General features: G+C 72.0%; 176 protein-coding genes, 1 tRNA gene, 1 other RNA gene and 2 pseudogenes (2 of these 180 cut by a window edge). 103 read left to right on the top strand and 77 right to left on the bottom strand.

Annotated elements, in window-relative coordinates; genetic code table 11:
- Together lon and NAEX_RS14865 are read right to left on the bottom strand one after the other, a co-directional pair.
- Nucleotides 1-216, bottom strand: partial view of an endopeptidase La gene (gene lon / locus NAEX_RS14870; RefSeq protein ID WP_096328155.1) — the start only. 2,169 nt of this gene lie to the left of the window's left edge; the window shows 216 of its 2,385 coding nt (coding positions 1-216); the start codon lies at nt 214-216; its stop codon lies beyond the left edge, outside the window.
- Nucleotides 217-300: 84 nt separating this feature from the next.
- Nucleotides 301-933, bottom strand: coding sequence for a TetR/AcrR family transcriptional regulator (locus tag NAEX_RS14865; protein ID WP_096328154.1), 633 nt, complete (start codon nt 931-933; stop codon nt 301-303).
- Nucleotides 934-1,154: 221 nt separating this feature from the next.
- Between NAEX_RS14865 and NAEX_RS14860 the strand changes: the two genes are divergently transcribed.
- The 3 genes from NAEX_RS14860 (at nt 1,155) to priA (ending at nt 4,703) form a co-directional block, all read left to right on the top strand.
- Entirely contained in the window at nt 1,155-1,487 is a 333-nt protein-coding gene (locus NAEX_RS14860; protein WP_143141203.1) for a hypothetical protein, read from the top strand.
- Nucleotides 1,488-1,548: 61 nt separating this feature from the next.
- Entirely contained in the window at nt 1,549-2,151 is a 603-nt protein-coding gene (locus NAEX_RS14855) for a hypothetical protein (protein WP_096328152.1), read from the top strand.
- On the top strand, nt 2,148-4,703 hold the full coding sequence (gene priA, locus NAEX_RS14850; protein WP_096328151.1) for a replication restart helicase PriA: 2,556 nt from the start codon (nt 2,148-2,150) through the stop codon (nt 4,701-4,703). Before NAEX_RS14855 ends, priA begins: the two co-directional genes overlap by 4 nt.
- Nucleotides 4,704-4,849: 146 nt before the next feature.
- On the opposite strand, the gene NAEX_RS14845 is transcribed toward priA, so the two are convergent.
- The 4 genes from NAEX_RS14845 to NAEX_RS14830 form a co-directional block, all read right to left on the bottom strand.
- Nucleotides 4,850-5,113, bottom strand: a complete 264-nt coding sequence (locus tag NAEX_RS14845) for a hypothetical protein (protein ID WP_096328150.1) — start codon at nt 5,111-5,113, stop codon at nt 4,850-4,852.
- A 76-nt stretch (nt 5,114-5,189) separates the two neighbouring features.
- Entirely contained in the window at nt 5,190-5,879 is a 690-nt protein-coding gene (locus NAEX_RS14840) for a dienelactone hydrolase family protein (protein WP_096333620.1), read from the bottom strand.
- A gap of 99 nt (nt 5,880-5,978) precedes the next feature.
- Complete coding sequence (locus NAEX_RS14835; protein WP_096328149.1) at nt 5,979-6,449, bottom strand: DUF2147 domain-containing protein; 471 nt, start codon at nt 6,447-6,449, stop codon at nt 5,979-5,981.
- A 111-nt stretch (nt 6,450-6,560) separates the two neighbouring features.
- On the bottom strand, nt 6,561-7,178 hold the full coding sequence (locus NAEX_RS14830; protein ID WP_096328148.1) for a hypothetical protein: 618 nt from the start codon (nt 7,176-7,178) through the stop codon (nt 6,561-6,563).
- A gap of 1,776 nt (nt 7,179-8,954) precedes the next feature.
- Between NAEX_RS14830 and NAEX_RS14825 the strand changes: the two genes are divergently transcribed.
- Both NAEX_RS14825 and fmt read left to right on the top strand, forming a co-directional pair.
- Nucleotides 8,955-10,415, top strand: a complete 1,461-nt coding sequence (locus tag NAEX_RS14825; RefSeq protein WP_096328147.1) for a hypothetical protein — start codon at nt 8,955-8,957, stop codon at nt 10,413-10,415.
- Nucleotides 10,412-11,386 (top strand): methionyl-tRNA formyltransferase, encoded by a 975-nt coding sequence (gene fmt / locus NAEX_RS14820; protein ID WP_245913718.1) that lies wholly within the window; start codon nt 10,412-10,414, stop codon nt 11,384-11,386. Before NAEX_RS14825 ends, fmt begins: the two co-directional genes overlap by 4 nt.
- 465 nt (nt 11,387-11,851) lie before the next feature.
- Here the strand turns inward: fmt and NAEX_RS14815 are convergent, their stop codons facing one another.
- Nucleotides 11,852-13,750, bottom strand: coding sequence for a TolB family protein (locus tag NAEX_RS14815; protein ID WP_143141204.1), 1,899 nt, complete (start codon nt 13,748-13,750; stop codon nt 11,852-11,854).
- Nucleotides 13,751-13,890: 140 nt separating this feature from the next.
- Between NAEX_RS14815 and NAEX_RS14810 the strand changes: the two genes are divergently transcribed.
- Entirely contained in the window at nt 13,891-14,319 is a 429-nt protein-coding gene (locus tag NAEX_RS14810) for an amphi-Trp domain-containing protein (protein ID WP_096328144.1), read from the top strand.
- A 687-nt stretch (nt 14,320-15,006) separates the two neighbouring features.
- Nucleotides 15,007-16,524: an exopolyphosphatase gene (gene ppx / locus NAEX_RS14805; RefSeq protein ID WP_096328143.1), complete on the top strand. Its 1,518-nt coding sequence runs from the start codon at nt 15,007-15,009 to the stop codon at nt 16,522-16,524.
- Between the two features lie 337 nt (nt 16,525-16,861).
- Here ppx and glpK read toward each other — a convergent pair whose 3' ends face one another.
- Nucleotides 16,862-18,346 (bottom strand): glycerol kinase GlpK, encoded by a 1,485-nt coding sequence (gene glpK / locus NAEX_RS14800; RefSeq protein ID WP_096328142.1) that lies wholly within the window; start codon nt 18,344-18,346, stop codon nt 16,862-16,864.
- A gap of 367 nt (nt 18,347-18,713) precedes the next feature.
- Between glpK and NAEX_RS14795 the strand changes: the two genes are divergently transcribed.
- From NAEX_RS14795 to NAEX_RS50170, 15 genes are all read left to right on the top strand, one after another.
- On the top strand, nt 18,714-19,160 hold the full coding sequence (locus NAEX_RS14795) for a helix-turn-helix transcriptional regulator (protein ID WP_096328141.1): 447 nt from the start codon (nt 18,714-18,716) through the stop codon (nt 19,158-19,160).
- Between the two features lie 100 nt (nt 19,161-19,260).
- Nucleotides 19,261-20,307, top strand: a complete 1,047-nt coding sequence (gene pilM / locus NAEX_RS14790) for a type IV pilus assembly protein PilM (protein ID WP_096328140.1) — start codon at nt 19,261-19,263, stop codon at nt 20,305-20,307.
- On the top strand, nt 20,304-20,858 hold the full coding sequence (locus NAEX_RS50175; protein WP_170135731.1) for a hypothetical protein: 555 nt from the start codon (nt 20,304-20,306) through the stop codon (nt 20,856-20,858). Before pilM ends, NAEX_RS50175 begins: the two co-directional genes overlap by 4 nt.
- Before the next feature lie 8 nt (nt 20,859-20,866).
- The gene (gene pilO, locus NAEX_RS14785; protein WP_170135730.1) at nt 20,867-21,484 is read left to right on the top strand and encodes a type 4a pilus biogenesis protein PilO; all 618 of its coding nucleotides are present in this window, start codon (nt 20,867-20,869) and stop codon (nt 21,482-21,484) included.
- Nucleotides 21,485-21,501: 17 nt separating this feature from the next.
- A complete protein-coding gene (locus tag NAEX_RS14780; protein WP_170135729.1) occupies nt 21,502-22,068 on the top strand; it encodes a shikimate kinase in 567 nt (188 codons plus the stop codon).
- 116 nt (nt 22,069-22,184) lie between these two features.
- Nucleotides 22,185-23,243 carry a 3-dehydroquinate synthase gene (locus NAEX_RS14775; protein WP_170135728.1) on the top strand — a complete coding sequence of 353 codons (1,059 nt, stop codon included), beginning with the start codon at nt 22,185-22,187 and terminating at the stop codon, nt 23,241-23,243.
- A gap of 111 nt (nt 23,244-23,354) precedes the next feature.
- Complete coding sequence (locus tag NAEX_RS14770; protein ID WP_096328136.1) at nt 23,355-23,705, top strand: roadblock/LC7 domain-containing protein; 351 nt, start codon at nt 23,355-23,357, stop codon at nt 23,703-23,705.
- Between the two features lie 7 nt (nt 23,706-23,712).
- Nucleotides 23,713-24,168: a type II 3-dehydroquinate dehydratase gene (gene aroQ, locus NAEX_RS14765; protein ID WP_096328135.1), complete on the top strand. Its 456-nt coding sequence runs from the start codon at nt 23,713-23,715 to the stop codon at nt 24,166-24,168.
- A 39-nt stretch (nt 24,169-24,207) separates the two neighbouring features.
- Nucleotides 24,208-24,723: an acetyl-CoA carboxylase biotin carboxyl carrier protein gene (gene accB, locus NAEX_RS14760; RefSeq protein ID WP_096328134.1), complete on the top strand. Its 516-nt coding sequence runs from the start codon at nt 24,208-24,210 to the stop codon at nt 24,721-24,723.
- A complete protein-coding gene (accC, locus tag NAEX_RS14755) occupies nt 24,723-26,150 on the top strand; it encodes an acetyl-CoA carboxylase biotin carboxylase subunit (RefSeq protein WP_096328133.1) in 1,428 nt (475 codons plus the stop codon). The genes accB and accC overlap by 1 nt, the downstream gene beginning before the upstream one ends.
- A 30-nt stretch (nt 26,151-26,180) precedes the next feature.
- On the top strand, nt 26,181-30,902 hold the full coding sequence (locus NAEX_RS14750; protein WP_096328132.1) for a tetratricopeptide repeat protein: 4,722 nt from the start codon (nt 26,181-26,183) through the stop codon (nt 30,900-30,902).
- A gap of 137 nt (nt 30,903-31,039) precedes the next feature.
- Nucleotides 31,040-32,398, top strand: coding sequence for a trigger factor (gene tig, locus NAEX_RS14745; RefSeq protein WP_096328131.1), 1,359 nt, complete (start codon nt 31,040-31,042; stop codon nt 32,396-32,398).
- A gap of 192 nt (nt 32,399-32,590) precedes the next feature.
- Nucleotides 32,591-33,235 (top strand): ATP-dependent Clp endopeptidase proteolytic subunit ClpP, encoded by a 645-nt coding sequence (clpP, locus tag NAEX_RS14740; protein ID WP_096328130.1) that lies wholly within the window; start codon nt 32,591-32,593, stop codon nt 33,233-33,235.
- A complete protein-coding gene (clpX, locus tag NAEX_RS14735; protein ID WP_096328129.1) occupies nt 33,232-34,494 on the top strand; it encodes an ATP-dependent Clp protease ATP-binding subunit ClpX in 1,263 nt (420 codons plus the stop codon). Before clpP ends, clpX begins: the two co-directional genes overlap by 4 nt.
- Nucleotides 34,495-34,579: 85 nt before the next feature.
- Nucleotides 34,580-34,735 carry a hypothetical protein gene (locus NAEX_RS50170; RefSeq protein WP_170135726.1) on the top strand — a complete coding sequence of 52 codons (156 nt, stop codon included), beginning with the start codon at nt 34,580-34,582 and terminating at the stop codon, nt 34,733-34,735.
- A gap of 174 nt (nt 34,736-34,909) precedes the next feature.
- On the opposite strand, the gene NAEX_RS14730 is transcribed toward NAEX_RS50170, so the two are convergent.
- On the bottom strand, nt 34,910-38,122 hold the full coding sequence (locus NAEX_RS14730) for an MXAN_5808 family serine peptidase (protein WP_170135725.1): 3,213 nt from the start codon (nt 38,120-38,122) through the stop codon (nt 34,910-34,912).
- 206 nt (nt 38,123-38,328) lie between these two features.
- On the opposite strand from NAEX_RS14730, the gene NAEX_RS14725 reads away from it, so the two are divergent.
- The 3 genes from NAEX_RS14725 to NAEX_RS14715 all read left to right on the top strand — a co-directional run bounded on the left by NAEX_RS14725 (nt 38,329) and on the right by NAEX_RS14715 (nt 41,203).
- Nucleotides 38,329-39,462, top strand: a complete 1,134-nt coding sequence (locus NAEX_RS14725; protein ID WP_096328127.1) for an RNA polymerase factor sigma-32 — start codon at nt 38,329-38,331, stop codon at nt 39,460-39,462.
- On the top strand, nt 39,459-40,319 hold the full coding sequence (gene rsmI / locus NAEX_RS14720; RefSeq protein WP_096328126.1) for a 16S rRNA (cytidine(1402)-2'-O)-methyltransferase: 861 nt from the start codon (nt 39,459-39,461) through the stop codon (nt 40,317-40,319). Before NAEX_RS14725 ends, rsmI begins: the two co-directional genes overlap by 4 nt.
- Nucleotides 40,320-40,735: 416 nt before the next feature.
- Entirely contained in the window at nt 40,736-41,203 is a 468-nt protein-coding gene (locus NAEX_RS14715) for a hypothetical protein (RefSeq protein WP_096328125.1), read from the top strand.
- Between the two features lie 94 nt (nt 41,204-41,297).
- Here NAEX_RS14715 and NAEX_RS14710 read toward each other — a convergent pair whose 3' ends face one another.
- The 4 genes from NAEX_RS14710 to NAEX_RS14695 all read right to left on the bottom strand — a co-directional run bounded on the left by NAEX_RS14710 (nt 41,298) and on the right by NAEX_RS14695 (nt 47,929).
- Nucleotides 41,298-42,689, bottom strand: coding sequence for a hypothetical protein (locus tag NAEX_RS14710; protein WP_143141207.1), 1,392 nt, complete (start codon nt 42,687-42,689; stop codon nt 41,298-41,300).
- A gap of 409 nt (nt 42,690-43,098) precedes the next feature.
- Nucleotides 43,099-44,607, bottom strand: coding sequence for a sigma-54-dependent transcriptional regulator (locus NAEX_RS14705; RefSeq protein WP_096328123.1), 1,509 nt, complete (start codon nt 44,605-44,607; stop codon nt 43,099-43,101).
- A gap of 45 nt (nt 44,608-44,652) precedes the next feature.
- Entirely contained in the window at nt 44,653-46,761 is a 2,109-nt protein-coding gene (locus tag NAEX_RS14700; protein WP_170135724.1) for a sensor histidine kinase, read from the bottom strand.
- A gap of 391 nt (nt 46,762-47,152) precedes the next feature.
- Nucleotides 47,153-47,929, bottom strand: a complete 777-nt coding sequence (locus tag NAEX_RS14695) for an ADP-ribosylglycohydrolase family protein (RefSeq protein ID WP_096328121.1) — start codon at nt 47,927-47,929, stop codon at nt 47,153-47,155.
- Nucleotides 47,930-48,149: 220 nt separating this feature from the next.
- Here NAEX_RS14695 and NAEX_RS53805 point away from each other — a divergent pair, with 220 nt between their 5' ends.
- Nucleotides 48,150-48,284 (top strand): hypothetical protein, encoded by a 135-nt coding sequence (locus NAEX_RS53805; protein ID WP_256254105.1) that lies wholly within the window; start codon nt 48,150-48,152, stop codon nt 48,282-48,284.
- Nucleotides 48,285-48,533: 249 nt separating this feature from the next.
- Here NAEX_RS53805 and NAEX_RS14690 read toward each other — a convergent pair whose 3' ends face one another.
- Nucleotides 48,534-49,310, bottom strand: coding sequence for an SDR family oxidoreductase (locus tag NAEX_RS14690; RefSeq protein WP_096333619.1), 777 nt, complete (start codon nt 49,308-49,310; stop codon nt 48,534-48,536).
- A 98-nt stretch (nt 49,311-49,408) separates the two neighbouring features.
- On the opposite strand from NAEX_RS14690, the gene NAEX_RS14685 reads away from it, so the two are divergent.
- Both NAEX_RS14685 and hflX read left to right on the top strand, forming a co-directional pair.
- Entirely contained in the window at nt 49,409-50,305 is an 897-nt protein-coding gene (locus NAEX_RS14685) for a LysR family transcriptional regulator (RefSeq protein ID WP_096328120.1), read from the top strand.
- A 606-nt stretch (nt 50,306-50,911) separates the two neighbouring features.
- Nucleotides 50,912-53,080 (top strand): GTPase HflX, encoded by a 2,169-nt coding sequence (hflX, locus tag NAEX_RS52915; RefSeq protein WP_245913716.1) that lies wholly within the window; start codon nt 50,912-50,914, stop codon nt 53,078-53,080.
- A gap of 1,466 nt (nt 53,081-54,546) precedes the next feature.
- Here hflX and NAEX_RS50165 read toward each other — a convergent pair.
- From NAEX_RS50165 to NAEX_RS14665, 3 genes are all read right to left on the bottom strand, one after another.
- Nucleotides 54,547-54,711 (bottom strand): hypothetical protein, encoded by a 165-nt coding sequence (locus tag NAEX_RS50165; RefSeq protein ID WP_170135723.1) that lies wholly within the window; start codon nt 54,709-54,711, stop codon nt 54,547-54,549.
- Between the two features lie 580 nt (nt 54,712-55,291).
- Nucleotides 55,292-57,040 carry a hypothetical protein gene (locus NAEX_RS14670; protein ID WP_143141208.1) on the bottom strand — a complete coding sequence of 583 codons (1,749 nt, stop codon included), beginning with the start codon at nt 57,038-57,040 and terminating at the stop codon, nt 55,292-55,294.
- A gap of 441 nt (nt 57,041-57,481) precedes the next feature.
- Complete coding sequence (locus NAEX_RS14665) at nt 57,482-57,754, bottom strand: hypothetical protein (RefSeq protein ID WP_096328117.1); 273 nt, start codon at nt 57,752-57,754, stop codon at nt 57,482-57,484.
- 668 nt (nt 57,755-58,422) lie between these two features.
- Here NAEX_RS14665 and NAEX_RS14660 point away from each other — a divergent pair.
- The 3 genes from NAEX_RS14660 (at nt 58,423) to pgeF (ending at nt 60,596) form a co-directional block, all read left to right on the top strand.
- The gene (locus NAEX_RS14660) at nt 58,423-58,692 is read left to right on the top strand and encodes a hypothetical protein (RefSeq protein WP_096328116.1); all 270 of its coding nucleotides are present in this window, start codon (nt 58,423-58,425) and stop codon (nt 58,690-58,692) included.
- Nucleotides 58,693-58,701: 9 nt separating this feature from the next.
- Nucleotides 58,702-59,667 carry an RluA family pseudouridine synthase gene (locus tag NAEX_RS14655; RefSeq protein WP_096328115.1) on the top strand — a complete coding sequence of 322 codons (966 nt, stop codon included), beginning with the start codon at nt 58,702-58,704 and terminating at the stop codon, nt 59,665-59,667.
- Between the two features lie 188 nt (nt 59,668-59,855).
- The gene (pgeF, locus tag NAEX_RS14645; protein WP_096328113.1) at nt 59,856-60,596 is read left to right on the top strand and encodes a peptidoglycan editing factor PgeF; all 741 of its coding nucleotides are present in this window, start codon (nt 59,856-59,858) and stop codon (nt 60,594-60,596) included.
- A gap of 12 nt (nt 60,597-60,608) precedes the next feature.
- On the opposite strand, the gene NAEX_RS14640 is transcribed toward pgeF, so the two are convergent.
- The 8 genes from NAEX_RS14640 to NAEX_RS14600 all read right to left on the bottom strand — a co-directional run bounded on the left by NAEX_RS14640 (nt 60,609) and on the right by NAEX_RS14600 (nt 69,828).
- Nucleotides 60,609-60,854: a hypothetical protein gene (locus NAEX_RS14640; RefSeq protein ID WP_096328112.1), complete on the bottom strand. Its 246-nt coding sequence runs from the start codon at nt 60,852-60,854 to the stop codon at nt 60,609-60,611.
- A gap of 614 nt (nt 60,855-61,468) precedes the next feature.
- Nucleotides 61,469-63,382, bottom strand: coding sequence for a TolC family protein (locus NAEX_RS14635; protein WP_096328111.1), 1,914 nt, complete (start codon nt 63,380-63,382; stop codon nt 61,469-61,471).
- A 492-nt stretch (nt 63,383-63,874) separates the two neighbouring features.
- Nucleotides 63,875-65,083 carry a hypothetical protein gene (locus NAEX_RS14630; RefSeq protein ID WP_096328110.1) on the bottom strand — a complete coding sequence of 403 codons (1,209 nt, stop codon included), beginning with the start codon at nt 65,081-65,083 and terminating at the stop codon, nt 63,875-63,877.
- Nucleotides 65,084-65,639: 556 nt separating this feature from the next.
- Entirely contained in the window at nt 65,640-66,437 is a 798-nt protein-coding gene (locus NAEX_RS14625) for an energy transducer TonB (protein ID WP_170135722.1), read from the bottom strand.
- A 17-nt stretch (nt 66,438-66,454) separates the two neighbouring features.
- A complete protein-coding gene (locus NAEX_RS14615; RefSeq protein ID WP_096328108.1) occupies nt 66,455-66,895 on the bottom strand; it encodes an ExbD/TolR family protein in 441 nt (146 codons plus the stop codon).
- Nucleotides 66,896-66,922: 27 nt separating this feature from the next.
- Nucleotides 66,923-67,588: a MotA/TolQ/ExbB proton channel family protein gene (locus NAEX_RS14610; RefSeq protein WP_096328107.1), complete on the bottom strand. Its 666-nt coding sequence runs from the start codon at nt 67,586-67,588 to the stop codon at nt 66,923-66,925.
- Between the two features lie 75 nt (nt 67,589-67,663).
- Nucleotides 67,664-68,899 (bottom strand): tRNA pseudouridine(13) synthase TruD, encoded by a 1,236-nt coding sequence (truD, locus tag NAEX_RS14605; protein ID WP_096328106.1) that lies wholly within the window; start codon nt 68,897-68,899, stop codon nt 67,664-67,666.
- Nucleotides 68,896-69,828: an outer membrane protein assembly factor BamD gene (locus NAEX_RS14600; RefSeq protein WP_096328105.1), complete on the bottom strand. Its 933-nt coding sequence runs from the start codon at nt 69,826-69,828 to the stop codon at nt 68,896-68,898. Before NAEX_RS14600 ends, truD begins: the two co-directional genes overlap by 4 nt.
- Nucleotides 69,829-69,974: 146 nt before the next feature.
- Here NAEX_RS14600 and NAEX_RS14595 point away from each other — a divergent pair, with 146 nt between their 5' ends.
- From NAEX_RS14595 to NAEX_RS14585, 3 genes are all read left to right on the top strand, one after another.
- A complete protein-coding gene (locus NAEX_RS14595) occupies nt 69,975-71,318 on the top strand; it encodes an APC family permease (RefSeq protein ID WP_096328104.1) in 1,344 nt (447 codons plus the stop codon).
- Between the two features lie 10 nt (nt 71,319-71,328).
- The gene (gene xth, locus NAEX_RS14590) at nt 71,329-72,114 is read left to right on the top strand and encodes an exodeoxyribonuclease III (RefSeq protein ID WP_096328103.1); all 786 of its coding nucleotides are present in this window, start codon (nt 71,329-71,331) and stop codon (nt 72,112-72,114) included.
- A gap of 292 nt (nt 72,115-72,406) precedes the next feature.
- A complete protein-coding gene (locus tag NAEX_RS14585) occupies nt 72,407-74,251 on the top strand; it encodes a PAS domain-containing sensor histidine kinase (protein ID WP_096328102.1) in 1,845 nt (614 codons plus the stop codon).
- 48 nt (nt 74,252-74,299) lie between these two features.
- On the opposite strand, the gene NAEX_RS14580 is transcribed toward NAEX_RS14585, so the two are convergent.
- Nucleotides 74,300-76,351, bottom strand: a complete 2,052-nt coding sequence (locus NAEX_RS14580) for a PrkA family serine protein kinase (protein ID WP_096328101.1) — start codon at nt 76,349-76,351, stop codon at nt 74,300-74,302.
- A 167-nt stretch (nt 76,352-76,518) separates the two neighbouring features.
- On the opposite strand from NAEX_RS14580, the gene NAEX_RS14575 reads away from it, so the two are divergent.
- The 4 genes from NAEX_RS14575 (at nt 76,519) to rnpB (ending at nt 80,633) form a co-directional block, all read left to right on the top strand.
- The gene (locus tag NAEX_RS14575) at nt 76,519-77,631 is read left to right on the top strand and encodes a DUF444 family protein (protein WP_096328100.1); all 1,113 of its coding nucleotides are present in this window, start codon (nt 76,519-76,521) and stop codon (nt 77,629-77,631) included.
- A 2-nt stretch (nt 77,632-77,633) separates the two neighbouring features.
- On the top strand, nt 77,634-79,154 hold the full coding sequence (locus tag NAEX_RS14570; RefSeq protein ID WP_096328099.1) for a SpoVR family protein: 1,521 nt from the start codon (nt 77,634-77,636) through the stop codon (nt 79,152-79,154).
- A 201-nt stretch (nt 79,155-79,355) separates the two neighbouring features.
- Nucleotides 79,356-80,174 (top strand): PP2C family protein-serine/threonine phosphatase, encoded by an 819-nt coding sequence (locus tag NAEX_RS14565; protein WP_096328098.1) that lies wholly within the window; start codon nt 79,356-79,358, stop codon nt 80,172-80,174.
- 80 nt (nt 80,175-80,254) lie between these two features.
- Nucleotides 80,255-80,633: RNase P RNA component class A (gene rnpB, locus NAEX_RS14560), an RNA gene on the top strand.
- A 320-nt stretch (nt 80,634-80,953) separates the two neighbouring features.
- On the opposite strand, the gene NAEX_RS14555 is transcribed toward rnpB, so the two are convergent.
- Both NAEX_RS14555 and NAEX_RS14550 read right to left on the bottom strand, forming a co-directional pair.
- Entirely contained in the window at nt 80,954-82,057 is a 1,104-nt protein-coding gene (locus NAEX_RS14555; RefSeq protein ID WP_096328097.1) for a glycosyltransferase, read from the bottom strand.
- Nucleotides 82,058-82,060: 3 nt separating this feature from the next.
- The gene (locus NAEX_RS14550) at nt 82,061-83,533 is read right to left on the bottom strand and encodes a lipopolysaccharide biosynthesis protein (RefSeq protein WP_096328096.1); all 1,473 of its coding nucleotides are present in this window, start codon (nt 83,531-83,533) and stop codon (nt 82,061-82,063) included.
- 167 nt (nt 83,534-83,700) lie between these two features.
- On the opposite strand from NAEX_RS14550, the gene NAEX_RS14545 reads away from it, so the two are divergent.
- A tRNA-Ile gene (locus tag NAEX_RS14545) sits at nt 83,701-83,774 on the top strand.
- Between the two features lie 96 nt (nt 83,775-83,870).
- Nucleotides 83,871-84,602, top strand: a complete 732-nt coding sequence (locus tag NAEX_RS14540; protein ID WP_143825578.1) for a zinc ribbon domain-containing protein — start codon at nt 83,871-83,873, stop codon at nt 84,600-84,602.
- Nucleotides 84,603-84,701: 99 nt separating this feature from the next.
- Here the strand turns inward: NAEX_RS14540 and queC are convergent, their stop codons facing one another.
- Both queC and NAEX_RS14530 read right to left on the bottom strand, forming a co-directional pair.
- Entirely contained in the window at nt 84,702-85,445 is a 744-nt protein-coding gene (gene queC / locus NAEX_RS14535) for a 7-cyano-7-deazaguanine synthase QueC (RefSeq protein WP_170135721.1), read from the bottom strand.
- A 50-nt stretch (nt 85,446-85,495) separates the two neighbouring features.
- On the bottom strand, nt 85,496-86,398 hold the full coding sequence (locus NAEX_RS14530) for a hypothetical protein (RefSeq protein WP_096328094.1): 903 nt from the start codon (nt 86,396-86,398) through the stop codon (nt 85,496-85,498).
- A 98-nt stretch (nt 86,399-86,496) separates the two neighbouring features.
- On the opposite strand from NAEX_RS14530, the gene NAEX_RS14525 reads away from it, so the two are divergent.
- A complete protein-coding gene (locus NAEX_RS14525) occupies nt 86,497-87,441 on the top strand; it encodes a YkgJ family cysteine cluster protein (RefSeq protein ID WP_096328093.1) in 945 nt (314 codons plus the stop codon).
- Nucleotides 87,442-87,612: 171 nt separating this feature from the next.
- Here NAEX_RS14525 and NAEX_RS14520 read toward each other — a convergent pair whose 3' ends face one another.
- Entirely contained in the window at nt 87,613-87,945 is a 333-nt protein-coding gene (locus tag NAEX_RS14520) for a hypothetical protein (RefSeq protein WP_096328092.1), read from the bottom strand.
- A gap of 246 nt (nt 87,946-88,191) precedes the next feature.
- Between NAEX_RS14520 and NAEX_RS14515 the strand changes: the two genes are divergently transcribed.
- The 4 genes from NAEX_RS14515 (at nt 88,192) to NAEX_RS14500 (ending at nt 92,741) form a co-directional block, all read left to right on the top strand.
- Nucleotides 88,192-88,758, top strand: coding sequence for a TIR domain-containing protein (locus tag NAEX_RS14515; protein ID WP_096328091.1), 567 nt, complete (start codon nt 88,192-88,194; stop codon nt 88,756-88,758).
- Between the two features lie 469 nt (nt 88,759-89,227).
- On the top strand, nt 89,228-90,175 hold the full coding sequence (locus NAEX_RS14510; RefSeq protein ID WP_143141210.1) for a hypothetical protein: 948 nt from the start codon (nt 89,228-89,230) through the stop codon (nt 90,173-90,175).
- A 120-nt stretch (nt 90,176-90,295) separates the two neighbouring features.
- Complete coding sequence (locus tag NAEX_RS14505; RefSeq protein ID WP_096328089.1) at nt 90,296-91,954, top strand: serine/threonine-protein kinase; 1,659 nt, start codon at nt 90,296-90,298, stop codon at nt 91,952-91,954.
- Nucleotides 91,955-91,967: 13 nt separating this feature from the next.
- The gene (locus NAEX_RS14500; protein ID WP_096328088.1) at nt 91,968-92,741 is read left to right on the top strand and encodes an SDR family NAD(P)-dependent oxidoreductase; all 774 of its coding nucleotides are present in this window, start codon (nt 91,968-91,970) and stop codon (nt 92,739-92,741) included.
- A 135-nt stretch (nt 92,742-92,876) separates the two neighbouring features.
- Here the strand turns inward: NAEX_RS14500 and NAEX_RS14495 are convergent, their stop codons facing one another.
- Both NAEX_RS14495 and NAEX_RS14490 read right to left on the bottom strand, forming a co-directional pair.
- On the bottom strand, nt 92,877-93,521 hold the full coding sequence (locus NAEX_RS14495) for a DUF4291 domain-containing protein (protein WP_096328087.1): 645 nt from the start codon (nt 93,519-93,521) through the stop codon (nt 92,877-92,879).
- A gap of 20 nt (nt 93,522-93,541) precedes the next feature.
- Nucleotides 93,542-94,363 (bottom strand): GNAT family N-acetyltransferase, encoded by an 822-nt coding sequence (locus NAEX_RS14490; RefSeq protein WP_096328086.1) that lies wholly within the window; start codon nt 94,361-94,363, stop codon nt 93,542-93,544.
- A gap of 215 nt (nt 94,364-94,578) precedes the next feature.
- Between NAEX_RS14490 and NAEX_RS14485 the strand changes: the two genes are divergently transcribed.
- The 4 genes from NAEX_RS14485 to NAEX_RS50160 are packed head-to-tail and all read left to right on the top strand — an operon-like array spanning nt 94,579 to nt 101,340.
- The gene (locus NAEX_RS14485) at nt 94,579-98,022 is read left to right on the top strand and encodes a sulfatase-like hydrolase/transferase (protein WP_096328085.1); all 3,444 of its coding nucleotides are present in this window, start codon (nt 94,579-94,581) and stop codon (nt 98,020-98,022) included.
- Between the two features lie 19 nt (nt 98,023-98,041).
- Nucleotides 98,042-99,685, top strand: a complete 1,644-nt coding sequence (locus NAEX_RS53800; RefSeq protein ID WP_096328084.1) for a serine/threonine-protein kinase — start codon at nt 98,042-98,044, stop codon at nt 99,683-99,685.
- Entirely contained in the window at nt 99,661-100,551 is an 891-nt protein-coding gene (locus tag NAEX_RS14475; RefSeq protein WP_096328083.1) for a hypothetical protein, read from the top strand. The genes NAEX_RS53800 and NAEX_RS14475 overlap by 25 nt, the downstream gene beginning before the upstream one ends.
- Nucleotides 100,552-100,596: 45 nt before the next feature.
- Nucleotides 100,597-101,340, top strand: a complete 744-nt coding sequence (locus tag NAEX_RS50160; RefSeq protein WP_170135720.1) for a hypothetical protein — start codon at nt 100,597-100,599, stop codon at nt 101,338-101,340.
- Nucleotides 101,341-101,635: 295 nt separating this feature from the next.
- Here NAEX_RS50160 and NAEX_RS50155 read toward each other — a convergent pair whose 3' ends face one another.
- Together NAEX_RS50155 and NAEX_RS52905 are read right to left on the bottom strand one after the other, a co-directional pair.
- Complete coding sequence (locus NAEX_RS50155; RefSeq protein WP_170135719.1) at nt 101,636-103,171, bottom strand: DUF4215 domain-containing protein; 1,536 nt, start codon at nt 103,169-103,171, stop codon at nt 101,636-101,638.
- 50 nt (nt 103,172-103,221) lie between these two features.
- Nucleotides 103,222-104,784: a DUF4215 domain-containing protein gene (locus tag NAEX_RS52905; RefSeq protein ID WP_245913714.1), complete on the bottom strand. Its 1,563-nt coding sequence runs from the start codon at nt 104,782-104,784 to the stop codon at nt 103,222-103,224.
- A 127-nt stretch (nt 104,785-104,911) separates the two neighbouring features.
- Here NAEX_RS52905 and NAEX_RS14455 point away from each other — a divergent pair, with 127 nt between their 5' ends.
- Nucleotides 104,912-106,165, top strand: coding sequence for a hypothetical protein (locus NAEX_RS14455; protein WP_096328082.1), 1,254 nt, complete (start codon nt 104,912-104,914; stop codon nt 106,163-106,165).
- On the opposite strand, the gene NAEX_RS14450 is transcribed toward NAEX_RS14455, so the two are convergent.
- Nucleotides 106,162-107,391: a TlpA family protein disulfide reductase gene (locus tag NAEX_RS14450; RefSeq protein WP_096328081.1), complete on the bottom strand. Its 1,230-nt coding sequence runs from the start codon at nt 107,389-107,391 to the stop codon at nt 106,162-106,164. The genes NAEX_RS14455 and NAEX_RS14450 overlap by 4 nt on opposite strands.
- A gap of 641 nt (nt 107,392-108,032) precedes the next feature.
- Here NAEX_RS14450 and NAEX_RS14445 point away from each other — a divergent pair.
- Nucleotides 108,033-108,248, top strand: coding sequence for a hypothetical protein (locus tag NAEX_RS14445; RefSeq protein ID WP_096328080.1), 216 nt, complete (start codon nt 108,033-108,035; stop codon nt 108,246-108,248).
- 97 nt (nt 108,249-108,345) lie between these two features.
- Here the strand turns inward: NAEX_RS14445 and NAEX_RS14440 are convergent, their stop codons facing one another.
- From NAEX_RS14440 to NAEX_RS14415, 7 genes are all read right to left on the bottom strand, one after another.
- Nucleotides 108,346-109,077, bottom strand: a complete 732-nt coding sequence (locus tag NAEX_RS14440; RefSeq protein ID WP_096328079.1) for an ABC transporter ATP-binding protein — start codon at nt 109,075-109,077, stop codon at nt 108,346-108,348.
- Nucleotides 109,074-109,331 carry a hypothetical protein gene (locus tag NAEX_RS47855; RefSeq protein WP_143141370.1) on the bottom strand — a complete coding sequence of 86 codons (258 nt, stop codon included), beginning with the start codon at nt 109,329-109,331 and terminating at the stop codon, nt 109,074-109,076. Before NAEX_RS47855 ends, NAEX_RS14440 begins: the two co-directional genes overlap by 4 nt.
- The gene (locus tag NAEX_RS14435) at nt 109,328-110,131 is read right to left on the bottom strand and encodes an ABC transporter permease (RefSeq protein ID WP_096333615.1); all 804 of its coding nucleotides are present in this window, start codon (nt 110,129-110,131) and stop codon (nt 109,328-109,330) included. The genes NAEX_RS47855 and NAEX_RS14435 overlap by 4 nt, the downstream gene beginning before the upstream one ends.
- A gap of 28 nt (nt 110,132-110,159) precedes the next feature.
- Nucleotides 110,160-110,933, bottom strand: a complete 774-nt coding sequence (gene modA, locus NAEX_RS14430) for a molybdate ABC transporter substrate-binding protein (RefSeq protein ID WP_096328078.1) — start codon at nt 110,931-110,933, stop codon at nt 110,160-110,162.
- Nucleotides 110,934-111,195: 262 nt separating this feature from the next.
- Nucleotides 111,196-112,398 carry an acyl-CoA dehydrogenase family protein gene (locus NAEX_RS14425; protein WP_096328077.1) on the bottom strand — a complete coding sequence of 401 codons (1,203 nt, stop codon included), beginning with the start codon at nt 112,396-112,398 and terminating at the stop codon, nt 111,196-111,198.
- A gap of 190 nt (nt 112,399-112,588) precedes the next feature.
- Nucleotides 112,589-113,443, bottom strand: a complete 855-nt coding sequence (locus tag NAEX_RS14420) for an enoyl-CoA hydratase family protein (RefSeq protein WP_096328076.1) — start codon at nt 113,441-113,443, stop codon at nt 112,589-112,591.
- Nucleotides 113,440-113,862 (bottom strand): RidA family protein, encoded by a 423-nt coding sequence (locus NAEX_RS14415; protein ID WP_096328075.1) that lies wholly within the window; start codon nt 113,860-113,862, stop codon nt 113,440-113,442. The genes NAEX_RS14420 and NAEX_RS14415 overlap by 4 nt, the downstream gene beginning before the upstream one ends.
- 82 nt (nt 113,863-113,944) lie before the next feature.
- Here NAEX_RS14415 and NAEX_RS14410 point away from each other — a divergent pair, with 82 nt between their 5' ends.
- From NAEX_RS14410 to NAEX_RS14395, 3 genes are all read left to right on the top strand, one after another.
- Entirely contained in the window at nt 113,945-114,643 is a 699-nt protein-coding gene (locus NAEX_RS14410; protein ID WP_096328074.1) for a response regulator transcription factor, read from the top strand.
- A complete protein-coding gene (locus NAEX_RS14405; protein ID WP_096328073.1) occupies nt 114,640-116,037 on the top strand; it encodes a sensor histidine kinase in 1,398 nt (465 codons plus the stop codon). The genes NAEX_RS14410 and NAEX_RS14405 overlap by 4 nt, the downstream gene beginning before the upstream one ends.
- A gap of 251 nt (nt 116,038-116,288) precedes the next feature.
- Nucleotides 116,289-117,662 (top strand): monooxygenase, encoded by a 1,374-nt coding sequence (locus NAEX_RS14395; RefSeq protein ID WP_096328071.1) that lies wholly within the window; start codon nt 116,289-116,291, stop codon nt 117,660-117,662.
- A gap of 18 nt (nt 117,663-117,680) precedes the next feature.
- On the opposite strand, the gene NAEX_RS47850 is transcribed toward NAEX_RS14395, so the two are convergent.
- On the bottom strand, nt 117,681-117,860 hold the full coding sequence (locus NAEX_RS47850) for a hypothetical protein (protein WP_143825577.1): 180 nt from the start codon (nt 117,858-117,860) through the stop codon (nt 117,681-117,683).
- A 137-nt stretch (nt 117,861-117,997) separates the two neighbouring features.
- On the opposite strand from NAEX_RS47850, the gene NAEX_RS47845 reads away from it, so the two are divergent.
- Nucleotides 117,998-119,752: a WD40 repeat domain-containing protein gene (locus NAEX_RS47845; protein WP_143141371.1), complete on the top strand. Its 1,755-nt coding sequence runs from the start codon at nt 117,998-118,000 to the stop codon at nt 119,750-119,752.
- A 364-nt stretch (nt 119,753-120,116) separates the two neighbouring features.
- The gene (locus NAEX_RS52900; protein ID WP_245913712.1) at nt 120,117-121,028 is read left to right on the top strand and encodes a tetratricopeptide repeat protein; all 912 of its coding nucleotides are present in this window, start codon (nt 120,117-120,119) and stop codon (nt 121,026-121,028) included.
- 29 nt (nt 121,029-121,057) lie between these two features.
- On the opposite strand, the pseudogene NAEX_RS54515 reads toward NAEX_RS52900, so the two are convergent.
- Together NAEX_RS54515 and NAEX_RS14380 are read right to left on the bottom strand one after the other, a co-directional pair.
- Nucleotides 121,058-121,372 (bottom strand): annotated as a pseudogene (locus tag NAEX_RS54515) (BPTI/Kunitz-type proteinase inhibitor domain-containing protein); the annotation flags it as partial.
- Entirely contained in the window at nt 121,369-121,833 is a 465-nt protein-coding gene (locus NAEX_RS14380) for an AgmX/PglI C-terminal domain-containing protein (protein WP_096328069.1), read from the bottom strand. The gene NAEX_RS14380 and the pseudogene NAEX_RS54515, both read right to left, overlap by 4 nt.
- A 217-nt stretch (nt 121,834-122,050) precedes the next feature.
- On the opposite strand from NAEX_RS14380, the gene NAEX_RS14375 reads away from it, so the two are divergent.
- The 4 genes from NAEX_RS14375 to NAEX_RS14360 are packed head-to-tail and all read left to right on the top strand — an operon-like array spanning nt 122,051 to nt 135,227.
- Nucleotides 122,051-125,326 (top strand): BRCT domain-containing protein, encoded by a 3,276-nt coding sequence (locus NAEX_RS14375; protein WP_096328068.1) that lies wholly within the window; start codon nt 122,051-122,053, stop codon nt 125,324-125,326.
- Complete coding sequence (locus NAEX_RS14370) at nt 125,326-132,015, top strand: HEAT repeat domain-containing protein (protein WP_096328067.1); 6,690 nt, start codon at nt 125,326-125,328, stop codon at nt 132,013-132,015. Before NAEX_RS14375 ends, NAEX_RS14370 begins: the two co-directional genes overlap by 1 nt.
- Nucleotides 132,012-133,919: a hypothetical protein gene (locus NAEX_RS14365; RefSeq protein ID WP_096328066.1), complete on the top strand. Its 1,908-nt coding sequence runs from the start codon at nt 132,012-132,014 to the stop codon at nt 133,917-133,919. The genes NAEX_RS14370 and NAEX_RS14365 overlap by 4 nt, the downstream gene beginning before the upstream one ends.
- A 6-nt stretch (nt 133,920-133,925) precedes the next feature.
- Nucleotides 133,926-135,227 (top strand): reverse transcriptase family protein, encoded by a 1,302-nt coding sequence (locus tag NAEX_RS14360; protein WP_096328065.1) that lies wholly within the window; start codon nt 133,926-133,928, stop codon nt 135,225-135,227.
- 411 nt (nt 135,228-135,638) lie between these two features.
- On the opposite strand, the gene NAEX_RS14355 is transcribed toward NAEX_RS14360, so the two are convergent.
- Nucleotides 135,639-138,896 carry a serine/threonine-protein kinase gene (locus NAEX_RS14355; RefSeq protein WP_096328064.1) on the bottom strand — a complete coding sequence of 1,086 codons (3,258 nt, stop codon included), beginning with the start codon at nt 138,894-138,896 and terminating at the stop codon, nt 135,639-135,641.
- Nucleotides 138,897-139,024: 128 nt separating this feature from the next.
- A complete protein-coding gene (locus tag NAEX_RS14350; RefSeq protein ID WP_096333614.1) occupies nt 139,025-139,639 on the bottom strand; it encodes an RNA polymerase sigma factor in 615 nt (204 codons plus the stop codon).
- A gap of 197 nt (nt 139,640-139,836) precedes the next feature.
- Between NAEX_RS14350 and NAEX_RS14345 the strand changes: the two genes are divergently transcribed.
- Nucleotides 139,837-140,847 carry an ADYC domain-containing protein gene (locus NAEX_RS14345; RefSeq protein ID WP_143141373.1) on the top strand — a complete coding sequence of 337 codons (1,011 nt, stop codon included), beginning with the start codon at nt 139,837-139,839 and terminating at the stop codon, nt 140,845-140,847.
- A 499-nt stretch (nt 140,848-141,346) separates the two neighbouring features.
- Here NAEX_RS14345 and NAEX_RS14340 read toward each other — a convergent pair whose 3' ends face one another.
- On the bottom strand, nt 141,347-144,586 hold the full coding sequence (locus NAEX_RS14340) for a serine/threonine-protein kinase (protein ID WP_096328062.1): 3,240 nt from the start codon (nt 144,584-144,586) through the stop codon (nt 141,347-141,349).
- A 106-nt stretch (nt 144,587-144,692) separates the two neighbouring features.
- On the opposite strand from NAEX_RS14340, the gene NAEX_RS14335 reads away from it, so the two are divergent.
- From NAEX_RS14335 to NAEX_RS14305, 6 genes are all read left to right on the top strand, one after another.
- Nucleotides 144,693-145,634 (top strand): hypothetical protein, encoded by a 942-nt coding sequence (locus NAEX_RS14335; protein ID WP_096328061.1) that lies wholly within the window; start codon nt 144,693-144,695, stop codon nt 145,632-145,634.
- A 215-nt stretch (nt 145,635-145,849) separates the two neighbouring features.
- Complete coding sequence (locus tag NAEX_RS14330) at nt 145,850-147,310, top strand: ABC transporter substrate-binding protein (RefSeq protein ID WP_143141374.1); 1,461 nt, start codon at nt 145,850-145,852, stop codon at nt 147,308-147,310.
- A gap of 173 nt (nt 147,311-147,483) precedes the next feature.
- Nucleotides 147,484-149,025, top strand: coding sequence for a serine/threonine protein kinase (locus NAEX_RS14325; protein ID WP_096328059.1), 1,542 nt, complete (start codon nt 147,484-147,486; stop codon nt 149,023-149,025).
- Nucleotides 149,026-150,029: 1,004 nt separating this feature from the next.
- Complete coding sequence (locus tag NAEX_RS14315; RefSeq protein WP_096328057.1) at nt 150,030-150,524, top strand: hypothetical protein; 495 nt, start codon at nt 150,030-150,032, stop codon at nt 150,522-150,524.
- Nucleotides 150,493-151,206, top strand: coding sequence for a hypothetical protein (locus NAEX_RS14310; protein ID WP_096328056.1), 714 nt, complete (start codon nt 150,493-150,495; stop codon nt 151,204-151,206). The genes NAEX_RS14315 and NAEX_RS14310 overlap by 32 nt, the downstream gene beginning before the upstream one ends.
- Nucleotides 151,207-151,383: 177 nt before the next feature.
- A complete protein-coding gene (locus NAEX_RS14305) occupies nt 151,384-152,469 on the top strand; it encodes a hypothetical protein (RefSeq protein ID WP_096328055.1) in 1,086 nt (361 codons plus the stop codon).
- A gap of 2 nt (nt 152,470-152,471) precedes the next feature.
- On the opposite strand, the gene NAEX_RS14300 is transcribed toward NAEX_RS14305, so the two are convergent.
- On the bottom strand, nt 152,472-154,163 hold the full coding sequence (locus NAEX_RS14300) for a hypothetical protein (RefSeq protein WP_096328054.1): 1,692 nt from the start codon (nt 154,161-154,163) through the stop codon (nt 152,472-152,474).
- Between the two features lie 454 nt (nt 154,164-154,617).
- Between NAEX_RS14300 and NAEX_RS54510 the strand changes: the two are divergent.
- The 7 genes and pseudogenes from NAEX_RS54510 to NAEX_RS14265 all read left to right on the top strand — a co-directional run.
- Nucleotides 154,618-154,881, top strand: a pseudogene (locus tag NAEX_RS54510) (transposase); the annotation flags it as partial.
- Nucleotides 154,882-155,173: 292 nt separating this feature from the next.
- Nucleotides 155,174-155,380, top strand: coding sequence for a hypothetical protein (locus NAEX_RS50145; protein WP_096325693.1), 207 nt, complete (start codon nt 155,174-155,176; stop codon nt 155,378-155,380).
- Nucleotides 155,377-155,736 carry an IS66 family insertion sequence element accessory protein TnpA gene (gene tnpA, locus NAEX_RS14285; protein WP_096325694.1) on the top strand — a complete coding sequence of 120 codons (360 nt, stop codon included), beginning with the start codon at nt 155,377-155,379 and terminating at the stop codon, nt 155,734-155,736. Before NAEX_RS50145 ends, tnpA begins: the two co-directional genes overlap by 4 nt.
- Nucleotides 155,733-156,107: an IS66 family insertion sequence element accessory protein TnpB gene (gene tnpB, locus NAEX_RS14280; protein ID WP_096325695.1), complete on the top strand. Its 375-nt coding sequence runs from the start codon at nt 155,733-155,735 to the stop codon at nt 156,105-156,107. Before tnpA ends, tnpB begins: the two co-directional genes overlap by 4 nt.
- Complete coding sequence (gene tnpC / locus NAEX_RS14275; protein ID WP_096328052.1) at nt 156,104-157,816, top strand: IS66 family transposase; 1,713 nt, start codon at nt 156,104-156,106, stop codon at nt 157,814-157,816. The genes tnpB and tnpC overlap by 4 nt, the downstream gene beginning before the upstream one ends.
- A gap of 562 nt (nt 157,817-158,378) precedes the next feature.
- The gene (locus NAEX_RS47840; RefSeq protein ID WP_143140718.1) at nt 158,379-159,344 is read left to right on the top strand and encodes a hypothetical protein; all 966 of its coding nucleotides are present in this window, start codon (nt 158,379-158,381) and stop codon (nt 159,342-159,344) included.
- 45 nt (nt 159,345-159,389) lie between these two features.
- Nucleotides 159,390-160,481, top strand: coding sequence for a hypothetical protein (locus NAEX_RS14265; RefSeq protein WP_100793088.1), 1,092 nt, complete (start codon nt 159,390-159,392; stop codon nt 160,479-160,481).
- A gap of 51 nt (nt 160,482-160,532) precedes the next feature.
- Here the strand turns inward: NAEX_RS14265 and NAEX_RS14260 are convergent, their stop codons facing one another.
- Together NAEX_RS14260 and NAEX_RS14255 are read right to left on the bottom strand one after the other, a co-directional pair.
- Nucleotides 160,533-161,402 carry a hypothetical protein gene (locus NAEX_RS14260; protein WP_096328049.1) on the bottom strand — a complete coding sequence of 290 codons (870 nt, stop codon included), beginning with the start codon at nt 161,400-161,402 and terminating at the stop codon, nt 160,533-160,535.
- Nucleotides 161,403-161,477: 75 nt separating this feature from the next.
- On the bottom strand, nt 161,478-163,649 hold the full coding sequence (locus NAEX_RS14255; RefSeq protein ID WP_096328048.1) for an ABC transporter transmembrane domain-containing protein: 2,172 nt from the start codon (nt 163,647-163,649) through the stop codon (nt 161,478-161,480).
- A 138-nt stretch (nt 163,650-163,787) separates the two neighbouring features.
- Between NAEX_RS14255 and NAEX_RS14250 the strand changes: the two genes are divergently transcribed.
- The 7 genes from NAEX_RS14250 to NAEX_RS14220 all read left to right on the top strand — a co-directional run bounded on the left by NAEX_RS14250 (nt 163,788) and on the right by NAEX_RS14220 (nt 171,577).
- Complete coding sequence (locus NAEX_RS14250) at nt 163,788-165,344, top strand: aldo/keto reductase (protein ID WP_096328047.1); 1,557 nt, start codon at nt 163,788-163,790, stop codon at nt 165,342-165,344.
- A 60-nt stretch (nt 165,345-165,404) separates the two neighbouring features.
- On the top strand, nt 165,405-166,760 hold the full coding sequence (locus NAEX_RS14245; RefSeq protein ID WP_096328046.1) for an AAA family ATPase: 1,356 nt from the start codon (nt 165,405-165,407) through the stop codon (nt 166,758-166,760).
- Nucleotides 166,757-167,404 carry a retron system putative HNH endonuclease gene (locus NAEX_RS14240; protein ID WP_096328045.1) on the top strand — a complete coding sequence of 216 codons (648 nt, stop codon included), beginning with the start codon at nt 166,757-166,759 and terminating at the stop codon, nt 167,402-167,404. Before NAEX_RS14245 ends, NAEX_RS14240 begins: the two co-directional genes overlap by 4 nt.
- Before the next feature lie 372 nt (nt 167,405-167,776).
- Nucleotides 167,777-168,433 carry a glutathione S-transferase N-terminal domain-containing protein gene (locus tag NAEX_RS14235; protein ID WP_096328044.1) on the top strand — a complete coding sequence of 219 codons (657 nt, stop codon included), beginning with the start codon at nt 167,777-167,779 and terminating at the stop codon, nt 168,431-168,433.
- A 102-nt stretch (nt 168,434-168,535) separates the two neighbouring features.
- The gene (locus NAEX_RS14230; RefSeq protein ID WP_143140717.1) at nt 168,536-169,648 is read left to right on the top strand and encodes an MBL fold metallo-hydrolase; all 1,113 of its coding nucleotides are present in this window, start codon (nt 168,536-168,538) and stop codon (nt 169,646-169,648) included.
- A gap of 21 nt (nt 169,649-169,669) precedes the next feature.
- Nucleotides 169,670-170,578: an alpha/beta hydrolase gene (locus NAEX_RS14225; RefSeq protein WP_096328042.1), complete on the top strand. Its 909-nt coding sequence runs from the start codon at nt 169,670-169,672 to the stop codon at nt 170,576-170,578.
- 42 nt (nt 170,579-170,620) lie between these two features.
- Nucleotides 170,621-171,577 carry a DNA-methyltransferase gene (locus tag NAEX_RS14220; RefSeq protein WP_211302410.1) on the top strand — a complete coding sequence of 319 codons (957 nt, stop codon included), beginning with the start codon at nt 170,621-170,623 and terminating at the stop codon, nt 171,575-171,577.
- A gap of 226 nt (nt 171,578-171,803) precedes the next feature.
- Here NAEX_RS14220 and NAEX_RS14215 read toward each other — a convergent pair whose 3' ends face one another.
- The 3 genes from NAEX_RS14215 to NAEX_RS14205 all read right to left on the bottom strand — a co-directional run bounded on the left by NAEX_RS14215 (nt 171,804) and on the right by NAEX_RS14205 (nt 176,839).
- Complete coding sequence (locus tag NAEX_RS14215; RefSeq protein ID WP_096328041.1) at nt 171,804-172,583, bottom strand: SDR family oxidoreductase; 780 nt, start codon at nt 172,581-172,583, stop codon at nt 171,804-171,806.
- 43 nt (nt 172,584-172,626) lie between these two features.
- Complete coding sequence (radC, locus tag NAEX_RS14210) at nt 172,627-173,364, bottom strand: RadC family protein (protein ID WP_096328040.1); 738 nt, start codon at nt 173,362-173,364, stop codon at nt 172,627-172,629.
- 442 nt (nt 173,365-173,806) lie between these two features.
- Complete coding sequence (locus tag NAEX_RS14205; protein WP_170135718.1) at nt 173,807-176,839, bottom strand: PAS domain S-box protein; 3,033 nt, start codon at nt 176,837-176,839, stop codon at nt 173,807-173,809.
- Nucleotides 176,840-176,993: 154 nt separating this feature from the next.
- On the opposite strand from NAEX_RS14205, the gene NAEX_RS14200 reads away from it, so the two are divergent.
- From NAEX_RS14200 to NAEX_RS14190, 3 genes are read left to right on the top strand one after another with little or no spacing between them, the layout of a single operon-like run.
- Nucleotides 176,994-177,572 (top strand): thioredoxin family protein, encoded by a 579-nt coding sequence (locus NAEX_RS14200; RefSeq protein ID WP_170135717.1) that lies wholly within the window; start codon nt 176,994-176,996, stop codon nt 177,570-177,572.
- Between the two features lie 10 nt (nt 177,573-177,582).
- Entirely contained in the window at nt 177,583-179,436 is a 1,854-nt protein-coding gene (locus tag NAEX_RS14195) for a SpoIVB peptidase S55 domain-containing protein (protein ID WP_170135716.1), read from the top strand.
- A gap of 35 nt (nt 179,437-179,471) precedes the next feature.
- Nucleotides 179,472-181,583 (top strand): hypothetical protein, encoded by a 2,112-nt coding sequence (locus NAEX_RS14190; RefSeq protein WP_143140716.1) that lies wholly within the window; start codon nt 179,472-179,474, stop codon nt 181,581-181,583.
- A gap of 72 nt (nt 181,584-181,655) precedes the next feature.
- On the opposite strand, the gene NAEX_RS14185 is transcribed toward NAEX_RS14190, so the two are convergent.
- Nucleotides 181,656-182,243 carry a TetR/AcrR family transcriptional regulator gene (locus tag NAEX_RS14185; RefSeq protein ID WP_170135715.1) on the bottom strand — a complete coding sequence of 196 codons (588 nt, stop codon included), beginning with the start codon at nt 182,241-182,243 and terminating at the stop codon, nt 181,656-181,658.
- Nucleotides 182,244-182,355: 112 nt separating this feature from the next.
- Between NAEX_RS14185 and NAEX_RS14180 the strand changes: the two genes are divergently transcribed.
- Nucleotides 182,356-182,985 (top strand): glutathione S-transferase family protein, encoded by a 630-nt coding sequence (locus NAEX_RS14180; RefSeq protein ID WP_096328035.1) that lies wholly within the window; start codon nt 182,356-182,358, stop codon nt 182,983-182,985.
- 70 nt (nt 182,986-183,055) lie between these two features.
- Here NAEX_RS14180 and NAEX_RS14175 read toward each other — a convergent pair whose 3' ends face one another.
- Both NAEX_RS14175 and NAEX_RS50140 read right to left on the bottom strand, forming a co-directional pair.
- Nucleotides 183,056-183,445: a hypothetical protein gene (locus tag NAEX_RS14175; RefSeq protein ID WP_096328034.1), complete on the bottom strand. Its 390-nt coding sequence runs from the start codon at nt 183,443-183,445 to the stop codon at nt 183,056-183,058.
- 169 nt (nt 183,446-183,614) lie between these two features.
- Nucleotides 183,615-184,664 carry a hypothetical protein gene (locus NAEX_RS50140; RefSeq protein ID WP_170135714.1) on the bottom strand — a complete coding sequence of 350 codons (1,050 nt, stop codon included), beginning with the start codon at nt 184,662-184,664 and terminating at the stop codon, nt 183,615-183,617.
- A 181-nt stretch (nt 184,665-184,845) separates the two neighbouring features.
- Between NAEX_RS50140 and NAEX_RS14165 the strand changes: the two genes are divergently transcribed.
- Entirely contained in the window at nt 184,846-185,559 is a 714-nt protein-coding gene (locus NAEX_RS14165; protein WP_211302409.1) for a ribonuclease HI, read from the top strand.
- Here NAEX_RS14165 and NAEX_RS14160 read toward each other — a convergent pair.
- From NAEX_RS14160 to NAEX_RS14150, 3 genes are read right to left on the bottom strand one after another with little or no spacing between them, the layout of a single operon-like run.
- A complete protein-coding gene (locus NAEX_RS14160) occupies nt 185,510-186,403 on the bottom strand; it encodes a polysaccharide deacetylase family protein (RefSeq protein ID WP_096328033.1) in 894 nt (297 codons plus the stop codon). The genes NAEX_RS14165 and NAEX_RS14160 overlap by 50 nt on opposite strands.
- Complete coding sequence (locus tag NAEX_RS14155; protein ID WP_096328032.1) at nt 186,403-187,140, bottom strand: glycosyltransferase family 2 protein; 738 nt, start codon at nt 187,138-187,140, stop codon at nt 186,403-186,405. The genes NAEX_RS14160 and NAEX_RS14155 overlap by 1 nt, the downstream gene beginning before the upstream one ends.
- Nucleotides 187,137-188,471 carry a protoporphyrinogen/coproporphyrinogen oxidase gene (locus tag NAEX_RS14150; protein WP_170135713.1) on the bottom strand — a complete coding sequence of 445 codons (1,335 nt, stop codon included), beginning with the start codon at nt 188,469-188,471 and terminating at the stop codon, nt 187,137-187,139. Before NAEX_RS14150 ends, NAEX_RS14155 begins: the two co-directional genes overlap by 4 nt.
- Before the next feature lie 88 nt (nt 188,472-188,559).
- On the opposite strand from NAEX_RS14150, the gene NAEX_RS14145 reads away from it, so the two are divergent.
- The 3 genes from NAEX_RS14145 (at nt 188,560) to NAEX_RS14135 (ending at nt 191,974) form a co-directional block, all read left to right on the top strand.
- Entirely contained in the window at nt 188,560-189,507 is a 948-nt protein-coding gene (locus NAEX_RS14145; protein ID WP_096328030.1) for a serine/threonine protein kinase, read from the top strand.
- Nucleotides 189,508-189,776: 269 nt separating this feature from the next.
- Nucleotides 189,777-191,225, top strand: coding sequence for a hypothetical protein (locus NAEX_RS14140; RefSeq protein ID WP_143140715.1), 1,449 nt, complete (start codon nt 189,777-189,779; stop codon nt 191,223-191,225).
- 335 nt (nt 191,226-191,560) lie between these two features.
- Nucleotides 191,561-191,974: a VOC family protein gene (locus NAEX_RS14135; protein ID WP_096328028.1), complete on the top strand. Its 414-nt coding sequence runs from the start codon at nt 191,561-191,563 to the stop codon at nt 191,972-191,974.
- Between the two features lie 191 nt (nt 191,975-192,165).
- On the opposite strand, the gene NAEX_RS14130 is transcribed toward NAEX_RS14135, so the two are convergent.
- The 7 genes from NAEX_RS14130 to moaD form a co-directional block, all read right to left on the bottom strand.
- A complete protein-coding gene (locus NAEX_RS14130) occupies nt 192,166-193,458 on the bottom strand; it encodes a serine/threonine-protein kinase (RefSeq protein ID WP_170135712.1) in 1,293 nt (430 codons plus the stop codon).
- Nucleotides 193,459-193,697: 239 nt separating this feature from the next.
- Nucleotides 193,698-195,017 carry a DUF1501 domain-containing protein gene (locus NAEX_RS14125; protein ID WP_143140714.1) on the bottom strand — a complete coding sequence of 440 codons (1,320 nt, stop codon included), beginning with the start codon at nt 195,015-195,017 and terminating at the stop codon, nt 193,698-193,700.
- Between the two features lie 26 nt (nt 195,018-195,043).
- The gene (locus NAEX_RS47835; protein ID WP_143140713.1) at nt 195,044-197,350 is read right to left on the bottom strand and encodes a DUF1592 domain-containing protein; all 2,307 of its coding nucleotides are present in this window, start codon (nt 197,348-197,350) and stop codon (nt 195,044-195,046) included.
- Nucleotides 197,351-197,758: 408 nt separating this feature from the next.
- A complete protein-coding gene (locus NAEX_RS14120; RefSeq protein WP_096328025.1) occupies nt 197,759-200,194 on the bottom strand; it encodes an ATP-binding protein in 2,436 nt (811 codons plus the stop codon).
- Between the two features lie 163 nt (nt 200,195-200,357).
- A complete protein-coding gene (locus NAEX_RS14115; protein WP_096328024.1) occupies nt 200,358-203,351 on the bottom strand; it encodes a spermine/spermidine synthase domain-containing protein in 2,994 nt (997 codons plus the stop codon).
- Between the two features lie 57 nt (nt 203,352-203,408).
- Nucleotides 203,409-204,074, bottom strand: coding sequence for a hypothetical protein (locus NAEX_RS14110; protein WP_143140712.1), 666 nt, complete (start codon nt 204,072-204,074; stop codon nt 203,409-203,411).
- Between the two features lie 236 nt (nt 204,075-204,310).
- Entirely contained in the window at nt 204,311-204,982 is a 672-nt protein-coding gene (gene moaD, locus NAEX_RS14105) for a molybdopterin converting factor subunit 1 (protein WP_096328022.1), read from the bottom strand.
- Between the two features lie 271 nt (nt 204,983-205,253).
- On the opposite strand from moaD, the gene NAEX_RS14100 reads away from it, so the two are divergent.
- Nucleotides 205,254-206,156, top strand: coding sequence for a SprT-like domain-containing protein (locus NAEX_RS14100; RefSeq protein WP_096328021.1), 903 nt, complete (start codon nt 205,254-205,256; stop codon nt 206,154-206,156).
- Between the two features lie 120 nt (nt 206,157-206,276).
- Nucleotides 206,277-208,574 (top strand): NADP-dependent malic enzyme, encoded by a 2,298-nt coding sequence (locus tag NAEX_RS14095; protein WP_096328020.1) that lies wholly within the window; start codon nt 206,277-206,279, stop codon nt 208,572-208,574.
- A 99-nt stretch (nt 208,575-208,673) separates the two neighbouring features.
- Here NAEX_RS14095 and def read toward each other — a convergent pair whose 3' ends face one another.
- Nucleotides 208,674-209,237: a peptide deformylase gene (def, locus tag NAEX_RS14090; RefSeq protein ID WP_096328019.1), complete on the bottom strand. Its 564-nt coding sequence runs from the start codon at nt 209,235-209,237 to the stop codon at nt 208,674-208,676.
- An 82-nt stretch (nt 209,238-209,319) separates the two neighbouring features.
- Here def and NAEX_RS14085 point away from each other — a divergent pair, with 82 nt between their 5' ends.
- Nucleotides 209,320-209,724, top strand: a complete 405-nt coding sequence (locus NAEX_RS14085) for a (2Fe-2S) ferredoxin domain-containing protein (RefSeq protein ID WP_096328018.1) — start codon at nt 209,320-209,322, stop codon at nt 209,722-209,724.
- Nucleotides 209,721-210,806, top strand: a complete 1,086-nt coding sequence (locus NAEX_RS14080) for an Mrp/NBP35 family ATP-binding protein (protein WP_096328017.1) — start codon at nt 209,721-209,723, stop codon at nt 210,804-210,806. The genes NAEX_RS14085 and NAEX_RS14080 overlap by 4 nt, the downstream gene beginning before the upstream one ends.
- Before the next feature lie 164 nt (nt 210,807-210,970).
- Here NAEX_RS14080 and NAEX_RS14075 read toward each other — a convergent pair whose 3' ends face one another.
- The 4 genes from NAEX_RS14075 to NAEX_RS14060 all read right to left on the bottom strand — a co-directional run bounded on the left by NAEX_RS14075 (nt 210,971) and on the right by NAEX_RS14060 (nt 213,568).
- On the bottom strand, nt 210,971-211,687 hold the full coding sequence (locus NAEX_RS14075) for an LON peptidase substrate-binding domain-containing protein (RefSeq protein WP_096328016.1): 717 nt from the start codon (nt 211,685-211,687) through the stop codon (nt 210,971-210,973).
- Between the two features lie 91 nt (nt 211,688-211,778).
- The gene (locus NAEX_RS14070) at nt 211,779-212,465 is read right to left on the bottom strand and encodes a histidine phosphatase family protein (protein WP_096328015.1); all 687 of its coding nucleotides are present in this window, start codon (nt 212,463-212,465) and stop codon (nt 211,779-211,781) included.
- Nucleotides 212,462-213,049, bottom strand: a complete 588-nt coding sequence (gene folE / locus NAEX_RS14065) for a GTP cyclohydrolase I (RefSeq protein WP_143140711.1) — start codon at nt 213,047-213,049, stop codon at nt 212,462-212,464. The genes NAEX_RS14070 and folE overlap by 4 nt, the downstream gene beginning before the upstream one ends.
- Nucleotides 213,050-213,091: 42 nt before the next feature.
- Nucleotides 213,092-213,568 carry a MerR family transcriptional regulator gene (locus tag NAEX_RS14060; protein WP_170135711.1) on the bottom strand — a complete coding sequence of 159 codons (477 nt, stop codon included), beginning with the start codon at nt 213,566-213,568 and terminating at the stop codon, nt 213,092-213,094.
- A gap of 103 nt (nt 213,569-213,671) precedes the next feature.
- Between NAEX_RS14060 and NAEX_RS14055 the strand changes: the two genes are divergently transcribed.
- The 7 genes from NAEX_RS14055 to NAEX_RS50135 all read left to right on the top strand — a co-directional run bounded on the left by NAEX_RS14055 (nt 213,672) and on the right by NAEX_RS50135 (nt 223,250).
- Complete coding sequence (locus NAEX_RS14055) at nt 213,672-214,451, top strand: SDR family oxidoreductase (RefSeq protein ID WP_096328012.1); 780 nt, start codon at nt 213,672-213,674, stop codon at nt 214,449-214,451.
- A gap of 171 nt (nt 214,452-214,622) precedes the next feature.
- Complete coding sequence (gene rpsU, locus NAEX_RS14050; protein ID WP_420814165.1) at nt 214,623-214,829, top strand: 30S ribosomal protein S21; 207 nt, start codon at nt 214,623-214,625, stop codon at nt 214,827-214,829.
- A gap of 71 nt (nt 214,830-214,900) precedes the next feature.
- Entirely contained in the window at nt 214,901-215,407 is a 507-nt protein-coding gene (locus tag NAEX_RS14045; RefSeq protein ID WP_096328010.1) for a hypothetical protein, read from the top strand.
- A gap of 3 nt (nt 215,408-215,410) precedes the next feature.
- Nucleotides 215,411-216,373 carry an endonuclease/exonuclease/phosphatase family protein gene (locus tag NAEX_RS14040; protein WP_096328009.1) on the top strand — a complete coding sequence of 321 codons (963 nt, stop codon included), beginning with the start codon at nt 215,411-215,413 and terminating at the stop codon, nt 216,371-216,373.
- Nucleotides 216,374-216,773: 400 nt separating this feature from the next.
- A complete protein-coding gene (locus tag NAEX_RS47830) occupies nt 216,774-218,042 on the top strand; it encodes a hypothetical protein (protein WP_143140710.1) in 1,269 nt (422 codons plus the stop codon).
- 106 nt (nt 218,043-218,148) lie between these two features.
- Nucleotides 218,149-219,432 (top strand): cellulase family glycosylhydrolase, encoded by a 1,284-nt coding sequence (locus NAEX_RS14035; RefSeq protein ID WP_143140709.1) that lies wholly within the window; start codon nt 218,149-218,151, stop codon nt 219,430-219,432.
- 185 nt (nt 219,433-219,617) lie between these two features.
- Nucleotides 219,618-223,250 carry a TonB family protein gene (locus NAEX_RS50135; protein WP_170135710.1) on the top strand — a complete coding sequence of 1,211 codons (3,633 nt, stop codon included), beginning with the start codon at nt 219,618-219,620 and terminating at the stop codon, nt 223,248-223,250.
- A gap of 94 nt (nt 223,251-223,344) precedes the next feature.
- Here the strand turns inward: NAEX_RS50135 and NAEX_RS14025 are convergent, their stop codons facing one another.
- The 3 genes from NAEX_RS14025 to lexA form a co-directional block, all read right to left on the bottom strand.
- Nucleotides 223,345-225,180, bottom strand: a complete 1,836-nt coding sequence (locus tag NAEX_RS14025) for an AMP-dependent synthetase/ligase (protein ID WP_096328006.1) — start codon at nt 225,178-225,180, stop codon at nt 223,345-223,347.
- Between the two features lie 291 nt (nt 225,181-225,471).
- Nucleotides 225,472-227,529 (bottom strand): TonB family protein, encoded by a 2,058-nt coding sequence (locus NAEX_RS14020; protein ID WP_096328005.1) that lies wholly within the window; start codon nt 227,527-227,529, stop codon nt 225,472-225,474.
- A 214-nt stretch (nt 227,530-227,743) separates the two neighbouring features.
- Nucleotides 227,744-228,382, bottom strand: a complete 639-nt coding sequence (gene lexA, locus NAEX_RS14015) for a transcriptional repressor LexA (RefSeq protein ID WP_096328004.1) — start codon at nt 228,380-228,382, stop codon at nt 227,744-227,746.
- Nucleotides 228,383-228,635: 253 nt separating this feature from the next.
- On the opposite strand from lexA, the gene NAEX_RS14010 reads away from it, so the two are divergent.
- The 3 genes from NAEX_RS14010 to NAEX_RS50130 all read left to right on the top strand — a co-directional run bounded on the left by NAEX_RS14010 (nt 228,636) and on the right by NAEX_RS50130 (nt 230,326).
- Nucleotides 228,636-229,061, top strand: coding sequence for a hypothetical protein (locus tag NAEX_RS14010; protein WP_096328003.1), 426 nt, complete (start codon nt 228,636-228,638; stop codon nt 229,059-229,061).
- 72 nt (nt 229,062-229,133) lie between these two features.
- Entirely contained in the window at nt 229,134-230,093 is a 960-nt protein-coding gene (locus tag NAEX_RS14005) for a hypothetical protein (protein WP_143140707.1), read from the top strand.
- Between the two features lie 86 nt (nt 230,094-230,179).
- Nucleotides 230,180-230,326 (top strand): hypothetical protein, encoded by a 147-nt coding sequence (locus NAEX_RS50130; RefSeq protein WP_170135709.1) that lies wholly within the window; start codon nt 230,180-230,182, stop codon nt 230,324-230,326.
- A gap of 9 nt (nt 230,327-230,335) precedes the next feature.
- Here NAEX_RS50130 and NAEX_RS14000 read toward each other — a convergent pair whose 3' ends face one another.
- On the bottom strand, nt 230,336-230,686 hold the 3' portion of the coding sequence (locus NAEX_RS14000) for a hypothetical protein (RefSeq protein WP_096328001.1). 111 nt of this gene lie beyond the right edge of the window; only the last 351 of its 462 coding nucleotides appear in the window; the start codon falls outside the window, past its right edge; its stop codon occupies nt 230,336-230,338.

Here is a 230,686-nt window from a genome sequence, read left to right as displayed (position 1 = left end):
GTAGGTGCCGACCGGCTGGAGGTCGGCGAGCTCGGGATCGACCATCCGCGCGTCACGCTGCACGGCGATGCCCACGATCGCGTCCTGCCCGACGGCCTCGATCATGGCGATCGAGCGGGCGCGACCGACCGGGACGGTGATGACTGTGCCAGGGAAGAGGACGCCGTTGCGCAAGGGCAGCAGCGGGATCACAGACGGATACTCTGGGTGGCTCATCTCGGTTCCTTTCGCTCCCCGCGGCTAAGCCTGCAGGGGTACGTGATGACGGTTGAACCGAACTTAAAACCGTTCAACTCGCCGTCAACTGCGGGACCGGGGTTCGGCGCGGCAGAGGCCGTGGACGAGGAGTTGATGCAGAGCCGTGACCTCACGCTCGAGCTCGTCAGGTGCACGACCGAAGAGCAGCGGTGGCACGAAGGCGACGAACGCCTGCAGCAGCGTCGCCGCGGTGGCGGACGCGTCCTTGATCACGAACTCGCCCGCGTCCTCGCCTGCCTGTAGGAGTTCGGCGATGATCTCGCGTTCGCGGCGGTGGTAGATCTCCTTCGCCTCACGGATCGCCGGGCAAGCGTGACAGTGAACGAGCTCCGCGGCGTGCGCGCCGCGCTCGGCGAGCGCGAGGAAGGCCCGCGTTCGCGCCACGAGCGCCGCTTGCAGACGGTGGGCGTAGAGCTTTTTCGGCGCATTGGCGGCGCCGCGCATCGCCCCGAGCACGGCCTCGTGGCGGCGATGCGAGAGCTCGACCCAGATGGCGTCCTTGGCCTCGAACTCGAGATAGACCGAGCCGACGCTGATGCCGGCCTCGCGGGCGATCTCGGCGACGGTGGTCTTGGCGTGACCGTAGTGGTGGAGCAGTCGCTCGGCGGCGTCGAGGATCTGCGCGCGTCTCGGGTTGCCGAGGTCTCCCGCGGGGTACGTCCCGGACTGAGCCATGACGAACCCACTACATCATTCATCGTTTGAAAACACAAACGTGCGCGCGGGCAGTTCCGCTCCGTGATCCGATCGAGGTCATGCGGGCGCTATACGCCGGTGTTGCAGCGGCTGCCCGTGAATAGCACCCTGCACCCCCGGGTCTGAAGGCCCCCGAAATCGCACGAGGAACCTCCATGTCGCTCCGCTCCTGTCTGTCCCTGCTCGCCGGTATGATGATTGTGTCCGCCCCCGCCACGACCTTCGCTGACTCGTCCGGCTCCGTCGGCAACGTCGACGCCGTGACCATCTACGAGAGCAGCAGCGATGACTACGCGATGGCCAACGGCGTGCTGACGGTGCGCGAGAAGTCCGGAACCAAGCGCGACTACAAGTGGGGCGGGTCGCTGTGCCCGGGCCGTAACGTGAGCGCCGACTCGATCGCCATGCTGTTCGACGCGCTCCGCTCGCAGACCCAGGTGGAGATCGTGCCGTCGTACAAGGTCGGCAACGGCGCCACGCGCTGTCTGACCGGCTTCAAGCTGTCCTTCGATCGCCCCGTAGCGGGCGGCTGAGCCGCGGAATCTCGCGCAGGTTCTTGGCGCGCGGCCCCGGGCGCGCTAAAAGCCTCGCTCCGTGGACCTCGACGCCACCACCCCGCCCGGCCGCGCTCGCGTGGCGCTGGCCTGGCGGGTCGGTCTGCGGCCGAGGTCTTCGCGTCTCGCGCCGGCCCTGCTGTGCCTGGCGGTCGCGGCCGCGATCCCGCACCGCCTCGAGCCGTCGCTGGCGTCGGCGCTGCGAGCGGCCTGGTCGGGTGAGAGCGCGCATGTCCTTTGGGACATGTACATGGCGACCTGGCCGATGGTTGTCGCTGGGGTGGCCCTGCTGGTCGCGCTGGCGACGGCGGCGAGCGGTTCGCTCGGGTGGGTCGAGGGCGATCGCTCGCGGCTCGGTCGCGTCGATGCGGCGCGGCCGGGGGCCGGGTCGGCGGTGGTCGCGGTGGCGGTGCTGGTGGCGCTGGCGCTGGCCGTGCGCGGGGTGATCGCCGGGGCGGCGCGCGGCGTCGCGGCCGGTGAGGCCAGCCTCGTCGCGCTGTGGGTGGAGTGGCTCAGGCGCGCGTTGTTGGCGGCGGGCTGCGTGACGCTGGTGGCCGCGGTGCTCGAGCTGGTGGTGATGCGCGGCGCGCTGCGGCGGGCGCTGTACCAGACGCGGCGCGAGGCGAAGGAGAGTTCGCGGTGAGCGAGCGGTTGGTGTCGGTGGCGCTGCCGGTGGCGCTCGACCGCGGGTTCACGTACGCGGTGCCGGCGTCGTGGCCGAGCGTGCCGGAGCCGGGGGCGCGCGTGCTGGTGCCGTTCGCCAACCGCGGGCTGGTGGGAGTGGTGCGCGCGGCCCAGCCGGAGCGGCTGAACGGGGCGCGGATCAAGCTGCTCGAGGAGGTGCTCGACCCACCGGGCGCGCCGTCGTTGACGCCGGAGCTGGCGCGCCTGTGCGAGTGGGTGGCCGACTACTACGTGGCGCCGGTCGGCGAGGTCTACCGGCTGGCGCTGCCGGGCTTGCTCACGGGACATGATGTCCGAAGGGTCATGTTGTCCGAGGCCGGGGCGCAGGCGCTGGCGGCCGCGCGTGAGGTTGTGCTGCAGCCGGTCGACGACGCGGGGCTGCCGACGGCGGCGGAGCAGCGGGTGCTGGCGGCCCTGGCGGCGGCGCCCCGGGGCGAGCTCGCGGTCGAACGGCTGATCGATCTGCGGCCGCGGATCCCCGGAGTGCTGCGGCTGATCGGCGACCTCGCGGCCAAGGAGCTGTGCACGATCTCCTGGGACGAGGCCGGCGGCGAGGGGGCGCGCGTCGAGGCCCACTACCGCCGCACGGACTACCTGCGCGGGGCGGCCACCGCCGAGGAGACGCTGCGCGAGCACATCGGTCGCAGCAAGCAGCGGCGGGCGCTGCTCGACCTGCTCGAAGGGGCGGGTTCGTGGGTGCCCGCGGGCGAGCTGCGCGGGCCGTTCCCGGGCTACAAGAAGCTGCTCGAGCCGCTGCTCGCGGCGGGGTTGGTGGCGGTGGAGGAGCGGCTGCGGGCGCTCGACCCGTTCGCGGCGGAGACGCTCGAGCCGTCGTTGCCGCAGACGCCGACGGCCGACCAGGCGGCGGCGCTGGCGACGTTGCGCGGGGACCTCGAGGCGGGCAAGTTCGCGGCGTCGCTGCTGCACGGGGTGACCGGCAGCGGAAAGACGGAGGTGTACCTGCAACTGATCGCGGACGCGCGGGCGCGCGGGGGCGGAGCGATCGTGCTGGTGCCCGAGATCGCCTTGACGCCGCAGCTGTCGGATCGCTTCCGGGCGCGCTTCGGCGAGACGGTGGCCGTGCTGCACAGCGGACTGACGCCGCGCCAGCGGCTCGACGCGTGGCAGCAGATCCGCATGGGCGCGCGGCCGATCGTGATCGGGGCGCGCTCGGCCGTGTTCGCGCCGGTGCCCGACCTCAAGGTGATCGTCGTCGACGAGGAGCACGACGCGTCGTTCAAGCAGGAGGAGGGGGTCCGCTACAGCGCGCGCGACGTGGCGCTGGTGCGGGCGCGCGACGCGTCGGCGGTGGCGGTGCTCGGCAGCGCGACGCCGGCGCTCGAGACGTACGAGTCGGCGCGCTCGGGGAAGATCCGCTGGCTGCGGATGACGACGCGCCCGACGACGCGGCCGCTGCCCGAAGTGGAGCTGATCTCGCTGGCGACGCACCGGCCCGATCCGGAGACGCTGCTGACGGGTCGCATGCGCACGGCGCTGGTGGAGACGGTGGCCGCGGGCGAGCAGGCGATCGTGTTCCTCAATCGCCGCGGCTTCGCGACCACGCTGATCTGCGACCGCTGCGGGGCGCTGCATCACTGCCCGGACTGCAGCGCGCCGGCGATGACGTATCACCTCGGGCGCAACCGGCTGATGTGCCACTGGTGCGGGTTCATCGAGGCGCCGCCGGAGCGCTGCGTGGAGTGCGGCGAGGGGGAGCTGCTGCACGGCAACGCCGGGACGGAGCGGGTCGAGCTGGCGCTGGCGAAGGACGTGCCGGGCGCGCGGGTGCTGCGGCTCGACCGCGACACGAGCCGCGGCAAGGGCTTGCTCGAGACGCTGGCGCAGTTCCGCCGGCGCGAGGCCGACATCCTGGTGGGGACGCAGATGCTGTCGAAGGGCCACGACTTCCCCGGGGTGACGCTGGTGGGGATCCTCCAGGGCGACCACGGGCTCGGGCTGCCCGACATCCGCGCGTCGGAGCGGACGTTCCAGCTGCTGACGCAGGTCGCGGGTCGAGCTGGCCGCGGGGACAGGCCGGGGCGGGTGCTGATCCAGGCCTACGGGATCAAGAACCCGGCGATCGCGTTCGCGGCCGAGCACGACTTCGAGGCGTTCGCGGCGTGGGAGCTCGACAAGCGGCGCGAGCTCCACAACCCGCCGTTCGGCCACCTGGCGCTGGTGCGGATCTCGGGGCCGGACCAGGTGGCGGTGCAGCGGCGCGCGGAGGAGCTGGCGGCGGTCATCCGCGCGGCGGCGGAAGAGGTGCGGCGCAAGCACGCGGAGGAGCCCGGCAGCGCCGAGGCGCCGCCGCCGGTGCAGCTGCTCGGGCCGAAGGCGTCGCTCATCGAGCGGGTGAACCGCCGCGTGCGCTGGCAGATGCTCATCCGCGCGAGCAGCCGACCCCCGCTGCGCTGGTTGCTGCGCCAGCTGCGGCCCCGCCTCGGCGACGCCGGCAGCGGCGAGTTCAAGACGATGGCCAACGTCGATGTCGACCCGCAGTCGCTGATCTGAGCGCGAGGCGGTCGAGAAGCCGAGGTCCTCGAGGCCCGGGGCGATGCGGGAGCGTCGCGCTCGGCGGGTGCGCATGACGGCGGGCCGAGGATCCCGCTGGCCAGCCATGCGGTTACGCGTCGCAGGTCCCTCATGGACCTGTTCGATCAGTCAGCCGGATGGGAGCCGCCCGGTGATCGAAGGGAATGGCGCCACGACTCGGCGGCGGCGACGCGGCCGTCGATCTCGTGGCGGGCGCCCTTGAAGAAGTCCGGCCTCTGTTCGAGCGGAGGCCGTGCGGACCTCGTCGTGCGGCTGTCCCACGGGACCTGTTCGAGCAGACAGGCGGCGGGGCCGCCGATGCTGAGGTGGAAGAAGTCGAGCGGGTCGACGCCACGACTCGGCGGCGGCCGGGTCGAGGCGGGCGTCATCCAAGAAGTCGCCGCCCCGTTTCGAGCCGAGGCCGTCGGGCCACGTCGTGCTGGCTGTCCCTGGGGACCTGTCCGATCAGGCAGCCGGCAGCGGGCCGCCGAGGTGGCGGTGGAAGAAGTCGAGCGAGCGGCGCCACGACTCGGCGGCGGCGACCGGATCGTAAACCTCGGGGCGAGCGTCGTTGAAGAAGGCGTGCTGGGCGCTGTAGCGGTAGAGCTCGTACTCGGTGGTGCCGGCGCGCAGCTGGTCCTCGAGCGCGCGGACGGCGTCGGGGGTACACCAGTCGTCGAACTCGGCGAAGTGGGCCTGCAGCGGGGCGAGCAGCTTGCTGGCGTCGGCGCCGGCGCCGGGGATGCCGTAGTAGCAGACGCCGGCGGCGAAGCCGGGGACGTTGCAGATCGAGGCGAGGGTGAGGGCGCCGCCGAGGCAGAAGCCGATGATGCCGACCCTGGTCGCTCCGTCCTGTCCCTTGAGATAGGTGAGCGCGCCGGCGATGTCGCTCAGCGCCTGGCCGAAGTCGAGGCCGGTCATGAGGTGCTTGGCCTCGTCGGCGACGGCAGTGGCGCGGCCGCGGTAGAGGTCGGGGATCAGGACGCGGTAGCCGGCGTCGGCGAGGCGCTGCCCGACGCGGCGGATCTGGTCGTTGATGCCCCACCACTCTTGAATGAGGACGACGCCCGGAGCGCCGTCGGCGGCGGAGAACAGCACGCCAGGGGCGTCCTGTCCGTCAGGGCGAGTGAAGCTGATCGCGCGGCCGTGTTCCATGGCGATCATGGTAGGTGCCGCGCGCGTCGCGACAAAGGCCGCGGAGAGCGGCCTCAGGCGCGGGAGGCGGCCGTCAGCGCGCAGCCCGCGAAGGGCAGATCACTGACGGATCCAGGTCTGGGTGCGGAAGAACGGGCCGAGGTAGCCGCGCACCTTGAGCTTGCGCCCGCCGTCCTCGAGCCAGATCTTGCAGCGGTAGGTCTTGTTCTTCTGCGGGTCGAAGATCTTGCCGCCGCTCCACTCGCCGTCGTCGGCCGACAGGCCCCACATGACCACCATGCCCTCGATGGGCTTGTTGTGATCCTCGCCCTCGCACGCCTCGCACAGCGCGCCGGGCTTGAGGAGGAGGCGGTCGACGCGGCCGTAGATCTTGCCGTCGACCTCGTAAATCTTGACGATGGACTTCGTCTCGCCGGTCTCGTCGTCGATCGTCTTCCAGCTCCCGACCGGTGAATCGCTGGCGGAGAAGAAGGCGTAGGCGGTCGCCGAGGCGGACATGACCGCGGCCAACAGCGCGGCGAACACGAATTTCACGGGGCGCAGGGACGTACGAGCGGACTTGAGGTGCATGGTGAGATCCTGGCTGATTTGCTCGGTTGCGGGAAGGTGACAGCGGGGAGACGCTCGCCGGGCGCGCCGCTTCAGGCACCCTGGAAGAAATTGTCCCCCGGACCGCCGGGCTCAGGGGTGCGTCGCCGCGCATAGGGACTGGAGTACACTCCCGTCGCCGTGGGTCCGGAGATCCTCATGACGGGCAACCGTGCCCACCGGGGCGAGCTGGTCCCTCGCGTGCAAGACCTGGGCTACGCGGTGGTCCCGGTACGCGAGCGCGAACTGGTGCTGCGCGCCGCGCAAAATCCCGGCCCCGCCGCGGTCATCGTCTGCCTCGGCTCCGCCGACGCGAGCGGCCTGGTGCAGGCGCTGCGCGAGCGGCCGGAGACGATGGGCATCCCGGTGCTGCTCTACGGGCGCCTGCAAGGCGAGACGCGCGACCTGGCCGCGGTGCTCGAGCTCGGGGCCGACCGCTTCCTCGAGGCGCCCGTCGACGAGGCGGAGCTCAAGGCGGCGCTGGCCGAGCTCGCCGGGCCGCCCGCAGGCGCAGCGCGGCCCGAGCCTCGCGAAGCATCGCCGGCTCCGCGTCCCGTTCGCGCCGACCCGGTCCTCAATCGTCTGCATCACACGCTCGAGGTGCTGGCGGCCCGCCTCGAGACCCGCGAAGAGTCCGTCGACGGCCATCGCGACGGGATCGATCTCGAGGCGATGGGCCTGGACGCCGTTCCCGACGTCGACCCAGAGCACGACAGCGGCGAGCTCGAGCTCCTGCGCGAGCCGACTCAGCGGTTGCCCTCGACTGGCGAATCACGGGTCGGTCGTCGGCCGACCCGAAGTGAGCTCACGTTTTCGCGCGACGGGGAGATCTCGCCGGAGTCGGGCTCGCAGGCCCCTGCAGAGGCCCACAGCGAGCATACGGCCTCGGTCGCCACCGCGGCTCGCCAGGACGTACGCAAGGATCGCGCGAGCCGTTGGGGCGAGTCGCGGCCGGATCCGCGCGTGGTCGCGGAGGGGAACCTGTCCCGAGAAACCTGGTCGAAACGACAGGAACGAGCGGGCGCGACTCCGGCGCCCGCAGCGTCGGACCCCAGCGCGGGCCCGGGAGAGCCGCGCCGGTCGGGAGCGGGTCGGGTCGAGGCGGAGGACGAGCTGTTCCAGGGGACAGGCACGGGCCGCGGCTCGTGGATGCCGTGGACCGGCCGGCGCGTGGGCGAAGGGCTGGCCCGAGGGACAGGTTCGGCGCAGGACCTGCGGGCGCGAGCCGGTGAGGACGAGCCGGGGCCCGGAGCCGGGGCAGGACGCGTCGAGGAGACGATCGAGTTGACGCGCGGGTCGCGGGCGCGGGAGCGCGTCGGTGGTGAGGCGGACGACGGCGAGCCTTCGCGGCTTCGACGAGGCGCGAGCGCTGCGAGCGAAGAAGACGAGCTGGCGCAAGGGACAGGTACGCGGCGGGGGTCGTGGGGTGCGCCGGGCGAGGAGGAGCTGGCGCGAGGGGCAGGTGCGCGGCGAGGGTCATGGGGCGCGCGGGGCGAGGAGGAGCTGGCGCGAGGGACAGGTGCGCGGCGAGGAGCGTGGAGCGTCCCGGGTGAGGAAGCGGAGCTGGCGCGAGGGACAGGTGCGCCGCGAAGATCGTGGAGCGCCCCGGGCGAGGAAGCGGAGGCGCTGGCGCAAGGGACAGGTGCCGGACGCAGCGAGCGGACGGAGGAGCTGGTGCGCGAGCGGCCGCGACGGCCGGCTCCGCAGGCCGGGGAAGTCGCGGCGGTGGAGCCGAGCGGAGCGGCGAGGAGCGGGCAGACCGAGGCGCTTCGCGGCTCGTGGGGGCGGGGCGAGCGCGTGAATCCGGGGCCCCGTGAAGAGTCCGCGCCGTCGGGCCGAGGTCGTCGCCCCGGACGATTCGTCGTCGACGCCGAGAGGACGAGCGAGTTGACGGCAGGGCGGCCGCAGGAAGAGCGATCGAGCTCGCTCGGACGACCGGTGCGCGAGGAGGAGGCGCCCGGTGGCCGCCGCGTGGGGCGGTTCGTGGTCGACGGAGGAGCGGCGACGGAGCCGCCGCGAGGGGAGCGAGCGAGCTCGCGGTTGGAACCGGGGCGACGTGAGGAGGAGACGAGCGGAGGCCGTCGCGCCGGGCGGTTCGTGGTCGAGGGGGAGGGCGTGTCCGAACGCCGGGGCCTTGCGCCGCGCGTCGTGGACCATTCTCCCGAGAACGGCAGCGGGGGCCGGGCGCAGGAGGTGCGGCTGTCTCGGGGGACAGGTGCGGCGAGCGGGGGCCCCGCGGCGGAAGGAGCCGGAGGAGCGGCGACCGCAGGCCGGGCGGAGTGGCCGGGCGAGGGGCGGACTCGTGAGAGCGATCCGAGGCGCGCCGGGCGGTTCGCCGACGGCGAGGGGCGGTCTGGTGAGAGCGATCCGAGGCGCGCCGGGCGGTTCGCCGACGGCGAGGGGCGGTCTGGTGAGAGCGATCCGGGGCGCGCCGAGCGGCTCGCCGACGGCGAAGAGCTGTCTCGTGAGACAGGTAAAAGGCGGTTCGTGGAGCCGTCGCCAGGCGCACAGGCCCGGCGGTTCGCGCTCGGCGAGGAGGAGGACGAGGGGCTGTCTCGCGGGGTGGGTTCGCAGCGGGCCGGACGGGTCGCGCGGGACAACGGGGAGCCTGCGCGCGAGGGGGCCCGCGAGGCGCTCGCGGGCGCCGAGCCGGACGGGCGTGAGGCCGAGGAGGCGACGGTCGTGTTGCCCTCGCGCCACTGGTCGCGCCGGTCGTCGGACCGCGGCGCGCCGCCGCAGCGCGAGCTGTCCCGAGAGACATGGCCAGTTCGACATGTCCCGGAGGACACAGCGCGCTCGGGGCGGCACGGGGTGCGCGAAGCCACCGAGGAGCTGTCTCTCACGCCAGGCGCGGCGGGAGGGGCTCCGGTCGCAGGGCCTCCTCGCGTCCAGGAGCAGCCGCCGCGGCTGTCCCCGGAGACGGCCGGTCTCGCGGGCGAGGCGCCGCTGGCGGGGGCCCAGACGCGCGGCGAATCGGACGCGCCGGCGCTGCTGGCCGAGCTGCGCCGCGAGCGGTTCACCGGCGGTTTGCGCGTGGCGGCCAGCGGCGCGCCGGAGCGGCGGCTGTGGTGGTCCGAGGGACAGGTGATCGGCGGCGCGAGCTCGGCCCCCGGCGAGTCGGTGCTGGGCCGCCTGGCGGCCCGCGGGCTCCTGAGCCCGACGCACCTCGAGCTGGCGGCGCGCTGGGGCACCGGCGACCCGCGGCGCGACGTCGAACGCCTGGCCCAGTCGGGCCTGATCAAACCGCAGGAGATGCGCGAGGCGCTGCGCGAGCCGGTGCGCCGGATCGTCGAGCGGATCGCCGAGAGCGGGAGCGTGGCGTGGGGCCTCTACCCGGGCGAAGCCCCGGCGGTCGCGGTCGAGCTCGGGGTGCCGCTGGCGGCGATGATCGCCGGCGGGGTCCAGCGCGGAGCGACGCTGTCGCAGCTGCGCGTGGCCGTGAACGACGACCGCAAGCCGCGGCTGGCGTTCGCCGGGCCGGAGGCGCTGGCGGCGGAGCTGCGCTGGCCGGCGGTCGGGGCGGTGACGGAGCGCTTCGACGGACAGACCCGCGTCGGCGAGCTGATCGCGGCGGCTGTGGCCGACGAGGCGGTGATCCGCGGGGTGGTGTACGTGCTCGAGCTGCTGGGGCACCTGGCGCCGGAGATCGACGATCCGGCGGCGACCTTGACCGCGCTCGACCGCCAACGCGTGCGCGAGCGCCTGCGACTGGCGCGCGAGAGCGACTACTTCGCGTTGCTCGGCCTGCCGCGCGAGGCGTCGCGAGCCGACGTGCTGCGCGCTCACGCGGACTTGACGGCGACGTTCTGTGAGAGCCTCGAGCCCGACAGTCGGGTCGAGTTGGCAGAGGAGATCGAGGAGCTGCTGGCGGCCCTCGACGAGGCGCGCGACGTGCTCTCCGACGACGCGCTGCACAGCGCCTATCTGGCGCAGATCGGGGCGTCGTGAGCGGATCTTCGCGGCTTCGTGCGGTGTTCATGGGCTCGCCCGACTTTGCGGTGCCGAGCCTCGAGGCGGTCGCTCGCACGTGCGAGCTGGTGCTGGCGGTGACGCAGCCGGACAAGCCGGCAGGGCGCGGCCGCAAGCTGATGCCGCCGGCGGTCAAGGAGGCGGCGCAGCGCCTGGGCGTGCCGGTCAGTCAACCAGTCAAGGTGCGCGACGGCACGCTGGCGGCGCAGCTGCAGGCGCTGGCGCCGGACGTGATCGTGGTGACGGCGTACGGGCGGATCTTGCCGCGCGCGATCCTCGAGGTGCCGCGGCACGGCTGCATCAACGTGCATGCGTCGCTGCTGCCCCGCTGGCGCGGCGCGGCGCCGATCCAGCGCGCGGTGCTGGCCGGCGATCGCGAGACCGGGGTGGCGATCATGCAGATGGAAGAGGGGCTCGACACCGGGCCGGTGTTCCGCGCGGCGCGGACCCCGATCGCGCCGGAGGAGACGAGCGGCGAGCTGTTCGTCCGCCTGGCGACGCTCGGCGGCGACCTGCTGGCCGCGTTCCTCGGCGAGTTCCCCGACGTGCCGCCGCCGACGCCGCAAGACGCGGCCCTGGCGACGCTGGCGCCGATCTTGCGCAAGGAAGAAGGGGTGGTCGATTGGACATGGTCTTCGGAGCATGTCATCAACCACGTGCGCGGGATGGACCCGTGGCCGGCCGCGGTCACCGGGCGCGAGGGAGTACCCGTCAAACTCTACCGCGCCGGTCCGTCGTCGCTGCCCCGGCCCGAAGACGCGCGCCCGGGCGAGGTGCTGGCGGTCGACCGCGCCGGCCTGCACGTGGCCTGCGGCGACGGAGTGGTGCGGATCGCGGAGGTCCAGGCCGCCGGCGCCAAGCGCATGCCGGCTCAGGCCTACGCCGCCGGCAAACCATTCAATAAGAGGGGCGACGGGTTCTCGGCGCCGCCGCGCTCTGAGACGGAGTGAGATGTCCCCGGGGGCATGTGACGGCCGGCGCGTCCGTGCGGGGTGCTGGCTGTCTGGAAGGACAGGTCGGGCTCTGTGAGGGCGGGGCTGCCGGTCCCGGGCGGCGCGTGGGCGGGCCCGGTGGTCACAGGGAATTGCAGAGGACGGTGTACCAGCGGACCGGTTCGACGAAGCCGTGGAGCACGAGGACGTCGCCCGTGCCCTGGTAGACGGTGAGCAGGCGACCGTGGTGGTACGACCCGGCCCGCGGCGGGGTGCCCTGGTAGGTGATCGGGTCGCCGCCGAGGGGACGACGATGAGGGCCTCGTCGGCGCCGACGGTCAAGTCGGCGTGGACGGCGGCGTCGGGCGGGCTCAGGAGGCTCGAGCGGCCGGCGCTGGCGTCGACGAGCGGTCTCGCAGGTGTACTCACGGACATGCGCGAAGGGACATGTCCTTCGCGCATGTCCAGGCCGCCAAGAAGAAATCACTCGCCGGCGGGGACGCTGCGGGCGGTGGTCAGGGTCCAGTTGGTCTTCTCGATCGGGAAGCGGGTGCGGAACACGACCGTCTTGCCGTCGGCGCTGAACATGGGCGTGTGGTCCTCGAGCTCGTTGCGGGTCAGCGCGCGCACCTGGCCGCCGGCGAGCGGGACGACGTGGATCTCGAGGTCGCCGGCGAAGGCGACCAGGCGGCCGTCGACCGAGACGACGGGGTCGTGGGTGCGGAGCTCGTTGACGAGGGGCGTGAAGCTCCAGCCGCGGGTGTCGATCGGGACGACGAGCGGCTCCATGCCGTCGCGCACCTCCGCCGGCAGCGGGGCCTTTTCGGCCGCGGCGATGGCGTCGGCGAACAGCTGGGCGGCCGGCGCGGGGGCGTCGACGCGGAACAGCTGCTCGCCGCGCTCGGAGCCCCACGCGCGTACGAGCAGCCGCGCGCCCTGCGGGCCGGGCGGAGCGTAGGCGACCTGCTGCAGCTCGACGGCGGCGTCGAAGTTCTGGGCGTCGAGGCGCAGCGCGCGGTCGGGGCGGCTGGCGCTGTAGAAGTGGAGGGAGGGGTGGTAGTAGCCGTTGCTGTCGGCGAAGGTGTCGTTGGCGATGCCGACGAGGATGTCGTCGTCGAGCCAGACGGGCAGCGAGAAGGTGGCCTTGCCGGTGCGCACGAGGTCGGTGGCGACCTCGTCGCCGGGCTTGACGAGCGAGACGACGCCCTCGCCGTTGCTGTTGTTGACCCGCGCGACGCGACCGCTCCGGTGCGGCTCGCCCGGATCCTCGCCGCGCGCGATCGGGACGGTGATCTCGCCGAGCGCGGAGAAGTTGCAGCCGCCGCTCTCGAGCTTGAACAGCCGCGAGCGCCCGGTCTCGTGGATCAGGAGGACGTCGCCCTGCGGCGAGGTGCGGAACAGCGGGGCGCGGCCGCTCTCCTCGAGCGAGCCCTCGAGCAGGCCGGTGCAGGGGACGCGGCCGGCGACCGGGTCGGCGCCGGCCGGGACGTAGAAGAAGCCCCAGGTGCTGGCGAGCTCGAGGTCGGCGTTGAAGCCGGTGCTGCTCGAGAAATTGGCCTTGCGCGTCATCAGGAGGGTGCCGCCGTCGGCGAGCGCGATCGGGTGGACGCTCTCCTGGACGCCGCCGAGGAGGGTCGGCTTGGGGTCGCCCTGCTCCTTGTCGACGAGCAGGACGCGGGCCTTGTCGGCGATCTTGGCGACGGTGGCCTCGGCGGCCTTGATGGCGTCGATGGCGTCGATGCCCTCCTGGACCTTGGTGCGCAGGACGATGACGTCGGGTCCGTTCTTGGGGTCGTCGCGCAAGGTGCTGGCGAGCGGCTCCTGGGCGAACAGGGCGCTCAGGAGATCGAGCTCGGGGCCGTTCATGAACTCCGAGGGCTCGGCGTTGACGGTGAGCTTGTGCGGGAAGGCGTAGTCGCCGGCGCTGACGACGGCGAAGCGGTGGTGCTTGGCGAAGGTCGGGACGCCGCCCTCGATGTCGAGGCCGCTGAAGTCGAGCGAGGCCGGATCTTCGAAGGCGACGAAGGCGAAGCCGGCCCAGTCGGCCAGCTTGAGCACGGCCGCCGGCCCGTCTTCCTTGGCCTCCGGGACCTTCTCGCGCAGCTCGTCGACCATGGTCTTGAGCCGGCCCTCCTGGGCGACGAAGCCCCACTTCTCGAGGTAGGGCTTGTAGCGCCAGTTGGCGGCCGGGACGACGAGGACCCGCTCGGCCTGCTCGTCGTTGCCGATCGGCTTCGGGCGCTGGTTCCACCACACGAGCCCGCCGGCGGTGGCGAGCAGGGCGGCGAGCGCGACGAACTTGCCGCGGTGACTGCGGCGCAAGACGTCGAGGTCGCTCGCAGAACGATCGGGGGAGGCGGAGCGGTCGGGGGAGCCAGCCATGAGCGCGAGCTTCGCACAAGACGAGGGCCGGATCATGCCGGTTTCGGCCGGCTGCTCGGCCCGGCAGCCGGCGCCTTGCTGCGACAAATCGGCCGTGGCAAGGTGAGCCCCCCCGGCCACATCGTGGGAGGAGCCCGGAGATGAAGAGCTCACGCCAGGAATTGAAGATCGACGGCGCGGTCGAGGTGCCTCATGTCATCGCCTACCTCGAACAACTGGTGACGGCGCTCAAGTCCGGGGCGGTCCGCGTGCATCGCGGGGCGGAGCAGGTGGTCCTCGGACCGCGCGGGGTGGTCGGCTTTTCGCTCGCGGCGTCCGACAAGGGCAAGCGGCAGAAGCTGTCGCTCGAGCTGTCGTGGCGCAAGTTCGCCGCCCCCGACGCCGACCTCGACCTGGTCATCGGGCCAGCCGCCGAGCTGCCGCCGGCGCCCGAAGTGCCCGCTGACGCGAGCGAACTGCCGCCGACGCTCGACGGCGCGGCCGAGTCCGCTGCCAAGGCGACGGCCGAGTCGGACAGCGAGAGCCCGGTGCCGACGCCGGGCGAAGTCGTGCTCGGCGAGGCCGATTGAGTTCGCGGAGGTCTCGAGCGCGGGCCGAGTCGCAAGCGCCCGGCGAGGCCGGTCTCGGTGCGGCCGACGAATCGAAGAATGTAAAGAAGGTCTCCGGCGCGACGGATTCGCGGACGCCGGGCGAAGCCTCCACCAGCCCGTCGCGGCCGACTCCGGACGATCCGCGACGCTCGGTCTCGGCGCGGTCGAACACCTTCGCGAAGGCCTCCGACGCGGGCTGATTTTTACGGGCCCCGGGCGAGGTCGGTCTCGGCGCGGTCGAACACCTTCGCGAAGGCCTCCGACGCGGGCTGATTTTTACGGGCCCCGGGCGAGGTCGGTCTCGGCGCGGTCGAACACCTTCGCGAAGGCCTCCGACGCGGACCGATTCGCGGGCGCCGGGCGAGGTCGTCCTCGGCGCGGTCGGCCCCTCTCATGAAACATCCGGCGCGGATTGATTTCGCGGGCGCCGGCGAGGCCGTCCTCGGCAGGGCCGACCGATTTCGCGGCCCGTCAGCGAGGCCCATCGAGGCTCGCCGGTCTCGCCCGCGGCTCGTCGCCGAGCTCGCCGGCGCCCGTCGTCCGCGTCGCGCGCGGGCCGAAGGCGCAGGCCGTCGGAACCTCCGCAGCGGTGCGCCCGAGCCGCGGCTCGTCGCCGGCGGACGCGCTTGCGCGCCGGCATGCGCGGCCGTATGGTCGCCCACCGCCATGAACGAGCCGACAACGCCGGTCACCGATTCCGACAGCGTCGCCGCGGTCGACCTCGGCTCGAACAGTTTTCATATGGTGGTCGGCCGGGTCGTCGACGACACCCACTTCCATATCGTCGACCGCCTGCGCGAGCGCGTGGCCCTGGCGGCCGGGTTCGACGAGCACCACGAGCTGACCGACAAGGTGCAGGAGCGCGCGCTCGCCTGCCTCGAGCGCTTCGGCCAGCGGCTGCGCGAGTTCCCCGAGGGTCGCGTGCGCGCCGTCGGCACCAGCGCGATGCGCCAGGCGAGCAACGCGAAGGCGTTCCTGGCCCGCGCCCAGGCGGCGCTCGGGCACCACATCGAGATCATCGCCGGCAGCGAAGAGGCGCGCCTGATCTACCTCGGGGTGTCGCACACGCTCGCCGACGACCGCGGCCGCCGCCTGGTGATCGACATCGGCGGCGGCAGCACGGAGCTGATCGTCGGCGAGCGCTTCGAGCCGATCCGCATGGACAGCCTCGGCATGGGCTGCGTCGGCTACAGCCTGCGCTTCTTCGTCGACGGCAAGATCCGCGCGGAGGACTTCCGCAAGGCCGAGATCGCCGCGCGCCTCAAGCTCGAGCCGATCGAGCGCCGCTACCTCGAGGCGAACTGGGAGAACTGCGTCGGCTCGAGCGGCACGATCACGGCGGTCGACGCGATCCTGCGCGCCAACGGCTGGAGCGACCGCGGGATCACGGCGGCCGGGCTGCGCCAGCTCAAGAAGGCGCTGATCGCCGCGGGCAACATCCACAAGATCGCGGGGCTCGCCGGGGTGCAGGCCGACCGCGCGCCGGTGCTGCCGGGCGGGGTGGCGATCCTGCTGGCGCTGTTCGAGGGCCTGCAGATCGAGCACATGGCGATCTCGACCGGGTCGATGCGCGAGGGGCTGCTGTACGACCTGCTGGGCCGGATCCGCCACGAAGACGTGCGCGACCAGACGATCCGCCAGCTGTGCCAGCGCTACAACGTCGACATGGCCCAGGCCGGCCGCGTCGAGCGCCTGGCGCTGCACTGCTTTCATCAGGTTCGCGAGGCCTGGGGCCTCGACCCGGAGGTCGGGCAACAGCTGGTCGGCTGGGCCGCGCGCTTGCACGAGATCGGGCTGTCGGTCGCGTTCTCCGGCTACCACAAGCACAGCGCGTATCTGGTCGCCAACTCCGACATGCCGGGCTTCTCGCGCGCCGACCAGGAGCTGCTGGCGGCGATGCTGCTCGGGCAGCGCAAGCGCCTCACGCGCGAGGTGTTCGCCGGCCTGCCGAACAGCGAGGCCGAGCTCGCCAAGTCGCTGACGATCTGCCTGCGGGTCGCGCTCCGCCTGGCCCGCAGCCGCAGCCCCACGCCGCTGCCGCCGTTCACCGCGACGGCCCGCCGCGGCGCGCTCGAGCTCGGGTTCCTCCCCGACTGGATCGAGGCCCACCCGCTGACCTTCGCCGACCTGCTCGAAGAGGGCGAGAAGCTGCGCGAGATCGGCTTCGAGCTCCGCGTCCGCTGACGCGCCGCGAGCCGCGCCCCGCGGGTCATGCCGGGTCTACGCGCGCCTGGCTTTCAGGGCATGTTTTTCAGACGAGGTCGGCTTCGAGCACCGCGTTTGCTGGCGCGCCCGAGCCCGCTGCCGTGATGATGCCCGGGTTCACTGCACGACGGCCGCAGGTCCGCCGCGTCTCCGCGCATCTGGCTTTCAGGGCATGTTCCTCGAACGAGGTCGGCATCGAGCTCCGCGCCGCGAGTCCGACGCGCAGCGCTCGATGAGAGCGTGGTGGCGGCGGCCCGGCCGGTCCGCCGCATCTCGAGGAACCTAGCTTAGGAACCTAGCTTTTAGAGCATGTCCTTCAGGCCAGGGCGACGGCGCGCTCCCAGTTGCTGCGCAGGGTCGCCAGGGCGGTGGTCGGCGGGCTCGGGGTGAAGGCGCGGTCCTGCTGCCAGGCGGCCGCGAGGGCGCCGGTGTCGGACCAGATGCCGGCGCCGAGGCCGGCGAGGAAGACGGCGCCGAGCGCGGTGGCCTCGAGCATGGTGGGCCGGGCGATCGGGACGCCGAGGAGGTCGGCCTGAAGCTGCATGAGGAGGTCGTTGGCCGCGGCCCCGCCGTCGACCTTGAGGGCCTTGAGCGGCGCGCCGATGTCGGCGCTCATGGCGCGGAGCAGGTCGGCGATCTGCAAGGCGATGCCCTCGAGCGCGGCGCGAGCGATGTGCGCGCGGGTGGTGCCGCGGGTGATCCCGCTGATCAGGCCGCGCGCGTGCGGCCGCCAGTAGGGCGCGCCGAGGCCCGCGTGCGCAGGCACGAGGACGACGCCGCCGCTGTCCGGCACGCTGGCGGCGAGGGCCTCGATCTCGCTGGCCTTGAGGACGAAGCCGAGGCCGTCACGCAGCCACTGCACGACCGCGCCGGCCATGAAGGCGCTGCCCTCGAGGCAGTAGGTGGTGCGCTCGCCGATCTGCCAGCCGACCGTGGTGAGGAGGCCGTGGCGCGAGGCGACCGGGGTGTCGCCGGTGTTGAGCACGGCGAAGGCGCCCGTGCCGTAGGTGCACTTGGCCTCGCCGGGCCCGAAGCAGGCCTGGCCGAACAGGGCGGCCTGCTGGTCGCCGGCGATGCCGTGGATCGGGATGCCGTCCGGCAGGCCGGGCACGCCGCAGGTCTCGCCGAAGCGAGCGGTGCACGGGAGGACGCGCGGCAAGATCGCCGCGGGCACCCGCAGGAGGGCGCACAGCTCCTCGTCCCAGCCGCCGCCCTTGAGCGGCCAGAGCAGCGTGCGCGAGGCGTTGCTCGGCTCCGACACGTGCGCCGCGCCGGCGGTCAGCCGCCACACGAGGTAGGTGTCGATGGTGCCGGCCCGAAGCTCGCCGGCCTCGGCGCGCGCGCGGGCGCCGGGCACGTGGTCGAGGACCCACGCCAGCTTGGTCGCCGAGAAGTAGGGGTCGAGCAGCAGCCCGGTGCGCGCACGGATGAGGTCCTCGTGGCCGGCGGCGCGGAGCGACTCGCAGGTGTCGGCGGTGCGCCGGTCCTGCCACACGAGCGCGCGGTGCAGCGGCCGTCCGTCGCTGCGGTCCCACAGCAGGCTGGTCTCGCGCTGGTTGGTGATGCCGATGGCGGCGATCCGCGCCGGCGCCACGCCGCTCGTCTGCAGCACCTCGGCGACGGCCGCGAGGACCGAGGCGTACAGCTCCTCGGGGTCGTGCTCGACCCACCCGGGCTGCGGAAAGTGCTGTGGGAACTCCCGAGTCGCGCGCGCCAGCACGCGGAGCTGCGGGTCGACGAGCAAGCAGGTGCTGCCGGTGGTCCCCTGGTCGATGGCGAGGATCAAGTCTGCGGTGGTCACGGCGCCGGGAGCGTATCATCCGCGCGCATCGCGGCGCCGGAGCCGGCGGCCTCGGCATTGGCCGGCACGACCCAGGGAGATCTGCCCCAACCCCCCGCGTGCGTGGACGCGCGCGCGGCAGTTGCGCGAGTGGGCAAAATCGCACATACGCCATGGACCGCGACCTGTGGCCCCGCAGCTCCCTTCAGAGGCGTTTTCACCTAGCTCGGAGGGGCGGTGACGGGCATCGCTCGGATCGCTACAAAGACCTATCAAATCCCTATCACTAACATTCACTTACGTATCACTGAGACGGTCCGGCCACGTTGACGAACCCCTTGCCGGGGCTGACAATGTGTAGGAAAGCGTAGCCCGACCGGCCAGCCCCATGACCGCGACCCCGAAGCAGGAGCTCCCCGCTCCGCCGCCGCAGCAAGCCGCTCCCGCGGACACAGCCGAGCTGTACACCCGCGCCGACGTGCCGCGCGAGCGCGACGCAGACGAAGGCGACGGGGTCGGCGAGCCCGCGAACACCTCCGAGGTCGAGGCGCCGGCGCCGAAGCGAGCCCGCAAGGCTCCCGCCGCCGAGACCGGGGCCGCCAACGCCAAGGCGAAGGGCGGCGTGCAGCCCAACAACGTCCGCAAGCTGCGCCAGGCCGCCATGATGAGCAAGGCCGAGCTCGCGCGACGTGCCGGCGTCAGCCCGCTAACCATCGACCGCGTGGAGTCGGGATGTCCATGCCGCATGGATACCAAGCGCAAGATCCTCGAGGCGCTCGGGCTCAGCCCCTCGGCGCGCGAGCAAGTGTTCGGCCCCGACATCGACCAGGGCTGAGCCGCGTTCGCAGCCGCGTCTCGCCGCGGTCGCCCCATCACTCCCCGTCGCCCCGCGAGCCCGCGCCGCGGCCCGCCGCACGCGAGGCGGCGCTAAACGCATGACCAGGCGCTGCTTCGGCCTCGACCTCGGCACCTCGGCGGTCCGCCTCGTGCAACTGCGACAGGCCCGCTCGGGTCTGCGGGTCGCTCGCTTCGGCGTCGAGCCGCTGGCCCCAGGTTGCATCGAGGACGGCCAGGTCGTCGACCACGAGGCGACCGTCGCCGCGGTCCGGCGCGTGCTCGCGCGCGTGCGACCGCTCGGCCGCGACGTCGCCCTCGCGGTCGCGGGGAACGGCGTCATCATCAAGCGCTTCGCGGTGCCGCAGCTGCGGCCCGAGGCGCTGGTGGCCCAGATCGCGTGGGAGGCCGACCAGATCGTCGCGCCGCAGCAGCGCGGCGAGGTGCTGGTCGACCACACGATCTTGCGCGAGAACCCGGCCACGGGCGAGATCGAGGTGCTGCTCGTGGCGGCCAAGCACGACATCGTCCGCCAGCGCCTGCGCGTGGCCCAGGACTGCGGGCTGCGGCCGGTGGTCGTCGACGCCGCCGCGTTCGCGCTGCACAACTGCGTCGAGGCGGCCCACGGCCTGGTCGGCGGCGAGACGGCGGCGGTGCTGGCGGTCGGCGCGGCGACGTCGACGATCACGATCGTCGCCGACGGGGTGCCGGCGTACGGGCGCGACTTCGGCGCCGGCGGGCGCGACTACGACGCGGCGATCCAGCAAGCCACCGGCGCGAGCGCGAGCGAGGCCGAGGCGCTCAAGCGGCGCGCCGCCGTCGAGCCCGAGGTCGCGGCCCGCCTCGCCGACGTGCTCGCGCCGGTGTCGCGGGCGATCGCCGGCGAGGTCCAGCGCTCGCTCGCGTTCTTCCTCGACTCGACGGTCGCCGAGCCGCTCACGCGCATCTACCTGGCCGGCGGGGCCGCGGCGACTCCGACGCTGGCGCCGGCGCTCGGCGAACGCCTCGGGGCCGCGGTGCAGCGCGTCGAGCCGTTCGCCCGCCTCGCCGTCGACGCCGGCGTCGACGCCGGCGTGCTCGCGGCCGAGGGCGCGGCCGCGGCGCTGGCCTTCGGGCTGGCGCTGCGGCGGGAGGACGACTCGCCTTGATCCGCATCAACCTCCTGCCGAAGGCCCAGCGGCGGCGACGCTTGCGGCTGCGCAGCGGCGCGGTGCTCGGCGGCGCGATGCTGCTCGGCTGGGCTGCGGTGATCGGCACCGGCTACGCGTGGATCGCCGGCCACGGGGCGCGAGCGGCCGAGCTGCGCGAGCGCGCGGCGGAGGTGACCGCGGCGACCCGGCGGCTCGAGAAGAAGCGCGACAACCCGGCCCTGGCCGAGCGCCAGCGGGTGCTGCGGATCCGCCAGGAGGCGCTGGCGCGGCTGCAGGACGCTCGCGGCGCCCCGGCGGCCGCGCTCGCCGAGTTCGCGGCGCTGTTCGAGCCGGCCGGCGCGGCGCTGCGGCCGCTCGAGGCCCACGCCGCCCACCTCGGCGTGTGGCGGGTCGAGGGCCTCGCCCGCGACGTCGCCGCGCTCACCGAGTTCGTCGCCCGCGTCCGCCGCGAGGCGGAGTTCCACCTGTCCTATGGGCCAGAATACGCCCGCGCCGCCGACGGCAGCCTGCGCTTCCGCCTCGACCTCGAGGCCGCGCCGAACCAGTGAGACGTCCCGTGCTGTCGCCCGAGAGCCTCACGCGCCTGTCCGTCCTGCAGACGCTCCTCGTCTGGGTGCTCGGCGCCAGCGTCACGGCGATCGTCGGCTACGCGTTCTTTTACGTGCCGGCGCGGGCCGACCTGCTCGCCGCCCGCAACGAGCTCGCGGCCGCCGAGGCGCGGCAGCGGCAGGTCGCGCAGGAGCTGGACGAGCAGCAGGCCTTCGCCGCGGCGCTGGCCGGCGACGAGGAGGCGCTGACGCGGGCGCTGGCGACGACCCCCGGCGCCGCGGGCGATCGGGCCGACCTGCTCTTCATCGTCCCCGAGCTGGCGCGCGCGTCGGGCCTCGCCATCGAGCGCTGGCAGCCGCTGCCCGACGAGCCCGCGGGCGAGTGGGGCGTGCGCTCGCCGGTGCGGGTCGACGCCCGCGGCAGCTGGGACGCGCTGGTCGGTTTCGTCGCCGCGCTCGCCGAATTGCCCGAGACCGTCGTCATCGACGAGCTCGTGCTGCGCTGGCCCGACGCCGCCGAGGCGCTGGAGATCTCCTTTCGCGCCGGCGCGCTGCGGGTCCGCGCCGAGCTCGCCGAGCCGCCCGCGCGCTCGACCGCGCCGGCCGAGGCCCCTGCGACACGCTGATGAGCTCTCTCACCGCCATGAATCCACGCCGTGCAGACGATCCGCAACGACCGCTCTTCCTCACCGGGATGATGGGCGCCGGCAAGTCGACCGTCGGACCTGTCCTGGCCGCCATGTGGGGCGCGCCGTTCATCGACCTCGACCGTCGCATCGAGCGGATCTTCGGCGCGGCGATCCCCGCGCTGTTCGCCCGCGGCGAGGCGCACTTCCGTCGCTGCGAAAAAGCCGCCCTGCAGCTCCTCGTCGGCGAGCCCGGGTTTCGCTCGCGCACCGTCGTGGTCGCCGCGGGTGGCGGGCTCGTCGTCGACCCGGCCAACCGCGCCGCCATGCGCGAAGCCGGCGTCGTGTTCTTCCTCGACGTGCCGGCGGCCGAGTTGGCGCGTCGACTGGGCACCACCTCGATCGGCGGGCGTCCGCTGCTCGGGTCGGACGCGGGCGCGGTCGCGGCGCGCGTCGCCGAGCTCCTTGACAAGCGGAGGTCGGCGTATGAGGAAGCGGACGGAGTTGTCGACGGCAGCGGACCGCCGCAAGATGTGGCGCACCGGTTGCTGACGGCGCTGCCCACCAGCCTCCGCATCCCCTGAGGTCCTGCATGCAAGACAGCGGGTCATCCAGCCAACGCAAGCGCCCTCGGCCCCTGGTGCTCGACGTCCACGTCCCGGCCGAGAGTCGCAGTTATCCGGTGCTGATCGGTCGCGGCATGTTGTCGCGGATCGGCACCGAGCTGCGGCAGCGGCTCGGCGGGGCAAATTCGGTCGCGCTCATCACCGACGCCAACGTGGCGCGGCTGCACGGCGCGGCGGCCCGGTCGGCCCTCGAGGCGCACGGCTTCCAGGTCGTGCCGATCGTCGTTCCTGCGGGCGAGGCCCACAAGAACATGCCGTCGCTGCTCGGCGTGCTCGAGCAGATGATCTCCGGCGGTCTCGGTCGGCGGGACGCCGTGGTGGCGCTCGGCGGCGGAGTCATCGGCGACCTCTCGGGGCTGGCCGCGGCGCTGTTCATGCGCGGGATCCCGATCGTGCAGGTGCCGACCTCGCTGCTGGCGCAGGTCGACGCCTCGGTCGGGGGCAAGGTCGCGGTCGACCTGCCCGGCGCCAAGAACATGGTCGGGGTGTTCCACTTCCCGCTGTTCGTCGCCATCGACCCCGAGGTCCTGAGCTCGCTCCCCGACCGCGAGCTGGCGCAGGGTCTGGCCGAGATGCTCAAGCACGCCCTGCTGTTCTCGGGCGACCACCTCGAGCAGCTGCTCGGCCGGGCCGACGCGATCTACGCCCGCGACGTCGACGTCATCACGCCGCTGGTGGCGACCTCGGTCGGGCTCAAGGCGGCCTGCATCGGCCGCGACCCGTGGGAGCAGGGCGAGGCCGGCAAGGGGCGGGTGCTGCTCAACCTCGGGCACACGATGGCGCACGCGATCGAGGCGGCCTCGAACTACGAGGTGCCGCACGGCGACGCGGTCGCGCTCGGGCTGCGGGCGGCGGCGCGGGTGTCCGAGCTCAAGGGCGTGGCCGAGCCGGGGCTCGAGCCGATGGTCACGCAGGCGCTGGCTCGCCTGCGGTTGCCGCAAGATCTCGACGCGTGGCTGGTCGGGGACCGCGGCGCCGCCGTCGAGCGCGCCCTGGCGGTCGACAAGAAGCGCGTCGGCGGCACCGTGAGTTACGTGGCGTTGGCGCGGGTGGGCGAGCCGCTGGTGTTGCCGCTGACGCCGCGCGAGATCCTGGGCCTGCTGCGGCAGCGGGCGCAAATGCCCGCGGAGTGAGCGCAGGGCCGTGGACGGCCGAGTGTGAAGGCCGCGTTGCGGCCGAGTTGAGGCTTGCCAGAACCGATTTGCTCTGCCAACCTGGCGGCCCGCGCGAGGACTGCGCCAACCATGAAAGACACCCTCAAATCCATCGTCGACAAGATCCCGGGCGCCAAGGGCGCCATCCTGATGGGCTTTGATGGCATCGCCGTCGAGCAGTACGACGGCGGGAGCGGGGCTGACATCGAGAGCATCGCGACCGAGTTCTCGTTCCGGTTCGTCGAGCTGCTCAAGGCCTCGAAGGCGCTCGACCTCGGCGCGCTGACCGACATCACGATCAAGGCGGAGCGCGGCACCCTGCTGGTGCGCTGCCTGTCCGACGATTTCTTCACGATCGTGCTGCTGGGCGACTCGGGGAGCTTCGGCAAGGGCCGCTGGGTGCTGAAGACCGCAGCGCCGGACCTGCTCGCCAGTCTGTAGGCTGCGGATGTCGGCGGCGCCGCGGGTGCTCGTGATTCACGGGCCCAACCTCAACCTGCTGGGCCAGCGCGAGCCGGGCATCTACGGCGCGCAGACCCTGGCCCAGCTCGACGCCTCGCTGCACACGCTGGCGAGTGAACTCGGAGCCGAGTTGACCTGCCGGCAGAGCAACCATGAGGGCGTGATCCTCGACTGGATCCACGCCGCGCACGGCACCGCCGACGGCATCATCATCAATCCGGGCGCCTACACGCACACGAGCGTGGCGATTCAGGACGCGCTGCGTGCGGTGCCCGTGCCGGCGGTCGAGGTCCACCTCAGCAACCTCTACCGCCGCGAGAGCTTGCGCCAGGTATCCATGTCTGGCGTAGCATGTGTCGGCGTCATCATGGGCCTCGGCACTGCCTCCTACCACCTCGCTCTGCGCTACCTCGTAGCCGAGCACACGGCCCGCCCGTCGTGAGCGACGCGCCGGGGACCCTTCGACCCTGACGGAGAGTGCATGTCGTCCGAACCTCGGGATTCGTCTCCACGGCCTGATTCGCTGCCGGACCTGCGGTATGTCCGCGAGCTGGCCAAGGTGCTGCGCCAGAACGACCTCGACGAGATCGAGATCGAGAGCGGAGAGCACCGGGTGCTGCTGCGCCGCAACACCGGCTTCGAGGCCGCGCCCGTGGCGGCGCGCCCGGCCGTCTACGAGGCGCCTGCGGCTGTGCCCGCTGCGGCGCCGGCTGCTGCGGCCGCGGCGCCGGCTGCGCCCGCGACCGCGCCTGCCGCCGGCACCTTCATCACATCGCCGTTCGTCGGCACCTTCTACCGCTCGGCGAGCCCGGACTCGCCCTCGTTCGTCGAGGTCGGCACCACAGTGCAGCGCGGCCAGACCCTCTGCATCGTCGAAGCGATGAAGCTGTTCAACGAGCTCGAGGCCGAGTTCCCGTGCGTGATCGAGGAGATCCTGCTCGACAACGCCAAGCCGGTCGAATACGGGGCCAAGCTGTTCCGGGTCCGCAAGCTCTGATGCCGACGAAGACGCCTCATCCGACCGCGCCGCGGCCCACGCCGCCGCTGAGAGAGATCCGCAAGGTCCTGATCGCCAACCGGGGCGAGATCGCCCTGCGCGTGATCCGGGCCTGCCGCGAGCTGGGGCTCCGCACCGTCGCCGTCTACTCGACCGTCGACGAGCACGCGCTGCACGTGCGGTTCGCCGACGAGGCCGTCTGCATCGGGCCCGGGCCGTCGTCGCAGAGCTACCTCAACATCAAGAACATCATCGCCGCCGCCGAGCTGACCGGCGCCGACGCCGTCCACCCCGGCTACGGCTTCCTGTCCGAGCGGGCCGAGTTCGCCGAGATCGTCCAGAAGTGCAAGCTGACGTTCATCGGGCCCGACCCCGGGCACATGCGCGTCATGGGCGACAAGGTCACCGCGCGCCAGACGATGGAGCGTTCGGGCGTCCCGGTGCTGCCGGGCACGGGCGTGCTGACCAGCGCCGCGCACGCGGTGGCCGAGGCCGAGCGGATCGGCCTGCCGGTCATCCTCAAGGCCTCGGCGGGCGGCGGCGGCCGCGGCATGAAGATCGTCCGCGACATCAAGCTGCTGCCGCAGACCCTGCAGACCGCGCAGGTCGAGGCGCTCAAGGCGTTCGGCTGCGGCGACATGTACCTCGAGCGCTACGTCCAGAGCCCGCGCCACGTCGAGGTCCAGGTCGTCGCCGACCAGCACGGCAACGCCAACCACCTGCTGGAGCGCGAGTGTTCGGTCCAGCGGCGCCACCAGAAGGTCCTGGAGGAGGCGCCCTGCTCGGTCCTCAGCGAGGCCTTGCGGCGGGAGATGTGCGCCGCCGCGGTCGCGGCCGCCAAGGCGATCGGCTACCACTCGCTCGGCACCATCGAGTTCTTGCTCGACGGCGACCGGTTCTACTTCATGGAGATGAATACGCGCGTCCAGGTCGAGCACTGCGTGACCGAGATGATCACCGGCGTCGACCTCGTGCAGGAGCAGATCCGGCTGGCCACGGGCGAGCCGCTGGGGCACCTGATGCGCGAGTTCCGGCCGCGCGGGCACGCCATCGAGTGCCGGATCAACGCCGAGGACCCGATCAAGTTCGTCCCCCAGCCGGGGACGATCTCGGCGCTGCACTTCCCGGGCGGCTACGGGGTCCGGGTCGACAGCCACATGTACCAGGGCATCACGGTTCCGCCCTTCTACGACTCGATGCTGGCCAAGCTCATCGTCCACGCCCCCGACCGCCAGCAGGCGATCCGGCGGATGCAGCGCGCGCTCGGCGAGTGCGTCATCGAGGGCATCCAGACCAATATCCCGCTCCACCGGTGGCTTCTCAAGCAACCGGCGTTCATTAGTGGTAAATACGATACCCACTTCCTCGAGGCGTCGCTCGACCCTGAGGCCGTGCGCGCCGAGGCCGACGCCGAAGCGCAAGGCTGACGGAGAAGGAAGGCAGGAAGAAGGAGACGGGTGGCGTTCAACCGCGACAAGGCACTGGCAGCCGCTGCGAAGTTCGCGGCGAAGGGGCAGCACGACCGCGCGGCGAAGGAGTACGCGGCGGTCGTCGAAGCTGACCCTTCGGACATCCGTTCATGGCTCCTCTACGCCGACGCCCTGCGGCAGATGGGCGACACCGCCGGCGCGAGCGAGCGGTTCATGTTCGTCGGCAAGCACTACACCGAGGCCGGCGAGCACCAGAAGGCGCTCGCGGTCTACCGGCAGGTGCTGCAGATCGACTCGGGCCGGCTCGACGTGCAGGCCAAGGTCGCCGCGCTTTACAAGGAGCTCGGCCGGATCCAGGACGCCATCGCCACCTACGAGTTCGTGGCCCAGGCGTACTTCCAGAGCGGGCAGATCGCCGAGGGTCTCGAGGGCTTCCGCATGGTCGCCGAGCTCGACCCGGGCGCGGTCGGCAAGCGGCTGCGGCTGGCCGAGCTGTACTCGCGCGAGGGCATGGTGCCGCAGGCGGTCGAGCACTTCCGGCTCGCGGCCGACAAGCTGTTCGCCGACCGCCGGATCGACGACTACATCCGCGTCGCCGAGCGGCTCATCTATCACAAGGAAGACGACCTGCCGGTCCTGCGCTCGCTGGCGCGGATCTACCTGTCGCAGAACGAGAACCGGCGCGCGCTGGTCAAGCTCAACGCGCTGCTGCGCTCGGCCCCCTCCGACCCGGAGGGCCTCGAGCTGCTCGCCGACACGTTCGTCGCGCTGGGCAAGCAGGACAAGTCGGTCAGCGTGCTGCAGGAGCTGGCCAAGGAGCAGCGCAAGGGCGGGCGCAAGGCCAAGGTGCTGGCCGCCCGCGTGCTGCGCAAGGCGATCGCCCTCGGGCCCGAGAACGCCGAGGAGCTCAAGAAGACCGTCGCCGACATCGACGCCGAGATCGCGGCGATGCCGATCGACCCGAAGGATCGCGAAGAGGAGGGGCTCGACATCGACGTCGTCGAGGAGGAGGCCGCGGCGGCGCAGACCGCCACCGACCTCGAGCTCGACGTGGAAGTCGAGGACGTGCCTTCGCGCCCTTTCGCAGGAGTGGGCGCGAACCTGGCGCCCAGCGCGGCGGAGGAGCCTGAGGACAACGTCGGCGACATCGACAAGCTGCTGCTCGAGGTCCGGGTCTACATCAAGTACAAGATGTTCGAGCACGCGCTCGGGCACCTCGACTCGATCTTCGTCCGCGACGCCAGCAACACGCAGGCGCTCGAGCTGCAGGCCTCGATCCTCGAGGCGCTGGGGCGCAATCCCGAGGCCGCCGACACCTACGTGCGGCTGGCCCAGCTGGTCGCCGGCCGCGACCTGAAGATCGCCCGCGACCACCTCGAGCGCGCGCTGCGGCTCGCGCCCAACCACACCAAGGCCGAGATGGTCCTGACGGCGCTCGAGGCGACCGGCAGCCAGCCCGACGAGGCGGCGCCGCTGGTCCGCGGCACCAAGCACGAGCGGCTGGCCGGCGACGCCGAGGCGCCGCCGCCCCAGGCCGGCCAGAGCGGCGCGGGCATGAGCGCGCCGGGCGACTCGGCCCGCCTCGACCTGGCCCCGGAGGTCGCTGCCGACACGTCCGCCGAGGCGGCCGCCGAGGCCCAGGCCGACCTGACCCCGACGCCCGCGCCCGCGCCGCTGCCCGAGGAGCCGAAAGCCGCCGCGGCCGCGCCCGCCGAGGAGCCCGCCCGCGAGACCAGCGGCCTCAAGAACCTGGCGCTCGGCCTGGCCGCGCCCACGTCGCGCGACGAGGGCGACACCTCGGTCAAGACGCCGCTGCCGACCAAGTTCTCGGAGAAGACGCCGCTGCCGCGGTCCGGCAGCGACAAGACGCCGCTGCCGGCCTTCAAGCCGCCGGCCAAGGGGCAGGACACGAAGCAGGCTGTCGCGGAGGACATGTCCGCGGAGACAGCCGCCGACGAGGCCGCGAAGCGCGAGGCGGCGCCGGGCGAGACGTCGAAGGCGGAGGCCGTGAAGGCCGAGACGTCGCAGGCGGAGGTCGTGAAGGCCGAGACGTCGAAGGCAGAGGCCGTGAAGGCCGAGCCCGAGGCGGCGCCGAGCGAGGCCAAGCCCGAGGCCGCGAGCGAGCCGGTCGAGGCCGGCCGCAAGCCGCCGCGGCGTCCGCCCGCCAAGCCGCCGGCCGAGAAGTCGGCCGCCAAGCCGGCGGCGCGCGCCGAGGAGGTCGAGGAGCTCGAGGCCGAGGAGGTCGAGGAGCTCGAGGTCGAGGAGCTCGTCGAGGCCGCGCCCGAGCCGGCGCCGCGCAAGCCGGCGCTGCCCAAGAAGGCGCCGCCGACCCTGGCCCGCCCGCCGCAGCCGCCGCGCAGCGAGAGCGTGGTGACGAAGCGGCCGGAGCCGCCGCGCAGCGAGAGCGTGGTGACGAAGCGGCCGGAGCCGCCGCGCAGCGAGAGCGTGGTGACGAAGCGGCCGGAGCCGCCGCGCAGCGAGAGCGTGGTGACGAAGCGGCCGGAGCCGCCGAAGCCTCCCGTCGACAGCGCCGAGGCCAAGCCCGAGGCCGTCCCGGCGAAGGTCGAAGCTGTCCCGGCGGACAGCTCGCGCGAGGCATTGGTGAAGCCGGAGGCTGTCCCGGCGGACAGCAAGGCCGAGGCGACCGCGAAGCCCGAGGCTGTCCCGGCGGACAGCAAGACCGAGGCGACCGCGACGGACGCGGCGGCCAAGTCGGAGGCTGTCCCGGCGGACAGCTCGAGCGAGGCGACCGCGCAGCCCGCGGCTGTCCCGGCGGACAGCAAGGCCGAGGCGAAGCCCGAGGCTGCCGCGACGGACGCGTCGGCGCAGCCCGAGGCTGTCCCGGCGGACAGCAAGGCCGAGGCGACGGAAGCCGCGACGCCGGCCGCGACCCCGGCTGTCCCGGCGGGCAGCCCGGAGGCCAGGTCCGAAGCTGTCCCCGAGGACAGCTCGCCCGAGGCGTCCGCGCAGCCTGTCCCGGCGGACAGCTCCGCGCAGGCCGAGGCCCCGAAGGCCGCCGCGGACAGCGCCGCGAAGCCGGAAGCTGTCCCGGCGGACAGCTCGACCGCGAGCTCCCAGGTGCAAGCGGGCGAGGCGAAGAGCGAAGCCGGCGCGAAGGCCGAGCCCGCGACCGCCGAGCCCGCGACCGACGCCCCCGCCGGCAAGCCCGAGGTGCCGAAGGCGGAGATCGTCCGGCCGCCCGCCAACCCCAAGTCCGAGGCCGCGGCGAAGCTCCGGGCGATGCGCCTCGGCGGGAAGCCGGCCAAGCCGGTCACCCGCCTCGGCGAGACGAGCCAGCCGAAGCCCGCAGCGACCCCCGCCGCCAAGCCGGCGACGCCGGTCGAGACGAAGCCCGCGGCGCCCGCCGAGGCGAATCCGGAGGCTGCCCGTTCGGACGGCCCGGCTGCCGAGGCGAAGCCGGAAGCTGCCCGTTCGGACAGCCCGGCTGCCGAGGCGAAGCCGGAAGCTGCCCGTTCGGACAGCCCGGCTGCCGAGGCGAAGCCGGAGGCTGCCCGTTCGGACAGCCCGGCTGCCGAGGCGAAGCCGGAAGCTGCCCGTTCGGACGGCCCGGCGAGCGAGCCGCAGCCGGCGGCCGAGGCCGCGCCGACGAGCGAGGCGAAGCCCGAGGCTGCCCGTTCGGACAGCCTGGCCGCAGCAGACGAGGCCAGGCCGGGAGCCGCGGCCGACGGCCAGCCGGCGACCGCCGAGGCGAAGCCCGAGCCTGTCGCTTCGGACAGCCAGGCGCCGACCGGCGAGGTCGAGCCGGACGCCCAGCCTGCCGAGGCCCGGACCCAAGCTGTCCCCACGGACAGCCAGGCCGCAGGCGAGCCGGAAGCAGCCCGTTCGGACAGCCCGGCGGCCGAGCCCGCAGCAGCCCCTGACGACAGCGAGACCAAGTCCGCCGCCGCCGAGGCCGCCGCGCAGCCTGTCCCCGCGGACAGCAAGGCGACCGACCTGCTGAGCGCCGAGCTCGAGGAGCTCGAGGCGGTCGAGGAGATCTCCGCGGAGGAGCCCGCCGCGCCGGCGGACTACCCCGACATCACCGACGAGGTCGAGGAGCTGCGGTTCTTCATCAGCAGCCGCTTCGAGGACGACGCCCAGTTCACCTACCTCGAGCTGCAGCGGCGCTACCCGGGCCACCCGGCGCTCGCCGAATTCGCCGACCGCTTCGCCACCGGCGCCAAGCTCGAGTCGGCCGCCGCGCCGGTGACGATCGAGGACACCCCGCCGCCGGTGGCCGCCGCGCCGGCCGCCGCGGCCACCCCGGGCCGCACCGTCCAGCGCCTCGACGACGAGGAGGACGAGGACGACTTCCTGTCCTCGATCTTCGACGAGCCGTCGCCGGTCAGCCGCAAGAAGTCGTCGCAGCAGCGGGCCGTCGCCACGCTCACCGAGCAGGCCGACGCCCAGACCTACTTCGACCTCGGGATGGCCTATCACGAGATGGGCCTCATCGACGACGCGCTGACCCAGTTCGGCCTCGCCGCCGCCGACAGCACCTGGCAGTCGCGGGCCAAGGTCATGATCGCGGACCTCCGGATCCTCCGCGGCGAGCCGGCGGTCGCCGTCGCCGCCCTGCGCGAGGCGGTCGAGAGCGCCAACGACGAGGACGAGCGTGACGCGGCCCAGTACCGCCTGGCCGAGGTCTACATGACCCTCGGCGACACCGCGGCCGCCGCCCAGGCGCTGCGGGACGTGAGTCCGGGCTACCGCGACCGCGACGAGCTGCTGGCCGAGCACGAGGGCTGACGCAGGGCCGTGCGGCTTGTCACGCCTCCCGGGCGCCCGTCGCCGGCGTCGCGGGCCGGCGTACCGGCGGCCGTGCGCCCGTAGGCTTGTGATCGTGGCGCCCCTCTGGTACTGGACCGTCCCCGCTTTCGCTCGTCATGGAAAGTCAAATCGAGAGGATCAGTGCGGTCGAGTGCCGCGTGCGTGTGCAAATCCCGTGGTCGGAGATCTCGCCGCGGTTCGCCACCAAGCTGCGCGACCTGCAGGGCAAGGCTCGCCTGCCCGGCTTCCGTCCGGGCAAGGTGCCGCCGCACATGCTCGAGCGCATGTTCGGCAAGAGCGTGCGTGAGGAGCTCGCGCGCGAGCTCGTCGACGAGACCTTCCAGGCCGCCGTCACGCAGCACAGCAAGGTGCCGCTGACGCAGCCGGTGCTCGAGGAAGGCACGCTCAACAAGGACGAGACCTTCAAGTACGCCGCGCGCTTCGAAGTCCCGCCGGAGATCACTCCGAAGGACTACACCGGCATCGCCGTCCGTCGCCGCCCCGCCGTCGTCGACGAGGCCAAGGTCGCCGCCGAGCTCAAGGCCAAGCAGGAGGAGCTCACCGAGCTGCGCCCGCTCGCCGAGGGCACCGAGCGCACCACGACCCAGCCGGGCGACGTGTGGACCGTCGACCTCGACGGCCACATCGGCCCGCAGAAGATCGCGCGCAAGGACCTCCGCGTCGACATCGGCGAGACCGAGAACGAGTACATCCCGGGCCTCGCCGCCGCCCTCGCCAACATCACCCTCGACCAGGTCGGCAAGACCCAGGTCGTGCGCTTCAGCCCGACGCAGGAGCGCCTCAAGCAGGAGCTGCGCGGGCACGAGGCGGTGCTGACGATCGGCTTCCGCGACGTCCGCGAGAAGCACGTCCCCGCGCTCGACGACGACTTCGCCCGCGACACCGGCGAGGCCGACAGCCTCGACGCGCTCAAGGCCAAGATCGGCGAGCGCCTGCTCGAGGAGGACAAGAACGAGGCCGAGCGCGACGCCCGCAAGCGCCTCGTCGAGGTCCTGCTCCAGCGCAACACCTTCGAGGTCGCGCCGTCGCTGGTCGCCCGCGAGGTCGCCGCTCAGGTCGACCTGTTCAAGCGCCAGGTCCAGCAGCAGGGCCTCACGCTCCAGCGGCTCGGCGTCACCGAGCAGCAGCTCAGCTCGCAGTACCGGCCCCAGGCGTTGTTCAACGTCAAGGCGTTCCTGCTCCTCGACGCGATCGGCAAGGCCGAGAACATCGTCGTCGCCGAGGAAGAGGTCGAGGCCGAGCTGAAGGAGATGGCCGCCGAGCGCAATCAGAACGTCGATCGCCTGCGCGCGACGATGGAGAAGAACAACCAGCTGCTGCTCCTGCGCGCGCAGCTCCGCGAGGAGAAGATCCTCGACTTCCTGATGAGCAAGGCCGAGGTCACCGAGGCGCCCGATCCGACGCCGGAGGCGCCCGCTGCGTCGGAGTCTAGCGGCGAGACCGCCGCGACCTGACGAACAAGTCGCAGCGCGCGCCGGTGCCGAGCGCGCCGAACGTCGAGCAGGAGCCACCCCCGGGTGGCTCCAGCCGCTTTCTCGATCGCCGGTGAGAAAGTGGTGACGGGCCCGCGCGTTCTGGGGCCTTGCATCGCCGCGGCGAGGCGGTCACGATAGCCGAGACACCTAGAAGGAGCGCGGAGCCGCCGCATGAAGCACCACGAAGACCTGGGCCCGGTCGCAAACATCCCCTTCGTCATCGAGCAGACGCACCGCGGCGAGCGCTCGTGGGACATCTACAGCCGGCTCCTCAAGGACCGGATCATCTTCCTCGGCACCGGGATCAACGATCAGGTCGCCAACGTCGTCATCGCCCAGCTCCTCTTCCTCGAGTCGGAGGACCCGGAGAAGGACATCACGATGTACATCAACTCCCCGGGCGGCGTGGTGACGGCGGGCCTGGGCATCTATGACACCATGCAGCACGTGCGCTGCGACGTCGCCACCTACTGTATCGGCCAGGCGGCCTCGATGGGCGCGGTGCTGGTGGCCGGCGGCGCCCCGGGCAAGCGCTTCGCGCTGCCGAACGCGCGCATCATGATTCACCAGCCGTCGGGCGGCGTGCAGGGGCAGGCCACCGACATCGAGATCCAGGCGCTGGAGATCCGGCGCCTCAAGGCCATCTTGAACGCCATCCTCGCCGAGCACAGCGGGAAGACGGTCGACGACATCCTGCGTGACACCGAGCGCGACAAGTTCATGGACCCGCAGACGGCCAAGAGCTACGGGCTCATCGACGAGGTGCTGAGCCGGCCGCGCAAGGAGCGGCCGACGCCGACGGGGGGGAACCCATGAGCTCCAAGCGCGACAACAACGGCAACCTCAGCTGCTCCTTCTGCGGCAAGTCGCAGAAGGAGGTGAAGAAGCTGATCGCAGGGCCTTCGGTCTACATCTGCGACGAGTGCATCTCGCTCTGCAACGACATCCTCGCCGAGGAGGTCCAGAAAGAGGAGCGGGCCGATGTCAGCGCGAAGATCCCGAAGCCGAAGGACATCCGCAAGGTCCTGGACGACTACATCATCGGCCAGGAGCTGGCGAAGAAGACCATCAGCGTCGCGGTCTACAACCACTACAAGCGCATCAACGCCAAGAAGCTGCCCGACGAGACCGAGCTGCAGAAGAGCAACATCCTGCTCCTCGGGCCGACCGGCTCGGGCAAGACGCTGATGGCGCAGACGCTGGCGCGCATCCTCGACGTGCCGTTCGCCATCGCCGACGCCACCAGCCTGACCGAGGCGGGCTACGTCGGCGAGGACGTCGAGAACATCATCGTCAACCTGCTGCAGAACGCCGACCACGACATCGAGCGCGCGCAGCGGGGCATCGTCTACATCGACGAGATCGACAAGATCGCGCGCAAGGGCGAAAACCCGTCGATCACCCGCGACGTGTCCGGCGAGGGCGTGCAGCAGGCGCTGCTGAAGATCCTCGAGGGCACGATCAGCAGCGTCCCGCCGAAGGGCGGCCGCAAGCACCCGCAGCAGGATTTTCTGCAGGTCGACACGACCAACATCCTGTTCATCTGCGGCGGCGCGTTCGCGGGCCTCGAAGACATCATCGACCACCGCATCAGCGCCAAGACCATGGGCTTCGGCGTGCAGCACGGGCAGAAAAAGGAGCTCCGCCAGTGGGAGCTCCTGCAGCAGGTCCAGAGCGAGGACCTGATGAAGTTCGGCCTCATCCCCGAGTTCATCGGTCGTCTGCCCATCGTCGCCCCGCTGCACGACCTCGACGAGGCCGCGCTGGTCGCCATCCTCACCCAGCCCAAGAACGCGCTGGTCAAGCAGTACGAGCGCCTGCTCGGCATCGACGGCGTCGGCCTCAAGTTCACGGACGGCGCCCTCAAGGCCGTCGCGCAGCGGGCCCGCGCGCAGAAAGCCGGCGCCCGCGGCCTGCGGACGATCCTCGAGCGCGCGATGCTCGACGTGATGTACGAGATCCCCAGCCAGGGCAACATCCGCGAGGTCGTCGTCAACGAGGACTGCATCCTCCAGGGCAAGCAGCCCGTGGTCGTCTATGCCAACGACGGCGAGGTGAAGAAAGAGGCGAGCTGAGCCGCTGCGTCCCGGCTCGCCCGAAGGGCCGCCCGGCACCCGCCGGCGCGGCCCTTCTTCGTTTGGGAACGACCATGAACGTGCGATGAAGGAAGGCGAGGTCTTCGACATCGGCTCGATCAAGCTGGCCGAGAAGAGGTGCTTCGCCGCGTCTTTCCGCGCGGCCGAGGATGTCTCGAAGGACAGGCGCAAAGCTCCGCCGCCTCGCGGCGCCGGCGGTGAGCTTCGCTCGGGCACGTGATCGGTCGCCTCTGCGACAGGCCAAGGGCCGCGTGGGCTCGGGCACGGTCGGGAGACCCGGCCGTCCTCGACCTCGACGCCGCGCGCCGAGGTCGGCGGCGGGCGCCGTCCTCGTCCTCGACGCTGCGCCTCTCCCCGGCCTCGGGTCCGCCGCCGGTCGGACGGGCCGCTCGGGTCACTTCGCCAGCGTGTCGACGCTGAGCTTGCCGCTCGACTTGTGGAGCTCGTTGGAGCGGGCCTCCTCGAGGCCGCTGGTGCGGAGCACCCACATGTGCTTGGCGGCGCTGACGTCGTCGTCTTCGCGGGCGCGGACCTCGATGAAGTTGTTGCCCGGGGTCAGCGGGATGTCGGCGGAGAACTCGAGCTTGCCGTCCTTGGGGTTGGCGGCGGCCTGGTAGAACACCTTTTCGGCCTTGCCGAACAGGTCGCGCGAGGGGTTGACGACGGTGATGAAGACGTCGCGGACGGCCTCGCTGTCGGTGATCGTGCCGCTGACCTTCATGCGCTGGTCGGCGGTCTGGCTCGGGCTCTGGGCCAGGGCGATCCGCGGCGGGCTGATGGCGAACACGTCGGTGACCTTCGGCTTGCCGGCGCGCTCGCCGAGCTTGGCCTGGGCCTCCTTGACGAAGGCGAAGCGCTTGCCGTCGAGGTCGACGCGCAGCCAGCCGTCGGCGCGGCCGGTGACCTTGAGGCCCGAGCCGGGCTCGGCGCGGGCGACCACCTGGTCGGCGGCGAGCGGGCTCTGCACGAGCTCGCAGGTCTTCTCGCAGGCGGCGGTGCCGCTCGCGGGCGCCACCGTGACGGTGCTCTGGGCCAGCGGGAAGTGCAGCTTCTGCGCCAGCGCCACGCCGATCTTCGCGTCGTGGGCCGACAGCTGCAGCTTGACCTCGCCCTCGGCCGGCGCCTTCTTGACCTCGAAGTCGAACTCGACCACGCGGCCGTCGCCGGTCGGCATCGCCTTGAGCTGCTCGCGGCCGGTGTGGAGGAACACCGCGTCGCCGTTCATGTTCTTGAGGTTGACCCAGGCGTCGAGCGCCTGGCCCTCGCCGGTGTTGCGCACGTGGACGCGCAGGCGCACGCGCTCGCCGACCTGCAGCGCGCCGTCGCCGTTGCCGTGGACGTTGGCGCCGGCCCTGGGGTCGTCGAGCAGCTGGTAGGCCAGCGCGAAGTCGGGGCGGGGGATGCCGGCGCTGCTGATGTCGATGAAGCGCTGCGAGTTGGGCGAGACCGTCGAGCCGTGGCGGTCGAACAGCTGCAGCTCCATGCGGTCGGTGCGCGACAGCTCGTGCTCGCTGACGTTGATCTTCGCGGTCGCGGTGCGCGTCTGCCCGGGGTCGATGCGGCCGAGCAGCAGCTCGCGCTCGTCGAAGTACGAGTAGTCGGAGTCGGTGAAGGCGCGGACCTGGTAGGCCGGCGCGGTGCCCTCGTTGGTGACGCTGACGGTGACGATGCCCGTCTCGCCGGCGAGGACGGTGTTGTCCTTCTTGTCGGTCTTGACGGTCATGCGCAGCACGGCGCTCTTGCCGGCCTCCGGCGCGGTGCCGGGGCTCCAGTCGATGCCGCGCTTGGCGAACGCCTCGGTCAGCCGCTTCTCCTCGAGCGCCGTCTCCTTGGCGACGAAGTCGCCGATCTTCGCCAGGATCGCGTCGCGGTTCGCCGACGGCGCCCACACCACCAGGTCGCGGGCCATGCGGATCTCCGGGTCCTCGAGCAGCGCCTCAGGCGTCAGGTTGCCGGCCTTGTCGGTCTTGGCCGCGCGCGCCTTGTCGCGCTCCTTCTGCTTGGCGGCCTCGGACTTGTCTTCGCTGCCCTCGTCGTCGGGCACCACGGCGTTGCTGAGAAAGTAGAGCGGGCCGGCGGTGATCTTCTGCGACGGGTCGGCCTTGGTCGAGGTGAGGTGCGAGGCCAGCGACTCCTCGCGTACGAGGTCGAAGCGCTTGCGGCCGTGGTAGGCGACGAAGTCCTTGGTGACGACGACCGGCAGGGTCTCCAGATCGGGGCTGACGCCGACCGACTGGATCGAGACGTCGCCGGGGGTGAGGTACTGGGCGATCGTCAGCTTGAGCGCGAGCTCCTTGTCGGCGACCTTGCGGTCGTGCAGCACCTGCACCGAGCCCTTGCCGAAGGTGCGGCGGCCGAGCAGGACGGCGCGGCCGAGGTTGCGCAGGGCGCCGGCGACGATCTCGGTCGCGCTCGCCGAGCCCTGGTCAATCAGCACCACCACCGGCACGTCGGCGAAGTCGTAGCGGTCGTCGGCGGTGAGGTCCTCGCGTGGGGCGCCGGGGCCGACGGTCGAGACGATCACGCCCGACTTGAGGAACGCGTCGGCGACCTCGACCGCGGCGGTGAGCAGGCCGCCGGGGTTGTCGCGCATGTCGAGGACGATGCCGCGCACGCCGGCCTTCTCGAACTCGGCCAGCTTGGCCCGCAGCTCCTTGCCGGTGGTCTGGGCGAAGTTGCGGTTGATCTGGACCAGGCCGACCTTGACCGGCTGACCCTCGTTGTTGACGCCCGGCAGCACGGTGCCGGTGACGCTGTCGAGGGTGATGACGTCGCGGGTGATGCGGAAGCGCTTCGGCTTGTCGACGCCCTCGCGGCGGATGTGCAGCGCCACCGCGGTGCCGGGCTCGCCGCGCATGTGGTCGACTGCCTCGTTGAGCGTCATCGTCACCGTCGACTCCTCATCGATCTGGACGATCCGGTCGCCCGACTCGATGCCGGCCTTGGCCGCCGGGTTGCCGTCGATCACGCGGATCACCGTGATCATCCCGTCGCGCATGCCGACCTCGATGCCGAGCCCGCCGAAGCTGCCCTTCGTGCTGGTCTTCATGACGTCGAACTCGTCGGGCCGCAGCAGGTTGGTGTGCGGATCGAGCGTGCCGAGGACGCCCTCGACGATCGCGTACTCGGCGTCGCGTCGGTCGTCCTCCGTCAGGGCGGTGTGGCGGGCGATGAAGCGGAACACGTCGCGCACGTGGGTGCCGACGGCCCACAGCGCGTCGACGCTGCCGAGCTCGAACTCCTGCTCGGCGGTGCCGACGCGGACCTTGACCCGCGTGGCCTTCTTGCCGCCGCCGAGCGGCTCGACCAAGACCTGCGGGATCGCCTGCTCGAGGCCCTCCAGGCCGGCGATCGTCATCCGGTGGGGGTCGATGCGCTCGGGCTCGACGTAGTACTTGGCGACGTACCAGAGGGTCCAGTCGAGGATCCGCAGGTCGGTGGCGTCGTAGGTCTGGGCGGCGGCGCGGGCCGGGGCGCGCGCCTCGCTGCGCTGGGCCAGCGCCTCGCTGTCCTGCACGGCGGTGAGCCCGAGCGCCAGGGCGAAGGAGCCGAAGACGATGGCCGGGGTGGAGGCCCGGCCGAGTCGACCACGAAGCGGAGCGATCACGATCGCCAGTGTAGTGGGGGGAATCTGCGATGGCCACCGCGAGGCAGCCGGGCGCGTGTAGGCGGGCCGGCGCCGCGCGGTGCCGGCGCAGCGGTACGGCCGAAACCGCCGGCAGGTCCGCGGGGTCGCCTCCCGGAGGTCGCGCACGGGCGAACCTCCGCCGACCTGTCAAAGATGGCGAGCGGCGGCGTAGACTCCGCCCCGGCATGTCTCAACCGAAGCGCAGCTCGCCCGAGAAGTCCCCGCGCAAGGCGCCGGCGGTCGTCGATGTCGAGGCGCCCGCCGACAAGGCCCTGCCCGTGAAGGCCACGCCGGTCGCCCCAGAGCCCGAACCGCGCGACGACGACGAGGAAGACGCGGAGGTGCTGGCCGAGACCGAGCCGGCGACCGACGCCGAGCTCGACCTCATCGAGGCCGAGATCGGGGTCCGCTCCGCCGATGCGCAGACCCAGGCCGCGCCGACCACCGCGCTGGTGCGCCGCGACCCGATGGGCCAGTACATGGCCGAGGTCCGCCGCCACCCGCTGCTGACGCGCGAGGAGGAGCACGCGCTGGCGGTGCGGTGGGTCGAGCAGGGCGACGCCGAGGCGGCCAAGCAGCTGGTGACGTCCAACCTGCGCCTGGTGGTGAAGATCGCCCACGAGTACAAGCGCGCCTACCAGAACCTGCTCGACCTGGTCCAGGAGGGCAACGTCGGCCTGATCCAGGCGGTCAAGAAGTTCGACCCCTACCGCGGGGTCAAGCTCTCGACCTACTCGGGCTGGTGGATCCGCGCCTACATCCTCAAGTTCATCCTCAACAACTGGCGGCTGGTGAAGATCGGCACCACCCAGAACCAGCGCAAGCTGTTCTTCAACCTGCGCAAGCAGGTCGACCGCCTCAAGCAGGCCGGCGTCGACCCCACGCCCGAGCGCATCGCCGCCGCCCTCGACGTCAGCGAGGCCGAGGTCATCGAGATGGACCGCCGCCTGTCGGCGCCCGACATGTCGCTCGACGCCCCGCTCACCGGCGGCGGCGACGAGGACGACGGCCGCACGCGCATGGACATCATCGAGGACAGCAGCGACGACCCCGAGGTCGAGGTCGAGTCGACCGAGTTCAAGGACATCCTCCACGCCAAGCTGCGCCGCTTCGGGGCGACGCTGTCGGGCCGCGAGCTCGAGATCTTCCGCGACCGCATCGTCGCCGACGAGCCGATCACGCTGCAGGAGCTCGGCGACCGCTGGGGCGTCAGCCGCGAGCGCGCGCGGCAGCTCGAGAAGCGCATGGTCCTGCGCCTCCGCGAGTTCCTCCAGGCCGAGCTCGGCGACGCGGTCCAGATCGCGCTGGGTCACGAATGAGCGCCGAGGCGCCGGGCAAGCTGGTGCTGGTCGGCACGCCGCTCGGCAACCGCGGCGACCTCAGCCCGCGCGCCCGCGAGGCGATCGTCGGCGCCGACGTGCTGTTCTGCGAGGACACGCGCAGCCCGCTGCGCCTGCTCGGCGAGGGGGCGACGCTGCCGCCGCGGATCAGCTGCTTCGTCGCCAACGAGGGCGAGCGGGTGGCGCTGCTGCTGGAGAACCTCGAGCGCGGCAAGGTGGTCGCGTACGTGTCGGAGGCGGGGCTGCCGGTGTGGAGCGACCCGGGCCTGCGCCTGGTCCAGGCGGCGGTCGAGGCCGGCTACCCGGTCGACGTGGTCCCGGGGCCGACGGCCGCGGCGGTGGCCCTGTGCCTCAGCGGCCTGCCCGCCGACGACGTGCGGTTCCTGGGCTTCCTGCCGCGCGGCGGACCGGAGCGGGCCGAGCGGCTCGAGTCGATCGCCCGCGAGCGCGGGACGGTGCTGCTCTACGAGGCCGGCAACCGGGTCCCGGCCCTGCTGCGCGACCTGGCGGCCGCGCTACCCGACGCCGAGAGCCGGCGCGTGGCCATCGGCCGCGAGCTGACCAAGCAACATCAAGAGGTCCTGCGTGGCTCGCTGGCCGAGCTCGCGCAGACCGTCGACGAGGCGCTGCGCGGCGAGGTGACGCTGGTGCTCGCCGGGACGCACGTGGAGGCGACCGGCGACCCGGCGCAGGAGGCGGCGCGGGCGCTGTGGCAGCTGGTGTGCGACCCCGGGCTGAAGCCGCGCGAGAAGGCCAAGCAGATCGCCGCGCTCACCGGGCTCGAGGCGCGAGCGATCTACGAGCAGCTCGGGGCGCTCCGCCGCGGCGGCGAGTGAGCTCGTCGGTCTCGACGAGCGCCGCGCGGGCGAGGCGACGCCGCCCATGATCGCCGGGTCGTTGGGATGTCCGGCGACCGCGATGCGCCGGTCGAGGCCGATGCAGGGGCGCGGCGTCGAGCTCGAATCCGACAAATGCATGGCGGATCGTTTGCGCGCTGGATGACGATCGCGCTGGGCGCGGGACGGTCGGTGTTGCCGTAAGCGCCGCGATGCTCTACCAGGATATACGCGTACGCCTGGTCGCCACCAGGGCCCGCGCATCCATGCACCCGACGCGCCCCGTAGCGCTCGCTGCGTTGCAACCGGCCCCCAGCCAGGTCGCCCGCGAATCGGCCCCGCCCTGGCCTCCGCCGGCCCTGCGGGTCCCATCCGTTCCGCCGCCGTTTTCGGACCGGCCCGCCAATAACTTCATCATGGCGTTCGCATTCGCCGGGCTCGCCGTGATGACCGACGTTCCAGTGCTCATCGGCCTGCTCGCGGTGGGCAGCGGCGGGATGCTGATCGTGGCGATCCGCTCGCTGGCAGCGGCCTTGCGCGAGCGTCCCGCGCAGCTCTCGGCGCACGCCGAGCACAGCCGGCGCGCACAGCTGACCTGGGCGAGGATCGTCGGTGCGGAGATCGTCGGCGAACGGCGCGGCAAGCACGGGGTCCTGGTCAAGTACGAGATCGCGGTCCAGCTCGAGGTGTGGCCGGGGACGAACGCGAACGACCCGCACGGCCCGACCGTCCCGGCCCCGGTCTCGCATCACCTCGTCGCGCCGGCGAGCGTAAGCGCGAGCGTGGTGCCCGGCGCCTACCTCGGGGTGCTCCACGATCCCGTCGAGCGCCGCGTCGTGGTGCAGAGCCTCGTCACCCGCGACGGCGCCCAGTTCCCACTCTGACGTGGCGGCTCGAGCGGCACCGACAGCGCCCGTTTAAACGAACATGTCCGGGCGGCTATGGCCGTCCGGACATGTCTGAGAGGGCAGCTTCGGCTCAGAAGGTCAGCAGGAAGCGGAAGTAGCCCATGGCGCCGAACACGTCGCCGATCGCGTAGCGGCGGCCGACCTGGTCGATCACGTCGCGGCGGACCGGGTTGATCTCCTCCGGCCGGTCGACGAGGTTGGTGTCGCCGCCGAGCTGGGCCTTGCCGCGGCTGGCCGCGGTGATGAGGTGGCGGGTGTCGGTGGTCAGCGTGGTGCCGATCATCAGCATCGCGTACTTGCTGAGCTGGGCGTGCAGCGCGATGTTGAGGCCGAAGGTGGCGAAGTCCTGGATGTTGGTGATGCCGTTGAAGCGCTGGCAGCCGCCACCGCCGGCGCGGCCCGTGACGCCGGAGTTGCCCAGCGGGTCGCCGTCCTGCGGGTTGTCCTTGGCGTACTGGATCACGCTGTCGACCGCGCCGCGGTCGCACTCGAGGCCGGCCTGGCCGGGCTGGTAGGTGCCGACCAGCGCCGGGCTGTCGGCGAACAGCTCCCACGCCTCGCTGTAGCCGCGGCCGCCGTACTTGAGCATCGCCAGGCCGCGCAGGTTGAGCGCGACCTTCTGGCCCTTGGCCTTGCGCTCGAACGGCACGATCTCGGTGCCGAACGACACGCCGACGTTGGACTGCGGGTTGACGCGGTCCTGCGTCGGGCCGTAGTTCTTGAACTCGGAGTTGTTGGCGCGGATGGCCTGGTACCACCACGCGGTGAAGAACGGGTCGAGGAAGCGGTAGCGGCGCGACAGGGCGGTCCACACGCCGAGCTCGTGGGTGCCGCGGCCGACGCGGTGGTTCCCGGCCGGGTCGGCGTCGACGGTGTCGCGCGAGAAGGTCATCGGCTTGCCGACGGCGAACCGACCCTCGAGGCCGAGGACCCACTTCGGCATGTGCGACAGCCGGTCCTGGTTCAAGATGCCGATCTTCAGGCCGACGATCAGCTGGTCGAGGCCGTAGCGGTTGGCGCCCTTGAAGATCGTCTCGGTGCCCATGCCGCCGAACGCGCCGAACGGGCTGGCCGCGTTCATCGCGTTGAAGCCGTCGCGCGGGATGATGCCGTCGCGGATCGTCGTGCTGTTGTCGTGGCGGACGCACGTGGCCGGGTTGGTGCCGCTGGCCTCGTCGGCGTACACGCAGGGCTCGGCCTTCTGGTCGAAGCCGTAGGTCCGCTGGTCGCTGACGACGATCGGCAGGGCCGCGTAGATGGCGAGGTCCTTGTAGAGACCGATCTCCATCGTCGGCGTGACCACGTGCCGCATCTGCCGGTACAGCAGGTCGCGCACCATGGTGCTCTTCGGGTTGTTCGGGTCGCTCCACTCGCGGAGGATCGCCGCCTGCTTGAAGTTGAAGTCGTAACCGACCCCGAAGTGGAAATCGAACTTGTTGTCGCCGTCGAAGGAACTCGCCACTCGCGTGACCTCCGCGGCGTTGGCCGTGGGGACACCGAGAGCGACCGCGCCGAGAAGGGTCAGGACGGGCAGGAGGCGGCACAGTTTCCGCATAGGGAGCACCTCAAGAGGGGTCGCTGCACGCTACCAGCGCGCGGGCGGCAGCGTCAACATTCCTGGGCCGAAGCGGCCGGGCCAGCCACGATCCCGACCCCGATTGCGGCACCGCAAGCCTCGTATACCGCGGTGAAAAACCCGGGCGCAGGGACCCTTTGACGCGGCCTCGACCACGTTTCCGGCCGCCCGGCGGCCGCGAACGGCCTCGCAGGCGTCGCGGAGCCCGCGCGGCGGGCTCGGGCGCGGCGTGCGGCCGTGTGGGCGAGATCTGCTGTGATCGCTGCCTCGCCCGGCCTCGGCTTCGGGGGTCGCCTCAACTCGCCGGCTGCGGCGGCGGCCCCTTCGGCCCGCCGTCGTCGGGGCTCTCGCGCAGGCCGAGCTCCTTCATCTTGGACTGCAGGCTGCGACGGCTGATGCCGAGGGCGCGGGCCGAGCGGGTGACGTTGCCGTCGGTCTTGGCCAGCGCCTCGCGGATCAGCGCCTCCTCGACCAGCCGCGAGCCGGCCTTGACCGCCTCCTTGAGGTCCTGCCCCAGGCTCGACAGCGGCAGCCGGATCTGTCGGTCCCCCGGGTCGGTCAGGCGCGTGCTCGATTCCGCGGCCGCCGGCGCGCTCGCGCCCGCCTCGCCGGCGTAGGCGTCCGGCAGGTCGTCCTCGTCGATCAGCGGCCCCGAGGCGAACAGCACCATCCGCTCCATCAGGTTCTCGAGCTCGCGGATGTTGCCCGGCCACGGGTAACGCTCGAGCGCCGCCAGAGCCGCCGGGGTCAACCCCTGCACGGTCTTGCCGAGGCGCTCGTTGCAGCGCTGCACGAAGTGCGAGACGAGGAACGGCAGGTCCTCGAGCCGCTCGCGCAGCGCCGGTAAGTGGATCGGCACGACGTTGAGCCGGTAGTACAGGTCCTCGCGGAACTGGCCGTCGCGGATCAGCTCCTCGAGGTTGCGGTTGGTGGCCGCGATCAGCCGCACGTTGACGTGCAGGGTCTTGACGCCGCCGACGCGCTCGAACTCCGACTCCTGGATCGCGCGCAGCAGCTTGACCTGGATCTCCTTGGGGATCTCGCTGACCTCGTCGAGAAAGAGGGTGCCGCCGTCGGCCAGCTCGAAGCGACCGGCGCGCGAGCTGACGGCCCCGGTGAAGGCGCCGCGCTCGTGGCCGAAGAGCTCGCTTTCGACCAGACCGCCGGGGATCGCGGCGCAGTTGACCTTGATGAACGGCTGGCTGCGCCGCGCCGAGCCGAGGTGCAGCGCGCGGGCCACCAGCTCCTTGCCGGTGCCGCTCTCGCCGGCGATCAGCACGGTCGACGGGCTGGCCGCGACGGTGGCGACGATCTCGCGGATCGTCTGCATCGACGGCGAGCGCCCGACCATGCCGGCGGCGGCGCACGGGTCGGCGATCTCGCCGGGCGGCGGGCTCGGCTGGACGCTCGGCCCGCTGCGCTCGCGCGTCGTGATCGCCTTCTGCACGATCTGGTGGATCTGGTCCTTGTCGAACGGCTTCTCGAGGTAGTCGAAGGCCCCGAGCTTGACCGCCTCGACCGCGCTGTCGATGCTGCCGTGCGCCGTCAACAGGATCACCGGCAGCCCGGGCTCGTGCACCTGCAGCGCCTTGAGCAGACCCATGCCGTCGAGGTTGGGCATGCGCAGGTCGGTGATCACGACGTCGAAGGTCCCCGGCGGCGCGGCCCGCACCCGCGCCAGCGCGGCGGCGCCGTCGTTCTCGGCGTGGACCTCGAAGCCGAGCTGCTTGAGCAGCGCGCCGAGGACCTTGCGCAGGTTGGGTTCGTCGTCGACGAGGAGGATCCGGTGTTGTACTTGGGACAAGATGAACCTGTCTGAAGGGGCAGATTGAGACTCGAGCAGGAGAACTCAGGTCGGCGCCTCGGCGCGCGGCTGGGCGTACACGGGCAGGACGATCGTGAACTGGGCGCCCCCGCCCTCGGGGGCGCTGACCTCGATGAGCCCGCGGTGATTCTCCACGATCCGCTGGCTGATGGGCAGCCCCAGGCCGGTGCCCGCCGCCTTGGTGGTGTGGAACGGGACGAACAGGTTGGCCAGCGCGCCGGGGGCGAACCCGGGCCCGTTGTCGCGGACCGTGAGGGTCACCGCGTCGCCGCTGCCGAGCCCGTGCCGGCGCAGGCCGAGCGACACGAACACCCGCCCCGGCGGGCTCTGACCGGCCAGCGCGTCGAAGGCGTTGCGCAGGAGGTTGAGCAGGACCTGGCGCAGCGCCTCGGCGTCGCCGCGGACCGGCGGCAGGTTCGCAGCCTGGGTGACGGTGACCCGCCCGCGGGCGTCCTCGTCGAGCAAACGCAGGGTGGTGACGACGACCTCCCCGAGCACGACCGGCCCCATCTGCCCGGTGAAGGGCCGCGAGTAGGTGAGGAATTGGGTGACGACGCGGTTGAGCCGCTCGACCTCCTCGACGATCACGCCGAGGAACTCGCGGGTGGTCGGGTCGGCGTTCTGCAGCCCGGGCTCGACGACCTGGACGGCGCCCTTGATCGCGCCCAGGGGGTTGCGGATCTCGTGGGCCAGACCCGCGGCCATCTCGCCGAGCGCGGCCAGGCGGTCGCGCTCCTTGCGCTGCTCGTAGACGGTCGAGTTCTCGATCATCACCGCCGCCTGGGCCACCACGCCCTCAAACAGCTCGACCTCCTCGCGCGAGAACGGCTCGAGCAGGCGCTCGTCGTCGACGAAGAGGACGCCGAGCAGGTGCAGCCGCGGCGGCCCGCCCTCGAGCTGCTCGCCCGCGAGGCCGCGGATCGGCAAGGCGAGGCTGGCGCCGACCTCGGCGAAGGTGTCGAGGCACTCGTCGAGCTCGGCCTTGAGCTCGTTGTTGGCCCGCTCGCGCTGCCGCTCGAGCACGTCGCGGAGGAGCGGGCCGCTCTGGCGCATGCGCTCGAGCAAGGGCCGCCGGGTCGCCAGGTCGAGGCTGGACGGCGGCGTGGGCGCGCCGGTGTGCCCGCGCAGCCGCAGCGCCGAGCCCTGGCGGTCGAGCAGGAACAGCGAGGCCCGGGTGACGCGCTCGGATCCGCGCAAGGTGTTCATGACGACGCGGACCATCTCGTCGGGGTCGATGAGGTTGACGAGGCGCCGGCGCAGGCGGTCGAGCAGGGCCCGCAAGATGGTGCGGTCGTGGAACAGCCAGCTCTCGAGCCGGCGATCGAGCTCGGTGCGCAGCGGGTCGATCAGCACGAGCACGGCGAACGAGGCGAGGAGGGTGTTGAAGACCAGCAGCATCGGCTCGCCGGCGAAGGTCCACGGGACCCACAGCACCAGCGCGGCGTAGACGGCCGTGACCGTGATGACGAGCAGCGTCATGCTGGCGATCCGCGCGAGGATCTCCGGCAGGTCGAGCAGACGCTCGCGCGTCAGCGTCTGGGCCATGAAGTACAGGTAGACGGCGGTGGCGATCGGGCCGATGACGGGGATGCCCGGCTGCCCGAGCGCGAGCGCGATCAAGGCGGCGTAGAACAGGTAGCGCAGGCGCGGGCCGGCAGCCGTGCCCTCGGCGGCGCGAGCGGCTCGCCACATCCGCATGACGGCGAAGAACAGGCCGCCGACGACGTAGGTCATGATGCTGATGTCGACGACGACCCACCACGGCTCGTCGGCGAGCTGCGGGAAGACGAGGGCGATGACCTGCAGCACCAGCAGGACGCCGAGCAGCGGCCCCTGCAGCGGGTTGCGCCCCGGGGCCGGGCCGGCCGCGGGGAAGAAGCCCGAGAGGAAGCGGTCGGCCATCAGCGGCAGCAGCAAGCTCAGGGTGTCGGCCACCCACTGCGAGCGCGGCAGGCTCGGCAAGCCGGCGAAGAAGCGCGCGAGGTGGAACAGGCACAGGCTGAGGCAGAAGGCGAAGAAGCGCGAGAACTGCAGCCGCGAGCGGTCGCGCAGGTAGACGCTGATGCCGATCGCGGCGGCCACGGCGGCGGCGAGCAGCGAGCTCAGACTGGCGTAGAGGTTCGACCCGGACACGCGGCGCAGATGGTAGCAGCGCGCCCGCGAGGCGAGTCGGTGGAACGGACTTTCGCGCCCCTGCCGCAGGCGGCGCCGGATCGCCGCCGAAGCCGCGCGGATCATCGTTCAGGCCGCGCGTCGGGGCGAGGGGCGGGGGCGAGGGGCGGCGGTGATTCGCCGGTGGTCGAGCCCGGTCGCTCGCCGTCGGCGCTCGCCTGACCATCGCCTTGTCGAGCGGCGAGCCCGGGCAGCGCGTGCTGCGAGCGGCGGTTGAACGGTCTTCAGCAGCACCTCGTGGAGCTGCGAGGTCGGACCGCGGCGGTGCACCACGGAACCGGCGCTCGCTCGCCGAACAGCGCGCCCCTCGCGGCCGGGCGTCACGAGGAGGAGAAAACGGCTGTCCTTTCGGTCAGGTAGGGACCCGGTAGTGGGCGCAGAACTCTTGCAGGAGCTGCCACAGCTCCGGCCTCAGGCGCTGCTCGACCTCGGCGACGAGGGCCGGCGGGACCTCCTTATAAAAGGCCTGGGCGACCGCTCCGGCCATGCATGCGAGGGTGTCGGCGTCGCCGCCGAGGGAGATCGCCAGGCGGATCGCCGACTCGACGTCGTCGCTGTCGAGGAAGGCGATGATCGCCTCGGGGACCGAGCCCTGGCAGGTGACGTCGAAGGCATAGCCGGGACGGATCGCGGCGACCTGGCGATGGAGGTCGTAGCCGAAGCGATCTTCGATGTCGTCGCGGATCTTCCGCTTGTCGGCGCCGTGACGGGCGAGGAACACGGCGACCGCGAGGGCCTGGGCGCCCTTGATGCCCTCGGGGTGATCGTGCGTCGGCAAGGCGCTGGCGCGCGCCTCGGACAGGACGTCGTCGAGCGTGCGCATGGCGAAGCCGACCGGGCTGACCCGCATCGCCGAGCCGTTGCCGAAGCTCTGGTACGGACCCATGGCGTCGTCGGCGAGCCACTTGCGGAACATGCCGCCGTAGCCGCGACCGGGATAGCGACGCCCGTACGCCCGCAGGGTGGCGGCGTAGGGCCGACGGTGCAGCAGGCAGTCGGCGACTGCGAGGGTCATCACGGTGTCGTCGGTGAAGCTGCTGTTCGGCTTGAACAGGGTGAAGTCGGTGCGCTTGATGTTGGCGCGCTCGTGCACCGAGCCGATGATGTCTCCGGCGATCGCGGCGATCATGCGGAGGAGGATACTCGTCTCGCGGGGGCGGCGTCGCGGCCGAGGTCCGGGGGGCGCGAGCGATCGCCGCTCACGCTCGGGACGCATGCGCGAGGTTCGGTCCGCTTGAGGCGAGGTCACGGAGGCGCTGTTCTGGGTCGATGGCGGACCCGGCGCTGGCACGCTGCGTCGGCTCGGCGTCGCGCCGCTGCGGGGTCGCGCGTCCGCGGTGATCGTCCGCGTGGTCCTGTTCGCATGGTTGCCGCTCCTGGTCCTCTCCGCCGCGGAGGGCGTGCTGGTCGGCGGCACGACCCTGCCGTTTTTCGACGACGAGGTCCGGGACTTCGTGCAGCGGGCGTTGCGGTTGTTCTTGTGAGTCGATTGCTGTCCGGTCGGACTGGGCTCTCGCACCTGGGCAGGCAATTTTCGAGCGGCTCGCCGGAGCTCGAGACCTTCCGGGACTGGCCACGCAAGCCCGAGCATCGTCCACGCTCGCAGCTCATGGCCGGCGAGCTCGACCTGGTCGCCGGTGACAGCCGACGACCTGACGTTCGTGCTCGAGCTGCTCGACCGCGCGAGGTCGCGGGCTGATGAAGTGGCGGATGACTCGCGCAGCTCGTGCCGCTCACACCTGGGCCTGGCCGCCGTCGACGAACAGCTCGATGCCGGTGATGTAGCTGGCGTCGTCGGACGCGAGGAACGACACGGCCTTGGCGATCTCGTCGGGAGTGCCGACGCGGCCGAGCGGGGTGACGCTGGCGGCCTGCGCGGCGAACTGCTCGATCTGCGCGTCGTTCATGCCGAGCTCGGAGCGGTAGGCGGGCGTGACCACGGTGCCGGGGGCGACGACGTTGACGCGGATGCCGCGGTCCTTGAGGTCGACGGCCCAGGTGCGGACGAACGAGCGCAGGGCCGCCTTGGTCGCCGCGTACACGCCGAACGCGGCGACGCCCTTGCGTGAGACCATCGAGCCGTTGACGACGATCGCGGCGCCGGCGGACATCAGCGGCAGGGCCTTCTGCACGGTGAACAGGGTGCCCTTGACGTTGATGCCGAAGTACTTGTCGAACACGGCCTCGGTGACCGCGCCGAGCGGCTCGAAGGCGCCGCCGCCGGCGTTGGCGAACAGGATGTCGAGGCGGCCGTGCGCGCGTCCGATCTCGGCGAACACGCGGTCGAGGTCGGCGAGCACACGGATGTCGCCGCGGATCGCGGTGACCTTGCGGCCGATCTGGCGGACGGCCGCGTCGAGCTCGGGCTGGCGGCGGCCGGTGATGTAGACGTGGTCGGCGCCCTCGTCGACGAAGCGCTGGGCCGTGGCGAGGCCGATGCCGGTGCTGCCGCCGGTGATCAGGGCGACCTTACCGGCGTGTTTGGTGGTGTGAATGTTGCGGGTCGACATGGCCGCCAACCTACGGCGTGTACGTCCGTGGATAAGCGGGCGACCGGTGGCTTCTTTGTTCACCGTGGGGAATAATCCGGGCGGAGGCGCGCCGGGCGATGGATCAACTCCTCGCAATCAAAGTGTTCGCGCGGGTCGTCGAGGCGGGCACCTTCACGCGGGCGGCGGACTCGTTGCAGATGCCGAAGGCGACGGTGACGAAGCTGATCCAGAGCCTCGAGGCGCACCTGCAGGTCAAGCTGCTGCTGCGCACGACCCGGCGCGTGACGGTGACGCCGGACGGTGCGGCCTACTACGAGCGCACGAGTCGGTTGATGTCCGAGCTGTCCGAGCTGGACGCGTCGCTGCGCGGGGCCCAGGCGAGCCCGCGCGGGCGGCTGCGGATCGACACGGGCGGCGCGATCGCCAGCGGGATCTTGCTGCCCGCGCTGCCGGAGTTTCGCGCCCGCTACCCGGACCTGCACATCGACCTCGGGGTCACCGACCGCATCGTCGATCTGATCGGCGAGAACGTCGACTGTGCCCTGCGCGGCGTCGCGGAGGACTCGACGCTGATCTCTCGCAAGATCGGGACGGTCGGCTGGACGACTTGCGCGTCGCCCGGGTACCTGCGGCGCCGCGGAAAGGTCCAGCATCCGCGTGACCTCGAGGCAAAGCACGCGCTCGTCGGGTACGCGTCGGCGCGGACCAGCCGCACGCAGTCGCTGGTGTTCACGCGCGGCGAGGAGACCGTCACGATCGATCGGCGCCCGGAGGTCACCGTCAACGAGCACAACGCGCACGTGGCCGCGGCGCTGGCGGGGCTCGGGGTGGTTCAAACGCTGGACTTCTCGGTCCGGCCGCACATCACCCGCCGGGCGCTGGTGCCGGTGCTCGGCGACTGGCCGCGCGCGCCGCAGCCGATCTACGTCGTATATCCGCCGAGCAAGCACCCGAGCGCGAAGCTGCGGGTGTTCGTCGACTGGGTCGCGGCGCTGATGGCGAAGGTGCGCTAGGCCAGGAGCAAGATCGGCCACGCCTCATCGCCTCGCCCGCAGCCGGCGACCAGGAGACTTGCGGCGAGCAGCGATGCGAAGGATGGTTCGTTTCGCCGAGATGACGTAACCGCGCTGGGAGGATCGGCGTCGGGCCGCATCGTGGCGACCGCCGCATGCGCCGAAGGAACCTCGGCGGCGGGCGGGTCGGTGGCGCCGGACTGGGCAGTGTGCTGGCGTCGCGCGGCCTCGAAGTAAATACAGTTCGGGGCTTGCGCGAACGGGCGCGGTGGTGGCATCCTGTCCGCGACATGTTCGCGTTCATCCGCCTGCGCTGAGCTCCGCAGTACCGCCCGCAGACCGCGCGTTCCGGGAGATCTGGCGCGCAGGTCGCTAGTGCGAGTGCTGCGGTGCCGTGCCCGCATTTCCGTCCTTTGAGTCCAACGGAGTGCCCGGGCGCGGCGTCTCATGCCGCCGGAAGACGCAGCCACGTCGAGCCGTCGTCTCCCCGCGCCGGGCACATGAGTCGCGCGCACGGGCTTCCCAGCTCGCTCGGGCCCAAGGGCCGCGAGCGGAGGAGTCCATCGTATGACCAGACATTCCAGGCATTCGTCCACCGTGCGTTCCATGCCGCGCGCCCTCGTGCTCGGCCGGCAGTTCCCGGGCGACACCGAAGCGTCCGTGCAGGCGGCCCTCGACGAGCTCGAGAACCTGCTCGCCCAGCTCGAGATCCGCGTCGTCGCCACCCTGATCCAGCGCCATCGGAGCACCGATGCGACGATCGGCGAGGGCAAGCTCGCGGAGCTCGCGGCGCGGGTCGCCGAAGTCCGCGGCGATTCCCAGGAGGAGGAGCTCCTCCTCGTCGTCGACGACGCGCTGAGTCCCGTCCAGCTCCGCGCCCTCGAGGACGCGCTCGCGGGCGTCGAGGTGATCGACCGCGCGAGCGTGATCCTCCGGATCTTCGAGCGGCATGCGCGAACCCGGGTCGCGCGGCTCGAGGTCGAGATCGCCGCGCTCACGCACGCGCTCCCGCGTGTCCGTGAGGACAGGTCGCTCGGCGGGCGCGAGGGCGGCGGCGGGGGCCGTGGCGAGCGCGGTCACAGCAACGTCACCCTGAAGAAGCAGGAGCTCCGCGAACGGATCGCCGGGCTGCGCCGGGAGGTCGCAGGCCTGCGCGCTGCCGAGGAGACGCAGCGGGCGCGCCGCAAGGACCTGCCGCGCGCGGCGCTGGTCGGCTACACCAACGCGGGCAAGTCGTCGCTGATGCGCGCGCTGACCGGGAGCGAGGTGCTCGTCGAGGACCGGCTCTTCGCGACCCTCGACACCACGGTCCGGGCGCTCTCGCCGGAGACAGCGCCGCGGATCCTGGTGTCGGACACGGTCGGCTTCATCCGCGAACTGCCGCACGAGCTCGTCGCGTCGTTCCACGCGACCCTCGCCGAGGCGCGCGACGCGGGGCTCCTCCTCGTGGTCGTCGACGCGTCGGATCCGCAATGGCGCACGCACCTCGCGGTGACCCGCGAGGCGCTGGCGACGATCGGCGCGGCAGCGGTGCCCTCTCTGGTGCTCTTCAACAAGATGGACCGGGTCGACGCGGCGACGCGTGCGGCACTGGCCGAGGAGCTGCCGGATGCGCTCCAGATCTGCGCCTACGCGCCGGCGGACGTCGCACGCCTGCGCACGGCGCTGATCGAGGCGTTCGATGCGTCGCAGGTCGACGATGTGCTCGAGGTGCCCTTCACGGAGGGGCACCTGCTGGGGGAGATCCGCGCGCATGCCCGCGTGCTCGCAGAGGAGTACACCGAGCTCGGGGCCCTGCTCCGGGTGCGCGCGCTGCCGGCGGCGCTCGAGCGCTGGCGCGGGCTGCTGTCGACGGTGCGGCCGATCACGAGCCCGGCGGAGCTGCTCGCGGTCGTCCGCCGGCACGGGCTCGAGCTGCAGGTTGAGGTCGCCGACTTCGATCGCGCGGGGCTCGACTTCCTGGTCGTGCATGCTCGCGACGAGGCGGGAACGCCGTGGATCGTGCGGACGCCGCGTCGCCCCGAGGTGACGGCGTCGACCTACGTCGAGGCGCGGGTGCTCCGGCTGGTGCGCCCGCGCCTGCCGGTGGCCGCTCCCGACTGGCGGGTGCATGCACCCGACGTGATCGCGTACCCGCGGATCTCCGGCACGCCGGCAGTGACGGTGACGCCGGAGGGCCCGCGGTGGAACATCCTCGATCCAGCGGCGCCCTCCGAGGCGTTCCTCGAGTCGTTCGCGCGGACGCTCGCGGCGTTGCAGTCGATCGCGCCGGAGGCGGCGAGCCGCGCGGGCGTGCCGACGACGACGATCGCAGAGGTGCGCGCGGCGCTGTCGCGTTCGATGAACGCGACCCGCGAGGCGCTGCAGCCCTCGGAGGCGGTGTGGGAGCGCTGGCAGCGCTGGCTCGCCGACGACTCGATGTGGCCGCAGCACCTCGCGCTGGTGCATGGGGACCTTCACCCGGGGCACATGCTCCTCGGGACAGACGGGAGAGTGGTCGGGATCCTCGACTGGACGGAAGCACGGGTGACCGACCCCTCGGTCGACCTGGCGATGTTCTACGGGTGCTTCGGGCGGCCGGCGCTCGAGCGGCTGGTCGAGCGCTTCGCGCGGGCGGGCGGGGCGACGTGGCCGCGTCTGACCGATCACGCCGCGGAGCGCTGGGCGGCCTTCCCGGTGCTCGTCGCGGAGTGGGCGCTCCGCACCGACAACGCGGCGGTGCTCGAGCATGCACGCGGACAGCTCGCGGCGGTCACGGCCGAGACCGCGACCTGAGCGCGGCGACGGCCGCGTCGGCGCGGTCGAGGGTGCCCCCCGCGACCGCGTTCCAGAAGATGAAGACGCGGCTGTCGCGGGCCTGCATGCGGATGTCTCACGTCGGTGAGCGGCGCGATGCTCACCCCACACGGGCGGCGCATCGCCGGTGACGTCGAGCGCACCGCGGCGCGGAGACGCACCGAACACACGACGGCCGACCTCTATGACGTGCTCGCGCCGCTCGAGCGCGGGGGTTCATCCGCCGCCGCTCAAGACCTCGATTCAGCCCGGAAGGCGCGGCCTGCTCCGTCGTTGTAGCGCTCGTCGACCACAGAGCTCAACGACGCCGCTCCAGATTTCGGTGAGGGCGATGGCTAGCAACCCATGCTGCCACCCCATGAAGTGGCTGACGCCCAGGAGATAGGCGAGCGCCGCGATCAGGCAGATGTAGCCCACGACGCACAGCGGCCAGAATGGCGTGTAAATCGCCAGCTCCCCAGAACTCCTTGGTCGGCAGAAAACCAAGTCGCTGTGGCGGCAGCGGTGCCTTGAGGAGCACTAGAGGTCGCCCACCCGTCGAGCTCACCATACGCCGCGAGCCTCACGTGCCCGACGTCCTCGAGCTCGTAGGCGATATCGATATGCACGCCCTCGGAGAGGTCGACGGCGGCAGTCACCGCATCGGCCGAGAGGTCCACCGGCGCCTGGAGGCTGTTCGAAAACTCGCGGGGGTGGCGGGCGCGGGACTGGAAGCGGCCGCCGCGAAGAGTGAAACGGCGATGAAGAGTTCGGTGAGCATATCCCGCGATGGCAAAGGCTCGGCAGACCACAAGCGGACGACAACAGATCTCCGGCGGCGAGCGGCGAGCGGTCGACCAGCTTCGCGCGCTTCATCGGCTGTTCGTCGTCGAAACCACGGATGACGGCAGGTGCGGGCCGCACGCCCGCGGTGGGTGACGGGCAGCGGCGCGGCGACCGCAGCGACACTCGGCGGGCTCGAGCGACGCGTGGCTCCTCGCCGGGTTCGATCGGGACCGCGGCATCACGACCTGCGCCGACGCGTCTGGGTGCGGGCTCGGCGGTATCCGGCCTGGTAGGGGCTGCGGGGGCCAGCGAGGTGGTGGGCGCGGCCTGGGGAACGTCGGGCTCACGCGCGCGCAGCTCGCCGTCGACGCGCGTGACGTGCGGGACCTCGGGCTCCTGCGCGCGCAGTTCGAGCTGGGCGGAGTCGATCGCGGCCGAGTTCGTCAGGTTGTCCAGGCGCGCCTCCGTGCTCCGCGCGCGACGGCGACGGCGGCTCTCGCCTTCCTGTCGCGGACGCTCGACCCGGTGGATGCCCATCAGGTGGTGGCCGGAGAAGGAAGTCGCGGCGACGAACGTGCCCGCGTCCGTCTCGACCTTGACGGTGGGCGGCGAAGCGGGCGGCGCGGGTGCGGCCCACCAGCCTGGCGCCGTGGCTCGGTCCTTCGGGGCAGGGTTGTCCTTCAGGACGTGGTCACCAGCGGGTTGCTCGGCGCGAGGGGAAGTTGCTCCTCCCACCACGGGCGCTCCTTCTGGTCCGCGCCCTTGCCGTCGTCGAACGGGTAGCCGTCGACGATCCCCCAGAAGAACCCGCGTAGGATCGCCCAGATCACATGCAACACCTTCACGACGAGGCACCGTAGCACCCGCTCCGAGAGGCCATACGCGGCCCGAAAGAATTTCAGCAGGCGCGCCGACGGACCATCTTCGGGGCCGGGGACGCTGGCGCTCGTATTGCTGTCTCGAAGGACATCCGCGGGACTTCTTGGGATGTCCCTTGACATCACTGGATGTCTTTTGGGACATCCAGTGATGTCCCTTCGGACATTTGGTTGAGCGCCGTCGCACATCCGGGCCGGCCGTCCGGTTGGGCGCGATTGCACGGCTGGGCTTGACCGCGCCCGGCGGGCTCTAGCAGGGGTGCAGGGGGAGCTGCACCCCGGAAAGGTACCGTCCATGACCCGGCGCCGGAAGACACATGGTCGCGACGCGGAAGATCGGACCCTTACGGTGACGTACCCCGTTCGCATTCGTCGAGCCCGGAGCTAGAACCGGCCGCGCAGTACGAGGCCGGCCCCCTGCGCCGCCGTATAGCGCCACCTCGTCCGCCGACGAACGCGACCACGCTCGCCAGCGACGACGAGAATGCTCGCGATCTTGCGCCTGTGCTCCATGCCGAGCCTGGTGTCATCACACAGAGGCACATGCTCACTGGCCTGGCACGGCGCGCGTCAGAGTGATCTGGACGCGAGGCCGGGCGCGGTTGAACTCGCCAATGACGCTCAGCTTGCGCCCGGCCGTCCAGGGGGCGAGGGTCGCGGCGCTGGCGGGACCGAAGTGGGCGAGCAGCCCGGCGAGGTCGTCCGAACCAAGGAAAAAGGTCGGCGCGGTGGTGAGCTCGCGCGGCGCCTGGGTCAGCAGCCAGCGCGCGCCGTCGAGGTGGTCGGCGGCGATGATCCAGCCGGTCTTCTCGTCCGGCTCGCTGGCGATGTAGCCGGTCATGCGGCCGCCGAGGGCCGCGGCGGCCAGCGGAAGCTGGAGGCCCTCGACGGGGACATCGGTGAACGTGGCGCCCCCCACGGTGGCGAGCGAGCGCACCAGGCTCAGCTCCTGGTGATGGAGGCGCGCGTAGTGGACCATCTCGCCGGTCGCCCCGAGGCGGATCCTTCCGCCGGCGCCCCGGACCCCGCCGACGAGCTCGAAGATCGTGCGCGCGACGCCGGCGTCGCGCCCCCCGGCGAGGCTCCACCGCTCGAGCGCGCCGAGCTGGTTGGGCCAGGTCTCGACGGCGAGGACGACGAGACCCATCTGACCGGCGGCCGCGATCGTCGGCCTGAGCCGGTCCTGGCTGGCGTAGTCGCCGAGCGCGAGCTCGTCGAAGCCGGACAGCCTGGGCAAGGGCGGTAGCTGCCAGCACAGCAGCGCGCCGTCGCACAGGGCCGCGCGGCTCGGCCCCGGCAGGCTGTCGCCGGCGGGAGCGAACAAATGTTCCAGCGCCTGCGCGGCCGTGAGGTCGGCTGGTTCCCAGGACATGGTGATTCGGACATCCGCCGGATCGAGCGCGGCGCTGATGCTGAGGCCGGCGAACAGCCGACGCGTGTCGCGGAGGCGGAGCAGCGCTGCCTGCTCGGCGAGCCGGGCGTCGACGATGGCGTGTCGCTGTCCGCTCGGGGTGACGGCCAGGGTGTCGGCGAGTTCGCCGAGCGCGAAGATGTCGTCGATCGCCGGGATCGTGGCGCCGTGGACGTAGAGGGCGAAGTCGCCGGCAAGGCTGGCGAGCGCCGCGAGCTTCGCGGGTCGCGCGGCCATGGCGGCGGTGGCGGCCTCGACGCGGCCGTCGTCGGCCGCGACGTCGGGGTACGAGTACAGCTGCACGAAAGCGTCGACGACGAGGGCGCCGCCGTCGCGACGCAGCAGGATCGTCGCGCTATCGGAGGCGACGCAAGCGTCGTGCGGCAGCCGCTCGCACAGCCCGCCGGCGCGCTCCTGCTTGCGGACGATCGCCAGCAGGATCTCGGGGTCGCGCACCGGGATGTGCAGTCGGTTGTGATAGGTCATCGCGGCGGCGTCGCGCAGGAGCTCGGGCGGCAGCGGCGGGATCGCGGCGGGATCGTCCGCCGGCGCGGCTGCGATCTGCTGGATCTGCTCGCGCACCGCCGCGATTCGCGGCGCGACCGGCCGCATCAGCGTGCCGGTGATGACGCCGTCGCGCTCGAGGCCGAGGTCGTCGATCGAGCGCAGCCGCAGGCCGAGCGCCGTGCTCACGAGCGCCAGCGCCTGCTCGCGCTCGGCGGCCATCGGCAGCGCCTCCACGAATTCCTGCAGCTGCTGCGGACGCAGCTTCACATAGTAATGCCCGTCCTCGAGGTGGCCGGGCGCCGTCGGGGACTCCGGCTCGGGTAGGGGGACGATGACCGGCGGGGCGGCGATGTCGGATGTCCGGTCGCTGGGGGACATTGGCGCGACCTTCATCGCTTCCGCCTGGGGCTCGGTCTGTGTGTGCGGCGTGCATGCGAACAGGAAGGCGAGCGCGAGGCTGCGAGCGAGACCGACGGACATCGGCGCAGTATGCCACGAGGCCGTTCTCCCTGCTGGCCGGCAACGACCTCGCCGATCTCCGAAGTCACGTCGGCGGGCCCAAGGCAGGCACGCCTGCGCCGTGATGGCGGACCCGAGCAGGAGTCGCCAGAACAGGCCGCGTAGCACGAGGCTGGCCCCCTGCGCGCCGCCGTAGGGCGTGAGCCCGACCCGCTCGCGGACGGGGGCCACGCTCGCCGACGAAGACCAGACCCACGGTCTGGGCGGCGACGACACGCGCGCTCACCCCGGGGCCCACCGCCGCACGAACACACGGCGGTCGACCTCGAGGACGTGCTCGCGCCGCTGGAGCGCGGGCGTTCATCCGCCGCCGCTCAAGACCTCGTCCCGCGCGCGTTGCAACGCGCGCGGCCTGCTCCATCGTCGCAACGCTCGCCGACAACAGAGCTCAACGATGCCGCTCCAAACTTCGGTGAGGGCGATGGCGAGCAACACGTGGTGCCACCACAGGAAGTCGCTGACGCTGACGCCCAGAAGATAGGCGAGCGCCGCGATCAGGCAGATGTAACCCACAACGCACAGCGGCCAGAATGGCGTGAAGAACGCGAGCTCCCAAAATTCCCGGGTCGGCAAGAACCCGAATCGCTGCGGCGGTAGAGGCCGGGGTCGTGATGGGCATCGTCTTGGCCGTGGGCGTCGGTGGGTCGCTAGCCGTCGCCTTGCTCCCACGCACACAACGGATCGCTAACCAGCTCAAGCACAGCGCGGCGGCCCAGCTTCCTCGGACGGACGACCAGTAACCAGATGTTGATGGGTGACGCGCGATGCTTGCGGGCCGTGCGCCTCGTGTGCCCGGCGTACGCAAGAGACCTCGTGCGCCTATTCAAGTGGGGGTGAATCGCCGCGCCGACTCGGCGAGGGACGCGGAAGTGCAAGATGGTCTCGGAGATCGCAGGAAGGGGAGCGTCTTCGAGGGCGACCGTCCACGCGGCCGAACCGTACCGGAGCTCAAGGTGCACTCGGGCGGCGGCGGCGAACGCGGCAGCAACTGCCGCAGTCCCTGCCGAGGCTGGCGCGAGCAAGAGCTCGCGGGAGACCCGCGCGGTTGGTGGCCATGGGGTGGCCGTCGGCCGGGCCCGAGCGGGCCCTGGCGGGCCCGAGCGGGTCCGGCCCGTTTCGCTCGAAACGCCCGCTGTTTGGAGATCCACCGCGTTTCGCGGAAGGGGGGCGTTTTTGGCGAAGCGGGCCGGCGAAATTGCGGCGACTTGGCGGGGGCCGCGGCGCTGTGGCATCCTCGCGGCATGGCAGCCACGCCCATCGACAACGACGCCCGCGCGCAGCAGCTCGCCCGAGCGATCGCCTCGGACATCCAGCTCTACAACAAGCAGAAGATCGAGGAGGCGCTGATCAACGACAACTTCTTCGACGCCCTCGGGGAAGAGATCATGGAGGGCCGCGACCTGTTCCGCGGCCGCGTGACGCCCGAGCTGTTCCGCAAGAACTACTACGACCGCGCCATCGTCGACCGCGTGATCAAGCCGATGGCGAGCCTCAAGACCCACATCTGGTAGGCTTCGGGCCTGCGCCTCCACCTCGGAACCGACGCCATCGGGCGTCGCCTCGACCAGGCTCTCGTCGCCGAGCTCGCTCGCCGCGGGAGCCCCTGCACGCGCTCGCAGCTGGCCCGCGCCTTCGCGGCTGGCAAGGTCTGCGCGGCCGGCGGAGGGGCGCTCAAGGCGTCGCGCATGGTCGACGCCGAGGTCGAGGTCGAGGTCGAGCTGCAGGCGCCTGAGCCGCTGCACGCGACGCCGGAGGCGCTGCCGCTCCACGTGGTGTTCGAGGACGAACACCTGCTGGTGATCGACAAGCCGGCCGGGATGGTGGTCCACGCGGGTCCCGGCCACTCGCACGGGACGCTGGTCAACGCGGTGCTGCACCACCTGGGGATCGGCGCCGAGGCGTTGCCGGTGCTGCCCGGCAACGACGCGACCCGTCCGGGGATCGTGCATCGCCTCGACCGCGACACGAGCGGGCTGTTGGTGGTGGCCAAGCACATGCAGGCGCAGGAGGGGCTGGCGGCCCAATTCCGCCGGCACTCGCTGCGCCGCCGCTATCTGGGTGTGGTGCGCGACGCGCCGGCCTTCGCCGAGAAGACGCTGCGCACCGGTCACGCGCGCGACCCGGTCGACCGCCGCCGCTTCACCTGGGACGCGAGCGACGGCCGCCGCGCCGTGACGCACGTGCGCACGGTGCAGCGGCTCAGTGGCGCGGCGCTGCTCGAGTTCCGCCTCGAGACCGGACGGACGCATCAGATCCGCATGCACTGCCGCATGCTCGGCCACCCGATCGTCGGCGACGCGCTCTACGGCGGCATGGGCGGTCCTCCTGCGATCCGCGCGCTGGCCGAGGGCCTTGGACGCCACGCGCTGCACGCCGCGGTGCTCGGGTTTTGTCATCCGATCTCCGGCGCCGAGCTCGACTTCGAGAGCCCGCTGCCGCCCGAGCTGCGCGCCCTGGTCGTCGCGCTCGGCGGGACGGAGCCGTGAGCCTCGCGCCGGCCGCTCGAGCGCGGGGCTTCGAGAGCCGGCTGCTCGAGTGGCCGTGCTTCTCGTCGCGCCTCGCCGTCGCGACGATTTCCCCCGTGACCTTCGGCGCCAGGCTCGGTGTCAACGAACTGCCCGGGCTGCGCGCCCTGATTGTTGCGCTCGGCGGCGGGGGACAATAAGAGGTCGGGGTGCTCGCTCGCGCTGCCCTGCTCGACTCCCCGCGCCTCGTCCACGGTTTCACCGATCGCACCGGCGGCGTCAGCCGCGGTCGCTTCGAGAGCCTCAACCTCGGCCGCCGCTGGGGCGACGACCCCGGCAACGTCGACGAGAACCTGCGGCGCGTCGCCGCGGCCGGCGGCTTCTCGCCCGACCAGCTACGACTGGTGCGGCAGGTCCACGGCGCGGCGGCCTGGCGAGCGTCGGCGCTGACGCCGGGCGCAGAGGGCGACGCGCTGTGGGCCCGGGCGAGCGACGGACCGGTGGTGGTCGGAGTGATGACGGCCGATTGCGTGCCGGTACTGCTGGCCGATCGCGCGGCGACGGCGGTCGCGGCGATCCACAGCGGCTGGCGCGGGACGGTGGCGAACGTGGTCGGAGCGACGGTCGCGGCGCTGGTCGCCGATGGCGTGGATCCGTCGCAGCTGGTCGCGGCGATCGGCCCGTGCATCGAGGTCGAGGCGTTCGAGGTCGGCGAGGAGGTCGCGGAGCAGTTCGCCGCGGACCACGTACGCCGAGAGCCCGGAGCGCGGCCACACGTCGATCTGGTGGCGGCAGTCCGGGCTCAGCTGGAGGCGGCAGGTGTCCCGAAGGACAGCATCGAGCGCGTCGGCGGTTGCACCTGCCGGCACCCGGAGCAGTACTTCAGCTACCGTCGCGACGGCGCGGGCATCGGTCAGATGCTCGCGTTCATCGGCATGCGCGGCGCCTGAGCGGCGCGGGGCTCACTCGGCGGCGGGAGCGGGAGCGGCTTCCTTCTTCTTGCCGTCGACGGTGAGGTTGCCGTACTGGTCCGCCAGAGTCTCGCGCTTGCCGCCGAAGATGCCCTGGAAGGTGAAGAGCATCATCCAGGCGAACATCAGGGTGAAGGCCCCGACGACGACGATCTGCAGGATGCCGGAGACGTCGGAGATAGGGGGCTTGGAAGCTTCGAGCTCCCACTTGTTGTCGGCGATTTCAGAAGCGGACATGGCTGCTCTCCAGCCGCCCGAGGGCGAGCACGCAGCAACCTAGCACGAGCGGCGCCGGCGAAACAAGCCGAGCGCAGGGCTCAGGCCCGGCGGAGCCCGCGCCCCGGCGCTCCCGGCGGCTCCGGCCGGAGATCTCGCCTCGGCCGCCCCCGGTGCTTGCGACACGACCTCTGGCAGGTTTGGGGGTCCGCGGTCCCTGGGGGAGGTGGGGCTGGGTGAGCTCGCCCGCGCGGCCTCGCGGCCGCTGCTGTCGGGGTCGGCGATCTGTCCTTTCGGGCAGGCTCGGGCGCTCGAGGGTCGGCTCGAGGCCGTACTGCCGGACAGCTCTTGAGCAGCGCGGTGGAGCTCGACGGCTGCTCTTCAGCGCGCGGCCGTACCTGCCCCGACAGCGCTCGAGCAGCCTGGGCGCTTCGGCCCGCATCGCGTTCGATGCCGCCGTGGAGCTCGGCGGCTGCCGCCGCTCGGCTCGCGGCCGTACCTTCCCGACAGCTCTTGAGCGGCTCCGTGTGGATCGCCTTCGTTGCCGCCATTGGAGCTCGGCGGCTGCCGCCGCTCGGCTCGAGGCGCACCGGTCGGAAATTTCTTAGAGGTGCCTTCGCCTCTGCGCGGCCCGATCAGCGGTACTTGCCGCCGGTGGGGCTCGACGTCTGGCGCGCCCCGGCGGCGCCGTTCAGCTCGAGGCCGTAGGACGGGAGCAGCTGGCCGGTGAGGGTCTGCAGCTCGACGGTCGCGCGGAGGTAGTCGATCTGGGCCGAGAGCGCGTTGAACTGGGCCAGCGCGAGCTCGTCCTGGCGGAACAGCACGTCGTAGCTGGTCGAGCGGCCGACGCGGAAGCGGGCCTCCTCGGCGCGCAGGTTCGACTCGGCCAGGCGCACGGCCTCGCTCGTGATCGTGAGGCGCGCGCTGGCGGTGCGCATGGCGTTGACCGAACGGATGACGGCGATCGAGATCTGCTGCTGCGACTTCTGCAGGTTGTACTCGGCCTTGCGGATCTCGAGGATCACGCGCTCGTGGTTGGCCTTCGGGGTGCGGCCCTGGATGTCGAAGTTGAAGTTGAGCGAGCCGCTGATGTTGAAGTCGGCGAACGGGCCGGTGTTGAAGTTCACCTTGGCGACGTCGGTCGCGGTGAAGAAGTTCGAGAAGGCCTCCGGCCACGAGGCGCGCTTGGCCGGGATGCCGGTATCGGCGTTGGCGATCTGGTCGATGCTGCGGCCCTGCGGGGCGAACTGGAACCGGAAGTCGAGGATCGGCAGGCGGGCGTTGGCGGCCACGAGCTCGTCGATGCGGCGGCTGGCGATGCCGATCTCGAGCGAGCGGAGCTGCGGGTTGGCCTGGAACGCCTTCTTGATCTCGGCCTCGAGGTCGATCTCCCGCGGCGCGAGCGCCTGCGGGTCGGTCAGCGGCAGCACGCCGAGGACCTTGCGGTTCGAGAAGTCCTGGCCCATGAACTGCCGCAGCGTCAGGCTGCGGTCGAGCAGGGTGTTCTCGGCCAGCACGACCTCGTTCTCGCGGGCGACGAGGGATTGATAGATGGTGTCGAGGTCGAGCTGCGACTTGCGGCCGGCCGCGACCTCGGCCTTGACCCGGCGGTGCTGTTCGGAGGTCGTGGCGGCGCTGCGGCGCTTGTTCTCGAGGTCCCGGGCGGCGAACAGGACGTCCCAGTAGGCGAGGATGATGTCGTGGATCGCCGTCTGCGCCAGCTGCAGCTGGTTGGCTTCCATCTGCGTGCGCGCGATCCGGGCCCGGTCGATGTCGGCCCGGTTGACCCGCACGCCGGCGTTGCGCAGCAGCGGATGGGTCAGCGTCAGGCTCGGCGAGATCATGTAGAGGTTCAGCGAGCGGACGCCGGCCGCCGCGTTCTGGATGTTCAGCGGCTGCAGCGTCGAGCTGCGGGTGGTCGTGACGGTGAAGTTGATCGTACCGCCCGACTCGAGCTTGCGCTCGAAGCCGAAGTTGCCGGACAGCTGATGCGAGCCGACGTTGAAGGTCAGCTGCGAACCACGCTGCGGGGTGACGGCCTTGCTGGCGGTCACGCCGGCGAGGAAGAACACGTCGTAGGCGCCGAGCGCCGCGGTGATCTGCTTCTCGGTGATGGCGATGTCGATCGCGCTGTTGCGCAGGTCGATGTTGCCGTCGAGCGCACTCTTCAACACGTCGCTGAGCGACAGCTCCTCGGCCGCGAACGACAGCGGGTACAGCGTGGCCGGGTCGGGCGCCGGCGCGCCCGGGGGGAGCTGGTCCGAAGGACCTGTCCCGGGGGACGTGCTCGGAGGGACAGCGTCGGGCCGCGGCCGCATCAGCGGGGTGCGCGGGGCGGTAGGATCGGCGGGGCTCGGCGGACGGGTCGCCGGCGGCGTGACGCTGGTCGGCGACTGGCCGAAGTTGACGCCGGGCGCCGGACGGGCCTCCACCGGCGGCGGATTGGCCCGCTGCTGCACGTCCACCGGCATGCCGGTGGTCGGGTCGAGGGTGCCCGGCGCAGGGGCGGCGAGCAGGGCGGCGAGCAGGGTTACGGTGAGGCCCAGCACGGATCCAGACGGCTGATAACGCCGGGGGCCGGCGGGGTCAAGCGGCACCCCCCGGGGGTGCGGCCAGGCCGGGAGCCGGCGCAGCCGGTGGCGCCGGGTCTCGCAGGGACGCACCGGCGGGGCGGGGCTCGGGGCTGGACTACGAGCTGAAACTATCGGGCCGGGCCGGGGGTCGCCCGGACCGCGTGAGCCAGGTCCAGGCAAAAACTCGTCGATCCGCAGCCGCGCAGCCCCGCGGCGCTCCCCGCGAGGCTCCGACTCGGGCTCGACCTCGACTCGGGGTCGACACCGATGGACGCCGCGAGAAGCTGTCTTCGAGGACAGGAATCGGGAGATTGCGAGGGTCGCCTGCGCGGCGGCGCGCGGCGCGGACGATCGCCGGCGATGTCGGCCGCGCTCCCGGCGGCTGTCTCTCAGGACATGTGCGAGGACGATGGGTCGCGCCGGGGCGCCGCTCGTCTGAGGCCGACGCCTGCGCGGCGGGGCGGCGGCTCAGGGCTCGACCTCGACCTCGAGCCACCACCAGTCGACGCCGAGGCGGCTGTCTCTCAGGACATAGAAGAGGGTGGCGCGGCCGTCGGGCGGGAGCTCCTCCGCGTCCTGCTCGCCCTTGCGCATGGTCCACTGATTGAAGGCCTCGCGGTCGTCGCTGCCGCCGGACAGCAGGGTGCCCCAGGTGCGGTACCAGGAGCCGTCGATGCGCTCGGTCTGGATCTCGCTGCCCATGCCGCCGATGCCGTTGTTGATCGGCACGGGGTAGGTCTGGAGGTCGGAGGCCGGGGTCTCGGTGTCGATCTGGACGGTCTGGCCGCGCTTCACCTTGACGACGGCGCCGCGCGGCTGCTCGCCGAGCTCGATCTGCTCGTCGGCCTCGGGGTCGAGGATGGTGACGCGGAAGCTGGCGATCCGCGGGTTGCGGTCGCCGTCGGGGATGTCCTCGGGGGCAGGGACCTCGCCGAGCTCCGGCGGCAGCTCGAAGCCGAACATGCCGGCGAACGACAGCAGCTTCTCGATCGGGCCGACCGAGACGCGGGTGACGGCGTAGATGCAGTCGTTCGGCAGATCGGCGGCCTTGCTCAGCATGGCCTCGGCGCACTCGCGCGTGCTCGGCGAGCCGGGCGCCTGGCTGATCATCGTCAGCTCGATGTCGCCGCCGAGCAGCAGGTTGGCGGCGAAGGGGGCGACGAAGTCGAGGCGTCCGTCGTCGCTGCCGTCGTCGGGCAGGCGGCACGGGCTCGGGTACTCCGGCAGCTCCATCGCGCTCGGGTCGATGTCGGTGAAGCTCGGGACCGGGCACTCCTCGAGCTCGTCGAGGTCGAGCGGGAGGGCGCCGCGCAGGCAGGCGAACAGGCCCTGCGCCGGGCCGAGCCCGCAGGCGATCCACATCGGGTCGAAGTCGGGGCCGGCGATGTCGAGGACGCCGGTCGGCTCGACCATGAACGGGGTGACGCGGACGGTCTCGAACGGCAGCGCCTCGCAGCGGACGCCGGCGTCGGCCGGCTCGTCGCCCGGGAACAGCGGGGCGATGACGTCGCTGCGCAGGGCGAGGATCCGCGGGTCGGCGATCCGCTGGCTCACCGGCAGGTCGGGCGCGCAGGCCAGTCCGAAGAGACATGTCCCGAGAGACAGGAGCCCGACGAGCCCCGCGCGGCGGGCCGAGACGGACGGACCGGGATCGTGGGGACGGAGCGCGCGCGGCACGGCGGCCCGGACGATAGCCCCGATCGCCGGCGGGGGGCAAACGCGCGCCCGCACGCGCCGGGGCCGGGCAGCCTCACTTGGCCACGGCGAACTCGCCTAGCGGATCGTGTGCGCGGCGGCGCGGCCGTCGACGGCGATCGCGGGCCGGAACACCTCGCGCAGGGCCCCAGCGGCGTGGGACGGACGTGCGATCTCCGGTGGGTCCCGGAGTCAGGCGCCTGCGAGGTGGCGGGGCGGGCCGGAAGGCCGTGAACGACTCGGCCCGGGTGATGCGCCTGGAACCCTCGCGGGTCGAGAGCCGCGCACCACTCGGGCCCGGTGACACGGCCGCGAATCACTCGCGGTCGAATGGCCGCCGAAGCGCGACCGGATGATGCGGCCGCGAATCACTGGAGGCCCGGCCACCGATCGGGTCGGCGAGTGCGGGGGCGGGGAGTGCGGCGCGAAGGACTCGCGACCGGCGAGCCACTCGCAGCGACGTGACATCCGGCCAGGACGACGTGCGAGCAACGGCGGTCGAACGAAGGCTGCCGAGCGAACGGCTGCGATCCTCGGTTCAGTCGCCGAGCTGGAACTCGTACTCGTAGCGCAGCTCGAAGTCGGCGGGCTGGCCGTTGGTGGCGATGGCGGGCCGGAATTTGGCCCTGCGCAGGGCCTTGGCGGCGATCTTGCCGCAGCCGTGGCCGATGTCCTTGGCGATCTTCACGTCCTTGACGGTGCCGTCGCGGCGGACCTGGACGGTGAGGATGACGACGCCCTCGATGCCGAGCTCCTGTACCGCAGGACATTGCTCTTGGGGCACGTTGACGACGGCCGGGAGCTCGCGGATGTAGAGCTCGCCGCGCGGCTCCCAGGTCGGGCCGCCGTCGCCGGTGCCGCCGGGGGTGCCCTTGGGGCTGCCGCCCTTGCCCTTGGAGTCGGGGTTGCCGGTGCCGCCGGGCGTGCCGCCGGGGGCGCCGACGCCGATCTTCACGCCACTGTTGCCGGAGGAGGTGGTCTGGCTGGCGTCCATGCGCAGCGGCGGCGGGGCCTCGTCGGGCTCAATTTGTTGCGGCTCGGCCTTGGCCTTCGGCCGCGGCTTGGGCGGCGGCTCGTTCTTGCGGACCTCGGGCACCGGCTGCGGCTCGGGCGGGGTCTCCTGCGGCTTCTCGGGCTCCGGTTCGGGCTCGGGCTCGGGCTCCGGTTCGGGCTCGGGCTCGGGGATCTCGAACTCCACGAGGTCGATCTGCGGCTCCTCGGGCGGCGGCGGCTCGACCGACAGGTACGACAGCAGCACCGCGAGCAGGGCGTGGAGCCCCAGCGAGCCGAACGCCCCTGTGCCGGACCGAGAGAGAAAGCTGCCGCCGAGGCGCATCGCAGGTCTCGCTCAGATCAGGAGGGCGCGGGGCTGGCCTTGGGCTTCTCCGTGGCGATCGCGTACTTCTTGACGCCGGCGTCCCGCAGCAGGTCGACGAGGTGGATCATCGACTTCACCTGGGCCTCCTCGTCGCACTGGATGATGCCCTGGAGGTCGCGGCCCTCGGCGAGCTTGCGCGTGATCGCCTCCTTGATCGCGGCGTCGCTGTCGACCGGCTTGTGGTCGACCTCGAGCTTGCCGTCCTTCGCGCAGCTGAGCAGGATGTGGTGCTGCTTGGGCTCGAGCTTCTGGCCGGTCTGCGCGTCGGGCTTGTCGATCGCCAGCGCCTCGGACTCCTGGATCTTCGTGGTCGTGACCATGAAGATGATCAGCAGCACGAGCATGACGTCGACCAGCGGGGTGACGTTGATGCTGTTGATGCCCTCGTCGTCGTCGAGATTGGTGTCGGCGGCCACGGCGTGGATCCCCCTGGGAAGGCCGGCTCAGTGGGCGCGCGGGGCGTCCGAGTTGCCCGACTGGTTGCCCGACAGCGACAGCACCATGTTGGTCAGCGCGTCGGCCTCGCCGAGCAGCGCCTTGACGCGACGCTGGAAGAAGTTGAAGGCGATGACGGCCGGGATGGCGACGAGGAGGCCGACGGCGGTGGCGACCAGCGCCTCGTAGATGCCGGCCATGACCGCGTTCGAGTACTCGGCGCTGCCCATCACGCCCGAGCGCTCGATGGCGCGGAAGGTCTCGATGATGCCGAGCACCGTGCCGAGGAGGCCGATGAACGGCGAGTTCGAGCCGACGGTGCCGAGGAAGTTGAGGTTGCGCTCGAGCCGGAGCTTCTCGCCGGGGCGCAGCGCGGCCATGATCGCGGCCATCGAGCCGGCGCCGCGGTGGCTGGTCTCGAGCATCTGCGCGGCGATCCGGGCGCCGGGGCTGGTGGCGGTCCGCAGGACCTCCTGGGCCTTGGCGATGTCGCGGTCGGCAAGCGCGGCGTGGAGCGCCCGGACCAGCGCCGAGTCGCGCCCCTGGACGCCCGAGTAGAAGATCAGGCGCTCGATCATCACGGCCACGCTCACGACGGACAGCCCGACGAGGATCCAGAGGATCCACTCCGAGCCGACGGCCGAGAGCTCGAGGAATTTTTCCGAGAGCTTCATTGGTGAGCCATGCGAACCGTAGCCCAGCCGGCGCGAAACGGCCAGTGTTCGCCGGCGACGCGGGCGCACGCCTGCTCAGACCGGGCGCTGAAGCTCGCGCAGGAGGGCCGTCGCGTAGCTCCCGGAGGGCAGCTCGAAGCTGAGGGAGACCCCGGGGCCGAAGTCGTCGCGCACGGCCTCCATGTCGACCGCGAGCGGCGCGACCTGCAGCGGCCGCCGCGTCCCCTCGAGGGTGTGACCTAAGCCCTGCAGCGTCGCCAGGTCGATCTCCGCCCGCGCGAGGATCTCCGCCTCCAGCGCCCCGGAGGGGGTGTCCGGACCCGGCGCCCGCATCTTGCTGCCGAACATCGGCCCGGTGATGCCCAGTTCCCCGGCATCGAGCCGGGCCTTGTCGGTGGCCGGGTCGGTGCACTCGAAGAGGCCGCCCGTGGCCGTCTTCTTCAGGATGTCGCCCCGCAGCACCTCGCGCATGAGGCCGCGGGCGCGGCGCTCGAGCAGGTAGAGGTTGAACAGCGCCGACTGCCCGGCGCTGAGCAGGAAGTCGGCCCGGCCGCGCCGGCGCGCGCGCGCCAGAGCGGCGAGGCCCCGCGCCAAATTGTCACTGCCAAACCGCTGCTCGCCGTAGAGATTGTCGAGCCCGCCGAGCGCGCGCAGGCGCTCGACCTTGGCGCGGCAGCGGGCCAGGGCCTCGTCGACCGGCACGACCGGGTCGCGCACGACGATCGTGAAGCGATTGCCGCGCAGGTGGCCGCGGCGCAGCTTGTTGCCGTGAGGATGAGCTGTCCCGAGGGATATGTCCGAATGGACAAATTGCCCGAGACGCGCGGCCGCGGCGGCGGGCAGGGAGATCCACTGCTCGGTGACGGCGTCCTTGTCCTTGAGGCCGGCGAGCCCGACCTCGGCGCGCGGGATGCCGAGCTGGCGCGCGACCTCGGCGACCGCGTCCTCGCTGCCGACGCCGCGCTTGCTCAGCACGAGCAGGACGTGCGCGCCCGGGCGGCCGTCGGGGTCGTAGGCCGGGATCTCGCGGACGCGAAAGTCCTCCGGCCGGCAACGGATGGCGCCGCCGACGCCCGGCAGGTCGGCGGTCTGCAGCGGGGGCTCGCGCAGGCGCTCGAGGTCGGCGGCGGACAGGCCGCGGCGGGCGCGAGCGTCGCCCGCGCCGGTCGCAGCGGCGTCGCGGCTGTCCGCCGGGACAGGTGCCGAGCGGCTGTCCGCGGGGACAGGCGAGCTGTCCCCAGAGACAGCCGGAGCGTCGGCCTGGCTGTCCGCGGGGACAGGTGCTTCGTCGGCCTCGCGGTCGCGGCTCACAGCGAACCCGTGCGGCCCTCGAGGGCGGCCTTCGGCTTGCCCTTGGCCTTGAGCGCCTCTTCGTCGACCTGCTTGGGGCGCGGCGGCGCGACCGGGCGGGGCGGGCTGCGGTCGGGGCGCTTGCGGCTGGCGTCGGCCGGGCCGTAGGTGTCCTGGATGTACTTGAGGTAGAGGCGGGCCTGGCGGCCGTGGTGGTGCTTCGGGTGCTGCGCCTGCAGCTCGGCGAAGGTCGTCCGCGACAGCTCGATCTCGTCCATCTTCAGGTACGTCAGCGCCAGCAGGAACAGCACCTCGGCGTCGAGGCCGATGCCCGAGTACGACTTGTGGGCCGTCTCGAGCCGGCCGATCGCGGCCTCGGGGCGGTCGCGGTCGAGGTAGAACTTGGCGACGTAGAGCTCGTGCTCGAGCAGGCGGCGGCGGACCTCGTCCTGCAGCTTGATCGCCAGCGGGTGCATCGGGCTGTTGGGGTAGTGGTCGAAGAAGTAGGCCAGCTCGACCAGCGCGTCCTGCAGCTGGTCCTGGTCGCGCTGGTAGTGCGGGGGCATCAGGAAGAAGCCCTCGGGCGCGTTCATGTAGGCCGAGACCGCGGCCATGTACGCGCACCAGCCGTTGAGCACGTGCTTGTGCGTCGGGTGCAGCTTGTAGAACTGCTTGAACTGGTCCTGCGAGGTCGTGTAGTTGCCCTGGGCGAACTCGGCGCGGGCGATCAGCAGCTCGGCCTCGACGGCGTAGCGGCTGAACGGGAACCGGATCCGCACGAAGTCGGCGTACTGGATCGCCTCTTCGTAGTCCTTGTCGGTGAACTCACCGATCGCCAGCTCGTAGTTCTCGCGCGCGGTCTGGCCGTAGTCCGTGCTGAGGTTGGGACCCGTCTTGCAGGCCGCAAGGCTGAGCCCCACCGCCAGCGCCGCGCTGCACAGCCGCCGCATGCCGAGCCGCGAAGCTAGCCGCGGCCCGGCCCGCTGTCAAAGGCCAAAGTTCAGCGCGCTCCAGGTGGCTGCGGGCGGCTCGCGCGGCGGGTCCGGTTTCTTGCGTCCGGCCGCCCGGACCCCGATCATCGGTTAGGCTGCCCCGGATGGAGACGCGACACCTCGGCCGCTGGGCGGCGCAAGCGCTGGTCGCGGGCTCGATGCTCGGCATCGGCATCTTCATTGCCCCGCCGGTGGTCGCCACGCACGTGCAGAGCCCGTTGTGGTTCCTGCTGCTGTGGGTCGCCGGCGGCCTGGCGGCGCTGTGCGGGGCGCTGTGCGTGGCGGAGCTCGGGGCCATGATGCCGCGGGCCGGCGGCGAGTACCCCTACCTGCGCGCGGCCTACGGGCCGGGCATTGCGTTCGCGACAGGTTGGTTGCAGCTGCTGGCGACCTTCCCGGGCTCGCTCGCGACCATGGCCGTCGGGACAGCCGCGTTCCAGCTGCCGGTGCTGCTCGGGCCGAGCTTCGCCGCGCCGGTCGACCTCGGCCTCGTGACGGTCGAGGGCCCGACGTTCTGGGCGATCGCGCTGGTGCTGGCGCTCACGGGGCTCAATCACGTCGGCATCGTGCTCTCCGGGCGCGTACAGCTGGTGCTGACGGTGGTGCCGCTGGCGGTGCTGCTGGCGGTCAGTCTGTTCGTGGTCGGCGACATCGGTACGGTCGAGGTCTCGCGCGAGGCCCTGCGGGTCGGCCTGGACCCCGGGCCGTCGGCGTTCGCCGTCGCCCAGGCATACCTGTCGATCTACTTCGCTTATTCCGGGTGGAACGCGGCGATCTACATCGGCGGGGAGATCGCCGACCCCGGGCGCAACCTGCCGCGGGCGGTGGTCGGCGGGACCCTCATGGTCGCGATCCTCTACTTCGTGCTGTGCGCCGGCTACCTCTCGGTGTTCGACATCGACAAGCTGGCCGGGGTCGGCGAGGCCGGCACCGCGGCCGCGGGCGCGCTGTTCGGCCACGCCGGGGTGATCGCCGTGACGCTGATGATCTTGCTGGCCATGCTCGGCTCGATCAACGGCACCGTCATGGCCGGCTCGCGGATCGCCTACGCGATGGCCGAGCAGGGCCACTGCATCCCCGCGGCCGGGCGACTCTCGGCCCGCTTCGGCACGCCGGTGGTCGCGCTGTGGCTGCAGGCGGCGCTGGCGACGGCGCTGATCCTCAGCCACCGGTTCGAGCAGCTGATGGACTACGCGGCGGCGGCGATGCTGATCTCGGGGTCGCTCGCGGTCGCCAGCGTGATCGTGCTGCGGCGCAAGGATCCAGAGCATCCGCGGCCGTACCGCCTCGGCTTCTACCCGTGGGCGCCGCTCGTCTACGTCGGCTCGAGCGTGTTCGTGCTGGGTGCGCTGGCGGCCAAGGGCGACCTCTCGGTGCTCATGGCGGCGGGGTGGTTCGGGCTGGCGCTGCTGCTGCACGCCCTCGTCGTCGCGCCGCGGCTGCGCTAAGGTTCGCGCCATGAACCGGCCCTTCACGCTGCTGACGTGGAACGTCAACGGGATCCGCGCGCGCCTCGACGACGTGCTCAGCTTCCTCGCCGAGAAGAGCCCCGACGTCGCCTGCCTGCAGGAGACCAAGTGCGAGGACAAGGTGTTCCCGCGCGTGCCGTTCGCGGAGCTCGGTTACACCGTCCACATCCACGGCTCGAAGGGCTACGCCGGCGTGGCCACGCTGTCGAAGATCAAGCCGACCGAGGTCGTCACCGGCTTCCGCGGCGGCGACGCCGACTCGCACTGCCGGATCTTGAACACCGAGATCGACGGCCTCCGCCTCTACAACCTCTACGTCCCCAACGGCACCGCGCTCGGCACCGAGGCCTTCGCCTACAAGCTGGCTTGGCTGGCCCGCCTCAAGGCCGAGCTCGCCGAGCACTACTCGCCCGACGCGCCGGTCATCCTGTGCGGCGACTTCAACATCGCCCCCGACGAGCGCGACGTCGTCGACCCGCGCGCGCTCGAGGGCTGCACCCACTTCTCGCCGCAGGAGCACGCGGCCTTGCGCGAGCTGCTGGCGTTCGGCCTGCAGGACTGCTTCCGCAAGCACGACGACCGCCCCGGCCAGTACACCTGGTGGGACTACCGCCGCGGCGACTTCGACCGCAACCGCGGCATGCGCATCGACCACGTCTACGCCAGCGCGCCGCTCTACGCCCGCTGCGAGTCGGTGGTCCACGACAAGACGCCGCGCGGCTGGGACGCGCCGTCCGACCACATCCCGGTGATCGCGACCTTCCGCGGCCCGTGACGGCGGACGGGCCGCGCGCCCGAGCGGGTCGCGGCGACTGCCTCGAGGTCACTGGACGCGCCTGCCCGAAGGTGATGTCACCCGGCGGGGCGGGCCTGCTGGAATGGACGACGCCATGAGGACGGCTGCGTCGGGGAATTGCCGATGAGCCCGGCCGCGCGGCCGCCCTTCCGTGTGCGTGAGTTCGCCGCGATCTCGGCCGGGCCGCCCGCGGGACCGGCGTGGCTGCGAACGGCGGCGTCGGGTCAGCCACGCCGCGTTCGCACGCGGTACTCTAGTCGTTGCGCTTTCCATGACCGGGACCGACGCACTGGAGATGCTCGGCGCGCGCGACCTGCTGGAGGCGCTGCCGCACGCGACTTATGTCTGCGATCTGCACGGCCGGATCGTCGCGTACAACGCCGACGCCGCCGAGCTGCTGCGCCTGTCGTCCGCCTCCTCGCCGCCGTACTGCCCCGCGGACGAGCTCGCCACGCTGGCCGGCGCGCCGCTGCGGCGCGAGGACACGGCGGTCGCGGTCGCGCTGCGCACGGGCGCGAGGACCTCGGCGCACAGCTACGCGCTGAGCTGGCGCGACGGGCGGCAGCTCCGCGTGCGGGAGAGCGCGAGGCCGGTGCTCGCGGCCGACGGCAGCCTGCTCGGCGCCGTGTGCGTGGTCGAGAACCTGCGCGAGACGGCGGTCTACGAGGCCGCGAAGGCCGGCGGGCTGGCGCAGCTGGTCGGCATCTTCGTCAGCGACATGCACGGCGAGCTGGTCGAGGCCACCGACGAGTACCTGCGGATCCTCGGCTACACCCGCGACGAGCTCGAGCAGGGCGTATTCCGCTGGGACCGCTGCACCGCGCCCGAGCACCTGATGCGCGACCACCAGGGCATCGAGGAGGCGCTGCGCACCGGCAAGTGTCGGCCCTACGAGAAGGACTACGTGCGCAGGGACGGCAGCCGCGTGCCGGTGCTGATCGGCTACGCGTTGGTCCGGCCGCAGCTCAACCAGTTCATCGGCTACGTCGTCGACCTCAGCACGCGCCTGCGCGAGCTCAGCCGGGTGAACGAGGCCATGCGCGCCGCCGAGACCGGGGTGTGGGACTGGGACGTGCGCACCGGCCAGGCGATCTGGTCCGACACGACCAAGACCTTGCTCGGGATGTCGCCCGACTACCAGCCGCAGGACATCCACGACTTCATCAAGCTGCTGCACCCGGACGACCGCGATCGCGTCGGTCAGGCGCTCCAGCACGCGATCGCCACCCGCTCCACCTTCCGCTGCGACTTCCGCCTGTACGACCCCGAGTTCCGCGACCGCTGGCTGTTCTCGCAGGGCGGCGTGTTCTCCGACTACGCCGGCCAGGCGGTGCGCATGTCGGGCACGCTCGTCGACATCTCCGCGCGCAAGCAGGCCGAGCAGGTGCTGCGCGACGCCATCGCCGTGCGCGACGAGTTCCTCTCGGTCGCCAGCCACGAGCTGCGCACCCCGATCACCTCGATCCTGCTGCGCGCCGAGTCGCTGCTGCGCAAGCTGCCGGCGCCGAGCCCCGACCCGGCGGTCAAGGAGCCGCTGGTCGCCGCGCTGCAGCTCATCATCCGCCAGGCGCGCAAGATCGACTCGCTGGTCGGCGACATGCTGGACGCCACCCGGCTGTCGCACAAGAGGCTGTTCCTCGAGCCGCAGGACGCCGACGTCTGCGAGCTGCTCACGACCTACTGCTCGCAGCTGTGCGAGCACGACGCCCGCGCGCGCGCGGGGCTGCGCCTCGAGCTGCCGCCGCGCGACGGGCCGCCGGTGATGGCCGCGTGGGACCGGCGGCGCATCGAGCAGGTCCTCGACAACCTGGTCAGCAACGCGTTCAAGTACGGGGCGAACCACCCGGTCACGCTGCGGCTGATGCTGCCGCGTCCGGGCACGGCCCGCATCGAGGTCGAGGACCACGGCATCGGCATCGCCCCGGAGGCCCGCGACAAGCTGTTCCAGCCGTTCGAGCGGGCTCACCGCGTCGGCTCGTTCAGCGGGCTGGGGCTCGGCCTCTACATCGCCCGCGAGATCGTCCACGCCCACCACGGGTCGATCACCCTCGAGTCCGAGCCGGGCGTCGGCACGACCTTCCGCGTCGACCTGCCGCTCGTGCCCGCGACGTCGTAGCGGGGGCACGAGGGCCCCCGCTGCGCGTCGGTGGCGGCGTTCGCCGGCCTACTTCATCTCGCCGCGGGCGAAGATCGAGGCGACGTAGGTGAGCACGTCGGACGCCGAGATCTCGTCGTAGCCGTAGTTGCGGATGAGCCGCTGCTTGACCACGTCGATCTTCTCCTGCGCCTCGCGGTCGACGACCTGCGAGACCAGGCTGGTGAGCTTGATGCTGTCCTTTTGGTCCTCGAACAGCTTGAGCTCGAGCGCCTTGTAGAGCCGCTCGTTGGTGCGGTAGTCGAACTGCTTGCCCTCGATGGCGAGCGCGCCGATGTAGTTCATGATCTCGCGGCGGAAGTCGTCCTTGCGCGACTCGGGGATGTCGATCTTGGTCTCGATCGACCGCATCAGCCGCTCGTCGGGCTCCTCGTCCTGGCCGGTGTACGGGTTCTTGACCTTCTCGCGCTGGGTGTACGCCTTGACGTTGTCGATGTAGTTGCCGCACAGGCGCGCGATGGCGTCGGCGTCGGCGCTGATGGCCCGCTGGACCTCGTTCTTGACGATGTCCTCGTACTCCTGCTTGACCACCGCGAGCAGCTCGGTGTAGCGCTTGCGCTGGTCGTCGTTGTTGATCAGGCTGTGGCTGCGCAGGCCGCCCTCGAGCTCGTTGAGGACCATGAACGGGTTGATGCTCATCTGCCCGCGCTCGGACACCAGGCAGTTGGCGATCTTGTCCTGGATGTAGCGCGGCGAGATGCCCTCCATGCCCTCGCGCACGGCCTCCTTGCGCAGCTCCTTGACCGAGTCCTGGGTGAACCCGGGCAGGGTCTTGCCGTCGAACAGCTTGAGCTTCTGCAGCAGCGACAGCTGGTGCTTCTTCGGGTCCTCGAGGCGGGTGAGGATGGCCCACATCGCCGCCATCTCGAGCGTGTGCGGGGCGATGAAGCGGCCGCGGACCTTCCTCGGGTTGTAGTCCTTGGCGTAGATCTTGATCTCTTCGCTGAGCTTCGTGATGTACGGGACGTCGATCTTCACCGTACGGTCGCGCAGCGCCTCCATGAACTTGTTCTCGAGCAGGCGGTTGTACTCGGCCTCGTTGGTGTGGCCGATGATGACCTCGTCGATGTCGGTCTGCGCGAACTTCTTCGGCTTGATCTTCTGCTCCTGCGTGGCGCCGAGCAGGTCGTAGAGGAAGGCGACGTCGAGCTTGAGGATCTCGACGAACTCGATGATGCCGCGGTTGGCGACGTTGAACTCGCCGTCGAAGTTGAAGGCGCGCGGGTCGGTGTCGCTGCCGTACTCGGCGATGCGGCGGTAGTTGATGTCGCCGGTCAGCTCGGTCGAGTCCTGGTTCTTCTCGTCCTTCGGCTGGAAGGTGCCGATGCCGATGCGGTCCTCCTCGGACAGCAGCAGCCGCTTGACCCGCACGTGGCGCACGGCCTTCGACCAGTCGCCCTTGTAGTGCAGCATCAGCTCGCGGAAGATGAAGCGGCAGGCCGGGTTGAGGTTGCCGCGGACGTACGGGCGGAAGCCGTCGCGCTCGAGCCCGAGCGAAGTAATCGCCTGCTCGCGGACGTCGGACGGGATCAGCTTCAGCGGCTCCTCGTTCATCGGCGACGAGAAGCACTCCTGACCGGCCGTCAGGTAGCGCAGCCCCTCCGGCAGCGTCCACTCGTAGGTGTAGAGCGCGCCCTCGGGCGTGCGGCTGTACTCCTCGAGGCCCTTCTTCAGCAGGCGCGCGATCGTGCTCTTCGACGAGCCGACCGGCCCGTGAAGGAGGATGATGCGCCGCTCGGTCCCGTAGCGCAGGGCCGCGGCCTTGAGCACGCTGACCAGCCGCATCAGCGGGATGTCGAGGCCGAAGATCGCGTCACGCCCCTCGTGGACCTCGTCCTGGAAGAACCGGTAGCGCGTGATCTTCTTCTTGCTGTCGACGTACTCCTCGGTGCCGTGCGACAGCACCATGTCGTACAGGCGCTCGTAGGCGGTCCGGGCGACCCGGGGGTTGCGCCGCACGAGGTCGAGGTACTCCTCGAACGTGCCGGTCCAGTGCAGGTCTTCGTAGCGCTTTTGGTCCTGAAGGGCGGCGACGCGGTCGACGAGCGAGACGGATGACATCGTACCCGTCATGGTACACGAGGGTCGCGGAAGCGGCCACCGCGGAAGCGACGCGCCGCCGAGCACGTCGGCGCGCACCGCGGAGAAACTCGCATTTTCGCCGCCGGGCGCGCGTGGCCTCGCATCCGCCTCGCATCTGCCGCGCACCTCGCATACTCTGAGTATCCATGATTTCGCGCATCGAGCAGGACCACAGCCGCTTCCGAGAGATCATTCGCGGCAAAATTCGGCAGAACTTGCGCAAATACATCTCGCGCGGCGACATGGTCGCCCCAAAGGGGCAGGGCACGGTCGCCATCCCGATGCCGCAGATCAACATCCCACGGTTCGTCCACGGCGACAACAGCGGCCAGGGCGTCGGCCAGGGCGACGGCGAGCCCGGCGACCCGGTCGGTGGCAGCGGCAAGGACGGCCAGGGCGGCGCGGGCAAGGCGGGCGAGCAGGAGGGCGGCAAGGCGCTCGAGGTCGAGGTCACGCTCGAAGAGCTCGCTCAAATCATGGGCGAAGAGCTCGGTCTGCCGAACATCCAGCCCAAGGGGACGCACTCGCTCGAGACCCGCAAGGACCGCTACGTCGGCCTGCGCAACACCGGCCCCGAGAGCCTGCGCAACTTCAAGGCCACCTACAAGCGCGCCCTCCGCCGCCAGGTGGCGATGGGCTCCTACGACCCGGCGCGCCCGGTCATCGTGCCCATCCGCGAGGACCGCCGCTACCGCTCGTGGCGCACCGACCCGCGACCGCAGACCAACGCGGTGATCATCTACATGATGGATGTGTCCGGCTCGATGGGCGACGAGCAGAAGGAGATCGTCCGCATCGAGTCGTTCTGGATCGACACCTGGCTGCGCAGCCAGTACAAGGGCCTCGAGTCGCGCTACATCATCCATGACGCGACCGCGCGGGTGGTCGAGCGCGACGTCTTCTTCCGCACCCGCGAGTCGGGCGGGACGATGATCAGCTCGGCCTACAAGCTGTGCGCCGAGCTGATCGACGCCGAGTTCAACCCCGAGCAGTGGAACATCTACGCGTTCCACTTCAGCGACGGCGACAACTGGTCGGTCGACGACACCGCGACGTGCATCCAGCTGGTCAAGCACCAGCTGCTCCCGCGCTGCAACCAGTTCGGCTACGGCCAGGTCGAGTCGCCCTACGGCTCGGGCCAGTTCATCAAGGACCTGCGGTCCGCGTTCGCCAAGAACATCGCCCTCGTGACCTCCGAGATCAAGAGCAAGGACGACATCATGGACTCGATCCGCGAATTCCTGAAGGGGGGCCGCTAGTCATGACGCAGCTGCCTCCCGCGCTCCGCGAGCTGCAGGACGAGATCAAGTCGTACGCCGACGAGTTCGGCCTCGACACCTTCCCCGTCGTGTTCGAGACCGTCGACTACCGCCACATGTGCGAGATCGCGGCCTACGGCGGCTTCCCCGTCCGTTACCCCCACTGGCGCTTCGGCATGGAGTACGACCACATGCTCAAGAGCCACACGTACGGGCTGTCGAAGATCTACGAGCTCGTCATCAACACCAACCCCTGCTACGCCTACCTGCTCGAGGGCAACTCGTTCGTCGACCAGAAGCTCGTGATGGCCCACGTCTACGGCCACTGCGACTTCTTCAAGAACAACTACTTCTTCTCGCACACCGACCGCCGCATGATCGACGGGATGGCCAACAACGCCGCCCGCGTGCGCCGCTACATGGACCGCCAGGGCGTGTCCAACGTCGAGACCTTCGTCGACACCTGCCTGTCGGTCGACAACCTCATCGACCCCTGGCTGCCGTTCCGCCGCAAGGAGAGCCGCCGCGCCGCCGAGCCCGCCGCCGCCGAGGCCGAGGCCGAGCCCTCCGGCCCCGAGCCCGGCCGCCTCCACAACACCCGCAGCTACCTCGAGGGCTACATCAACCCGCCCGAGCTGCTCGCCGCCCAGAAGGCCAAGAAGAAGCAGGCCGACGAGGCCCAGAAGCGCAAGAACCCGCCCCACCCCGAGCGCGACGTGCTCGGCTTCCTCATGCAGTACGCCCCGCTCGAGGCGTGGGAGGCCGACGTGCTCGGCATCATCCGCGAGGAGGCCTACTACTTCCTGCCGCAGATGCAGACGAAGATCATGAACGAGGGCTGGGCCACCTACTGGCACTCGCGCATCATGACGACCCGGGCGCTGCGCGACGACGAGCTCATCGACTACGCCGACGCCGCCAGCGGCGTCACCGCGATGGGCCCCGGCCAGCTCAACCCGTACAAGCTCGGGGTCGAGCTCTACCGCCACATCGAAGACCGCTGGAACACCGGCCGCTTCGGCAAGGAGTACGACGAGTGCACCTCGCTGTCGCAGCGCGCGGCGTGGGACAAGAAGCTCGGCCTCGGGCGCCAGAAGCTCTACGAGGTCCGGCGCATGCACAACGACGTCACCTTCCTCGACGAGTTCTTCACCGAAGACTTCTGCCGCGAGCAGAAATTCTTCACCTACAAGGAGAACCGCCGCACCGGCCGGCTCGAGATCGAAGGCCGCGAGTTCAGCAAGATCAAGCAGCAGATCCTCCAGCAGCTGTCGAACTTCGGCCAGCCGTTCATCTACGTCGTCGACGCCAACTACCTCAACCGCAGCGAGCTGCTGCTCGGCCACCGCCACGAGGGCGTCGACCTGAAGATGGATTACGCCCGCGACACCCTCCGCAACGTCGAGCGGATCTGGCGGCGCCCGGTCTCCATCCTCACCGTCCTCGACGACAAGCCCAAGCGGATCCGCTTCGACGGCGCGGAGATCTCCATGTCCGACGAGCCGGCGGCCTTCCGCGTGTGATTCGGGCGCCCAGGCGCCCACAGCCGCACCTGGCCCCAAAGACCGCTCCGCCGCCGCGCCGCCCGCCGGCGCGGCCCGGAGCTGTCGGTTTACTCACGCGCTGCCGGCGCCCCCGCGTCTGCACCGGCGGCCCGTGCCGCCTGCACGAAGGCCCCGCGGGATGACTCTCGACTCGCTGCCGCACGTGGTATCGTCCAGGTTGTGCGCTTGATCGCGTGGGCATCCACCGACGTCGGCCGCGTCCGCATGGCGAACGAGGACAGCTTCCTCGTCGACAGCTCGCTCGGGCTGTACCTCGTCGCCGACGGCATGGGCGGCCACGCCGGCGGGGCGCATGCCAGTGCCATGTGCGCCGACGTCGTGAACAAGGTCGTGCGCCGCGGGATGGCGCGCCTGCACGGCATGCCGCAACAGGCGTGGTCGGAGGCGATCGCGGAGATCCTCCAGGCCTCGGCGAGCGAGGCGAGCGCCCGGATCTACGACCAGGCCCAGCAGGACCGCTCGCTGCACGGGATGGGTACCACGCTCACCGGCATCCTGTTCCACGGCGACCGCGGCTACGTGGTCCACGTCGGGGACAGCCGCGCGTACCTGCTGCGCTCGGCGATGGCGTGCCAGCTGACCACCGACCACTCCTGGCTCAACGAGCAGGTGCTCGCCGGCCTCATCACCGAGGAAGAGGCCCAGGAGTCGGACCTCAAGCACATCATCACCCGCTCGGTCGGCTTCGAACGGCTGGTCGAGGCCGACATCGTGCCGGTCAACGTCAACCTCGGCGACGTGTACCTGCTGTGTTCGGACGGCTTCGCCAACTACGTGTCGCTCGACGAGCTGGCGGCGCTGGCCCGCGACAACCTGTACTCCGAGCTGCCGCAGGTCTGTACCGAGCTGGCGCTCGAGCGCGGCGGCGACGACAACATCACGGTCGTCGTGGTGCTCGCCTGCAACGACCACGACGAGCGCCACGCGGTCCGTCAGCTCAGCAAGACCGCGACCGACACGCTGCCGTCGCTGCCTTGACGGCGGCCGCTCCGCGCGCCGCGTCCCGGCTTGGCCAGCGCGCCTCCGCGTGCTACACCGCCCGGCGGGAGAGGAGCGGCCGAGGGGGAAAAGGCGTTCGCGAGTGAGTAGTCCTCACGGGCGAGAGCACTCGAGGAAAGTCCGGGCTCCGCAGGGCAGGGTGCTGGCGCAGGCCAGTCGGGGCGACCCGAAGGAAAGTGCCACAGAAACTCAAACCACCCGCGTCCGCGCGGGTAAGGGTGAAAAGGTGCGGTAAGAGCGCACCGGGGACCTGGCGACAGGGACCGCACGGTAAACCCCACCCGGAGCAAGGCCAAACAGGGGCACGGTGGCTCTCCGCAAGGAAGTCACCAGGGGCTGCCCGTCCCGCCCCGGGTAGCGCCGCGTAGAAGAATGACCGCCACCTGGGGGAGGCGACGAACCCAGGGACAAAACCCGGCTTACGACCCCGCTCGTCCGCTCCTCCTCCCGCTTGTCTTGGTAAATGAGGACATGTCCGTGGGGACATGTTCGGGCGCGCATGGTCCGGAGGACATGTCCGAAGCACCGCGCTCGGCGGGGGCGCGGTTCACGGGTTCGTGCGGGGGACAGGTCGAGGCCGGCGCCGCGCTCGCGGCGGCGGGCTAGCGACCGGGTCGACTTCAAGGCCAGCGAGGGGGCCCCCTTCAAGGGGATGACCGGAAGGACAGGGGCTCGCGGTGTCTGCGGTCAGGCGGCGCGAGCCCGGCGAGCGGGAGCGCCTTCGGGCATGTTCCGAAGGACATGCCCCATGGAGCAGATCAATCCCGGCGCTTGCGCTCGAGGTCGCTGTAGAGCGCGTCGTAGCGGCCGGCCATCTGCGTCAGCGAGAACTCGCGGGCGGCGAGGGCAGCGGCGTGTTCGGACCAGGCGGCGACGGTGTCGCCGTGGACGACCTCGGCGATCGCGCGGGCGAAGGCGTCGGGCTCGGCGGGGGCGGCCAGGCCGGCGCGCAGGCCGGCGTCGTGGCCGACGTGCAGCAGCTCGGCGGCCGGCGAGACGTCGACGATCGCGGCCGGGACCCCGCGCGCCAGGCCCTCGAGCAGCGCCAGCGGCAGGTCGACTTTCTTTCGCGTGTGGGTGGCGGCGAACAGCTGCAGCGCGCTGCGACGGTACAGCGCGTCCATGTCGGCGACCTCGGCCAGCAGCTCGACCCGCCCGGAGGCGAGGTCGCCGGCGAGCTCGCGCTGCAGCCCCGCGCGGGCCTCGGCGTCGCCCTCGGCCTTGGGCCGGCAGGCGATCGTCAGCGACCAGCCGCTCGGGGCGGTGGCCCGGGCCAGCGCGACGAGGCGGGCGGCGATCTCGCCGTCGAGGTCGCCGGCGTACAACAGCCGCTTGCGCCCGGCGACCTCGGCCGGATGATCGGCGGCGGTGGCCGCCACGGCCGGGCGGATGGTGGCGATCTTGCTCTCGGGCACGCCGGCGTCGCGCAGGCGCCGGGCTGTCCCGTGGGACAGGGCGACCACGGCGTCGAGCGGGCGCAGCAGCGGGGTCCAGGCCTCGGCCCCGTGCGACGACATCAAGCTCTGGACGAACAGCCGCCGCGGCTGCAGCCGGCGCAGCAGCGATACGACGGCGGCGGTGGCCTTGCCTGGCGTGAAGGACAGGTGGACCGGCATGCTCGGGTGGCGCAGCATCGCCGCCAGCGCCCGCAGCTTGTCGGTCATGGTCGGCGCGTAGCCGGCCGGCGGGGCGCCGATCACCCGGTCGCCGACCGGCCGCAGCGGCGCCCCCGGGTCGCCGAGGTAGGCCAGCGGCCGATTCTCCGGCATGTGCTGCACGAGGTCGCGCAGCAGCACGGTGCTGCCGTCGCGGAACGGCGGCCGCAGCGGCTTGGAGATGATGAGCCAGGGCTTTTGGGACATGTCCTAGGGAGCACGCTTCTTGCGGAGCTCGCGGAGCTCCGCCGGCGTGACGGCGCGGGTGACGGCGACGGCGCCGAGGAAGACCGCGGCGAGCAGCGCCAGCTTGACGATGATGAGGATCTTGCCGGTCGGGGCGAACGCGCGCGAGGCGGCCTCGACCAGCGCGACGGCGGCCAGCAGCTTGAGCAGGTAGACCGGCGACAGGGCGGCGCCGAGGCTGCGGGCCAGGGCGATCAGGCTGGCGACCGCGCCGGCGGCCCCGCCGATCGCCACCGCCGTGGCCGCGCCGGAGGTGAAGCTCTGCGGCACCAGCACGAACCCGGCGACGCTGACGACCACCAGCGGCACCGCGATCAGCAGCAGCGCCAGCTGCGAGCGGCGGGTGCTGTTGAAGATCCACGCCGCCGTGACCGTGAGCGAGTAGCCCGACATGCCCCACACCAGCAGGCGCAGCTCGCCCGCGGCCTCGCCGTAGGCGGCCGGGAACAGCAGCCGCTGGACCTCGGGCGCCGCGCCGGCGCCGACGCTGCTCATGAAGCACAGCAAGAATACGCTGATCTTGGCCGTCGCCGTGACGTAGCGCTGGATCTGCGCCCGGTCGCTCTGCGCCTGCAGCGTCGCGATCAGCGGGAACATCACCAGGCTGACCGCGTTCATCATGCTGTAGGGCACGCGCGCGACCAGGTTGGCGCTCGAGTAGAAGCCGACCGCGTCCTTCTGCGCCTGCGAGGCGGTGAACTGCTTGAGCAGCACCAGGTCGAGCGCCTGCAGCAGGTTGACGCCGGCGGTGAACACCAGCAAAAGGCCGGTGAACTCGGCCATCGCCGGCAAGGGGCCGGCGCCGCCGCCGGCGTTGCGCGGGCGGCAGCGGCCGACGAACAGGATCGACAGGCCGAACGCCAGCAGCGACGCGAACGTGAAGCCGCCGAGGATCTCGGCCAGCCCGAAGCCCATGGCGGCGGCGCCGATGATCAGCGTCGTCTTCGTCATCGCCATGAAGATGTCGAGGCCGGCCTGGAACTGGAACTTGCGGACGGCGTTGAGGGTGCCGACGTTGACCGCGTAGGCGGCGTAGATCAGCGGGATGATGCCGACGACCCGCAGCGCGCCGGCCAGCGACGGGTCCTTGAGCGCGTAGGTCGCGAGCGGGTCGGCGCCGAGGATGAAGACCACGGCGACGAGCCCGCCGAGGATGCCGGCGAGGCGGAAGCCCCGCCGCCTGAGGCCGTCATAGGACGGCAGGCCGGCGTCGTATTCCGCCGACATCGGACGACTGACCGCGAACAGCAGCGTCTGGATCAGCACCATGTTCGGGATGGCGATGATCTGGCTTACGACCGTGTAATCACCGAACGTGCCTGGAGGCACGAGGCGGGTCAGGGCGATCGAGACGGCATAGCCGGCGAGCAGGAAGAAGAGCTTGGCAAAGCCGAGAGAAAGGCCGCCCTTGCTGAGTTCGCTGGCGTCTGTGGCCACGGGTCGCGCAGACTAACACGATGCATCGAACAGCCCCAGCGCGGGCCCCCGGGGCGGCCGTCGCAAGCAGCGGAAGGTGCGCCTGCGGTGTTCGCGCGATGCCGCCGAGTTTGACGTCCCCGCCCTCCGTTACCTACTCTGGACATGACGATCCCCCAGCGTCGCACGGGCCCATAGCTCAGTCGGTCAGAGCGGCCGGCTCATAACCGGTTGGTCCCTGGTTCAAGCCCAGGTGGGCCCACCCACAGGCGTCCCCATGACAGATATCCACCCGCAAATCCCCGCCCTTCGTACGCTCCAGCGACAGGACCGTCGCCTCACCCTGATGGAGCGGCGCTTGAGGGAGATCCCCAGCCGGATCGCCACCCTCGACACCGACCTGCACAAGCTCGAGCAGATGCTCTCGGCCGAGCGCAGCAAGCTCGACGACACGCGGTCGTTCCAGCAGCGGCAGGAGATGCAGCTCCACGACGAAGAGGACCTGATCCGCAGCAGCAAGGCCAAGCTCGGCGCGATCAAGACCGCCCGCGAGCTGACCGCGCAGCAGCGCGAGCTCGAGACCACCCGCCGCATGGTCCAGACCCGGACCGGCGAGATCGGCAAGCTGCAAGAGGCGGTCAACAAGACCGAGGCCCAGATCGCCAAGATGGACGCGCAGCTGCAGGCGCTGCGCCAGACCGCAGAGGCCGAGAAGGCCAAGCTCGGCGAGGAGCAGGCCCGCCTGGGCGAGCAGATCGACAAGGCCAAGAAGGTCCGCGCCCGCCTGGTCAAGGACATCGACCGCGAGACGCTCGCCTCCTACGAGCGCATCCGCAAGCGCCTCGGCGGGGTCGCCTTCGTCGCCGCCCACCGCGAGCGCTGCACCGCCTGCAAGATGGTCATCCCCCACATCATGTACACCCGCCTGCTCAAGGGCCGGGAGATCCCCGCCTGCGAGTCGTGCGGCCGCCTGCTGTACTGGTCCGGCCACTTCCCCGAGGACCACAACACCTTCGAGGCGAAGAAGGACGAGGACAACAGCAAGCCCAAGCCGGCCGAGGACGTCATCCCCGGCGTGCGCGAGTTCTGAGCGCCGGGCGCTCGGGTGGAGCGGCGCCCACCTGTCCGGAGGGACAGGTGGGCGCGATCGCGTGAGGGCCTGTCCGCGCGGACAGGCGGGTGCCGGCGCTCACGCGTAGCGGGTCGGGTCGGGCACGCCGGCGGCGGCGAAGCCGTCGCGGCGCAGGCGGCAGCTGTCGCAGCGGCCGCAGGCGCGCGGGCGGTCGCCCTCCACGGCGGGGTCGTAGCAGGACACGGTGTCGGCGTAGTCGACGCCGGCGGCCAGGCCGGCCTGGACGATCTGGCTCTTCGACCAGCTGATCAGCGGGGCGCGTACGCGCAGCGGCTTGCCCTCGACGCCGGCGCGGGTGGCCTCGGCGGCGAGGCGCTCGAACGCGGCCAGGAACTGCGGGCGGCAGTCGGGGTAGCCGGAGTAGTCGACGGCGTTGACGCCGACCCAGATCTCCGCGGCCCCGAGGACCTCGGCCCAGCCGAGCGCGTAGGCGAGGAACAGGGTGTTGCGCGCCGGCACGTAGGTGCTGGGGATCGCGCCGGCGGCGGGCTCGCTGTCCTTGGGGACAGCTTCGCTGCTGGCCCGCAGCAGCGAGGTGCCGGCGGCGACCAGGCGGCCGAGGTGGGCCAGGTCGACGACCTCGTGGGCGCGGGCGCCGAAGCGCGCCGCCTGGCGCGCGGCGCTGGCGAGCTCGACCTCGTGGCGCTGGCCGTAGCGGAAGCTGAGGGCGTAGGTCTCGCGGCCCTCGGCGGCGGCGAGCGCGAGCACGGTGGTCGAGTCGAGGCCGCCGCTGAGGAGGACGACGGCGCGCATGGGCTCGGTCATGGCGACCTCGGAGGAGTGACGGACGCGCGCGGTCATGCCGAGCGCAGAAGGTCGAGGCCGGTCGCAAGGACGACCTCGAGGAGGGCTCAGGCGCGCGTGAAGGTGGTGTCGATGGTGTTGACGATCTCGAAGCCCATCTGGCCGGCGGAGATGTTGGTCGTCGACGACGAGGTGCGGCGGACGGGCAGCTGGTCGTCGAGGTCGAACAGGACGGTGCCCTCGGCGGCGACGTCGAGGGTGATCATCTGCTTGCCCTGCTCGACGGCGCCGGACGACTCCGACTCGTACTTGATCTCGGCGATCCGCTTGCCCGAGGAGCTGTCGATCTTCAGCAACGTGAACTTGCTGGCGGTGTCGACCGGGATCACCAGGCCCTGCAGGTTCTCGTCCTTGCGCTCGTTGGTCTCGACCGTCTTGCCCTCGACCAGCGCGACCTTCGGCAGCTCGGGCAGGCCGAGCACGCCGGTGGCGAAGCCGGCCACGGCGGCCTCGACGCCCTTCTTCTCCTTGGCCGCCGCCGTCTCCGGCAGCGCCTTGGTGCCGGCCTCGTCGAGCTCGCCGCGCATGTCGGCGACGAAGGCGCCGGTGAAGCCCTGGACCGCGGTCTTGGGGTCGACCGGGGTCTCGCCCTCCTTGGGCGGCGGCAGCATGTCCTTGCCGAGCACGAAGTCGCGGACCTCGGTCACCGACAGGCCGACCTTGAGCTTGCCGCCGGCGTCGGTCACGTCGAGCAGGCCCGAGAGGTCGCCCGCAGCCTCGTTGACGCCCTGCGGCGAGGTGGCCTTGAAGCTGAACTTGACGTCCGCCCGCAGCTTGTACGGGCCGGCCTTGTAGCGCAGCTCCGTGCCTGCGGCCTGGTCGCCGGAGCCGCCCGCGGCGTCGGGACCGGCCGTGTCGGCGCCCTTTTTGCAGGCGAGCGGGGACGAGGCGAGCGCGACGAACAGGGCGAAGACCGCAGAACGGCGGAGCAGGTGGCGTGGGGTCGACATCGGCGGCAACGCTAACCGCGCAAGCCAGGCGGTGCAACCGGGCCGCAGGCGCACGCCCGTGAAAAAGCTCTGCCCCTCTGCTAAGAAGTCGCCGCCTCATGGTCCTGGCTCTCTTCAAGCGGCTCCTCGGGCGCCGGCCGAAAATGCCGCGCGACCAGATCACCCGCATCCCGCGGGCAGTTCGCAAGGCCACCGAGCCGCAAGTCGCGGCCATCCAGGCCGCCCTCGACGAGATCGCCGCCCTCCCCGGGCTCGCCGACATCGCCCTGAACAAGCGCGCCCCCAAGGGCTTCTACGCCGCCGCCGCCCGCCTCGTCGCCGCCTACGACGCCTACGTCGAGGCTGTCGCAAAGCACATGAACTTGGGGACAGCCGCGCGCCCCGGCACGCCGGAGGGGTTCCGCTGCTGCTACGAGCAGCCGGTCGGCGTCAGCGGCGTCGAGGCGCTGCTGATCTACCGCACGATCCGCCCGTGGCGCGACTTCGCCGAGGTCGCCAAGCGCCTGGCCGAGCTCGGCGAGGCCCAGTTCAAGGAGATCCAGCAGCGCCACACCGGCAAGGACCCGGAGAAGATCGCGATGACCGACGCCGCGGTCGAGGAGGGCCGGCTGGCCTTCGCCAGGCGCGGCGACCTGTGCCCGCTGCTCGACCCGCAGACCCACCGCTGCCGCGCCTGGGAGGCGCGCCCCAACGCGTGCCGCATGCACTTCGTGGTCAGCGACCCCAGCGGCTCCGACCCGCGCGAGCCGGGCTTCGACAAGGTGGTCGCCCGCAACATCCGCCTGCCGGTGCGCCAGCAGGTGGCGTTGATGCAGATCGAGAAGCGGATGATGCTCGGCGTGGCGCCGTTCCTCAACGCCGGCCTGCTGCAGATGCTGCAGTTCTGCGAGGGGCAGACGATCCCCGAGGTCGGCGAGACGCCGCCGCGCTTCGCCCCCGACGGCCAACCGGCCCCGAAGGCCAACCGCAACAACCCGGCCGCCAAGAAGTTTCAAAAGGAGCGCGCGCGGGAGCAGCGGCGCGCGGGCCACAAGAAGAAGTAAGGCCCGCGGGGTCGCGAGCGGCACGCCCGGGGCAGGTCGACCTCGCTCGCGCGACGATGCGAGGGCAGGCCATCCCTCGCTCGTGCGAAGGCGGGGCCGGACACCCGGCGCTCACGCCGTGAGCTTCGCGGCCGACGAGCCCCGCGGCCGGCGAGCGGAAGCCTGCTCGCCCTATGGCGCGGCCGGCGGAGGTTGCGTCCAGCGGTAGCTGACGAAGGCGGTCAGCGTGCCCTTGGCGTCGCCGCACATGAACATGACGTGCTGCTCGGGGGTGTCGCCGGTCAGCGTCACGCGCCCTTCCTTCTCCTCGCGCTGCACGGTGGGCACGATCTTCGCCAGCGCCGCGGCCAGCGGATCGACGCAGTCTTTCAAGGTGGCGCCGGCCGGAAACGCGAACAGAATCTGAGCGGTGAAGCGGCCCTGGTCATCGGTGGGCGAGCGCCCCTTCTTCGTCACCGTCGTCCCCGGCAGCAGCGCCGGCGAGAACCACGGCGGGTCGGGCACCGAGGACGCCGGCGCATTGATCGAGAGCTGCGGGCCCCCCGGTGGCTCCGTCGGCGCCGGTGTCGGCGTCGCAGGTGCTGCCTCAGGCGTAGTCGACTTCACAGATTCGGCTGTCGGCTTCGCCCTCGACGCTTCGGGCGAAGGACCGCAGGCGACGAGCGCGAGGGTCAGGACGGACAGGGCGCAGGGGACAGACCGCAGGGGCATGCGCGAAAGTGTAGCGGAATCTGTTAGAAGGGAGCCGGTATGAGCGGGCCGTCGGTCATTGCCACCTCGACGTCGTCTTCGCCCCGCGAGCAGGCGCAGCCGGTCCGGACCGGGGTCGTCGTCGCCTACAGCCACCGCGAGCGCGATCTCCTCGGCGAGCTGCAGGTCCACCTGAAGCCGCTACAGAAGGCGTGGATGCTCGACCTCTGGGACGACCTGCGCGTCGCCGGGGCCGCCCACGAGCTGCGCCGGGCCCTCGCGGGGGCGCGCGTGACGGTGCTGCTGATCTCGCCGGGCTTCCTCGCCTCGGCGTTCATCACCGAGCACCGCCTGCCGGCCCTGCTGGCCTCGCAACCCCACCCGCGCGCCGCGGTGCAGTGCCTCTACATGCGCCCGGCGATGGACGCGTTCGTCGACTACCAGTTCGACGACCCGACCACGGGACAGCGCAAGTGCGTGCGGATCTCGAGCTTCTACGGCCTCAACGACCCGATGAAGCCGGTGGCCGCGTTCGACCGCCGCGGCCGCGCCGAGATCCTCGCCGCCGCGGCCGACGAGATCATCCGCGCCGCCCACCGCGCGCCGGTGATGAGCGTCGGGGCCTGAAAACAAAGTCGTCCTGGCCGCGTGGCGCCGGGGCGGAGCAGGGCGCACGCGAGATGCAGCGGCCGGTGACGGCGGTGCAGCGGTGCGCCCTGACCCGGGCTCGGCGTGTCCGCGCGAGTCCAGCATTTCGGCGACCGGCGACGGGTCCGCCGGCAGCACGCCGACCGCGAGGAGCATCGCGGCGAGCCACGGCACCGGCACGACGGCGCCTGCAGCCGGTGCGGACGCCGGGGCGGCTTGCGACCGCGAGCGCGGTGCGACCGGCCTCGCCAGGGGACCCGCTGTTCACCTGTCCCGAAGGACAGGCTGGGCGCCTCGCATTCCCCGGGCGCCGCCGGCGAACGCGGGGACGCGTGGGTTCGCTCGCGGAGGTGTCGGCGTTCGGCGCGGCTTGTGTCGCCTGCGGGCGGCGATCTATCCTCGCGTCGCCGCGTCCGTCCGCGCGCTTCCGCGCCGCCGCCCCCTCCGCATGTTGACCTCGCTGGCGACCTCGTGTTCGCGCGCCCGCTGGTGCGGGGTGGTCGTCGCCGCGGCGCTGGCGGGGCCGACGCGACTCGCGACGGCCGCCGAGCCGGCGCCGATCTCCGAGGCCGCCCAGAGCGCCTACGACCGCGGCCTGGCCGAGCGCGACGCCGGCCGCTTCCCCGCGGCCGCGCGCGAGTTCGCGGCGGCGTACTCCCAGATCTCCGTCAGCCAGCGCGAGCTGCGGGCGGCGGTGCTGTTCGACCTGGTCGACGCCCACCGCGGCGCCTACACGGCCGGCGGCGAGCGTCGCGGCAACGAGCACCCGGCCGCGCACCTGTGCGCCGCCGACCGGGCGCTGGCCGACTTCATCGAGACCGAGCAGGAGCGCAAGCGCGGCCGCAAGTCGCCCGACATGGTCAAGGCGACCGGGCTGCGCGAGGAGGTCCGGAAGGACTTCCTGACCGCCAAGGCCCGCGAGGCCGACCTCGACTGCGCCGCGCTCGAGCTGCCGCGGGTGCCGGAGGAGGAGCCGCCGCCGCCCGCGCCGAGCGACGTGCCGGACCGGCCGCGCCACCCGAACAAGCTGCTGATCGCCGGCGGCGTGACGGCCGGGGTCGGGCTGGCGCTGCTCGGGCTGATGGTCGGCGGCATGGTCCGCGGCCAGCGCACCGAAACCGACGGCGCCGCGCTGGTCCAGGCGATGCCGGAGCTGATGCCCGACGACCCGCAGCTGACCGAGCTCGAGCGGCGCGGTCGCGGCGACAACGCGATGGCGGTGGTCGGCGGCGTGTTCGGCTCGCTGGCGCTCGGCGCCGGAATTGCCCTGCTGGTGGTCGGGGTGCGCGCGAAGCAGGGGGCCGGGCGGCCGTCCGCGCCCGAGCCGGCGGCCGTCGCCCTGTGGCCGCTGGCCTCGCCGTCGGGCGGCGGCGCGGCGCTGCGCTGGCGGTTCTGACCGCCGCGCGACGCTCCGTCCCCTCGGGAAATTTCTGTCCCTCGGGACAGATGAGCCCTGCTTCACGCGCGAGCCGCGAGGATCGCGGCGGGGCGACTTCCGCTATGCTGGGCCGGCCCGATGGCTTCGCGTTCTTTCCGCCCGCGCAAGTCGAGCGGCTCCGGTCGCGGGATGTGGCCCGCCGACGGGCCGGACCCGCTGCTCGGCCACACGCTGGCCGACCGCTACAGGCTCGAGCGGGTGATCGGCCACGGCGGCATGGGCACGGTGTACCGCGCCGAGCACGTCGTGATCCGCAAGCCGGTCGCGGTCAAGGTGCTCGACGCGGCCCACAGCGAGCGACGCACCGAGGTCGAGCGCTTCTTGAACGAGGCGCGGGCGGCCTCGAAGATCCGCCACGAGAACGTGGTCGACATCACCGACTTCGGCTCGACCGGCGACGGGCTGGTGTTCCTCGTCATGGAGTACCTCGAAGGCGAGGACCTCTCGAGCACCAGCGAACGCGAGGGCGCGCTGCCGTGGCGGCGGGCGGCGGCGATCGTGCTGCAGATCGCCGCGGCGCTGGAGGCCGCGCACGCGCAGGGCATCATCCACCGCGACATGAAGCCGGAGAACTGCTTCCGGATCCGCCGCGGCAACGACCCCGACTTCATCAAGGTGCTGGACTTCGGGATCGCCAAGATCATCGAGGACAGCGACGTCGAGCGGCCGTCGAGCGCGGGCAGCGGCCTGCTCGGCACGCCCGAGTACGTCGCGCCCGAGCTGATCCGCGGGCTCAAGCCGGACGCGCGCGTCGACATCTACGCCGTCGGGGTGATGTTCTACGACCTGCTGGTCGGCAAGCTGCCGTTCGCCGGCGAGAGCTTCATGTCGACGCTCACCGCCCACCTGATGCAGCAGCCGCAGCCGCCGTCGCAGGCCCGGCCGGCCGCGCAGATCCCCGAGGCCGTCGACTACGTGGTCCTGCGCGCCCTCGCCAAGGACCGCGACCAGCGCTACGCCACGATCGGCGAGTTCTCGGCCGCCCTGCGGGCCGCGATCGCCGAGGCCGACGCCGCCCTCGCGCCGCCGCCGCCGCCGCTGCCGCCGCCGCCCGAGCCCGAGCCGAGCGGGATCCGCCCGCGCGTGGCGATCGCCGTCGGCGCCGCGATCCTGCTGGTGTTCTCGGCTGTCCTTTGGACCATGGCCAAAAGGTTTTATACGAAAGAACAGGTGACCCAGGCCGTCGCGACCGCGCCGGTGATCGCGGCGGCGCCGGTGCTGCCGGCGCTGCCGGCGGCGCCGGTCAACGAGGCGCCGAAAGCGGCGCCGGTCGCCGAGGCGCCGAAAGTGGCGCCGGTCGCCGAGCCGCCGGTGGAGGCGGCACCCCAGGCGCGCGAGCCGGCGGGGCCGGCGGGCGAACCGGCGGCCGAGACGACGGCCGAGCCGGGGAGCGAGACCGGAGCCGAGGCGGAGACCGAAACCGAGGCCGAGCCGGCGGTCCGCGCCGCGCCGAAGAGCCCGAAGAGCGGGCCCGGGCCGCTGACGGCGGGCGAGTTCGCGGCGGCGATGAACAAGGTCGGCGCGCGGGTCAAGCTCGAGTGCTCGCGGTTCTCGCTGCGCAAGATGGAGGTCACGGTGCAGGTGGTGGTGGGGGCCGACGGCGCGGTCAAGAGCGCCGAGCCGACCGGATCGCAGGCCGGCAGCACGCTCGGCAACTGCGTCGCGCGGGTGGTCAAGACGGCGCTGCTGCGGCCGACGCGGGCCAAGTCGACGCACCGGCACACGTTCACGATGTGATAGCTTCGCGGCGATGAAGCGACTCACGGGCAAGCGGGCGCTGGTCACGGGCGCGACCAGCGGGATCGGGCGAGCCATCGCCCTGCGGTTCGCCGAGGAGGGCGCGAACCTGGCGATCACCGGGCGGCGGCTCGAGCGGCTGAAGGAGACCGCCGAGCGGGCGCGGGCGGCCGGCGTCGAGGTGGTGGCGATCGCCGCCGAGCACACCCGCGGCGAGGACAACGAGCGCGCCGTCAACGAGGCGCTGCAGGGCCTCGGCGGCCTCGACGTGCTGGTCAACGCCGCCGGGGTGATCGGCAACGACTCGATCCTCGACAGCCCGAAGCCCGACGAGTGGCGCCGGATCATGGACGCGAACCTCGAGGCGGTCTACGACCTGACCCGAAGGGCAGCCCCCTCGCTGGTCCACGGCCGCGGCCCGTCGATCGTCAACCTGTCGAGCATCGCCGGCCTGCGCCCGTACCCGACGATCCTGTCGTACTGCGTCAGCAAGGCGGCGCTCGACATGCTCACGCAGTGCCTCGCGCTCGAGCTGGCGCCGCGCGGGGTCCGGGTCAACGCGATCTGCCCGGGCGTGGTCGTCAGCGAGCTGCACACCGCCACCGGCGCGGTCGCCGACTACGCGGCGTTCCTCGAGCGCGCCAAGTCGACGCACCCGCTCGGCCGCCCCGGCCAGCCGGAGGAGATCGCCGCGCTCGCGGCGTTCCTCGTCAGCGACGAGGCCGGCTGGATCACCGGCGGGCTGCACACGATCGACGGCGGCCGCACGCTGACGTCGTTCCGGTGAGTTTCGGCGGCGGCCCGCCGCGCGGGGCGAGGGCCGCGAATCGGCCGGCAGGCGGGCGCGCGAAGGCTGTCCCCGAGGACATGTCCACCGAGTCGCGGCGCCGCCTGATCGCTCATGTCCCCGAGGACATGCTCCTCAGGCCAGGCCGATGCCGAGCTTCGCGGCGACGGCCGGGTCGTCGACCGGATAGACCTCCTCGCGCGGGGTGACCAGCGCGCTGCGGTCGCCCTCGAACCACACCTGGCGCTGCTCGGCGACGAACGCGGAGATGTCTTCGATCTCGACGATCCACTCGCGCGCGTAGGCGGCGATCGCCGCGCCGCGCAGGCCGAGCTGGATCGCCCGCCGCTCCTGCTTGTCGCCCGACGGCCCGTGGTCGGGGTCCCACTGCAGGCGCACGTCGGAGCGCTTGCCGAGCTGCTCCCACGCCTTGCGCTCGCCGTAGACCTCCGGCACGTAGGTCGAGTGGACCGCCTCCGCGAGCACCTTATCAAAGGCGTCGCGGCGGAGGCGGACCGCCAGCGTCACCTCCTGGCCCTCCTTCGTGCCCCAGCCCGAGCGGTACATCATCCACAGAAAATTCGGCTTGATCCACGTCATCCGCTCGAGGCTGAACGGGCCGCCGAAGCGCTGGTGCTCGGCGGCGAAGCGGCCGATCGCCGGGCGGTAGGCCTGGTAGACCACGATCGTGTCGGCGTCGAACTGGGCCAGGATGTGCCGGCCCTGCTGCGGCCAGCGGGTCTTTTGTGAGTGATAAGGTTCGGTGCGGAGCTTCGTCATTTCCTCAATCAAGAAGTCTTTCAGGGCATGTCCTCCGGGACATGTCCCTGGAAGTGGCAGAACTCCATGTGGACGCGCGCGCCGATCGCGACCAGGCGCGCCGTCAGGCCGGGGTCGGCCTCGGCGACGATGCCCATGTCGGGCTTGTCGTCGCGCGCGTGCGGGCGCAGGCCCGCCAGCAGCGGGGCGGCGAATTCGGGGCTGGCGACGCGGAACGGGAAGGCGCCCGGGAAGTCGGGGTTGAACGAGGCGAAGCCGAGGTGGACGGCGGTCGGCTCGGCCGGGTCGAGCAGGCGGAGCAGCACCCGCCCGGCGGCGCGGTTCCCGGCGAGCTGCCCGCGCGGGAGGGCGAAGGCCGCCTCGATCGCCGCGTCGTCGGCCGGCTCGATCGCGCACGTCTGCAACGACCTGTCCGGCGCGGGCAGGGCGTCGACCTGCGACCACGCGAACCGCAGGGCGGTCGAGCGGTAGGCCTCGCGCATGCCGAGGCGCTGGTACAGGCCGACGGCGGGCAGGTTGCCCGGCTTGACGTTGAGGCACCAGGTGGCGCACCCGGCCGCGCGCAGCTCGGCGGCGGCCGCTCGCAGCATGGCGAGGCCGAGGCCCCGGCCGCGATGCTCGGGGGCGACGACGACGTGGCGGATGTAGCCGACGCCCTCGAGGCGCTCGAAGAACAGGTAGCCGACGGCGGCGCCGTCCTGTTCGAAGAGCCAGGTGTTGGGGGCGATCTCCGCGGCCCAGTGCGCCGGCGAGGGGATCGGGTCGCCGGTGTCGAGCTCGGGGAAGAGGCGGGCGAAGATGGCGTAGTCGCCGTCGACCGCGGGGCGGTGCGCGAGGGCCATGCCGCGAGGGTAGCAGGTCGCGTCGCGCGGAGCCGAGGCGGCTCGGGGCAGGGGCGGCTCGCTTGCTCAATTAAAAGCATCGCGCGGGCGAGAGCCGCGGCCGTCGCACTCGCGGCGGTGAGGCATCGCGCGCGCTCGAGAGGCGGAGCCCCGGCTTCGCGGCGCCGGCGCGGGCGGTTGAAATCCCGGGCGCGCGGCACTACGGTCCGGGGCCGGTGTCGACGCGCGCGCTCCTGCTGGCGATCGGTCTGGCCGCGGGGGCGGCCGGCGAGGCGCGGGCGGCCCCGGCGTGGCGGCTCACCGGCGAGTCGACCCCGAGGGCGCTGGCCCCGGGGCAGCGGGTCGGCGTCCGGGTGACGCTGCAGAACCTGAGCCGGGAGACATGGTCCGAGGGACAGCAAGATCGGCTGTCGTACCACTGGGAGGCGCCGGACGGCGCGGTGCTCGAGCGCGACGGGGCGCGCACGCGGCTGCCGTACCCGGTCGCGCCGGGCGAGACGGTCGCGCTGACGGCCTCGTTCGTCGCCCCGGCGGCGGCGGGGCGATACGTGCTGCGCTGGGCGCTCGTGCGCGAGGGCGCGTTCTGGTACGACCCGCCGGTCGGGGGCGGCGACGCGGTCGCGGTCGACGTCGGGCCGGCGCCCGGCACCTGGTCGATCGCGCAGGTCGATGCGCCGCGGGAGGTCGCCGCCGGGGCGCGGGCGACCGCGCGGGTGCGGCTGTGCAACACCGGCGCGAACGCGTGGGCCGACGAGCTCGGCGACGCGCTCAGCTACCACTGGCTCGGCGGCGAGGGCGAGCGGCTCGAGGGCGTGCGCACGAGGCTGCCGGCGCGGGTCGAGCCCGGCGGCTGCGTGGTCCTGCCGGCCGAGCTGCGCGCGCCGGCGCGGCCGGGGCCGTACACGCTGGTGTGGCAGCCGGTCCGCGAGGGCGTGGCCTGGTACGGGCCGGGCAGCGGGGCGGCGGCGGCCGAGGTGCAGGTGGGCGCCCCGCGCGACGCGTTCGCGGCGCTGTCGCTGAGCCTGCCGCCGCTGCAGGCCGGGCTGCCGGCGCTGGCCCAGCTCGCGCTCGAGAACCGCGGCGACGAGACATGGCTCCCGGGACAGGGCCTCAAGGTCAGCTACGTATGGACAGGTCCTGATGGACATGTCCAGGAGGGCATCCGCACCGAGCTGCCGGGGCCGGTCGAGCCGGGCGAGGTGGTCGAGCTCGAGCTGCGGGTGCGCCCGCCCGAGGCGCCCGGCGACTACGTGCTGGCGCCGCGGCTGGTCCGCGAGGGCGAGGCGTGGATCGCTCCCGAGCGCGAGCTGGCGGCGGCGGCGAGCGTCGGCCCGCCGGCGCTGGCGTGGGAGCTGGTGGCCGCCGACTGGCCGGCCCGGCTGGCGGCCTCGGGCAGCGACGCGTTCACCGTCACCGTGCGCAACACCGGCGCCGAGACCTGGTCGCCGGCCGCGGGCGACCGCCTGTCGTACCGCTGGCGCGGCGCGGACGGGACGCCGCTGCAGCACGAGGGCATGCGCACCGAGCTGCCGCACGCGGTCGCGCCCGGCGAGACGGCGACCCTGGCGGTGCGGGTCGCCGGGCCGCCGCGCGCGGGCAGCTACACGCTGGCGCTGGCGATGGTGCGCGAGCAGGTGCGGTGGTTCCCGCCGCCGACCGGCGGTCCTTCGGAACATGTCGTGAAGGTCACGTTGCGCGCGGCCTGGTGGCAGTCGGCGCTGCTGCTGGCGACGGCGGCGACGGTGGCGCTGGCGCGGCGGCGGCGGCCGGCCCCCGGCTCGTGGCGGTGGGCCGCGCTCGACCTGGTACCGGCGCTGTGGCTGTGGGCGGCGATGGCCGGGCTCGGGGCGACGTTCCACGAGCTGGCGGCGATCGATCTGTGGCAGGGCGGCCGCGCGGCGGGGATCGGCGCCGCCGCGGTCCCGAGCCTGGTGGTGCTGCTGGCGCCCGCGGCGGCGCGGCCGTGGCTGGCGTTCGTCCTGTCCCTCGGGACAGCCGTGCTGCTGCTCGCCGATCTGCTGTACATGCACGTGCTCGGGGCGATCGTGCCGGTGCAGGCGTTGTTCGGGGCGCACCAGGTCGGGGCGATCGGCGCCAGCGTGCGGGCGCTGCTGCGGCCGGAGTACGCCTGGCTGGCCGCGGCGCCGCTGGCCGGGCTCGTGTTCGCGTGCGCGTGGCCGCGGGCGCGGGCGGAGGCGCGGCCGGGCCCGCGGGTGCGCCGGCGGGCGACGCTCCTCGGGCTGGCGGCGCTGCTGCTGGGGTCGCTGCCGATCGCCGTCGGCCTCGGCGGGGCGATGCGCAGCGGCCTCGGCTCGCGGGTGTTCTCGGAGCAGCACAACGCCGGCCGCTTCGGGGTGCTCGGGGCCCACCTGTTCGACGTGGTGCGCACGGTCGCGGGGGCGATCGGGCAGCGCTCGCTGGCGGCCGAGGAGCGGGCCGAGATCGCGGCGTTCTTCGCCGCGCGCGACCGGGCCGCCCCGCCCGGGTTCGGGCTGGCGCGCGGGGCCAACCTGCTGGTGATCCAGGCCGAGGCGCTGCAGGGCTGGACGATCGGCGCCACCGTCGCGGGGCAGGAGATCACACCGTTTTTGAACCGCCTGCGCGGACGTGCGCTCTACTACAGCTCGGTGGTCGACATCACCGCCCAGGGGATGACCTCGGACGCGGAGTACGCGATCCTCAATTCACAGTACCCCCTCGGCCAGGGGGCGGTCGCGTTCCTGCGCGCCGGCAACCACTTCGAGACGGTCGCCCACGCCCTCAAGGCGGCCGGCTACGCGACGCTGTCGGCCCACCCGTTCAAGCGCGGGTTCTGGAACCGCGCGACGCTGCACCCGCGCTACGGGTTCGACCGCTCGCTGTTCGACCGCGAGCTCGGCCCGGGGCCGGTGATCGGCTGGGGTTTGGCCGACGAGGCGTTCTTCGCCCGCATGCTGCCGGAGCTGGCCGCGGCGAACAAGCCGTTCTTCGCGTTCCTGGTGACGCTCAGCCTGCACCACCCGTACGACGAATTCCCCCCCGCGCTGCGCCGGCTGCAGCTCGGCGCGCTCGAGGGCACGAGCCTCGGCAACTACCTCCACGGGATCCACCACCTCGACGCGGCCCTGGCCGAGCTGTTCGCCGGGCTCGAGGCGACTGGCCTCGCGGACAGCACGGCGGTGGCGATCTACGGCGACCACGACGCCCGCCTCGGGGTCACGCCGGAGATCGCGGCGCTCGCCGGCGAGCCGGCCGGGTCGCCGTCGCTGCCGCTCCGGCTCGAGAAGGTGCCGGGCTTTTTGGTCTTGCCCAAGGGACAGGTCGCCGGCGAGGTCGACGCCGTCGGCAGCCACGTCGACCTGGCGCCGACCTGGCTGCACTACCTCGGCGTGCCGGCGCCGCCCGCCTTCGTCGGCCGACCGCTGGTCCCGGGTCGGGCCGGCCCGGGGGTGGCCGCCCTCCCCGACGGCTCGGCGGTGGGCGACGGGCGCCTGTTTGCGGTCGCCGGGCGGGACATTCCCCCCGGAGGAACCTGTTTCGCGGCCGACGGGGCCCGGATCGAGCGCGAGGCCTGCACGGAACTGGTGGAGCGGGCCCGGCGCGCGCTGGCGGTGTCGCGGGCGATCGCCGACCACGACCTCGCCCGAGCGCTCTCTTCGGGGACGGAGCCGGGTCCGTGATAGCCTGAGGCGGAGCGCCGTGAGCTTCGACCTCGCCATCGACGCCGAGCCGGAGGCCGCAAAACCCGAGGGCGACTTCCCCCCGGGCACGATCCTCGTCGGCCGCTATCAGGTGCTGCAGGTCCTCGGTCGCGGCGGCATGGGTTCGGTGTACCTCGCCGAGCACGTCGAGGTCGGTCGCAAGGTCGCGATCAAGGTCCTGCTGTCGCAGTGGTCCCAGACCGACTCGATCGTCCGCAGGTTCCGCGCCGAGGCCCGCACCGCGAGCACGATCGGCCACCCGAACATCGTTCAAGTGTTCGACGCCGGCGCGCTGCCCGATCGCCGCCTGTTCCTGGTGATGGAGCACCTCGCCGGCCGCGACCTCGAGGCCGAGCTGATCGAGAACACCACGGTCGAGCCGCCGCGCCGGGCGTGCTCCATCATGCGTCAGATCGCCCTGGCCCTCGGGGCAGGTCACCGCGCCGGCATCGTCCACCGCGACCTCAAGCCGAGCAACATCATGCTCGTGCCCCAGCCCGACGGCGAGGCGGTCAAGGTGCTCGACTTCGGCATCGCCGCCAACACCGGCCTCATCGTCGCCGGCGCCGAGCGGATCACCAGCCCCGGCTCGCTCATGGGCACGCCCGAGTACATGGCGCCCGAGCAGGCCACCAACATGCCGGCGCGCCCGACCTTCGACGTCTACGCGATGGGCGTGATGCTGTTCGAGATGCTGACCGGCGACATCCCGTTCTCGGCCAGCAACGCGTTCGAGCTGCTGGCCTTCAAGCTCAACCGCCCGGCGCCGTCGGTCGAGACCCGCCGCCCCGGCCTGCCGCCCGCGCTGGTCCAGCTGATCGCCGACTGCCTCGCCACCGACTCCGCCGACCGCCCGCCCGACGGCGACGCGGTCGCGGCCCGCCTCGACGCGGTCCTCCAGGACATGCGGCGCGAGACGCTGAGCCTGAACCACAAGTCCGGGCCGACCTCGCCCGGCGCAGGCCCCGACGCCCAGCTCCCGCCCGTCGAGAGGCTCGTGCCCCCGTCGGCCTCGGCGTCGATGCGGGCGGCCAAGCCGACGCCCGGGACCACGCTCGCGCCGCTGCGGCGCGAGGCCCCGCGCGCTCGCACGGCGACCGTGGCGCTGGCGCTGCTGACCGTCCTCGGGCTCGGCACCGCGGTCTGGCTGCTGCGCGCCGGCCCCGAGGACCCGCCGCCCGCCGAGCTGGCCGCCGTGGTCCCGCCCGCGCCGCCGGCCGTCGAGGCGGCACCTGTCCCGAAGGACATCTCAGCGCCGCCGCCCGCGACCCCGCCGCCGGCCGACCCGCCGGTCGTCGAGCCGCCGCCGACCGAGCCGGCTCCGCCGCTCCCTGAGGGCGCGACCGCGCGGCCCACCGCGAAGACGGGGGCGCGCCCCGGCAGCGACGCGCACATGAGCCCGCGCTGCCAGCGGGTCCGCACGTCGGCCGAGGAGGCCCGCCGGACCCAGCGCTGGGCGATCTTGCGAGACTATAGCCGTCAGCGCGAGTGCTGGGCCTCGGCCGCCGAGGCGCGCAAGCTCGAGACCAAGGCGCTGATGGAGCTCGGTGACTTCACAGGATGCATGTCCGTAGGGAAAGGTCTCAAAGACCAGGAGGCTCAAGGTTGGCTCAAGCTGTGCCAAAAGCGTATCGGGGGCTGAGCCTCGTCTGCGCCCTGTCCGTCGCCGCGCTCCCGTCCGCGCCGGTCCACGCCGCGCCGGCCGCGAGCGCGAGCCCGTCGACCTCGACGCCCGCGCCCGCGAGCCCGACGTCCGTAAGCTCGCCCGCCCGCGCCGCCGACCCGGCCTTCGCCGGCGAGACGATCGCCCGCGCGAGCCTGGCGATCGACACCAACGGGGCCGGCCCCGCGGGCCCGGTGATCCACGAGCGCCTCGACGAGGTCGGCAACCGCCAGCTCCGCCGCGCCGAGGTCCTGCCCGGCCGCGGCCCGCGGGACCCGTGGATCCGCGTCACCGTGCGCGCGCTGCCGGGCGACGAGCCGGGCTACGTGATCGGCTCCGGCCTCTACGTCGGCGACGACCCGGTCGGCGACAGCGTCCACGAGACCGAGTGCCGCCTGTGCACGGAGGGCGAGGCGGTGGAGCGCGGGACGGCGGAGATCGAGCGCCTGGTCCCGTTCGTCCGCGACTTCGCCCAGGCCGAGCGCGAGGCCCGGATCAAGGCCGCCGCGCCGCCGCCGGAGCCGCCCAAGCCGGAGGCGCCGCCGCCCCCGAAAGGCCTCGGCGGCCGCGGCAAGGCCGGCGTGGCGCTGCTCGCCGTCGGCGGCGTCGGCTTCTTCGTCGGCCTCGGCCTCGCGGTCAAGCCGCCGCGCCCCGACCCCGACATGCCGCTCTACGAGATCTCCACTCGCCCGGCCGGCGCGATCACCCTCAGCATCGGCCTCGCCGCCGTCATCACCGGCGCGGTCCTGCTCGCGCTCGACCGCAAGGCCGCCCAGCGCCGCGTGTCCTGGCTGCCCAGCGTCGGCCGGGGCTCGGCCGGGCTGTCGCTGGCCGGCTCGTTCTGAGCCGCGCGGTTTTTTACTAGCCCTGAGAGACAGGTTGTTCGGAACATGTCCTGGAGAACATTCGCATTCGGGCTCGCCTGCCTCGCCGGGTGCTCGGTCCCCAACGTGAGCCACTGCGGCAACCAGTCCGGCGACGTCACCTGCGCCGAGCGCGACCCGGACCGGCCGTTCTGCAGCCTGTGCGAGGCCAGCAACGACGGCTGCGTGGCCGAGCCGGTGACGGTCGAGGCCTGCCGGCGCGAGTCCGACAGCGGGCCGGTCACGACGACCACGGGGACGCCGACGACGACGGTCCCCACGACCGGCGACCCGCCGACCACCAGCACGTCGACGACGACCACGGTCGACCCGACCCTCGGGACGTCGACGACGACGAGCACGTCGACGAGCACCAGCACGTCGACGAGCACCAGCACCACCGACGACACGACGACGACGACGACGACGACGACGACGGGCACGACGCTCGACACGCTGACGGACACGCTCACCGCGACGCTGACCGAGACGACGACGGACACGACGACCGAGACGACGACCGACACGACGACCATGCCCGGGCCGATGTGCGGCAACAACCTCGCCGAGACCGGCGAGACCTGCGACGGCACCGACCTCAAGGGCAAGGAGTGCACCGACTTCCCCAACAACTACGGCGGCGGCGACCTCGCCTGCGCCGACACGTGCAAGGCCTACGACTTCGCCGGCTGCTGCAAGCTCGCCGGCCAGAGCTGCGGCAACGGCGGGCAGTGCTGCAGCGGGTCGTGCGTGCTGTTCTCGTGCGGGTGAGGGCGGAGGCGGGGTGAGGAGGACTTCGGCCGCGGCTGTCGGCCGACGTGCCTGAAGCAGTTGTTGAATGTTTGAGCGCGGCCTACGGCCGCTCTTCGCGCGTCTCGTGCCTCATCGGCGGTCCGATGGATAGACCTCCAGGCTTCGTCGACGGCACGGACGAAGTCGTCGTTGCACTGCCAGGGCGAGTGCTCGGGCTCGCGGACGCAGGCGGCGAGGACCAGCGCGATGAGACATGTCCTGAGTGGCAGGAGACATGCTCGTGCGAGCGTAGAGGCGGGAGGGTCGCGGCGCTTCAGAGGTCCTCGATGCAATAGAGGGGAAATTCGCCAGTGCATGAGCTCGTGCCCATCGCGTCGGTCCACCTCGCGTCGGTCGCGTTCGTAGATCCGAATGCGCCGACGATCTGAGGCATCATTTCCTCTGTCCAGGATTCGCAGTGGCTGGCCCCGACGCTGGTGCCATCTGCCTTGGTGTTCGTCCACGGAGCAGCGTTCACCTTCATCTTCGTCTCGCTCAGGTCGACAGGGTGCAGGAGCTCGCCATCGGTCAGGTCGGCCCAGCCGTTCTCGGCGACCACGGTCCCGTCAGTCAGCACGTACATGCCCGAATAGGCGGTGTCGAGCCGCTTGGCCGGCCAGTTGGAGCCGTTGGAGAGCCAGGCCTTGAAGCTCCCCGCATTCGGGAGCTTTACGGCATCCGCAGCCAGGGCGCATTCCTCGTCGGCGCCGCTCAGGCCGCCCAGGTTGCCCGTGAACTTCGCGTTCGTCACGAAGATGACCCGCCGCGGCTTGAGGCATTCGTTCGTGCATCCGTCGGTGTCGACGTCGTTGCCGTCGTCGCACTCCTCCATGTCCTCCCAGACGACGCCGTCACCGCAGTCGGCCGGCTCGCAGGCGTTGGTGCAGTCGTCGGTGTCGACGTCGTTGCCGTCGTCGCACGTCTCTTCCCCGGCCCAGGTGAAGCCGTCGCCGCAGGTCGCCTGCTGGCAGGCCGCACACTCATCGGTGTTGTCGTCGTTCCCGTCGTCGCACGTCTCGCCGGGGCCGAGCTCGCCGTCGCCGCAGGAGCCGGGCTGACACATCTCGTTGCAGGCCTTGCCGGGCCCGTTGTCGGGCCCGTCGTCGCACTGCTCCTCGCCGACCCACACGATGCCGTCGCCGCAGGTCGCCATCTTGCAGCTGTTGGTGCAGGCGTCGGCGTCGACGTCGTTGCCGTCGTCACACGCCTCGTCTCCCTCCCTGGCCCCGTTGCCGCAGTTGGGCTCGGTGCAATCCTCGGGGCAGCCCATCATCGACTCCTTCTCCCCACAGACTCCGTCGCCGCAGACGCACGAGTCTCCGGCACACGACTCGCAATCCCGCCCGCACGAGGCCTCCTCACCGGCCTGGCACGCCCCGTCGCCGCAGCCGCTCGTGCAGTCCTCGGCGCAGACGGCCACGTTCTCGTGGAGCTCGCACTTCCCGTCGCCGCAGCTCCCGGCGTGGCACTCGCTCGGACAACGGTCAGGGTCCACGAGCGGCGCGCACATCCCGTCGCCGCAGCCCGGCCCCGGGAAGTCGCGCGGGCAGGTCTCGACCGTCTCGCCCTCGTCCTCCTCGCCGTTGCCGCAGGTGCCCAGACAAGCCTGGACGAAGGTCCAGTTCTCCTGCGCGTCGCACACGGCGGCCGCGGGGCCCTCGCCGGTGGCCTCCGACCACACGCAGTCCGACGGGCACGCGTCCTGGTTTTCGTCCGGGTCGCACACGAAGTCGTCGTTGCACTGCCACGGCGGGTGCTCGGGCTCACGGGTGCAGGCGGCGAGGCTCAGCGCGAGGAGACATGGCCCCATGGACAGGAGCCATGCTCGCGCGAGCGTGGAAGCGGGACGGCCGCGGCAGTTCACGGGTCCTCGATGCAGTAGAGGGGGGCCGAGTTGGAGCACGGAGCCGTGCCCATCGCGTCGGTCCACCTCGCGTCGGTTACGTCGGTCCTCCCAAAGGCACCAGAGGGGCCGGGGTCCGGGCTGCCCCAGCCGTCGCAGTCGTTCTGGCCGGCGCTGCTCCCGTCGGCCCTCGTGTTCGTCCACGGAGCGGCGTTAACCTTCATTTTCGTCTCGCTCAGGTCGACGGCATGCAGGAGCTCGCCATCGGTCAGGTCGGCCCAGCCGTTCTCGGCGACCGGGGTCCCGTCAGTCAGCACGTACATGCCGGAATAGGCGGTGTTGAGCCGCTTCGCTGGCCAGTTGAATTCGCTGGACAGCCAGGCCTTAAAGCTCCCCGCATTCGGGAGCTTTGCGGCATCCGCAGCCAGGGCGCATTCCTCGTCGGCGCCGCTCAGGCCGCCGAGGTTGCCCTTGAACGCTTCGTTGGTCACGAAGATGACCCGCCGCGGCTTGAGGCATTCGTTCGTGCAGCCGTCAGTGTCGACGTCGTTGCCGTCGTCGCACTCCTCCATGTCCTCCCAGACGATGCCGTCGCCGCAGTCGGCCGGCTCGCAGGCGTTGGTGCAGTCGTCGGTGTCGACGTCGTTGCCGTCGTCGCACGTCTCTTCCCCGGCCCAGGTGAAGCCGTCGCCGCAGGTCGCCTGCTGGCAGGCCGCACACTCATCGGTGTTGTCGTCGTTCCCGTCGTCACACGTCTCGCCGGGCCCGAGCTCGCCGTCGCCGCAGGAGCCGGGCTGACACATCTCGTTGCAGGCCTTGCCGGGCCCGTTGTCGGGCCCGTCGTCGCACTGCTCCTCGCCGACCCACACGATGCCGTCGCCGCAGGTCGCCATCTTGCAGCTGTTGGTGCAGGCGTCGGCGTCGACGTCGTTGCCGTCGTCACACGCCTCGTCTCCCTCTCTGGCCCCGTTGCCGCAGTTGGGCTCGGTGCAGTCCTCGGGGCAGCCCATCATCGACTCCTTCTCGCCGCAGACCCCGTCGCCGCAGACACACGAGTCGCCGGAACACGCCTCGCAGTCCCGCTCGCACGAGGCCTCCTCACCGGCCTGGCACGCCCCGTCGCCGCAGCCGCTCGTGCAGTCCTCGGCGCAGACGGCCACGTTCTCGTGGAGCTCGCACTTCCCGTCGCCGCAGCTCCCGGCGTGGCACTCGCTCGGACAACGGTCAGGGTCCACGAGCGGCGCGCACATCCCGTCGCCGCAGCCCGGCCCCGGGAAGTCGCGCGGGCAGGTCTCGACCGTCTCGCCCTCGTCCTCCTCGCCGTTGCCGCAGGTGCCCAGACAAGCCTGGACGAAGGTCCAGTTCTCCTGCGCGTCGCACACGGCGGCCGCGGGGCCCTCGGCGGTCGCCTCCGACCACACGCAGTCCGACGGGCACGCGACCTGATTCTCGTCCGGGTCGCACACGTGGTCCTCGTCGCATTGCCAGTGGGGATCTTCGGCCGGCGGGAAGTCGCTCTTGAGGCAGCTCAGGCCGCCGAGGGTGAGCACAAGGCCGAGTCGCACACGCATGCGGTCCATCGCCGGACTCTAAAACATGGCTCTCGGGCGATCAACGCAGAGCACGAAGGCCCAACTGCAGTTGGTGCCCCCCCAACTACGGTTGGGCCTCGCGTTCGTCGCTCGTTTTCCGTACACTCCCGGTCCCATGGTCTGCGTCCTCCTGGCCGCTCTCCTGCTCCAGGCGCCGACTGCTCCCGCTGCCTCGGCATCTCCGGCCACCCCCGCAGCGGCCGCGGGCGCCTCCGCGTCGCCGGCCGCGAGCGCGAGCAAGCCCGGGAGCGCCGACGAGCGCCGCGGTCGGGCCCGCGCCGCGTTCGAGCACGGCCGCTTCGCCGAGGCCGCGCTCGAGTTCGAGGCCTTATGGCGCGAAGGACATGGCGCTTCCGACCTGTTCAATGCGGCAGCCTCGCGCTTCGCCCTGCGCCACCACACCCACGTCGTCGCGCACCTCGAGGCCCTGCTCGCGCTGCCCGGTCTGACCGCCGCCCAGCGCGAGGAGGCGACCGCCCTGCTGCGCACCGCCCGGGCGGAGACCCGGCAGGTGCCGCTCGAGCTGCGAGCGCAGCGTCCGCTCGACGCGCCGCTCTCCGTCACCCTCGGCTTCGTCTCCAGCTTCGCGTCCGACGTCCGCCCGGACCTCACGATCGCGGTCCGTCCCGGCGAGCGTACCGTCCTCTCGCTCGACCCCGGGGTGTGGCAGGTCCGCGTCGACGACCCACGCTTCGAGCCGGTCCAGCGCGAGGTCCGGGTCGAGGCGTCCACGACGGCGCCGGCGGTGCTGGAGCTCCGGCAGCGTCAGGACGCTCGCGTGCTCCGGCGCTTCGCGCTCGGGTGGGGGGTCGCCGGCGCGGCCGGGGTGGTCGTCGGCGCGAGCCTGCTCGGCGTCGGCCAGGGCCGGTGGTCGTCGCGGCTCGATGCGCCGGTGGAGGAATGCCAGTCGGGCGCGCCGCTGTTCGCCGTCGAGGCGTGCCGCCGCGAGCTCGGTGCGGCCGGCACGTTGCGGTCGTGGGGCGCCGCGGTGCTCGGCGTCGGCGCGGGCGCGCTGATCGGCGGCCTCGTCGCGCGGGTCGAGGAGCCCCGCAAACGCCGGGTCGGCTGGATCGTCGCCGCCTCGGTCGGCGGCCTGGCTTCGATCGGCGGCGCGGTCGCCCTCGGTCTCGGCGCCCGGGCGTTCGACCGGCACGACGGTCCCGACCCCTGGACCGCCGACGAGCGCCGCGCAGTCGACGGTGCCGGCGCCGCCCACACGGTCGGCGCGACCTTCCTGGGCCTCGGCCTGGGCGCCCTGGCCAGCTCCGTCACCGGCCTGGTGCTCGATCGCACGGGCCGCTTCCTCGTGTCGGCGGGGCCGCAGGTCCGCGTCGGCGGCGGCGGCCTCGTCCTCGAGGGTCGGTTCTAGTCCGGCCACAACTTCGCCGGCAGGCAGACGTCGCGCTCGCCCTCGCCGCGGCGGCACTGCAGCGCCCCCGAGCACCCGCAGTCCCGGCAACACGTCTTCGAGTCCTCTCCCGGACCACAGAGACCGTCCCCGCAGCCGGGCGCGGGCGCCGAGGCCGGAGGCGGCTCCGCCCGGCCCCACAGCGTCAAGCAGCGGCCCTCGTCGTCGCAGCGGGGGCACTCTTGCGGGCACGGCCTCGCCTTCTTGGCGGGGCGCTTGGCGACGTCCGTCGCCGTCGGCGCGACCTCGCTCGGCCCGACGACCGCGACCTCCGTCGGACCCGACACCACGCGCTCGCTCGGGGCAGCTTCAGCCGGCGTCCCGCAGTCCTCCTCGCAGCGCCCGGCCTCGCCGGCCTCGCAGCGGCCGTTGCCGCACCAGACCTGCCGGCAGCGCGAGTCGCCCTCGAGCAGTTCGGCGCGGAAGGTGTCGAGCCACTCCTCGAGCTCCTTCATCTCGTCCTCGCCGGGCACGCCGATCCTGGCCCAGCGGACACGCCGGTTGCAGTCGAGCGCCAGCGTCACCGGCAAGCTCCCCTGGTACAGGCGGCGCGAGTCGTCGCGCAGCGCGGCGACGAAGCTGTCCGCGAGCGAGCGGTCGGCCAGCTGCATCGCGCTCGGGGGCATCAGCGGCCCCCAGGTGCGGATCGCGTCCTCGGGCGCCGTGGGGTCGAGCACCTGCACCGGCAGGAAGCGGACCGAGTCGCCCCAGCTCTCGCTCCGCCGCGCGAACATCTCGCGCAGATCCGGCAGGACCTCCTTGCACGCGACGCACCACGGCGCCCACAGGCCGACGACATGCACGGCTCGCGGGGACAGCACCTCCGACGAGCCGAAGCGCACCGTCCCGGCGGGCGCGCCCTGGCGGACCCGCTCGAGCCGCAGGCGCATCAGCGGCCCGATGTCGACGCCCGCGGACACGTACGAGCCGGACCCGAGCGGCGCGCTGGGCGGCGGCGGCGCGGCTTGCTCGACCTCGACGGGACGCTCCGGAGACACCGAGGTCGGCGCCGGACACGAGGCCGCTCGCGCGCGCAGGTCTTTGAGCGCCTCGGTCTGCTCCTCGAGCCGCCACGTCAGCACGAGCGTCAAGCCGGACAGCATCGCCGTCGAGAACAAGAGCACGAAGGCCGCCCGCACCCACGCGCGCGGCACCTCGGGCTCGACCGGCAACGGCGTGGTCTTCAACGTCCGGGCTCCTCGCCGCCGCGGCAAGCCGTCGGCCGCGGCGGCCCGGACCTGCGGGCGGAGATCGTGGCGCTCCTCCGCCCGGCGCCGCCCTGGCGCGACGCAGCGTTCGCCGGCCTCGATCGAGCAGGGAGGAGCGCTCCGAGGGGCAGGTCGCACCGCGAGGCTCGATGGATCGGCGAGGCCCCGTGCCGCTCCGTGCGCTCCACCCGGGCGGGCGGCTCCTCGGTGAACGTCACGTCGCGAGGCTAGCCGTCGGGCGGTCCCTCGTAAAGTGGCCCGGCCGGCCAGGCTGCGCGTACAGGGTCGCAGCGCCGAGTGTCGCGGTCGGATCCGCATTCCGGCGCCGACCCGCGAGCAGGATTACCGTGAGCGTGAATCTCGCAGCATCGACGGCCCGCAGGTTTGTCGCGGCCGGCAGGTCTCCGACGCGGCAGCGACGAGGTGCCGCAGCGCCGAGTGTTGCGGTCGGATCCGCATTCTGGCGTCGACCCGCGAGCAGGACTACCGTGAGCGTGGATCTCGCAGCATCGACGGCCCGCAAGTTCGTCGCGGCCGGCAGGTCTCCGACGCGGCAGCGACGAGGTGCCGCAGCGCGCCGAAGCGCACGCGTGGTGTTCCCACTCGGACTCTCCGCGCCGATGGCGAAGGAGTTCCACGCCGCCTGCGCCACCCTCGCGCCCGCGATCGCCGAGAGGCACGCCAAGAAGCGGCAGTCGATCTTCCACCAGCTCCTCGGCGACCGGCTCGCGGCCGAGGTGTTCGGCCTCGCGCTGGACGGCCTGACCGCCGACACCCCGAGCCTCGCCGTCTTGCGCAAGCGGATCGGCGTCCTCGTCGACCGCTTCGCGCCGTGACGGCGCGGGCGGAGTTCGGTCACCTGCGTGAGCACGTCGTGCGCGCAGCGCCGAATGTCCCCGTGCCATCGCGCGAGCGAATCCTCGGGTCGCGCTGTCACGCTTCGGCGAGCACCGCCGCGACGTACTCGGTCGGCGGTCGCGCGCGCAGCTCGGCCGCCGTGCCGCGGGCGGTGAGGCGGCCGCCCTCGATCACCAGCAGCTCGTCGGCGAGGGCCACCGCGTCGCGCACGTCGTGGCTGACGATCACGCAGATCGCCCCGGCCTCGGCGAGCCAGCCGGCCAGCAGCCGGCGGGCCTGGGCGCGGGCCGACACGTCGAGCGCGGCCAGCGGCTCGTCGAGCAGGAGCAGGGCAGGGCGGGTGATCATCGCCCGCGCCAGCGCGACGCGCTGGGCCTGCCCGCCCGACAGCGCGGCCGGCTCGAGGTCGCCGACCTCGCCGACCCCGAGCCGCTCGAGCCACGCCTGCGCCTCGGCCCGCGCCCGCGCCCGCGCGACCCCGCGAGCCCGCAGCCCGTAGGCGACGTTGTCGCGCGCGTTCATGTGTCCGAACAGACAGTACCCCTGGAACATGACCCCGAGGCCACGTTCCTGCGGGCTCAGGCGCACGCGCGCGGCCGGGCGCTCGAGCGTGCGATCGGCGAGCACCACCTCGCCGCGCGCGAGCGGGACCAGGCCCGCGAGCGCGTCGACCAGGGTCGACTTGCCGGCCCCGTTGGGCCCGAGCACCGCCACCGTGGCGCCGGGCGCCAGCGCGAACTGCAGCTCGAGCGTGAACCCGCCGCGCCGCACCGCGATGTCGACCGAGAGTCCTGCCGTCGTCGTCATCGCCGCGCTCCTCCGCCGCCCGGCGCCGGTGCATCGTCGAGCTCGGCGCGGGGGGCGATGCGTGCCGGAGCACGGCCGAGGCGCCCGGGCGTGCCCTGCAGCGCTGCTTCTTGCCGCAGCGCCCCCTCGTGCAGCACGGCGACGCGCGCCGAAGCACGGCCGAGCGTGTGCCGCAGCGCCGCATCGTCGAGCCGGGCTCGCGTGACGCCGCGCCCCGGGTCCTCGATCGCCAGCCCCGCCCCGCGCAGCCTCATCCGGCCCCTTTAAAAAAATGCCCGCGCAGGGCCGCGAGGAGGGTGAGGGACACGGCGAGGAGGATCAGGCTGAGGGCGACGGCGCCGTCGGGGCTGTCGTGCAGCGCCTCGTAGACGGCGAGCGGCATCGTCTGCGTGCGGCCCTGGAGGTTGCCGGCGAACGTGATCGTCGCCCCGAACTCGCCGAGGGCGCGGGCCCAGCACAGCGCCAGGCCGGCGACCAGGCTCGGGCGGATCGCGGGCAGCACCACGGTGCCGACGATCCGCAGCCGGCTCGCGCCGAGCGTCGCCGCCGCCTGCTCGAGCCGCGGGTCGAGCCCGCGCAGCGCCCCCTCCACCGTGATCACGAGGAACGGCGCCGCCACGAACGTGGCCGCCAGCACCGCCGCGCCGGTGGTATACGGCAAGATGACCCCGAGGCCATGTTCCAAAAGACCGCCGAGCAGGCCGCGCCGCCCGAACGCGGCCAGCAGCGCCGTCCCGCCGACCACCGGCGGCAGCACCATCGGCAGGGTCACCAGCGCCCGCGCCAGCCCGCGGCCGGGGAACGGCAGCCGCGCCAGCGCGTACGCCAGCGGCAGCCCGAGCAGCAGCGACAGCCCGGCCGCGTACAGCGACACGACCAGCGACAGCCGCAGCGCCGCCTGCACCGACGGCGCCGCCAGCTGCCGCCCCAGCTCGGCCGGCGCCACCCGCACCAGCAGCCCGACCAGCGGCAGGGCGAAGAACACCAGCGCCGCGCCGGCGAGCAGGCCGATCGCCAGGTGCGCGTGCCCGGGCCGGCCGGGCTTTAAGGACATGTCGTCCAAGACAGGTTCCTCGGGACAGTCACGGCGGCAGGAAGCCGCGCTTGCCGAGCGCGGCGGCCCCGGCCGGGCCGGCGACGAGCTCGACGAACGCGCCGGCGAGGGCCGGCTGCGGGCTGTCGGCGAGGGCGGCGATCTCGTAGGCCGGGACGACGTCGTCGGCGCCGGCGAAGGCGACGGCGCGCAGCTCGCCGGCCAGCTCGCCGCCGACGTCGGTGGCGTAGACGACGCCCGCGTCGGCCTCGCCGGCCGCGACCTTGCCGAGCACCCCGCGCACGTTCTCCTCGTTGGACACCACGTTGGCGAGCGCCGCGTCGCGCACCCCGACCCGCTGCAGGGCCTCGCGCGCGTAGGCGCCGACCGGCACCGACTCGCCCGCGAGCACCAGGCGCAGGCCGGGCCGCGCCAGATCGGCCGGTCCCTGGATCGACGGGTCGCCGGCGGGCGCGACGATCACCAGGTGGTTCCTGGCGAACACCCGCGCCGGCAGCATCCGGTTCGAGGTGGCGGCCCGCTCCATCTGCGCCCGGTCGGCCGAGGCGAACACGTCGGCGGGCGCGCCGGCGACGATCTGCGCCGCGAGGATCTGCGAGCCCGCGAAGTTGAAGACCAGGTCGACCCCCGGGTGCTCGGCCTCGAAGCCGGCCTCGAGGTCGGTGAAGGCTTCCTTCAAGGACATGGCCGCAGAGACATGGAGCTCCTTCTTGCCGGCCTCACCCGGGGAGGACGAGCAGCCGCCGAGCCCGACCGCGGCGAGCAGGACGACGCACAGGGCGGAGCCGCGGGGCCTGGTCATGGGCGGAGCGTAGCGACGGCCCGCGCCGGCCGGCAAGCGCGTTGAGTCACGAGGCTCCGACCGGCCGCAGCCGGACCAGTTCGGCCGCGTCGCGGGCGCTCGAGGCGTTCATGCTTCGGCTCCCGCGGCGGACGACCCGTCCGTCTTCGACGGGCGGGACGTCGTATGGTGGTGGCTGAGCTTCGCGTGTCGGGCGTCCTCTCGCGCGCGCTCGACCACGGCCGCGAAGCCGAGCCCGACACCGACGGACGGCTCGCCGGTCTCAGCCGCGCTCGTCGAGCAGCGCCCGGGCGATCACCAGCTTTTGCACCTCGGTCGCGCCCTCGTAGATCCGCAGCGCGCGGATCTCCCGGTACAGCCGCTCCGGCACCTGGCCGACGGTCACGCCGAGGCCGCCGAAGCTCTGCACCGCGCGGTCGATGGCTCGCTGCGCCGACTCGGTCGCGTGCATCTTCGCCATCGCCGCCATCTCCGACGTCGCGTGGCCGGCGTCGCGGGCCGCGGCGGCGCGGTAGACCAGCAGCTGCGCCGCGAGCTGTTCGGTCGCCAGGTCGGCGAGGGCGAACTGCAGGCCCTGCTGCTCGGCCAGCGGCTTGCCGAACTGGACCCGGCGCTTCAGGTGCGCGACCGTCTCGGCGAGCGCGCGGTCGGCCAGGCCGAGGGCCGCGGCGCCGACGCTGACGCGGAACACGTCGAGGTTGCCGAGCGCCAGCTTGAGCCCGGCCCCCGGCTCGCCGACGCGGTGGGCCTCGGGCACGAACACCCGCTCGAGCTTGACCGTGCCGATCGGGTGCGGCGCCAGCACGCGGGTGCGGATGACCGAAAGGCCAGGTGCGTTGCCGGCGACGAAGAACGCCGAGATGCGCGGCTTGCCCTCGCCGGCCTCGCGGGCGAACACCACGTAGCTGTCGGCCAGGCCGGCGTTGCTGATGAAGCACTTGGTGCCGTCGAGCACCACCCCGCCGTCGGCCGGCGTCGCGGTGGTGCGCAGGTTCTTGACGTCGGACCCGGCCTCCGGCTCGGTCAGGGCGAACGCGCACACGGTCGCGCCGCTGGCCACGCGCGGCAGGACGTAGCGGCGCAGCGGCTCGCCGGCGGCCAGCGCCAGCGGGAACGAGCCCAGGCCCTGCATCACGAAGGCGGTGTCGAGCGCCCCGCTCTCGCGCGCGAGCCACTGGCGGATCAGGCAGATCGCCGTCGACGACAGCTCCGCGGCCCGCTCCGGGCCCTCGCCGAGGTCGGCGCCGCCGTACGCCGCCGGCACCACCCACTCGAGCAGCCCGGCGGTCGCCAGCCGCAGCAAGTAAATCCGCGCCGCCGCGTCCTCGCCGGCCTCCTCGTCGACCGGCCGCGCCCGCAGGTCGGCGACGAAGGTCGCCAGCGCGTCCTCGAGCGGCCGCCAGCGCGGCCCGTCGAGCAGCCCGAGCGCCCGCTCGGTCACGTAGGGCGTCAGCAGCGGGTTCATCGGGGCGTGCTCCTCGAGACAGGCCAGGGCAGGCCGACGGTCGGGTAAAAGATGTTCATCGGGACATGCTCCTCAGGACAGGTCCGTGGCGGACGGTCGGGGCGGCGCGCCGGGCGGCGGTCTCCGCCCCGGCCGCTGTCGCATGTCCCCGTGGACATGCTCTTGAAACCATGTATATCGAGACATGCTCCTAGCGCCAGCTCGGGGCCCGCTTCTGCTGGCGCGCCTGGTCGGCCTCGGCGAAGTCGGGGTGCTGCATGCACACCGCCTGGGCCTGGGCCTCGGCCTCGATGGCCGCGGTGAAGTCCATGTCGAGCTCCTGCTGCAGCATCGTCTTGGTCATGCGGGCGGCGAAGTGGGGCCCGTCGGCGACGCGCTTGGCCAGGGCGAACGCCGCGCGGTCGACCGCGTCGCGGTCGGGCTCGTCGTCGACCACCTGGGTCGCCAGGCCGATCTGCGCGCAGCGGTCGGCCGGCACGCGGTCGCCGAGCAGCAAGATCTCGCTGGCGTGGCCGAGGCCGACCACCCGCGGGAGCAGCCAGCTCGCGCCCATGTCGGCGCCCGACAGCCCGACCTGCGGGAACAGGAACGCGAAGAACGAGCTCTTGCCCATCACCCGCAGGTCGCTGGCGAGGGCCATCACCGCGCCGGCGCCGGCGGCCACCCGCTTGACGCTGGCGACGATCGGCAGCTTGCAGCGGCGCATGGCGTGGATCAGCTCCCCCGTCATCCGCGTGAACCGCAGGAGCCCCTCGGCGTCGCGCTCGAACAGCCGGGTGATGATGTCGTCGACGTCGCCGCCGGCGCAGAACGCCCGCCCGGCCCCCTGCAGCACCAGCGCCCGCGCGCCGCCCTCCGCGTGCGCGCGGCGGTCGATCACCGTGAACAGGTCGGTCAGCTCGCGGTAGACCTGGAACGTCAGCGCGTTGAAGCGGTCGGGCCGGGTCAGGGTGATGACCCCAACGCGCTCGCGCTCCTCGTACAAAAAGCTCTCGGGCCGCGGCAGCGGCAGGGCGCGCAGGTCGGGGTCGGCGGGGCGGGTCATGGACGATCTGGTAGCACGGCGAGGCCCTGGATCTCCACCTTCGCCCGCGGCTCGAGCAGCGCCGCCACCTCGACCAGCGCCATCGCCGGGTAGTGGCGGCCCATCAGCTCGCGGTACGCGGCGCCGACGGCGGTCAGCTCGGCGATGTACTCGCGCTTGTCGGTGACGTACACCGTCAGCGAGATCACGTGCTCCGGCCGGCCGCCCGCGGCCGTCACCACCGCCACGACGTTGGCCAGCGCCTGGCGGAATTGCGCCGCGAACGCGTCGGACACGAGCTGCTCGCGCGCGTCCCAGGCGATCATGCCGGCGATCGCCAGCAGCTCGCCGCGGGCCGCCATGCCGTTGCTGTAGCCGCGCGGCCGCTGCCAGCCGTCGGGGAGGATCGCGCGCGCGTGGACCGGGGCCTCGTCCGTCATCGCGCCGGAGCTTCGCACGCGCTCCACAATTCCTCCATCCTTCCGCGGCGCCCGGCTGCTACCGTCGAACGAGAGCCCGCGCATGTCGACCCGCGAACGCAGCGCCCCCGCGGTCCTCGTCGTCGAGGACGACCCCGCGATCGCCGCCGGCATCGTCCGCGGGCTCAAGGGCGCCGGCTTCGACGTCGAGCTCGCGCACGACGGCCGCCGCGGCGCCGAGCTGGCGCTGGCGCGCCCGTTCGACCTCGTGGTCCTCGACCTCATGCTGCCGGAGCTCGGCGGCTTCGAGGTGCTCGAGCTGTGGCGCGGCCGGCTGTCGACCCCGGTGATCGTGCTGAGCGCCCGCACCGAGCTCGACGCCCGCCTGCAGGCGTTCGCCGGCGGCGCGGTCGACTACCTGCCCAAGCCGTTCTGGATCGAGGAGCTGCTGGCCCGCGTGCGCGCCCGCCTGCGCCTGCCCGACGCGGCCGCGCCGGCGCGCACCTTCGGCTGGGACGGCGCCGTGCTCGACCTCGACGCCCGCACCGTCACCCTCGCCGGCGAGCCGCTCGGCCTCACCGCCCACGAGTTCAATGTCCTCTTGTACCTGGTCGAAAGGCCAGCTCGCGCGATCACCCGGCGCCAGCTCGCCGAGGCGGCGCTGCCGGCCGGCGGCGACCGCAGCGAGCGCACGGTGGACTCGCACGTGGCCCGGATCCGCCGCAAGCTCGGCCCGGCGGGCGCGCGGATCGCCACGGTGTGGGGCATCGGCTACCGCTTCGACGCCCCGGAGCCGACATGACCCGGGTCCTGCGCGGCCTGTCCGGGCGGGTGTTCCTGGCCGCGGCGATCTGCGCCGGCCTCAGCGTCGTCGTCGTCGCGGTGGTGATGACGTCGCTGTTCATCGAGCAGGCGATCAAGCGGATCGGCGCGCTCGCCCCGCAGCTCGACCCGATCTCGCTGCGCCAGTGCGAGCGCGACCCGATCGCCTACTCCGCGCAGCACGGCCCCGACCTCGAGCTCCACGTCTACGACGGCGACACCCTCGCGCCGGCGGTCCCGGGCGCCCCCCCGCTCGACCCGCAGCTGCTCGCGCGCCTGCGCGCCGGCGAGGTCACGCCGACGCGGATGTACTTCTTCGACCCGTGGGGCGGGGCCAGCCTGCGCCGCGCCGCCGACCACGGCTCCTGCGCGCTGATCCAGCTGCGCTGGAAGCTCGGCGTCTCCGAGCGCCGCTCCTCGCTGCTGATCATCTTCGGCCTGCTCGCCTTCAGCGTCGCCCTCGCCGTCGGCCTGGCCAGCTTCTTCGCCGTGCGACCGATCGCGCTGCGGCTCGAGAAGCTGCGCCGCGCCACCGAGCAGGTCGGCCGGGCCGCCGGCTACGCCTCCGCCGGCGACCCCGCGCGCGACGACCTCGGCCAGCTCTCGGCCCTGCTCGACCAGGCCCACGCGCGGATCGCCGCCGACGCCGCGCGCATGGAGGCCCGCCACCGCGCGCTCGAGCAGCACCTCGCCAACATCGCCCACGACCTGCGCACGCCGCTGGCGTCGCTGCAGATCGCGCTCGAGCAGCTGGCCGCCGATGCGCGCCCGGCCGACGACCCGGGCCTCGTCCGCGGGGCGATCGGCGACGTGGTCTACATGGGCTCGCTGATCGACAACCTCTACCTCGCGTGCCGCCTGCAAGAGGGCGCCGACCCGCTGCACGGCGACCTGCGAGTCGACCTGTGCGCCGTCGTCGACCGCGTCGCCCGCCGCTTCGCCGCCCTCGGTCGCACCCGCGGCATCGAGGTCCACGGCGCCCGCCCCGACGCCCCGCTGTGGGCCCGCTGCAACCCGGCGATGGCCGAGCAGGCGCTGGCCAACCTGGTCCACAACGCGGTGGCCCACGGCGACCCCGGCGGCCACGTGGCGATCCTGCTCGAAGAGACAGATTTTAGAAAAGGCGCCTTCACCCTCACCGTCGTCGACGACGGCCCGGGCGTGCCCCCGGCCGACCTGCCGAAGATCGGCGAGCGGACCTTCCGCAGCGACGAGGCCCGCCGCCGCGACCCCAAGGGCGGCGGCCTCGGCCTGGCGATCTCGCAAGAGGTGTGCAGCCGCGCCGGCTTCACCCTGACCCTCGCCGGCGAGGAGCCTCGCGGCCTGCGCGCGACGATCCACGGCCCGGTCAGCGGCCCGCCGCGGGCCGCGTAGATCGCCGATCGTCCCTCCAGCGGCGCACATCGGCCTCGCCCTCACCTCGTGAGCGCGAGCGACCCTGCAAACGCGGGGGCAAGCCCGGCGACCGAGCAGGTCCCCGAGCGCGCCTGCTCGCGCCTCGCCGCGCGAGCTGTCCCTTCGGACATCTGCGTCGGCCCGTGGGCGATCGCGACCCCGACCCGCGACCTCGCGCGCTGCCGGGGCCTCCACACACTCTCCACAACTTCGGTGCTGAACTCGGGGCCATGCAGCGCATCTCCGCGATCTTCCCGCTCGGCCTCCTCCTCGTCGCCTGCGGCGACGTCCCTGGCGAAAGCGCCGGCACCGACGCCGGCGGCGACACCGACACGGCGAGCAGCTCGACCGCCGGCGAGGCCGCGGCAATCACCTACTGGCGCGACGTCAAGGCGATCCTCGACGCCAAGTGCGTCGGCTGTCACAGCCCCGGCAACCTCGCCCCGTTCTCGCTCGCCTCGTACGCGGACGCCAGCGCCGTCGCCAGCGCTCTGCCGGCCTCGCTCATGGCCGGCACCATGCCCCCGTGGCCGCCCGACCCCGCCTGCGGCACCTACTTGCACGACCGGTCGCTCGACGACGACGCCCGCCAAATGTTGCTCGACTGGGTCGAGCTCGGCGCGCCCGAGGGCGACCCGGCGGACGCCCCGCCGGCCCCGCAAGCGCCCGAGCCGCTCGAATTCGACATCGACCTCGAGCTGCCCGAGCCCTACACCCCGACGATCGCGCCCGACGAGTACCGCTGCTTCCTGCTGCCGTGGCCGGAGGAAGAGGAGAGCTTCGTCACCGCGCTCAGCGTGACGCCGGGTGAGCGGCAGATCGTGCACCACGTGATCGCCTTCGCCATCCCGCCCGAGCAGGCCGAGGCCTACCGCGCGCTCGACGACGCCGACCCCGACCCCGGCTACCTCTGCTACGGCGGCCCGAGCGGCGGCAAGATCAACGACGGCCGCGTCCCCTGGCTCGGCGCCTGGGTCCCCGGCGGCGCCCCGGGTGACATGCCCGAAGGCACAGGAATCAAAGTGCAGCCGGGCTCGCTCGTCGCCGTGCAGATGCACTACCACACCTACCCGGGGGCGGGGCCCGATCAGTCGCGGATCCAGATCCGCACCGCCGCGAGCGTCGACCGGGTCGCGGTGATGATGCCGTTCACCAACCCCGCGTGGGTCCAGGGCAGCGAGCCGATGCTGATCCCCGCCGGCGAGGCCGGGGTCGTCCACAGCTTCGCCGCCGACGTCAGCAACTACCTCCCGCTGCTGTTCCCCGACGGCGGGCTGCAGGCCGGCGATCCCTTCGTCGTCCACGCCGCCGCGCTGCACATGCACACCCGCGGCGTGCGCGGCTCGCTGAGCCTCACTGGCGGCCAGAGCACCTGCCTGCTCGACATCCCGCGCTGGGACTTCAACTGGCAGGGCAGCTACCAGCTCACCGCCCCCGTCACCGTGCGCCCCGGTGACCAGCTTCGCATCGAGTGCGAGTGGGACAACACCGCCGACAACCAGCCGGTCGAGAACGGGGTGCAGCAGCAGCCGAAGGACATCCTGTGGGGCGAGGGCACCGGCGACGAGATGTGCCTCGGCATCGTCTACGTCACCGGCACCTGACGGCCGGCGCCGCACCCTTCACGACTCGAAGACCGACGAGCGACGGTCGAGTCGTGATTCGGCGTAGATCATCGCGCGCGACATCCCGGCGTCGACCACGAAGTCCTGGCCGGTGACGAAGCCGGCGCGGTCCGACAGGAGGATCCCGCGGCCCGCCCCGGTGACGATCGCGTCGCGCATGGAGGGTAAAGGAGCCATGCCCTCGCATATCACCGCCCGCGCTCGTCGCCACTCGCAGCGTTCCCCGTCATCCGGGCGTCGCCGAGGGCCGCGAGCTCCGGCGCGTTCGCTGCACTGGCGCTGCAGCGGTGGTCGGTGCGGGTATCCTCTGCCGCGTGACGATCACCAGGACCCTCCTCAAGCGGATCCTCCGCGAAATCGACGGCCTCGATGTCTTCCCGGCGGTCGACGACGCCATGCTCGCCGAGTTTTCGCCGCGCGACGAGGGGGAGGGCCACGGCTTCGTGTACTGGAGCCGCGCGGCCGACCAGGCCTTCGACAAGAAAGGCGCGCTGATCCGGCCCTTGCCGATGTGGTGGGGCACCTCGCGGGCCGAGCTGCAGATGGCCTTCGCGCGGCGCAAGCTGGTCGTGCGCATCGAGGCGAGCGACGTCCCGCGCGACGACTACGCCGAGCACGGCACGCTCGTGCTCAGCCCGCGCTCCGAGGCGGCGTCCGCCGATCTCCTGCGGCTGCTCGACGTCTTCGCCGCGCTGGCGAAGCGCGAGGTGCTCGCCCTCGCGTGCGCCGGCTCGACGCAGAGCGCCGGCTGGGAGATCGTCGCCGAGCGCGAGCGCGACCCGGAGCAAACGGCCGTGTTCTGGCACGAGCAGTCGCACGACGCCTTCGACGCGGTCGGCCGCTTGACCTCGCGGCTCCACCTGTACTGGCGCGGCGACGCCGGGCGGGTGTGCGACGCGCTGGTCGAGGCCGGCTTCACCGTCGAGCGGCCGAAGTCGGACACCCAGTCGATCGTGGTCCTGCCGCCGGATAACCCTTCGCCGGACATCGAGCGCTTCGCCGACGCGCTCGTCGCCAACCCGGTCGTCGCCGCGGCGAAGCCCGCTCGCAAAGCGCGGGCCTCCGCCGGGCCGTTCGCGCCGCTGCACCGCTATCGCGGGCCCGACCGCACCAAGCCGATCCACCGCCTGCGCTTCGACCCGACCGGCGCGTGGCTGGTGGTCGCGCAGTCGCCCCATTACGGCGGCCCCGAGCACCTGCTGAGCCGCGTCGACGTCGCCACCGGCGAGCGGCAGCGGACCTTCGCGGCGGACTGCGACGCGTGGGAGTGCGGGGGCATCGACTTCCTCCCCGACGGCCGCCTGGTGTTCAGCCTGCAAGACCGGGGCGTCCGCGTGAAGGTGTGGGAGCCGGCCGGCGACGTCGAGCGCGAGCTCGCGTGCGAGAAGTTCTCGCCCGGGTCGAGCGTCGCGCTCTCGAGCATCGACGCGGGCGGCACGACCCTCGCGGTGACGACGGGGACCGACGTGTCGCTGCGCACGGTCGGCCCGCCCGGCGCGGAGGCGTGGCCCGAGCGCGCGCGCGTCAGCGGAGCGCCAGCGAAGGCCTATCCGGTGGCATTGCTGGCTCCCGACGGCCGGCACGTCCTGTGGGGCGACTTCGGCGGCGAGGAGATCCGCTGGATCGACGTCGCCAGCGGACGCAAGCTCTGGAAGGCGCACCCGCTCGGCGTCCCGTACAGCGGCGGAGCCATGGACGAGCTGCGCTTCGATCCCGCTGGCGAGCACCTGGTCGCGCTGTGCCGGCACGGCGGGTGGGCGGACGAGGGGCAGTCGCTGCAGAGCTACGCGCTCGCCGACGGCAAGCCCGCCCACGCCGCGCTGGAGAAGGCGAGCAAGGGCGTGACGGCCTTCGCCTTCCACCCCGACGGCGCGCGCGTGGCGATCGGCAAGCTCGACGGCCACGTGGTGCTGCTCGCCTATCCGGGCGGCGAGCTCCTGGCCAGCCAGAAGGTGCTCGACAAGAAGGGCCGCGTCACCGCGATCGCCTTCGACCCCACCGGCGCGCGCATGGCCGTGGGTTCGGAGAAGGGCGAGCTCGCCGTGCTCGCCGTGCCCGCCCGCGCATGACGGCTGCGCCGGACATCGCATGTCCCATCGGACAAACTGTCGGCCGGGGTGGAGCCCTCGGCGAGCTCGTCGGGGTCGAGCGTCGGCACGCTCCCCGGCGGCCACGCGACGGGAGCGTGCCGCGGCAGCTCATCGCGCTGACCGCAGCGCATCCGCGCGCCGAGCCCCACGGTCTCGACCCCGATGCCGCGCGTCCCGTCCTCCGGAACCGAGGTCCCGCCGGCGAGCGTGATGTCGCCCGTCGATCGGACTTGCGACGCGACCGCATCGATCTCGAAGATCCACTCGAGCGACGGCGTGCGGGCTGCGTGGAGCGCAGGTGGCCCTTCCCGGGCGTACGCGTGTGGCGTAGCCTCGCTCGCCCATGTCGAAGTCGTTCCGGTGGTTCACTGCGTCGTTGCTGCTCGTCTCCCTCGCTTGCCGTCGATCCGAGCCGGCCGCGCCGGTTCCTCCGAGTGAGGCCGCGACGACCGAGGCGAGCGCGCCCGCGGCGTCGGCGACGCAGCCCGAGCCGGTCGCAACGAAGGAGCCCGACTGCAGCCCGGCGACCCTCGAACGCGGGCCCGACGGGTGGCGCGACGGTGCGGCCTGCGTCGAGCGGCTGGTGCCCCGGTGCGAGCAGGGTGATCCCGAGGCCTGCATGGGCGCGGCGACGATCATGCTCAACGGCAGCGGCGGCGCGGCACAGGACCCCGGGCGCGCGCTGGCCGTGGCGACCGGCGCGTGCGAGCGCGGCAACTCGGCCGGCTGTCTGATCGCCGCGGTGATGCACGACAAGGGGCTCGGCGTCGCCGTCGATCCCGCAGCGGCGAACGCGTTCATCGACAAGGCGTGCGCCCTCGGTGATGCGCAGGGCTGTCAGGCCAAGGCCGCGCGCGCGCCGAGGGGTCCCGCGTTCATCGCCGATGCGAACCTCTCGGTCGGGTCGATCGCCGCCGACGGGCTCGAGCTGCGCGACCTGATGTGCGATGTGACGGGAGGCATGCCGATGCTCGGCGCGCTCGTCATCGCCGGGTCGCTGGCGAAGCAGCGGCGCGCGCTCGACAAGTGCGCGCCGGCCGGCCAAGCGTTCGCGGCGACCTGGACCTTCGCCGGCGGCGAGACGCGCGACGTGGCGGCCAGCGGCGGCTCGCCGGCGGCCAACGCCTGCGTCGAGAAGGCGCTCGCGCGCGCGGTGGCGACGCTCGACGGCCGTTGCGGCGCGATCGTCCTGGTCGGCAAACTCGCGGGCGCCGAGGCGACGGTCGAGGCGGTGCGCAGCGGCGCCGCGAATTGATGGATCAGGGCGCCCCCGCACTCGACCAGGCAGCCCTCGAGCTCTTCGAAAGGCACCGCCTCGCCGCCGCACGTGCCGTAGTCGAACGACTCGCACGTCATCGACGTCGGCTCGAAGTGGTAGCCGACGAACATGTTGTCGCACTCGGTGGCCTTCGGCTCGAGCGCGCACGGGCCGACCGGCCGCCGGTGGTGGTCGTGGGCGTCGTCTCGCTCGTCTGCGGGCCGCAGGCGAGCGAGACGCAGGCGAGCAGGGCTGCGCGGATGTTCGGGGTCCGCATGTCCATGTCCTTCAAGCCAGGTATCAAGGAGGGGGCGCGGCCGCGCGGGGCCGCGCGCGCTCACGACAGGTTGAGCGAGTAGCCGAGGGTCATCGGGCTGCCGTCGCTGGTCTTGTTGAACTTCCAGCCCTTGGCCTTCTCCTCGATGCAGGAGGTGATGCTGGGCTCCTTGATCGTGCTGGAGTCGGTGAACTTGATGGCCGAGACCGAGCCGTCGCCGGCGACGGTGACGTCGATGGCGAGCTTGCCGGCGAGGTCGGGCTTGGCCTCCTTGGCCTGGGCGAAGCAGTCGGCGACGTCGCCCTGCTTGGCCTGCATCGCCTCCTCGAACGAGTCGGCGGTCAGGGGCTCCTCGCCCGCGCCGTCGGAGCCGCCGTCGTTGCTCCCGCCGCCGCCCCCATCGGCGGCCGCATCACCGCCGCCGGAGCCGTCGGGGGGCGTGGTCGCTTCCTTCTTGCAGCTCGGCAGGGCGACGAGGGTGGCGAGAGAGAGCGCGAGGGTCCACGAGGTCCGGGTGGTCGTCATGTCAACGCTTTTATCACGGCCCGAAGGGAGGATCCCGGCGCGATCTGTACCTGCAAGGAGGTGCCCCTCGAGTCAGCCCTCGAAGGGAAAGTCCCGATCGAGGGGCGCGGGATCGAGCGCATCACCTGTCCGTATGGACAGGTGATGCGCGACCGCGACAGTTGAAAGCGCTCGACGCTTCGCGGCATGCTCCGACTCCCTCTCTCGGGAGCAGGCGATGGCCCTCGAACTCAGCCTCGATGATATCCGCCGCGCGTGGGACAGCCGGGACCCGGACCTGTCCACCTTGATCGTGAGCCTCGCCAACGCGGCCGACCCGCGGCCGGACAAGCCGCCGCGAGAAGGCGCGCTGACCTACGCGACCTTCACCCAGCACCTGACGAGCTGGAAGTTCACGCGCTCCAAGCCGCAGGAGCGGGCCCGCTACCGCATCGACAGCATGCGCGCGCTCGAGGCCAAGGACGCCGAGACGCCGCTGCCGCCGCGGCTGCGCCTGCACGAGGTGCTGCTCGACCTGTGGAAGCGGTCCGACGGCGCCTACGAGCGGGCCGCGCTGCTCGACGCGATCCAGAAGGTGCCGCTGCGCTGGGGCCCGTGGCGCGGGCTCAAGCAGATCTTCAAGGAGGCCGAGGCCAGGGGCGACGTCGAGATCCTCGGCGCGCTCGCGGTCCGCTTCGACCACGCCTACGCGACCAAGCAGCGCAAGGTCGGCGAGATTTCGCGGCACACGCTCGGCTACCTGGTGCGGCGGGCGTGGCGGTACCTGCGGCGCCTCGGCGAGGCCGCGCCGCCGGCCTACGTCGACGCGGCGGCGGCGGTGCTGCGCCACTACGAGGAAAGCACCACGTGGCAGAACACGTGGGTCTACAACCACATCCTCCACCACGAGACGAAGAAGTACACGCGCCGCAACTTCAAGCTGTACCGCTCGGGCGCGCTGCAGCTCAACGAGCGGGCGTTCGCCGAGCTGTGGCGGCGGACCCCGCGACCGGTGCTGCAGCTGCTCGAGCGGGCGCGCTCGGAGCAGGTCCGCAAGTTCGCGGTGCAGGCGCTGAAGACCGACTTCCGCGCCAACCTGCGCGAGGTCGAGGCGCCGTGGGCGGCCCGGCTGATCGCGGTCGGCTCGGCGACGGTCGACGAGTTCGTGATCTGGCTGCTGCAGAACGTGCCGAAGTTCGACCAGGGCAGCTTCCGCGAGCTCGGCCTGCACGAGCCGGTGCTGCAGCTGCTCGACTCGCGCGCCGACGCGGCCCGCGCCTACGCGGCCAACTACGCCCGCACCCACGCCCGCGACCTCGCGCTCGACCGCCTGATCTTGCTGGCCAACAACAGCAACGCCGAGGTGCGCAAGCTGGTCGCCGACCTGCTCGGCGACCGTGACCCGCGCAAGGACATCGGCCTCGACGCGTGGGGTCGCCTGCTCGGCACGCAGCACGGCCACGACCTCGCCGTCAACGCATTGAGGAAACACTTCAGCGCGCGCGAGCTGACGCCGGCGTGGTTCACCGACCGCCTGCTCGACAGCCGGCAGAAGGTGTTCGCGTTCGCCTCCGACCTGCTGCCGAAGATCCACAGCTACAAGTCGCTCGGCGCCGAGTACTTCCGCGACCTGCTCGACGACCCGCGGATCTCCGCCAACGCGACGGGCTTCGCCCTGGACGCGCTGTCACGCTTCCCCGGCGAGGAGCTCGGCAAGGACTTCCTCGCGCGCATGGTCCTGCACCCGTACGCGCGCCAGACCCTGCTGAAGTGGATCTCCGAGGAGAAGATCAAGGCCGAGGACATCGACGCGGGCTTCTGGCGCGCGGTCGCGTTCCAGCCGACCTGGGCCGAGGACAAGTGGATCGCCGGGCTCATCGCCAGCGGCCGCCCGTGGGCCCGCGAGCTCAAGTTCGAGGAGGGCCTCGCCGCCACCGCGCTCGGCTTCCTCAGCGACGTGCGCCGGTTCCGGCCGAGCCAGCTCGGGTTCGACTGGCTGATGCAGCTCGCGCTGCGGCCCGAGCCGCAGTACCGCAACTTCGCCCTCGAATACATGACGAAGGCGCTGGTGCCCGCCGACTTCGCGCCGAAGCAGGAGGAGGCGCCGAAGGCCGAGGCCGCGAAGGGCGCGGCCAAGGCGATCGACCTCGGCGGCAAGACCTTCCTCTTCACCGGCAAGCTGGCGACGATGAAGCGCGACGACGCCGAGGAGAAGGTCACCGCGGCCAAGGGCAAGAACGCCGGCAGCGTGACGGCCAAGCTCGACTACCTGGTGATCGGCGACGACGGCTCGCCGCTGTACGGCCAGGGCCGCAAGGGCAGCAAGCAGGTCGCGGCCGAGAAGCTGGTCGAGAAGGGCGCGCCGATCAAGATCATCTCCGAGACCGCGTTCCTGCAGATGCTGGCCGGCGAGCAGCGCAGCTTCAGCGGCGACTCGGTGCAGGCCGGCTGCGAGCGGCTGTGGGAGATGGCCACCGGCCCCGGCCCGGCCGACGCGCCGCAGGCCGACTTCGCCCGCCAGTACATCCGCCGCCACCACCCCGACATCAGCCTCGCGCTCACCGATCGCCCGGTCGATCCGGGCGCGGAGATCCCCGGCGAGTTCCTGTCGTGGGCCCGCGTCAAGCCGCTGCTGACCGACAGCCGCGCGCCGGTGCGCCAGTTCGGCCTCGACCTCGCGCGCTGGGAGCTGGCCCGCTGGTCGCCGCCGCTGTCCGAGCTGCTCGGCGTGGTCGAGTCGCCGTACTCGGAGGTGCGCGAGTTCATCGCCAAGGCCCTCTTCGCCGAGGACAACGCCGACAACAAGCGCTTCCGCATCGACCCGACCACGCTGACGCCGGCCGCGGTCTACCCGTTCTGCGAGTCGCTGGTCCCCGAGGTGCGGGCGATCGGCATGGGCCTGGTCCGCCGCGACGCTCGCCTGGCGATCCCCGAGGAGCTGTTCCGCCTGAGCGAGAGCCCCGACCGCCACGTCGTCGCCTTCGTGGTGCGGACGATCTGGCACCTCTATAGGGATCGCGGGATCACCGACGGCTGGAAGCCGGCGCCGCGGCCCGAGGCGCAGAAGGCCGCGCCGGGGCCGAAGCCGACGACCAAGAAGGCGGAGATCGAGCCGCCCGAGGGTCCGGGCGCGCCGGCGCGGCCGGCCGGGCTGCCGGCCCCGGGCGAGGCGCTGCGCGACTTCATGCGCCGCCTCCTGTTCACGATCCCGCCGACCAAGCCGAGCGCGGAGGCCAAGCAGGCCGACGCCGAGGACGTGGTGGCCGCGCCGGTCGAACATGCCCCGAAGGCCAGGAAGCTGCGGCCGCTGCCGGCGCGCAAGGCCAAGCTGGCGCTGGTCGAGGCGATGCGCGATTTGGCCGAGGCCGACGCCGCGTTCGCGGCGCTGGCCGGGCCGGTGCTGGTCGAATTCATGGGCTCGCGCGGCGCCAGCGAGCGCGCGGCCTGCATGGTCGCCCTCGCCCGCGTCGGCGCCGCTCACCCTGACCTCAAGCTCTCGCCGGAGGCCGCCTGATGTCGACGCCCGTCACCGACCGCTTCACGAACGACAAGTACACGCAGATCCGCGGCGACCTCAAGGCGATCCTCGCCCACGGCGTCCAGCTGCTGATCGCCGCGGTCCACCCCGAGGGCCAGGCGACGGCGCTGTACCGGCTCAACCTCGACACCGGCGAGCTGGTGGTCGGCGACCTGCCGGCCGGCGGCGTCGCGCTCGCGGCGGACGACGGCCACGTGTTCGTCGCCGGCAGCGACGGCCAGGTCTACAAGGCCGGGCTCGAGAAGGGCGAGCCGAGGCCGCTCGGGCCGGTGTTCGACCCGCCGCCGGTCGCGCTCGCCCCGGCCGCGAACGGCCGCCTCGCGGTGGTCGCCGGCAAGCAGCTCGTGATCCTCGCCAAGAAGGACGGCAAGGAGCTGCAGCGCCTCGAGCTCGCCGAGTTCGCGACGACGATCGCCTCCGACCCGTCGGGCACGTGGCTGGTGGTCGGCAGCGACCGCGGCACGCTCAGCGTGTTCGACTGCGAGAACAAGGAGGCGTTCTACGCCGGCGAGTCGAAGAAGCTGCACGAGGGCGCGGTCACGGCGCTGTGCTTCGAGCCCGACGAGCTGCGGGTGATGTCGGCCGCGGTCGACCACAAGCTGCTGCTCACCCACGTGCGCGGCGACCTCGACCCCGAGGACCGCTCGGGCAAGAACGGCCACGGCGACAAGACGACCGCGATCGTCAACGGCAGCGGCGACCGCTTCTACACCTCCGGCCTCGACTCGCAGATCAAGGCGTGGGTCCGCGGCGCCGGCCAGCGCAAGCCGGCGGCGCAGAAGGAGGGCCTGGCCAAGGTCGTCGCGCTCGCGCTCGGCCAGTACAAGGGCAAGGACCACCTGGTCGCCGCGTGCATCGACAACACGCTGCGGCTGTTCCCGCTCGACGCCGAGGGCAAGCTCGGCGACCGCGAGCTGGTCTACTACGGCGCCCACCAGTGGGCCGAGTACGAGCTCAAGCGCCGCGACCCCAAGCTGCGCGAGGCGGCGCTGCGCGCCCTGGCCGGCTGGAACGACGCCAAGTCGCTCGAGACGCTGGCGCAGCGGGTCTCGAACGACGACGACCACGGCCTCAAGGTGCTGGCGACCGAGCTGCTCGGCGCGTCGGGCAGCCCGCGGGCGATCAAGCTGCTCGAGCCGCTGCTGCGCGCCGGCGAGGACGCCGTCCGCCTGGCCGCGCTCCATGGTCTGCTCAAGCTCGAGGGCGCCGACTCGCTGCGGATCTTCGACCTCGCGCTGGCCGTCGGCAAGCGCGACATCGGCACCGCGGCGATCACCGCGCTGACCGGGCTCGCGCGCAAGGACGACCTCGCGTTCACGCGCCTGGTCTCGGCGCTGTCGGGCCAGCCCCGCGAGGTCCGCGTCGCCGCCCTGGCCGCGCTCGAGGACCTGCACGCGGCCGACTCGCCCGAGGCCGAGCTGATCGCCCTGCGCGCCAGCCAGGCCGACATCCGCCGCACCGCGCTGATCCGCTTCTTCCAGCGCGGCATGCTCGGGCTGCCGGAGGTGCAGGCGGCGCTGCGCCGCTTCTCCGCCGACACCGACCCGGGCGTGCGCCAGGCGGCGTTCCTGATCTCGCTGCTGGCCCGGCCCAAGCTGGCCGCCGCGCTGCGCTACCGCGACAAGCAGCTGCACCGCCAGCTCCACGACATCGAGACCGCGCGCTCGCCGGTCGACGAGGTCAAGGCGGCCGCCGCCGAGGCCGCGGCTGGCCGTTCGGACAAGTCGCAAGGGACAGGTTCCAAGGGCAAGGTCGAGGACGAGCTGCCGAAGCCGAAGCCGGTCGCGCTGTCCGAGCTCGACGAGGCCGACAAGCGGCCGCTGCTCGAGGCGATGGCGAGCCGCGCGCTCGACACCTGCCTGGCCGGCGCGGCCGCGCTGGCGTCGCTGCAGGACCCGCGGGCCCTCGGCACGCTGCTGCAGCTGTCCCGCGAGAGCACGCCGTCGGTGCGGGTCGACACCTGCAAGGCGCTGGCCGAGCTGGGGGACCCGCGCGGCGGGGCGCGGCTGCGGCTGATGCTGCGCGACGGCGACGCCAGCGTGCGCGACGCGGCCTTCACCGCGCTCGCCGGGCTGGAGGACGGCGGCCCGCTCGCGGTCGCCGAGGCCGGCCTGTTCGCCGAGCACGAGGACGTGCGCCGGCGCGGCCTCGACCTGCTGATCAAGCAGATCAAGAAGGCCGGCAAGACGAAGGAGGACCCGAAGGCGATCGCGCTGCTCGAGCGGGCGCTGGGCGACGCCGGCAAGACGGTCCGCAGCGAGGCCTTCAAGGCCGCCCTCAGCCTCGAGGTCGGCGGCGGCGGGGCGGGCAGCCTGCGCTTCGTCCTCAAGAGCATCCACGCCGACGTGCGCCGCGAGGTGCTCAACGAGGTGATGGGCCAGATCTCCCAGTCGTGGGCCTGGCCGCTGCTGCTCGAGCTCCTGGGCGACGCCGACCCGAGCCTGCGCAAGGACGCCTTCGAGTTCGCGCTCAAGCGGACCAAGGGCATCGGCGCCGAGCCGCTGTCGGTCGCGCTCGCCGGGCGGTGGATCGACCTGCGCGTCGAGGCGGTCAAGGTGCTGGCCAAGCGCAAGGCGCCCGGCACCCACGAGCTGCTGGTCAAGGCGATCGACGACGACGAGGAGGCGGTGCGCCAGCTCGCCGTCGACGCGCTCTTGACCGGCGAGGGCGAGGAGGCGCTGCCGGCCGCGCTGACCAGCAAGTACCCCGACGTCGTCGTGCGGGCCGCCTGCGCGCTGGCTGTCCACGGGGACAGCTCGGTGCGCGCGCCGCTGCAGGCGATGGTCGAGGCGCCCGAGCCGGAGGTGCCGGCGCTGCGGGCCAAGTGGCTCGACCGGGTGGTGCGGGCGCTCGGCGGCCTGGCCGAGCTCGGCGACCCGACGCCGAGCCACGCGGTGCTGCCGCTGCTGCAGCACAAGGAGGGCCAGATCCGCCGCGCCGCCGCGACCGCGCTGTCGTGGATGGCCCGGCCCGACAACGCCAACGCCGTGTTCGCGCTGCAGGCCGCGCTGCAGCACTCGGACCCCGCGGTCCAGAGCGAGGCCGCGCTCGGCCTGGCGTTCATCGGCGACCCGGCGGGCGCGTCGCTGATCTTCACCCCCGGCAAGGCCGCGCCGCCGCCGGCGCAGGCGCTCTTGGCCGCGCTGGCGCTCGGCAACGAGGACCTGCTGGTCTCGTTCCTCGACTCCGGCGACGAGAAGATCCAGAGCCGCGCGCTGCTGCTCCTGATGATGCGCGAGATGGTCGAGGGCGACGGCGTGCCCGACCGCTGCCTCGCCGCGCTGTCGTCGGCCCACCCGCGCGTGCGCCTGCTCGCCGCCCAGGCGCTCGAGAGCTTCGGCGACGACGCCGCGTTCTCGAGGTTCGTCACCGACCTGTTCAACGACCGCGGCGAGGGCCGAGCCAAGTGGACCTTCCCCGAGGCCAACGTGCGCGCGCTGGCCGAGCTGGCGACCTTCGGCGACAGCCGCGCGAACCCGCAGCTCAAGGTCCGCGCCGCGCGGCTGCTCGAGGCGCTGCAGGAGGACAAGCAGGAGACGCTCGACCGCCTGTGGGCCGTGTTCAGCAAGCGGTTCCACCGCGCGCTGGCGGCGGCCAAGCAGCAGGCGAGCCAGAAGGGCGCGGCCAAGCTGGCCTACGCGCCGGAGGAGCTGCGGCAGATCGTGTTCGGCGCCTACGCGGCGCTGTCGCGCCTGCCCGGCGGCCCGGCGGAGACGCGGATCCGCCAGACCGCGCTCTCGCGGGTGCTGGCGCTGGCCGGTCACAAGTCGCAAAAGCCAGGTTCTCCGGAACACGTCGCCGCGGCCATCTCGGTGCTGGTCCCGGCGCTCGGCGACGCCCAGGGCTCGATCCGCCGCCAGGCGTTCGACGGCCTCAAGGCGCTCGGCGTCGACAACACCACCCTCGCCGCCGAGGCGCTGGCCACCGGCCAGAGCGACACCGGCTCGTGGGGCCTCGGCCTGCTGTCGCAGGAGGGCGGCGCCGCGGCCGGGCTCAAGGTCCTCGAGGAGACGCTGCTGCAGCGCGACGACGGCCTCGAGCAGGAGGCCGCCAAGCTGCTCGCCGAGAAGAAGAGCGGGGTCCGCCCCGGCTCGCCCGAGGCCGAGACCGAGGCTGGCCAGACGGCCAGGCGCGACGCGTGGGTGTTCGTGCACACCCTGTCGCTCGCGGCCCGCGCCGAGAAGCTGCGGCTGGCCGCGGTCCACGGCCTGGCGACCAACTACGAGCCGGACGGCAAGGGCGCCGCGGCCCAGGCGCTGCGCGGCGCGCTGACCTCGAAGTACCGCGCGGTCCGCTTCGCCGCGGCGCTGCAGCTCGCCACCCACAAGGACGCGGCCGCGTTCGACGTGCTGGTCGAGATGCTGCGCTCCGACCAGGCCAACGAGCAGAGCGAGGCGATCCGCGCGCTGCAGCGGCTCGGGGACGGGCGCGCGGCGCAGGCGTTCCTCGACCGCATCGACCGCGACCCGGCCGGCACCGCCCGCGTCGACAACCTGCTGCAGGCGGCCGCCGGCTTCCGCCAGGTCGCCGAGGTCCCGCGGATCCTCGCCTACGTCGACAACCCCAAGCGCCGCGCCGCCGCCTTCGGGTCGCTGCTCGTGATCTCCGGGTACGACCAGCGCATCGAAGATCCGGAGGACGCCGGCCCGCAGAGCCCGTCGTCCCTCCGCGACGCCGGCCTCGACGACGACGACGACTTCGACGACGACGATGATTTCGACGACGACGACGACGACGACGACGACCTCAGCAGCGACGACGACGACGACGACGACGTGAGCGCGGGCCCGCGGGTCGCCGACTGGGAGTCGAAGCAGTTCCCGCGTCACGACGCGGTGCTGGTCCAGATCGCCGAGGCCGCGCGCCGGCTGTCCGACGACCGCACGCTGCAGACGGTCCTGCCGGGGCTCCGCTGGGCCCGCGGCAAGGAGGTCGACGCCAGCCTCGCGCCGCTGTGGACCTACCCGAAGCCGGAGATCGCCAGCCGCGCGACCGAGGCGATCGGCTGGCGCCTGCGCAAGCGGCAGGGCCCGGCCGAGCCGCTGCTGGCGGCGCTCAAGTCGAGCGACCCGACGGTGGCCTTCCTCGCCGCCGAGGGCCTCGCGCTCGGCGGCCGCGGCGAGGGCAGCAGCGTGCTGCTCACCAGCGTCGACCTGCAGCCCGACCTCGACCTGCGCAAGCGGGCGGTGCGGGCGCTCGGGGCCCTGGCCGACATCCGCGCGCTCGACACCCTGCTGCGGCTCGTGTCCGACGAGGGCCACGCGCTGCAGGAGGAGGCCGCCGAGGCGCTCGGGCACATGGGCAAGGCCGCCGAGGCCCAGCCGGGCCAGCCGCAGCGGATCTTCGGGATCCTCACGCGCCTGGCCAAAGGGTCAGGTGGTGTCGCCCGCCGGGCCCTGATCGGCTTGCGCTACTTCGGCACCCGGGAGGCCTGGGACCTGATCCGCGGCCGCGTCGAGGACCCGGACCCAAGCGTGCGCCAGACCGTCGCCGCGCTGCTCGAGCACTGCGCCGACCCGACCACCGCGGACCTCCTGACCGCGCGGCTCGGCGAGGAGCGGTTCAGCGCCGTCGCCCAGGCGCTGGCCTTCAGCCTGCGCAAGCAACACGGGCCCGACTCGCTCGAGCCCGACTACGCGATGGTGCTGAGCTACCACGCCCCGCTCGAGCGCGAGCTGCTGAATCGCCTGCGCGACCGCGGCGACGTGGTCCGGCTGTTCTCGCTGCTGCCGCAGCTGCGCCGCCAGGACCTCTACATGGCGCCGCTGGTGCAGATCCTGACCGGCCGCGACCCGCTGCCGATCGACGCCGCGGCGCCGCACCTGTCGCTGGCGCACCCGCGCACGGCGATGGTCGCGGCCCAGGTGATCGGCCGCGCCGGCGCCAAGGCGGCCAAGCACAAGGACGCGCTGGTCGCCGCGACGAAGGCCTACCGCGAGGCCTGGCTGGCGGAGTACCGGCGCCTGGTCCACGGCGAGTCGCACCGCCTCGGCGAGCTCGAGGGCCCGTACCTCGCGCTGCTGTGGGCCTGCGCCCGCCTCGACGTCGGCGGCGACGAGCTGGTCGCCGCGGTCTCGCTCGCGGCCGACGGCACCGCCCACGCCGCGCACGGCCGCAAGATCCGCCGCCAGGCGGTCATCGAGCTGGCCGCAGGGGCAGGTGGCGCCGCCGGCGAGACGGCGCTCAAGGCGGTGCTCGGCGGCAGCGACGGCGAGCTGCGCACGCTGGCCGCCGCGGGCCTCGGCCAGCGCAAGGGCGACGTCGCCCCGCTGGCGGCGACGGTCCTCGACGACGCCGACCCGCTGGCGCGGCTGCTGTCCCAAGGAGCAGACAAGGCCCAGCCCGCGCTGCGCGGCGCCGCCGGCGACGTGCACCGCCAGGGCGTGGTCCTGACCCGGCTGGTCGAGCTCGGCGACGTGCGAGGCCTGGCCCAGGCGCTGGCCGACAAGACCGCCAGCGAGACGGCCCGCCTCGGCCTGGTCGAGGCGCTGGGCCAGATCGGCGACGACGCCGCGTTCAAGGCGCTCAGCCAGGTCGGGGCCGACGAGCAGGAAGACGAGGAGCTGCGCAAGGCGGCCTGGCGCGCGCTCCGGCGCGCGAAGCGGATCAAGGCCGCCGCCGCGTCGCCGAAGGTACGCCGTAGCCGCTGGGAGGTGTCGCTGTGAGCGAGGAAACCAAGGAACCGGAGTCGAGCAAGCCCGAGGAGCAGCTCACCGACCCGCGGACGCCGGTCCGCCTCGGCTACGCCGGCGCCAGCCAGCTCGAGGCCGGCGAGCGCTCGTCGAAGCTGCAGATCTTCGCCAACACCGAGCGCCCGCCGGTGCGGGCCGAGGGCGCGCTCAAGCAGCCGCTGCTGGTGCGCGAGGCGTTGTCGGCGCTGTACGAGGTCGTCAGCTCGGACTTCCGCTATGTCCCGAAGGACAGGACCGCGTACCTCGCCTACATGCGGCTGAAGAAGCAGACCGCCGGGCAGAGCGCGTGGCAGGCCCAGCAGGCCTACTTCGACTGGCTGGCGCGCAACGACCCGTCGGCGTGGGTGGTGCTCGACCCGGTCGTCACCGTCCACCCCGACAAGCTGCTGTTCGAGGTGTTCTCCAAGGACGAGGGCGCCTACGCGCAGATGGCGATCGACTGGTCGGCGGTCGAGCGCAGCGGCGATCTGCAGCACGGCACCACCAACATCGACTTCAGCAAGGCGCTGTTCGACGGGGTGCAGCGGATCCGCAGCTACCGCGAGACGAAGCTGACGATCGGCACCGACGCCGTCAGCGTCGCCAGCGACGCCGCCCGCCCGCCGGTGATCGAGAAGTCGATCCAGCTGCCCGACAGCTGGCTGCGCGGGTTCTTGCAGGTGCAAGCCGCCGCGACCCTGCCGACCACGGCGGTGCGGATCGCGGCGATCGACCTCTACAACGTGCTGCGCCACCTGCGGCTCAACGCCGACAAGAAGCAGGGCGGCCGCGGCGTCCGCGTCGAGCTGGTGCCCGGCGAGCCGCCGCGGCTGGTGCTCGAGCCGTGGGAGCTGGTCATCGCCACCAGCGCGGGGCCGTTCACCGGCCGCCAGCCGGCGCTGGTGCGGATCTGGGGCCGCCGCCGCCTCGGCCTGCTCCGCCGCCTGCTGCCGTTCGTCGAGACCGTCGACATCCACCTGCTCGGCTCGGGCCTGCCCAGCTTCTACGTGCTGCGCGCCGGCCCGGTCACCTTCACGCTCGGGCTGTCGGGCTTCACCTCGGCCAACTGGTCGCAGGCGGTCGGCTTCGACCAGCTGCTGCCGCGCGACCGCGGCGACGAGGCCGCGGCGACGCTGTCGGCGGTGCTGAAGCAGCTCGGCGAGGTGTGGGTCGCGACCGCGGAGGAGCTGGCGACGGCGACCAAAAAGCCGATCGCCGACGTGCGCGCGGCGCTGCAGAAGGCCTGCCAGCACGGCCAGGTGATGTACGACCTGTCCCAGGACCGCTACCGTCTCCGCCCGCTGCTCGGCGGCGCGATCGACCTCGGCCGCCTGGTCTACCGCAACGCCCGCGAGAAGGTGGCGCACGACCTCGTGGCCAAGGGCGCGGTCAAGATCGCCAGCGAGAACCGGATCTACGGCGTCGGCCTCGAGCTGACCGGCAAGGTCACCGTCACCGCCGACCGCCGCGACTACCGCCCGCAGCTGACGCTCGACGACGACGGCCGCGTGCGCGGGGCCGAGTGCACCTGCGCGTTCTACCGCAAGCACAAGCTGAAGGAGGGCCCGTGCGCCCACCTGATCGCGCTGCGGATCGCCCAGGCGCAGGAGGAGGAGCGCCGCCGCCAGGCCCGCGGGGCCGAGCGCGGGACGATCACGCTCGAGACGCGGACCTACGCGCGCCGCTTGCCGGTGGCGACGGGGGCGACGGGCGAGTCGGAGGAGATCGTGCAGCTCTCGCTCGACCGCCAGCGCCTGCGGATCCGCTGGGGCCCGCGCGGGTCGAAGCTGCGGGTCCAGAGCTTCGTGTTCGGCTCGGTCGCCGAGGCGCGAGCGGCCTTCTTCGAGCGCGTCGACGACCTCGAGGCGCGCGGGTTTCTCGACGGGAGCGCGGGGTAGACCATCATGGCGACCACCAACCGCATTGATTACAGCCGCATGCTCGAGACCTGGCGCGCCGTCGAGTCCGCCGGCGGCCGCGACAAGTACATCGAGGCCCAGCTCAAGGAGAAGGGCTATCTGGTCGAGCGCAAGCCGACCGACAGCATGAGCAAGGCCGAGCTCGAGCGCTACAAGAAGTCGCTCAAGGAGGAGGCGGCCGAGAAGCGCCGCCTGGCCAAGGAGGCGTGGCTCGCCTACAAGGCCGCGCACCTGGTCCACCTCGGCGAGGGCGTGTTCTGGAACGACCAGCTCGACCACGACAAGTGGGACCTGCCGGGCGCCGAGGAGCGCCAGGCGGAGAACGAGCTGCCGAAGCTCGACAAGCCGAAGGAGCTGGCCGAGGCGCTCGGGGTCAGCATCGCCGAGCTGCGCCGCCTCGCGTACCACCGCGACGCGGCCACGAAGCTCAACTACTACCGCTTCGAGATCCCCAAGCGCGACGGCACGAAGCGCGCGATCTGGGCCCCGCACCGCAAGCTCAAGGCGGCCCAGCGGTGGATCTTGCGCGAGGTGGTCGAGCGCCTGCCGGTCCACGGCGCGGCCCACGGCTTTTTGCACGGGCGCTCGACCGCGACCAACGCGGCGGTTCACCGCGACTCGCAGATCCTGCTGAAGGTCGACCTCAAGGACTTCTTCCCCACGGTGACGCTGCCGCGGGTCAAGGGGGTGTTCCGCAAGGCCGGCTACCGCGAGCAGATCGCGACCCTGCTGGCGCTGCTGTGCACCGAGGCGCCGCGCCACGTCGCCGAGGTCGAGGGCAAGACCTACTACCTGTCCTTGGGGCCACGTTGCCTGCCGCAGGGCGCCCCGACCAGCCCGGCGATCACGAACACGCTGTGCCTCCGCCTCGACCGGCGCCTGCAAGGCCTGGCGAAGAAGCTCGGCTGGCGTTACACCCGCTACGCCGACGACCTGACGTTCAGCCTGCCGAGTGACCACAAGGGCAAGCCGGGCGTCGGCGGCCTGCTCGGCGGGATCTCGATCATCGCCGCCGCCGAGGGTTTTACGGTCCACCCCGACAAGACCCGCGTCCACCGCTCCGGCGGCCGCCAGCAGGTCACCGGTCTGGTCGTCAACGGCAAGCAGGGCCCCCGCGTGACCCGCGAGTTCAAGCGCGAGGTCCGGGCCGCCGTCCACAACCTGGCCCACGGCAAGCCGCTCAAGGAAGGCGAGACCCTGTCGAGCCTGGCCGGCCGGATCGCCTACATCTACATGACCGACAAGAAGCTCGGCAAGCAGCTGCTCGCCGCGCTCGGTCGCGTGTGACCGCGAGGCCCGCCGCGCTCACGCGCGGTGGGCCTGAAGCCTCCGCCGCCTCGGCCGCTGCCCGATCGGCTGTCGACGTCCAGAGCCAGGACGTCGAGCGGCGACGCTTGCGAGCGGGGTCGCAGGGCCGTGGGGTGTGACATTTCCTTCCGAACATGTCACGTCCGGCCGTCAGCCTCGCTCGTCGCCGCAGGAGGGCGCGCTCGGCGGGCAAGCCGAGGGCCCACGGGAGGAGCTTCGACATGCCCTTCGGGACAGGATCTTCCTGCTCGACGCCAACGGCCCGGGTCGCCCTCGCGCGCTCGCTGCATCGAAGTTTCACCGAGATCGGGCCGCGGCTCGATGGACCGCACAGGCCGGAGCGGGCCACGGGTCGCCGCTCGCACCGTGGCGCATGACCTGTCCTTCCGGTCAGGGCGAGTGGGTCGACTGCCAGCCCTCGATCGCGCGGATCTCGGGCGCGAACGCCTCGCCGCGGCCCTTGTAGATGGCGAGCGCCGCGTCGGCCAGCGCGCGCGCCTCGGCGGCGGCGGCAGGGTCGGCGGCGAGCGCCTTCGCCAGGCTGAACTGCGTCCTGGCGAGGTCGGGGTGGTCGGGGTCGAAGTCGGCGAGCGCGAGCGCGGCGGCGCGGCGCAGGTGGGAGACGGCCTCGTCGCGGCGGCCCTGGGCCAGCGCCGCCTCGCCGAGCAGCCGCAGCGTCGCCACGATCTCCGGGCTCGACTCGCCCTGGATGCGCTCGTACAGCGCGAGCGCTCGCTGCAGCGGATCGCTCGCCTCGGCGACGAGGCCGAGGCGCAGCTTGGCGTCGGCGGTCATCCGCGCCGCGTCGCCGCACAGCACCGCGGTCTCGGGCGCCGCGTCGCTGCACGTGGCGGCGACGCGGTCGAACTGCGGCAGCGCCGCGAGCGGGCGGTCGGCGTACTCCAGCCACATCTCGCCGAAGCGCATGCGGGCGAGCAAGGCCTCGGGGTGGTCGGCGCCGAAGCGGCGCTCGACGCGGTCGACGATGCCCTCGTAGATCGCTTGCGCGTCAGCGAACGAGGCCCTCGCCGCGGCCTCGTCGCCGAGGCCGTAGATCGCCTCGCGCGCGCTGGTCTCGTCGGGGTCGATGGCCGTGAAGGCGGCGCGGCCCGCCGTGAGCTCGGCGTGCGCGCGCGGCAGGTCGCGGAGCTTCAGGGCGATGAACCCGAGCCGGGTGCGCGCCGCCGCGTACGGCGGCGTGGCGGTCGCCTGCGCCTCGCCGAGCGCGGCGACGGTGGCCTGCAGCAAAGATGTACCTTCGGACAGGTGGTTCTTCAGCTGGAGAGCGGCCCCCAGGTTGCCGCGCACGACGTGCACGGTCGGATGTCCGGGCCCGAGGAGGCGCTCGCCGAGCGGCAGCGCGCTGCCGTAGTAGTTCGCGGCGTCGGTCGCGTTGCCGAGGAACGCCGCGAGGAAGCCGAGGTTATTGTACGTGTACGCGTTGAGCACCGTGTCGTGGCGGCCTGCCGCCGTGCGCGCGGCGACGGCCGCGAGCATGTGCTGGCGCGCGGCCGCGTAGTCGCCGGCCATCATGTATACCGCGCCGAGGTTGTTCTCGAACTCGGCGGACAGCTCGACGTCGTCGCGGACGCGGACGTGCAGCGCCTGCGCCAGCTCGAGGTCCCGCAGCGCCTCGGCCGGCTGGTTCATGCGGGCGGCGCGGAGGAACATCCGCTTCGACGCCGCCTGCGCGGCGGTGCGGGCGTCGTCGGCGGCGAGCGCCGTCCACAGCGCCTGGCCGAACGACGCGTCGGCGGCCGAGAAGTCGCCGGCCTCCATCTGCAAGCTGCCCTCGCGCAGCATCAGCTCGCCGCGCAGCGGCGGGTAGTCGATCGCCTGCGCCTCCTCGGACACGGCCGCGATCGTCGCCAGCCCGGCGTGGTAGCGGCCCGCGTGCTCCTGCACGGCCGCGCGCGCCAGCGTCTCGCGCACCGCCTGCACCCGCACGCGCGCGCGCGCGTCGTCGGGGGGCACGACGTCGGCGGTCAGCGCCGCGACGTCGCCGCAGCGCTCGATCGGCGGCAGGGTCGACACCGCCTGCATCGCCTTCTCCATCACCTCGGCGTCGGCCGAGGCCAGCGTGTCGACCAGGCCGGCGAAGCCGGCGCGGCGCTGGTCGAGGCAGGCGGTGCGGAGGTCGAACAGGTGGTCCGACTGGTGGCCCGAGGCGTGGGTCGCACACGCCTCGCCGCGCATGGCGATCCACGCGCTCGCGTAGGCCTCGAGCTGCGGCTGTACTTTGGACCAGGTGTCGGCGGCGTACGGCACGCCGGTCGCCGACATGGCCGAACGGACAGCCTCGCTGCGCTCGCCGCTCCACACGGCGGCGAGCTCGTCGGCGGCGCCGCTGCAGATCGGCGCCGCCGCTGCCGGCTGCTGCAGCGCGGCCGCGCCGAAGCCGGCGACGCCGACGAACCCGGCGAACGCGGTCGAGGCGAACAGGCGCCGGCGCCGGGCCTCGGGGTCGCGCTCGAGCTCGGCCAGCAGCTCGGCCATCGACGCGAAGCGGCGGTCGACGGCGACCGACAGCCCGCGCTGCAGGGCCCGGAAGATCCGCGCCGGCACCTTCGCGCCCGCCGGCGGCGGCGCGACGCGGCCGAGGATCGCGTCGCCGATCAGGCTCGCCAGCGAGTCGGTCGAGAACGGGTGGCGCTTGTACACGCCCTCGTACAGCGAGATGCAGAACGCGAACTGATCGCTGGCGGCGCTGGCCGGCCGGCCCTCGTGCTGCTCCGGGGCCATGTACGCCGGCGTCCCCATGATCGCGCCGGTCTGCGTCAGCGGCACCATCAGCGCGTGCCCGGCCGACTCGCTGCGCTTCGCCGTGATCGCCAGCTCGTCGCTGTCGGCGTACCCGGCGGCGCGGGCGAGGCCGAAGTCGAGGACCTTGACCGCGCCGTCGTCGCCGACCAGCACGTTGTGCGGCTTGAAGTCGCGGTGGATGATGCCGGCCGCGTGCGCCGCCTGCAGGCCGCGGCCCGCCTGCACGAACACCGCGAGGACCTCGCGCCACGAGCGCTCGCGCCGGCGCATCCACGCGTCGAGGCTCATGCCGCGGACGAATTCCATCGCCACGAACACCTGGTCCTCGTAGTCGCCGACCTCGTGGACGGTGACGATGTTGGGGTGAGACAGGCGGGCCATCGCCTGGGCCTCGCGCATCAGTCGCTGGCGGCTGGTGTCGTCCTCGCGGGTGGCCTCGCCGCGCAGGACCTTGACGGCGACCTTGCGGTCGAGCTTGTCGTCGTAGGCGGTGTAGACGACGCCCATGCCGCCCTCGCCGAGGCGATCGAGCACGGTGAAGCGGCCGATCTTGATCGGCGCGCTGCGGCCGCGGAACAGCTTGCCCTTGATCAGGGCCTTCATCCGCAGCTCGTCGCCGCTGTCGGCCAGGCGCGGCATCGGCTTGTCGCCGCGCGGCGACTCCGAGTGGTGCGTCTCGAGCAGGCCGATGTCGTCGGCCGGCGGGCGCGAGCCCGCGGCCTCGTCGCCGGCGGTCGACTGGCCGATGCGGGTCTCCTCGAACGCGATCCTCGCCCGCGAGCGGGCCGGCGGGGCAGACAGGTGCCCGTCGTCCGAGATGGCCGTCTGCTCGAGGCTGATGTCCTTGTCGGCGGTCAAGAGCGGGACGCGGCGGAGCGGGACCATCTCCCCGTTTCAGTGACGGCCGGCCGCCCGGCAATTGCGCCGGACGTACGAGCGCGAGCAAAACGGCGCTCAGGGCCGAAACGGGCGCGAGCTCGGGAGCCCGACGGCGCCGCCCCCGATGATACTGCCTAGCGAGGCTTGAGGGCGGTGCGCAGATGCTGAGCCCAGCTGTCGAGGTCGGTCACCGTGCTTTGCAAGAGCTGAGGGGTGTCGGCGAGCGCGGCGAGCTGGGCCTCGAGCAGCTGCTTGGCCCGGCGGATCCGCGTGCGGGCGGTGCCCTCGGGGACCTCGAGCACGTCGGCGATCTCCTTGGCCGTCATCTGCTCCCAGTAATACAGCTCCAGGATGAGCTGCGACTCGAGCGGGATGTGCCGGAGCGCCTGCAGCAGCAGCCGGGTCTCCTGCGCTTGCGCCATGAGGGTCGTCGGCGTCGGGCCGAGGTCCTCGACCGAGTTCTCGTCGGGCTGGAAGCGTTCGCCGTCGCGCCGCTTGCCGCGGTAATGCTCGTACAGCACGTTGCGCGCGATACCGTACAGATAGCAGTGGAAGCTGGTGCCTTCGCGCATCCGCGACTTTGTTTCCAGCAAGATCAGGAACGTGCGCTGGATGAGGTCCGCGGCGCCGTCTCCGGCCTTCGAGCGGAAGAAGCGAGCGAGCCCCTCGTAGTAGTGCTCGAAGAGCTGCTCGCCGGCGTCCTCATCACCTCGGCGCCAGGACTCGAGGAGCTGCTGATCGTCAGGCATCGGCGTCAACATCATACCCCACCGTGAGTGGCCCGTCAGGTCCGGGCGGATCGCCAGTTTCGCCGCGTCCGCAAGCGCTGGCGCACGACATCGGCCTGTGGCCGGCAGGGGAAAAATTGTCGGCCGGCGCAATTGTTCGCGGGGCCCCGCTCACTTGTAAGGAAATCGCGAAAGCGACGCCCGAACCGGAGCCCATGATGTCCCGCACTCCCCTCTTCCTCGCCCTCGCCCTGTCCCTTTCGGCCGCTTCTGCCTGTGACGAGGCCATTGACAGCGAGTTCGGCGCCGAAGGCGAGCTCGAGTTCCGGCCGGGCGGCTTCGGCACCGGGGGCGTGCTGCTCAACACCAACGCGCTCGGCGATCACCCGCTGCACGAGCTCGACCGCAAGGGCAACCTGCACGAAAACGTCCAGCTGCTCGGCGTCTACCTCAAGCGCGTCTACAAGGGCCAGGTCACCTGGCTCAAGCTCGAGGAGCAGTGGTCCGAGAAGGGCCAGCTCCACGGCCGCATCAAGGACGTGATCTACAAGGGCGCGGACTTCGTCGGCTCGCGCTGGGAGGTCGCCACCTACGGCGGCGGCATCACCAAGCGCACGATGTACGTCCACTCGTACCGCTTCGACGACGCCGACGGCAATCACAAGTACGTGTTCGGGTACCCCAAGGACGCGACGTACGGGATGCACTTCTACACCAAGAAGTACCAGTACATCCAAGAGTCCTCGCTGCTGGCCGTCTGCGGCAACGACAACGGCGAGGGCCTCGAGGCGGTGGTCTACGAGGACCTGCACGTCGACATGAAGGACGGCTACGTCGACCACCAGGAGGGCCTCATCAACATCGCCTGTCTCGACGGCGGCATCGGCAAGGCCGCGCTGTGGGGCTACCGGCCGTGGGAGATCGGCTACTGGGAGTTCATGGGGGCGATCCGCACGATCCGCGCCGACTACTGCGGCGACGGCGACTCGTGGACCAAGTCGGGCACGGCGATCGAGCTCGAGGACAAGTGGGGCTTCAACCTGTTCGCCGACCCGCTGCTCCCGACCGAGGCGATCTTCGGGCCCAAGGGCGCCCATTGCGTCACCCGCCCGCGCCGCCCCGAATTCCAGCTCACCGGCGTGTCCTGCGACGGCTGGAAGCCGGTCGACTGCAAGGACGCCAAGCTCGGCGACTTCCAGGACGGCTACTACTGGACCAAGGCTCCCTGAGCTCGCGCCTCGCTCGGGGTGGCGACGCTCGCACGACATGTTCTCCAGGACATGTCCATTTATCTATATCGCGGTCTCGATGGACGATAATGGCTATCTGTGTCCATCGGGACAGGTTATTCGCGCGCTGCGGGCAGGCTGCCGGGACGCTGCTGCGGACGCGTCCCGGACAGGCTGTTCGTCGGCGCGTGGTCGCGCTCGCGCGGAGAGACATGGGAGGTGCCGCCAGCAGAACCGGTCGGCCTCGGGACGGAGCTCGTCCCTCGGGCCGGGCGCCGCGTGCGGCTGTCCTTCGGGCCATGTACTTGGATTCGCGGCCGAAGCCGCTTGCGCGGCCGCGGCGTGAACCTGTCCTTCGGGCCAGGTTTGAGCTCGCGGTCGTGACGCGCGGATGCCGCCGCGCGTGCGCGGTGGTGCGGCGCGGGCCTGGCTTTCGGGCCAGGTTTTGAGCGCGGGGCCCGAAGGGTCCCGGCCCGCGGGAGCAGCCTGTGCCCTCGGCTCAGCGCCGGCGCTGGCGCGCCAGCCAGGCGTCGACGCGGGCGCGCGCCTGCGGGTCGGCGTTGGGGTCGCGGGCGTAGTTCTCGCGGGCGCGGGTCGCCAGCTCGAGCGCGCGGGGGCGGTCGTCGAGGGCGCGGGCGAGCAGGAACTGGGCGTGGGCGCGGTCGCCGGGGGACACGTCGGCGGCGGCCTCCAGCAGCTTCACGGCCCGCTCGGCGTGCTCGGCGGCGGCGGGGTCGTGGACGCCGACCTCGACCTCGGCGAGGGCGATCAGCGCGAGGCCGACGTCGGGGTGGTCGGGCCCGAGCGCGCGGTCGAGGATCTGCAGCGCCCGCCGCAGCAGCGCCAGCGCCTCCAGCGGCCGCCCGCTGCGCGCGGTCGCGTCGCCGAGGTTGAGCAGGGTGGCGGCGACGTCGGGGTGGTCGGGCCCGAACGCCTTCTCGCGGATCTGCAGCGCCCGGCCGAGAGTGTCGAGCGCCTGCGTCAGCTTGCCGGCGGCCGCCTGCGCCTCGCCGAGGTTGTCGAGGGTGTGGCCGATGGTCGGGTCGTCGGGCGCCAGCGTCTTCTCGCGGATCTGCAGCGCCCGCTCGTAGAAGCGGATGCTCTCGGCCAGGCGGTCCTGCTTGGTGAAGTTGCGCAGCACGAACCCGAGGTTGGTCAGCGAGTAGGCCAGCTCCGGGTGCTCCGGCCCGAGCACGCGCTCCTGGATCGCCCGCGCCGCCTCGTAGTGCTCGTAGGCGCGGTCGAGGTCGCCGAGCACGATCTCGGCGTTGCCGAGGTTCATCAGCGCGCCGGCGGTGCGCGGGTGGTCGGGGCCCAGGGCGGCGCTGCGGATGGCGACGGCCCGGGCGTAGTGGTCGCGCGCGGCCCGGTAGTCGGCGGTCGCGTAGAACAGCGCGCCGAGGCTGGTCTCGGTGTTGCTGATGTCGGGGTGCTCCGGCCCGAGCACGCGGGTCCGCAGCGCCAGCGCCTGCTCGAGGTTGGCGCGCGCCTCGGCGTAGCGGCCGCGGGCGTAGTCGTTGTCGCCGAGGTCGTTGAGCGCCGAGGCGACGTCCGGGTGGTCCGGGCCGAGGGCCTCGCGCCGGATCGCCAGCGCCGACTGGTAGTGGCCGTCGGCGACCTCGAACTCGCCGCGCGCGTAGGCGGCCTTGCCGAGCATGGTGATCACGTTGGCCCGCTCGAGCTGGCGGGCGACGTCGCCGCCGTCCCCGAGCAGCTCGCGCGCGCGGCCGGCCAGCTCGGCGGCGTCGGCCGCGTCGCCCTGGTTGAGGCGGATTCGGGCCAGGGCGGTGAGGAACCTGGCCTGAAGGACAGGATCGGAGCCGTCCCAGGCGAGCGCCGCCTCGGCGGCCAGCCGCAGGCCGAGCGCGCGTTCGGCCTGGGCCTGGCGCCCGCCGATGCTGTCGACGAGCTGGACCCACGCCTCGGCGGCGGCCCGCGGGTGGCGGCCCTCGGCGGCCGCCCGGATCGCGTCGCTGTAGGCGGCCTCGGCCTCACGTGCCCTTCCGGACATGGCCTCGAGGTCACCCAGGGCGAGCAGGGCCTCGGCGAGCAGCGGCGCGTAGGCCAGGGCCCGCGCCTCGACCACCACCGCCTGCACCTGCGACAGGCCGGGGCCGTACTGGCCCGAGCGGGCCTCGGCGCGCGCGGCGTCGAGGCGCGAGCGCAGGGCCGAGGCCTCGGCGCGCACGGCCTCGGTCGGCGGGGGGACGACGCTCGAGGTCAGCTGCTCCTCGTCGTTGCAGGCGGACAGGTCGCCGAGGCCGGCGACCACGTTGACGGCGCGCTCGACCACCTGGCGGTCGGCCCGGGCCAGCACGTCGACGACGGAGCGCAGCTCGTTGAGGCGGCGGGCCAGGCAGGCGCTGCGCAGGCCGCCGAGCTCGTCGCCGACGGCGGCGCCGCCCTGCGCGGCCCGGCAGGCGACGATCTGGGTCGACGTCCAGGTCGCGGCGTAGAGGTCGAGCGCGGCCTCGACGCGGCGCCAGGTCTGGGCGGTGAAGGCCGGGTCGCCGGCGGCGGCGAAGGCGGCCTGGACCTGCTGCTTGCGCGCCGGGTCCCACACGCCCTGCAGCTGGTCGCGGGCCGCCTCGCACAGCGCGTCGCTGCGGGCCCGCAGCTGAGCCCAGCCGGCGGCGCCGAGGGCCACGGCCGCGGCGGCGCCGACGGCCAGCAGCCAGCGCCGCCGCTGCGAGCTGGGGTCGCGCGCGAGGTCGTCGAGCAGGGCGGCGATCGAGGGGTAGCGGTCGGCCGGGTCGACGGCCAGGCCGCGCAGCAAGATCTTGCGCAGCCACGGGGGCACGCGCGCGTACGACTCGCGCGGCGCCTCGGCGACCTCGCCGGACAGCACCGCGTTGGCGAGGGCGACCAGGCTGTCGCCCTGGAACGGCGGGGTGCCGTAGAGCGCCTCGTAGAGGGCGACGCAGAAGCTGAACTGGTCGGTGCGGGCGTCGGTGGCCTCGCCGAGGTGCTGCTCGGGGGACATGTACGCCGGCGTGCCGAGGATCGCGCCGACCTGAGTGAGCGCGGTGTTGAGGGAGACGGTGCCGCCGGTGGTCGGGCGCTCGGGGATCGGCCGCTCGCCGTCCTCGGTCTGCTTGGCGAGCCCGAAGTCGAGGACCTGCGCGCGGCCCTTGTCGGACACGAGCACGTTGTCGGGCTTGAAGTCGCGGTGGACGAGGCCGGCCTCGTGCGCGGCCTGCAGCCCGCGGCCGGCCTGGGTGAACACCGCGAGGACCTCCTGCCGGGTCCGCGGGCGGGCGCGCAGCCACTGCTTGAGCGTGCCGCCCTCGACGAACTCCATGGCGATGAAGATGCGCTCGTCGTACTTGCCGACGTCGTGCACGGCGACGACGTTGGGGTGGTGCAGGCGGGCCATCGCCTGGGCCTCGCGCAGCAGCCGCTCCTGGCCGTCGAGCTTGCTCTGGGTCGCGCCGCTGGCCGACACCGCCTCGGGGTGCAGCAGCTTGAGCGCGACCTTGCGGTCGAGCTGCGGGTCGTAGGCGGCGTAGACGACGCCCATGCCGCCGGAGCCGAGCGGGCTGAGGACCATGTAGCGGCCGATCAGCTGGCCGTGCTGGATCTGCCGGTCCCCGGCGCCCGAACGGCGATCGCCGACGAAGGTCTCGGCGCGGGTGTCGGCGAGGCTCGGCGGCCGCGTCGGTTGGGCCGGGCCGGCCAGCGTGCGGTCGAAGCTGACGCTCGCGGCCAGGGTCGGGCGGCTGGGCTCCTTGGACTCCAACGGGCCGGCAGTGTACCATCCCGGCCGCCGAGGACGCTTGAGCGAGGCGCAACAGCCCACCGCACCGCAGCTCGCTCCAGAAGCCGCCGGACGCGCGGTCCGCTGCGTGCTCGATGCCCTGGCCCTGCTCGCCGAGGTCGACGACGTCGCGACGACGCGGGCCGCGGTCGAGGCGCTGCAGCGGCGCCTCGGGCTCGTCGCCACCGGCGAGGTCACGCCCGCGCTGCTGCAGCGGGCGCAGGCCGCCGCGCAGGCGGTCCACGCCGACGCCCACGCCCGGGCCGCCGCCGCCGCGGAGACCGCGGCCGCGCTGTACGAGCAGATCGCCGGCGACCGCGAGCGCGAGATCGAGGCCATGCGGGCGCGTCACCCCGGACGATCGACCAGCCTCACCGAGGAGGAGGTCGGCGCGTCGCGCCTGGCCGAGGCCCGCAGCGCGCTCGAGGCGGCGAAGCACTGGCGCCGCGCCGCGGCCGGTCGCGCGGCGGCGCGGGGAGACGTCGCGGAAGGCCGCGAGGGCAGCGGGGCTGATTCGCTGCAGCAGGCCGCGGCCGCGCGAGAGGAGGTCGGCGAGGCTGATTCGCCGCGGCACGCCGCAGGGAGCCGTGAGGCGGCGCGGGGAGATGCCGCCGCGAACCGCGACGGAACCGGCGGGGCTGATTCGCCGCAGCAGGCGACAGGGAGCCGTGAGGCTGCGCGGGGAGATGTCGCCGCAAACTGCGAGGGCCCAGCGGTCGGGTCGCTCGGCCGCGCGGGGGTGGGGGCGGGGCTGCAGCTCGGCGAGGTTGTCGCGGCGGCTGGCCCGGTCGGCGGTCCCGAGCAGGCGCTGGTGTTCGCCGCGCGGGCGCGGGCCCGGGCGTGGCGGGCCGCGGAGGCGGCTGGCCCTTGGTTCAGGTCGGCGGCAGCCGGTCACCTCGCCGCCGGCGATCGCTTGCAGGGGTCGCGCGCGCTCGAGGGGGCGCTCAAGGCCGCGGCGCTGGTGGCCGAGGCCACCGCCCCGATCGAGCCATGGCCTTCCAGCCATGTCCTCGAGAGCATGTCCGAATAACCAGAATCGGCGCACCGCCGGGCTCGCCAGAGCGGGCCTCCGACGTGCGCGCGCTCGCGCCGCCGGCCTGCAAGGCCGCGGGAGCAGCCGTCCGCGACGGTGTAAACACGGTCGTTGTCCGTAAAACATACGCGGGCCCGGGCGCGTGCCGGGTCACGGTGGCGGGGGCGGGCGGAGGTAGGAAGTCGCTGGTTTTTTGGCATAAGATGCCGCCGATGCAGCACCTCCTCTCTCGGCGCATCGGGCCGGCGTCGTCGGCCGCGCTCGCGGCGGTCCTCGGCTGTTCGGCGGTCTCGAGCGTCGACTACGCGCCCTGCTCGAGCAGCGCCGACTGCCGCAGCGCCTTCGGGCTCGGGTACGCGTGCGGGGAGCAGCAGCTGTGCGAGCGGTCGGAGGGGTTCGAGCGCTGCGAAGAGGTGTTCCCGGTCGACCTGTTCGAGGCGCCGGACAAGTACCGCGACGTGATCGTGTTCGGCTCGCTGTTCGACCACACCGAGAGCACGGGGGACCGGGTCCTCGTCAATTCGGCGACGCTGGCGGTGATGGAGGCCAACATGAGCGGCCTCGGCGACCGCAGCTTCGCCATCGTCCACTGCGACTACCAGGAGAACCCGAAGATCGACGACCTCAGCGCCGAGGAGGCCGCGGTCGAGGCCGCCAAGTACCTCGTGGATCAGCTCGGTACGCCGGCGATCGTCGGCCCCGGCACCTCGGGCCTGGCCGAGGCCGTCTACAAGGAGCTGGCCAAGTCGGAGCGCGCCCAGCGGACGCTGATCGTCTCGCCGTCGGCGACCAGCCCCAGCCTCACCAGCATCGACACCGACAAGCCGGGGCTGTTCTGGCGCACCGCGCCGCCCGACTCGGTGCTGGGCGCCAAGCTGGCCCAGTTCATGGAGGACGAGGTCGTCACCAACGCCGTCGTCGTCTACGAGGGCAACACCTACGGCAAGGGCCTGGCGATCGAGCTGGAGAAGAACTTCGAGGACAAGATCGAGCTCGACGAGTACCAGGACCCGAGCCAGATCCCGACGAAGGTGGTCGAGATCGCCAACGCGAACGCGACGCCCGACAACTTCGCCATCGTCTTCATCGCCTCCGACGTCGCCCAGGTGACGAGCTTCCTCAATGCGGCCGGCGCCAACCCGTTCTACGCCGACCCCGAGGTCAAGATCTTCTTCGGCGACACCGCCTACAACGTCGACGTCATCACCCAGACCCAGAGCAAGGCCGCCCCGCTGTACCCCAACGTCCGCGGCGTGTTCCCCGGCGAGCCGACGGCCCGCGAGGTCTACAAGTTCTTCAACACCACCTACGACGCGACCTTCCCCGAGAAGGCGATGGACGCGTCGTACTCGTCGCACACCTACGACGCGACGTGGCTGGCGATCTACGGCGCAGCCTGGTCGTACTTCCAGAACGACCAGAAGGTCGAGGGCCCGGCGATGGCCGAAGGGCTGACGAAGATCAGCGCCGGCGAGACCTACGACATCGTGTCGACGACCTGGAACGGCATCAAGACGGCATTCAAGGCCAAGCGCAGCATCGACGTCCGCGGCGCCTCCGGCGAGCTGGACTACGACCCGACGACCGAGGAGACGACGGCGCCGGTGATCCGCTGGACCATCGTCCCCGACGGCGGCGGCTTCAAGTTCGACACGGTGATGGAGGAGATGTGAGCCGGACGGCGAGAACGTCCGCAATCGCTGGCTCCATCGCCGACGTGGTCGCACGGCGGAGGTCGGCGGCTGCGGGCGCGGTTTTTTTGCCGCGGGCTCGCCGACTCGGTTTCCTCGTGTAGGCTGAAGAGCGCCGGGAGCTGAAGGTGGCAGGTATCGAGACTCCGAAGACGATGGTCCGAACGTCGGCCTCCGGCATCGCCACGGCCATCAGCGACTCCGACCCCGGGCGCGGGCCGGGCATCGGCGCCGACCTCGTCGGCAGCCTGCTGCTCGGCCGCTACCAGGTGCTCGAGCGCATCGGCGACGGCGGCATGGGTGCGGTGTACCTGGCCGAGCACACCACGATCCTCAAGAAGTTCGCCATCAAGGTGCTGAGCGCGCAGTTGTCGCTGCGCGAGGACCACGTCGACCGCTTCATGCGCGAGGCACGGGCCGCCTCGATGATCAACCACCCGAACGTGGTCGAGATCACCGACTTCGGCAAGACGCCCGACGGCCAGCCGTTCTTCGTCATGGAGTACCTGCAGGGCCAGGACCTGGCGCAGGTGCTCGGCGAGGGCGCGCTGGCGTGGAAGCGGGTCCGGCCGATCCTGCTGCAGGTCTGCAGCGCGCTGCAGGCGGCGCACGAGCAGGGCATCGTGCACCGCGACATCAAGCCGGGCAACATCCTGCTCGTCAAGCGCGGGGCGGCCGTCGACCACGTCAAGGTGCTCGACTTCGGCATCGCCAAGGTCCAGAGCCACGATCCCGACGTCAAGGGCCTGACCCAGAGCGGCGTGGTCGTCGGCACCCCCGAGTACATGTCCCCCGAGCAAGGTTGGGGCCAGTCGGTCGACCACCGCGGCGACATCTACGCCCTCGGCGTGCTGGTCTACGAGCTGCTGACCGGCAAGCTCCCGTTCTCCGGCACCACCATGATGGAGGTGCTCAACCGCCACATGTTCGAGGTGCCCGACATCCGCCACCCGAACATCCCGGAGGAGGTCGGCGCGATCATCCTCAAGGCGATGCAGAAGGACCGCAGCCTGCGGTTCCAGTCGATGAACGAGATGGCCGCCGCGGTCGAGGCCGTCGGCACCGGCGCGAGCCCGGTCACCGTCGTCGACGAGGAGATCAAGACGCCCTGGGGCCCCGTCACCGCCCGCTTCAACGCGGTGCCCGCGGCCCAGCAGCGCAGCTGGGTGTGGCTCAGCGTGCTGTCGGCGGTGGTCGCCGTCGGCGCGGTCGTCTACGCGATGGTGCCCGTCGACGCCGGCCCGCCCCCGCCCGCGGCCGCGCCGGTGATCGTCCCGCCGACCCCGGCGGCCGCGCCGGTCGTCGAGCAGCCCAGGCCCGCCGCCCCCGAGGCCGACCGCGTCCGCTTCAAGATCTCCACCCCCGGCGTGCAGGCGCAGATCCTCGACGCCGCCGACCAGGGCCAGCTCGGCGTGACGAACGACCCCGACGGCATCGAGGTCGAGCGGTCGGAGGAGAAGCTGAACCTCCTCCTCCGCGCCCCCGGCTTCGAAGACCTGGTGATCGACATCGTCCCCAACCAGGACAAGTCCTTCGAGCGCCAGCTGGTCGCCAAGGCCGCGCCCGCGCCGACGCCCGCGCCCGCGCAGGCCCGGCCGAAGCCCGACAAGAAGCCGAACAAGCCGTCCGTCGAGGCCGCGGCGCCGGCGGCCGACGAGGGCGACGAAGAGATCAAGAACCCCTTTAATAAGAAGTAGAGTGAGCGGTCCGGAGGGACATGTCCTCCGGGTCATGTCTCTTGGGGCTTGTCGTCAAGAGCATGTCGTGAAGGACAGGCAGTGCCCTGGGCTTCGGACCGGTCGGGCGGCCCGCGCGCTGTCGGACGGCGATGGTGACGCCTGAACGACCTGGGGTCGGGAGCCGTAAGCCGGCGCGGTCGACAGCAAGCCCGACCGACGCCGTCCCCGCCCTTCGTTGAGACCCCGGCGTGCGCTCAGTCGAGACAGCCTCAGCCGCGGGCAGTGCGGGTGACGCAAGAAAGAGGCGTCAGGCGCGAGTCGGTGGCGTCAATCCCGCGCGTCAGCTCGGCTCGTCGCAAGCTGCTCGTGGTGCTCAGCGTCGCCGTCCTGCAGCCCTGGCGCGCAGCCCACCGCCGGGAGTCGTGGGCCATGCCGGCGTGAGCACGGTGCGAGCTCGCGGCGCGGCGCTCGCTGCTCGCCGGCGAGAGCTGTTGTCGTTTGCTTGTCGTTTGCCGAACCTCTGCCATTGGCGGGCGATGTTCACCAGTCTCTTCATGGTCCTCTTGCTCTCCGGGGCGCCCGCTTCCAGGTCCGCGCCGACCACACCGGAGGCGTTTCTCGACAGCCTTCGGGCGCCGATCACGTTCGAGAATGTCCGGCCTGTTAGCGCCGGCCAGGATCCGCGTGAATTCGCCGACGAAGGAGGCGTCGACTAACCGAAACGGCCGCCGAAGGCCGAATTGGAGGCGAGAAGGCCGGATCGCTACCGTTGAGTGACGCATCATGGTTACAGGTGTTCAGTGTGCGGAACACCTGGATGCGAGGATAGGCCATGGGGGCCACTTGCCGAAGCGCGCAGGAGGGGTCAAGGGCGGCCGTAGGCCGGCGACCGAAGGGAGCGCACCCTTGACCCCTCCGAGCACTTGGGCACGCTGGAGGCCGCCTACGCGCTCGCGCATCTCCCCGGCGAATTTCGTCGGCGAATTCACGCGGATCCTGGCCGGCGACAACACCGGCCCGTCGTGGAGCTCGGAGACGGTATTCACATCGAGCTCAGCTACGTACTGCCGGAGGTCGGTCCGATTTCCGTCGCCGCACACACGGACGACGGCGGAGCGGGGCTCGGGCGCGTCACGGTCGGCGAGACGGTCGTGGTCGAGTCGAAGTTCGCAGAGGGGTCGGTCGTCTGGAACACAGTGGACTTTTCGGCCTTCAGTCCTGCACAGGCTCATGCGGTCGCCGGCAGCGTCGTGCAGGTTTGGCACGAAGATGCGGTGACCGAGGCGTTCACGGTCATAACGGTCGACGACCGGGACCTCAAATGTAAGGTCGCGGGCTCGCTCGCGGGCGCCACTGCAGGCATCCTGGTCGGCGCCACCTGCGGGCTGTTTCTCAAGAGCCCCACAGGTTGTGGTAAGGCCGCCGGGACCGCGTTCGGGTACGCATCCTTCTACATCGCGGACAAGTGTAACGGCGCGCAGAATCATGGAGAGCGAGGAGGCCTTGGATCCGCATAAAATAGCCCCGTATCGGCCCCTGCCTCCGCAGCGGTGGGGTCTCCTGCCGACCGATCAATTTTGGTCTCACGCGGCGCTGACGCCCATCTCCCTCATCTTCTGGGCCGGTGCCGCAGTCTTCTTCACGTTCTTCGACCTCTTCGCCCTCGTGTGGTGGCAGCAGGCGCTCGCGTGGATGGTATTTTGGTGGGTCTGGGCCGGGTTGGTGGAGCGATTTACCAGGCGATTCTTGGCGAGCCGGCGGGTGCGGGCGCTCGCAAGTCCACGAACCGACATGCCGGTGGGCCTCGAGGAGGCAGCTGTCGAGGCGCCAACGGACGGACCTACGGCCCTCTCGGAGCCGCTCAGCGCGCCGTCCCAACCTCCTGTGACAGCACGAACGCCGGGGTCGAGGCTGGTGCTCGTGCAGCGGGCCGAGTCCTGGGAGCTCGCATACGAAAGGCTGTTCGGGCGCGGTGCCGGAGTCGCCCAGTTCGCGTTCAACCTCGCGTTCGGGCTTGCGATCTTCCACCCGAGCTGGTTCGTCAAGCTGCTGGGGATTCTGGCGTTCCTCGGTGCTGCGCGCGGTGTCGGGGCATGGGAACGCCGGCAGGCGATGACTGGCGAGCCGAAGCCCATTCCCGCCCTGCCGCCATTGCAAGCGGCGAGGCCTGGGAGGGGGTCGCGTGGAAGCGGAAGCTGAGCGCGAGCCCGGCGTCGCGCGGGCCGCCCCACGGGTGAGGCCCGCCTCGGCTCTTTCTCCTCGCTGTCGCCTTGACCGCGACGATGGCGAGCGCAGCGGGGACGACGATGGCGAAGCTGATGTCGGCCCCGAGGGCTTGACGTGACACCGCCCACAGCGCGCGCTAAGCTGAACGGGATGCGCCGCCTTGCGCTCGCCGCCCTCGCCGCCCTGTTCGCCTGCAACGACGGCGAGGGGCAGCAGTCGGGGTTCAGCACGAGCATCACGACGGCGCCGGTCGGGAGCACGACGAGCGGCGAGTCGCCCGTCGACTCGACGACGTCGACCGCGAGCAGCTCGGGCCCGGCGGCGAGCTCCGAGGCTTCCGGCGGCTCCACCGGCTCGATGAGCACGGGCAGCGGGCTCCCCGATCTCGGCCCGATCCCCGACGCCGGCGACGGCCCGCCGCCGGGGTGCAAGGGGAAGGTCGACCTCCTGTTCACGATCAGCAGCCATCCGACGATGGAGATCAAGCAAGCCCGGCTGAAGGCGAGCTTCCCGGGCTTCATCGCCACGCTCGAGAGCGCGTTCGCGGACTTCGACTATCACATCATGTCCTCGAACACGTCGGGGTTCTGGGGCTATCCGAGCTGCGTCGGCTGCAAGGACGTGTGCGCCGACCTGCCGGAGTACCCGTGCGGGACGTCGCCGGAGCCCTGCGACTCGATCCGCGGCGCGGGCGTGACGTACCCGCTCGGGGAGCACGCGAGCAACGAGCGCTGCGAGCTCGCCAGCGGCCTGCGCTACATCACCGCGGGGCAGCCGATGCTCGAGGAGGCGTTCACCTGCGTCGCGTCGATGGGGATCAACGGCGCCGATGGCGTCGCCGAGACCACGATGCTCGCGCTCGCCGATGAGCTCGACGGGCCCGGCGGGTGCAACGAGGGGTTCCTCCGCGATGACGCGCTGCTGGTCGTCGTCGCCATCCAGGACACGTACGACGAGGGCAGCGAAGGCACCGCAGAGGACTGGCGAGACGCGCTGGTCGAGGCGAAGGGAGGCGACGCCGACGCGGTCGTGCTCCTCGTGATCTCGACCGACATCGACGACCCGGTAGGGCTGTGCGGGTATGACCCAGGGGTCGAGCACGAGCTCCGGACGTGGACCGAACTCATGCAGCCGAACGCGTTGTTCGGGTCCATTTGCGCCGAGGGATACAGCGACTACTTCGCCGCCGCGGCGGAGATGATCAAGTCGCAGTGCGACGTGTTCGTGCCTCAGTGAGGCTAGGGGTAGAGGCGCAAGACGAAGGCTCGCGGCTGGAGCCCGTCGAACTCGCTGCCGACGCCGTACACGTAGCCCCACGCATCGAGCGCCAGGGCTGCAGCCTCGTCGGGTCCTTGACCGGGCCCGTTGCGGATCACCTCCCAGATCGGCGCACCGTCCGGCCCCGGGATGGCGAAGATCCACGCGTTCGCGTCGGTCTTCGGCTGCTGCAGCGACCCGGCGATGATGATCTTTCCTTCGCGGTCCTCGCCGACAGCGAGCCCGAAGGCGTCGTTCGCCGGAGTCGGCTCGAATCGCATCGCGAGCAACTCGCCCTCGGCCGAGAACCACCGCGTCAGCAGCTGGCGGATCGAATTCTTGTCGCGCCCCCACCCGGTCACGACGAACCCGCCCTCACGTAGCGAGCCCACGGCCATTCCGGAGTCCTCCTGCAGCAGTTCCCCCGGGGAAGTCCACTCGGCGAGCGGCTCACTGTCCAGGCTGTGACGCAAGACCACTGTTCGCCGGACGAGTTGATTGTCGAAGCCTGGCACCTCGCGCTCGCCGACCACGACGACCTCGTCGCCGACGACCGCCACGTCGCGCGCGACCTCGTCGCGCGTGTTGAACTTGTCCTCGACGCTCGGCGCGGCGAACGTCCGCTCGTGGAAGATCTCGGCGTCCGCCGCCGAGATCCACCACGCCTTGAGGTCGTGGGTGCCCGGGCTGACCTCGTTGGCGCCGGCGAGGATCAGCACGTCGTCGACGGCGGTCAGCGCGTGGACCGACGTCCCGAGCGCGCCGGTCCATGTCTGGCCCTTCAGCCCGCCGGATTTAATTTTCGTCACGGCCCATCGCGTCGAACCGCTGTCTGGAAGCGTCCAGGCCACGTATGCCACGTCGTCGCCGGCGACGGCGATCGCCGGGCCGCGACCGCCGCCGATCGCGGCGACCGGGCCGAGCTGGATCGGCTCGCCCTCCGGCTGTCCCTTCGAGCCGTCGATGCGCGTCGCCACTGCCACGAGCCCGTCGTTCGTCTCGAGGTAACCCGCGACGTCGATGCCGTTGCCGCGGAGGGCCGCGCCCGTAAACCCGTTGATCGGCCCCGGCTTCACGTAGGGCGGCCAGACGTCGGTGCCGCCGGGCTGGACGTCGATCACGAGCTCCTCCTCGCCCTCGCCGCTGACGCCGTCGGCCGCGTGCGCGACGGCGCGGAGCGTGTGCGTGCCGTCGCCCGGGGCCGTTTCAGAGGTCACGTCGAACACGTGGATCGGGTTCACCGGCGCCGCGCCGAGCACCAGCGGTATGTCCCCGTCCATGAAGATGTCGAACGACGCGACCGGACGCGACGTCCAGACCGAGACCAGCACCTGGCCGACCTCGGTCATCGGCGACAGGGAATTGACAAAGACCTCGACCTCGACCGGCTCCCCCTCGCCGTCGTCACCGGTCGTTCCGCTGTCGCTCGCGCTCTCGCCGTGCGTCACCGAGGGGGTGGTCGTCGTCGAGCCGGACGTCGTGCTCGCGTCGGCGCCCGTGCTCGCGTCGGCGCCCGTGCTCGCGTCGGGCGTCGTCGTCGTGTCGCCGGTCGAGCCGGTCGTCAGCGATGGCAGCGCGTGACCTGCCTGCGAGACCCGATCCCAGTCGAGAGTGCAACCGGCGAGGGCGGTCAGCAGACCGGGGGCGGCGGCGACGAGCGTGGGGCGGAACATCCCCGGCAAGGTAACATGCGCGATTTCGATCGTCGACGGGGAGGGCCTGAAGGGGCGAACGGAGGACGCAGGCGGGCAGCGATGCCTCGACGGGACGAAGGGGAAGGCCGCGGCGCCGGCGGAGGGCTGCGGGCCAGCGATGTCCGAGAAGGCGAGGTGGAGGGAAGGGCTGCGGGCGCGAAGGAAAGGCCGCGGGCCAGCGCGCCAGGAGCGGAGGTCGAGCCCCAGCGCTGCGCCGCGCGGGTCGCTCCATGGGGTGAGGCGAGCGAACTGCTCTTTCTGCTTGCACCACGGCCGACACCGTCGATATCGATCGCGGCGACGCTGGCGATAGCGAAGCTGATGTCGGCCCGAGTACGTACGTCTTCCGGACGGCGAAAAACGGCCGGGCGTTCGAGCCGGAGCCCGACAGGAGGAGTATGAACGGCCCGTCGTACTTCGAGACCCCGCTCGACCTAGCCGGCCAGCCTCACCCGGCCGCATGGCTCGCCAGGACTATGAATACGTGCGGCGCGGAACCGCAAATAGTTTCTGCATCGTCGAGCCCAAGGCAGGGCGCCACCTGACCTACGCGACGCCCAACCGCCCGGCGAAGCAGTTCACTCGGGCTCTCCGCAAGATAGCTCAACGATATCGTTCGGCGCGGACAATTCACCTCGTCATGGACAATCTCAAATACCCACCGTCAGAATTCGTTGTGCTCGGCCTTCGGCGATGATGCGAGGCGCGAGTGCAGTATGCTCCCAAGCACGGGATTTGGCTCAACCCTGCCGAGAACGAGGCGAGCCTGTGGTCACGTGAGTGCCTTGGGCGTCTCCGGATCGGCTCTCTCTCCGAACTGCGCCGCCGCACGTCCTTGTGGAACAAGGACGCCCACCGGCGACGGCGGAAGATCACTTGGCGGTTCACCAAGGAGCAAGCCCGAGCGGTGTTCAAAATCGTATCCGTCCGGAAGACTGCGTCGTGAATCGAGATCCTCGAGCAGCTACAAGGCCCCTCGAGGAGGATCGATGTCGAGGAAGCGTAACGACTTGAAGGAAGAGCGCGGCGCGGTCGTGCTGGCGCCGCAGCCGGTGAAGCGGGGTAGCTTCGCGTTGCTGGTACCGGACGACATGAAGTGGGAGGTTCGAGGCGTGAGCGGCGGCTACCGGATCGACTTCCGGCCGATGACACCGCAGGAGCGGGCGCGTCGGCTCCGGGAGTGGAGGCAGCTGTGACGGCGAGCAAGGTGGCGGATCCGGCGATCTGGGAGAAGCGGGTCGAGGCCCTCGAGGCGAGCGGGCGGAGCTGCCGGGAGTATGCGAAGCAGATCGGCGTCAACCCGCACACGCTGGCGGGCTGGCGGTGGAAGCTGCGGCAGCGAGCTCGGACGGGAGCGACGCCGGCGAGGCCCCGCGCAGCGGCGGGCGAGCGCGACTTCGTGGAGGTGACGAAACAGGTGGCAGCGGCGTTGGTGGCGGAGACCGGAGTCATCGAGGTCGAGCTCGGCGGTGCGGTGGTGCGGGTCCTCGGCGAGGTCGACGGCGAGATGCTCGCGCGGGTGCTCGGCGCGGTGGGAGGACGGCGCGGATGATCCCGAAGAACGTCCGCGTCTTCGTGTGCACCGAGCCGCAGGACATGCGGAGAGGATTCGATCGGCTGGCGCTGGCGGTGCGGGCGGAGATGGGCGACGATCCGCGGAGCGGCGCGGTCTTCGTGTTCCTGGGCCGGCGCGCCGATAGGCTCAAGCTGCTGTGGTGGGACCACAACGGCTTCGCGGTGCTGTACAAGCGACTGCACCGCGCGACGACGACGGCGCCGAAGGCCGCGAGCCCGTCGCAGCGCTCGATCGAGATCGACGAAAAGAGCCTCGGTGCGCTGCTGCGGGGCGTCCCGCGGCATCCAGGACGCGGGCGTGAAAACGCTCTTGACGTGGGCGCGCGAACGAGTAGTAAGGACGCGTGAGCGAGATCGAGCTCCTGCGCAGCGAACTCGAGAGCAAGGAGGGCGAACTGCTCGCGCTGCGCGAGGCGCTGTCGAAGGCGTCCTCGGACCGCGAGCAGTACCGGGCGCTCTACATGCAATTGCTCGAGCGCTGTCGGCTGCTCGAGAAGGGGATCGTCGTCGGGAAGAAGGCCGAGCGCTTCCAGGGCGACGAGGAGGCGCAGCTGTCGATGCGCCTCCTGGGCATGCTGCTCGGCCCGGACGAAGCCGAGGCGAGCGCGGACGAGGATAACCTCGACGACGCGCTGGCCGAGGAGCTCGACGGAGACGAGGACGACGAGGCGAGCACGACCCGCCCCACGGATGCGTGTGAGCCGCGGCGGCGCCGTCGCGGGCGGCGCAAGCTGCCGGAGGCGCTGCCGCGCGTCGAGGTCGAGGTCCTGCCGCCGGAGGTGCTGCTGGAGGGCCTCGAGAACTTCGAGCGGATCGGCGAGGTCGTCAGCGAGACCGTCGAGCGCCGGCCGGGCGCGATGGTGGTCGCGCGAATCGTGCGGCCGAAGTTTGTCCGCAAGAATGCTCCGGCGAGCGAGTCGATCGAGACCCAGCTGGCCGATGAGACACCCGAAACCCCTCCCGTGGTGATCGCGCCGCCGCCGGACAAGCCGATCGAGCGCGGGCTGGCCGGACCCGGGCTCCTGGCCCACACGATCGTGCTGCGCTGGGGCGATCACAATCCCGCCCACCGCCAGGAGGCGATCCACGCCCGCGAGGGCCTGCCGCTGTCGCGTCAGACGATCTGCAGCTGGCACCAGCAGCTCGCCGACCTGGTCGAGCCGCTCGTCGACGCGATGATGGCCGACGCCTTCCTGTCGCCGTACGTCTGCGTCGACGCGACCGGGGTGCTCGTGCAGGCGCCCGAGCAGTGTCAGCGCGCCCACTTCTGGGTGCTCGTCGCCCCGGGCCGGCATGTGCTGTATCGATTCTCGCCGAGGCACGACAGCGAGGCCGTCGATCGCCTGCTCGCCGGTTACAAGGGCTATCTCGTCTCCGACGCCGCGACCGTCTACGACCACCTCTTCCGCGACGGCGCCGTCGTCGAGGTCGCGTGCTGGGCTCACTGCAGGCGCTACTTCTTCAAGGCGCTGGGCACTGAGCCGGAGCTCGCCAGGCACGCGCTCGGGCTGATCCGCAAGCTCTTCAAGGTCGAAGAGAAGCTGGCCGACGAGAGCCGCAAGCGGCGCGAGTCGGTCCGCCGGAAGCTGTCCGCGCCGATCGTCGACGAATTCTTCGCGTGGTGCGCCCACCAATGCGAGGTCGCCCTCGACGGCTCGCCGCTCGCCGCAGCCCTGACCTACGCCACCAACCAGAAGGCCGCGCTGCGGCGCTTCCTCGACGACGGCCGTCTCCCCCTCCACAACAACATCTCCGAGCGCGCGCTGCGGCGCGAGGCCGTCGGTCGCAAAAACTGGCTCTTCGTCGGCAGCGACGACGGGGCGCGGGCCAACACGCTCTTCGTGTCCCTGCTGGCCAGCTGCCAGATGCACGGCATCGAGCCCCTCGGCTACCTCCGCGACCTCCTGTGCCTGCTGCCCTCCTGGCCGCGCCCCCGCGTCCTCGAGCTCGCCCCCGCCTCCTGGCAGGAAACGCTCAAGCAGCCAGAGGCTCAGCAGCTCCTCGCCGCCAACGTCTTCCGCCGTATCGCCCTCGGCGAGCATCCGACCGCGATGTAGCCCAGGTGCTCGAGGCCGAGCCAGACGCAGTCTGTCGGACGATTACTCAAAATCGACCAGATCACTACGTCGCGGTCGGATCACTAGGGCCTGTTTGGTAAATCAACATGAGGGATAAGCTGACGAATTGCGTGATCTGCCGCACTGAGGCGTTTCTTGAATTACGTTGGCAGAAGACGGCCTATGCTGGAAAATAGAACGTATGATCTCACGGTTCCGCTGGTTCTTTACCCGTCGTATGCTCGCTTTCGTGACAATCTCGCTGACCGCAGTGTCGTGTGATGGTTGTGATGGATGCTCTTTGAGTTGGGGATCCGATTCGGATACTGGTAATGCCTTTACGGCCAAGTGGCTGAGTTGCAATGGAAATCAGCTCTGCGTGCCGAGTTTGTGCGGTTATGGAGGAGGGTACACCGAGGAGGATCTCTGTGCGTGGCACTATTTCGGTGAATACCCGCACTCAATCCCTGGTGGATGGAACGCTGAATACGGCGCGGCCTGCGATTGGTATAACGATCCTCAAATTATCACGCCATGCGAACAAAACCCTAGCCCTCCACCCTTGCCAAGCGACAACCCCACGACCAGTGACGGGGACAGCGAGACCGGGAGCGGCGAGACTGGAGGTCCCGAGGAGTCGGGAACCTGGTACTGCAAGTGGGATGAGATGCTTGAAGTCGGTGCGAAGGACATGTGCTTCTATTTCATGAAGACCGACGAGATGAATGATCCGGTGAAGCGCGCGGAGGCTCTCGGCGATCCTGTGAATCACCGCAGGTGCTGGCAGGAAGGGGGAACGGCAATTCCATGCGGAATGGGTACGAAAGAGCAAGCTAAGATGGAGTGTGCAACGGACTGCACGCAAGAGCGCGATAACCGCGAAGATGGTCTGCTTTCTGATGAGAGCGTGATCCCCGAAGAAGGTACTGAAACTCATGATACATGGGACTGCAGCACCGTCTTCTTCGAAGAGCAGGTCCACTTCCATGATCCGAGCGACGGGAAGCCGTTCTGCAATTACGTTATGCCCGTGTGGGGCGGTGACTCGTCGATCAAGAGCTTCACGGCGACACTTAGTGTTGCCGGTTCGGATGGAGGAAGTTCGTCACAGACTGGTCTCCAGGGCTACCTGGCCATGAAGACAGAGAATTGCACTGTGACGAAGTGCGATCTCGTGATCGATGCCATGGAAATGCATAGTATGCCGGTGATCGGCATCTACACCGACGCGGCTGGCGCGCAGTACTCGTATGAGATTTGGGGCGCGGACTTCCAGCTCGCCGAGGAACTCCGGGGTGAGTATTACCTTGAGCGAGGTACCGTGACATTCCCCCTGGACTCGGCTGTTCTACGAGGCTGGGCGGAGGGTGCGAGTATCCTCGACGTTCCGGTTCCCGATGTCGGGCCCCTGCTGTCCATGATTCAAGTCGAACAGCTCTCCGGTACGCTCCGAGACGGCGTCTTGTCGCTCACGATGGGCTACACTCACGACGGGACTCTTGGAGTGCTGTCCTTGGTGACCAACTGACGGGGTGCGGAACTCGCGCCCGGGCGGAGTGGTACAAGTTTTTCGATGCAGAAACGGACACGTCTCCTCGCTGTCGCTCTGGTGACGGCCTGCCATGAGCAGGTGCCTCAGACGGAGGTCGTCCATGGCGAACTCGTCGACTATCACTACAGCCTGGAGCTCGAGCTCTGCGGAGGAACCGTCGCGGTGTACGACGCGACGGCGCGACGCGCCGCCGAGTTGCTCGATCTGTCGGTCGAGGGCCTGAAGCAGGTCGCATACTACTGGCTGACGGCGGTCGACTACGCGGCGGTTTGGGCCGAAGATCCGTTCTGCGCCGCTGCGCTCGGATGTGCGGTGGGGCTGCGCTCTGCCGGGCACGGATCGATGACGCCGCACGAGGTCGTGCACACCATTGCGAACCAACTGAACGCCCCGGCAGCACCGTTCCTCGCCGAGGGCTTCGCGGAGGCCGTCATCGACGGCCCGATAGAGGTCGGCGACCCTCGTCCTTACATGACGCTCGACCGCATCGGAATCACGGACGGCGCCGGCTATCCGGTGGCGTCGCGGTTCGTCAGGTATCTCCTGCAAAGCCACGGCGCGGAGCGCTTCGCGGCGCTGTACCGGGGCGTGCCAGGAGCACCCGACCTCGCCGACTGGGACAGGGCCGTGCGTGCGAGCTACGGCGTGTCGCTCGATGCGTTGGTCGAGGAGTACCTGGCGGCGACGGAGTGCCCTTCCCAACCCCCGTCCTTGCCGCGGCTGGAGTGCGACGCGCCGGCGCTGATGGCCGACCTCGCCGGGAATTTCGCCTGGACGAGCTCGTTGAGTTGCGAAGACCCAGAGGTCGTGGGCGGGATGCAGCCCCCAGGTGAGCCGATCGTCTTCGGAGAGACCCATCTGGAGCTGCGACGGACGATCGAGATCACCGAAGCCGGCGAGTACGAGATCGCGGTGGTGACGCCAGAAGGTGAGGGGACGCGTGGACAGGCTCTCATCGCGGAGTGCGATGGCTGCGCCTGGCTGCGCGGCTACGACGCGGTGCTCGAAGGGTCGATGACGGAGACGCACTGGCTCGAGCCGGGACGGTACTCCGTCGTCCTGCGCGGGTTCATCGAGGCGGAGACGGTGGAGTTTCGCGCGACGCGGCGGTGAGGATTCGTCGGGAGCTCGTCTGTACCCGAGCGGACGAAGCCGTCGAAGAACCTAGAAGCGGAAGCCGAGCGAGAGGCCGGCGCCGCGCGGGCCGCCCCACGGGGCGAGGCGGGCGGTCGCCTGCTCTTTCTTCTTGCGCGACGCCTTGACGGCGACGATGGCGATCACGGCGATCGCGGCGGCGCCGGCGATTGCGAAGCTGATGTCGGCCCCGAGCGCGCGCGACTTCTGGGCGGCGAGGAAGGGCTCGGCGTCGACGCCGCAGAAGGTCTGGCCGCCCGATTCGCTGCAGTGCCCGAGGGCTTGGTTGCGCTGGCTCTGGGCGCTGACGCCGAAGCCGATGCCGAGGCCGAGGCCGACCGCGGCGACGGCGGTGAGGGCGGCGGCGGCGGGGCCGAACACGCGGTCTTTCTTCGGCTCGGGCTCGGGCTCGGGCTGGATCACGGGCGGCGGCGGGGCGGACTTTGGCTCGGCCTGCCTGGCCTCCTGCTCCTGCCGCTCGCGCTCGGCCCGGGCCCTGTCCTCCTGCTCGCGGAGGCGCTGGTCGAGGTTCTGGATCCGCCGACCCAGCAGCTCGCGCTCCTTGTCCGGCGCGAAGGCCCGGTACTGGTCGAGGTACTTGCGGGCGTTGGCGAAGTCGCCGAGCTTTTCGTAGGAGTTGCCGATGTTGTAGATGATTTCGGGCAGCTTCGACAGCTCGTAGCTCTCCTGGAACGCCAGGATCGCGGCCTCGTACGAGCCCTCCTTGAACAGCTGACGGCCGTTGAGGAACAGCTCCTCGGCCCGCTTCAGCGTGGCGTCCTCGGCCGAGGCCGCCGGGGCCGCCGCGCTGCCGCTGTCGGCGGCGGGCTTCGTCGCCGGCGAGGCGGGCGCGACCATTGCGACGCTGACGAGGGCGGACACCAGGAGCTGCATCGACATGGGGGCGCCCGATAGTAGAGGCGCCAAGCCGCGCTTGGCAAGCCGGAGGCCCGCCGCGAGCGGGCGGACGGCGGCTCACGCCATGGTGACCGGATGGACCCGGCTGCGGACCACCGAGTCGAACTCGTGGCTGAGCCGTGGGTCGCTCTGGATCAGCTCGAGGAACTGGCGGCGCTGCAGGGTCAGGAGGATGCACGGGGTGAGCGTGCGGATCGTCGCGTTGCGTGGGGCGTCGCGCAGGAGCGCGACCTCGCCGAAGTGGTCGCCCTCCTGCAGGGCGGCGATCTGCTGGTCGCTGCCGTCGTCCTGACGCTTGAGCACGGCGACCTTGCCGCGGGCGACGATGTAGAACTTCTCCACCGTGGTGTCGCCCTCGACGATGACGGAGCGGCCCTCGCTGACGCGCTCGCTGAGGAAGGAGCGGGCGACCGCGGCGAGCATCGTGTCGGACAGGGTGCTGAGGATCGGGATCGCGCGCAGGCGCTCCGGCTCGACCTCGGCCCGCGTGCCGTCCTCGCTCACGACCAGGCCCTGCTGCTTGTTCCACAGCCGGCGGTACAGGCCGTCGACCGCGAGCAGCTCGCGCTGGTTGCCCTGCTCGACCAGGCGGCCCTTGTCGAACACGAGGATCAGGTCGGCGTGGCGCGTCGAGGCCAGGCGGTGCGTCACGCCGATCACCGTGCGGTCGCGGCCGAGCCGCTCGAGCGTGGCGTTGATCGCCGCCTCGGTGGTCGGGTCGAGCGCCGACGTCGCCTCGTCGAGCAGCAAGATCTGCGGGTCGCGGAGGATCGCCCGGGCGATCGCCACGCGCTGGCGCTGGCCGCCCGACAGCCGGCTGCCGCGCTCGCCGACCACCGTGTTGTAGCCCTCCGGCAGGCTGGCGATGAGGTCGTGGATCTCCGCCGCGCGCGCCGCCGCCTCGACCTCCTCGTCGGTGGCCGCGAGCCGGCCCATGCGGATGTTCTCGCGGACCGTCGTGTTGAACAGGAAGCTGTCCTGGAACACGATGCCGAGCTGGCCGCGCAGCGAGTCGAACGAGGCGCCGCGGATGTCGGCGCCGTCGAACGCGACCACGCCGCGGTCGGGGTCGTAGAAGCGGGCCAGCAGGCCGAGCACGGTGCTCTTGCCCGAGCCGCTGGCGCCGACGATCGCCACCGTGGTGCCGCGCGGGATCTTCAGGCTCACGCGGTCGAGGTTCCGGTGCTCGCCGGTGTACGAGAACGACACGGCCTCGAAGGTGATCGCCTCGCGCAGCGGCGCGAGGGCCACCGCGCCGGGCTTCTCCTGCACCTGCGGGCGCGCGCGCAGCAATTCTTGGATGCGCTTGATCCCGCCGGCGGCCATCAGCAGCGGCGGCATCACCCGCGTCAGCGCGGTGACGTAGGTGCTGAGGTAGCCGAGCAGGATGTTGAACGCGACCAGCGAGCCGAGCGACAGCTCGCCGTGGAAGGTCTTGACCGCGCCGAAGCCGAACACGGCGATCTGCAGCAGCAAGAAGGTGAGGTTGGGGGTGCGCTCGACCAGGTAGGTGGTGAGGTTGAAGCGCACGCCGATGCGGTAGAGCGAGCGCAGCTTGTAGCGGAACCGGCTGGTCTGCTCGGGCGCGAGCTGGAAGGCGCGCACGACCGCGTGGGCGCCGAGGTTCTCCTGCACGGTGCTGGCGATCTGGGCCTCCTCGTGGCGCACGAGGTAGCTGTCGCGCTCGGCCCGGGGCCCGAGCACCTGCGGGCCGAGGGTCGCGAGCGGCAGGCCGATCAGCGTCAGCAGGGCGAGCTGCCACGAGAAGATGAACAGCAGGGTGGCGATCGTGGTGACGCCGAGGATGCCGAGGATCGTCTCGGGGATGGCGAGGATGACCGCGTTCTGCACCGCGCCGAGGTCGGTCGAGAAGCGGGCGAGGATGTCGCCGACCTGCATGCGCGTGTAGAAGTCGTGCGACAGCCGCTGCAGGTGCTCGAACATCCGCAGGCGGAGGTCGTTCATCACCGCGGTGCCGAGGCGGGCGTAGAGGTAGTCGCGCATCACCGCGACGCCGGCGGCGACGACCACGGCGACCAGCAGGGCGACGAGGATCGTGTACAGCAGCGCCTGGTCGTGCTTGGCGATCGCCTCGTCGATGACGTACTGGAAGCTGAGGCTGAACAGGACGTTGAACGCGAGGTCGATCAGCAGCCCCACCAGGAGCAGCGACACCTCGAAGCGGTAGGGCCGGAGGTATTCGAGCAGGTGGCGCAGGGCGCTGAGCATGGGCGCGATTTCGGGCGACCGGCCGCGGCCGGACCTGCATGGTCGCCCACCGGCGCTTGCACGTGCAAGCTGCGGCGCGCCCGAGGTCGCCTCGCCGCCGTTGACGGCCCCCGCGGCCTGTCGTACTGCTCGCCACCCATGCGCGACGAAGAGCGACCCCTGTGGCCCGGACGCGCGGCGCCGGCGGCGAGCGCCGAGCGTGCGCGTCGCTTCGGCATGGACCCGCGCCCGTTCGGGCGGACCGGCCTGCACGTCGCGCCGGTCGGCTTCGGCGCCTACCGCGTCCACGTCGAGTCGGCGCTGCACCGCCAGGCCTTCGAGGAGGCGGTGCGCGCCGGCGTCAACCTCGTCGACACCAGCGCGAACTACGGCGACGGCGGCAGCGAGATCCTCATCGGTCAGGTCCTGCGCGAGCTGTTCGAAGCGCGCGTCGCCGGCCGCGAAGACGTCGTGGTCATCACCAAGGCCGGGTACCTCCAGGGCACCGCGCTCGAGCTCGCCCACGAGCGACAGCAGCCGTACCCGGACGTCGTCCGCTACCAGGACAGCTGCTGGCACTGCCTGCACCCCGAGTTCCTCGCCGACCAGCTGGCGCTCAGCCGCCAGCGCCTCGGGCTGCAGACGATCGACGTGTTCCTGCTGCACAACCCCGAGTACTTCTTCATCGACCGCGAGAACCGCGCCGGCGAGGTCACCGCCGAGGACCGCGAGGAGTTCGACCGCCGCCTGCGCGAGGCCTTCGCGTTCCTCGAGCAGGCGGTGCTGCGCGGCGAGATCGCCTGGTACGGCGTGTCGTCGAACAACTTCGTCGAGCCGCCGGACAGCGGCCAGTACGTCTCGCTCGGCCGCGCGCTGGCGCTCGCGCGCGAGGTCGGCGGGGCGCTGCACCACTTCGCCGTCGCCGAGCTGCCGCTCAACCTCTACGAGCTCGGCGCGCTGACGGAGGCGCAGCCCGACGGGTCGCCGTCGGCGCTGGCGCTGGCCCGCCGCGAGGGCCTGGCGCTGCTCGCCAACCGCCCGCTCAACGCGTTCGTCGACGAGGGCGAGGGCCCGCACATGATCCGCCTGGCCGATGCGCCAGGTCCCAAAGACCAGCCGAGAGATCCGCTGCCGATTTTGCGCGCGCTGCAGCGGCTCGAGGGCGAGTGGTCGCGCGGCCTGGGCGCGCGGCTGGCCGCCGAGTACGGCGACGGCATCCGCGAGCTCTTGCGCTGGGGCAGCGAGCTGGAGGCCGGGCTCGGGCAGATCCGCGACCTCGGGCACTGGCTGCACCTGCGCAACAACGTGATCTCGGCCCACTGCGCGCAGATCGAGGCCAGCCTGACGAGCGACCTCGACCCGGCGCTGCTGCCCGAGTTCCGCGCGTTCTGGGACGACTACGGGCAGCAGATGCTGGCCGCGCTCGACGCCATCGAGGACGACTTCCGCGCCCGCGCCCAGGCCCTCACCGACGCGATCGGCGACCGCCTCGTCGCCGCGACGCCGGCCGCGTGGCGCGGGCTGCCGCTGTCGCGCCGCGCCGTGCTGACGCTGCTGGCGCTGCCGGTCACGTGCGTGCTGGTCGGCATGCGCCGCCCGGCCTACGTCCACGACATGGCGTCGCTCGGGATGGTCCGCCCGAAGCCGGGCATCGGCCCCGGCAAGGTCGACGCCGACGCGCTGGTCGCCGCGTTCCGCCGCCGCGCGCAGCATTGATTCGCGCGCACTTGCGAGCGCCGCGCGCCGGGGCCTACACTTTCGCCCGGTCGTCGTTCGATGCGGATCCATCGGCTGCAGCTCGAGAACTTCCGCGGCTTCGCGGCGCTGGAGCTCGACCTGTCGCACGGCCGCACGACCGCGCTGGTGGGAGTCAACGGGTCCGGCAAGACGTCGGTGCTCGACGCGGTGGCCTACCTGCTCGCGCTCGCGGTGGCCCGCACCGGGCTCGGCGACGACGCCTCGCGCCTGACGCTGGCCGACGTGCGCGCCGGCGCCGAGCGCTGCGTGGTCCACGGCGAGTTCGTGTGGACGCCGCCGGCGACGGCCGCGAAGGACGAGCTGTTCGCCGATCTCGAGCCGGGCGAGCAGGCGTTCGTGCTGCGCCACGAGCTCGCGCACCGCTGGGACCGCTGGACGCACGCGCAGCCGGACACGCCGCAGACGGCGAGCTGGGCGGCGCGCTGGCACGACGCGCTGGCCCGCGGGGTCGTGCTCGACGCGCCGATGCTGGCGACCTACTCGCACGAGCGCTACGTCGAGGCCGAGGAGGACCCGGCCCGCGGCGAGCTGCCGTCGGGCCCGGCCAGCCTCTACGTCGACCACACGTGGTCGCGCGGGGCCCGGCGCGAGGACTTCTTGCGGTGGTTTCTGCTGCGCGAAGACCTCGAGAACGAGCTCATCCGCGAGCGACGCGACCACGTCGACCCGCAGCTCGCGGCGGTGCGGCGGGCGATCCTCTCGTTCTTGCCCGACTGGACCGACCTGCGGTTCCGTCGTCGGCCGACGCGCGAGCCCGGCGCGGCCCACATCGACTTCGTGGTCGGCCGCCGCCCGGCGCTGATCCTGCGCAAGGGCGGCACGCAGCTGGCGTTCTCGCAGCTGTCGGGCGGCGAGCAGGGTCTGCTCGTGCTGGTCGGCGACATCGCCCGCCGGCTGGCGATCACCCACCCGAACCTCGCCGATCCGCTGCAGGGCCGCGGCATCGTCCTCATCGACGAGGTCGAGCTGCACCTGCACCCGCAGTGGCAGCGCACGCTGCTCCCCGACCTCGAGCGCACGTTCCCCAACCTGCAGTTCATCGTCACCACCCACTCGCCGCAGGTGCTGTCGCTGGTGCCGCGCGAGCAGGTCAAGCTGCTGCGCGACTTCCGGCTGGTCGACGAGCCGCCGCACACGCTCGGGCGCGACAGCAACGCGATCCTCTACGACGTGATGGGCGTCGATACGTACCCGCCGTTCTCGGCCGCGAAGGTCCGCGCGGTCGCCCGGCTTATCGACGAGGAGCGCTGGCCCGAGGCCCGGGCGGCGCTGGCCGAGCTCGTCGAGGACTTCGGCCCGCACGACGCCGAGGTGGTCCGCCTCGGCAGCATGATGGCGTTCCTCGGCGAAGACGACGACGAGGCCGGGGGATGAAGAACATCCAGAAGGGCCGCGAGCCGCCGGCGCTGACCCAGCACCGCCTGGCCGGCGGCAGCTTCGAGGACCCCGGCCCGTGGAAGCACGAGCTGCGGCGCGCCCTGCTGCGCGAGCAGGGCGCGATCTGTTGCTACTGCATGAACCGCATCGAGCTCGACTCGCTGCGCATCGAGCACCTGCGGCCGCAGCACGAGCACCGCGCGCAGCAGCTCACGCACCGCAACCTGCTGGCCGCCTGTCCCGGAGGACAGGACAATCCGACGCACGAGCAGCGCGACATCCGCCACTGCGACGTGCGCAAGGGCGCCAACCCGCTGGTGCTCGATCCGGTCGCCGGCGTCGAGCACCGCGTCCGCTACGGCTTCGTCGAGGGCCGGATCTTCGGCGCCGACCCCGAGGCCGACCGCGACCTCGACCAGGTGCTCGGCCTCAACGCGCCGCACCTCCGCCAGCTGCGCCGCCGCGTGGTCGAGGGCCTCATCGCCCGCCTGCGCAAGAAGTACAGCGACAAGACCTGGTCCCGCGCCGCGCTCGAGCGGGAGATCGCCCGCTGGTCGAGCCGCGACGGCCACGAGTTCCGCCCGTTCTGCCAGGTCGCGGTCGAGTTCCTGCGCAAACAGCTGCGGAAGGCCCGGACATGAGCCGGCGCGGGGCCGGTCGTCGCCCATGCGAGCGCCGGGCGCGGACACGAAAGCGAGCGGAGGGACGATCGCCGGGCGCACGCGTGGCGGTGGCGGGATGAACGAGGCTGCGGGCGGAGGAGTGACGGGCGTACGCGTCGCGGTGGCGGGAATGACGGCGACCGGGAGCGGGGGAGTGACGGGGGCGGGCGTTGCGATGCCGGCCGCGACGCGGGTCTGCTCGTCGAGCGGCGCGGGCGAACACGGCGCTCGCAGCGTGCCGCGAGCGCGGGCCCGGCGAGGCGGTTGCGCCGGCGAAATTGTCGCGCATGCAAGCACCCGGGACGAGCCAATGACGCGACGCGCGGGTGAAGCGACGGCGAGGAGCAGGGCATGACGGGGCTGGGTTCGGCGGCGGCGACGGCGGTGCGGTTCGGGCTCGGCGGGCGTGTGGGCGCCACGGGGCCGCGACCGACGGGCGAGCTGGTGCTCTACGAGTTCGAGGCGTGCCCGTTCTGCCGCAAGGTCCGCGAGGCGCTGGTGTGGCTCGACCTCGACGTGTCGATGCGGCCGTGCCCGCCCCGCGGGACGCGCTTTCGCCCGGAGCACGGGCCGCCGTACCCGATGCTCGTCGACGACGGCCAGGTCATCCGCGAGTCGTCGGTGATCGTGCGCCACCTCGTCGACCGCTACGGCGACGGTCATGTCCCGCTGCCCTTGCGGCTCGGCCCGCTGACGACGGTGTCGAGCGGCATCGCCTCGCTGGCGCTGCCGCGAGTGCGGGCGATCGCGTCCGAGGCGCCGGCGCAGCCGCTCGAGCTGTTCGCCGACGAGACCTCGGCGGAGGCGCGGCAGATCCGTCAATGGCTGTGCGCCCGCGAGATCGGCTATCGCTGGCGCACCTGCGGCCGCGGCAGCGCCAAGCTCGCCGAGCTGGCCGAGCGCACCGGTCGCGCCGAGCTGCCCGCGCTGCTCGACCCCAACGTCGACGCCGATCTCCGCGACGCCGGGGCGGCCGTGGCCCACCTGCAGCGGACCTACGGCCGCTGACGCGCGCGGCGAGTAGATTTTCTCGCGCGCCGGGCCGACGACGCCCGCGCACCGGGGTGGCCTCCGCTGACGAGCGGCGGCGGCCGCGATAAGGTGACGGCGATGCCCTTCGACAGCCCCAAGGTCCCGGCGCTGTGTGCGGCGGAGCTGCCTGCCAACTTCCGCGCGATCGCCGAGCTCGACGACGGCTGGCGCGAGCAGAGGCCGGGCTTTCGCCTCGAGGACCTGCGGGCCCGCGGCGAGGCGTTCGCCCGCCGCTTCCGCAGCGACGGCCCGGTCCGCGGCTTCCGCACGCTCGACCTGCTGCCGTTCCCGTACCCGGTCGCGTTCGCCTTCTGGCAGGCCCCGCCGACGCGGGCGAAGTACCTCCTGATGCGCAACCGCTGCAACCTGATCGAGTTCGAGGACTGGAGCGGCCAGGTGCGCACGATCTTCGTCAACCCGAGCGAGGCCGACCTGTCCGCGCGGGCAGGTTTCTTCGACCAGCTGCGCCGCGACCTCGTGCCGTTCTTCCCGCCCGAGCTGCTGCAGCGGGCCGACGGGCCGGCCGCGCTGGCGCGCAAGCGGCTCGGCGTCGACCCGGCCAAGATCGACTACGTCACCTTCGACCACCTCCACGTGCAGGACCTGCGGCGCGGCCTGGTCGGCGAGGGCGGGCGGCCGCCGCTCTATCCGAACGCCAAGCTGATCGTCAATCGCCGGGAGATCGAGACGTTGCAGGCGCTGCACCCGCTGCAGCGGCCGTGGTGGATCGAGGAGGCGCTCGACGGCGTGCCGGCCGAGAAGATCATCGCCGTCGAGGGCTCGGTGTGGCTCGGCAAGGGGCTCGCGCTGGTGTGGACGCCGGGGCACACGCTCGGCAACCACTCGATCGTGTTCCACGCGGCCGGCCGCGGCGTGTTCGCCGTCTCGGAGAACGGCGTCTGCCCCGAGAGCTACCTCCCGCGCGCCTCCGGCCTCCGCAGCCTGCGCGAGCACGCCGCCAAGTACGGCGCCGAGGTCGTCCTCAACGGCAACGCGCTCGAGAGCAGCATGTCGCAGTACACCTCGATGGTGCTCGAGAAGTCGATCGCCGACCGCGGCGACGCCGGCGGGGAGCTCCCCAACATCTACTGCTCGTCGCCCTTCATCCGCTCGCCTCTGGCCTGGGGCATCGGGCCCCGCTACACCGTGGCGCCGATCGACACCGGCGCGCTCACCCAGTCGCTGGCCTGAAGAACATGTCGTGAGGGACACATGGCAAGCCTGCAGAGCCACCTCCTCTACCAGATGATCCGCTACTGGCGCCGCCGCCACCCGATCGGCGAGATCGGGCCGGACAGCTACAAGGGCGTGCGCAAGACCATCGAGCGCGGGGTCAAGCAGGGCCGCCTGCCGCCCGGCGTGTACCTCGAGCCCACGCACGCCGGCGGCGTCCCGGGCGAGTGGATCCACGCCGTCGGGGCCCGCGCCGACAAGGTGCTGCTCTACCTGCACGGCGGCGGCTACGTCGCCGGCTCGCCCGCCTCGCACCGGGCCCTGACGGCCGCGCTGAGCCGTGAGGCCCGCGTCCGCGTGCTCGCGCTCGACTACCGCCTCGCCCCCGAGCACCCGTACCCGGCCGCGCTCGACGACGCCGCGGCGGCCTACGCATGGCTCTTGGACCAGGGCTATTCGGCCAGGTCGATCGCCGTCGGCGGCGACTCGGCCGGCGGCGGCCTGACCGCCGCCACCCTGGTGCGCCTGCGCGACAGCGGGGTGACGCTGCCGGCGGCCGCGTTCATGCTGTCGCCGTGGGCCGACCTCGCGGGCACGGGGGAGTCGGTGCGCACGCGGGCGGCCCTCGACCCGATGCTCGGCGGCGACCTGGCGGCGTTCGCCCGCTATTACGTCGGCCCCGACGGCGACCCGCGGCACCCGCTGATCTCGCCGATCCACGCCGACATGCGCGGGCTGCCGCCGATCCTGATCCAGGTCGGCACCCGCGAGGTCCTGCACGACGACGCGACCCGCCTGGCCGAGCGCGTGCGGGCCGGGCAGGGCCGGGTCGAGCTCGAGGTGTGGGACGACATGATCCACGTGTTCCAGGTGTTCCCGAGCCTGTTGCCCGAGGCGCGGCGGGCGATCCGGCGGATCGGCGAGTTCCTGCGGGCCGAGCTCGCCTGAGGTCGACGGCGCGGCGCGGGCGCGTGGTACGCTCGCGCGCGCGTGGTCGCGGCCGACCAGGACAAGTTCGTCTCGAGCTCGCACCGGCTCGGCGAGGCCACCTACACGCTGGTGCAGGGCGACGGTCTGCGGTGGATGGCGGCGCGGCCGGAGCGGTCGATCCACGCGATCGTCACCGACCCGCCGTACGGGCTCAAGGAGTACACCGCGCGCGAGACCGCCAAGCTGCGCAGCGGCCACGGCGGGGTGTGGCGGATCCCCCCGGCCCTGGGCGGCAGCACGCGCAGCCCCCTGCCGCGCTTCACCGTGCTGTCGAGCGACGAGCGCGACGCCCTGGAGCGGTTCTTTGTCGACTTCGCCGCCCAGGCGATGCGCGTGCTGGTCCCGGGCGCGCACGTGTTCATCGCCGGCAACCCGCTGCTGTCGCACCTGGTGTACGGGCCGTTCCTCGCCGCCGGGTTCGAGAAGCGGGCGGAGATCATCCGCCTGGTCCAGACCTTGCGCGGCGGCGACCGGCCGAAGAACGCCCACGAGGAGTTCGCCGACGTCACGGTGATGCCGCGCTCCGCGTGGGAGCCGTGGGGGCTGTTCCGCAAGCCGTGCGAGGGTCGGGTCCAGGACAACCTGCGCCGGTGGGGCACCGGCGGGTTGCGGCGGATCTCCGCCGACCAGCCGTTCGCCGACGTCATCGCCTCCGCCCCGACCCGGCCCGAGGAGCGCGCCCTCTCGCCGCACCCCTCGCTCAAGCCGCAGGCGCTGATGCGGCAGCTCGTGCGCGCCGCGCTGCCGCTCGGTCGCGGGGTGGTGCTCGACCCGTTCATGGGCGGCGGCTCGACGATCGCGGCCGCGGTCGCGGTCGGCTACGAGAGCGTGGGGGTGGAGCTCGACCCGGAGTTCTTCGCCGCCGCGGCCGCCGGGATCCCCCGCCTCGCCGTGCTCACGCCGGCGCCCCCGCGGCGGAGCCGGGCGCGCGACAGCTCCTCCGAGGACATGTCCTGAAGGGCATGTGCAGGAGGACAGGCCGCACCCCCGCCGACGGCCTCGCGGCGGAGCCGGGCCTGCGAGGATGGCTCCGAGGACAGGTGCCGAGGGACATGACACCACCTCGAGCGCCACGACGCGGCGCGCCCCGCCGGCCCACGCCACCTCCCGCGACGGCTCCGCGAGCGGCGAGACGGGCGACCATGCATGCGCGGCGGCCTGCTCGCGCCCGAACCGCCGCGGCTCAAGGCACGGCGCTGGCGCCGCCGTCGAAATTGATCGCCGCGCCGGTGATGAAGGCGGCGCGGGCCGACGACAGGAACGCGATGAGGTCGGCGGCCTCCTCGGCCTCGCCGACGCGGCCGAGGGGCACTCCACGCTGGCGGGCCATGTCGGCGTAGTAGCGGTCGCGGTCGAGGGTGGGGTTGCGCTTCTTGTCGTGCTGGGCGCTCTTGACCAGGCCGATGAGCACGGCGTTGACGCGGATCTGGTCGGGCGCGAGCTCCTTCGACAGCGCCTTGGTGAGGGCGAGGCCGGCGGCGCGGCTGACGGTCGAGGGCATCGAGCCGGCGGCCGGCTGGCGGGCGCCGATGTTGAGCAGGTTGACGATGCTGCCGCCGCCGACCTTGCGCATGTGCGGGATGGCGAGGCGGATGAGGCGCAGCGCGGCGAACAGCTTGAGGTCGAGGTCGTCCTGCCAGGCGTCGTCGGTGAGCGACTCGAACGCGGCGGCGGCCGAGGTGCCGGCGTTGTTGACGAGGACGTCGATGCGGCCGAGGCGGGCGATGACGCCGTCGACGAGGCGCATGACGTCGGCCGGCTCGCGCACGTCGACCGGCATGGCGAGCACTTCGGTACCTGTCTCGGCGGACAGGTCGTGCATCGCCTTGGCGAGCACGTCGGCCCGGCGGGCGCAGATGACGACGCGCGCGCCGGCGAGGGCGAGCGCGCGGGCGGTGGCGCGCCCGATGCCCTCGCTGCCGCCGGTGACGATCGCGACTTTGTGCTGGAGACCGAGGTCCATGGCGCGAGGACGTAGCACGATTCGCGCGCGCGCGTCACAGCGGTCACAGCGGGGCCTCCGGGGGCAGCGGGGCCTCGGGGAGGAGCCCGAGGGCCAGCATGGAGGTGCAGCCGCCGTCGGTGACGATCAGGTGGTCGACGACGGGGATGCCCATCAGCCAGCCGCACTCGACCAGGCGGTGGGTGAGGCCGACGTCGCTCTCGCTGGGGTTCGGCTCGCCGCTGGGGTGGTTGTGGACGAGGATCACCGAGTGCGCGCCGGCCTGGGTGAGCGGACGGAACACCTCGCGCGGGTGGACCTGGACGTGGGCGACGCTGCCGAGCCCGACCTCCTTGATCAGGCGGATCCGCCGCCGGCTGTCGAGGCCGAGGATCATGAACACCTCCTGCGAGCGGCCGCGCAGGTGGGCATGGACGAACCGGCGCACGTCGTCGGAGCCGCGCACCGCCGCCTCGACCGGCAGTTGGAGCTGACCGATCCGCCGCGCCAGCTCGACCGCCGCGCACACAGCGGTGGCCGAGGCCTCGCCGATGCCCGGCGACTCGGCCAGCTGGTGCGGCAGCCCGCGCATCAGCCCCGACAGCCCGCCGAGCCGCTGCAGCAGCGCCAGCGCCCGCTGCTCGGCCCGCCCGCCGCCGAGCAGCAGCGCGACCAGCTCGACGTTGCTCAGCACCGCCGGCCCGAACGCGTACATGCGCTCGCGCGGGCGCTCGATCGCCCGCGCCCGCGCGCCGGCCTCGGGGTCGTCGTCGCCGCAGTTCTCACCGCTCCCTTGAGACATGTCCCAAGGGACTTCAAGCCGCGTGCCAGCGAGAAGCCGCAGGACGACGCGCGCCCGCGCCCCGGAGGTGTCCCGCCCGCTGGCCGGGCGTCCCGCCGGCTGGACGTCGCGGCGATCGGGTCGGAGCGCCCGGGTGCCTCAAGAGACATGCTCGTCGGGGAGGCCGCCCACCTCCGCCCGCGCGGAGCCGACGACCACCGGGGCGGCAGCGGAGATGGCCCGCCGGCGTCGGAGCGCCATTCGGGCCGCGAAGGGCACGCGGAGGCCGAGAACGCCGGGACCGTGCTACAGCGGCGCGACCCAGGCGGACGGACCGGAGCAGAGGCGAATGCGCCGCGGGAGGCGAGCGAGTCGAGCTGCCGAGATCTCGCTATGTCTCTTTGGACATGCCGGTTCAGTCATGCTCGCTCGGACATGCCCTCCTGGACATGTCCCGGCGTTCTCACGAGCTCGTCTCGGCGGCCAGCTCGCGCCCGCGGGCGACGAGGTCGTCGGTGAGGCGGTACATGGCGTCGATCAGGCGCTCGACGCGGGCGATCCGCTCGCTCTCGCTGACCTGGGTGGCGACGCCCTCGAGCTCGCGGGCGAGGGCGAGCAGCTCGCCGGCGCTGAACATCGCCGCGGTGCCGGCGGCGCGGTGGGCGGCCTGGCGCATCACCTCGGGGTCGTTCGGGGCCGACGAGCGCAGCACCTCGGCCAGCTTGGGCGCCTCTTCGCGGGCCATCTCGATCATGCGCAGCAGGGTGGTGCGCGAGCCGGCGACGCGCTTGATGACGGCGTCCCAGTCGTCGACGGCGCCGTTGGGGCGCTGGCCGATGGTGGCGAGCACGGCCTGCAGGTCGGCGATCTGGACCGGCTTGGTGAGGAAGCCGTCCATGCCGCGCTCGAGGCTGTGGAGGCGGTCGGACTCGGTCGCGCGGGCGGTCATCGCCACGATCGGGACGGCGCGCACGCGCGGGTCGGCGTGCTTGCGGATCGCCGCCGCCGCCTCCCAGCCGTCCATGCCGGGCATCTGCACGTCCATCAGCACCAGGTCGAAGCGGGTCGACTCGACGGCGGCGAGCGCCGCGTGGCCGTCGTGCACGACCGCGACCTCGTGGCCGGCGCCGCGCAGCATCTCGGCCGCGACCAATTGATTGATCGGGTGGTCCTCGGCCAGCAGCACGCGCAGTCGCCGGCCCGCGGGCGACAGCTTGGCCGGCGGCGTGCGCGACTCGGGCCGCGGGGTCTCGCGCGCGCACGGCAGCTCGACCTCGAACGAGAACGTGCTGCCGACGCCGACCTTGCTGTCGACCGCGATCGCGCCGCCCATCAGGCGCACCAGGCGGTCGGCGATCGTCAGGCCGAGGCCGGTGCCGCCGAAGCGGCGCGTGGTCGAGGCGTCGCCCTGCTCGAAGGGGACGAAGATCGCCGACAGCCGCTCGGGGGCGATGCCGATGCCGGTGTCGCGCACGGCGAAGCGCAGGCGGGCCCGCTCGCCGGTCACCTGCGCGCCGACCTCGACCTGGACCTCGCCGTGCGAGGTGAACTTGATCGCGTTGCCGATCAGGTTGACCAGCACCTGGCGCAGGCGGTCGGGGTCGCCGACCAGCCAGCGCGGGACCTCGGGCGCGAGCGCGGCGGCGAACCGCAGGCCCTGCTCCTCGGCGCGCGGGCGCAGGGCGTCGACGGTGCGCTGCATGGTCGCGTGCAGGTCGAACGGGACCGGCGCGAGCGCCAGCTTGCCGGCCTCGATCTTGGTGACGTCGAGCAGGTCGTTGATGACGGCGAGCAGCGAGCGCGCCGAGTCCTGGATCACGCGCAGGCGCTCGCGCGCCGGCGGCGGCGGGTCGTCGAGCAGCGCCAGCTCGACCATGCCGAGGATCCCGTTCATCGGCGTGCGGATCTCGTGGCTCACGTGGGCGAGGAACTCGCTCTTGGCCCGGCTCGCCGCCTCGGCCGCGCGCACCGCCTGGCGCAGCGCGTCCTCCTGCCGCCGGCGCGCGCTGATGTCGGTCTGCGTGCCCATCAGCCGCAGCGGCCGCCCGCTGGCGTCGCGCGCGACCACCCGCCCGCGCCCGAGCACCCACCGGTGGCCGCCCTTGGCGGTGCGCGCCCGGTACTCGCAGTGGAACGTGGGTGCCTCTCCGGACATGTGCTTTCGGACAGCCTCGTGGAAGGCCTCGCGGTCGTCGGGGTGGACCGCGTGGGCCAGCTCGGCCTCGGAGTAGGTGTGGCTGGTGTTGTCGCGGCCGCGGGTGAAGAACACGGTGCCGGCGGTCAGGTCCCAGTCCCACAGCTCGTCGCCCGCGGCCTCGAGGGCCATGTTGAGGCGCTGCTCGCTGTTGCGCAGCTGGACCTCGCTGCGCTTGCGCTTGGTGATGTCGCGGGTGGTGATGGCGACGCCGTCGCCGATCCGCACGGCCTGGTGGCGCAGCCACTCGACCCCGGGGAGCAGCTCCGAGTCGACGCGGATGTCCTCGTCGAGCGCCTCGCCGGTGGCGATCACCCGCTCGTACTTGGCGAGGAACGGCGCCATCCGCCGCGGGCCGGCGAACTCCGACACGCGCATGCCGATCAGCTTCTCGCGCGGGCGGTTCATCAGGCGGGTCGTGCCCGGGTTGACCTCGACGATCACGAGGTCGAACCGGCCGTCTTCGCCGACGACCCGCTCGGTGACGACGATCGAGTCGGTGCTCGCCAGCAGGGCGCCGCGCAGGCGGTTGGCCAGCCGCTCGTGCTCGGCCTGGGCCAGCCGCGTGGCGGTGACGTCGCGGAGGATGCCGACGTAGCCGATGACCTCGCCGGTGGTCTCGCGCAGCGGCGACGTCACGACCTCGACGTAGGCGCGGGTGCCGTCGGCGCGGGGGATCGTCGACGAGTGGTCGTCGGAGCCGTACTCGCGGGCGCGCAGCGTGTACGTGTCGAGCTTTGTGGCCGGGCGCCCGAACTCCTGCGACAGCTCGCGGATCCGCTCGGCCACCTCGTCGGGGTCGCTCGGCAGGGTGTCGAAGTGGCGGCCCAGCGCGTCCTCGGCGGCGATGCCGTAGATCCGCTCGGCCCCGCGGTTGAAGCGGACGATCCGGCCGGTGATGTCGACCGCGATCAGCCCGACCGAGGTGGCGCTGGCCAAAATGCCGCCGATCTGCCCGTGCACGCGCGCCATCTCGCACTGCAGCGAGACCCACGCGCTCTCCCCGTCGCGGGCCCGGTGCATGCGCACGTGCAGCTCGAGCCGGTGACCGTGCTGCGTCAGCATCTGCGTGTGGCCGCGGACGTCGGCCTCGCCGGCGAACACCCGGGCCAAAAGGCCGCGCAGCTTGTCGCGGTACTCGGGCGCGGCGGCCGCCACCAGGCTGGCCGTTGCGACCTGTTCTTCAGACCAGCCGAGCGCCTCGCGGAGCGCGCGGCTACAGGCGAGGATGCGACCGTCGGCGGCCACGGCCGCGAACTTTTCGTCGCTGTCCTCGAGGAGGTCGCTGAGCGATGGCGGCATCCTGGAGTGGAGCCATGACAGCACGGCGGCGCGGCGCCGGCAACCGCCCATGAGGGGGCGCACGCGGGCTCTGTCGCCGCCGCGTCGACGCACGCGGCCCCGCTGTCGCTTCGCCGCGGGATCTCGCAAATCGCGCGTGGTATGGTTGCGAGCCGTGACCTCGACCCGCCTGGTCCTCGCGCTCGCCCTCGCACCTGCCGTCGCGGCAGGCGGCGCGCTCCTCCTCCCCGGCTGCGGCGGCGACCCGTCGACCGCCGTTCCACAGCGGCCCGCCGGCGACCCCACGCCGACGGCCGGCGCGACTTCGGTCCCGGCCACGCCGGCGCGCACCGCCACCGCGCCGTCCAACGGCTTCGGCGACGGCATCGCCTGGCGCGGGCTCGAGGAGGGCTTCCGCGAGGCCGCGAGCCTCGGCCGGCCGATCATGCTGGTCGTCCACGCGTCGTGGTGCTCGCAGTGCAAGGCGCTGCGGCCCGCGTTCTCCGACCCGGCGCTGGTGGCCCTGTCCGACCGCTTCGTCATGATCAACGTCGACCAGGACCTCGAGCCGTCGAGCCAGCAATACGGCCCCGACGGCCGCTACGTCCCGCGCGTGCTGTTCTTCGACCCCGCGGGCGAGCTCGACCGCGAACTGCTCAACGCCTCGCGCCGCCGCTACAAGTACTACTATTCGCCGCACGACGACCTCGTCGGCGCGATGCGTCAAGCCCTCGAACGCCATGCCAAGTCCTGAGCCCCGGAACGTGCGTCGCTTCGCTCGCCGCGGTGCCGCCGGGTTCGCGCTGCTCGGCGCGCTCGCGCTGCGCCCCGCCGCCGCCGCGCGGCCCGACATCATGCCGGTGGAGGACGTGCGCCCCGGCATGAAGGGCCACGCGGTCACCGTGTTCTCCGGCACCGGCACCGACCGCTTCGAGATCGAGGTCATCGACGTCATCCGCGACTACCTGCCGCGCCAGGACGCGATCCTGTTCCGCTCCTCCGACCCGCGGATGGTCCACTCCGGCATCGTCGGCGGCATGAGCGGCAGCCCGATCTTCATCGACGGCAAGCTGGTCGGCGCGCTCGCCTACGGCTACCGCTTCAACAAGGACCCGATCGGCGGCATCACCCCGATCAGCAACATGTTCGCCGTCGGCGACCTGCCCTTTCGGCCAGACGTGCTGCCGCACAACAAGGTCCGCGGGATCGCCCGGGCCGGCGCGGCCGGCTGGGCCGACGCGATGCTCGGCCTCGACACCACGCCGCTGCCGCAGCGGCGCCGCCCCGACGACCTGACGCCGCAGGGCGGCCTGGCGCCGATCGGCGCGCCGATGTCGGTGAGCGGCCTCGGGGCGGAGGCGACCCGCTTCCTCGCCGACACCCTCGGCCTCGTGCCGGCGCGCGGCGGCAGCGGCGGCACGGCCGTCGGCGACGCCAAGTCGGCGCCGGCCAAGACCTGGCAGGGCGGCGACTCGGTGTCGGTGGTGCTGATCCGCGGCGACAACGCGGTCGCGCCCAACGGCACGGTGACGTGGGTCGGCGGCAAGCAGGGCGAGAAGCTGCTCGCGTTCGGCCACGAGATGCTCGGCGCCGGCCCGAGCAACCTGCCGATCGCCGACGCCCGCGTCCACGTGATCATCCCCAGCGTCGAGCGCTCGGTGAAGCTGTCGAGCGCGCTGCACGTGCGCGGCTCGATGATCCAGGACCGCCAGGCGGCGATCTCGCTGCGCACGGACGTCAGCGCGCCGATGATCCCGGTGACCACCGAGCTGCGCGCGCCGGAGCCCGACATGCCGCCGCGCGTCTACCACAGCGAGGTGGCGCTCGGCGTCGACCTCACCCCGGCGCTGGCCGCCAGCCTGCTGGTCGACGCGCTCGGCGAGGGCGCGGCCGACGGCACCGAGGTGGTCGCCGAGATCGTCCACCAGATCGACGTCACCACGAGCAAGGGTCCGCGCACCGTCACCGTCAAGCACGAGGAGTTCTTCCCGGCCGGCGTCGACGCGCGCGCGCTCGGCCGCGGCCGCGGGGCGCTGATCATGGCGGCGCTGCTCAACAACGACTTCGAGGTCGCCAAGCTGCGAGGCGTCCGCCAGACCGCGACCCTGCGCTACGACAGCCCGGTCGAGATCCTCGAGTCGGTCCGCCTCGCCGACGCCGACGTCCACGCCGGCGACCTCGTGACCCTCGAGCTGCGCCTCCGCGACTACCGCGGCGCCGTCCGCACCGAGACGCTGGCGCTGCGCGTGCCCGACGACGCCGCCGAGCAGGACATCCAGATCGAGGTCACCGGCGGCGACAACGCTCGCCCGCCGCGGCCGATGCCGGACTCGCTCGACGACCTGATCGACACGCTGCAGGACACCTACCCGGCGCGCAGCCTGGTCGCCACGATCTACCGCGAGGCCGAGGGCCTCTCGACCCGCCACGGGCTTCTGCCCGAGCTGCCGGCCAGCGTGCTCGAGAGCCTCGCGCACACCGGCAGCACCACCTCGGCGGTCCGCTTCAAGCAGATGGCGCGGCGGGTGATCCCGCGCCCGGCGCTGATCGAGGGCGAGCACACCCTCAAGCTCAGCGTCAAGCCGAAGCGCAAGTTCGCCGCGCCGGATCCCGATTGAACCGTCCAGCCTCGACCATGACTGTCCGTTCGCGCATGTCCTTTCGTACATATGTGCCGCTCGCGGCGCTGCTCGCCCTCGCGCCCGCGAGCGCCGGGGCCGGCGGCACGCGCAGCTTCCACCTCGGCGACTTCGACGACTTCGACGCCGGCGAGGCCGAGGGCGCGGCGATCGAGGGCTCGGGCAAGGTCACGGTCGGCCTTCTGCCGGCGCGCGGCGAGGTGAAGGGCGCGGCGAGCGTGTTCTCGTGCGTCGCCGACCCGAAGGACAAGGGCGCGGCCTACCTCGGCACGGCCGACCGCTCGGGGGTGCAGCGGATCAAGCTGACCACCCCGAGCAAGGCCGGCGCGGCCGAGCCGGCGGCGAGCAAGCTGGCCGAGCTGCCCGGCGCGGTGGTGTCGGCGATGACGACGCTGCCCGGCGGCGACCTGCTGGCGGCGACGTTGCCCGGCGGCACGATCCACCGCATCGACGCCAAGGGCAAGGTCAGCGAGTTCGCCAAGCTGCAGGTCGAGCAGATCTGGGCCCTCGTGCCGCACGAGGGGCGCCTGTACGTCGGGACAGGTCCGAAGGGCGAGCTGTTCTCGCTCGACCTGAACGGCAAGGACCCGAAGGTCGTGCTCGACTCCGACGAGAAGGACATCCTCGCGGTGCTGCCGGTCGGCAAGGACGTGGTGGTCGGCACCTCGCCCGGGGCCAAGGTGCTGCAGGTCGGCCCGGCCAGCGACGGCGTGCTGGTCCACGACTTCGCCGGCGACGAGGTCCGCGCGCTCGCGCTGGTCGACGGCGGCCTGGTCGCGGCGGTCAACGACTTCACCGACCGCGGCCTGTCGTCGGTGCAGGCGCTGACGAAGAACCTCAACCGCACCAGCCTGGTCGGCCAGCCGGCCGAGGGCAGCCTCGACGCGACGTCGGGCGGCGGCGGGGCGCAGTCGTCGGCCGACCTGTTCTTCGTCGCGCTGGGCGCCAAGCGCGACCTGGCCCGCGCGTCCGAGGCGACCTGGGAGTCGTGGCTGCACAAGGACAAGCAGTACTTCACCGGCCTGCTCGCCGGCGCCAAGGGCTCCGAGGTGCTGGTGTCGGCGTCGCAGCAGGGCAAGGTCTACCGCGTCCGCGGCCGCCGCGACGTCGCCACCGTCGCCGACCTCGACGAGCGCCAGGCGACCGCGCTGTGCCGCCTCGGCGACGGCGCGGTGCTGGCCGCCACCGGCGACGGCGCCGGCGCCTACCGGCTCGCGGCGGCGCCTGCCCAAAAGGCCAGGTACCGGACGAAGGTGCTCGACGCCAAGCAGCCGTCGACCTTCGGCGCGGTCTACCTGCGCGGCAAGGGCGTGACGCTGCGCGCCCGCAGCGGCCCGAGCGAGGAGCCCGACAAGCGCTGGAGCGAGTGGAAGCCGGTCACGCTCAAGAAGGAGGGCGACGCCCTGGCGGGCGCGCTGGCGCTGCCGACCCGCCGCTTCGTCGAGCTCGAGGTGACGCTGGCCGACGGCGGCGAGCTGCGCGACGTGCAGCTGTTCTACGCGCCCGAGAACCTGGCGCCGCTGGTCGCGGGCGTCGACGTCGCCCGGCCCGAGTTCGAGCTCGGCGACGACGACGAGCCCGAGGGCAAGCTGACGATCAAGTGGAAGGCCGAGGCGCGCGACGACGACGACCTGGTCTACGAGGTCCGCGTGCGCCCCGAGGGCACCGGCGACAAGGAGTGGATCTCCCTCAGCGGCGCCGAGCCGGTGACGAAGAAAGAGTACAAGTGGGACCTCGACAGCGTGCCCGACGGCGTCTACGAGGCCCAGATCATCGCCAGCGACGAGCCGAGCAACGGCATCGCCCGCGCCGCCCGTGACGAGGTCGTGTCGGCCCCGTTCGTGGTCGACCACAGGCGCCCGGCCATCGACGGCGTCAAGGTCAGCGGCCTCTCGATCACCGGCACCGCCAGCGACGAGGGCGGCCAGATCCACGACGTCGCCTTCAGCGTCGACGGCGGCCCGTTCCGCGCCGCCAGCCCCAGCGACGGCCTGTTCGACACCGGCCGTGAGGGCTTTCAGCTGACCCTCCCCGAGCCGCTCGCCCCCGGTCGCCACCGCGTGGTCCTGCGCGCCCGCGACGCGTTCGGCAACATCGGCTCGCACGCGGTCATCGCCGACAAGTGACGGTCGACTGTCCTCGGGGACAGGTCGCCGGCGCGGCGCCTGTCCTCACGGACAGGTCGCCGATGCACCGCGTCACGACGCCAGCAGCGCGAGCGCCTGCTTGCGGGCGTTGGCGCGGACCGACTTGCTCAGGGCCGGGTCGTCGGTCGCGCGGGCGAGGACCATGCTGCCGACGCACAGCGTCACGATCAGCTGGACGCGGGTGTCGGCGTCCGGGCAGCAGTCGGGCAGCGCGCGGCGGAGCACCGCCGCCATGCTGCGGAGCACCGCCGTGTAGGCCCGCTGCGGCCCGGGGCCGGCGCGCACGACGTCGGACGGCAGCGCGTACAGCGGGCAGTGCTGGTCGGTGTCCTCGAGCACCTCGTCGCTGAGGTAGCGCTCGATCAGCATGCGCGCCAGCTTCGGCGCCTCGGGCGGCGGGCGCCGCGACTGCGCCAGCCGCAGCGCGAACGGGTTGCAGTCGACGTAGCTGCCGACGGCCTCGGCGTACAGCGCGGCCTTGCTGGGGAAGTGATTATAGAAGCCGCCGCGGGTCAGCTTGGCGCGGGCCATGATCTGGTCGATCGAGACCGGCTCGAACCCGTGGCGGTTGAACAGCTCGCGCGCGGCCATGACGATGCGCTCGCGCGTGCGGGCCTTGTGCTCGGCGGTGTAGGGCATCGCGGGGTCCCTCGTCTCGTGTAGCACGCTCGAGAATATGTTCTTGAACATATTTAGTCGCGGGCTACGTTGCCTTGCGAGCGGACGATACGAGCCGCTCTGGAGGATGATCATGCAGATCTACTGGTTCAAGGCACAGGCGCCGCGCCGGGTCGTGGCGCTGGCGAAGCACCTCGGGATCGCGGCCGAGTTCGTCGAGATCGATCTGGTCGGCGGCGGCCTCAAGCAGCCGACGTACGCCAGGCTCAACCCCAACATGAAGGCGCCGACCCTGGTCGACGGCGAGTTCGTGCTGTGGGAGTCGTCGGCGATCATGGCCCACCTGTGCATCCAGGCGGGCTCCGACATGTGGCCCGCGCACGCGCCGGCCGAGCAGGTCGAGGTGCTGCGCTGGCTCGGCTGGAACGACTGCCACTGGTCGGAGGCCGTGGGGCCGTTCTACTTCGAGCACATCATCAAGCCGTCGTTCGGGTTCGGCGAGCCCGACCGCGCGGCGCTGCAGTCGAAGGTCGACAACCTGCACCGCTTCGCCCGGGTGCTCGACCGGCACCTCGAGGGGCGAGAATTCGTCGCCTGCGGGCGGCTGACGATCGCGGACTTTCATCTGGCGTCGATGGCGACCGACTGGCGCGCGTCGGAGATGCCGCTCGCGGACTTCGGCAACGTCGTGCGGTGGCTCGATCGCCTGCAGCGCGTGCCGGCGTGGGCCGACCCGTGGCCGCAGCAGCGGGCCGCGGCGTAGCGGGCCCGAAAGCACGAAGGGCCGCGGCGGTGCGCCGCGGCCCCTCTGGGCTGTCCTTGCAGACAGGTGCTCAGGCCTTCTTCTTGTCGCTCTTCTTGGCCTCGGCCTTCGGGGCCTTCTCGGCCTGCTTGGCCTTGCGGGTGAGGCTCTGGTGGAGGTCGACGAGGCTGGGCACGCTGAACTTGGCGAGCGCGGCCTTGTAGTCCTTGTCCTTGGCCTGGCCCTTGAGCTCGGCGATCTTGTCGACGATGGCCTGGACGCCGCCGAGCTTCTTGGCCTTCTCACCGACCTCGACGAGGCGGAGGAGCTTGCTGTTGGCGACGTACTTCAGGCGCTTCTTGAAGTCCTCGGCCGACTCGCCGGCGAAGGAGCTGGGCAGGAGCTCGACCACGCGGGCGACGAGCTGGTCCTTGGAACCGAAGAGCTTCTTGACGTGTTGCAGGGGTGTGGTCTTGGGCATTGCGATCCGCCTCGATGTTCGCCGCCATGAGCAGCTACGAAGGGGGTTGTCCCGGGCCTGACCTGTGTGCGACGGGCCCGAAAAGGAGCGGCCCTCTCGACGCGGGGTCGAGAGGGCCGGGACTCTTTAGAGGATCCACGGCCGCGGCGCAAGCGCGCGGCAGCGCGGCTCAGTGCGCGGGCGCGGCCGGCGGGGCGCCCTCGGCCGGGGCAGCCGGCGGCGGGGCGGCGGCCGGGTCAGCCGCGGGCGGGGGGATGGCCGGCTCGGCCGGGGACGGGGCACCGCCGCCGACGAGGCCGCCGAGACCGCCGGCCTTCTCCTGGAGGGTCTTGAGGTCGCTGGCGCTCAGCGAGATCTCGAAGCTGAGGAGGGTGTCCTTGGCGTCGATCTTGACGGTGTCGGCGACCGTGGCGGGCAGGCCGACCATCGCCAGGCCCATCTTCGCCATCGGCAGCGCCTCGTCGGCCTTCTTCTTGAGGCCCGAGGCCTGCTCGGCCGAGCCGAGGCCGGCGGCGAGCTTGACGCCGAGGCCGTCGCTCAGGTCGATCGAGCCCGAGAAGTCCTTCACGTCGACCTGACCCTGCGCCTTCGCCATGCCGGCGAGCTGCTCGGGGGCGACGCCCGCGAACCAGATGTGGCGGCTCTGGTCGGCGCGGGTGAACAGATCCTTGTGCGGACCATCGACGGCGGCCTTGCCCTTGCCGTCGACCAGATCCTTGACCGCGGCGGCCCACGGCTTGCTGGCGATCACGATGGTGCCGGCGTCGACGATGTAGCCGGTGCCCTCGCCGTCATCCAGCTTGATCGTCTTCTTGCCGCCCTCGTCGACGATCGTGAACGACTTGCCGTTGTTCTTCTCCTTCGCTTTGCCGGCGATGCAAGTCAGGTTCTTCTCGTCGCCGATCCCCGCGCCCGTCACCACGACCGCGACGCCGTCCTTCGCGTCGGTCCCGATCAGGACGGAGTTGATCGCCTTCTCGGGGTCGAGGTTGCAGGCCTTCGCTGCTTCCACAACTTCCTTGTAGCCGGCCTGCGACTCGGCGACGGCCTTGTTGTCGGCGTACAGCTTGCTCTTCAGCAAGCCGCCGACGTCGATGCCGGCCATGATGGTGGCTTGCTCGGGGATGAGCTTGCCGCCGGAGGCGCTGGCTCCGCCCTTGCAGGCGGGAATAGCGAGGAGCGCAGTGGCAGCGAGGGTCGTGAGGATCGTCCGCTTCATAGCGGGGCACTAATACGCCACGAAATTTAATCGATCAACCAAAATAACCCGGGTACAGGCCGGGTGAGGATGTGTCTTTCCGCCTGTCGGCACATAGTGATCCAATCTGCCCAATTCTGCAGCGCGGCCGTACGCTGCAGCGGAACCAACGGCCGCTCGGGGGCCTGGTCGGAGCTCGCACATGGCGTGGAAACGCTTCGTTTTCAAGGATCAAACGGTGTTCGTCCGCGTCCTCGCGTCCGGCAAGCCCATCGTTCATCGCGGCCGGATCGAGATGCGCTACCGCCTGGGCGCGAGCAAATCGTATCGCGCCACACCCGATAATCTCCTCGAGATCCCGGACGATACCGAGATCCTCTCCGACGACGCCTTCTCGGGGACTCCAACCCCCGTCGCGACGGTTCAGGTCGTTCGCGAGGAGCCGACCCGGCCGCCGACCGACGCGACCATCATCATCCACACCGACGGCGCCTGCAGCGGCAACCCCGGCCCGGCCGGCATCGGCGTGCTGATCGAGCGCGGCGACGAGGCGATCGAACACAGCGAGTTCATCGGCGAGGGCACCAACAACGTCGCCGAGCTGACGGCCATCCTGCGCGCGCTCGAGATGCTGCGCCCCGAGGACAGGGACGCCCACGTCCTCCTCTACACCGACAGCGGCTGGAGCCTCGGCGTGCTGGTCGGCGGCTGGAAGGCCAAGGCCAACGTCGAGCTCATCCAGCAGATCAAGGACAAGCTGGCCGAGTTCACCGGCGTCGAGCTGCTCAAGGTCCGCGGCCACGCCGGCCAGTCGGGCAACGAGGAGGCCGACGCGCTGGCGACCATGGCCGTCCGCCGCGAGGACTCTAGGACCCGAACGCGGCGGCGATCGAAGTCGCCCCTCCCCGCCGTTTGATCAGCTCGCGCAGGCGCGCGAGCCGCTGCTCGAGCGGGGTCCGCAGCTCGGGCTGCCGCTTGCGCAGCGCGGGATCGATCGGGTCGCTGTCGGGGTCGGCGAGGTCGAGCGCGTGCAGCTCGAGGTGCAGCGAGGGCAGCCGCAGCGCCTCGCGGTAGAGCGGGCCGCCGCGCAGCACGAAGGTCCCGACCATCGGCAAGCGCAGCAGCGGGCTGACGCTGATCGGCACCTCCCACAGGCCGACGTCCGAGCGGTAGTACGGGTGCGTCGGCCCGACGAAGCTCCTCAGCCCGCGCGCCCGCGACTGCGACCGCCGCCCGCGCACGCGGATCCACGCCATCGCCGCCAGCTTGGCCGCATAGTACGGCAGCGACGGCAACAGCGAGCTGTCGTAGCGGTAGCCGAGCGCGCCGACCTGCTGCAGCAGCAGCTCGTCGTGGCTGTAACCCGGCGCGCGGAAGCCCCGCGGCTCGACGCCGAGCTTGCGCAGGAGCTCGTCGCAGCGCCGCAGGTCGCGATAAACCTGTCCGGAAGGCCAGTCGACCAGATCGTAGGCGTGGCTGTAACTGTGGTTGGCGAGCTCGTGGCCCGACTGCGCGGCCAGGGTGAGCAGCGCGGCGCCGTGGCCGGGGCCGTTCATGTCGCGCTCGAGGTCGCGGCCGACCACGAAGAAGGTGGCGCGCGCGCCGGTCTCGCCGAACAGCCGGAGGAAGCGCGGCAGGCAGCGCCCCAGCACCACGTCGGCCTGCTCGGGCGTCGGCGGCGCAAGGCCGTGGATCGCGTGGTAGCAGGCGAGGTCGTCGAGGTCGACGCTGAGGATCGTGCCGCGCAGCTCGGTCGTCATCACCGCTCCTTCGCGCCGCGCCCGAGGTGGATCGCGGCCATCAGGCGCGCCAGGTTCTTCAGCACCCGCGGCACCCGCCGCGCCAGGTGGATCGACGGCGCGCGCTTCTCTTCCAGCTCGACCGGGATCTCGGTGATCGCCACGCCGTCGCGCTGGGCCCGGATCACCAGCTCCGAGGCGAACACGTCGTGACCGACGATGCAGCGCGCGACCACCGGCAAGAGCGCCGCGCGCCGGAACGCCTTGAGGCCGTGCGTGTCGGTGCCGCGGTAGCCGAGCGTGACCCGCAAGAGGCCGTTGTAGGCCCGCGTGGCCGCGCGCCGGCCGAGCGGCCGACGATCGTGCGCCCCCGGCATCGCCTTCGAGCCGACCACGAGGTCGGCCGCGCCGGCGCGCAGCAGCGCCAGCGCGCGCCGGTGGAAGTCGAGGTCGCACAGGTCGATCTCCTCGCACAGCACGAACTCGCCGGCCGCCTGCTCGATCGCCATGCGCAGCGCGGCGCCGTAGTTCGGCGAGGGGCACGAGAACCATTTCACCCGCGGGTCGAGGGCGGCGAGCTCGGCCGCGATCTCGCGGGTGCGGTCGCGGCTGCCGTTCTCGGCCAGCCACAGCTCGAACTGAAGGCCCTCGGCGTCGAGGCCGCGGACCAGCCCCTGCACGCTGTCGCGGAGGATCGCCTCCTCGTTGTAGACGGGGATGACGACGCTGACCTCGGGCCCCGCGGTCGACTCGCTCATCGCGGCTCCTGTCCGGCTAGCCGCGCGGCCGCCCACTCGCTGGCGGCGCGCCCGGCCAGCAGACAATCCTCCATGCTGTTGTAGATCCACCCGCCGTAGCGGCCGCAGCTGTGGATGCCCTGTCCTTCGAGCCAGCCGAGGACCGCGGCGCGGGCGGCGGCGTAGGCGGCGTCGAACACGACGTAGGCGTGCTCGACCACGCGGACCTCGACGAAGCGGACGTCCTCGGCCGCGCGCAGCGCCCCGACCTCGACCAAGCCGGCGTAGACGCCGGCGAGGTCGATCGGACCTGTCCGCTCGTTCAGCTCGACGTACAGCCCGCTGCAGCCGGCCGGGGCCATGCGCGGGGCGGCGTTCGAGTAGACGCCGACGCGGAAGAAGGGCAGGCGCGGCTCGGGCACGTAGACCCAGTGATAGTCGCACGGCGCGGGCGCGCCGACGGCGATGTCGAGGTAGCGCCAGCGGACGTGGCGCAGGGCGCCGGCGGCGTCGCGAATCTCCGCCGGGGCCGCGGCGATCCGGCGCACCAGCTCGGGCAGGGGGATGGTCGAGACGAGGGCGTCGTAGCTGCGCCAGTCGGCCTCGGCGCCGAGCTTGATCCGCCGGCCGACGACGTCGACCTCGTCGATGTCGCTGCCGAGCCGCAGCTCGACCTCGGGCCGGCGGGCGAGCCCCGCGCGCATTCGCTCCGGCACCGCGTCGATGCCCCCGGCCGTCGGGACGAGGAAGCTGGCGTTGTAGCCGAGGCCCTCCTGCGACAGGCCGATGGCCCCGCCGATCACCTGCGCGGTGTCGGGGATCGGGATGTAGCGCGAGACCCAATCGGCGGTCAGCCGCTCGAGGTGCTCGCCCCACAACTTGCGGTTGTACGGGACGAAGAAGTGCTTGGCGATCCCGGCGCCGAAGCGGGCCTCGGCGAAGCCGACGAAGGTCTGCGGCTCCGGCGCGCCCCTCGCCGCCTGCTCGCGCGCCGCCACGTAGCCGACCAGGCACTCCTGCACCACCTCGAGCGGGAGCCCGTGCAAATTGGCCTGGAACGGGTAGGGCAGCTGCACGCCGTGGCTGTGGATGCAGGTGCGGCGCGCCACGGTGGCGAGCTCGCCGGGCTGAAACAGGCCCTCGACCAGCGCCTTTATCGACGGGTCGCGCAGGTGCAGCCAGTGCCCGGTGACGTCGAAGGTGAAGCCGTCGCGGCGATGGCTGCGGGCGTGGCCGCCGACGCGAGCCTCGCGCTCGACCAGCAGCACCGGGCCGCGCGCGTGCCAGGCCGCCGAGAGCCCGGTCAGGCCGGCTCCCAGCACCACGAGCGGCGTTCGCGGGGGCGATGACATCGGCCGCTCTTGTAGCAGGTCCGGGCCGGCGGCGCCTCGCACTCGGCGATGGACACGCGGATCTGCGGGCGGCACACTCAGCTCGTCCATGGAGCTCCAGAGTCTCGGCAAGTTCCGTCTGGTCCGGCCGCTCGCGGTGCGCAGCTCGGTGTTCCACCTGTTCCTCGCGCGCCACGAGGACGACCCGGAGGCGGCGCCGCCGGCCTACGTCGTCAAGCTGCTGCCGTCGGGCTCGGGCCCCGAGCACGCGATCCTGGCCGCCCAATTCGAGCACGAGATCCGCCTGTATCAGGCGTTCAATCACCCGGGGATCCCGAGCGCCCACGCCGAGGGCGCGCAGAACGGCGTGCGCTATCTCGTCCTCGACGCGATCGACGGCTGCGACCTCGCCGTGCTGCTCGGCCACGACGTCGGCAGCCCGCGCGGCCTCAGCAAGGAGATCGCGGTCTACATCATGGGCCAGCTGGCCGACGCGCTCCACCACGTCCACACCGCCGAGGCCGAGGACAAGGGCAAGCTGGTCGAGCTCAATGTGGTCCACCGCGACATCTGCCCGGCCAACGTGCTGCTGTCGCGCACCGGCCAGGTCATGCTGGCCGACTACAACTCCGCGACCAGCATCTGGCTGGCCCGCGAGAGCGACATGTCCCAGGCCGGCTCGAAGGCCTACATGGCCCCCGAGCGGGTGGTCGGGACCGCGGCGGCGACTGTCTCTTCGGACATCTTCGGCCTGGCCGTGATGCTGTGGGAGATGCTGAAGGGCCAGCGCTGCTTCAAGGCCGACGACGACCTCAAGACGATGGACGCGATCGTCAAGTTCGACGCCGGCCACCCGAGCCGCCGCCTGCCCGGGCTGTCGACCAAGCTGGCCGAGATCGTGCGCAAGAACCTCGACCGCGACCCGGCCCGCCGCTACGCCAACGCGTACCAGGTGCTGCAGCGGCTGGCCCAGTGCCCCGAGGCGGCCGCCGCCGAGCGCGCGCAGCAGGAGCTGGGGGCGCTGGTGGTCGAGGCCAGCGCCAAGGCCATGGCCTGACAGACATGTCCGCAAGGCCAGGCACCGGCGACCCGCGGCCGGCGCAGGCCGGGGCGGAGGCGCGCGACGCGGCGACGCGCGACCCCGCGGAGCGCGATGCGTCGGCGCGAGATCGCGGACGCGACGAGGCGGGCCGTCGAGCGGCCGGCGACGCAGCGGCGGCGAGGCCCGCGGGAGGCGACAGCGAGGCGCAAAATGGCGGCGGCGGACGCGACGAGGCGGGCCGTCATGGCGCCGACCTGCGCGCGCTGGTGAAGGCGGAGGCGCCGGTGCTGCTCCCGCTGGCGGTGGCGGTGCTGGCCGCGACGTCGTACTTCTCGGGCCCGCCGGCGTGGAATCAGAACTCGCGCCTGGCGCTGACGCGCGCGCTGGTCGAGCAGGGCACGACGATCATCGACGACTACCACGCGACCACCGGCGACAAGAGCCGGCGCGACGGCCACTTCTACAGCGACAAGGCGCCGGGCGCCTCGCTGCTGGCGGTGCCGGCCTACGCGCTCTATTACGGCGCGAGCCGCCTGGTCGGCGCCGAGGCGCCCGACGTCCGCCTGGTCCCGCTCGACCCCCGCGACCCCAACCGCGACCCCGCGGCCCGCCGCCCCGGCGACCGCCTGGCCTACAACCAGGCTTACCGCACCGCGCTCTACGTCAGCCGCGTCGGCTCGGTCGGCGTGTTCGCGGTGCTCGGGGCGGTCGCGCTCTACCTGCTGGCCCTGCGCCGCCTCGGCGACCGCGCCGGCGCGCTGCTGCTGACGGCCGCGTACGCGCTGGCGACGCCGGCGCTGATCTACGGCTCGGCGTTCTACGGCCACCAGCTGTGCGCCGACCTGCTCCTGCTCGGGTTCGCCGGCATCCTCCTGGGACATGGCGAGAAGTACATGGCTTTCGGGACAGGCATGTGCCTCGGCCTGGCGGTGCTGTGCGAGTACCCGGCCGCCGTGCCGGTCGCGCTGCTGTGGCTGTTCGCCCTGCTGCGCCGCGGCCCCCGCTTCGCCGCCGTGGCCGCGCTCGGCGGCGCCCCGGCGGCCGTGGCCCTCGCGGTCTACCACACGGTCGCATTCGGCGGCCCGCTCAAGACCGGCTACGACTTCGTCTACCTGGCCGAGTTCGCCGAGGGCATGCGCGTCAACTACGGCATCCACGCGCCCGACCCGGCGGTGCTGCTCGAGCTGCTGTTCGGCGCCTACCGCGGGCTGTTCTACCTCGCGCCGGTGCTGCTGTTGGCGCCCTGGGGCCTGGCGTGCGAGCTGCGCGGCTGGCCGCCTGGCCCGGAGAGCAGGTCTCAAGAGACATGGTCGGTGAGACAGATCGCCTGCGTGTGCCTGGGCGTGGTCGGCTTCTACCTGGCGCTCAACGCCGGCTATTACATGTGGGACGGCGGCGCGGCGATCGGCCCGCGCCATTGCGTGCCGATGCTGCCGTTCCTGGCGCTGGCGCTGGCCCCGGCGATCCGCGTGGTCCCGCGGGCGGTGGTCGGCCTGGCGCTGATCTCGGGCGCGTTCACCCTGCTGCTGGCCGCCGCGGCCCCCGAGGCGCCGCAGTTCGGCGACCCGCTGTGGGGCCACGCGTGGCCGCGGATCTGGGCGACCGACACCGGCTACGCCGGCCCCGCCAACCTCGGCCGCATGCTCGGCCTGCCGGGCCCGCTCAGCCTGGTGCCGCTGCTGCTGGTGCTGGCCTGGTGCTACGCGCAGGCGCGACCGCACCTGCGCGCATGAACCGGCACGAACGGCTCCTTGCCTGCTCAGCCTGGCGCCACTCTTCCTGGTGCCGGCATGGTGCCTCGCGCAGGCGCGACTCGCTTGCGGTCGTCGAGGCGGTGCGAGCGACCCCTTCGCCGGCTCGACCCGTCGCTGCGGACAGGGCCAGGCTCGAGAGGCGCCGCCCGCGTGATGCTGCGAGGCGACTCGGTGCTCTCGTCGGCGAGGAGCAGTGACCCGATCCTCGCGACCCGTGTCGGCGAGGTGTCGCTCGGTCGGAGCGACGGGGCGCGATGCAGGCGACGGTCGCGGAAGCGGGCGTGATTTGCGGTAGTTTCCGGGCGAGGTCCAGCATGCCCAACCTGCTCGTCAACATCGATGTCCCCGACGTCTCCGCGGCCGAGGCGTTTTATGTGCGCGCGTTCGGCTTCACGGCCGGTCGCAGGTTCGGCCGCGAGGCGGTCGAGCTGCTCGGGGCGGGTGTCCCTTTGTACCTGCTGCGAAAGCCAGCCGGCACCCCGGCCTCGGAGGTCGGCCCGGCGCTGCGCGACTACGGGCGTCACTGGACTCCGGTCCACCTCGACGTCGTGGTCGAGGCGCTCGAGCCGGCGGTCGCGCGGGCGCAGGCCGAGGGAGCCACGGTCGAGGGGCCGATCCGCGACGCCGTGTGGGGCCGCATGGCGCTGCTCGCCGACCCGTGGGGCCACGGCGTGTGCCTCTTGCAGTTCAAGGGCCGCGGCTACGACGAGCTGTTGCGCTCGACGTGAGCGGCGACTCGCTGCATGTCCCGAGGGACAGGCCGACGATTGGCGGTCCGTCGATTCCGCTCGCTCCGAGGCATCATCGCCGGGGGAGAGTTCGGGCGCGTCACGTTCGACGGAGCACGTCGTGCCTGGCCCCAAGGCGAAAAGGGCCTGTCCCGTCGGACAGGCCCTGCGAATGCGCGAAGCGGCGCGGCTCAGGCCGCGGAGGGCCGCTCGCCCCAGGCCAGGGGGTCGCGGGCGAGCCGCGGCGCGGTCGGGGCGTCGGCGACGGCGAGCAGCGCGGCGAGCATCTCGGTCGCGCTCTGGTAGCGCTCGGCGGGGTCGGCGGCGACGGACTTGAGGATGACCGCCTCGAAGGCGTCGGGGATCTCCACGGCCGGCGCGGCCTGGCGGAGGGCGATCGGGCCGCTGGCGGGGCGGCGCGGGACGAACAGGCTGCCGCCCGAGTACGGCATCTTGTCGGTGAGCAGGCGGAACATCAGCACGCCGAGGGCGAAGATGTCGACGCGGTGGTCGTACGGGCCGCCGCGCAGCTGCTCCTGCGGCATGTAGCCGGGCGTGCCGATGACCGGGCCGGAGCGCCGGCGTCCCTCGCCCTCGCGCCCAGCCCGGCCGCCGAAGCTCGACACGCCGAAGTCGAGCACCTTGATGAAATCGTCGGTGCCGCCGCGGGAGATCCGGAAGCAGTTGCCGGGCTTGATGTCGCAGTGGACCACGCCGCGCGCGTGGGCGTCGACCAGCGCCTGGCACACCTGGGTGCCGATCGACAGCACGCGCCGCCAGTCGAGCGGGCCGTCGTTCGCCAGCGTGGCCGCGAGGTCCTCGCCGTCGAGGCACTCCATCACCATGTACACCAGCTCGCTGTCGTCGCGGACCAGCTCGATGATGTCGATGATGTGTTCGCTGCGCAGCGCCGCGGCGGCGCGCGCCTCGTGGGTGAAACGCGCGACGGTGTCGGCGTCGGACAGGCCGGGGTCGAGGACCTTGACGGCGACGCGCCGTCGCAGCTCGAGGTGTTCGGCCTCGTAGATGGTGGCGCCGCTGCCGCCGTGACCGAGACGGCGGAGCAGCTTGTAACGGCCGCCTAAGACGCGACCGGTGAGGTCGACCGAAGCGCGGCGGCTACATGGGGCGCGCGGCGCGTCGGGTTCGCGATCTCGCTTGGGTTCATGCATTCGGGGGGTGAACAAGACTAACCACGCCTCGCTCGAGGCGGCAATGTCTTCGGGACAGATCGACCGATCGCGAGCCGCGACCTCGATGCGCCGACGATCCCCAAGCGAGTTCGCGGAGATCCACAGCGACTGTGCATAAGGGTGCGAGGCGGCGCGCGAACGTGCGCGCAAGCCCGGGGGCCGCTGCGTCGCGCGCCCACGCACATGGTCTTTGCGACATGTACAAAAATACCGGCGCTGCGGCCGCCCGAAGGCCCCGTCGATGCGCCGACGGCGGGCTCGGCGGTCCTGCTCGCGCGCGTCGTCGCGCATGTTCTTCAGGACATGTCCGTCGGCGCCGCGGCGGTCAGCGGGCTCGGCCGCGCGCGTCGCCGCACATGTCCTTCGGGGCATGTGACAGCGATCGGTGGATGCCGATCGGGCGACGTACGAGGCGGCGGACTTGCGCGTCGACTCACGCGGTCTTCGGGACAGGTCCGTCGGTCGCGGCGAACACGCGGACGCCCGCGCCCGTGCAGGCGCGAGGGCGACGGACGCTGCAGCGAACGGGCTCAGCCGGTCAGCAGCTTCGGCATGTCCTCGCCGGCCAGCGGGAAGCGAGCGGTGACCTCGGCGGTGTCGATGCCGGCGAGCTTGCGCAGGGCGAGGTGGATGCTCTCGGGCGTGAGCTTTTTGCCCTTGCCGACGGCCAGGCTCGACGGGTCGACGAGGGCGCCGTATTGCTCGGCGTCGGTGGCCCCGACCACGCGGTTCCCCTGGACGCCCTTGCCCATCATCATGACGCTGGTGACCGGCCAGTGGTCCTTGCCGGCGTACTCGTTGTCGCCGTTGTAGCCGGGGCCGCGGGCGAAGTCGGAGCCGATGACCACCGTCAGCTTGTCGGCGATGCCGGCCGCCTCGGCCTCCTGCATGAAGAAGTCGACGCCGGCGAGCAGCTTGGCCAGCTGCAGCACGTGGTCGCGGTCGTGGTTGCCGTGGGTGTCGAAGCCGCCGAGGTTGAGGTTGGCAGCCACGGCCATCTTGGCCTTGAAGGCGGCGACGGCGAACTGGCTCTGCTGCATGAAGCCCTGCAGGTCGCCGAGCTGGTAGCCGGGCAGCGTGGCCGGCTCGGCCGGCAGCGTGAGGCCCTTCAGCAGCTTCTCGCCGCCGCGCGACAAGAACAGCTCGTTCATCGCCGCCTTGGTGCGAGGCAGGCGAGCGGCGGCCATCTGCGCCTCGAGCCGCGCGGTCTGGGCCTTGCGGATCCGCTCCATCGTCTTGTCCGAGTGGAACTTGTCGGTCTCGGGGTCGTTCGGGTCGGCGAGGTTGGGGTTGGCGATCTTCTTGACCGCGTCGACGCTGCTGATCCGCGTCAGCGGGATCAGGCCCTCGGTGGCGTCGAAGCCGCCGGCGCTGACGTACGCGAACGTGCTCTCGGGCGCCCGTGCGGCCGCCACCAGGGCGCCGAACGACGGGAAGCCCTCCGGCAGGCGACCGCTCCAGGTCGCCCGCGCGCCGGCGTCGTGGTTGTTGGTCGCCATGTCGACGCCGTTGAGCACGAGCAGCCGGCTGGCGTACTTGGTGAAGAAGTCGGTGTTCGACATCAGGTACGCGACCTCGGCCTCCTCGAGGCCGAGCGCGACCGGGTCGAGGCCGATCGGCGCGTAGCTGATGTTGCCCTGCGTGGCCGCGGCGGAGTACAGGCGGTTCAGCGGGCCCTGCTCCTTCGGGTCGCACAGGTACACCGGGTCCCAGCCGCCCGAGGCGCTGATCAGCACGAAGTAGGGGCCCTCGTACGGCTCGGCGTCGGCGAGGGCGCGGCGCACCCCCAGCGGCGCGGCGACGGCGAGCCCGGTCATGGCGGCGATCTTCAAGAAGTTGCGGCGATCCATGGTGGTAGCTCCTTCGTCGTCGGCGATCACTCGTAGAGGAACTTGTAGTCCGACAGCATGTACGTCATCACCGCCATCCACGCGCGGATCGTGTAGTTCTTGTCGGTCTCGATCTTCTCGGCCTCGGGCAGGTCGACGTTGGTGTTGGGGTCGACCCGGGCCTGGCACCACCAGCTCAGCCACTCGTTCTCGGCCCCGCTGGCGACGTTGGCCGCGCCGTCCTTCCATGTCTCGAGGAACAGGTCGTACGCCCGATCGACCTCGGGGTCGTCGGCCGCCAGCTCCTCGCCGAGGATGCGCTGGTACAGGTGGACGATGTTGGCCTTGATCGCGGCGATGTTGTCGGGCACCTCGGCGCCGTTGTCGGACAGCGGGACGGTGTCGAGCGTGACCTCGGGGAACAGCCTCCGCTTGTCGGCCGCGCGCGAGAAGTCGTAGGCCGTGACGGCGCAGGCGACCTCGTTGGCCATGCGCCCGGCGACCGCGCCCATGATGCCGTTCATGCTCGGCAGCCGCTGGGTGATGCTGTCGGAGTCGATGCCGCCGTAGAGGATCCGGTAGTCGGTGGTCAGCCAGTCCTCGAGGTCCCAGCCGCGGATCCACCGGATCCCGGTGGTCGCGTGGATCTTGTTCGCCAGCAGCTCGGGCGTCGACAGCCGGCCGTGACCGACGACCGCGAGCTCCTCGCTCTCGGCCTCGGACAGCTCGACCTCGTCGAGCGAGAGCCCGCGGAAGTACGGGCTCATGACGACGCCGACGATCACCGTCTTGAGGTTGTAGTCGTCGGCCACGAATTCCTCGCCGATCCGGCGGAACAGTGCGTCCTGGGCCTCCCAGGCGTTCAGCTTGGCGCCGTACAGCGGGTCCGAGGCGTCGGCCGGGAACAGCAGCGGCTCGGTGCCGGTCAGCGCGCGGAACACGGTGTGGACGGTCGAGATGACGAACCGCGGGTCCTTGACGAGCCGCGCGGCCAGCCACTCGAGCGACTTGGGGAACTCGGACTTCGGGATGTCCTCGCCGTCGAAGCCGGGCGCGAACATCTCCGGGAACCACTCGCGGTCGGTCAGGACCTCCATGTCGTAGTCGTCGTAGTTCTGGAACGCGCCGGCCACCGGGTCGATGAGCTGGTGGCAGAAGTTGCACTGCTTGTCGTCGCGCGTCGGATTGCTGTAGGCCTCCGACAGCGACGGGTCGATCGGCCGCTCGCCGATCCGCAGCACGTCGGTGGCGAGGAACAGCTTGTAGGTCATCCGCGCGCGGTGACGGTTGCGGTTGGTCGGCGTGGTCGGGAAGCGGTTGAGGAACATCGGCGAGCTGAGGACGCCGGCGTGCGGCAGCGTCTTCTTGCCGCCGCGCACGGTGAACAGCTTGGCCTCCTTGAACTCGCGCGGGTCGGTGGGGTCGGCGAAGCCGAGCTCGACGTCGTAGAGCTGGGCCGAGAACGGGTTCAGCACCGTGTAGTCGGCGGTGAGGATCTCGGTGAAGGGCCGGTCGTTGCGGACGATGTAGTTGATGAGGTCGATCGGCTCGCGCGCGGCGGCGCGGTTGACCTGCTCGCGCAGCTCGTCCTGGCCCTCGAGGCCCTCCCACCACGCGCCGGCGTTCGGGAAGTCCTCGGCGTTGAGGATGTTGACCGCGAAGCCGGTGTACACGAGGTAGCGGTCGGTCAGCAGGAGGTCGTTGAAGATGTCGCCGAGGCGGTCGTAAAAGCCGTCCTCCTCGAGCACGCCGCGGATCGTCTCGGCCAGCGCCTCTTCGCCGGCCGCGGCCTCCTTGAGCTCCTCGGCGGTCGGCAGCCGACCCGCGAGGTGCAGCGTGGCCTTGCGCAGGGTCTCCTCGGGGCTCATCAGCTCGACGGCGTCGAGGTCGGCGCCGTCGCTGCCGGGGCACTCGCGCGGGGCCTCGAGCTGGGCCAGCAAGCTCTCGAGGATCCGGTACTCCTCGCTGCCGGCCTTGATCACCTCGCCGCCGCCGTGCTTGGTCGTGGCGGTCGGCTTGGCCAGCAGCGCCGAGAGGTCGTCGTAGCTGACGGAGGCGTTCTCGGTCACCGCGGCCAGGTTGGCGTCGAGGAAGCCGGGGTAGGACGCCGGCAGCAGGCGGAACTCGGCGCCCTGCTCCTCGGCGATGCCGGCCGGCCCGTGACAGGTGATGCAGGTCTTGCCGAGGACCTTGGGCCACACTTCGTTGGCGAAGTACTCGCGGGTCGAGACGCAGCTGTCGCCGTCGCCGTCGACGCCGCCGTCTTTGCAAGCTCCGAGCACACCGGCGGCGATGCCGGCGACGCCGAGGGCCAGGAGCGTTGGCGCAGCGCGCCGCTTGCCAGTCGAGGTCATACGAAGCCTCCCCCACGCACGGGGCACGGTCGCAAGGTATCGCGGGGCCGGCGATCGCAGCAAGCGTGACGAGCGGGGGCGAGCGCCCTCGCGGCGCGCGGGCCGGTACTCAGGAGGCGCGAGGGGTCGCAGTTCCGCGCACGATCGGCGGCTGGTCGTACGGCCACGTGCGAGCAGACGCGGGGCTCGTGCGCGAGGGCGCGACGACCTCCCCACCTGCGCTCAATCCCCCAGCTTGATCTTCTGCGCGTCGGCGAATTCGACGGTGGTGCCGACCGCGAGGAGGTCGATCAGGGCGTTGCCGAGAGCGAAGACGCCGCTGCCGGGAGTCATCGCCCTGCTGCGTCGACAGGCCCGAGAGGTCGGCCGATCCGGGCCGCGAGCAGAGCGCGGTGAAGTCGACGGCGGTCACAACTCGATGCGGGCCGTCTCGTCCATCCGCAGCGGGGTCTTGCGCGGGCGCCAGGAGCCGCTGTCGCGCACGCCGCGGTAGCTGACGGGGACGGTGACGGTGAAGGTGGAGCCGACGCCTGGCGTGGAGGTGACCTCGACCTCGCCGCCCATGAGGCGACAGAAGCGGCGGGTGATGGCGAGGCCGAGGCCGGTGCCGGTGGTCCGGCGGGCCGACGGATCGACGACCTGCGTGAACGGCTCGAACAGGGTGGCGAGCGCCGACTCGGCGATGCCGCGGCCGGTGTCGCGGACGGTGAACACCAGGCAGATGATGTTCTCGGCGCTGCGCTGCCCCAGGCTCAGCACGATCTCGCCGTCCTCGGTGAACTTGGCGGCGTTGCCGAGCAGGTTGAGCAGCACCTGGCGCAGCTTGTGGCGGTCGCTGTACATCGGCGCCGGGTCTTGATCGATCTGCAGCGCCAGCTTGTTGCGGTTCGCCGCCACCAGCGGGCGCACCGTGTCGACCACCTCGCGCGCGAGCTTGGCGGCGTCGAACTCCTCGAGCACCATGTCCATCTTGCCGGCCTCGATCTTCGACAGGTCGAGGAGCTCGTTGATGATCGTCAGCAGGTGCTGGGCCGCCTGGACGATGTTGTCGGCGTCGCGCGCGTAGCCGTCGTGGCCGTGCTCGCGGGCTTGCTCGTGCAACATCTCGCCGTAGCCGATGATCGCCGACAGCGGCGTGCGCAGCTCGTGGCTCATGTGCGCGAGGAAGGTGCTCTTGGCCCGACTGGCGGCCTGGGCGAGGTCGCTGGCGGCGCTCAGCTCGCGGTTCAGCGCCTGCAGGCGGCGCTCCTGTTCGCTGCGCTCGGCGACCTCGGCCTGCAGGCGGCGGGTCTGCTGCTCCTGCGCGCGCAGGAGGGCGCCGACCTGGTCGGCCATGAGCTCGAAGCGGCGCGCGAGGGCGTCGAGCTCGTCGCCGCCGCGGCTGGTGGCGCGCGGGTCGTCGCCGGTGAAGTGGGCCATGGCGGTGGCGAGGCGGGCGATCGGCGCGGCGAGGCGGCGGCTGAGGGCGAACGCGCCGAGGCTGGCGAGCGCGGCGACGAGGAGGGTGATCCACTGGACGCGGCGCGCGTGCTCGGCGGTGACGGCGTCGAGGTCGGCGGCGTCGCGCACGAGCGCGAGCGTCCAGTCGGCGCCGGCGATCCGCGCGACCGCGGCGAGGCGGCCGTCGCCGAGGCGCGCGACGGCGGTGTCCTCGGTCGCCGCGCGCGGCAGCGGCAACTTGTGGCCGGCGGTGGCGACCGGGGGGAGCGCGGGGTAACCGGGGACGACCGCGGCGAGGTCGCCCGGACCGAACAGCAGCCGGTCCTCGCGGTCGCGCAGGACCACGGCGACGCCGGTGGCGGCCGCCACCTCGGCGCTCCACTCCTGCACGAGGCCGGGCCGCAGGGCGACGGCGAGGACGCACTCGCCGTCGACGGGCGCCGCCAGCACGAGGACGTCGCGACCCTCGCCGTCGACGGCGAACGCGACCGCTGCGGGCGGCGGAGCGGCGAGCGGGAACTCGCCGAGGCCGAGCACGCGCTGGCCGACGGCGCCCCACAGCCCGGCGGCGCGGACCGGCGAGTCGGGGCTCCCGGTCCAGCGCCGCAGCTGCAGCGCCAGCGCCTCGCGGGGGTCGGCCGCGCCGGCGCAGGCGGCCCGGGCCTCGTCTTCGCCGGCGAGCGCGCGCAGCGAGGCCTGTTGCGCGGCGAGGAAGCCGTCCCACGCGCCGGCCGAGCGAGCTGCCCGATCGGACATGTCCGAAAGCGCGGCCTCGAGGTCGCTCGCGGCCAGGCGCAGGTGGGCGTCGACGCGGACGACGAACAGCGGGGCGAGGGCGACCAGGAGGGTGACGAGGGTGAGCTTGACCTTGAGCGAGTAGCGGGAGAAGCCGCGGACGGCCAGCACGCCGGCGACGAGCAGCGCGCCGACGCAGGCGAGGTCGCGCAGCGGGCCGCCCGGGGTGTCGAGGGCGCGGGTCGGCAGCGGCGCCAGCTCGAGCGCGCCGAGAGCGAGGGCGCCGAACACGGCGACGACGGTCCACAGGTCGACGCGCGCCGGGGCGACCACCCGCGGCGCGGTGGCGAGGATCAGGAACGCGGCGGCGCAGGCGAGCACGAGCAGCGGCAGGGCGACGAGCAGGCCGGTGCCGGCGAGGGCGACGAGGATGGCGACGTAGCCGTGCTCGAGCGCGCGGCCCGGATCGACGCGGGCGCGGCGGAGGCCGAGGCCGCAGGTGACGACGAACAGCGACGCGAGGCCGAGGCCGGCCAGGTGTTGCCAGGCGTGACGCACCGGCAGCAGCGCGACCTCGGCGACGATGAGCACGCCGCCGCACGCGGTCAGCCAGGCGAGGATCCCCCGGGCGAGTGCGACCCGTCGCTCGTGCTCTCGGTCGATCCCCATCCCGCGCGTCGTCTACAGACTACACCTCGCGCGCGCCGTCGGGTCCGCGACGCCGCAAGCTCCGGAGCGGAGGTGCGAGCGCTCTGCACGAGAGGACGCGCCGGTGGGCGCGGGTCCCCGCATGCAGGCAGGAGTGAGATGTCCGAAGGGACAGGTACCGCGCTCACCGGCTGGCGTAGGCCCGCAGGGCCTCGTAGGCCAGGCGTTCGCCGCGGAGCTCGCCGTCGGCGACTCCCTCCATGTTGCTGGCGGCCCACTCGCGACGGGCGGTCACGTCGCCGGCGAGCTCGCGGGCGACCATGCCAGAGATCGCGCGCATGCCCTTGCTGAGCAGCTTGCTGCGCTTGGCGTCGAGCTCGTCGAGGCGGGCGCGCAGGCGGGCGGGGTCGCGCGCCTGGAGGGCGTCGAGGGCGTCGAGGAAGGCGACGACCTCGGCGGGGGCGTGGTGGTCGCGGGCGGTGTCTTGCACCTCCTTCCACCAGGCGACGTCGTCGAGCCGGAGATGCGGCACGAGGTTGATGTAGACGCCGTAGGTGGTCTCGACCCAGGCGTTCCAGTCGTCGATGCCGGCGGTGATCCGGCGCTGCTCGTCGATCCACTGGTTCATCGTCGTGAGGCTGATGTCCTCGGCGAAGCGCAGGGTCGGGTCGGCGTGGAAGCGCAGCAGCGCGACCGCGGTCTCGGCCTCCTCGAACACGTGCGGGTCGCGGCGGTCGCCGATGCCCTTGGCCGGGTAGGGCCGGCGTTCGATGCCGCCGAGCACCTCGAGCAGCGGCGCCGGGGTCCAGCGGATCCGGTGGAGGAAGCCGGCCGAGTCCTTGAGGAAGCGGGCCTTCTCGGCGCCGGTGTCGAGCAGCGGCATGGCGTCGGAGTTGGCCGGGCGACCGGCGAGGAACGGGTGCAGCATGCGGCGGTTGGCGACGATGAGGTTGTCGACCTGGCCGATGTCGTGGACGCCGAGCAGCTCCAGCTCCGGCTTCATCGGCTGCCACGCGAGCGGGAGGTCGCTGAGCCGCCCGAGCTCGCCGTCGGCGACCGAGAGGATGACCCAGTCGCTGGAGCCGACGCGGAGGATCTGGTAGTCGCTGAACTCCTGGTCGAGGGCGGCGAGGACGGTCAGCAGGAGCTCGTCGCTGAGCTCGTAGCCCTGCAGCCACTGGGCGAGGATCCCGCCCGGCTTCAGGTAGCGCTTGGCCTCGCGGTAGAACTCGACCGTGAACAGGCTCGAGACGCCGCTGACCCACGGGTTGGTCGGCTCCGAGACGATGATGTCGAACTGCCGCGCGGCCCCGGCGAAGTAGGCCTTGGCGTCGTCGAACCAGAAGTGATTGCGCGGGTCGTCGTAGGCGCGCGCGTTGGCCGGGTAGAAGTTGCGCGAGCCCGTCACCATCTCGCGCTCGATCTCGATGGTGTCGAGGCGCTGCAGCGCCGGCGAGCCGAGCAGCACGTGCGCCGTCACCCCCGAGCCGAAGCCGATCAGCGCGACGTCGGTCGCCTCGGGCCTGGCCATCAAGGGCAGCAGGCCGACGAGCACCTGGTTGGGCTCGTCGCCGGCGAAGTCGGGGCCGAGCTCGGGGTCGCGGTCCTTGGGGTAACGGTTGAGCACGACCGAGGCGTCGGGCTTGCCGTTGGTGTAGATGACGCGGTACTCGCGTTCGTCGGTGAGGCGGATGACCGAGACCGAGGCGGTGCGGCCGTCGACGTAGGACAGCAGCTCGAAGCCCTCGGGCAGGCGGGTGCGGCCGTTGCGGAACACGGTGGCCGACAGGACCATCGGGTCGATCTTGACGACGAACAGGCCGAACGCGAGGGTGAGGAGCGAGCTGCCGGCGGCGATCCGACCGAAGCTGCGGATCTTGGCCGGGTTCTTGGCCCGGCGGGCGTCGCCGAACACGAGCGCGAGGCCGAGGGCGACGTCGACGGCGGCGCCGAGGACGATGACGCGCTGCAGACCGATGAGCGGCATGAGCACGAGGCCGGCGAGCACGGCCCCGGCGATCGCGCCGAAGGTGTTGAAGCCGTAGACGCGGCCGATGACGCCCTCGGGCTGGCCGCGGCGCAGCAGCACGTGGGTGATGAGCGGCAGGGTCATGCCGGCGCAGAAGGTCGCCGGGAACATGATGAGCAGGCACAGCGCGTAGCGGAGGACGTTGAACTGCTGCCACAGCGCCTCGGTGCGGGCGCCCTGCGCGTCGACCAAGAGCCAGCCGATCGCCTCGACCGCCCATTGATAGGCCGGCAAGGTCGCGATCGCGGCGACGCCCATGATCAGCTGGACGATGCCGAGCACCAGCTCGGGCCGCTTGAACCGGTCCATCCGCTTGCGCACCCATAGCCCGCCGATCGCCAGGCCGAACACGAACGCCGACAGCATGACCTCGAACGAGTGGGTCGCGCTGCCGATGATCATCGACAGCAGGCGGATCCACCCGATCTCGTACATGAAGGAGGACAGACCGGTCCCGAAGGCCACGAGCAGCAGCAGCTTGACGAGGTCGTCGGTGCCGGCCGACACCGCGGTGTCCTCGGTGATCGGCGGGTGCTCGCGGCGGTGGGCGAAGGCGATCGCGGCGATGACGATGTTGAGCCCGGCGGCGCAGGCGAGGGTGCCCGGCAGGCCGAAATTGGCGACCAGGACGAAGCCCGACAGCAGGGCCCCGAGCGCGGCGCCGAGGCTGTTGGTGAAGTAGAGGAAGCTGAGGATCTCGCCGGAGCGCTCGGGGTCGCGGCGGAGGATGCCGGCGCTCATCAGCGGGAAGGTCATGCCCAGCAGCACGCACGGCGGGAGGATCAAGAGGCCGGCGACGCTCCACTTGATCAGGTCGACGGCGAAGCCGCCGCCGAGCCCGGGGAACACGTGGTCGTAGCACACGCGCATCGCCAGCTCGCTGAGCCACGGGAACGCCAGCGCGTACAGGCCGATGCCGCCCTCGATCAGGCCGTACGCGCGCACCGGCCGGCGCACGCCCGCGAGCTTGCGCGAGGCGAGCAGCGAGCCGAGCGCCATGCCGCCCATGAACAGGCTGAGCACGAGGACCTGGGCGGTGGCGGCGCTGCCGACGAACTGCTTGATGTAGCGCGACCAGATCGACTCGTAGATGAGGCCGCTGATGCCTGACAGGAAGAAGAGGAGGAAGAGCGGGGCGTAGCGGGCCATGGGCCGGGCGAGAGTACCCCAGCGGCCGGGCGCCGTGTTCGCCCGCGCGCCCGGGACTCACGAGCGCTTGTCGGCGTACTCGAAGTAGCCCTTCTGCCAGTCGCCGTCGTCGAAGCTGCCGTCGCCGTCGGGGTCGCAGAAGCCGCCCGGCGCGGTCGGAGGGCAGCCCGGGGTGCTCGGCGGCCAGTGACAGACGTTGTTGAAGTTGGGGTCGCCGTCCTTGCACGCGCACGGGGTGCACAGCGCCTCGCAGTCGGCCTTGCACGAGCCGCAGGTCTCGGCGCCGTTGCACGTGCCGTCGCCGCACGCCGGCGGGCACGCGCCGCAGTCCTGCGGGCAGCTGTCGCGGTCGTCGAGGCCGACGTCGCAGGTGCCGTCGCCGCACGCGGGAGCACAGGCGTCGCGGTCGGCGGGGCAGCTCATGCAGTCCTCGCCGGGGCCGCAGGTGCCGTCGTCGCAACCGGCGGGGCAGTCGCCGCGGTCGACGGGGCAGCTCAGGCAGTCCTCGCGGCCGGGCGTGCAGGTCTCGTCGCCGCAGGCCACCCCGCACGGGCCGCAATCACCCGCGCAGTTGAAGCAGTTCTCGCGCGGCATGTCGCACGTGCCGTCGCCGCAGTACGGCGCGCACTCGCAGTCGCTCGCGCAGGCCAGGCAGTCCTCGGCGCCGACGCACATGCCGTCGCCGCAGACCGCCTCGCAGCCGCGCCGCAGTCTTCGGGACATGTCTCGCAGGACTCGCCGCCGTCGCAGCTGCCGTCGCCGCAGGCGCCGCCGCCGGTGATGGGCGCCGTCGTGCCGGTGCCGGTGCCGGTGCCGTCGCTCGCGGCGGTGATCGTCGCGGTCGTCACCCCCGGCGTGCTGCCGAACCCGGACGAGCTCTCACCCTCGGCGCAGGCGGGAGCGACGACGAGGAGGAGCAGGGCGAGGCGAGCGCGCATGCTCCCCACGGTAGAGGAGCGTCACGGGCCCTGCACGACCCACGCGTGGCCGTCGGTGGCGACCTCGCGCTTCCAGATCGGCACGTCCTGCTTGAGCCGCTCGATCGCCGCGCGACAGGCCGCGAACGCCTCCGCGCGGTGCGGCGCGGAGGCGGCCACGATCACCGCGCTGTCGCCGATCTGCAGGGTCCCGAGGCGGTGGTGGATCGCCACCCTCACCCCGGGGGTCTCGGCCTCCACCGCGGCGCCGATCTGCTGCATCACGCGCAGCGCCATCGGCTCGTAGGCCTCGTACTCGAGGCGCGCGATGTCGTGGCCGCGGCTCTTGTCGCGCACGTTGCCGACGAAGATGTCGATGCCGCCCGCGCCGGCGTGCGCGACCGCGGCGACGACGTCGGCCAGCGAGAGCGGGCGGCCCTTGATCAATTGATAGGCCGCGGGCCCGTCGTGGCCGCCGCTGACCGGCGGGATGACGGCGACCTCGCTGCCCTCGGCGATCACGTGGTCGGCGGCGACGAACTCGTGGTCGACGGCGACGCGGCAGACCGAGAGGCTGGCCGAAAGCTCAGGCCAGTCGCGGGCGAGTGCGGCGAGCAGGTCGCGGACGCGCGCCCCGACGGGCAGCTCGAGGTCGACGCTGTCGCGGCGGAGGCGCTCGCGGAGGCCCGCGAAGAGCAGGACGCGCAGGTGCATGCGCCGGCAGTGTACTGCCCCGCGGCGGGGCGCCTTCCAGATCGCGCGGGGCAGATCAAATTTCGCGCCGCGACCGGCGAGGCGGGGCCGATGCTCCACGAATTCGACGCTGTCGCGTAGGCGGATATCCTACATCCGAGCTCGTTGATCCCATCGAGATCACCGCGAACTCGTAACCTCGACACCGATGCCTATGATGCCGCTCGCCCCGAGAGACTCGACCGCATCCGACCTGCGTGGTCGTCCAGCGCCTGCAGGGCGCTCTGCCGCGATGAAGTCCAACCGCTCCGCCACCGCCCCCGCGCTCCGCCTCGTCGACGCCGAGTCTCCGGCGGAGGAAGTCGCCGCCGAGCCGAGCGTGCGCGGCGCCCGGGACGCCGACGAGGACGATGTCGACGTCGATGTCGGCGGCGAGTTCGGCGACGACACCGAGGAGGCGCTGACGGCGGCGGCGGAGCGCGCGGCGGCCGGCGAGCTCGACCCGGCGACGGAGGATGCGCTGCGCCAGTGGCTGCAGCGGCGGCTGTCGGCCTACCTGAAGGCGGGCCATCGGGCGCGCATCATCTTCACCGACAACGTCCACACGATGCTGTCCGTCAAGCGCGGGCAGGGCGTCTACACCTTGCGCATGCACCGAATGTTCGCGGCGGCTCCGCCGGCGGTGCTGCGGGCGGTCGCCCGCTACGCGCAGTCGCAGGACCGCGACGCGGGGGCGCTGCTGCGCCGCTACATCGACGGCAACGAGCACCTGATCCGCGACGCCGAGAAGCCGCGGGCGCAGCAGCTCGACACCCAGGGCGCGCACTTCAACCTGCAGGAGCTGTTCGACGACCTCAACGCCCGCTACTTCGGCGGAACCATCGAGGCCAAGATCACCTGGGGCCCGCGGACCCGCCGCAAGCCCGGGCGCGAGTCGATCAAGCTCGGCAGCTACTCGATCGAGGAGCGGCTCATCCGCGTGCATCCGGTGCTCGACGCCGCCGACGTCCCGCGCTTCTTCGTCGAGTGGATCATCTACCATGAGATGCTTCACGAGGTGCACGACATGCCGATCGTCGACGGGCGCCGGGTCTATCACACGCCCGAGTTCCGCCGCGCAGAGGCGCTCTTCGACCGCTACGCCGAGGCGGTGCTGTGGGAGCGGACGCAGGTGCACAAGCTGCTCGACCGCTAGCGAGCGCGAGCCTCGACCGCCGCGCGTAGGTGCCTGCGCGCGCCCGTGAACCGGCCTGCGCGCCCGCGTGCGCGCGAGGGACGTGACGACCTGGGCGGCTGCGAGTATCTTGCAGGCCCTATGTCGAACCCCCGTTCCAACCGCGGCAAGGACGCCCTCGAGTTCCACGCGAAGGGCCGCCCCGGCAAGATCCAGGTCGTCCCGACCAAGCCGCTCACGACCCAGCGCGACCTGTCGCTCGCGTACTCGCCGGGGGTCGCCGAGCCGTGCATGGAGATCTTCAAGGACCCGGCCGAGGTCTACAAGTACACGGCGCGCGGCAACCTGGTGGCCGTCATCTCCGACGGCACCGCGGTGCTCGGCCTCGGCGACATCGGCCCGCTGGCGAGCAAGCCGGTGATGGAGGGCAAGGGCGTCCTCTTCAAGAAGTTCGCCGACATCGACGTGTTCGACCTCGAGGTCAAGGCGACCAGCCCCGACCAGTTCATCGAGTGCGTGGCGGCGCTCGAGCCGACCTTCGGCGGCATCAACCTCGAGGACATCAAGGCGCCGGAGTGCTTCTACATCGAGGAGAAGCTCAAGCAGCGCATGAACATCCCGGTGTTCCACGACGACCAGCACGGCACCGCGATCATCAGCGGCGCGGCGCTGCTCAACGCCGTGGTGATCCAGAAGAAGACGATCGCCGAGCTCAAGGTGGTCGTCAGCGGCGCCGGGGCGTCGGCGATCGCCTGCGCCAAGTTCTACGTCAGCCTCGGCGTCAAGCTCGAGAACATCATCATGTGCGACTCGAAGGGCGTGCTGTCGCACAAGCGCAAGCTCGAGGCCGGCGACCCGAAGCTCGAGTGGGTGCGTGAGACCGAGGCGGTGACCCTGGCCGACGCGCTGGTCGGCGCCGACCTGCTGCTCGGGCTGTCGCGCGCCGGCCTGGTGACGCCGGAGATGCTGCTGACGATGGCGCCGCGGCCGATCATCTTCGCGCTCGCCAACCCCGACCCGGAGATCGACTACCCGACGGCCAAGGCGACCCGCCCCGACGCGATCGTCGCCACGGGGCGCAGCGACTACAACAACCAGGTCAACAACGTGCTCGGCTTCCCGTTCATCTTCCGCGGGGCGCTCGACGTGCGGGCGACGCAGATCAACGAGGCGATGAAGGTGGCCGCCGCGCACGCGCTGGCCGAGCTGGCGCGCAAGGACGTGCCGCAGGTCGTCAGCGCCGCCTACGGCGAGGAGTTCCACTTCGGGCCCGAGTACATCATCCCCAAGCCGTTCGACCCGCGCGTGCTCCACTGGGTCGCGCCGGCGGTGGCGAAGGCGGCGATGGACACCGGGGTGGCGCAGATCCAGCTCGAGCTCGACGCCTACGTCGAGCGCCTGCAGGGCCTGCTCGGCGGCTCGACGGCGGTGATGCGCAAGTTCGTGCGGATGGCCGCCAGCGCGCCGAAGAAGGTCGTGTTCCCCGAGGGCGACGACCCGCGGATCCTCAAGGCCTGCTCGATCATCACCGAGGAGCAGATCGCCCGCCCGATCCTGCTCGGCGATCCGGAGCGCATCAAGCAGATCATCCGCGACCAGGACATCGACCTGCTCGAGGGCAGCTACGAGATCGTCGACCCGCGCGAGGACGCCGACGCGGCCGCCTACGCCGAGCTGCTGCACCGCCGCCGCGAGCGCAAGGGCGTCACCGCCGAGCTGTCGCGCCTGCTGATGCGCGAGCGCAACCACTTCGGGATGATGATGGTCGCCGAGCGCCGCGTCGACGGCATCGTCACCGGCCTCAACTTCTCGTACCCCGACACCATCCGCCCGGCGCTGCAGATCATCGGCATCCGCCCCGGGGCGCGGAAGATCTGCGGCATGTACCTCATGCTCCACAAGGGCGGCATGCTGTTCTTCGGCGACACCACCGTGAACCTCGACTTCGACGCGACCACCCTGGCCGACGTCGCCGAAATGGTGGCCGACGCAGCGGGCACGTTCGGCGTCACACCACGGGTGGCGATGCTCAGCTTCAGCAACTTCGGCTCGGTCCGCGACCCCCGCTCGACGATGGTCGCCGACGCGACCGAGCTGCTCCGCCGCCGCCGCCCCGACCTCGAGGTCGAGGGCGAGATGCAGGCCAACGTCGCCGTCGACTACGCGCTGATGCAGAGCATCTTCCCGTCGACGCAGCTGACCGGCCCGGCCAACGTGCTCATCTTCCCCAACCTCGAGGCCGGCAACGTCGCCTACAAGCTGATGCGCGAGCTCGGGGGGGTCCCGGCCGTCGGCCCGGTGCTGCTCGGCATGGCCCGCCCGGTGACGGTGCTCGAGCGCGACTGCTCGGTCGACAACATCGTCCACATGACGGCGCTGACGGTCGTCGCGGCCCAGAAGGAAGAGGCGCAGAGCGGCGCTTCGCCCGCGCTGGTGTGAGCGGGCCGGCGGCGGCCGCCGGACCCAAAAGCAGCGGCCGCTCGGGGGACCGAGCGGCCTCGACGAGGCGCGCCGGCGCTGCCCGGCGCGGGAGCCGGTTCAGACGAGCTCGGGCAGGCTGGGCGCCGCGGCGGGCTTCTCGCCGTCGTGCTCGGCGTGCCAGCGCTTCATCTTGCGCTTGATGACCTCTTTTTTGATCGTGCCGACGAGGTCGATCATCAGCTTGCCGGTGAGGTGGTCGTGCTCGTGCTGCAGGGCGCGACCGAGGAGGCCGTCGCCGTCGACCTCGACCACGTTGCCCTCGAGGTCGCGGGCGCGGACCTTGGCCCAGCGCGGCCGCTTGATCTCGACGTACACGCCCGGGAAGCTCAGGCAGCCCTCTTCGGCGACCGCGAGGCCCTTGCCGGTCTCGACCAGCTCGGGGTTGATGAAGACGAGCGGGGGGCTGTTGTCGTCGCCGCCCGCGGGCACCTTGCCGTCGAGGACGAAGATCCGCTCGAGCCGCCCGACCTGGATCGCGGCGATGCCGGCGGCGTTGAGCGAGTACATCGTATCGATCAGGTCGCGGACGAGTTGACGGATGTCGTCGGTGATCTCGCCGACGTCGAAGGTCGTCTCGCGCAGCCGCTGGTCGGGATACTTGACGATGTCGAGGACTGCCATAACCTGTGCGTTGGCTCCGCCGATATTGTAAGCCGGCGCGCCGGCCGAGCAAAGTCCTCGTGCTACAGGTGAGCGCCGCGCCATGAAGCAGCCTTCGCTCGTGTTCGTCTGCCAGAACTTGCGCGACCCTGACGCGATCCAGGGCAGCTGCATGCGTCGTGGCAGCAAAGACGTGCTCGACCGCCTCAAGCAGCTCCGCGTCGAGCTCGGTCTCAAGACGCAGCTGCGCGTGATGGGTTGCACGTGCCTCGGTCCGTGTGAGTCAGGGGTCACCGTGTTGGTGGTCGACGACAAGGGCGGCGCGACGTACTACGGGCGTATGGACGTGGCGACGGCCGACGCGCTCATGCGCGAGCATGTGCTCGCCGGCGAACCCGGCGAGGCGCTGCGGCGCCACCGCCTGCCCAAGGACAACCTGCTCGACCTGTCGGCGCTCGAGGGGCATGAGGATCCCGACGCACAGGCGGCGGAGGAGAAGAACCCATGAGCGTCACTGTGGAGCAAGTGCTGGCCGCGCTGTCGGGCGTGAAGGACCCGGCGACCGGCCGCGAGATCGTCGCCGACCAGGTCTCGGACGTCCGCATCGACGCCGCGGGCGAGGCGACGTTCAGGATCGACCTGATCTCGCCCGGTTTCCCGCTGCGCGACGCCCTCGAGGCGTCGGTGCGCGCGGCGCTCGCCGCTCGCAACCTCCGCGGCACGATCGAGTGGGGCCTCAAGGTGCCGCAGAAGCCGGCGCGCCAGGACCTGAACCGCCTGCCGACGGTGAAGAACATCCTCGCCGTCGCGGCCGGCAAGGGCGGCGTCGGCAAGAGCACCGTCAGCGTCAACGTGGCGACGGCGCTGCACCGCCTCGGCGCCAAGGTGGCGATCCTCGACGCCGACATCTACGGGCCCAGCGTGCCCAAGATGCTCGGCACGCCCGAGCGCGAGACGTCGACCACGCTCGCCGGCGACCGCATCAGCCCCGCGCTGTACCGCGGGATCCCGGTGATGAGCGTCGCCTTCTTCGTCGAGCCCGGCAACGCGGTGGTCTGGCGCGGGCCGATGATCCACAAGCTGCTCAAGCAGTTCCTCGAGGACGTCGACTGGGGCGAGATCGACTACTTGATCGTCGACCTGCCCCCGGGGACAGGTGACGCCCAGCTCTCGCTCGCCCAGCTGATCCCGATCACCGGCTCGATCATGGTCACGACCCCGCAGGAGGTCGCGCTCATCGACGTCCGCCGCGCGGTCAACATGTTTAATAAACTCGAGGTCCCGGTCGTCGGGGTGGTCGAGAACATGAGCTACTACGTGTGCCCGTCCTGCGGCCATCACGACGCGATCTTCGCCAGCGGCGGCGGGGCCGCCCTGGCCCGCGAGCTCGGCGTCGAGCTGCTCGGCCAGGTGCCCATCGACAACAAGGTGTCCTACGGCGGCGAGTCCGGCGTGCCGGTGGTGGAGGGCGCGCCCGCCAGCGAACAGGCCAAGGCCCTCACCAGCGTGGCCGCCCGCGCGGCGCTGGCCCTCAGCAAGCTCAGCGCGACCGGGCCGAAGCGCAGCAGCCTGCTGCGCACGGTGACCTGAGCGGCGGCGGCGGCCCGAGCGAGCAGCAGGCGGCGCCTGACTCCTGCGGCAGCCGGAGATCGCCGCGGCTCGCCGGGTGCAAGCGAGGCAGATTCCGGTTCGGACATGCCGATCAGGGCATGTCGCAGCGGACATGTCGCATGGAACATGTCCGCTGGAGCAGCCTAGTTGAGCAGGATCGACGCCTCGGTGGTCTCGCCGAGGCGGCGCAGCAGCGCGGCGGTGCGGTCGACGAGGAAGCTGAGGCGGTCCTCGGGGGTCTCGGCGGCCAAACTCTGCTGCTGCAGGTCGACGAGCTGGCGCCGGGCGGCGGCGGAGGCGACGTCGTGGCCGCCCATGAGCTCGAGGCTGGGGAGGAAGGCGGTGAGCGCGTAGAGGAGGATCCGCGGGTCGGGCAGGGCGAGCAGCGAGCTGAGCGCGTCGCCGTCGTCGCCGGACAGCCGGGCCAGCCGCTCGATCTGCGAGCGCAGCAGCAGCAGCGTCGACTTGTCGTACACCGGCGGCTCGGGCAGCGCCACGGCCTCGACCTGGCGGAAGAGGTTGGTCATCGGCAGCTCGCGCACGAGTTGCACCCGGCCGAGGCCCTCGAGGCGGATCAGTCGCCGGCCGTCGGGCAGCCGCAGGTGAAACACCAGCTTGCCGAGCCCGAACACCGGTTCGAAGGCGGGACGGCGGTCCACGGTCCGTTCGCCGCGCGGCCGCAGCAGCGGCACGCCGATGTGCTGGCCCTCATTCAACGCGTGGTCGACGAGCTGCAGGTAGCGCGGCTCGAACACGTTGAGCGGCAGCACCATACCGGGCAGGAGGACGACGTTCGGCAGCGGGAAGATCGGCAACGCCGCCAGAACTTCGGGCAGCGGTGTGGACCTGGCCGTGAGCATGGGCGACGCTGCTTTATACCCCGCGTGCTGCCGGCCGCCACCAGTCCGCGGGCCGACAGGCCGGCCCGGGCACAAACGCGCAGGAATTGCTCTAGCGGCTCCGGCCGCTCGCTTCGATCGCCTCGGGCAGCCAATTGACCAGCCCGATCCGCGTGGCCGCCCATGGGTCCGCAGAGCTCCAGGTGTCAGGAAAGTCGACCCGGCTGAGCGAACCGTGGGCCTGCTCGAAGCGCGAGTAGCCGGCCGGCCCGAGGCCCGCTGCGCAAGCAAGGACGACGCGGTTGACGGTGTTGTGGGCGACGACGGCGATCGCTGGGGGCGGGCTGCGACGCGGCTCGTCCGGAGCTCGCAGGTGGCGAGCGACGAGCGCGGTGATGCAGGGGACGACCCGTCCGGCGAGGTCGCGGACGCTCTCTCCGCCGGGGAAGCGATGGTCGAGGAGGTCGTCGTAACCCACGCTGGCGAGCTCGGGCACTCGTGCGCGTCCGTCGCGGAAGGCCACACGCTCGAGCACGCCGAGGTTCATCTCGCGGAGCGCGGGCAGGGCCAGCGGCGCAGGATGCTCAGGTCGGGCGGCGGCGATCCGCGCGGCGCCGATCGTGGCCCGCTCGAGGTCGGAGCTGTAGATCGCCCGCAGCGGGACGTCGGCCAGCGCCTGGGCGACCGCTTCGGCCTGCCGGAGGCCGCGGGCCGACAGCCCGACGTCGGCGTGCCCGATGAACATGTCCGAATTGACAGGCTCGCCGTGGCGGACGAGATAGAGGCGGAGCCCGGTCACGCGAACAGCTGGGCCTGCAAGTCGGGCCGCCCTGACAGCTCGCCGCGCACCGAGCTGGTGACGACCTCGGCGCCGTGCTTGTTGTCGGGGATGCTGAGGCAGGTGTGGCGCCCACGCATGACGCAGCCGGCCCCGCGCGCGCCGAGGTGCTCGACCAACGCGTCGACGACGTCGTTGCAGGCGCGCTCTTGCAGGGTGAGGCGGCGCGTGAAACAGGCGACGAGATCGGCGAGCCGCCCGAAGCCCGCGAGCTTGGCGGCGGGGAGATAGGCGACGGTGGCCGTGCCGGTGTAGGGGAGCAAGTGGTGCGGGCAGAGCCCGTGAAAGGGGATCCCGCGCACCACGACGAGCGCCGATTCACCCTCGCCCTCGACCGGGTCGCCGAGGATCTTGGCCGGGTCCATGTCGAAGCCGGACAAGAACTCCTGCGACCAGACGCGCGCGACTCGACTCGGCGTGCTCGTGAAGTCTTTGTGCTGGCGGTCGAGCCCGCAGGCGTCGAGGAGCGACGCGATCGCCTGCTCGAGAGCCATCTGGCGGTCGCTCACCGCGGGCTGTGGTTCAGCGCGCTTGGGAGTGGGCACGTCGTCTCGATATACCCGGTCCGCGTGGACGGGGCACGTGCGCTAGCCTTCGCCGCGCCAGGTCAGGCGGAAGCCTCGCGGCAGCTCGGCCGGCTCCGGCAGGCGCGTGCAGCCGAGGCAGCACGCGCGGTCAGGGGCCGCCTGGGTGCAGTCGCGGCACACCGCGAGGGCCTGGCGAGTCCCCTCGAGGTCGGCGCGCAGGCGCGTGAGCACGTCGAGCTTGCGCTCGAGCTCGCCGAGCCGCGCGCTCAGGGTTCGGTCGAGCCGCTGGCACGCCTCGCGGTCGTTGGTGGCGGTGCCGCGAGTCGCGAGCAGCTCGGCGATCTCCTCGAGCGACCAGCCGGCCTCGCGCAGGGCGACGATGAAGTTGAGACGGTCGAGCTCGTCGGGCGAAAACGCGCGGTGCCCCCCTCGCGTCCGCGTGGCCCGCAGTAACCCCTCACGCTCATAAAACCGCACGGTTCGCGGTGTGCAGCCGCTTCCGGCCAGCATGTCCTTCAAACTGAGCGTCCGTTCCATCCCCGACATGGTAAAACCGTACGCATTACCTATCGTAACAGTCAATATTGCGAGAGGGTTTGTCGGTGGCGCCGGCGCGTGAGATCGGTAGGCTCTGCGCGTCATGGAAGACTCTGAGCAGGTGGCGCCGATCGCGCTGGTCACGGGCGCGGCTGTCCGCGTGGGACGGGCGATCCTCACCAGGCTGGCGGGCGCGGGCTATCGCGTGTGGTTGCACTATCACCGGAGCGAGGCCGCGGCGGCCGAGCTGGCCGAGGAGCTGGGGGCGAGGTGCGTCGGCACGATCCAGGCCGATCTCGCGGCGGAGCCGGCGCGAGCGGCTCTCGCCGTGCGGGTGCTCGACCCGCAGGGGCCCGCCGGGGGCCGGTTGGACCTGCTGGTCAACAGCGCGGCGAGCTTCGAGCGCGGCGAGTTCACGGCCCGCAGCGACGACGATCTCCGGCGCGTGCTCGAGGTGAACCTGGTGGCGCCGCTGTCGCTGGTGCGGGCGCTGGCGCCGGCGTTGACCGCGGCGCGCGGGGCGGTGGTCAACATCCTCGACGTCGCGGGGCTGCAGCCGTGGCGGGGCTACCTCGATCACTGCACCGCCAAGGCTGCGCTGCTGATGGCGACGAAGGCGCTGGCGATCGAGCTGGCGCCGGCGGTGCGGGTCAACGGCGTCGCCCCCGGCACCGTCGCCTGGCCGGAAGAGGGGGATCCGCGGTTCGCCGAGGGGTCGGAGATCCGCGCGCGGATTATGCGCGCGATCCCGCTCCGGCGGATCGGCACGCCGGAAGACGTGGCCGAGACCGTGCTGTTTCTGGCCCGCAGCGCCTTCGTCAGCGGGCAAGTCATCGCCGTCGACGGCGGGCGGTCGGCCGCCGGCGGGGTCGCCGGCGGGTGAACCACGGCCAGGCGGGCCGCTTGACCGCCGCCGCGGGATCTCCTATCCATTGCGGCCTTCACCATGGCCCGCCAAACCGACGAAGAGTTCTCCGACTACAACCAGCGCCGCGAGCCGCTCCCGAACCCCGCCACCACCGTGAACGATCATCGGCCGGTGACGGGCCGCCCGCTGGAGGTCAAGGTCGACGAGCGCGGCGTCGAGCGGGCGATCCGCAAGCTCCGCCGCCTGATGGCCAGCGAGGGCGTGCTCCGCGAGATCAAGCGCCGCCGCCACTACGAGAAGCCGAGCGTCAAGATGAAGCGCAAGCTCCGTGAGGCCGAGCGCCGCCGCAAGCGTCGCCAGCGCAAGCGGCCGATGATGCGCGGCGAGGCCTAGCAGTCCTTTCGGACATGTCCATGCGGCTGCGTCTGGTCGCCGCCCGGCGCGATGACGGTGTCCCGAGGGACATGTCCGAACATGCATGTACCGCCCCCGGCCTGATCGCGCTGCGCTGCGTGTTCGGCGTCGGCGATCCGCACGGGGGCGCGGTGTTCTGCCCGGTCTACACCGTGGCGCTGCCGGTCGGTCAGCCCGGGGCGCTCGACGACGACGACATCCACGAGTTCGCGGCCGCCGACCTGCTCGCCGATCTCCAGCGCCGGGCGACGCGCCGCGGCTGGTCGATGCGCGTCGAGGTCGAGGTCGAGCAGACCGCCGCCGACGCGGCCGGCTGCGACGTCTACGCCCAGGGCCCGGAGGAGGTGACTGCGCTGCAGCTGCTCGCGCAGGCGGACGCGCCGGGCGGAGGGAGGCGGCTGACCTTTGGGACAGGTCTTGCCCACGCGCCGGAGGCGGTGGTGCGCCTGGCCGGTCCGTACGTGGTGCAGCACGCCGCGAGCCCGCCGACTGCGATCGCGCCGGGGCTGGCGTGTACCTTCGAGCTCGGTTTCACCGAGTACGAGTTCGAGGCCTGAGGCGTGGCGAGTCGGAGACGACGGCCGCGGTGGCTCGGCCCCGTGCTGGTGCTCGCGCTGGTGCTGGCGTGGTCGCTCGTGGGCGAGCCCTTGCGCCGCTGGTGGGGGTTGCCCGGGGAGGGCGCCGCGCCGGGCAGGTCCGCGGACCAGCTGCGGGTGGCCACCTGGAACCTGCGCAACTTCCCCGAAGAGGGGCACGACCTCGCACGCCTGGCCGCTCGCTTGCCGGCGCTCGCCGCCGACGTGATCGCGGTGCAGGAGATCCACGACGCCGAACAACTGAAGCAGTCGATGCCCGGCTGGGAGCTGGTGCTGTCGGCGACCGGCGGGCGCAACGACCAGCGGCTCGGCTTCCTCTACGACCCGGCCGTGTTCGAGCTGATCGGCGCGCCGCGAGAGCACGAGCCGCTGACGATGGGCGGTCAAGTGCGGCCTGGCCTTTCGGGCTACTTGCGAGCCCGCGGCGGGGGGCCCGACTTCCACGTGCTGGTGGTGCACCTCAAGGCGCGCGACGAGGGCTACGCGCTGCGTCGCTCGCAGTGGGAGGTGCTGGCCGGGATCGTCGAGGAGATCGCGCGGGATGACGACGATGTCATCGTCCTCGGCGATTTCAACGCCACAGGGCCTACCCGGGGCGGGCCCGACGAGGAGCTGCAGGCCCTCGATGCGCGGCTCGGCGCAGTCGGTCTGCAGCGAGTGGTCAACAGCTCAGGCTGCTCGGCCTACTGGGATGGGGGCCGGCGCGATGCCTGGCACGAACCATCCTTGCTCGACCTGGTGTGGGTCCGCGGGCGCCTCGCCGCCGAGGTCGAGAAGGTACACGCCGAACCACTCCTACACTGCGCGCGTCATGCCTGCCGGCCTTTCCGCTCGACCCCGACCCATCCCGAGCGCGACTACGCCGACCTGAGCGACCACTGCCCGGTCATCTTCGACTTCGAGCGCGGTCCCGACGACGACCCCTGATACAGAAGTTGGGTCCGCGTCGGTTTCGCGCGCGGACATTGCTGGCGCACGGCGAGGAGCATGGTAAACCCGCCCGGCCCGGCTGAAGATTTGCGCGGTCGCGCAGTCCAAGGGCACCATCGGCTTCCATGTCTGGTCCTGTCTTCGCGAGCGAACCTTGCAAAGCTAACCTCCCTCCCCTGGGCGGTCAATTTGCAGTTCGTGACGAGCCCGGCGCAGTGCCTTTTTGCTGCGCCCGGGCTCGTTCCCTTTTAAAGGGGCTTTGCAGGGTCCTTCGGTCATGGGACCATCTCGACCGTCTGACGCGGGTTGCGCCTGCACCCGCCCCCATGCGGCGAGAATTCCGTGGAAACCACCGACGAGTTCATCGCAGAGCTTGGTAAGGAGCAAAGTGAAGATCATGATCACGAATCGAATGGGATCCTTTGGGTTGATCGCCGGCGGCCTCATTGCCGGTCTGTCGCTCACCGCTACGCAGGGCTGCGACGAGGTCGGTAACCTCGCGGAGCAGTGCGGTCTCGTCTGCGACAGCGAGGCGTTCGTCAACGGCAAGTTCAACGTCTCCGGCATCGCCGAGATCGACTCGTTCTTCAGCGCGACGCTCGATGTCTCCGGGGCGATCAACGCCACTGCCGCCGACATCCAGGCCGAGGTCGCCGCGCTCTACGGGCTCGTCGGCGCCGAGGTCGGCGGTGACTTCAAGGCAGCGCTCCAGGCCAAGCTGCAGGCGTACATCGACGTCGAGGCGGGTCTGAAGATCAAGGCCGAGCCGGCGCGCTGCGAGGCGCAGCTCGACATCGCCGCCAAGGCGGCCGCCGAGTGCGATGTCGACGCGAAGCCCGGCTCGATCGAGGCCAAGTGCGAGGGCTCCTGCGCGATCGATGCCAGCGCCCAGGCCGACTGCCACGCGGCCGGCGGTCTGACCTGCGAGGGTCAGGCGCCCAACCTGGAGTGCGAGGGCACCTGCAAGGGCTCCTGCGAGTTCACTGCGGCGGCGGCCTGCGACGGCACTTGCAGCGGTCGTTGCGACGGCCAGGACAACTTCGAGGGTCGTTGCGGCGGCATGTGCGAGGGCACCTGCGATCTCGGCGCGGGCGGCACCTGCGAGGGCAAGTGCACCGGCTCGTGCGAGTACACCCCGCCGAGCGGCTCTTGCGACGCGTCGGCCGAGGCCCGCTGCTCGGCGTCCGCCGAGGCGAACGTCGAGTGCAAGGGCAGCTGCACCGGCAAGGCGACCCCGCCCGAGGTGTCGGCCGAGTGCAAGGCGACCGTCGAGGCCAAGGCCGAGGCGAGCGTCCAGTGCTACCCGCCGTCGCTGACCGTGGACTACGTCTTCAACGCCGAGGCCGGTGGCAACGCCGACCTGCGCGCCGAGTTCAAGGGCTTCATCAACAACTTCAAGATCCGCTACGCGGCGCTCCTGGCCGCCGTGGCGCGCGCCGAGGGCCTGATCGATGTCAGCGCCACGCTCGGCGACGCCGGCGTGTCCGCCATCAACTCGGCCGCGGGCACGCTCAAGGCCTCGGGCGACCTCAAGGCGTCGATCGGCGCCGCTTGTGCGATCGGCCTGCTGCCGGACGCGGCCAAGCTGCTCACCGACTCGGCCGGCCGTCTCAGCGCGCAGCTGCAGGCCGCCGGCTCGATCAGCGCCGCGGTCGTCGCCAACTGATCACGCGGCATTCGCAGCCCGCGAGGGCCGTCCGGCGTCGCCGGGCGGCCCTCGGTTATTGGTGGGCTCGATGCGCTCCGGGGCGCTCGCCGCTATCGTGAGGAGAATGCGTCGAGTCGTCCTGGTCCTCGGAACGTTCGCGCTCGCCTGTCAGCCGGGCGGCGGGGTCGAGAGCACGATCGACAGCGCCGTCGATACGACCGCGGCGATGACGACGTCGGGCACGTCGAGCACGACGACGTCGACGCTGCCGACGACCGGAGCGGAGACCGGCACGAGCACCACGGGGACGAGCTCGACCAGCACCACGCAGGAGACGTCGAGCAGCTCGAGCAGCGGGACGACCGGCGAGCACGAGGTGCCTCCCGGGAGCACGATCCCGGTCGGCGACGGCGACTACTTCTTGCTGGGCGCCAACTATCCGTGGCTGAACTACGGCGGGGACTTCGGCGGCAACAACTGGGGCACCTATGGCGTGCATACCGAGCAGGCCGAGGTCGGGGCGCACTTCGACGCGATGCGGGGATACGGGCTCCGCGTCGCGCGGTGGTTCGTGTTCACCGACGGGCGCGCGGGGATCTCGTTCACCGGCGACGGCACACCGACCGGCCTCGGCGAACATGTTTTCATGGACATGCAAGAAGCCGTGGCGATCGCGCGGGCGCGTGGCATCTACCTGGTGCCGGTGCTGCTCGACTTCCACTGGATGTTCTGGGCCCAGCAGAACAACGGAGTACAGACGGGCGGGCGCAGCGACACGCTGAAGGACCCGGCCAAGCGGGCGGCGCTGGTCGAGGCAGTGATCGTGCCGCTCTTGCAGGCGTTCGCCGACGAGCCGGCGATCCTGGCGTGGGAGATCATGAACGAGCCGGAGTGGTCGATCTCCGACCTGCCGGCCGCGTCCCCGGACGGCGGGGCCGATGCCGTCCCGCTGGCGGACTTCTACGCGTTCGCGGCCGCGGTCGCCGACGCGGTGCATGCCCACACGTCGTCGTACGTGACGCTGGGGTCGGCGTCGCTCAAGTGGTACCGGGTGTGGACGCCCGAGTTCGCGGCCTCGCACGGGCTGCCGCCGCTGGCGCTCGACTTCTACCAGACGCACTACTACCCGTGGATGGACGGGCAGATGTGGAGCGGCGATCCGGAGCTGGGGACGGTGCAGTTCTCGCCGATGGTGCAGACGTACGCCGACCTCGGGCTCGACCGGCCGATGGTGGTGGGCGAGTTCATCGCCTCCGACCAGGCGGCCGCGCGGCTCGACGTGCTGCTCGCCAACGGCTACGCGGGCGCGTGGCCGTGGAGCCTGACGAGCGATTACTCCCTCGACGGCGCCGGCATGAAGACGTGGGCCGACGCCCACGCGGCGCTGGTCGGGTTGCCGCCGCTCTGACCCGGGCCGTCGCGCGGCGCACATGTACCCGCGTTCGCGCGGGGCGTGGTGCTCGCCGCGGAACCTCGCCCGGGCGAGGTTGTCTGAGGCCCCGTATGCCACGCCTCGACCGCCGTGCTCGCGCGACCGCGCACTCGTTGAAATCGAAAGACATGTCGTTTAGAACATGTCGCAATGGACTGGCAGTGAAGAGCGGCGCAGCGGCGGCGCTGGCCTCGCTGGCGCTGGCCTGTACGGCCAATCCGGGCAAGCCGGAGGCGACGGCGACGACGATGGCGTTGCCGAGCAAGGGCGTGAAGCTCACCGACGACGGGGCGACACGGCGGTCGCCGGTGTCGCTGACGGCGTCGGACGGCACCGGGCTCAAGCTGGTGAGCTTCAAGGCGCGCGGCGTGGTCGAGGAGCCGCTGGCGTTCACCGAGCTGCACCTCGTGTTCGAGAACCCGAACGACCGCCAGATCGAGGGCCGCTTCGAGATCGACATGCCGCCGGGCGCGGCGATCTCTCGCTTCGCCATGAAGATCCACGACCGCTGGCAGGAGGGCGAGGTGGTCGAGCGGCAGGCGGCGCGGGTCGCCTACGAGGACTTCCTGCACAAGCGGCAGGACCCGGCGCTGCTCGAGAACAAGGCCGGCAACTCGTTCAGCGCGCGCGTGTTCCCGATCGGCCCGCGCGAGCGCAAGGAGCTGATCGTCTCGTACTCGCAGGAGCTGCCCAGCTCGGCCGAGCCGTACCGGCTGATGCTGCGCGGGCTGCCCGAGCTCGACGAGCTCGACGCCAGCGTGATCCTGCGCGAGCCCGGCGGCGCGGCGGCGCCGACCAACCTGGGCGGCGCGGCGGTCAAGACCAGCGTCATCGAGATCAAGAAGAAGTACCTGCCGGAGCGCGATCTCGAGGTCCGCTCGGACCGCCCGGCGATGGTGATGGGCCTGCGCCACGACAACCTCGTGGTCGCGCGCGTGGCCCCGGTCGGCGACATGCCGGCGGTGCCGATCGGCGCGCTCACGGTGCTGTTCGACACCAGCGCGTCGCGGGCGCTCGGGTTCGAACGCCAGCTGCGGCGGCTCGCGGATGTCCTGAAGAGCATGCGCGAACAGACAGGCGATGACTTCCCGCTGCGCGTGGTGTGCTTCGACCAGGCGACCGAGAAGGTCTACGACGGCCCGGTCAGCGGGTTCGGCCAGGCGCAGCTCGAGCGGATCGCGTCGCGGCGGGCGCTGGGCGCGTCGGATCTGGCCGGCGCGCTGGCCTCGCTGGCCGCGGACGCGGGCGGGTCGCGCCGGCTGCTGGTGTTCTCCGACGGCATCACGACCGCCGGTTCGGCCGAGCACGCGGCCCTGCGCCACGCCAGCAAGGCGCTCGCGGCCGCCGGGTTCGAGCGGGCCGACGCGATCGTGGACGGCGGGATCCAGGACACTGCCACGCTCAAAGCGCTGACCACCGCCGACCTGCCGAGCGACGGCGTGGTGATGGACGCTCGCCTGCCGCTCGAGACGATCGCCCACAAGCTCGGCAGCGCGACGCTGCCGGCGATGAAGGTGACGGTGCCCGGAGCCGCGTGGGTGTGGCCGGACACGATCGAGGGCGCGCAGCCGGGCGACGAGATGCTGGTCTACGCCGACCTGCCGGCCGAGGCGGCGATGCGGGTGGTAATCGAGGGCCAGGACCGGATCGAGGCCGAGGTGCCGACGACGGCGGTCGAGCGGCCGCTGCTCGAGCGGGCGTGGGTGCGAGCGCAGGTCGAGCGGCTGCAGGCGCAGCGCTCGAGCCTGCCGGAGGCCGACACGGCGGCGCGGGCGGGGCTGCAGAAGACGATCGTCGAGCTGTCGACCAAGTACCGCGTGCTCAGCGACTTCACGGCGCTGCTGGTGCTCGAGTCGGAGTGGGACTACCAGCGCTTCAACATCGACCGCAACGCGCTGGTTGACATCTTGACGGTGGGCGCCACCGGGGTCGAGCGGTACAACCGCAAGTCGGCGCCGGCGAAGCTGCCCGACGCCGGCACGCTGGTCCGCCGCGAGCCGCGGGAGGAGTTCAAGGCGCCAGCCGAGCCGCAGCGCGACGCGATCCCGATGATGGCGCGCAACTTCGACCCGGAGATGGCGCAGCGGCAGGCGGGGATCCTCGGGGTCATGTCCCAAGAGGCAGGTCACTTCCTGGCCAGCCCGTACGGCGGGGCGTTCGCGGTCGGCAACGACGACGCCGACGTGTGGGGCGGGTTGACGGGCACCGAGGTCGGCGAGGCGTACGGGGTCGGCGGGCTCGGGCTCGTCGGCACCGGCCGCGGCGGCGGCGGCACGGGCGAGGGCACGATCGGCCTCGGCAACACGGGGCTCATCGGCAAGGGCGGCGGCGGCGGCGCAGGCTCGGGCTACGGGCGAGGTGCGGGCGCCGGCTTCGGCGGCCGCGGCATGCGGGTGCCGACGGTGCGCCAGGCCAAGGCCGAGGTGCAGGGGGCGCTCGACAAGGACATCATCCGCCGGATCGTCCGCGCCCACATCAACGAGATCCGCTACTGCTACAACCAGGCGCTGGCGCGCGACCCGGGGGCCAAGGGGCGGGTGGCGATTCAGTTCGTCATCGGCGGCACCGGCAAGGTGCCCACGGCGGTGGTGGCCGAGAGCACGATGCGCGACGCAGCGGTGGGGAGCTGCATGGCCCAGGCGGTGCGCCGCTGGACCTTCCCCAAGCCGCAGGGCGGCGGGTCGGTCACGGTCACCTACCCGTTCGTGCTCGAGCCCGGCGGCAATGTGCCGGCCGACTACACGCCGCCGCCGCCGCCGACGCCCGAGGAGCTGGCGCGGCAGCGAGCCGAGGAAGAGGCGTGGCAGACCCGCATGCGCGAGCAGGAGGCGCAGCGGCTGGCCGAGCAGCAGGAGGCCGAGCGCACCGCGAACAGCCCGTACACCGGCAAGTTCTTCGACGTCGCCAAGAAGCTGCGCGACAAGGACGCGCGCGGGGCCGTCGCGCTGGCGCTGGAGTGGCACGAGCAGGACCCGGGCGACGTGCTGGCGCTGATCGCCCTCGGCGAGGCGGCCGAGACCGCAGGCGACGCGAACACGGCTGCGCGCGCCTACGGGTCGATCATCGACCTGTTCCCGTCGCGCGCCGACCTGCGGCGCTACGTCGGCGCGCGGCTCGAGCGGCTCGGCGAGGCGGGCTCGACGCTGGCGGTCGACACCTTCGCCAAGGCGGTCGAGTCACGGCCCGATCACCCGTCGAGCCACCGGCTGTACGCCTACGCGCTGCTCAAGGCGGGCAAGCACAAGGAGGCGTTCGAGGCGATCAAGGCCGGAGCGACGCGGACGTACCCGTGGGGCCGCTTCGCGGGGGTCGACCAGATCTTGCGCGAGGACCTGGGCCTGATCGCGGCGGCGTGGATCAAGGCCGACCCGTCGGTGGCGTTCACGGTGCGGGCGACGCTCGACGGCCTCAACGTCGCGCTGCCGAGCAAGCCGTCGACGCGGTTCGTGATCAACTGGGAGACGGACGCCAACGACGTCGACTTCCACGTCCACGACGGCCGCAAGGACCACGCGTTCTACGCCCAGAAGCGGCTGCCGAGCGGCGGCCAGCTGTACGCCGACGTGACGACCGGCTACGGGCCGGAGTGCTTCACGATCGAGGGCGAGCCGCAGGCGTTCCCGTACAAGCTCGAGGCCCACTACTTCAGCCGCGGACCGATGGGCTACGGCATGGGGAAGCTGCAGATCGTCCAGCACGACGGCAAGGGCGCGCTGAAGTTCGAGGAGCGGCCGTTCGTCATCATGAAGGACCGCGCCTACGTCGACCTCGGCACGTTCGACAAGCCGCTGTGATTCTGCAGAAGTTGGAAAGAGCATGGCGCCGAGGGCATGTCCTCGGCGCCATGTCTTTTGTGCCATGCCCATTCGGACATGGCAGGCAGCCCGCTCAGTCCTTGCCGGCCGGGTACATCGAGTCGATCAGGGCCTTGTAGCGCTTGGAGACCTCCTTGCGCTTGACCTTGAAGGACGCGGTGAGCATGCCGTTGTCGACCGTGAACTCCTCGGGGGCGATCCGGAAGTACTTGAGCGACTCGAACGAGGCCAGGCCCTGGTTGACCTCGTCGAGGTAGCCCTGGACCTCCTTCTGGACCGCGTCGCTGTTGATGTCGGCGGGGTTGCCGGTGCGCTGCGACCAGGCGGCGAGCTTCTCCTTGTCGACGGTGACGAGGACGACGCAGTACTTGCGACCGTCGCCGATGACGACCGCCTCGCTGAGGATCGGCTTGGTCTTGAGCAGGGCCTCGATCTTCTGCGGGGCGACGTACTTGCCGCCGCTGGTCTTGATTAGGTCCTTCTTGCGGTCGGTGATCCGCAGGTGCATGTCCTCGTCGAACTCGCCGATGTCGCCGGTGTGGAACCAGCCGTCGCTGTCCCACGCCTCGGCGGTGGCGTCGGGCCGGTTGAGGTAGCCGGACACGACGTTGGGGCCCTTGGCGAGGATCTCGCCGTCCTCGGCGAGGCGCAGCGAGACGCCCTTGATCGCCGGACCGACGGTGCCGATCTTCCAGTTGTTCGGGCGGTTGGTGGTGAGGCCCGGGCAGGTCTCGGTGAGGCCGTAGGCCTCGCAGACGTTGAGGCCGAGGGCGATGAAGAACTCGCCGACCTCCTTGGGCAGCGGCGCCGAGCCGGACAGCAGCACGTGCATGCGGTCCATGCCGAGCTTGGCCTTGAGCTTGGAGAACACCAGCTTCTCGGCCAGGGCGGCCTTGACGCTCAGCGCCAACGGCAGCGGCTTGTTCTTCTGCCGGTAGGGGATGGTCGCCTTGCCGACCCCGAGCGCCCAGTGGAAGATCTTCTGCCGCAGGGGCGGGCTCGAGGAGACCGTGGTCATGATCTTGCCGTAGACGCGCTCGTACACCCGCGGGGCCGCCGGCAGGAAGCCGGGGCGCGACAGGCCGAGGTCCTCGGCGACGGTGGCGATCGACGACAGGACGATCTTGCAGCGGAAGAAGGCGCCGCCGAACTCGACCAGGCGGCCGAACGAGTGCGCCAGCGGCAGGAACAGGAACGCGCCGCCGACCCGCGCCTTGTCGCTGAACATGCCGACCTCCTCGACGTTCTCGAGCATGCTCAGCATGTTGTCGTGGGTCTGGATGACGCCCTTCGGCGGGCCCGTGGTGCCGGAGGTGTACGTGTACGTGGCGACGTCCGAGCGCTGGATCGACTGCATCCGCTTGTCGCGCTCGCCCTTCGTCTCGGCCAGCGCGGCGCGGCCGCGGGCCTCGACGTCGGCCAGGCTCTCCCAGTCGGCCGCGGGGGCGATGCCGGTCGGGTCGAGGACGATGAAGCGCTTCAGCTTGACGGCGTCGGCCGGGTACTCGACCTCGAAGAACGTGAAGCCGCGCTGGGCCGCGCGCACCTTGTCGAGCATCTCCTTGTTCTCGACCACCAGCAGCTCGGCCTTGGTGTCGGCGTGGATGTAGCCGATCTCGGGCGGCAGCAGGCTGACGTAGATCGGCACGGTACGATAGCCGAGCGACAAGAGCGCCCAGTCGGTCAGGATCCACTCGAGGCGAGTGTTGGCCATGATCGTGACGCAGGTGCCGGGCGTGGGCGTGTGGCCGCCCTTCAAGATCCCGGAGGCGATCGCCTCGACGCGATCGGCGGCCTCCCCGAAGGGGACGTCGACGAAGGCACCGCCCTGACGGACGCAATAACCCGGACTCTGGCCCTCGGAGCGGGCGCGGTCGAAGAACATCTGAGCGAGGTGTGTGTCAGCCATGATCGAGGCGCTCCAACGTGGCACCTCTTGTAGCGAAGGCTCGCACGCCTGTCCAGGCGCCTTCCCGGCGGAGTTTCCCGGGCCTTCCGGGCGTGGACGCGCGGGAACCTCGTTCGCGGGCCCGCCCGGCGTATCCGCGCAAACGACGTTCACGGACCGACCGTCCTGTCTGAAGGGACATGTCCCCAGGGCACGGGCGAGCGGCCGCGCCGGCTCGCTCGAGTCCGCCTCGCAAAGCGCGCGGCGAGCGACCGCGGGCCGCACCGACAATGACCCGCGCGCGCGCGGAGGTCAGCGAGCCACGCCGACGACGCGCCAGTCGCCGAAGCGTCGCTCGAGGATCAGGATGAAGGGCTCACCGCGGACCTTGCTGACGGCGTAGTTGCGGCCGAGGCCCTCCTGCACGCCGGCGGGGACGCTGCCGAAGCGCTTGCGCAGGCCGGAGGCGGTGAACACCTCGGCGGCTCCGGGCGCGCCGCTGCCGGCCTCGTCGAGCATGGCCTGGAGGACACCTTGCAGCTCCTCGCGCGTGCGGGCGACGACCTGGTCGCCGATGACGAACGGCAGGCTGGCGCGCGCGGCCAGCTTGGCGGCGTCGCGAGCGGCGAACACCTTGAGCCAGGCGTTGGCGGCGTGCGCGGCCTCGGCGTCGGGCTGGTCGCCGGTGCCCTGCTCGGGCGGCTCGGCGTGGTTGTGGCCGTCGCCCTCACCGTGCTCGTGGTTGTGCCCGCCGGGCGCGGCGGGGCCCTCGGGACCGGACGGCCCGGGCGCGGCCGGGCCCATCTGGCGGGCGAGTCGACGCGAGGCCATCGCCTCCGACTCCGAGCTGGCCGGACGGACAGCTCGGTTCGGATCGGGCCGCTCGCCCTGGCCGGCGTTGTCGAGGATGAACGGCTCGGCGCCGAAGGTGCCGCAGGCTCGTTCGTCGCGGTGAAACGCCCAGTGGATGTAGACCTTGCCGTTGCCGCTCAAGATCTCGCGCGGCGGCTGCGGGTAGGGCCCGGCGTTGCGCACGACCTCGCGCGCGGCCCCGTCGAACTGCATGTTGCCGGAGTAGCGGACGGTCCGCAGCTTGTCGAGCGAGCCGTCGCTGTTGAGCACGATCTCGACGCGCGTCCACAGGTCGGGCTTGTTGAGCGCGTTGCCGCGGCCCATCGTGTCGAGCTGCTCGAGGAAGCCGAACGCCCACTTGTCGTGGATCGTCCGGTGCATCGTGGCGATGAACTGGGCGAACGGGTGCTTGCGCGAGCGCAGCGCGGTCTGGTTGCCCGGCCGCACCTCGGGGACCATGTTCTCGAGCGGCGATTGATAGAGCTCGCGCGCCTCCTCCCAGATGCCCTTCTTCTTCGACTGGCGCTGGGAGATCAGGTCCTTCTTCTCGGCGATGTCGCGCCCGAACAGCGCGTTCATCTCGTTGGCCGACAACCTGAACCGAAGGACAGGTGATTTGGTGTCCGCGGAGCCGGCCTGTTGCTTGTTCCGCTGCATGACCGCGGCGGCGGCCTTCTGGTCGGGGGCGAGCTCGCCGGACGCGGCCGCGTCGGCGGCGGCCTCGTGCTTGAGCATCTCGGGCGAGTGCTCGCGCGGGGCCAGGTCGCGCATCGACAGCAGGCTCTTGGCCTTGGGGTCGTTCTGCTCGGGGATCTTGGTCTCCGGGCTCTGCTGGACCTTCGGGGCCTCCTGCGCGAGCTGGCTCTTCTGCTCGCGCGTCTCGGCGATCTTGTCCTCGGCCGCCATGCCCTTGGTCGGCTCGTTGCTCGGCTCCTGCTGCGAGGCCTTGGCCTGCTCGGCGTCCTTCTGCAGGTTGGTGATCTCGGCCCGGGTCTCCTCGGTGACGTCGCGGTTGATGTTCGACAGGTAGTGCGCGTCGTCGGGAGACTCCTTCTCGTCCTTCTCCTCGAGCTGCTCGACCATCTTGAGCTGCAGCAGCTCGAAGTCGATCTTCTCCTTCGGCTGCTCCTGCTCGGGCGGCTTCTCCTCTTCCTTCTTCTTCTCCTCGGGCTTCGGCTCCTCGACCGGGAGCGGCTCGGGCGGCTTCTCGAGCTCCTTCTCTTTCTTCTTCTTCTCGCGCTCTTTCTTCGGCTCCGGCGGCTCGGGGTCGTCGAGCTCCGCGAGCGGGTCGATCGGCTCCTTGTCGTCCACCAGCGCGACGATCACCTCGGTCTCGCACTTGCCGTCGACGATCGTGTGCACGAGGCCGTCGTAGAGTTGATTCGCGTCGCCCGACAGCGCCTTCTCGAGCAGGTCGACGCCGCGCTCGTAGCCGTTGACGCAGGCGGGCTTGCGGGCGACCGGGAGCGACGCGGCCCGGTCGCCGGAGCGGATCAGCACGAGCAGGCTGGTGCTCACCGCCGCGACGTTGAGGCCCGCGGAGAACAGGAAGCAGCCGAGGAGCGCGAGGGGCCCGGCGCCCCGACGACGCCGAGTGCGGTCCCCAGGCGCGAGAGCGCCAGGTGTGGGCGGCCGCGGCACGGGCAACACTGTAGCGGAAATCTACCGTCAGGGCTCGCTGCCGCCGTTGCTTGCACTCACGGCGGCGTCAGCGGCCGAGACCGCCGGCCGACTAGTGGAGGCTGCGGTAGACGCCGATCACCTTGCCGACCAACTCGAAGGCGCGATGATCGCCGCGGTGGACGTAGATCGGCTGCATCGCCGCGTTGCCGGGCTGCAGGCGGATCTTGTCGCCCTCGGGGTAGTAACGCTTGCACGTCACTTCGCCCTCAATCATCGCCACGACGATCTCGCCCCGCTCGGCGGTCGCCTGGCGACGGACGAACACGTAGTCGCCGTCGAAGATTCCATCCTCGATCATGCTCTCGCCGTGGACGACGAGGCCGAACACCTCGCGCGGCTGATTGCCGTGGAGGAAGAACTGGTCGACGCTGATCCGGTTGGTGACGTTCTCGTCGGCCAGGATCGGCTGGCCCGCGGCCACGCGCCCGAGGATCGGGATCTCCGTGGTGCGAACCCGCGCCGTGCTCTCGGGCGCATCCACCGGTCGCAGCGCGCGGCTCTTGAGCTCCTCGCGGACCAGGTACCCCTTGCGCTCGAGCGCCTTGAGGTGGTCGTTGACGCCGTTGGTCGAGCGGATCCCCATGTGCTCGCCGATTTCGCGCAGCGTGGGCGGGTACCCGTTCGCATCCAGACAGGAGGAGATGAAGTCGAGCGCTTGCTGCTGGCGGTGGGTGAGCTGGGGTTTCACGGGGAGAGCCTCCTGCGGCGGCTGCGGAGATCACGCCTTCGGCACTGAACGGTGTATACAAACAATTTGCTCAGGTCAAGCTATGCGGAACTGCGAAAGGCCGCGGCATGCCCCGGGCGACAGAGCCCGCTGAAGCCTGAAATTTGCCCGCCGAAGCGGCCCCCGCGACCCTCGTGGCATGGGTCCGGATCTCGACAGGCGACAGGGGCGAAGGGACCGCCGCGATCCTTCGCGGCCGGCGATCGCGCCCGGCGTGGAGCGGCGGGTCAATCAGGGCTGCCGGCGACGCCTGCCGGAGCCGCGCTGGCGCCAGTGGCCCTCGATCCTCGCCGCGGCCGTGCTCGGCGTGGCGGCGGCCGTGGCGCTGCAAGGGCTGCAGGCCGACGCCTCCGTGGTCGCGCCGGCGCCCGTGCAGGAGACCGCCGTTCCGGCGCCGGTGGTCGCGGTCAAGGCGTCGCCGATCTCTCTGACCGAGGCGCAGCGCCTGCATGACGAGGCCGCGGCGCTGACCCCCGCCGGAGTGGCCTTCGACGAGTCCGCCCACGCGACCTGGTTGCCGCGGATCGGGCGTCTGGAGGCAGCAGCCGCCGATCCGGGCCTGTCGCCGGAGATCCGCGAGGAGCTCGTGGCGACGCTCGAGGCGCTGGCGAAGGTCGGCCTCGGCGGAAGGCGGCCTTAGACCTCCGAACCTCCTGGGAGGTTTCGGTTGTTTGCTGCTTTCTGTGCTAGCGTGAGGGCTGGAGGTCCGCTCATGAGATCGCTTCAGCTTTGGTCGGTATCTGTCGCCGTGGTCGCCTTCGGCGCATGTGGCGACAAGTCCGGGATGATGACGGCGACCGGCGCGTCCGGACAGACCGGCGACACGCCCGACTCCGAGGGCGACGACACCGAAGTGCCCGAGGACACGACCGGGCCGGGAGCGACCTCGACCCCGGACGAGACCGAGGGCAGCACCAGCCCCACGAGCGGGCCGGCGAACCCGACCAGCACCTCGGACGGCGAGACCTCCACCAGCGCCGGCTTCATCGTCCCGCCCGACGGCGGGATCAGCGGGCAGTGCGACCCGCGGGTGCAAGACTGTCCCGAAGGACAGAAGTGTACGGCGGTCGCGCCGGCCGAGGGCGAGCCGTGGGGCGTCAACACGTGCGTCGAGATCAAGGGCGACGGCGCGGTCGGCGACCCGTGCGACGTCGAGGACGGCAAGTACACCGGCGTCGACAACTGCGCGCTCGGCAACATCTGCCTGCTGACCGACGACGAGGGCCAGGACGGCGTGTGCGTCGAGTTCTGCGACACCAACGACGCGTGCCCCGACACGCCGACGGCCAACTGCGTGGTCTACAACGACGGGTCGCTGCCGATCTGCCTCGGCGCCTGCGACCCGCTGGTGCAGGACTGTCCCGAAGGACAGGGCTGCTACAACTCGGCCGGCGACCTGTTCGTGTGCTTCAAGGAGCCGACGATGGCCGGCGAGGGCGAGCCGGGCGACGAGTGCCAGTACATCAATCAGTGTCAGAAGGGCGGCTTCTGCGCGGCGACGACCGCGGTCGCCAACTGCCCGCCGATGTCGGCCGGCTGCTGCACCCCGTTCTGCCCGGTCAGCGGCGGCAACGGGCCGTGCCAGGCGGGCGAGGAATGCACGCCGTTCTTCGAGATGGGGATGGCTCCGCCCTCGTATGAGGATGTCGGGGTCTGCGTGATCCCCGCGTAATCTCGCGCCCGCGCCCGAAGCGCCTGGGGCGTGAATGCAGGGGCCCGCGTCAGGTCGACCGGGTCCTAGCTGCTACGCTGGCGGACATGCGGCTCCTCGTAAATGCCATCATCACCGGCTTCGGGCTCAAGCTCGGGGCCGACATCTACAAGGCGGTCAAGAAGAAGCTCGGGCTCCCCGACGACGACGGCGACAACAAGGTCGTGCCGGTCGACCCCGCGGCGCAGAGCTGAGGCTACCGCTCATTCTTTGGCGGTCCGGGAGCCCGACGGCGCCTGTGGCGTCGGCGGGGCCCCGGGCTGCGACTGCTGCGACTGCTGCGACTGCGGCGGCGCAGAGGGCTGTTCCTTGGCCCGCTGCGTCGCTTTTTCGGCCTTGATCGCTGGCTTGAGCTGGCCTTCGGGGTCGATCGAGAAGCGGATCTCGGCCTTCACGTCGATCACGAGGCCGGCGATGACCCGCTGCATCAGATCGACGGTGTCCATGCCGTCGAGGAACTGCCGGACCTCGGCGCTGATCATCCGGACGACCTCGTTCTTGGTCGCCTGGGTCACCCCGGTCACGATCTCCTTGCCCTTGCCGATCGCGCCGTC

Origin of the sequence: Nannocystis exedens, assembly GCF_002343915.1 — a bacterium.
Lineage (GTDB): Bacteria > Myxococcota_A > Polyangia > Nannocystales > Nannocystaceae > Nannocystis > Nannocystis exedens.
This window is presented reverse-complemented; position numbering and strand designations above follow the sequence as displayed.

Coding starts and splice junctions, on each gene's coding strand:
- NAEX_RS47835 (WP_143140713.1), bottom strand. CDS start 197,350: ATGACCTCGACTGGCAAGCGGCGCGCTGCGCCAACGCTCCTGGCCCTC.
- NAEX_RS14515 (WP_096328091.1), top strand. CDS start 88,192: ATGAGCGGGCCGTCGGTCATTGCCACCTCGACGTCGTCTTCGCCCCGC.
- NAEX_RS14555 (WP_096328097.1), bottom strand. CDS start 82,057: ATGTCCCAAAAGCCCTGGCTCATCATCTCCAAGCCGCTGCGGCCGCCG.
- NAEX_RS14110 (WP_143140712.1), bottom strand. CDS start 204,074: ATGTCCCGAAGACTGCGGCGCGGCTGCGAGGCGGTCTGCGGCGACGGC.
- pilM (WP_096328140.1), top strand. CDS start 19,261: ATGACCAGGCGCTGCTTCGGCCTCGACCTCGGCACCTCGGCGGTCCGC.
- clpX (WP_096328129.1), top strand. CDS start 33,232: ATGAGCTCCAAGCGCGACAACAACGGCAACCTCAGCTGCTCCTTCTGC.
- NAEX_RS14420 (WP_096328076.1), bottom strand. CDS start 113,443: ATGACCCGCCCCGCCGACCCCGACCTGCGCGCCCTGCCGCTGCCGCGG.
- NAEX_RS14160 (WP_096328033.1), bottom strand. CDS start 186,403: ATGACGACCGAGCTGCGCGGCACGATCCTCAGCGTCGACCTCGACGAC.
- NAEX_RS14445 (WP_096328080.1), top strand. CDS start 108,033: ATGGCGAAGGAGTTCCACGCCGCCTGCGCCACCCTCGCGCCCGCGATC.
- NAEX_RS14150 (WP_170135713.1), bottom strand. CDS start 188,471: ATGTCATCGCCCCCGCGAACGCCGCTCGTGGTGCTGGGAGCCGGCCTG.
- NAEX_RS14255 (WP_096328048.1), bottom strand. CDS start 163,649: ATGCTCAGCGCCCTGCGCCACCTGCTCGAATACCTCCGGCCCTACCGC.
- NAEX_RS14005 (WP_143140707.1), top strand. CDS start 229,134: ATGAGATCGCTTCAGCTTTGGTCGGTATCTGTCGCCGTGGTCGCCTTC.
- NAEX_RS14350 (WP_096333614.1), bottom strand. CDS start 139,639: ATGCCTGACGATCAGCAGCTCCTCGAGTCCTGGCGCCGAGGTGATGAG.
- NAEX_RS14265 (WP_100793088.1), top strand. CDS start 159,390: ATGCAGAAACGGACACGTCTCCTCGCTGTCGCTCTGGTGACGGCCTGC.
- NAEX_RS50155 (WP_170135719.1), bottom strand. CDS start 103,171: ATGGGGCCATGTCTCCTCGCGCTGAGCCTCGCCGCCTGCACCCGTGAG.
- NAEX_RS14165 (WP_211302409.1), top strand. CDS start 184,846: ATGGCGTGGAAACGCTTCGTTTTCAAGGATCAAACGGTGTTCGTCCGC.
- def (WP_096328019.1), bottom strand. CDS start 209,237: ATGGCAGTCCTCGACATCGTCAAGTATCCCGACCAGCGGCTGCGCGAG.
- NAEX_RS14415 (WP_096328075.1), bottom strand. CDS start 113,862: ATGACGGACGAGGCCCCGGTCCACGCGCGCGCGATCCTCCCCGACGGC.
- NAEX_RS14530 (WP_096328094.1), bottom strand. CDS start 86,398: ATGTCGACCCCACGCCACCTGCTCCGCCGTTCTGCGGTCTTCGCCCTG.
- NAEX_RS14810 (WP_096328144.1), top strand. CDS start 13,891: ATGAAGAGCTCACGCCAGGAATTGAAGATCGACGGCGCGGTCGAGGTG.
- NAEX_RS14135 (WP_096328028.1), top strand. CDS start 191,561: ATGCCCAACCTGCTCGTCAACATCGATGTCCCCGACGTCTCCGCGGCC.
- NAEX_RS14395 (WP_096328071.1), top strand. CDS start 116,289: ATGCAGCGCATCTCCGCGATCTTCCCGCTCGGCCTCCTCCTCGTCGCC.
- NAEX_RS14435 (WP_096333615.1), bottom strand. CDS start 110,131: ATGTCCTTAAAGCCCGGCCGGCCCGGGCACGCGCACCTGGCGATCGGC.
- NAEX_RS14490 (WP_096328086.1), bottom strand. CDS start 94,363: ATGGCCCTCGCGCACCGCCCCGCGGTCGACGGCGACTACGCCATCTTC.
- tnpB (WP_096325695.1), top strand. CDS start 155,733: ATGATCCCGAAGAACGTCCGCGTCTTCGTGTGCACCGAGCCGCAGGAC.
- NAEX_RS14370 (WP_096328067.1), top strand. CDS start 125,326: ATGTCGACGCCCGTCACCGACCGCTTCACGAACGACAAGTACACGCAG.
- NAEX_RS14325 (WP_096328059.1), top strand. CDS start 147,484: ATGGTCCGAACGTCGGCCTCCGGCATCGCCACGGCCATCAGCGACTCC.
- NAEX_RS14505 (WP_096328089.1), top strand. CDS start 90,296: ATGGCTTCGCGTTCTTTCCGCCCGCGCAAGTCGAGCGGCTCCGGTCGC.
- NAEX_RS14375 (WP_096328068.1), top strand. CDS start 122,051: ATGGCCCTCGAACTCAGCCTCGATGATATCCGCCGCGCGTGGGACAGC.
- NAEX_RS14230 (WP_143140717.1), top strand. CDS start 168,536: ATGCCCTTCGACAGCCCCAAGGTCCCGGCGCTGTGTGCGGCGGAGCTG.
- NAEX_RS14780 (WP_170135729.1), top strand. CDS start 21,502: ATGAATCCACGCCGTGCAGACGATCCGCAACGACCGCTCTTCCTCACC.
- rsmI (WP_096328126.1), top strand. CDS start 39,459: ATGAGCGCCGAGGCGCCGGGCAAGCTGGTGCTGGTCGGCACGCCGCTC.
- NAEX_RS14640 (WP_096328112.1), bottom strand. CDS start 60,854: ATGTCCGCTTCTGAAATCGCCGACAACAAGTGGGAGCTCGAAGCTTCC.
- NAEX_RS14205 (WP_170135718.1), bottom strand. CDS start 176,839: ATGCCGCCATCGCTCAGCGACCTCCTCGAGGACAGCGACGAAAAGTTC.
- NAEX_RS14575 (WP_096328100.1), top strand. CDS start 76,519: ATGATTTCGCGCATCGAGCAGGACCACAGCCGCTTCCGAGAGATCATT.
- queC (WP_170135721.1), bottom strand. CDS start 85,445: ATGACCGCGCGCGTCCGTCACTCCTCCGAGGTCGCCATGACCGAGCCC.
- NAEX_RS14670 (WP_143141208.1), bottom strand. CDS start 57,040: ATGTCCCCCAGCGACCGGACATCCGACATCGCCGCCCCGCCGGTCATC.
- modA (WP_096328078.1), bottom strand. CDS start 110,933: ATGACCAGGCCCCGCGGCTCCGCCCTGTGCGTCGTCCTGCTCGCCGCG.
- NAEX_RS14075 (WP_096328016.1), bottom strand. CDS start 211,687: ATGCTCACGGCCAGGTCCACACCGCTGCCCGAAGTTCTGGCGGCGTTG.
- NAEX_RS14625 (WP_170135722.1), bottom strand. CDS start 66,437: ATGCGCCTCGGCGGCAGCTTTCTCTCTCGGTCCGGCACAGGGGCGTTC.
- NAEX_RS14345 (WP_143141373.1), top strand. CDS start 139,837: ATGTCCCGCACTCCCCTCTTCCTCGCCCTCGCCCTGTCCCTTTCGGCC.
- accB (WP_096328134.1), top strand. CDS start 24,208: ATGTCGTCCGAACCTCGGGATTCGTCTCCACGGCCTGATTCGCTGCCG.
- NAEX_RS14095 (WP_096328020.1), top strand. CDS start 206,277: ATGTCGAACCCCCGTTCCAACCGCGGCAAGGACGCCCTCGAGTTCCAC.
- NAEX_RS14240 (WP_096328045.1), top strand. CDS start 166,757: ATGAAGAACATCCAGAAGGGCCGCGAGCCGCCGGCGCTGACCCAGCAC.
- NAEX_RS14500 (WP_096328088.1), top strand. CDS start 91,968: ATGAAGCGACTCACGGGCAAGCGGGCGCTGGTCACGGGCGCGACCAGC.
- NAEX_RS14330 (WP_143141374.1), top strand. CDS start 145,850: ATGCAGCACCTCCTCTCTCGGCGCATCGGGCCGGCGTCGTCGGCCGCG.
- NAEX_RS14775 (WP_170135728.1), top strand. CDS start 22,185: ATGTTGTCGCGGATCGGCACCGAGCTGCGGCAGCGGCTCGGCGGGGCA.
- hflX (WP_245913716.1), top strand. CDS start 50,912: ATGCCGCGCGCCCTCGTGCTCGGCCGGCAGTTCCCGGGCGACACCGAA.
- NAEX_RS14425 (WP_096328077.1), bottom strand. CDS start 112,398: ATGAACCCGCTGCTGACGCCCTACGTGACCGAGCGGGCGCTCGGGCTG.
- radC (WP_096328040.1), bottom strand. CDS start 173,364: ATGTCTCAAGGGAGCGGTGAGAACTGCGGCGACGACGACCCCGAGGCC.
- NAEX_RS14055 (WP_096328012.1), top strand. CDS start 213,672: ATGGAAGACTCTGAGCAGGTGGCGCCGATCGCGCTGGTCACGGGCGCG.
- NAEX_RS14405 (WP_096328073.1), top strand. CDS start 114,640: ATGACCCGGGTCCTGCGCGGCCTGTCCGGGCGGGTGTTCCTGGCCGCG.
- NAEX_RS14585 (WP_096328102.1), top strand. CDS start 72,407: ATGACCGGGACCGACGCACTGGAGATGCTCGGCGCGCGCGACCTGCTG.
- NAEX_RS14570 (WP_096328099.1), top strand. CDS start 77,634: ATGACGCAGCTGCCTCCCGCGCTCCGCGAGCTGCAGGACGAGATCAAG.
- NAEX_RS47855 (WP_143141370.1), bottom strand. CDS start 109,331: ATGAGGCTGCGCGGGGCGGGGCTGGCGATCGAGGACCCGGGGCGCGGC.
- NAEX_RS14130 (WP_170135712.1), bottom strand. CDS start 193,458: ATGCGCGACGACGCGCGCGAGCAGGACCGCCGAGCCCGCCGTCGGCGC.
- NAEX_RS14045 (WP_096328010.1), top strand. CDS start 214,901: ATGTCCGAACATGCATGTACCGCCCCCGGCCTGATCGCGCTGCGCTGC.
- NAEX_RS14580 (WP_096328101.1), bottom strand. CDS start 76,351: ATGTCATCCGTCTCGCTCGTCGACCGCGTCGCCGCCCTTCAGGACCAA.
- NAEX_RS14180 (WP_096328035.1), top strand. CDS start 182,356: ATGCAGATCTACTGGTTCAAGGCACAGGCGCCGCGCCGGGTCGTGGCG.
- NAEX_RS14025 (WP_096328006.1), bottom strand. CDS start 225,180: ATGGCTGACACACACCTCGCTCAGATGTTCTTCGACCGCGCCCGCTCC.
- NAEX_RS47850 (WP_143825577.1), bottom strand. CDS start 117,860: ATGGCTCCTTTACCCTCCATGCGCGACGCGATCGTCACCGGGGCGGGC.
- NAEX_RS14260 (WP_096328049.1), bottom strand. CDS start 161,402: ATGTCGATGCAGCTCCTGGTGTCCGCCCTCGTCAGCGTCGCAATGGTC.
- NAEX_RS14690 (WP_096333619.1), bottom strand. CDS start 49,310: ATGTCGACCCGCAACATTCACACCACCAAACACGCCGGTAAGGTCGCC.
- NAEX_RS14085 (WP_096328018.1), top strand. CDS start 209,320: ATGAAGCAGCCTTCGCTCGTGTTCGTCTGCCAGAACTTGCGCGACCCT.
- NAEX_RS14235 (WP_096328044.1), top strand. CDS start 167,777: ATGACGGGGCTGGGTTCGGCGGCGGCGACGGCGGTGCGGTTCGGGCTC.
- NAEX_RS14610 (WP_096328107.1), bottom strand. CDS start 67,588: ATGAAGCTCTCGGAAAAATTCCTCGAGCTCTCGGCCGTCGGCTCGGAG.
- NAEX_RS14225 (WP_096328042.1), top strand. CDS start 169,670: ATGGCAAGCCTGCAGAGCCACCTCCTCTACCAGATGATCCGCTACTGG.
- NAEX_RS14815 (WP_143141204.1), bottom strand. CDS start 13,750: ATGGCTGGCTCCCCCGACCGCTCCGCCTCCCCCGATCGTTCTGCGAGC.
- NAEX_RS14595 (WP_096328104.1), top strand. CDS start 69,975: ATGGAGACGCGACACCTCGGCCGCTGGGCGGCGCAAGCGCTGGTCGCG.
- NAEX_RS14770 (WP_096328136.1), top strand. CDS start 23,355: ATGAAAGACACCCTCAAATCCATCGTCGACAAGATCCCGGGCGCCAAG.
- NAEX_RS14355 (WP_096328064.1), bottom strand. CDS start 138,896: ATGGTCCCGCTCCGCCGCGTCCCGCTCTTGACCGCCGACAAGGACATC.
- NAEX_RS14245 (WP_096328046.1), top strand. CDS start 165,405: ATGCGGATCCATCGGCTGCAGCTCGAGAACTTCCGCGGCTTCGCGGCG.
- NAEX_RS14410 (WP_096328074.1), top strand. CDS start 113,945: ATGTCGACCCGCGAACGCAGCGCCCCCGCGGTCCTCGTCGTCGAGGAC.
- NAEX_RS14525 (WP_096328093.1), top strand. CDS start 86,497: ATGGTCCTGGCTCTCTTCAAGCGGCTCCTCGGGCGCCGGCCGAAAATG.
- clpP (WP_096328130.1), top strand. CDS start 32,591: ATGAAGCACCACGAAGACCTGGGCCCGGTCGCAAACATCCCCTTCGTC.
- NAEX_RS14125 (WP_143140714.1), bottom strand. CDS start 195,017: ATGGATCGCCGCAACTTCTTGAAGATCGCCGCCATGACCGGGCTCGCC.
- NAEX_RS14120 (WP_096328025.1), bottom strand. CDS start 200,194: ATGGGGATCGACCGAGAGCACGAGCGACGGGTCGCACTCGCCCGGGGG.
- NAEX_RS52900 (WP_245913712.1), top strand. CDS start 120,117: ATGTCGAAGTCGTTCCGGTGGTTCACTGCGTCGTTGCTGCTCGTCTCC.
- NAEX_RS14310 (WP_096328056.1), top strand. CDS start 150,493: ATGGAGAGCGAGGAGGCCTTGGATCCGCATAAAATAGCCCCGTATCGG.
- NAEX_RS14715 (WP_096328125.1), top strand. CDS start 40,736: ATGGCGTTCGCATTCGCCGGGCTCGCCGTGATGACCGACGTTCCAGTG.
- NAEX_RS14060 (WP_170135711.1), bottom strand. CDS start 213,568: ATGGAACGGACGCTCAGTTTGAAGGACATGCTGGCCGGAAGCGGCTGC.
- NAEX_RS14155 (WP_096328032.1), bottom strand. CDS start 187,140: ATGAGCGAGTCGACCGCGGGGCCCGAGGTCAGCGTCGTCATCCCCGTC.
- NAEX_RS50140 (WP_170135714.1), bottom strand. CDS start 184,664: ATGAAGCGGACGATCCTCACGACCCTCGCTGCCACTGCGCTCCTCGCT.
- NAEX_RS14215 (WP_096328041.1), bottom strand. CDS start 172,583: ATGGACCTCGGTCTCCAGCACAAAGTCGCGATCGTCACCGGCGGCAGC.
- NAEX_RS14695 (WP_096328121.1), bottom strand. CDS start 47,929: ATGATCGCCGCGATCGCCGGAGACATCATCGGCTCGGTGCACGAGCGC.
- NAEX_RS14100 (WP_096328021.1), top strand. CDS start 205,254: ATGAAGTCCAACCGCTCCGCCACCGCCCCCGCGCTCCGCCTCGTCGAC.
- NAEX_RS14175 (WP_096328034.1), bottom strand. CDS start 183,445: ATGCCCAAGACCACACCCCTGCAACACGTCAAGAAGCTCTTCGGTTCC.
- NAEX_RS14495 (WP_096328087.1), bottom strand. CDS start 93,521: ATGACGAAGCTCCGCACCGAACCTTATCACTCACAAAAGACCCGCTGG.
- NAEX_RS14660 (WP_096328116.1), top strand. CDS start 58,423: ATGGCAGCCACGCCCATCGACAACGACGCCCGCGCGCAGCAGCTCGCC.
- NAEX_RS14440 (WP_096328079.1), bottom strand. CDS start 109,077: ATGACGACGACGGCAGGACTCTCGGTCGACATCGCGGTGCGGCGCGGC.
- xth (WP_096328103.1), top strand. CDS start 71,329: ATGAACCGGCCCTTCACGCTGCTGACGTGGAACGTCAACGGGATCCGC.
- tig (WP_096328131.1), top strand. CDS start 31,040: ATGGAAAGTCAAATCGAGAGGATCAGTGCGGTCGAGTGCCGCGTGCGT.
- NAEX_RS14865 (WP_096328154.1), bottom strand. CDS start 933: ATGGCTCAGTCCGGGACGTACCCCGCGGGAGACCTCGGCAACCCGAGA.
- NAEX_RS14305 (WP_096328055.1), top strand. CDS start 151,384: ATGCGCCGCCTTGCGCTCGCCGCCCTCGCCGCCCTGTTCGCCTGCAAC.
- NAEX_RS14845 (WP_096328150.1), bottom strand. CDS start 5,113: ATGACGCCCGCCTCGACCCGGCCGCCGCCGAGTCGTGGCGTCGACCCG.
- NAEX_RS14510 (WP_143141210.1), top strand. CDS start 89,228: ATGTTGACCTCGCTGGCGACCTCGTGTTCGCGCGCCCGCTGGTGCGGG.
- NAEX_RS14035 (WP_143140709.1), top strand. CDS start 218,149: ATGCGTCGAGTCGTCCTGGTCCTCGGAACGTTCGCGCTCGCCTGTCAG.
- NAEX_RS14380 (WP_096328069.1), bottom strand. CDS start 121,833: ATGACGACCACCCGGACCTCGTGGACCCTCGCGCTCTCTCTCGCCACC.
- NAEX_RS14835 (WP_096328149.1), bottom strand. CDS start 6,449: ATGCACCTCAAGTCCGCTCGTACGTCCCTGCGCCCCGTGAAATTCGTG.
- aroQ (WP_096328135.1), top strand. CDS start 23,713: ATGTCGGCGGCGCCGCGGGTGCTCGTGATTCACGGGCCCAACCTCAAC.
- NAEX_RS14840 (WP_096333620.1), bottom strand. CDS start 5,879: ATGGAACACGGCCGCGCGATCAGCTTCACTCGCCCTGACGGACAGGAC.
- ppx (WP_096328143.1), top strand. CDS start 15,007: ATGAACGAGCCGACAACGCCGGTCACCGATTCCGACAGCGTCGCCGCG.
- NAEX_RS47830 (WP_143140710.1), top strand. CDS start 216,774: ATGATCACGAATCGAATGGGATCCTTTGGGTTGATCGCCGGCGGCCTC.
- NAEX_RS14795 (WP_096328141.1), top strand. CDS start 18,714: ATGACCGCGACCCCGAAGCAGGAGCTCCCCGCTCCGCCGCCGCAGCAA.
- NAEX_RS14685 (WP_096328120.1), top strand. CDS start 49,409: ATGGATCAACTCCTCGCAATCAAAGTGTTCGCGCGGGTCGTCGAGGCG.
- NAEX_RS14600 (WP_096328105.1), bottom strand. CDS start 69,828: ATGCGGCGGCTGTGCAGCGCGGCGCTGGCGGTGGGGCTCAGCCTTGCG.
- accC (WP_096328133.1), top strand. CDS start 24,723: ATGCCGACGAAGACGCCTCATCCGACCGCGCCGCGGCCCACGCCGCCG.
- NAEX_RS14115 (WP_096328024.1), bottom strand. CDS start 203,351: ATGGCCCGCTACGCCCCGCTCTTCCTCCTCTTCTTCCTGTCAGGCATC.
- NAEX_RS50170 (WP_170135726.1), top strand. CDS start 34,580: ATGAAGGAAGGCGAGGTCTTCGACATCGGCTCGATCAAGCTGGCCGAG.
- NAEX_RS14185 (WP_170135715.1), bottom strand. CDS start 182,243: ATGCCCTACACCGCCGAGCACAAGGCCCGCACGCGCGAGCGCATCGTC.
- moaD (WP_096328022.1), bottom strand. CDS start 204,982: ATGCACCTGCGCGTCCTGCTCTTCGCGGGCCTCCGCGAGCGCCTCCGC.
- NAEX_RS14360 (WP_096328065.1), top strand. CDS start 133,926: ATGGCGACCACCAACCGCATTGATTACAGCCGCATGCTCGAGACCTGG.
- NAEX_RS52905 (WP_245913714.1), bottom strand. CDS start 104,784: ATGGACCGCATGCGTGTGCGACTCGGCCTTGTGCTCACCCTCGGCGGC.
- NAEX_RS14300 (WP_096328054.1), bottom strand. CDS start 154,163: ATGTTCCGCCCCACGCTCGTCGCCGCCGCCCCCGGTCTGCTGACCGCC.
- NAEX_RS14080 (WP_096328017.1), top strand. CDS start 209,721: ATGAGCGTCACTGTGGAGCAAGTGCTGGCCGCGCTGTCGGGCGTGAAG.
- NAEX_RS14725 (WP_096328127.1), top strand. CDS start 38,329: ATGTCTCAACCGAAGCGCAGCTCGCCCGAGAAGTCCCCGCGCAAGGCG.
- NAEX_RS14250 (WP_096328047.1), top strand. CDS start 163,788: ATGCGCGACGAAGAGCGACCCCTGTGGCCCGGACGCGCGGCGCCGGCG.
- NAEX_RS14455 (WP_096328082.1), top strand. CDS start 104,912: ATGGTCTGCGTCCTCCTGGCCGCTCTCCTGCTCCAGGCGCCGACTGCT.
- NAEX_RS14190 (WP_143140716.1), top strand. CDS start 179,472: ATGTCCTTTCGTACATATGTGCCGCTCGCGGCGCTGCTCGCCCTCGCG.
- NAEX_RS50160 (WP_170135720.1), top strand. CDS start 100,597: ATGTCCTGGAGAACATTCGCATTCGGGCTCGCCTGCCTCGCCGGGTGC.
- NAEX_RS14145 (WP_096328030.1), top strand. CDS start 188,560: ATGGAGCTCCAGAGTCTCGGCAAGTTCCGTCTGGTCCGGCCGCTCGCG.
- NAEX_RS50145 (WP_096325693.1), top strand. CDS start 155,174: ATGTCGAGGAAGCGTAACGACTTGAAGGAAGAGCGCGGCGCGGTCGTG.
- NAEX_RS50130 (WP_170135709.1), top strand. CDS start 230,180: ATGCGGCTCCTCGTAAATGCCATCATCACCGGCTTCGGGCTCAAGCTC.